General features: G+C 66.3%; 211 protein-coding genes, 4 tRNA genes, 2 pseudogenes and 2 riboswitches. Of the genes and pseudogenes, 111 read left to right on the plus strand and 106 right to left on the minus strand.

All coding sequences use genetic code 11. The annotated features are described in order from the left end of the window. Together AC1DZT_RS07105 and AC1DZT_RS07110 are read right to left on the minus strand one after the other, a co-directional pair. A pseudogene (locus AC1DZT_RS07105) lies at positions 1 to 193 on the minus strand (IS1595-like element ISTne1 family transposase); the annotation flags it as partial. 65 nt (positions 194 to 258) lie between these two features. Next, positions 259 to 2,013, minus strand: a complete 1,755-nt coding sequence (locus AC1DZT_RS07110) for a DNA polymerase III subunit gamma/tau (protein WP_478005924.1) — start codon at positions 2,011 to 2,013, stop codon at positions 259 to 261. A gap of 113 nt (positions 2,014 to 2,126) precedes the next feature. Here AC1DZT_RS07110 and AC1DZT_RS07115 point away from each other — a divergent pair, with 113 nt between their 5' ends. The 5 genes from AC1DZT_RS07115 (at position 2,127) to AC1DZT_RS07135 (ending at position 7,868) form a co-directional block, all read left to right on the plus strand. Then, positions 2,127 to 2,618, plus strand: coding sequence for a flavin reductase family protein (locus AC1DZT_RS07115; protein WP_478005925.1), 492 nt, complete (start codon positions 2,127 to 2,129; stop codon positions 2,616 to 2,618). 98 nt (positions 2,619 to 2,716) lie between these two features. Continuing rightward, the gene (locus AC1DZT_RS07120) at positions 2,717 to 3,457 is read left to right on the plus strand and encodes a metallophosphoesterase family protein (protein ID WP_478005926.1); all 741 of its coding nucleotides are present in this window, start codon (positions 2,717 to 2,719) and stop codon (positions 3,455 to 3,457) included. A 2-nt stretch (positions 3,458 to 3,459) separates the two neighbouring features. Then, positions 3,460 to 4,866, plus strand: coding sequence for a serine/threonine protein kinase (locus AC1DZT_RS07125; RefSeq protein WP_478005927.1), 1,407 nt, complete (start codon positions 3,460 to 3,462; stop codon positions 4,864 to 4,866). A 114-nt stretch (positions 4,867 to 4,980) separates the two neighbouring features. Continuing rightward, positions 4,981 to 6,039 carry a M14 family metallopeptidase gene (locus tag AC1DZT_RS07130; RefSeq protein WP_478005928.1) on the plus strand — a complete coding sequence of 353 codons (1,059 nt, stop codon included), beginning with the start codon at positions 4,981 to 4,983 and terminating at the stop codon, positions 6,037 to 6,039. A 77-nt stretch (positions 6,040 to 6,116) separates the two neighbouring features. Continuing rightward, the gene (locus AC1DZT_RS07135; RefSeq protein ID WP_478005929.1) at positions 6,117 to 7,868 is read left to right on the plus strand and encodes a S9 family peptidase; all 1,752 of its coding nucleotides are present in this window, start codon (positions 6,117 to 6,119) and stop codon (positions 7,866 to 7,868) included. A gap of 72 nt (positions 7,869 to 7,940) precedes the next feature. Here the strand turns inward: AC1DZT_RS07135 and AC1DZT_RS07140 are convergent, their stop codons facing one another. The 12 genes from AC1DZT_RS07140 to pip all read right to left on the minus strand — a co-directional run bounded on the left by AC1DZT_RS07140 (position 7,941) and on the right by pip (position 19,845). Continuing rightward, the gene (locus tag AC1DZT_RS07140; protein WP_478005930.1) at positions 7,941 to 8,807 is read right to left on the minus strand and encodes a DMT family transporter; all 867 of its coding nucleotides are present in this window, start codon (positions 8,805 to 8,807) and stop codon (positions 7,941 to 7,943) included. 81 nt (positions 8,808 to 8,888) lie between these two features. After that, on the minus strand, positions 8,889 to 9,905 hold the full coding sequence (locus AC1DZT_RS07145) for a histone deacetylase family protein (RefSeq protein ID WP_478005931.1): 1,017 nt from the start codon (positions 9,903 to 9,905) through the stop codon (positions 8,889 to 8,891). Continuing rightward, positions 9,902 to 10,369 (minus strand): N-acetyltransferase family protein, encoded by a 468-nt coding sequence (locus AC1DZT_RS07150; RefSeq protein ID WP_478005932.1) that lies wholly within the window; start codon positions 10,367 to 10,369, stop codon positions 9,902 to 9,904. The genes AC1DZT_RS07145 and AC1DZT_RS07150 overlap by 4 nt, the downstream gene beginning before the upstream one ends. Next, positions 10,366 to 11,292: a 3,5-dioxohexanoate:acetyl-CoA acetone transferase gene (kce, locus tag AC1DZT_RS07155; RefSeq protein ID WP_478005933.1), complete on the minus strand. Its 927-nt coding sequence runs from the start codon at positions 11,290 to 11,292 to the stop codon at positions 10,366 to 10,368. Before kce ends, AC1DZT_RS07150 begins: the two co-directional genes overlap by 4 nt. 315 nt (positions 11,293 to 11,607) lie before the next feature. Further along, positions 11,608 to 12,195: a DUF3885 domain-containing protein gene (locus AC1DZT_RS07160; protein ID WP_478005934.1), complete on the minus strand. Its 588-nt coding sequence runs from the start codon at positions 12,193 to 12,195 to the stop codon at positions 11,608 to 11,610. 147 nt (positions 12,196 to 12,342) lie between these two features. Continuing rightward, positions 12,343 to 13,401: a dipeptidase gene (locus tag AC1DZT_RS07165; RefSeq protein WP_478005935.1), complete on the minus strand. Its 1,059-nt coding sequence runs from the start codon at positions 13,399 to 13,401 to the stop codon at positions 12,343 to 12,345. Positions 13,402 to 13,504: 103 nt separating this feature from the next. After that, complete coding sequence (locus AC1DZT_RS07170; RefSeq protein WP_478006290.1) at positions 13,505 to 14,263, minus strand: ABC transporter ATP-binding protein; 759 nt, start codon at positions 14,261 to 14,263, stop codon at positions 13,505 to 13,507. Beyond that, positions 14,260 to 15,090, minus strand: a complete 831-nt coding sequence (locus tag AC1DZT_RS07175; RefSeq protein ID WP_478005936.1) for an ABC transporter ATP-binding protein — start codon at positions 15,088 to 15,090, stop codon at positions 14,260 to 14,262. The genes AC1DZT_RS07170 and AC1DZT_RS07175 overlap by 4 nt, the downstream gene beginning before the upstream one ends. Continuing rightward, the gene (gene nikC, locus AC1DZT_RS07180; protein WP_478005937.1) at positions 15,087 to 15,992 is read right to left on the minus strand and encodes a nickel transporter permease; all 906 of its coding nucleotides are present in this window, start codon (positions 15,990 to 15,992) and stop codon (positions 15,087 to 15,089) included. Before nikC ends, AC1DZT_RS07175 begins: the two co-directional genes overlap by 4 nt. Further along, positions 15,989 to 17,053, minus strand: a complete 1,065-nt coding sequence (locus AC1DZT_RS07185; RefSeq protein ID WP_478005938.1) for an ABC transporter permease — start codon at positions 17,051 to 17,053, stop codon at positions 15,989 to 15,991. Before AC1DZT_RS07185 ends, nikC begins: the two co-directional genes overlap by 4 nt. A gap of 39 nt (positions 17,054 to 17,092) precedes the next feature. Beyond that, complete coding sequence (locus tag AC1DZT_RS07190; protein ID WP_478005939.1) at positions 17,093 to 18,691, minus strand: ABC transporter substrate-binding protein; 1,599 nt, start codon at positions 18,689 to 18,691, stop codon at positions 17,093 to 17,095. Between the two features lie 182 nt (positions 18,692 to 18,873). After that, a complete protein-coding gene (pip, locus tag AC1DZT_RS07195) occupies positions 18,874 to 19,845 on the minus strand; it encodes a prolyl aminopeptidase (protein WP_478005940.1) in 972 nt (323 codons plus the stop codon). A gap of 142 nt (positions 19,846 to 19,987) precedes the next feature. On the opposite strand from pip, the gene AC1DZT_RS07200 reads away from it, so the two are divergent. The 4 genes from AC1DZT_RS07200 (at position 19,988) to AC1DZT_RS07215 (ending at position 23,126) form a co-directional block, all read left to right on the plus strand. Then, complete coding sequence (locus tag AC1DZT_RS07200; protein WP_478005941.1) at positions 19,988 to 20,752, plus strand: SDR family NAD(P)-dependent oxidoreductase; 765 nt, start codon at positions 19,988 to 19,990, stop codon at positions 20,750 to 20,752. Between the two features lie 14 nt (positions 20,753 to 20,766). Continuing rightward, positions 20,767 to 21,129, plus strand: coding sequence for a VOC family protein (locus AC1DZT_RS07205; RefSeq protein ID WP_478005942.1), 363 nt, complete (start codon positions 20,767 to 20,769; stop codon positions 21,127 to 21,129). 130 nt (positions 21,130 to 21,259) lie between these two features. Further along, on the plus strand, positions 21,260 to 22,399 hold the full coding sequence (locus AC1DZT_RS07210; protein WP_478005943.1) for an aromatic ring-hydroxylating oxygenase subunit alpha: 1,140 nt from the start codon (positions 21,260 to 21,262) through the stop codon (positions 22,397 to 22,399). A gap of 43 nt (positions 22,400 to 22,442) precedes the next feature. Beyond that, positions 22,443 to 23,126, plus strand: coding sequence for a sirohydrochlorin chelatase (locus tag AC1DZT_RS07215; RefSeq protein WP_478005944.1), 684 nt, complete (start codon positions 22,443 to 22,445; stop codon positions 23,124 to 23,126). Positions 23,127 to 23,165: 39 nt separating this feature from the next. Here the strand turns inward: AC1DZT_RS07215 and AC1DZT_RS07220 are convergent, their stop codons facing one another. The 6 genes from AC1DZT_RS07220 to lgt all read right to left on the minus strand — a co-directional run bounded on the left by AC1DZT_RS07220 (position 23,166) and on the right by lgt (position 29,508). Next, entirely contained in the window at positions 23,166 to 24,557 is a 1,392-nt protein-coding gene (locus tag AC1DZT_RS07220) for a glutamine synthetase family protein (RefSeq protein WP_478005945.1), read from the minus strand. A gap of 12 nt (positions 24,558 to 24,569) precedes the next feature. After that, the gene (locus AC1DZT_RS07225; protein ID WP_478005946.1) at positions 24,570 to 25,940 is read right to left on the minus strand and encodes an aspartate aminotransferase family protein; all 1,371 of its coding nucleotides are present in this window, start codon (positions 25,938 to 25,940) and stop codon (positions 24,570 to 24,572) included. 483 nt (positions 25,941 to 26,423) lie between these two features. Further along, positions 26,424 to 26,585: a hypothetical protein gene (locus tag AC1DZT_RS07230; RefSeq protein WP_478005947.1), complete on the minus strand. Its 162-nt coding sequence runs from the start codon at positions 26,583 to 26,585 to the stop codon at positions 26,424 to 26,426. A 240-nt stretch (positions 26,586 to 26,825) separates the two neighbouring features. Next, entirely contained in the window at positions 26,826 to 27,578 is a 753-nt protein-coding gene (gene pgeF / locus AC1DZT_RS07235) for a peptidoglycan editing factor PgeF (RefSeq protein ID WP_478006291.1), read from the minus strand. Beyond that, positions 27,575 to 28,630 (minus strand): class I SAM-dependent methyltransferase, encoded by a 1,056-nt coding sequence (locus AC1DZT_RS07240; protein WP_478005948.1) that lies wholly within the window; start codon positions 28,628 to 28,630, stop codon positions 27,575 to 27,577. Before AC1DZT_RS07240 ends, pgeF begins: the two co-directional genes overlap by 4 nt. Next, positions 28,627 to 29,508 (minus strand): prolipoprotein diacylglyceryl transferase, encoded by an 882-nt coding sequence (gene lgt, locus AC1DZT_RS07245; RefSeq protein WP_478005949.1) that lies wholly within the window; start codon positions 29,506 to 29,508, stop codon positions 28,627 to 28,629. Before lgt ends, AC1DZT_RS07240 begins: the two co-directional genes overlap by 4 nt. 146 nt (positions 29,509 to 29,654) lie before the next feature. Here lgt and AC1DZT_RS07250 point away from each other — a divergent pair, with 146 nt between their 5' ends. Further along, entirely contained in the window at positions 29,655 to 29,903 is a 249-nt protein-coding gene (locus AC1DZT_RS07250) for an accessory factor UbiK family protein (RefSeq protein ID WP_478005950.1), read from the plus strand. 104 nt (positions 29,904 to 30,007) lie between these two features. On the opposite strand, the gene AC1DZT_RS07255 is transcribed toward AC1DZT_RS07250, so the two are convergent. After that, positions 30,008 to 30,592, minus strand: coding sequence for an RBBP9/YdeN family alpha/beta hydrolase (locus AC1DZT_RS07255; protein WP_478005951.1), 585 nt, complete (start codon positions 30,590 to 30,592; stop codon positions 30,008 to 30,010). 439 nt (positions 30,593 to 31,031) lie between these two features. Here AC1DZT_RS07255 and AC1DZT_RS07260 point away from each other — a divergent pair, with 439 nt between their 5' ends. Further along, a complete protein-coding gene (locus AC1DZT_RS07260) occupies positions 31,032 to 31,742 on the plus strand; it encodes an alpha/beta fold hydrolase (protein ID WP_478005952.1) in 711 nt (236 codons plus the stop codon). Positions 31,743 to 31,750: 8 nt separating this feature from the next. Here AC1DZT_RS07260 and AC1DZT_RS07265 read toward each other — a convergent pair whose 3' ends face one another. Next, complete coding sequence (locus AC1DZT_RS07265; protein WP_478005953.1) at positions 31,751 to 32,326, minus strand: N-acetyltransferase family protein; 576 nt, start codon at positions 32,324 to 32,326, stop codon at positions 31,751 to 31,753. A 150-nt stretch (positions 32,327 to 32,476) separates the two neighbouring features. On the opposite strand from AC1DZT_RS07265, the gene AC1DZT_RS07270 reads away from it, so the two are divergent. Further along, positions 32,477 to 32,830: a cupin domain-containing protein gene (locus AC1DZT_RS07270; RefSeq protein ID WP_478005954.1), complete on the plus strand. Its 354-nt coding sequence runs from the start codon at positions 32,477 to 32,479 to the stop codon at positions 32,828 to 32,830. Between the two features lie 31 nt (positions 32,831 to 32,861). On the opposite strand, the gene AC1DZT_RS07275 is transcribed toward AC1DZT_RS07270, so the two are convergent. Continuing rightward, a complete protein-coding gene (locus tag AC1DZT_RS07275; protein ID WP_478005955.1) occupies positions 32,862 to 35,135 on the minus strand; it encodes an FdhF/YdeP family oxidoreductase in 2,274 nt (757 codons plus the stop codon). Positions 35,136 to 35,173: 38 nt separating this feature from the next. Next, complete coding sequence (locus AC1DZT_RS07280) at positions 35,174 to 36,556, minus strand: FAD-containing oxidoreductase (RefSeq protein WP_478005956.1); 1,383 nt, start codon at positions 36,554 to 36,556, stop codon at positions 35,174 to 35,176. A gap of 596 nt (positions 36,557 to 37,152) precedes the next feature. Here AC1DZT_RS07280 and AC1DZT_RS07285 point away from each other — a divergent pair. The 3 genes from AC1DZT_RS07285 to AC1DZT_RS07295 all read left to right on the plus strand — a co-directional run bounded on the left by AC1DZT_RS07285 (position 37,153) and on the right by AC1DZT_RS07295 (position 40,544). After that, complete coding sequence (locus AC1DZT_RS07285) at positions 37,153 to 38,748, plus strand: hypothetical protein (protein ID WP_478005957.1); 1,596 nt, start codon at positions 37,153 to 37,155, stop codon at positions 38,746 to 38,748. Beyond that, on the plus strand, positions 38,745 to 39,857 hold the full coding sequence (locus tag AC1DZT_RS07290; protein ID WP_478005958.1) for an HlyD family secretion protein: 1,113 nt from the start codon (positions 38,745 to 38,747) through the stop codon (positions 39,855 to 39,857). Before AC1DZT_RS07285 ends, AC1DZT_RS07290 begins: the two co-directional genes overlap by 4 nt. A gap of 195 nt (positions 39,858 to 40,052) precedes the next feature. Beyond that, on the plus strand, positions 40,053 to 40,544 hold the full coding sequence (locus AC1DZT_RS07295; protein ID WP_478005959.1) for a hypothetical protein: 492 nt from the start codon (positions 40,053 to 40,055) through the stop codon (positions 40,542 to 40,544). A 70-nt stretch (positions 40,545 to 40,614) separates the two neighbouring features. On the opposite strand, the gene AC1DZT_RS07300 is transcribed toward AC1DZT_RS07295, so the two are convergent. From AC1DZT_RS07300 to AC1DZT_RS07310, 3 genes are all read right to left on the minus strand, one after another. Further along, positions 40,615 to 43,836: an efflux RND transporter permease subunit gene (locus tag AC1DZT_RS07300; protein WP_478005960.1), complete on the minus strand. Its 3,222-nt coding sequence runs from the start codon at positions 43,834 to 43,836 to the stop codon at positions 40,615 to 40,617. Positions 43,837 to 43,961: 125 nt separating this feature from the next. Then, entirely contained in the window at positions 43,962 to 45,149 is a 1,188-nt protein-coding gene (locus AC1DZT_RS07305; RefSeq protein WP_478005961.1) for an efflux RND transporter periplasmic adaptor subunit, read from the minus strand. Next, on the minus strand, positions 45,146 to 46,003 hold the full coding sequence (locus AC1DZT_RS07310; RefSeq protein ID WP_478005962.1) for an alpha/beta hydrolase fold domain-containing protein: 858 nt from the start codon (positions 46,001 to 46,003) through the stop codon (positions 45,146 to 45,148). Before AC1DZT_RS07310 ends, AC1DZT_RS07305 begins: the two co-directional genes overlap by 4 nt. A gap of 146 nt (positions 46,004 to 46,149) precedes the next feature. Here AC1DZT_RS07310 and AC1DZT_RS07315 point away from each other — a divergent pair, with 146 nt between their 5' ends. Further along, entirely contained in the window at positions 46,150 to 47,058 is a 909-nt protein-coding gene (locus tag AC1DZT_RS07315) for a LysR family transcriptional regulator (RefSeq protein WP_478005963.1), read from the plus strand. Positions 47,059 to 47,088: 30 nt separating this feature from the next. On the opposite strand, the gene AC1DZT_RS07320 is transcribed toward AC1DZT_RS07315, so the two are convergent. Beyond that, positions 47,089 to 48,033: a LysR substrate-binding domain-containing protein gene (locus AC1DZT_RS07320; protein WP_478005964.1), complete on the minus strand. Its 945-nt coding sequence runs from the start codon at positions 48,031 to 48,033 to the stop codon at positions 47,089 to 47,091. A gap of 109 nt (positions 48,034 to 48,142) precedes the next feature. Between AC1DZT_RS07320 and AC1DZT_RS07325 the strand changes: the two genes are divergently transcribed. From AC1DZT_RS07325 to AC1DZT_RS07365, 9 genes and pseudogenes are all read left to right on the plus strand, one after another. Next, positions 48,143 to 49,180, plus strand: a complete 1,038-nt coding sequence (locus AC1DZT_RS07325) for an aromatic ring-hydroxylating dioxygenase subunit alpha (RefSeq protein ID WP_478005965.1) — start codon at positions 48,143 to 48,145, stop codon at positions 49,178 to 49,180. Beyond that, complete coding sequence (locus tag AC1DZT_RS07330) at positions 49,177 to 50,196, plus strand: 2Fe-2S iron-sulfur cluster-binding protein (protein ID WP_478005966.1); 1,020 nt, start codon at positions 49,177 to 49,179, stop codon at positions 50,194 to 50,196. The genes AC1DZT_RS07325 and AC1DZT_RS07330 overlap by 4 nt, the downstream gene beginning before the upstream one ends. A 5-nt stretch (positions 50,197 to 50,201) precedes the next feature. Next, entirely contained in the window at positions 50,202 to 51,320 is a 1,119-nt protein-coding gene (gene hisC, locus AC1DZT_RS07335) for a histidinol-phosphate transaminase (protein ID WP_478005967.1), read from the plus strand. After that, entirely contained in the window at positions 51,317 to 52,669 is a 1,353-nt protein-coding gene (locus AC1DZT_RS07340) for an FAD-binding oxidoreductase (protein ID WP_478005968.1), read from the plus strand. The genes hisC and AC1DZT_RS07340 overlap by 4 nt, the downstream gene beginning before the upstream one ends. Next, a pseudogene (locus AC1DZT_RS07345) lies at positions 52,666 to 53,700 on the plus strand (DUF2817 domain-containing protein); the annotation flags it as partial. The gene AC1DZT_RS07340 and the pseudogene AC1DZT_RS07345, both read left to right, overlap by 4 nt. Positions 53,701 to 53,721: 21 nt before the next feature. Further along, the gene (locus AC1DZT_RS07350) at positions 53,722 to 54,561 is read left to right on the plus strand and encodes an ABC transporter ATP-binding protein (protein WP_478006292.1); all 840 of its coding nucleotides are present in this window, start codon (positions 53,722 to 53,724) and stop codon (positions 54,559 to 54,561) included. Positions 54,562 to 54,623: 62 nt separating this feature from the next. Beyond that, the gene (locus AC1DZT_RS07355) at positions 54,624 to 55,418 is read left to right on the plus strand and encodes a transporter substrate-binding domain-containing protein (RefSeq protein WP_478005969.1); all 795 of its coding nucleotides are present in this window, start codon (positions 54,624 to 54,626) and stop codon (positions 55,416 to 55,418) included. A gap of 54 nt (positions 55,419 to 55,472) precedes the next feature. Beyond that, positions 55,473 to 56,186, plus strand: a complete 714-nt coding sequence (locus AC1DZT_RS07360) for an ABC transporter permease (protein WP_478005970.1) — start codon at positions 55,473 to 55,475, stop codon at positions 56,184 to 56,186. Beyond that, on the plus strand, positions 56,183 to 56,866 hold the full coding sequence (locus AC1DZT_RS07365) for an ABC transporter permease (protein WP_478005971.1): 684 nt from the start codon (positions 56,183 to 56,185) through the stop codon (positions 56,864 to 56,866). Before AC1DZT_RS07360 ends, AC1DZT_RS07365 begins: the two co-directional genes overlap by 4 nt. 178 nt (positions 56,867 to 57,044) lie before the next feature. On the opposite strand, the gene AC1DZT_RS07370 is transcribed toward AC1DZT_RS07365, so the two are convergent. Next, positions 57,045 to 57,119 (minus strand) — tRNA-Thr (locus AC1DZT_RS07370). 127 nt (positions 57,120 to 57,246) lie between these two features. Between AC1DZT_RS07370 and AC1DZT_RS07375 the strand changes: the two genes are divergently transcribed. The 6 genes from AC1DZT_RS07375 (at position 57,247) to AC1DZT_RS07400 (ending at position 63,372) form a co-directional block, all read left to right on the plus strand. Further along, positions 57,247 to 57,447 carry a hypothetical protein gene (locus tag AC1DZT_RS07375; protein WP_478005972.1) on the plus strand — a complete coding sequence of 67 codons (201 nt, stop codon included), beginning with the start codon at positions 57,247 to 57,249 and terminating at the stop codon, positions 57,445 to 57,447. A 9-nt stretch (positions 57,448 to 57,456) separates the two neighbouring features. Continuing rightward, positions 57,457 to 58,725 (plus strand): UDP-N-acetylglucosamine 1-carboxyvinyltransferase, encoded by a 1,269-nt coding sequence (gene murA / locus AC1DZT_RS07380; protein WP_478005973.1) that lies wholly within the window; start codon positions 57,457 to 57,459, stop codon positions 58,723 to 58,725. Then, positions 58,722 to 59,198 (plus strand): DUF2948 family protein, encoded by a 477-nt coding sequence (locus AC1DZT_RS07385; protein WP_478005974.1) that lies wholly within the window; start codon positions 58,722 to 58,724, stop codon positions 59,196 to 59,198. The genes murA and AC1DZT_RS07385 overlap by 4 nt, the downstream gene beginning before the upstream one ends. A gap of 95 nt (positions 59,199 to 59,293) precedes the next feature. Then, a complete protein-coding gene (locus AC1DZT_RS07390) occupies positions 59,294 to 60,031 on the plus strand; it encodes an SDR family oxidoreductase (protein WP_478005975.1) in 738 nt (245 codons plus the stop codon). Between the two features lie 10 nt (positions 60,032 to 60,041). Further along, positions 60,042 to 60,884 (plus strand): fumarylacetoacetate hydrolase family protein, encoded by an 843-nt coding sequence (locus AC1DZT_RS07395; protein ID WP_478005976.1) that lies wholly within the window; start codon positions 60,042 to 60,044, stop codon positions 60,882 to 60,884. A 115-nt stretch (positions 60,885 to 60,999) separates the two neighbouring features. Beyond that, positions 61,000 to 63,372, plus strand: coding sequence for a glycoside hydrolase family 3 N-terminal domain-containing protein (locus tag AC1DZT_RS07400; protein ID WP_478005977.1), 2,373 nt, complete (start codon positions 61,000 to 61,002; stop codon positions 63,370 to 63,372). Here the strand turns inward: AC1DZT_RS07400 and AC1DZT_RS07405 are convergent. From AC1DZT_RS07405 to AC1DZT_RS07430, 6 genes are read right to left on the minus strand one after another with little or no spacing between them, the layout of a single operon-like run. Then, positions 63,369 to 64,568 carry an OpgC family protein gene (locus AC1DZT_RS07405; RefSeq protein WP_478005978.1) on the minus strand — a complete coding sequence of 400 codons (1,200 nt, stop codon included), beginning with the start codon at positions 64,566 to 64,568 and terminating at the stop codon, positions 63,369 to 63,371. The two genes, AC1DZT_RS07400 and AC1DZT_RS07405, sit on opposite strands and share 4 nt — an antisense overlap. After that, positions 64,561 to 66,363: a glucans biosynthesis glucosyltransferase MdoH gene (gene mdoH, locus AC1DZT_RS07410; protein WP_478006293.1), complete on the minus strand. Its 1,803-nt coding sequence runs from the start codon at positions 66,361 to 66,363 to the stop codon at positions 64,561 to 64,563. The genes AC1DZT_RS07405 and mdoH overlap by 8 nt, the downstream gene beginning before the upstream one ends. 9 nt (positions 66,364 to 66,372) lie before the next feature. Further along, positions 66,373 to 66,561 carry a hypothetical protein gene (locus AC1DZT_RS07415; protein ID WP_478005979.1) on the minus strand — a complete coding sequence of 63 codons (189 nt, stop codon included), beginning with the start codon at positions 66,559 to 66,561 and terminating at the stop codon, positions 66,373 to 66,375. A gap of 2 nt (positions 66,562 to 66,563) precedes the next feature. Then, positions 66,564 to 68,183 (minus strand): OpgD/OpgG family glucan biosynthesis protein, encoded by a 1,620-nt coding sequence (locus tag AC1DZT_RS07420; RefSeq protein ID WP_478005980.1) that lies wholly within the window; start codon positions 68,181 to 68,183, stop codon positions 66,564 to 66,566. Between the two features lie 44 nt (positions 68,184 to 68,227). Beyond that, complete coding sequence (locus AC1DZT_RS07425; RefSeq protein WP_478005981.1) at positions 68,228 to 68,455, minus strand: hypothetical protein; 228 nt, start codon at positions 68,453 to 68,455, stop codon at positions 68,228 to 68,230. Positions 68,456 to 68,508: 53 nt separating this feature from the next. Then, a complete protein-coding gene (locus tag AC1DZT_RS07430; RefSeq protein ID WP_478005982.1) occupies positions 68,509 to 69,291 on the minus strand; it encodes an HAD-IIA family hydrolase in 783 nt (260 codons plus the stop codon). A 121-nt stretch (positions 69,292 to 69,412) separates the two neighbouring features. Here AC1DZT_RS07430 and AC1DZT_RS07435 point away from each other — a divergent pair, with 121 nt between their 5' ends. The 6 genes from AC1DZT_RS07435 (at position 69,413) to AC1DZT_RS07460 (ending at position 74,428) form a co-directional block, all read left to right on the plus strand. Beyond that, entirely contained in the window at positions 69,413 to 70,213 is an 801-nt protein-coding gene (locus AC1DZT_RS07435) for a metalloregulator ArsR/SmtB family transcription factor (protein ID WP_478005983.1), read from the plus strand. A 1-nt stretch (position 70,214) separates the two neighbouring features. After that, positions 70,215 to 71,225 carry an ArsJ-associated glyceraldehyde-3-phosphate dehydrogenase gene (locus AC1DZT_RS07440; protein ID WP_478005984.1) on the plus strand — a complete coding sequence of 337 codons (1,011 nt, stop codon included), beginning with the start codon at positions 70,215 to 70,217 and terminating at the stop codon, positions 71,223 to 71,225. Further along, a complete protein-coding gene (arsJ, locus tag AC1DZT_RS07445; RefSeq protein WP_478005985.1) occupies positions 71,222 to 72,433 on the plus strand; it encodes an organoarsenical effux MFS transporter ArsJ in 1,212 nt (403 codons plus the stop codon). The genes AC1DZT_RS07440 and arsJ overlap by 4 nt, the downstream gene beginning before the upstream one ends. Before the next feature lie 74 nt (positions 72,434 to 72,507). After that, positions 72,508 to 73,446, plus strand: a complete 939-nt coding sequence (locus AC1DZT_RS07450) for a DnaJ C-terminal domain-containing protein (protein ID WP_478005986.1) — start codon at positions 72,508 to 72,510, stop codon at positions 73,444 to 73,446. Continuing rightward, a complete protein-coding gene (locus AC1DZT_RS07455) occupies positions 73,443 to 73,775 on the plus strand; it encodes a hypothetical protein (RefSeq protein WP_478005987.1) in 333 nt (110 codons plus the stop codon). The genes AC1DZT_RS07450 and AC1DZT_RS07455 overlap by 4 nt, the downstream gene beginning before the upstream one ends. A gap of 62 nt (positions 73,776 to 73,837) precedes the next feature. Next, positions 73,838 to 74,428: a helix-turn-helix transcriptional regulator gene (locus AC1DZT_RS07460; RefSeq protein ID WP_478005988.1), complete on the plus strand. Its 591-nt coding sequence runs from the start codon at positions 73,838 to 73,840 to the stop codon at positions 74,426 to 74,428. A gap of 206 nt (positions 74,429 to 74,634) precedes the next feature. On the opposite strand, the gene AC1DZT_RS07465 is transcribed toward AC1DZT_RS07460, so the two are convergent. From AC1DZT_RS07465 to AC1DZT_RS07475, 3 genes are all read right to left on the minus strand, one after another. Next, entirely contained in the window at positions 74,635 to 76,374 is a 1,740-nt protein-coding gene (locus tag AC1DZT_RS07465) for a methyl-accepting chemotaxis protein (protein WP_478005989.1), read from the minus strand. A gap of 21 nt (positions 76,375 to 76,395) precedes the next feature. Next, positions 76,396 to 76,968, minus strand: coding sequence for a hypothetical protein (locus AC1DZT_RS07470; RefSeq protein WP_478005990.1), 573 nt, complete (start codon positions 76,966 to 76,968; stop codon positions 76,396 to 76,398). A gap of 135 nt (positions 76,969 to 77,103) precedes the next feature. Further along, a complete protein-coding gene (locus AC1DZT_RS07475; RefSeq protein ID WP_478005991.1) occupies positions 77,104 to 78,174 on the minus strand; it encodes a LacI family DNA-binding transcriptional regulator in 1,071 nt (356 codons plus the stop codon). A 257-nt stretch (positions 78,175 to 78,431) separates the two neighbouring features. Here AC1DZT_RS07475 and AC1DZT_RS07480 point away from each other — a divergent pair, with 257 nt between their 5' ends. From AC1DZT_RS07480 to AC1DZT_RS07510, 7 genes are all read left to right on the plus strand, one after another. After that, positions 78,432 to 79,262 (plus strand): ABC transporter substrate-binding protein, encoded by an 831-nt coding sequence (locus AC1DZT_RS07480; RefSeq protein WP_478005992.1) that lies wholly within the window; start codon positions 78,432 to 78,434, stop codon positions 79,260 to 79,262. 59 nt (positions 79,263 to 79,321) lie between these two features. Continuing rightward, on the plus strand, positions 79,322 to 80,824 hold the full coding sequence (locus AC1DZT_RS07485; protein ID WP_478005993.1) for an amino acid ABC transporter permease/ATP-binding protein: 1,503 nt from the start codon (positions 79,322 to 79,324) through the stop codon (positions 80,822 to 80,824). Between the two features lie 80 nt (positions 80,825 to 80,904). Then, positions 80,905 to 82,029 (plus strand): NAD(P)/FAD-dependent oxidoreductase, encoded by a 1,125-nt coding sequence (locus tag AC1DZT_RS07490; protein WP_478005994.1) that lies wholly within the window; start codon positions 80,905 to 80,907, stop codon positions 82,027 to 82,029. 168 nt (positions 82,030 to 82,197) lie between these two features. Beyond that, positions 82,198 to 83,355, plus strand: a complete 1,158-nt coding sequence (locus AC1DZT_RS07495) for an ABC transporter substrate-binding protein (RefSeq protein WP_478005995.1) — start codon at positions 82,198 to 82,200, stop codon at positions 83,353 to 83,355. A 112-nt stretch (positions 83,356 to 83,467) separates the two neighbouring features. Further along, positions 83,468 to 84,457: an ABC transporter ATP-binding protein gene (locus AC1DZT_RS07500; RefSeq protein WP_478005996.1), complete on the plus strand. Its 990-nt coding sequence runs from the start codon at positions 83,468 to 83,470 to the stop codon at positions 84,455 to 84,457. After that, a complete protein-coding gene (locus AC1DZT_RS07505; RefSeq protein WP_478005997.1) occupies positions 84,454 to 85,389 on the plus strand; it encodes an ABC transporter permease in 936 nt (311 codons plus the stop codon). Before AC1DZT_RS07500 ends, AC1DZT_RS07505 begins: the two co-directional genes overlap by 4 nt. Continuing rightward, positions 85,379 to 86,191 (plus strand): ABC transporter permease, encoded by an 813-nt coding sequence (locus tag AC1DZT_RS07510; RefSeq protein ID WP_478005998.1) that lies wholly within the window; start codon positions 85,379 to 85,381, stop codon positions 86,189 to 86,191. Before AC1DZT_RS07505 ends, AC1DZT_RS07510 begins: the two co-directional genes overlap by 11 nt. Here the strand turns inward: AC1DZT_RS07510 and AC1DZT_RS07515 are convergent, their stop codons facing one another. Both AC1DZT_RS07515 and AC1DZT_RS07520 read right to left on the minus strand, forming a co-directional pair. After that, entirely contained in the window at positions 86,192 to 87,337 is a 1,146-nt protein-coding gene (locus AC1DZT_RS07515; protein ID WP_478005999.1) for a TIGR03862 family flavoprotein, read from the minus strand. Then, the gene (locus AC1DZT_RS07520; RefSeq protein ID WP_478006000.1) at positions 87,337 to 87,891 is read right to left on the minus strand and encodes a YqgE/AlgH family protein; all 555 of its coding nucleotides are present in this window, start codon (positions 87,889 to 87,891) and stop codon (positions 87,337 to 87,339) included. Before AC1DZT_RS07520 ends, AC1DZT_RS07515 begins: the two co-directional genes overlap by 1 nt. A gap of 149 nt (positions 87,892 to 88,040) precedes the next feature. On the opposite strand from AC1DZT_RS07520, the gene AC1DZT_RS07525 reads away from it, so the two are divergent. After that, positions 88,041 to 88,832, plus strand: coding sequence for a protein-disulfide reductase DsbD domain-containing protein (locus AC1DZT_RS07525; protein WP_478006001.1), 792 nt, complete (start codon positions 88,041 to 88,043; stop codon positions 88,830 to 88,832). Positions 88,833 to 88,845: 13 nt separating this feature from the next. Here the strand turns inward: AC1DZT_RS07525 and holA are convergent, their stop codons facing one another. The 4 genes from holA to AC1DZT_RS07545 all read right to left on the minus strand — a co-directional run bounded on the left by holA (position 88,846) and on the right by AC1DZT_RS07545 (position 93,611). After that, a complete protein-coding gene (holA, locus tag AC1DZT_RS07530; protein ID WP_478006002.1) occupies positions 88,846 to 89,859 on the minus strand; it encodes a DNA polymerase III subunit delta in 1,014 nt (337 codons plus the stop codon). Continuing rightward, a complete protein-coding gene (lptE, locus tag AC1DZT_RS07535; RefSeq protein ID WP_478006003.1) occupies positions 89,856 to 90,341 on the minus strand; it encodes an LPS assembly lipoprotein LptE in 486 nt (161 codons plus the stop codon). Before lptE ends, holA begins: the two co-directional genes overlap by 4 nt. Beyond that, positions 90,328 to 92,973, minus strand: coding sequence for a leucine--tRNA ligase (gene leuS, locus AC1DZT_RS07540; RefSeq protein ID WP_478006004.1), 2,646 nt, complete (start codon positions 92,971 to 92,973; stop codon positions 90,328 to 90,330). Before leuS ends, lptE begins: the two co-directional genes overlap by 14 nt. A 122-nt stretch (positions 92,974 to 93,095) precedes the next feature. After that, positions 93,096 to 93,611, minus strand: a complete 516-nt coding sequence (locus AC1DZT_RS07545; protein ID WP_478006005.1) for a DUF3576 domain-containing protein — start codon at positions 93,609 to 93,611, stop codon at positions 93,096 to 93,098. Positions 93,612 to 94,213: 602 nt separating this feature from the next. Between AC1DZT_RS07545 and AC1DZT_RS07550 the strand changes: the two genes are divergently transcribed. Beyond that, positions 94,214 to 95,161: a porin gene (locus tag AC1DZT_RS07550; protein WP_478006006.1), complete on the plus strand. Its 948-nt coding sequence runs from the start codon at positions 94,214 to 94,216 to the stop codon at positions 95,159 to 95,161. Positions 95,162 to 95,255: 94 nt separating this feature from the next. Then, the gene (locus AC1DZT_RS07555; protein WP_478006007.1) at positions 95,256 to 95,909 is read left to right on the plus strand and encodes a YggS family pyridoxal phosphate-dependent enzyme; all 654 of its coding nucleotides are present in this window, start codon (positions 95,256 to 95,258) and stop codon (positions 95,907 to 95,909) included. Here the strand turns inward: AC1DZT_RS07555 and AC1DZT_RS07560 are convergent. The 3 genes from AC1DZT_RS07560 to ribA all read right to left on the minus strand — a co-directional run bounded on the left by AC1DZT_RS07560 (position 95,906) and on the right by ribA (position 99,437). Then, a complete protein-coding gene (locus tag AC1DZT_RS07560) occupies positions 95,906 to 97,780 on the minus strand; it encodes an alpha-amylase family protein (RefSeq protein WP_478006008.1) in 1,875 nt (624 codons plus the stop codon). The genes AC1DZT_RS07555 and AC1DZT_RS07560 overlap by 4 nt on opposite strands. 71 nt (positions 97,781 to 97,851) lie before the next feature. Continuing rightward, a complete protein-coding gene (locus AC1DZT_RS07565) occupies positions 97,852 to 98,355 on the minus strand; it encodes a L,D-transpeptidase family protein (protein WP_478006009.1) in 504 nt (167 codons plus the stop codon). After that, positions 98,352 to 99,437 carry a GTP cyclohydrolase II gene (gene ribA / locus AC1DZT_RS07570; protein ID WP_478006010.1) on the minus strand — a complete coding sequence of 362 codons (1,086 nt, stop codon included), beginning with the start codon at positions 99,435 to 99,437 and terminating at the stop codon, positions 98,352 to 98,354. Before ribA ends, AC1DZT_RS07565 begins: the two co-directional genes overlap by 4 nt. Before the next feature lie 168 nt (positions 99,438 to 99,605). Between ribA and AC1DZT_RS07575 the strand changes: the two genes are divergently transcribed. The 3 genes from AC1DZT_RS07575 (at position 99,606) to AC1DZT_RS07585 (ending at position 101,848) form a co-directional block, all read left to right on the plus strand. After that, positions 99,606 to 100,292, plus strand: a complete 687-nt coding sequence (locus tag AC1DZT_RS07575; RefSeq protein ID WP_478006011.1) for a response regulator transcription factor — start codon at positions 99,606 to 99,608, stop codon at positions 100,290 to 100,292. Between the two features lie 388 nt (positions 100,293 to 100,680). Continuing rightward, entirely contained in the window at positions 100,681 to 100,998 is a 318-nt protein-coding gene (locus AC1DZT_RS07580) for a hypothetical protein (protein ID WP_478006012.1), read from the plus strand. 61 nt (positions 100,999 to 101,059) lie between these two features. Beyond that, a complete protein-coding gene (locus AC1DZT_RS07585; RefSeq protein WP_478006013.1) occupies positions 101,060 to 101,848 on the plus strand; it encodes an exodeoxyribonuclease III in 789 nt (262 codons plus the stop codon). Positions 101,849 to 101,890: 42 nt separating this feature from the next. On the opposite strand, the gene AC1DZT_RS07590 is transcribed toward AC1DZT_RS07585, so the two are convergent. Then, positions 101,891 to 102,655, minus strand: a complete 765-nt coding sequence (locus AC1DZT_RS07590; protein WP_478006014.1) for a class II aldolase/adducin family protein — start codon at positions 102,653 to 102,655, stop codon at positions 101,891 to 101,893. Continuing rightward, a complete protein-coding gene (locus AC1DZT_RS07595; protein ID WP_478006015.1) occupies positions 102,652 to 103,782 on the minus strand; it encodes a TauD/TfdA family dioxygenase in 1,131 nt (376 codons plus the stop codon). The genes AC1DZT_RS07590 and AC1DZT_RS07595 overlap by 4 nt, the downstream gene beginning before the upstream one ends. 126 nt (positions 103,783 to 103,908) lie before the next feature. On the opposite strand from AC1DZT_RS07595, the gene AC1DZT_RS07600 reads away from it, so the two are divergent. The 3 genes from AC1DZT_RS07600 to AC1DZT_RS07610 all read left to right on the plus strand — a co-directional run bounded on the left by AC1DZT_RS07600 (position 103,909) and on the right by AC1DZT_RS07610 (position 107,069). Further along, positions 103,909 to 104,790: a LysR substrate-binding domain-containing protein gene (locus AC1DZT_RS07600; RefSeq protein ID WP_478006016.1), complete on the plus strand. Its 882-nt coding sequence runs from the start codon at positions 103,909 to 103,911 to the stop codon at positions 104,788 to 104,790. Positions 104,791 to 104,863: 73 nt separating this feature from the next. Continuing rightward, complete coding sequence (locus tag AC1DZT_RS07605; protein WP_478006017.1) at positions 104,864 to 105,613, plus strand: hypothetical protein; 750 nt, start codon at positions 104,864 to 104,866, stop codon at positions 105,611 to 105,613. A gap of 88 nt (positions 105,614 to 105,701) precedes the next feature. After that, positions 105,702 to 107,069 carry a phosphohexomutase domain-containing protein gene (locus tag AC1DZT_RS07610; protein WP_478006018.1) on the plus strand — a complete coding sequence of 456 codons (1,368 nt, stop codon included), beginning with the start codon at positions 105,702 to 105,704 and terminating at the stop codon, positions 107,067 to 107,069. Positions 107,070 to 107,075: 6 nt separating this feature from the next. Here the strand turns inward: AC1DZT_RS07610 and trxC are convergent, their stop codons facing one another. Then, on the minus strand, positions 107,076 to 107,522 hold the full coding sequence (trxC, locus tag AC1DZT_RS07615) for a thioredoxin TrxC (RefSeq protein ID WP_478006019.1): 447 nt from the start codon (positions 107,520 to 107,522) through the stop codon (positions 107,076 to 107,078). A gap of 407 nt (positions 107,523 to 107,929) precedes the next feature. On the opposite strand from trxC, the gene AC1DZT_RS07620 reads away from it, so the two are divergent. From AC1DZT_RS07620 to AC1DZT_RS07660, 9 genes are all read left to right on the plus strand, one after another. After that, on the plus strand, positions 107,930 to 108,904 hold the full coding sequence (locus AC1DZT_RS07620) for a substrate-binding domain-containing protein (protein WP_478006020.1): 975 nt from the start codon (positions 107,930 to 107,932) through the stop codon (positions 108,902 to 108,904). Positions 108,905 to 109,003: 99 nt separating this feature from the next. After that, entirely contained in the window at positions 109,004 to 110,026 is a 1,023-nt protein-coding gene (locus AC1DZT_RS07625; RefSeq protein WP_478006021.1) for a galactitol-1-phosphate 5-dehydrogenase, read from the plus strand. A 54-nt stretch (positions 110,027 to 110,080) separates the two neighbouring features. Then, positions 110,081 to 111,598, plus strand: coding sequence for an FGGY-family carbohydrate kinase (locus AC1DZT_RS07630; protein ID WP_478006022.1), 1,518 nt, complete (start codon positions 110,081 to 110,083; stop codon positions 111,596 to 111,598). Further along, positions 111,595 to 112,581, plus strand: a complete 987-nt coding sequence (locus AC1DZT_RS07635; protein ID WP_478006023.1) for a sugar-binding transcriptional regulator — start codon at positions 111,595 to 111,597, stop codon at positions 112,579 to 112,581. The genes AC1DZT_RS07630 and AC1DZT_RS07635 overlap by 4 nt, the downstream gene beginning before the upstream one ends. 8 nt (positions 112,582 to 112,589) lie before the next feature. Continuing rightward, complete coding sequence (locus tag AC1DZT_RS07640) at positions 112,590 to 114,083, plus strand: sugar ABC transporter ATP-binding protein (protein ID WP_478006024.1); 1,494 nt, start codon at positions 112,590 to 112,592, stop codon at positions 114,081 to 114,083. Next, the gene (locus tag AC1DZT_RS07645) at positions 114,076 to 115,074 is read left to right on the plus strand and encodes an ABC transporter permease (RefSeq protein ID WP_478006025.1); all 999 of its coding nucleotides are present in this window, start codon (positions 114,076 to 114,078) and stop codon (positions 115,072 to 115,074) included. The genes AC1DZT_RS07640 and AC1DZT_RS07645 overlap by 8 nt, the downstream gene beginning before the upstream one ends. Before the next feature lie 8 nt (positions 115,075 to 115,082). Next, entirely contained in the window at positions 115,083 to 116,051 is a 969-nt protein-coding gene (gene deoC / locus AC1DZT_RS07650; protein ID WP_478006026.1) for a deoxyribose-phosphate aldolase, read from the plus strand. 11 nt (positions 116,052 to 116,062) lie between these two features. After that, positions 116,063 to 118,450: an aldehyde dehydrogenase family protein gene (locus AC1DZT_RS07655; RefSeq protein WP_478006027.1), complete on the plus strand. Its 2,388-nt coding sequence runs from the start codon at positions 116,063 to 116,065 to the stop codon at positions 118,448 to 118,450. A 2-nt stretch (positions 118,451 to 118,452) separates the two neighbouring features. Beyond that, entirely contained in the window at positions 118,453 to 119,142 is a 690-nt protein-coding gene (locus AC1DZT_RS07660) for an HAD family hydrolase (RefSeq protein ID WP_478006028.1), read from the plus strand. A gap of 149 nt (positions 119,143 to 119,291) precedes the next feature. Here AC1DZT_RS07660 and scpA read toward each other — a convergent pair whose 3' ends face one another. From scpA to AC1DZT_RS07675, 3 genes are all read right to left on the minus strand, one after another. Beyond that, a complete protein-coding gene (scpA, locus tag AC1DZT_RS07665) occupies positions 119,292 to 121,415 on the minus strand; it encodes a methylmalonyl-CoA mutase (protein WP_478006029.1) in 2,124 nt (707 codons plus the stop codon). A gap of 82 nt (positions 121,416 to 121,497) precedes the next feature. Next, the gene (locus AC1DZT_RS07670) at positions 121,498 to 123,501 is read right to left on the minus strand and encodes an acetyl-CoA carboxylase biotin carboxylase subunit (RefSeq protein WP_478006030.1); all 2,004 of its coding nucleotides are present in this window, start codon (positions 123,499 to 123,501) and stop codon (positions 121,498 to 121,500) included. Positions 123,502 to 123,510: 9 nt separating this feature from the next. Continuing rightward, positions 123,511 to 125,043, minus strand: a complete 1,533-nt coding sequence (locus AC1DZT_RS07675; RefSeq protein ID WP_478006031.1) for an acyl-CoA carboxylase subunit beta — start codon at positions 125,041 to 125,043, stop codon at positions 123,511 to 123,513. A gap of 125 nt (positions 125,044 to 125,168) precedes the next feature. Between AC1DZT_RS07675 and AC1DZT_RS07680 the strand changes: the two genes are divergently transcribed. Continuing rightward, positions 125,169 to 126,581 (plus strand): helix-turn-helix domain-containing protein, encoded by a 1,413-nt coding sequence (locus AC1DZT_RS07680; protein WP_478006032.1) that lies wholly within the window; start codon positions 125,169 to 125,171, stop codon positions 126,579 to 126,581. Here the strand turns inward: AC1DZT_RS07680 and AC1DZT_RS07685 are convergent. The 6 genes from AC1DZT_RS07685 to AC1DZT_RS07710 all read right to left on the minus strand — a co-directional run bounded on the left by AC1DZT_RS07685 (position 126,566) and on the right by AC1DZT_RS07710 (position 136,327). Then, positions 126,566 to 127,531, minus strand: coding sequence for a sugar-binding transcriptional regulator (locus tag AC1DZT_RS07685; RefSeq protein WP_478006033.1), 966 nt, complete (start codon positions 127,529 to 127,531; stop codon positions 126,566 to 126,568). The two genes, AC1DZT_RS07680 and AC1DZT_RS07685, sit on opposite strands and share 16 nt — an antisense overlap. 7 nt (positions 127,532 to 127,538) lie before the next feature. Continuing rightward, on the minus strand, positions 127,539 to 129,005 hold the full coding sequence (locus AC1DZT_RS07690; RefSeq protein ID WP_478006034.1) for an FGGY family carbohydrate kinase: 1,467 nt from the start codon (positions 129,003 to 129,005) through the stop codon (positions 127,539 to 127,541). Between the two features lie 476 nt (positions 129,006 to 129,481). Then, entirely contained in the window at positions 129,482 to 130,465 is a 984-nt protein-coding gene (locus AC1DZT_RS07695) for a hypothetical protein (protein ID WP_478006035.1), read from the minus strand. An 81-nt stretch (positions 130,466 to 130,546) separates the two neighbouring features. Next, positions 130,547 to 133,615 (minus strand): DNA translocase FtsK, encoded by a 3,069-nt coding sequence (locus AC1DZT_RS07700; protein WP_478006036.1) that lies wholly within the window; start codon positions 133,613 to 133,615, stop codon positions 130,547 to 130,549. A gap of 9 nt (positions 133,616 to 133,624) precedes the next feature. Next, positions 133,625 to 134,803, minus strand: a complete 1,179-nt coding sequence (locus AC1DZT_RS07705; RefSeq protein ID WP_478006037.1) for an aminotransferase class I/II-fold pyridoxal phosphate-dependent enzyme — start codon at positions 134,801 to 134,803, stop codon at positions 133,625 to 133,627. A gap of 192 nt (positions 134,804 to 134,995) precedes the next feature. After that, entirely contained in the window at positions 134,996 to 136,327 is a 1,332-nt protein-coding gene (locus AC1DZT_RS07710; protein ID WP_478006038.1) for an amidase, read from the minus strand. 109 nt (positions 136,328 to 136,436) lie between these two features. Between AC1DZT_RS07710 and AC1DZT_RS07715 the strand changes: the two genes are divergently transcribed. The 4 genes from AC1DZT_RS07715 (at position 136,437) to AC1DZT_RS07730 (ending at position 140,951) form a co-directional block, all read left to right on the plus strand. Further along, positions 136,437 to 137,648: a UbiH/UbiF/VisC/COQ6 family ubiquinone biosynthesis hydroxylase gene (locus AC1DZT_RS07715; RefSeq protein ID WP_478006294.1), complete on the plus strand. Its 1,212-nt coding sequence runs from the start codon at positions 136,437 to 136,439 to the stop codon at positions 137,646 to 137,648. A gap of 200 nt (positions 137,649 to 137,848) precedes the next feature. Continuing rightward, the gene (gene aspS, locus AC1DZT_RS07720; RefSeq protein ID WP_478006039.1) at positions 137,849 to 139,642 is read left to right on the plus strand and encodes an aspartate--tRNA ligase; all 1,794 of its coding nucleotides are present in this window, start codon (positions 137,849 to 137,851) and stop codon (positions 139,640 to 139,642) included. Positions 139,643 to 139,724: 82 nt separating this feature from the next. Further along, positions 139,725 to 140,210, plus strand: coding sequence for a DUF1993 family protein (locus tag AC1DZT_RS07725; protein WP_478006040.1), 486 nt, complete (start codon positions 139,725 to 139,727; stop codon positions 140,208 to 140,210). A gap of 30 nt (positions 140,211 to 140,240) precedes the next feature. After that, entirely contained in the window at positions 140,241 to 140,951 is a 711-nt protein-coding gene (locus tag AC1DZT_RS07730) for a GNAT family N-acetyltransferase (RefSeq protein ID WP_478006041.1), read from the plus strand. A gap of 37 nt (positions 140,952 to 140,988) precedes the next feature. Here the strand turns inward: AC1DZT_RS07730 and AC1DZT_RS07735 are convergent, their stop codons facing one another. After that, complete coding sequence (locus tag AC1DZT_RS07735; protein WP_478006042.1) at positions 140,989 to 141,267, minus strand: DUF167 domain-containing protein; 279 nt, start codon at positions 141,265 to 141,267, stop codon at positions 140,989 to 140,991. Positions 141,268 to 141,380: 113 nt separating this feature from the next. On the opposite strand from AC1DZT_RS07735, the gene AC1DZT_RS07740 reads away from it, so the two are divergent. Together AC1DZT_RS07740 and AC1DZT_RS07745 are read left to right on the plus strand one after the other, a co-directional pair. Next, positions 141,381 to 141,962 carry a nitroreductase family protein gene (locus AC1DZT_RS07740; protein WP_478006043.1) on the plus strand — a complete coding sequence of 194 codons (582 nt, stop codon included), beginning with the start codon at positions 141,381 to 141,383 and terminating at the stop codon, positions 141,960 to 141,962. After that, the gene (locus AC1DZT_RS07745) at positions 141,963 to 142,655 is read left to right on the plus strand and encodes an EI24 domain-containing protein (protein WP_478006295.1); all 693 of its coding nucleotides are present in this window, start codon (positions 141,963 to 141,965) and stop codon (positions 142,653 to 142,655) included. Here the strand turns inward: AC1DZT_RS07745 and AC1DZT_RS07750 are convergent, their stop codons facing one another. Continuing rightward, on the minus strand, positions 142,656 to 142,934 hold the full coding sequence (locus AC1DZT_RS07750) for a DUF1467 family protein (RefSeq protein WP_478006044.1): 279 nt from the start codon (positions 142,932 to 142,934) through the stop codon (positions 142,656 to 142,658). 3 nt (positions 142,935 to 142,937) lie between these two features. Beyond that, positions 142,938 to 143,342, minus strand: coding sequence for a methylmalonyl-CoA epimerase (mce, locus tag AC1DZT_RS07755; RefSeq protein WP_478006045.1), 405 nt, complete (start codon positions 143,340 to 143,342; stop codon positions 142,938 to 142,940). Between the two features lie 143 nt (positions 143,343 to 143,485). Between mce and AC1DZT_RS07760 the strand changes: the two genes are divergently transcribed. After that, entirely contained in the window at positions 143,486 to 144,214 is a 729-nt protein-coding gene (locus AC1DZT_RS07760) for a response regulator (RefSeq protein WP_478006046.1), read from the plus strand. A gap of 15 nt (positions 144,215 to 144,229) precedes the next feature. Here AC1DZT_RS07760 and AC1DZT_RS07765 read toward each other — a convergent pair whose 3' ends face one another. Then, positions 144,230 to 144,457 carry a hypothetical protein gene (locus tag AC1DZT_RS07765; protein WP_478006047.1) on the minus strand — a complete coding sequence of 76 codons (228 nt, stop codon included), beginning with the start codon at positions 144,455 to 144,457 and terminating at the stop codon, positions 144,230 to 144,232. A 112-nt stretch (positions 144,458 to 144,569) separates the two neighbouring features. Here AC1DZT_RS07765 and AC1DZT_RS07770 point away from each other — a divergent pair, with 112 nt between their 5' ends. Further along, a complete protein-coding gene (locus AC1DZT_RS07770; RefSeq protein WP_478006048.1) occupies positions 144,570 to 144,821 on the plus strand; it encodes a DUF6455 family protein in 252 nt (83 codons plus the stop codon). Between the two features lie 52 nt (positions 144,822 to 144,873). Then, a complete protein-coding gene (locus AC1DZT_RS07775; RefSeq protein WP_478006049.1) occupies positions 144,874 to 145,239 on the plus strand; it encodes a YigZ family protein in 366 nt (121 codons plus the stop codon). Positions 145,240 to 145,247: 8 nt separating this feature from the next. On the opposite strand, the gene AC1DZT_RS07780 is transcribed toward AC1DZT_RS07775, so the two are convergent. Both AC1DZT_RS07780 and rimO read right to left on the minus strand, forming a co-directional pair. Next, a complete protein-coding gene (locus tag AC1DZT_RS07780) occupies positions 145,248 to 145,622 on the minus strand; it encodes a hypothetical protein (protein WP_478006050.1) in 375 nt (124 codons plus the stop codon). 81 nt (positions 145,623 to 145,703) lie between these two features. After that, positions 145,704 to 147,110 (minus strand): 30S ribosomal protein S12 methylthiotransferase RimO, encoded by a 1,407-nt coding sequence (gene rimO / locus AC1DZT_RS07785; protein ID WP_478006051.1) that lies wholly within the window; start codon positions 147,108 to 147,110, stop codon positions 145,704 to 145,706. A gap of 307 nt (positions 147,111 to 147,417) precedes the next feature. Here rimO and AC1DZT_RS07790 point away from each other — a divergent pair, with 307 nt between their 5' ends. Then, a complete protein-coding gene (locus AC1DZT_RS07790) occupies positions 147,418 to 148,083 on the plus strand; it encodes a hypothetical protein (protein WP_478006052.1) in 666 nt (221 codons plus the stop codon). Between the two features lie 171 nt (positions 148,084 to 148,254). Here the strand turns inward: AC1DZT_RS07790 and AC1DZT_RS07795 are convergent, their stop codons facing one another. Then, entirely contained in the window at positions 148,255 to 148,926 is a 672-nt protein-coding gene (locus AC1DZT_RS07795) for a GcrA family cell cycle regulator (RefSeq protein WP_478006053.1), read from the minus strand. 147 nt (positions 148,927 to 149,073) lie between these two features. Between AC1DZT_RS07795 and AC1DZT_RS07800 the strand changes: the two genes are divergently transcribed. The 3 genes from AC1DZT_RS07800 (at position 149,074) to AC1DZT_RS07810 (ending at position 150,533) form a co-directional block, all read left to right on the plus strand. Continuing rightward, positions 149,074 to 149,727 (plus strand): SOS response-associated peptidase, encoded by a 654-nt coding sequence (locus AC1DZT_RS07800; protein ID WP_478006054.1) that lies wholly within the window; start codon positions 149,074 to 149,076, stop codon positions 149,725 to 149,727. Beyond that, complete coding sequence (locus tag AC1DZT_RS07805; protein ID WP_478006055.1) at positions 149,724 to 150,425, plus strand: Stf0 family sulfotransferase; 702 nt, start codon at positions 149,724 to 149,726, stop codon at positions 150,423 to 150,425. The genes AC1DZT_RS07800 and AC1DZT_RS07805 overlap by 4 nt, the downstream gene beginning before the upstream one ends. 34 nt (positions 150,426 to 150,459) lie before the next feature. Then, positions 150,460 to 150,533, plus strand: a tRNA-Gly gene (locus AC1DZT_RS07810). Positions 150,534 to 150,612: 79 nt separating this feature from the next. Here the strand turns inward: AC1DZT_RS07810 and AC1DZT_RS07815 are convergent. The 5 genes from AC1DZT_RS07815 to fabA all read right to left on the minus strand — a co-directional run bounded on the left by AC1DZT_RS07815 (position 150,613) and on the right by fabA (position 154,205). After that, a complete protein-coding gene (locus AC1DZT_RS07815) occupies positions 150,613 to 151,017 on the minus strand; it encodes a VOC family protein (protein WP_478006056.1) in 405 nt (134 codons plus the stop codon). A 41-nt stretch (positions 151,018 to 151,058) separates the two neighbouring features. Beyond that, on the minus strand, positions 151,059 to 151,463 hold the full coding sequence (locus AC1DZT_RS07820) for a VOC family protein (protein ID WP_478006057.1): 405 nt from the start codon (positions 151,461 to 151,463) through the stop codon (positions 151,059 to 151,061). 119 nt (positions 151,464 to 151,582) lie between these two features. After that, a complete protein-coding gene (locus AC1DZT_RS07825) occupies positions 151,583 to 152,371 on the minus strand; it encodes an enoyl-ACP reductase FabI (protein ID WP_478006058.1) in 789 nt (262 codons plus the stop codon). A gap of 64 nt (positions 152,372 to 152,435) precedes the next feature. Next, entirely contained in the window at positions 152,436 to 153,665 is a 1,230-nt protein-coding gene (fabB, locus tag AC1DZT_RS07830; RefSeq protein ID WP_478006059.1) for a beta-ketoacyl-ACP synthase I, read from the minus strand. Positions 153,666 to 153,695: 30 nt separating this feature from the next. After that, positions 153,696 to 154,205 (minus strand): bifunctional 3-hydroxydecanoyl-ACP dehydratase/trans-2-decenoyl-ACP isomerase, encoded by a 510-nt coding sequence (gene fabA / locus AC1DZT_RS07835; protein WP_478006060.1) that lies wholly within the window; start codon positions 154,203 to 154,205, stop codon positions 153,696 to 153,698. A 173-nt stretch (positions 154,206 to 154,378) separates the two neighbouring features. On the opposite strand from fabA, the gene nhaA reads away from it, so the two are divergent. Next, positions 154,379 to 155,569, plus strand: a complete 1,191-nt coding sequence (nhaA, locus tag AC1DZT_RS07840; protein ID WP_478006061.1) for a Na+/H+ antiporter NhaA — start codon at positions 154,379 to 154,381, stop codon at positions 155,567 to 155,569. Positions 155,570 to 155,623: 54 nt separating this feature from the next. Continuing rightward, positions 155,624 to 156,064 (plus strand): iron response transcriptional regulator IrrA, encoded by a 441-nt coding sequence (gene irrA / locus AC1DZT_RS07845; protein ID WP_478006062.1) that lies wholly within the window; start codon positions 155,624 to 155,626, stop codon positions 156,062 to 156,064. A 132-nt stretch (positions 156,065 to 156,196) separates the two neighbouring features. Here irrA and AC1DZT_RS07850 read toward each other — a convergent pair whose 3' ends face one another. Continuing rightward, on the minus strand, positions 156,197 to 157,066 hold the full coding sequence (locus AC1DZT_RS07850; protein ID WP_478006063.1) for a hypothetical protein: 870 nt from the start codon (positions 157,064 to 157,066) through the stop codon (positions 156,197 to 156,199). Between the two features lie 140 nt (positions 157,067 to 157,206). Between AC1DZT_RS07850 and miaB the strand changes: the two genes are divergently transcribed. The 4 genes from miaB (at position 157,207) to AC1DZT_RS07870 (ending at position 161,041) form a co-directional block, all read left to right on the plus strand. Further along, on the plus strand, positions 157,207 to 158,517 hold the full coding sequence (gene miaB / locus AC1DZT_RS07855; protein ID WP_478006064.1) for a tRNA (N6-isopentenyl adenosine(37)-C2)-methylthiotransferase MiaB: 1,311 nt from the start codon (positions 157,207 to 157,209) through the stop codon (positions 158,515 to 158,517). A 399-nt stretch (positions 158,518 to 158,916) separates the two neighbouring features. Then, positions 158,917 to 159,411: an OmpA family protein gene (locus tag AC1DZT_RS07860; protein ID WP_478006065.1), complete on the plus strand. Its 495-nt coding sequence runs from the start codon at positions 158,917 to 158,919 to the stop codon at positions 159,409 to 159,411. Beyond that, entirely contained in the window at positions 159,411 to 159,749 is a 339-nt protein-coding gene (locus AC1DZT_RS07865) for a hypothetical protein (protein ID WP_478006066.1), read from the plus strand. Before AC1DZT_RS07860 ends, AC1DZT_RS07865 begins: the two co-directional genes overlap by 1 nt. Positions 159,750 to 160,024: 275 nt before the next feature. Then, positions 160,025 to 161,041 (plus strand): PhoH family protein, encoded by a 1,017-nt coding sequence (locus AC1DZT_RS07870; RefSeq protein WP_478006067.1) that lies wholly within the window; start codon positions 160,025 to 160,027, stop codon positions 161,039 to 161,041. A 72-nt stretch (positions 161,042 to 161,113) separates the two neighbouring features. Here the strand turns inward: AC1DZT_RS07870 and AC1DZT_RS07875 are convergent, their stop codons facing one another. The 6 genes from AC1DZT_RS07875 to trmB all read right to left on the minus strand — a co-directional run bounded on the left by AC1DZT_RS07875 (position 161,114) and on the right by trmB (position 167,141). Further along, positions 161,114 to 162,874: a glycosyltransferase family protein gene (locus AC1DZT_RS07875; protein WP_478006068.1), complete on the minus strand. Its 1,761-nt coding sequence runs from the start codon at positions 162,872 to 162,874 to the stop codon at positions 161,114 to 161,116. A 20-nt stretch (positions 162,875 to 162,894) separates the two neighbouring features. Further along, positions 162,895 to 163,695: an SDR family NAD(P)-dependent oxidoreductase gene (locus AC1DZT_RS07880; RefSeq protein WP_478006069.1), complete on the minus strand. Its 801-nt coding sequence runs from the start codon at positions 163,693 to 163,695 to the stop codon at positions 162,895 to 162,897. Further along, a complete protein-coding gene (locus AC1DZT_RS07885) occupies positions 163,692 to 164,291 on the minus strand; it encodes a (d)CMP kinase (protein WP_478006070.1) in 600 nt (199 codons plus the stop codon). Before AC1DZT_RS07885 ends, AC1DZT_RS07880 begins: the two co-directional genes overlap by 4 nt. 61 nt (positions 164,292 to 164,352) lie before the next feature. Continuing rightward, the gene (locus tag AC1DZT_RS07890; protein WP_478006071.1) at positions 164,353 to 164,832 is read right to left on the minus strand and encodes a hypothetical protein; all 480 of its coding nucleotides are present in this window, start codon (positions 164,830 to 164,832) and stop codon (positions 164,353 to 164,355) included. A 27-nt stretch (positions 164,833 to 164,859) separates the two neighbouring features. Beyond that, on the minus strand, positions 164,860 to 166,212 hold the full coding sequence (gene aroA, locus AC1DZT_RS07895; RefSeq protein ID WP_478006072.1) for a 3-phosphoshikimate 1-carboxyvinyltransferase: 1,353 nt from the start codon (positions 166,210 to 166,212) through the stop codon (positions 164,860 to 164,862). A 218-nt stretch (positions 166,213 to 166,430) separates the two neighbouring features. After that, the gene (gene trmB / locus AC1DZT_RS07900) at positions 166,431 to 167,141 is read right to left on the minus strand and encodes a tRNA (guanine(46)-N(7))-methyltransferase TrmB (protein WP_478006073.1); all 711 of its coding nucleotides are present in this window, start codon (positions 167,139 to 167,141) and stop codon (positions 166,431 to 166,433) included. Positions 167,142 to 167,258: 117 nt separating this feature from the next. On the opposite strand from trmB, the gene AC1DZT_RS07905 reads away from it, so the two are divergent. Further along, the gene (locus AC1DZT_RS07905) at positions 167,259 to 167,990 is read left to right on the plus strand and encodes a gamma-glutamylcyclotransferase (RefSeq protein WP_478006074.1); all 732 of its coding nucleotides are present in this window, start codon (positions 167,259 to 167,261) and stop codon (positions 167,988 to 167,990) included. Here AC1DZT_RS07905 and queF read toward each other — a convergent pair. From queF to ybeY, 8 genes are all read right to left on the minus strand, one after another. Further along, positions 167,972 to 168,436, minus strand: a complete 465-nt coding sequence (queF, locus tag AC1DZT_RS07910; protein WP_478006075.1) for a preQ(1) synthase — start codon at positions 168,434 to 168,436, stop codon at positions 167,972 to 167,974. The genes AC1DZT_RS07905 and queF overlap by 19 nt on opposite strands. A gap of 98 nt (positions 168,437 to 168,534) precedes the next feature. Then, on the minus strand, positions 168,535 to 168,951 hold the full coding sequence (locus tag AC1DZT_RS07915; RefSeq protein ID WP_478006076.1) for a GFA family protein: 417 nt from the start codon (positions 168,949 to 168,951) through the stop codon (positions 168,535 to 168,537). Positions 168,952 to 168,955: 4 nt separating this feature from the next. Then, a complete protein-coding gene (locus AC1DZT_RS07920) occupies positions 168,956 to 169,420 on the minus strand; it encodes an SRPBCC family protein (RefSeq protein ID WP_478006077.1) in 465 nt (154 codons plus the stop codon). Further along, positions 169,413 to 169,784 (minus strand): ArsR/SmtB family transcription factor, encoded by a 372-nt coding sequence (locus AC1DZT_RS07925; protein ID WP_478006078.1) that lies wholly within the window; start codon positions 169,782 to 169,784, stop codon positions 169,413 to 169,415. The genes AC1DZT_RS07920 and AC1DZT_RS07925 overlap by 8 nt, the downstream gene beginning before the upstream one ends. Before the next feature lie 112 nt (positions 169,785 to 169,896). Further along, complete coding sequence (metK, locus tag AC1DZT_RS07930; RefSeq protein ID WP_478006079.1) at positions 169,897 to 171,075, minus strand: methionine adenosyltransferase; 1,179 nt, start codon at positions 171,073 to 171,075, stop codon at positions 169,897 to 169,899. 8 nt (positions 171,076 to 171,083) lie between these two features. Continuing rightward, positions 171,084 to 171,132: riboswitch (SAM-SAH riboswitch) on the minus strand. Between the two features lie 33 nt (positions 171,133 to 171,165). After that, positions 171,166 to 172,665 (minus strand): apolipoprotein N-acyltransferase, encoded by a 1,500-nt coding sequence (gene lnt / locus AC1DZT_RS07935; RefSeq protein ID WP_478006080.1) that lies wholly within the window; start codon positions 172,663 to 172,665, stop codon positions 171,166 to 171,168. Further along, on the minus strand, positions 172,665 to 173,717 hold the full coding sequence (locus tag AC1DZT_RS07940; protein ID WP_478006081.1) for a hemolysin family protein: 1,053 nt from the start codon (positions 173,715 to 173,717) through the stop codon (positions 172,665 to 172,667). Before AC1DZT_RS07940 ends, lnt begins: the two co-directional genes overlap by 1 nt. Before the next feature lie 40 nt (positions 173,718 to 173,757). After that, entirely contained in the window at positions 173,758 to 174,261 is a 504-nt protein-coding gene (gene ybeY, locus AC1DZT_RS07945; protein ID WP_478006082.1) for an rRNA maturation RNase YbeY, read from the minus strand. A gap of 362 nt (positions 174,262 to 174,623) precedes the next feature. On the opposite strand from ybeY, the gene AC1DZT_RS07950 reads away from it, so the two are divergent. The 6 genes from AC1DZT_RS07950 to AC1DZT_RS07975 all read left to right on the plus strand — a co-directional run bounded on the left by AC1DZT_RS07950 (position 174,624) and on the right by AC1DZT_RS07975 (position 180,098). Continuing rightward, positions 174,624 to 175,382 carry an SMI1/KNR4 family protein gene (locus AC1DZT_RS07950; RefSeq protein ID WP_478006083.1) on the plus strand — a complete coding sequence of 253 codons (759 nt, stop codon included), beginning with the start codon at positions 174,624 to 174,626 and terminating at the stop codon, positions 175,380 to 175,382. 227 nt (positions 175,383 to 175,609) lie between these two features. Next, positions 175,610 to 176,713, plus strand: a complete 1,104-nt coding sequence (locus AC1DZT_RS07955; RefSeq protein ID WP_478006084.1) for a YihY/virulence factor BrkB family protein — start codon at positions 175,610 to 175,612, stop codon at positions 176,711 to 176,713. A 161-nt stretch (positions 176,714 to 176,874) separates the two neighbouring features. Then, positions 176,875 to 178,557 carry a 30S ribosomal protein S1 gene (gene rpsA, locus AC1DZT_RS07960; RefSeq protein ID WP_478006085.1) on the plus strand — a complete coding sequence of 561 codons (1,683 nt, stop codon included), beginning with the start codon at positions 176,875 to 176,877 and terminating at the stop codon, positions 178,555 to 178,557. A gap of 183 nt (positions 178,558 to 178,740) precedes the next feature. Further along, positions 178,741 to 179,025: an integration host factor subunit beta gene (gene ihfB, locus AC1DZT_RS07965; RefSeq protein WP_478006086.1), complete on the plus strand. Its 285-nt coding sequence runs from the start codon at positions 178,741 to 178,743 to the stop codon at positions 179,023 to 179,025. A 75-nt stretch (positions 179,026 to 179,100) separates the two neighbouring features. Next, the gene (locus AC1DZT_RS07970) at positions 179,101 to 179,460 is read left to right on the plus strand and encodes a LapA family protein (RefSeq protein ID WP_478006087.1); all 360 of its coding nucleotides are present in this window, start codon (positions 179,101 to 179,103) and stop codon (positions 179,458 to 179,460) included. Next, a complete protein-coding gene (locus tag AC1DZT_RS07975) occupies positions 179,460 to 180,098 on the plus strand; it encodes a phosphoribosylanthranilate isomerase (protein WP_478006296.1) in 639 nt (212 codons plus the stop codon). The genes AC1DZT_RS07970 and AC1DZT_RS07975 overlap by 1 nt, the downstream gene beginning before the upstream one ends. Positions 180,099 to 180,110: 12 nt before the next feature. On the opposite strand, the gene AC1DZT_RS07980 is transcribed toward AC1DZT_RS07975, so the two are convergent. Beyond that, positions 180,111 to 180,602, minus strand: a complete 492-nt coding sequence (locus AC1DZT_RS07980; protein ID WP_478006088.1) for a hypothetical protein — start codon at positions 180,600 to 180,602, stop codon at positions 180,111 to 180,113. Between the two features lie 309 nt (positions 180,603 to 180,911). Between AC1DZT_RS07980 and trpB the strand changes: the two genes are divergently transcribed. Next, positions 180,912 to 182,144 carry a tryptophan synthase subunit beta gene (gene trpB, locus AC1DZT_RS07985; RefSeq protein ID WP_478006089.1) on the plus strand — a complete coding sequence of 411 codons (1,233 nt, stop codon included), beginning with the start codon at positions 180,912 to 180,914 and terminating at the stop codon, positions 182,142 to 182,144. Between the two features lie 100 nt (positions 182,145 to 182,244). Here trpB and AC1DZT_RS07990 read toward each other — a convergent pair whose 3' ends face one another. Next, the gene (locus tag AC1DZT_RS07990) at positions 182,245 to 183,678 is read right to left on the minus strand and encodes an MORN repeat-containing protein (protein WP_478006090.1); all 1,434 of its coding nucleotides are present in this window, start codon (positions 183,676 to 183,678) and stop codon (positions 182,245 to 182,247) included. A gap of 157 nt (positions 183,679 to 183,835) precedes the next feature. On the opposite strand from AC1DZT_RS07990, the gene AC1DZT_RS07995 reads away from it, so the two are divergent. Both AC1DZT_RS07995 and AC1DZT_RS08000 read left to right on the plus strand, forming a co-directional pair. Next, positions 183,836 to 185,494 (plus strand): NAD+ synthase, encoded by a 1,659-nt coding sequence (locus AC1DZT_RS07995; RefSeq protein ID WP_478006091.1) that lies wholly within the window; start codon positions 183,836 to 183,838, stop codon positions 185,492 to 185,494. Positions 185,495 to 185,501: 7 nt separating this feature from the next. Further along, positions 185,502 to 185,819, plus strand: coding sequence for a YnfA family protein (locus AC1DZT_RS08000; RefSeq protein WP_478006092.1), 318 nt, complete (start codon positions 185,502 to 185,504; stop codon positions 185,817 to 185,819). 175 nt (positions 185,820 to 185,994) lie between these two features. Here the strand turns inward: AC1DZT_RS08000 and AC1DZT_RS08005 are convergent, their stop codons facing one another. From AC1DZT_RS08005 to AC1DZT_RS08015, 3 genes are all read right to left on the minus strand, one after another. Beyond that, a complete protein-coding gene (locus AC1DZT_RS08005) occupies positions 185,995 to 186,954 on the minus strand; it encodes a 1-phosphofructokinase family hexose kinase (protein WP_478006093.1) in 960 nt (319 codons plus the stop codon). Between the two features lie 9 nt (positions 186,955 to 186,963). Beyond that, entirely contained in the window at positions 186,964 to 187,536 is a 573-nt protein-coding gene (locus AC1DZT_RS08010; protein WP_478006094.1) for a hypothetical protein, read from the minus strand. Between the two features lie 79 nt (positions 187,537 to 187,615). Continuing rightward, the gene (locus AC1DZT_RS08015; protein ID WP_478006095.1) at positions 187,616 to 188,026 is read right to left on the minus strand and encodes a metallopeptidase family protein; all 411 of its coding nucleotides are present in this window, start codon (positions 188,024 to 188,026) and stop codon (positions 187,616 to 187,618) included. Positions 188,027 to 188,195: 169 nt separating this feature from the next. Between AC1DZT_RS08015 and gltX the strand changes: the two genes are divergently transcribed. Next, a complete protein-coding gene (gene gltX / locus AC1DZT_RS08020; protein WP_478006096.1) occupies positions 188,196 to 189,533 on the plus strand; it encodes a glutamate--tRNA ligase in 1,338 nt (445 codons plus the stop codon). Positions 189,534 to 189,834: 301 nt separating this feature from the next. On the opposite strand, the gene gcvP is transcribed toward gltX, so the two are convergent. From gcvP to gcvT, 3 genes are all read right to left on the minus strand, one after another. Beyond that, positions 189,835 to 192,675, minus strand: a complete 2,841-nt coding sequence (gene gcvP / locus AC1DZT_RS08025) for an aminomethyl-transferring glycine dehydrogenase (protein WP_478006097.1) — start codon at positions 192,673 to 192,675, stop codon at positions 189,835 to 189,837. 102 nt (positions 192,676 to 192,777) lie between these two features. Further along, entirely contained in the window at positions 192,778 to 193,137 is a 360-nt protein-coding gene (gene gcvH, locus AC1DZT_RS08030) for a glycine cleavage system protein GcvH (protein WP_478006098.1), read from the minus strand. 9 nt (positions 193,138 to 193,146) lie between these two features. Continuing rightward, the gene (gene gcvT, locus AC1DZT_RS08035; RefSeq protein ID WP_478006099.1) at positions 193,147 to 194,283 is read right to left on the minus strand and encodes a glycine cleavage system aminomethyltransferase GcvT; all 1,137 of its coding nucleotides are present in this window, start codon (positions 194,281 to 194,283) and stop codon (positions 193,147 to 193,149) included. A gap of 170 nt (positions 194,284 to 194,453) precedes the next feature. Further along, positions 194,454 to 194,542: riboswitch (glycine riboswitch) on the minus strand. Between the two features lie 132 nt (positions 194,543 to 194,674). Here gcvT and AC1DZT_RS08040 point away from each other — a divergent pair. The 6 genes from AC1DZT_RS08040 (at position 194,675) to AC1DZT_RS08065 (ending at position 198,306) form a co-directional block, all read left to right on the plus strand. Continuing rightward, on the plus strand, positions 194,675 to 195,382 hold the full coding sequence (locus tag AC1DZT_RS08040) for an AzlC family ABC transporter permease (RefSeq protein ID WP_478006100.1): 708 nt from the start codon (positions 194,675 to 194,677) through the stop codon (positions 195,380 to 195,382). Further along, positions 195,372 to 195,698 carry an AzlD domain-containing protein gene (locus tag AC1DZT_RS08045; RefSeq protein WP_478006101.1) on the plus strand — a complete coding sequence of 109 codons (327 nt, stop codon included), beginning with the start codon at positions 195,372 to 195,374 and terminating at the stop codon, positions 195,696 to 195,698. Before AC1DZT_RS08040 ends, AC1DZT_RS08045 begins: the two co-directional genes overlap by 11 nt. A 4-nt stretch (positions 195,699 to 195,702) precedes the next feature. Further along, positions 195,703 to 197,106 (plus strand): sensor histidine kinase, encoded by a 1,404-nt coding sequence (locus AC1DZT_RS08050; RefSeq protein ID WP_478006102.1) that lies wholly within the window; start codon positions 195,703 to 195,705, stop codon positions 197,104 to 197,106. Continuing rightward, complete coding sequence (locus AC1DZT_RS08055; protein WP_478006103.1) at positions 197,103 to 197,753, plus strand: response regulator; 651 nt, start codon at positions 197,103 to 197,105, stop codon at positions 197,751 to 197,753. The genes AC1DZT_RS08050 and AC1DZT_RS08055 overlap by 4 nt, the downstream gene beginning before the upstream one ends. 179 nt (positions 197,754 to 197,932) lie before the next feature. Beyond that, entirely contained in the window at positions 197,933 to 198,115 is a 183-nt protein-coding gene (locus tag AC1DZT_RS08060) for a hypothetical protein (RefSeq protein ID WP_478006104.1), read from the plus strand. 115 nt (positions 198,116 to 198,230) lie between these two features. After that, a tRNA-Ala gene (locus AC1DZT_RS08065) sits at positions 198,231 to 198,306 on the plus strand. A 167-nt stretch (positions 198,307 to 198,473) separates the two neighbouring features. On the opposite strand, the gene AC1DZT_RS08070 is transcribed toward AC1DZT_RS08065, so the two are convergent. Both AC1DZT_RS08070 and AC1DZT_RS08075 read right to left on the minus strand, forming a co-directional pair. Next, a tRNA-Ala gene (locus AC1DZT_RS08070) sits at positions 198,474 to 198,549 on the minus strand. A 138-nt stretch (positions 198,550 to 198,687) separates the two neighbouring features. Then, positions 198,688 to 199,023, minus strand: a complete 336-nt coding sequence (locus AC1DZT_RS08075) for a TIGR02300 family protein (protein WP_478001905.1) — start codon at positions 199,021 to 199,023, stop codon at positions 198,688 to 198,690. A gap of 142 nt (positions 199,024 to 199,165) precedes the next feature. Here AC1DZT_RS08075 and AC1DZT_RS08080 point away from each other — a divergent pair, with 142 nt between their 5' ends. Together AC1DZT_RS08080 and AC1DZT_RS08085 are read left to right on the plus strand one after the other, a co-directional pair. Next, the gene (locus AC1DZT_RS08080; protein ID WP_478006105.1) at positions 199,166 to 199,852 is read left to right on the plus strand and encodes a M48 family metallopeptidase; all 687 of its coding nucleotides are present in this window, start codon (positions 199,166 to 199,168) and stop codon (positions 199,850 to 199,852) included. Between the two features lie 31 nt (positions 199,853 to 199,883). Continuing rightward, the gene (locus tag AC1DZT_RS08085; protein WP_478006106.1) at positions 199,884 to 200,549 is read left to right on the plus strand and encodes a GntR family transcriptional regulator; all 666 of its coding nucleotides are present in this window, start codon (positions 199,884 to 199,886) and stop codon (positions 200,547 to 200,549) included. Here the strand turns inward: AC1DZT_RS08085 and AC1DZT_RS08090 are convergent. From AC1DZT_RS08090 to gloB, 3 genes are all read right to left on the minus strand, one after another. Beyond that, the gene (locus tag AC1DZT_RS08090; protein WP_478006107.1) at positions 200,546 to 201,478 is read right to left on the minus strand and encodes a M23 family metallopeptidase; all 933 of its coding nucleotides are present in this window, start codon (positions 201,476 to 201,478) and stop codon (positions 200,546 to 200,548) included. The genes AC1DZT_RS08085 and AC1DZT_RS08090 overlap by 4 nt on opposite strands. A gap of 8 nt (positions 201,479 to 201,486) precedes the next feature. Continuing rightward, positions 201,487 to 203,805, minus strand: coding sequence for an ATP-dependent Clp protease ATP-binding subunit ClpA (clpA, locus tag AC1DZT_RS08095; protein ID WP_478006108.1), 2,319 nt, complete (start codon positions 203,803 to 203,805; stop codon positions 201,487 to 201,489). A gap of 174 nt (positions 203,806 to 203,979) precedes the next feature. Continuing rightward, positions 203,980 to 204,747 carry a hydroxyacylglutathione hydrolase gene (gene gloB / locus AC1DZT_RS08100; protein ID WP_478006109.1) on the minus strand — a complete coding sequence of 256 codons (768 nt, stop codon included), beginning with the start codon at positions 204,745 to 204,747 and terminating at the stop codon, positions 203,980 to 203,982. Positions 204,748 to 204,841: 94 nt separating this feature from the next. On the opposite strand from gloB, the gene AC1DZT_RS08105 reads away from it, so the two are divergent. Together AC1DZT_RS08105 and AC1DZT_RS08110 are read left to right on the plus strand one after the other, a co-directional pair. Next, positions 204,842 to 205,447, plus strand: coding sequence for a hypothetical protein (locus AC1DZT_RS08105; protein WP_478006110.1), 606 nt, complete (start codon positions 204,842 to 204,844; stop codon positions 205,445 to 205,447). Positions 205,448 to 205,544: 97 nt separating this feature from the next. Next, positions 205,545 to 206,306, plus strand: coding sequence for a class I SAM-dependent methyltransferase (locus AC1DZT_RS08110; protein ID WP_478006111.1), 762 nt, complete (start codon positions 205,545 to 205,547; stop codon positions 206,304 to 206,306). A gap of 5 nt (positions 206,307 to 206,311) precedes the next feature. On the opposite strand, the gene trpS is transcribed toward AC1DZT_RS08110, so the two are convergent. Beyond that, positions 206,312 to 207,313 carry a tryptophan--tRNA ligase gene (trpS, locus tag AC1DZT_RS08115; RefSeq protein ID WP_478006112.1) on the minus strand — a complete coding sequence of 334 codons (1,002 nt, stop codon included), beginning with the start codon at positions 207,311 to 207,313 and terminating at the stop codon, positions 206,312 to 206,314. Between the two features lie 460 nt (positions 207,314 to 207,773). Between trpS and AC1DZT_RS08120 the strand changes: the two genes are divergently transcribed. The 6 genes from AC1DZT_RS08120 (at position 207,774) to AC1DZT_RS08145 (ending at position 213,098) form a co-directional block, all read left to right on the plus strand. Beyond that, on the plus strand, positions 207,774 to 208,334 hold the full coding sequence (locus AC1DZT_RS08120; protein WP_478006113.1) for a F0F1 ATP synthase subunit delta: 561 nt from the start codon (positions 207,774 to 207,776) through the stop codon (positions 208,332 to 208,334). Further along, positions 208,334 to 209,872 carry a F0F1 ATP synthase subunit alpha gene (atpA, locus tag AC1DZT_RS08125; RefSeq protein ID WP_478006114.1) on the plus strand — a complete coding sequence of 513 codons (1,539 nt, stop codon included), beginning with the start codon at positions 208,334 to 208,336 and terminating at the stop codon, positions 209,870 to 209,872. The genes AC1DZT_RS08120 and atpA overlap by 1 nt, the downstream gene beginning before the upstream one ends. A gap of 21 nt (positions 209,873 to 209,893) precedes the next feature. After that, a complete protein-coding gene (locus AC1DZT_RS08130; RefSeq protein WP_478006115.1) occupies positions 209,894 to 210,763 on the plus strand; it encodes a F0F1 ATP synthase subunit gamma in 870 nt (289 codons plus the stop codon). A gap of 17 nt (positions 210,764 to 210,780) precedes the next feature. Then, positions 210,781 to 212,199 carry a F0F1 ATP synthase subunit beta gene (gene atpD, locus AC1DZT_RS08135; RefSeq protein ID WP_478006116.1) on the plus strand — a complete coding sequence of 473 codons (1,419 nt, stop codon included), beginning with the start codon at positions 210,781 to 210,783 and terminating at the stop codon, positions 212,197 to 212,199. Positions 212,200 to 212,208: 9 nt separating this feature from the next. Continuing rightward, complete coding sequence (locus AC1DZT_RS08140; RefSeq protein WP_478006117.1) at positions 212,209 to 212,616, plus strand: F0F1 ATP synthase subunit epsilon; 408 nt, start codon at positions 212,209 to 212,211, stop codon at positions 212,614 to 212,616. Positions 212,617 to 212,747: 131 nt separating this feature from the next. Beyond that, complete coding sequence (locus AC1DZT_RS08145) at positions 212,748 to 213,098, plus strand: H-type lectin domain-containing protein (RefSeq protein ID WP_478006118.1); 351 nt, start codon at positions 212,748 to 212,750, stop codon at positions 213,096 to 213,098. A gap of 34 nt (positions 213,099 to 213,132) precedes the next feature. Here the strand turns inward: AC1DZT_RS08145 and AC1DZT_RS08150 are convergent, their stop codons facing one another. Together AC1DZT_RS08150 and AC1DZT_RS08155 are read right to left on the minus strand one after the other, a co-directional pair. Further along, entirely contained in the window at positions 213,133 to 214,548 is a 1,416-nt protein-coding gene (locus AC1DZT_RS08150; protein WP_478006119.1) for a methyl-accepting chemotaxis protein, read from the minus strand. A gap of 66 nt (positions 214,549 to 214,614) precedes the next feature. Further along, a complete protein-coding gene (locus tag AC1DZT_RS08155; RefSeq protein ID WP_478006120.1) occupies positions 214,615 to 215,631 on the minus strand; it encodes a ribose-phosphate pyrophosphokinase in 1,017 nt (338 codons plus the stop codon). A gap of 120 nt (positions 215,632 to 215,751) precedes the next feature. Between AC1DZT_RS08155 and AC1DZT_RS08160 the strand changes: the two genes are divergently transcribed. Beyond that, entirely contained in the window at positions 215,752 to 216,348 is a 597-nt protein-coding gene (locus AC1DZT_RS08160) for a DsbA family protein (protein ID WP_478006121.1), read from the plus strand. After that, positions 216,349 to 217,146, plus strand: coding sequence for an alpha/beta fold hydrolase (locus AC1DZT_RS08165; RefSeq protein ID WP_478006122.1), 798 nt, complete (start codon positions 216,349 to 216,351; stop codon positions 217,144 to 217,146). It begins immediately after the preceding gene. A gap of 3 nt (positions 217,147 to 217,149) precedes the next feature. Here AC1DZT_RS08165 and AC1DZT_RS08170 read toward each other — a convergent pair whose 3' ends face one another. Genes AC1DZT_RS08170 through AC1DZT_RS08185 form a run of 4 tightly spaced genes read right to left on the minus strand, consistent with a single transcriptional unit; the run spans position 217,150 to position 220,057 of the window. Continuing rightward, entirely contained in the window at positions 217,150 to 218,181 is a 1,032-nt protein-coding gene (locus tag AC1DZT_RS08170; RefSeq protein ID WP_478006123.1) for a threonine aldolase family protein, read from the minus strand. Continuing rightward, positions 218,181 to 218,630 (minus strand): YcgN family cysteine cluster protein, encoded by a 450-nt coding sequence (locus tag AC1DZT_RS08175; RefSeq protein WP_478006124.1) that lies wholly within the window; start codon positions 218,628 to 218,630, stop codon positions 218,181 to 218,183. Before AC1DZT_RS08175 ends, AC1DZT_RS08170 begins: the two co-directional genes overlap by 1 nt. 37 nt (positions 218,631 to 218,667) lie before the next feature. After that, a complete protein-coding gene (locus tag AC1DZT_RS08180) occupies positions 218,668 to 219,585 on the minus strand; it encodes a bifunctional riboflavin kinase/FAD synthetase (RefSeq protein ID WP_478006125.1) in 918 nt (305 codons plus the stop codon). Positions 219,586 to 219,613: 28 nt separating this feature from the next. Further along, on the minus strand, positions 219,614 to 220,057 hold the full coding sequence (locus AC1DZT_RS08185; RefSeq protein ID WP_478006126.1) for a MaoC family dehydratase: 444 nt from the start codon (positions 220,055 to 220,057) through the stop codon (positions 219,614 to 219,616). Positions 220,058 to 220,145 lie beyond the last annotated feature (88 nt).

A 220,145-nucleotide genomic window follows, 5' to 3' on the forward strand; every position in this document is an offset into this window, starting at 1 on the left:
ATTGTTCGGCGCACCAGAGGGCCATCCGCTGGCGCAGGAGGCCGAGAAACCGGTTGACGGTGTTGCGGTTCAGACCCGAAACCTGAGCGATCTGGGAGGCCGTCAAATCAGCCGCGACGAGCCGAATGAAGGCCCGAAATTGGGCCTCAGAAAGTTTCGAACTTTTTGCGTAACGATTCCTCAGCTCTTTCATAGCATTAGGCCACTTTCATGGACCTCTGCTAGTCAAGACCCTTCGCAGAAAATTCGGGCGCCCTGTCAGCTTTCCTCGAAGGGGTCCCATTCGTCCTCCACCTCGGGCAGGGCGGCCTCGGCGGCGGAGGCGGCGAGCGCTTCGGGGGTGCGGATGGCGGTGATCCGGGCGGCGGGGAAGGCGGCGAGCACGGCCTGGACGAGGGGTTGGGTCATCGCCTCGGCCCTGGCCTCGCTCATCTCGCGGTCCTGTTCCTCGGCGATGGTCGGCGCCCCGCCGGAGGAGACGACAGAGACGCCCCAGCGCGCGCCGGTCCAGGTTTGCAGCCTTTGGCCAAGCCGGGCGGCGAAATCGGGGGCGGCGTCGGCGGTCGGCTCGAACTCGATCCGTCCCGGGGCATAGCGGGCGAGGCGGAGGGTGGATTCCACCTCGAACAGCAGCTTCATGTCACGCTTTTCGCGGATCAGGGCCACGACCTGATCGAAGGTCTGGTACTGCGTTTCGGGCGCGGATTGGATCGCCAAAGCCTGGCCGCCCTGCATCACCGGGCCACGCATCGGCAAGGAGGGGGCCAGCCGCATCATCGGCGCATGGACCGCACCGCCACCGCCCGCCGGGGCGCCGCCGGGCATGGCAACGCCCGGTTGCACATTGCGCAGGTGGCGCAGCAGGGTTTCGGGGTCGGGCAGGTCGGCGACATGGGTCAGGCGGATCACCGCCATCTCGGCCGCCATCATCGCATTGGGGGCCTGGGCGACCTCTTCCAGTGCCTTCAGCAGAAGCTGCCACATCCGCGACAGCGAGCGCAGCGGCAGGCGGCTGGCCATCTCCATGCCCCGGCTGCGTTCATCCGGCGCAAGGGTCGGGTCCTCGGCGGCTTCCGGCGTGATCTTGATGACCGAAATCCAATGCGTGATCTCGGCCAGGTCGCGCAGCACGGCGAGGGGATCGGCCCCGTCGGAATATTGCTCGGACAATTCGTGCAGCGCCTCGGCCGCAGCGCCGCGCATGATCATGTCGAAGAGGTCCATCACCCGGCCGCGGTCGGCGAGGCCGAGCATGGCGCGCACCGCCTCCGCCTCCACCGCGCCAGCGCCGTTCGAGATGGCCTGGTCGAGCAACGAGGTCGCATCGCGGGCCGAACCTTCGGCGGCCCTCGTGATCAACCCCAGCGCGGCGTCAGAGATCGTGGCGCCTTCGCCCTTCGCGATCTTCTGCAGCAGGGCGATCATCACCTCGGGCTCGATCCGCTTCAGGTCAAAGCGTTGGCAGCGCGACAGGACGGTGACCGGCACCTTGCGGATCTCGGTCGTCGCGAAGATGAATTTGACATGCTCGGGCGGTTCTTCCAGCGTCTTCAGCAGCGCGTTGAAGGCAGCGGTCGACAGCATGTGCACTTCGTCGATGATATAGACCTTGTAGCGGGCCGAGGCGGCGCGGTAGCGCACGCTTTCGATGATCTCGCGGATGTCGCCGACCCCGGTGCGCGAGGCCGCGTCCATCTCCATCACATCGACATGGCGGCCCTCGGCGATGGCGCGGCAGGGCTCGCAGACCAGGCAAGGCTCGGTCGTGGGGCCGCCCTTGCCATCGGGGCCGACGCAGTTCAGCCCCTTGGCGATGATCCGGGCGGTGGTGGTCTTCCCGGTGCCGCGGATGCCGGTCATGATGAAGGCATGCGCGATCCGGTCCGCCGCGAAGGCGTTCTTCAGCGTGCGCACCATCGCCTCTTGGCCTACGAGGTCGGCAAAGGTCTCGGGGCGGTATTTGCGCGCCAGAACGCGGTAGGCGGGGTCGCCGGAAGGGTTGGGTGCGGACATGGAATTCCCGGATTCGAGGTGGGGCAAGACTAGGCTCTGGCGCGGGCAAGGTAAACCTGTCGCTGGAAAGCCGGGGGGAATTGCCCTACATCCGCAGCATGGAACATCAGCCCTTGCAAGACCCGAGCCCCGAAGCCTTCAAAACCGCGATGCGCGGCTTTGTCGGCGCCTGCAGCCTGATCACCGTGGGGCAGGGGGCGGAGGCCAGCGGCATGGTGATCACCACCGGAATCTCGCTGACCGCCGAGCCGCCGATGGTTCTGGCCTGCATCAACCGGGCCACCTCCAGCTGGCCCTTGATCGCAAGGCACGGCTATTTCGGCTGGTCGGCCCTCGGCTCCGGCCATCAGGCGGTGGCGGATCGATTCTCCGGCAAGGGCGGCTTGCGGGGGCCTGCGCGCTACGAGGGTGCCGATTGGGTCGAGGCGCCCTCGGGCGTGCGGCTGCTGGCCGATGCGCCGCAGGCCTTTGCCTGCAAGGTCGAAGAGATGATCGACCGCGGCACCCATTCGATCCTGATCGGCCGCGTCATGCAGATCCGCACATCGCCCGCGCTCGGGGCGCTTTTGTACTGGAACGGGCAATATCACGCGCTCGACCGCTGAGGCGCCAAAAAGCCGCCCCGCGCTGCAGGGTCGCATGGCGCTGCGCTTGACCTTCGCCTAAGCTCCCCCGAGGCAACCACCGTTGGGAGGCGGAGCGGATGCGGCTGGCGATCCTCAGTGACATCCACGGCAACCGTGAGGCCTTTTCCGCCGTTCTGGCCGATCAGGCGGCGCGCGGCTGCGACGGGGTCGTCATCCTCGGCGATATCGTCGGCTACGGGCCCGATCCGGACTGGTGCTGCGACAAGGCGATGGAATTGGCCGCCTCCGGCGCCATCGTCATCCGCGGCAACCATGACGAGGCCGTCACCGCAGGCTCGGCCGGGATGAGCAGCAATGCGCGGATTGCCATCGACTGGACCCGCAAGCGCCTGTCGCCCGCGCAAGCCGCCTTCCTCGCCGCGCTGCCGATGAGCGCCACCCGCGAGGCAGCGCTTTTCGTCCATGCCAGCGCGCAATCGCCCGAGGACTGGATCTATGTCACCAACGAGGCGACGGCGGCGGGCTCGCTGCGGTCGTGCCAGACGCTGGTGACCTTCTGCGGCCATGTCCATGTGCCGGCGCTGTTTTCCGCCGATCTGCGCGGGCAGGTGGCGGGGATCGGGGTGCGTTTCGGGATGAGCTATCCGCTCTTGCGCTCGCGCCGTTGGCTCGCCGTGGTGGGCAGCGTCGGCCAGCCGCGCGATGGCTGCCCGCAGGCCTCTTACCTCATCTATGACGAGGCGGTGGGCGAGGTCTGTTTCCGCCGCGTCGCCTATGACTGCGGCGCGGTGGCCACGAAAATCCGCGCGGCGGGCCTGCCAGAGGCCCTGGCGCAACGCCTGATCTGTGGGGAGTAGCGATGCAAAGACCGCAGACCGGGCTGGAGATCGACGGGTTCACCCTGGGGGAGAAGCTGCACGAGGGCGGGTTTGCCACGATCTGGGCGGTGACCCATGCGCTTTACCGCACACCGATGGTGATGAAGGTGCCGACGATCATGGACGGCTATGACGGCCCGACCATCGTGGGCTTCGAGGTCGAGCAGATGATCATGCCGCGCCTGAGCGGCCCGCATGTGCCGCGCGTCCTCGGCCAGGGCGATTTCACCCGTCTGCCCTATATCGTGCAGGAAAGGATCCCCGGCACCAGCCTGCAAAGCAAGTTCGACAAGGGGCCCTGGCCGCTGTCGGACCTGCTGGAGACCTCGGCCCGCATCGCCGAGGCGGTCCATGCCGTGCATCTGCAACATGTGACGCATCTGGACCTGAAGCCCGCCAATATCCTGCAGCGGCCAAGCGGCGAGATGGTGCTGATCGACTTCGGCCTAGCCCGCCATGACGAGCTTCCCGACCTGCTGGAGGAGGAATTCGCCATCCCGATGGGCACATGGCCCTATATCGCGCCCGAGCAATACCTGCGCCAGCGCGACGACATGCGCAGCGATCTCTTTGCCATCGGCGCCATGATGTACGAGATGGCGACCGGCCAGCCCCCCTTCGGCATGCCGCAGGCCCTGCGTCAGGTGCGGCGCAGGCTCTGGCGCGATCCCACCCCGCCGCGCGCCTTCCGCCCCGAAATTCCCGAGTGGCTGCAGGAGGTTATCCTGCGCGCGCTGGAGGTGGACCCGGCAAGGCGCTATCAATCCGCGGCGCAGATGCGCTTCGATCTGCAATACCCCGGCCAGGTCACCCTGACGGCGCGGGCGCGCAAGCTTGCGCCCGATGGCTGGGGCCGGGTCTTCGCGCGCTGGCGCAAGATGCGGCATGTGACCGCGCTGTCGCATCCGAACCGGGTGGGGGTGCAACTGGGCCGCGCGCCGATCCTTCTGGTCGCGGTCGACCTCTCGCCCGAGGGCGATGCGCTGGCCGCGCCGCTGCTGGCCTGGGTGCGGCGGATGCTGACGCTGGAGCCGGATTCGCGGGTGGCCTGCGTCAACGTGATACGGGCCGGGCGGCTGGCGATCGATGTGATGGTCGATGCCTCGGGCGAGAACCTGCATGTCTCCCGCCTGGTCCGCCTGAAAGCCTGGGCCGAGGATCTGGAGCTGCCCGAGGCGCAACTGACCTACACGATCCTCGAAGGCACCGACCCGGCGCAGGTTCTGATAGACCATGCCGCACAACTGGGCGCTGATCACATCCTGATGGGGGCGCGCGGCCATTCGACGGCGCGGCGCTATCTGGGATCGGTCTCGTCCAAGGTGGTGGCCGAGGCCTCGACCTCGGTCACGGTGATCCGCCAGCCGGGTGCTGCGGCTGCGCAGTGACGGGAAGGCTTGACGCCCTCGGGTCTTGCGGGCCAAATACCCTGAAAATATAGGTCATTCATGCGTATCGAAACCTGGCCCCTGACAGGCGCATCCGCAGGGACGCGGCGCGAGGTGACCCTGTATCGTTTCGGTGCGGTCGGGGCGCATCCCAAGGTCTACCTGCAGGCCGGCCTTCATGCCGACGAGATGCCGGGCGTCCTCGTGCTGCAGCACCTCATGGACCTGCTGGACGTCTCCGCACGTCAGGGTGGCATTCTGGGCGAGATCTGCATCGTCCCGGTGGCCAATCCGATCGGCCTGTCGCAATGGACGCATCAGCGCCCGCAAGGCCGGCAGGACACCGACACCCTGCAGAACTTCAACCGTGGCTATCCCGATCTGGCCGATCTGGCCGGCGACCGTTTGAAAGGCGCCCTCGGCCGCGATGCCGGGCAGAACCTGCATGTCATCCGCCGCGCCTTTCGCGCAGCCCTGGCCGAGATGGTGCCGCGCAACGATCTGCAGGACCTTCAGGTCGGGCTGATGTCCTGGTCCTGCGACGCCGATTATGTGCTGGATCTGCATTGCGACCATTTCGCGGTGATGCATCTCTATGCCTCGAACGAGCGGCCCGAGGTGACGCGGCTTCTGTGCCGGTCGGTCGGGGCGAAACTGGCGCTGATCGCCGATATCTCGGGCGGCCATGCCTTTGACGAGGCCAACAGCCAACCCTGGCGCCAGCTGCGCCAGCGTTACGGGGCCGCCGTGCCGCAGGGTTGTTTTGCGACCACGCTGGAATATCGCGGCCAGTTCGATGTGGCCGACGACCTCGCCGCGCGCGATGCCGCCAATCTGATGACCTTCATGGCCAGCATCGGTGCGGTGCAGGGCTGGGATCTTTTCCCCTCGCATGGCGATGCGCGCCACCTGCCGCTGGCCGGTGCGGGCGAGGTCTTTGCCCCGCAGGGCGGCGTCGTGACCTGGGCTGCCCGACCGGGAGAGGATGTGGCCTCGGGTCAGGTGCTGGGCCATGTCGTCGATCCGGTCAGCCGGCGCCGGATGGCGGTGACGGCGCCGGTGGCGGGCCTCTTGTTCCGCACCGAGCTCTGGCGCTCCTGCCTGCGCGGCCAGACGCTCGCCCATGTTGCGGGCGAGGCCATCGTGCGCCGCGGCGATCTTCTGTCACTTTAGGCCGAAGTCTTAAACCAAATCTTCAGAATGCGGCGGCAAGACTGTCCCGAAGCACGCGACACAGCCGGGACATTCGGATGGATAACCTCAAGAGCCTCGCCCATGCCTGGGCCAGCCTGCCGCAGATCAGCGGGGTCCATGCCTCTGGCGATGGGCGATGGGCCTTCTGGTGCGGCATGGGGCTGGGAGAGGTGGCCGACATCTACTGCACGCCCTTGACCGAGGGCGGTGTCCCCCTGACCGAACAGCTGACCTTTGCCAGCGAACCCTGCGAGATCCGCGATGTGTCGGGCGATGGCCAGGTGCTGATCCTCGCCCAGTCGCGCCAGGGCGGCGGGCAGGGTCATCTTCTGCTGATGGATCGGCGGGTGGGTAACCGTTTGCGCCTGCTCACCCCCAAGCAGGAGGGGCATCATCTGCAGGGCGGGGCGCTGACGAAGGATGGCAAAGCGCTGATCTTCATGGCGGATTTCGACTATGCAAGCCAGAGTGCGGTGGCCGAAAATCTGGTCTGGCGCCAGGATCTGACCAGCGGCGCCCGCCAATGCCTGGCCCGCTCGCCCGATTTCCTGCCCCAGGCGCCTCTGCAATCCCCCTCGGGCGCGAAGATCCTGCTGCATGTCCGGGCGCGGGGCTGCGGCGGGCAGCTTTGGCTGATGAATGAAGATGGCAGCGGGTTGCGCGAGGTCTTTGCGCTCGGCGTCCATGACGCCTGTCGCGGTGTCTGGCTGGATGAGGACCGGATCGTGGTGATCGCCGAGCGCGGCGGGCGCGACGAGCTGGGGATTTTCACCCTGTCGACCGGCACGACCCAATGGCTGGGCGGCGAGCCGGAGATTTGCCCGCACAGCGTGGTGATCGGCGGCAAGGGCGGCTTTGTTTGCCTGGCGCATCGCAACGGGGTGTTGCGCCCGGTGCTGTTCGATGCGGCGGGGCAGCGGGTCTTTGGCAACGACTCCGGGCGCGGCCACCTTGCGCCGCAAGTTGGCTTGCCCGATGGCGGCTGGCTGGCGCTGGCCTATGACGCCGATGCGCCGGATGATCTGGTCCGCGTTGCGCCAAGCGGCCTCTGCCGCCGCCTGTCGGCGCCGCGCCAGATGATGGCGCGCGCGGCATCACAGCCTGCGGCCCGCCACCACGGCGCCCCGCGCGACCTGTGGTGGGACGGGGCCGATGGCCGCAAGGTCCAGGGCTGGCTTTACCTGCCGGCGGGGCGCCCGCATGGCCTCATCGTCTGGTTGCACGACGGGCCCGAGCAGCATTCCGAAGACCGCGCCCATCCGCAGATCGGCTTCTGGCGCGAACAGGGCTATGCCGTGCTCGCCCCGAATTTCCGCGGCTCGACCGGGTTTGGCCAGGGCTGGCGCGGGGCGGCCGGGTCGCGGTTGGCGCGCAGCCAGGGGCGCGACATCAGCGACATCACCCTGGGCATCGAAGCGGTGCTGGAACGCGGCCATGCGCCGCGCGCCGTGGCGGTTCTGGGGGCGGGACAGGGCGCGCGCACGGCCCTCACCTGCCTTGCGCGGCACAGCGATCTGATCCGCGCCTCGGTCCTGATCGGCCCGGGCGGGTTTCAGGAGAATATCGGCACGGCCCTGCACCGGATCCGCGGCGAGGTGCTGATCTTCGAAGGCCGGGAACCCGACAGCGCCGAAGCGGCGGGATTCTCGCTGGCCGAGGCTTTGACCGAGGCGGGTGTGCGGCATGAGGCGGTGATTTTCGATGCCGAACATGACACGGTCCTGCGGCGCAGTGCGGTGGAGACCTGCATGCTTCTGAGCGCGGCCTTCGTCAAATCCGCGCTGGCGCGGACGGCGCAGCATGCCTGAAGCCCTTGGATGATGGGCAGATTGCCCATCCTACCGGCCGATGGGGTGATTTTTGCCTGCGGTTTTGCGGGCTTACGCCGCCTTCCGCCTTTCCCGCATCGAGATGTAGATCGCGCAGGAGATCAGGATGCCGACGCCGACGAAGGTCCAGCGATCGGGGAAGTCGCCGAAGAAGATCAGGCCGAGGATGGTGGAGGTCACCATCTCGGTATAGGCCAGCGGCGCCAGAAGCGAGGCCTCGGCATGGTCATAGGCCCGCACGATCAGGTTGTGGCCGAGGTTGGCGATGGTGGCGAGGGCGAGGAAGAGGACCCATTCGGTTGGCGTGGGCATCTTCCAGACCCAGAGCACCAAGATCGAGGCGAGGATCCCGCCGATCGCATTGGTGTAAAAGGTGGTGACAATCGCCTTGTTGCGCCCGGAAATCCGCCGGGTCAGCAGGAAATACATGGCAAGGCAGGTGCCGGCCGCAAGGGCAAGGAGGCTGCCGGTGTTCATCCCACCCAGCCCCGGGCGAATGATGATCAGCGTGCCGATGAAGCCTACGCCCACGGCGGCCCAGCGGCGCGGCCCGACCTTCTCTTTCAGGACCAGGGGCGAAAGGGCTGTCACCACAAGGGGTTGCACGAAGAAGATCGCCAGCGCATCGGCGATGGGCAGGAATTTGAGCGAGAAGAAGAAGAAGAAGGTTGCGGCCATCAGGAAGCTGGCCCGCATCAGGTGGATCACCGGCCGGTCCGGCAAAAGCCCGCGCAGGCCGGTATGGCGGGCGGCAAAGGGCAGCGCCAGCAGCGCGCCGAAGGTCAGCCGGGCCCAGACGATCTCCAGCACCGGCATGCCGATGTTGCCCAGGTGCTTGGCTATGACATCGATGCCGGGCAGGATCGCCATGGCCAGCAGCATCAGGCCGATGCCGATGAGGGAGGAGGGTTTGGTCACGGGGCAGACTTTCTGAAATAATCCAAGAGGTTGGCCCGTGATTGCCACACCTGCGGCCCCTTTGCGCATCAGCCGGAAGGCTCAGGCGAAGGCCTGCAGGACGGCGGCGAGGTTCAGGCCCAGTTCGGGGCAGAGATAGCCGCCTTCTTGCACGATCAGCGTCGGAAGGCCAAGGGCCGCAATCTCGGCCCCGATCGCGTGAAAGCCCGGGGTGGTCACGGCGAGGCCGGCAAAGGGGTCGCCGACGAAGGCATCCAGACCCAGCGCCAGCACCAGCGTATCGGCGCCCCAGAGGGTGATCGCCGCCAGCGCCTGGCCGAGGGCCGCCAGAAACTCCGCATCGCCGCTGCCGCGCGGCAGGCAGAGGTTGAGGTTTGCCCCTTCGCCCGGACCTGCGCCGCGCTCCTGCGGATAGCCCCAGAAGAAGGGGTAGAACCGCTCCGGATGGGCGTGGAGCGAGACGGTCAGCACATCGGGACGGTCGTAGAAGATGCCTTGCGTGCCGTTTCCATGGTGCAGATCGACGTCGAGGATGGCGACCTTGCGCCCGGCCAGGGTCAGCTGCTGCGCTGCGATGGCCGTGTTGTTGAGGTAGCAGAATCCGCCGGCGATCTCGGCGAAAGCATGGTGGCCCGGCGGGCGGCAGAGGGCATAGGCGGCGCGATGGCCCTGCAGAATCAAGGAGCTGCCGGCGATGGCGGTCTGGGCGCTGGCATAGGCAGCAGCCCAGGTTTCGGCATTGATCGGGCAGGAGGTGTCGGTCATGTGAAACCCCGCCTGACCCACGGCGGAGAGGGGATAGCCGTCCTTCCGGCTGGCGGGATGCACGTTGGGGATGACCTCGGCGCTGGCGCCCTCGATCTGGCGCCAGCGGGTGTAGATGTTCTGCAGGAAGGTCAGGTAGCGCGCCGGGTGGATGGCGGCGATGGCATCCATGCCGTGATCCTTCGGCCTTTCGACCTGCAGGCCAAGCCGCGCCACACCCGACATCAGCGCATCGATCCGCGAGGGCTGCTCGGGGCAGGGCTTCGGCGCGCCGGAGGACAGGAAGGTCTTCGGTTCATGGGTGCGCTGGCCGGGGTGGTAGAGGGTGATCATCGGGCGTTCAGGGCGGCAAGGCCCTCTCCTGCAAGGATAAGTTGGTCGGACCGGTCGCGCAGGGTGAAGCCGAGGTTGGCATAGAAGCCCTTGGCTCCGGCGTTCTTGTGCTGCACCATCAGGGTCATGAACCGCGGCTCCCAATCGGCGGCAGCGGCCCAGGCGGCGGCCAGAAGGCCGCGGCCGAGGCCTTTGCCCCGCGCCGCAGGCCGCAGGTAGAGGTCCTGGATGTACAGGCCCATCTCGCCGCGCCAGCTGGAATATTCCGGGAAAAAGATCGCCATGCCAAGGGCTTGGCCCTCATGGGCGAGGATGGCGCGAAAGCGGGGCTCTGGCCCGAAGCCGTAGCGCAGCAAGCTTTCCGGCGTGCCCAGGGTCTCGCCTCCCTCGCCTGCGGCCATGTCCTGCAAGAGGCTGTGGAGGAGGGCGGCATCGGCGGCCTCGGCCCGGCGGTAGGTGATCAAAACGCCACCTTGTCGCGGCCCTTGAGGTGGAGGAGGGCGCGCGCCTCCTCTGGTGTGGCGATGCTGCGGCCAAGCCGGGTGACGATCTCGGCGATCAGGGCGACCTGTTCGGCGTTGGAACGGGCCAGAACCCCCTTGGAAAGGTAGAGGTTATCCTCCAGCCCAACGCGGACATGGCCGCCCATCGCGGCGGCCATGGTGGCCATCGGCATCTGGGCCCGGCCGGCGGCGAGGACGGAAAATTCATAGCTGTCGCCAAAGAGCCGGTCGGCCTGGCGCTTCATCAGGGTGAGGATTTCCGGCTCGGGCGGCATGCCGCCGAGGACGCCGAAGACGAATTGCAGGAAGATCGGCGCCTGCACCAGACCGCGGTCGACGAAGTGCCTGAGCATGGTCAAGTGACTGAGATCATAGCATTCGAACTCGAACCTCGCGCCGCGGTCGCGCCCCATTTCGGTGAGAATCCGGGCGATGTCGCGGGGGGTGTTCTTGAACACCACGTCGTCGGAATTTTCGAGGAAAGGCTTCTCCCAGTCGTGCTGGAAGGTCTTGATCCGGGAAAGCATCGGGTAGAGCGCGAAGTTCATCGAGCCCATGTTGAGCGAACACATCTCGGGCGCGTTGGCCTTGGGGGCTGCGAGGCGCTGGTCGAGCGTCATGATGGCAGAGCCGCCGGTGGTCATGTTGATCACCGCATCGGTGCCCGCCTTGATGCCGGGCAGGAAGCCCGCCCAGTGAAGGGGATCGGCCGAGGGGCGCCCGGTCTCGGGATCGCGGGCATGCAGATGCAGGATGGCCGCCCCGGCCTCGGCCGCGCCAAGGGCCGAAGTGGCGATGTCTTGCGGCCGGTAGGGCAGGTAGGGCGACTGGCTCGGCACATGGATGGAGCCGGTGATGGCGCAGGAGATGATGATCTTCGACATGAGGCCCTCCACCGTGGAGAGTGGCATGGGCGGGGAAGCGATGCAACGGCAGAGGGGCAAGGCGAAGGGGTTGAGAACGCTGGGGTAAAGCTGAGGATCGCGGCGTCGTGGCGGTCTTGCCGGCGTCTTTCTTCGGTCTTCCTTGCGTCTCTACGCGCGGGGAGAGGGGAGGGCGTTAACCATCATGGGCGAATCGGCGCCGGGGCATCTGGAAGATGGGCAGATTGCCCATCCTACCTGAGACCGGGTGCGGTTTGCCTGACGCAAGAGGGCATGGCTGAGGTTGCGCCTGTACGGTTTGGGAGCAAGCGGGGCTTACAACTTGTCAGGCCTTTCAGACATCCATGATCCGAAATTCTTTTCAAGGGCGCCAATCCTTTCCCGTTGAAGACTGATGACGTCAAAGCCGCCATCATAGGGAGCAAGGACCGTGCCCTGGCCCGCGTCAAAAAGGATCGCATTTCCTCGTTCTTCGGCAATTTCGGCAAACAGCCAGTCCAGTGCGAGCGGCTTCCAAGGGACTTTTCCGGCAAAGAAAGTGACTTCATTTTGGTTCTCAGGATCGTCACTTCGGTCGACCCATGAAAATGCGCGTTTCAATTCAAGTTTTGTAACCAGATCGTGCGAGTGCAAGTCCGAAGGGCCATAATCGGCAATCGCCAGCCAAAGGTGTTCACACCCAGGAAAGCACGCTTCGACCAAGAGGTTGGCTCGCGATAGGATGATGTTTTCTTCGGCAATGGTTTCGGCATACCGCTTTGACTTCGGAAGGGCGTGAAACCTGGTCCAATTGCGTGGGAAATCAAAGCGCAGCATATAGCCGAGAGGTGGAGTTTGGCCAAAAACTGCGCTCCAGGCCCGCGAAAATGCGTTCTCCCGATCAGGCATTTCATTTGACGTCAACGAAGCACCTAATTCGCAAGGACGGACGGCCGCAAGACCCGCACGGCCGCGGTTTTGACCAAGCGTGCCACCCCGCCACGCCTGCCTCGGGCGCAGCGGGGGTTGGTAGGATGGGCAATCTGCCCATCTTCCCTCAAGCGCCCTGCCTCAGGCCCCCCAGGTGCGGTCGAGGAGGGCGAGCCAGTTGTCGTGGGTCAGTTTCTTCATCAGCGCGTCGTCGTAGCCGTGGGCTTGCATGGCGGCTTGCAGGTTGGGCAGGCCGGCCACGTCACCGATGCCGGCGGGGATCGTGGCGCCGTCGAAGTCGCTGCCGAGGCCGACGTGATCCTCGCCCAGGTGTTCGATCAGGTGGTCGAGATGGGCCAGCACATCCTCCCAGCCCATGTCGGAGGACTGTTTGCCGTCGCGGCGCAGGAAGGAGGTGGCGTAGTTCAGGCCGACCATGCCCTGGCTCTCCTTGATCACCGAAAGCTGGCGGTCGGTCAGGTTGCGGCTGGAGGGGGTAATGGCATGGGCGTTGGAATGGGTGGCGACGAGGGGTGCGGTCGACAGGCGCGCCACGTCGTTGAAACCCTGCTCGGTCATATGGCTGAGGTCGATCATCACCTTGAGCTCATTGCAGGCTTTCACCAGCCGCTTGCCGGCCTCGGTCAGACCGGGGCCGGTGTCGGGGGAGGAGGGGAAGGCGAAGGGGACGCCGTGGCCGAAGATGGTGGGACGGCTCCACACCGGGCCGAGCGAGCGCAGGCCGAGGGCGTGAAAGGCGTAAAGCGCGTCGAGGTCGGCGTCGATCGCCTCGGCGCCCTCCATATGCATGATGCCGGAGATGACTCCGGCCGCCATGTTGGCGCGGATCTCGGCCACCGAGGTGACGATCTTGAAGCGGCCCTCGGAGGCGCGCTCCATCCAGAGCATGTGATTGGCCATGGCCCAGGCCACCGGCTGCGCCTCGGACGCCGGGATCAGCGCGGGCAGCGGCAGTTTGAAGGGCGGGTTCGACATCAGCTGCATGAAGTCCATCCCGTCATCGACATGCGGCGAGGGGATGTAGATGGCAAAGAAGCCGGCCGCAAAGCCGCCCTGCTGCATCCGGGGCAGGTCGAGGTGGCCCTTGCCCTCGCCCGTCAGCCAGATCACCTCGCGGTTCTGCGGGGCGTTGAAGAGGCGGAGCAGCAGGTCGTTGTGGCCGTCGAAAGTGGGAAACATGAAGAGCCTCTGGCTGGCGGCGGAAGCGGGGGTTTCACACCCCCGCACCCCCGTGGGATATTTAAGGACCAATGAAAGCGGCAGCGTGGGATGGGGTCATGGCTCAGCCTTCCAGCATCCGGTCGGCGGAGGCGGCGAAGAGGGCCTTGGCATAGGGCGTGGTCATGGTGGCGGAGGCCAGGGCCTCGCGGGTCAGCTCCTCCACAGCCTTGCCGTGCTGCATGACGAGGATGCGGTCGCACATGTGGTCGATCACCGCGAGGTCGTGCGAGACCATGAGGAAGGTCAGGCCGCGTTCCTCGCGCAGGCGGGAGAGGAGGTTGAGCGTCTCGGCCTGCACGGAAGCGTCGAGCGCGGAGGTGGGTTCGTCGAGCAGCAGGATCTGCGGTTCCAGCATCAGGGCGCGGGCGATGGCGACGCGCTGGCGCTGGCCGCCGGACAGCTGGTGGGGGTAGCGGAAGCGGAAGGCGGGGGGCAGGCCCACGTCGATCAGCGCCTGTTCGATCCGGGCATCGGTGCCCTTCAGCCCGTGGATCGCCAGGGGCTCGGACAGCACGCGGTCGATCGTGTGGCGAGGGTGGAGCGAGGCATAGGGGTCCTGGAACACCATCTGCACCTGGCGGGCGAAGGCGGGGCCGCGCGGGAAGGGCAGGGGCTTGCCGTCGATGCGGATGGTGCCGCCGGTGATGGGCGCCATGCCGCAGATCGCGCGCAGGATAGTGGATTTGCCGGACCCCGACTCGCCCACCAGCCCGTAGCTTTCCTGCGCCTTGACCGACAGCGAGACATTCTGCACCGCGCGGACCGTGCGGCCCGAGGAGTGGAAGGTGACGGAGAGGTTTTCGATCTCGATCAGCATCAGCGGGCCCAATCGGCGTTGCGGTCAAGGGCGGGGAGGGGGCCGCGGTCGCCGCCGATCCGTGGCAGGCAGTTCAGCAGGCCCTGGGTATAGGGATGTCTGGCGTGGAGAAGGTCGCGCGCGGCCAGTTCCTCGACGATCTTGCCCTTGTACATCACCAGCACCCGGTCGCAGAACCGCGCCACAAGCCGCAGGTCGTGGGAGATGAAGATCAGCCCCATGCCGCGGGTCTTGACCAGGTTGTCGAGGATCGACAGAACCTCGGCCTGCACCGTCACATCGAGGGCCGAGGTCGGCTCGTCGGCGATCAGAAGGTCGGGGTCGGGGATCAGCATCATCGCGATCATCACGCGCTGGCCCATGCCGCCGGACAGTTCGTGCGGGTAAGCCTCCATCACGCGTTCGGGGTCGCGGATCTGCACGGCGTTGAGGGCGGCGAGCGCCTTGCTGCGGGCCTCGGCCTTCGACGCATGGTCGCGCTGGCGCAGGCCCTCCATCAGCTGGGCGCCGATCTTCATCACCGGGTTGAGCGAGAATTTCGGGTCCTGCATGACCATCGCGATCCGCCGGCCGCGCAGGGCGCGCATTTCGGTATCGGAGGCTTTCATCAGGTCCTGACCGTCAAAGCGCATCTCGTCCGCCTCGATCCGGCCGGGGGGGCGGATCAGGCGCAGGACGGAGCGGCCGGTCATGGTCTTGCCGGAGCCGCTCTCGCCCACGATGCCGAGGCGTTCGCGGCCGAGGTCGAAGGAGACGCCGCGCACCGCATGGACCGGGCCGGTTTCGGTATCAAACGTGACGCGGAGGTTCTTGACGGAGAGGAGGGTCATTTGCCGGAACTCCGCGGGTCAAGGACATCGCGCAAGCCGTCGCCCAGAAGGTTGAAGCCAAGCGAGACCACGAAGATCGCAAGGCCCGGCATGGTGGCGACCCACCATTGTTCGAAGAGGAACTTGCGCCCGGCAGAGATCATCAGGCCCCATTCCGGCAGGGGCGGCTGGACGCCGAGGCCGAGGAAACCAAGGCCCGCCGCCGTCAGGATCACGCCCGCCATGTCCAGCGTCACCCGGATGATCACCGAGGGCAGGCACATCGGCATCACATGGCCCCAGATCAGCCGCAGCGCGGATGCGCCTTGCAGGCGGGTGGCCGCGATGTAGTCGGAGTTGCGCACCGTCAGCGTCTCGGCCCTCGCCACGCGGGCATAGGGCGGCCAGGAGGTCAGCGCGATGGCAAGGACCGCGTTGTTGAGGCCCGGGCCCAGCACCGCGACCAGCGCCAAAGCGAGGATCAGCTTGGGGAAGGCCAGGAAGATGTCGGTGATCCGCATCAGGACGGAATCGACCCAGCCGCCGAAATAGCCCGCCACGGTGCCGATGATCAGCCCGACCACCGGCGCGGTCAGGATCACCAGCAGCACGATCTTCAGCGTGACGCGGGAGCCGAAGAGGATGCGGCTCCAGATATCGCGGCCGAAATCGTCGGTGCCCATCCAGTGGCCGGGCGACAAGGGCGGTTGCAGGCGTTCGGCCAGCGATTGGGCGATCGGGTCATAGGGCGCCAGAAGCGGCGCGAAGATCGACATGAAGACGAGTGCGAGCGAGATCACCAGCCCGATCATCGCCAGGGGATTGCGGCGGAAGCGCAGCCAGGACAGCCAGGCCTGTGCCGCCCGGCTTTGCAGCCGAGACTTCGGGTTGGGGTCCATCAGCCAGGCGTTGAGAGCGGTCATTTCGCCCTCGGATCTGCAAGGCGGTAGAGGAAGTCAGAGAACATGTTGATGCCGATGTAGACCGCGCCGACCACGATCGTGCCCCCCAGAACGGCGGGCATGTCGTTGATCATCAGGGCGTCGGTGATGTAGCGGCCAAGGCCGGGCCAGGCGAAGATCGTCTCGGTCAGGACCGCGCCCTCCAGAAGCGAGGCATAGGAGAGGGCGATCACGGTGATCAGCGGCACGGCGACATTGCGCATCGCATGGACCCAGATCACCCGACGCTCGGGCATGCCCTTGACGCGGGCGGTGGTGATATATTCCTGGCCGAGCTCGTTCAGCATGAAGGAGCGGGTCATCCGGCTGATATAGGCCATCGAAAGATAGCCGAGGATCGAGGCTGGCAGGATGATATGGGAAAGCGCGTTCCAGAACATGTCCCATTCGCCGGCCAGCGCCGTGTCGATCAGGATCATGTGGGTGACGGCGGGGACCTTGAAATCCAGCATCATCTGATAGGTGGAATCGAGCCTTCCCGGCCCGCCGACCCAGCCCAGCTCTCCGTAGAACAGCAAAAGCCCCATCAGGCCCAGCCAGAAGACCGGCATCGAATAGCCCATCAGGCCGATGAGCCGCACCAGCTGATCGCCGATCGAGCTGGGCTTGGTCGCCGAGAGAACCCCGGCCGGAATGCCGATGAGGATGCCGATGATGATGCCGAGGGTCGAAAGCTCCAGCGTCGCGGGGAAATAGCGGCCGATTTCACTCAGCACCGGCTCGCGCGTGCGGATCGACGTGCCGAGGTCGCCGGTGAAGACATCGCGGATATAGATCAGGAATTGCTGCCACATCGGGTCGTCCAGACCCAGCCGGGCGCGGGCGCCGGCGATCTGTTCGGCGGTGGCGCGTTCGCCCAGGATGGCCATGACCGGATCGGTCGGCACGATACGGGCGATGATGAAGGTGACGGCCAGGAGGCCGAGGAAGGTGATCAGAAGCGAAAACACCGTCTGCGCGGTCTGCTTGGCAAAGCGGCGCGCGGCGGAGGGATGCTGTGGGATGTCTGCGATTTCGGCCATGGGGGTGGCGCGCGCCGGCTGCCCGGCGCGCGCTGGTCCTTACTTGGTCGCCAGCCAGTAGGCGGCGGCGTCGATGGCGCCGCCAGTGTAGAAGTCCTTCACCGTCGAACGGATGCCGGTCTGACGCGCCTGCTGGAACATCAGGATGAAGGGCGAGGTTTCGCGGTGCTTCTTCTCGATCTCTTCATACATGGCCTTGCGCTTGTCGGGGTCGCGCTCCATCACGGCGGCCTGGCTCATCTTGGTCAGCTCGCCCGGGTCATAGGCGTTGCGCCAGGCGAGGTAGCCGGTGTTCTTGTCCTCGTCCTTGTTGCCGGGGTTCTCGGCGAAGGTCGAAGAGTTGGTGTTCGGGTCGGGATAGTCCGGGCCCCAGGTCTGCAGCGTGCCGTCATGCTGGCGGGCGCGGTATTCCTTGAGCTGCTCGGCACCTTCGCCGACCTTCAGCTCCACCGTGATGCCGGCCTGGCCGAAGGTGTTCTGGATCGACTGGGCCACGTCCATCCGGTCGGCCGAGTTGCGCACCGAGAGGGTGACCTTCGGGTCCTTGATGCCGGATTCCTTGACCAGTTCCTTGGCCTTCTCGATGTCGAGCTTGTAGGGCAGGTCATCCAGCGCGCCGAGATAGCCCTGCGGCAGGAAGCTTTGATGCGGGATCACGGCGCCCTTCATGATCGTGTCGGCCATGCCCTGGTAGTCGATCGCCCAGCGCATCGCGTCGAGGAACTTGGCGTTCTTGTAATTCTCGTTCTTCTGGTTGAAGGCGAGGTAATAGACTTGGCCGCCCACGTCGGACTGGATCATCACGTCCTTGTTGCCCGCCATGCCGGCGACATCGGTCGGCGTCAGGGTGCGGGCAATGTCCACGTCACCCTTTTCCAGCTGCAGACGTTCGGTCGCGGCTTCGGGGATGTGCTGGATGAAGACGTTCTTGATCTTGGCATCGCCGCGCCAGTAACCCGGGCGCGCCTCGAGGATCATGCCCTCGTTCGGCTTGAAGGACTTGAGCACATAGGCCCCGGTCCCGGCCGAGTTGCTCTTCAGCCATTCGTTGCCCATGTCGCCGTTCACGTCATGCGCCTTGACGGTGTCCATGTCGACGATCGAGGCCACGCCCGCCGTCAGGCAGTTGTAGAGGAAGGTCGGCGCGAAGGGCTTGTCGACCTTGAGGGTCAGCGTGTCGCCCTTGCCCGAGATCATGCTGTCGACATTCTCCGCCGTCCAGCCGAACTGGTTGAGGATGAAGGCCGGGGTCTTGTTGACCTTGATGGCGCGCTGCAGCGAATAGGCCGCGGCCTCGGCGGTCACCGGGTTGCCCGAGGCGAAGGTGATGCCGGGCTTCATCTTGAACGTATAGGTCACGCCATCATCGGCAACCGACCAGCTTTCGGCCAGGCCCGGCTCCATCTGAAGCGTGGCGGGGTTGATCTCGACGAGGCCGTCATAGGTGTTGTTGACCATGTCGAGGCCGGAGAATTCATAGGCCTCCGCCGGGTCAAGGGAGACGATGTCGTCAATGGCCGAGGCGATGACCAGCGTATCCGCCGGCGTCGCCGCCATCAGCGCCGCGGGGGCCGCACCCAGAAGCAAGGCCGCCAGCGTGGCCGCACCGGCCTTGCGGGCGAAGGGAAGAAAGGACATGTGGAACTCCCTGTTATTGTTAAACTTTATTCAGGTTGCCGGGGCTTCGTGCTGAGTCCCGGTTCAATCCTTGACCGATTGGGCAACTTTCGCGCTTGCTTGTCAACTCTTGCCCGACCCGATCTGTCGGCAGCCCTGCCCAAGGCTTGCGCAACTGCCTCCGGCTTGGGCAGGCGTTGGCCTCAGCTTTCGGCATAGAGGTCGGTGGCATGGACCATCGCCGCGGCAATCCCCGGCTCGACCCCGGTATGGCCGGCATCCGGCACGATGATCAGATCGGCCTCGGGCCAGACGGCGGCGAGGTCGACGGCGTTCTTGACCGGGGTGCACAGATCGTAACGGCCGTGGATGATGGTGCCGGGGATGCCCCGCAGGCGCCTGGCATTGGCGAGGATCCAGCCATCCTCTGCGAAAAACCCCTTGTGGGTGAAATAGTGGTTCTCGATCCGGGCGAAGGCCAGGGCGTAATGGTCGCGGTCCCAGGCCTTTTCACGCTCTGCATCGGGCAAGAGCGACAGGCAGCGCGCCTCCCAGAGGGTCCAGGCCCGGGCGGCCTCGGCGCGCAGGTCATTGGCGGGGCCGGTCAGGATGCGGCGGTAGGCCGCCACCATCGCGCCGCGCTCGGCGGCAGGGATCGGCGCCTGGTAGGCGGCGAAGGCCTCGGGCATCAGGAAACTGGCGCCGCCCGTCTCGTAGAACCAGTCGATTTCCTCCTGCCGGATCATGAAGATACCGCGCAGCACCAGTTCGGCCACCCGCTCGGGATGGGTGATGGCATAGGTCAGCGCCAGGGTGGAGCCCCAGGAGCCGCCCGCCACCTGCCAGCGCTCGATCCCGAGGTAGCGGCGCAGCGCCTCGATATCGGCGACCAGATCCCAGGTCGTGTTCTCCTCCAGGCTGGCGAAGGGGGTGGATTTGCCGCAACCGCGCTGGTCGGCCAGGATGATCCGGTAGCGCGAAGGATCATGGCCCTGGCGCAGAAAGCCCGAAATCCCGCCGCCCGGCCCGCCATGCAGCACCACGACCGGCTTGCCCTGCGGGTTGCCGCATTCCTCGAAATGGATCTCGTGCAGGTCCGAAACCTGCAGCCTGCCGGTGCGGTAAGGCTCGGTCGGCGGGTAAAGCGGCCGGCGCGGGGTCAGGGTCTCGGTCATGGGCGGGCTCCTTTCCTGCCAGCATTTGCCGAGACGGGCACAACCGCAAGCCCCTTCATCCAGATCCAAATATCCATCTTTGCACCCTCCGGCCTTGTTGCCGCGCCGGCAATCTCTATCATGCCGCCCGATGGAGGATGCCATGACCCAACTCGCCCTTGTCACCGCCGGAAACAGCGCCATCGGGCGGCATCTGGTGCTTGGTCTGGCCGCCACCGGCCATGACGTGGCCTTCACCCATCTCGGCGCCGCCGCGGATGCCGCGGCGCTGGTGGCCGAGGTCGAGGCCCGGGGCGGCCGCGCGCTCGGCATCGAAAGCAATGCGGGTGACGAGGCGCAGGTGCTGGATTTCCACGCCCATGCCGCCGACTGGGCCGGGGTGGCGCCGCGGGTTCTGGTCAACAATGCCGGCATCCAGACCTGGTCGAGCCTGCTGGACCTCGAGGTTGCCGCCTGGGACCGGGTGATGGCCACCAACCTGCGCGGCACGTTCCTCAACACCCGCACCGCCGCCCGCGCCATGCAGGCGGCCGGTCACGGCGGGTCGATCGTCACCCTCGGCTCGGGCTGCAACAAGCTCGCCTTCCCGAAACTGGTCGATTACACCGCTTCCAAAGGCGGGATCGAGCAGTTCACCAAGGTCGCAGCCACCGAGCTTGGCCCCCACGGCATCCGCGTCAACTGCATCGCCCCCGGCGCCATCGCCACCGAACGCACCGCGTCCGAGGCGGGGGATTACGCCGCGACCTGGAGCCCGATCACGCCCCTCCGCCGCATCGGCACGCCGCAGGATCTGGTGGGACCGATGCTGTTCCTGATCTCCGACGCCGCCTCTTTCATCACCGGCCAGACCCTCTATGTCGACGGCGGCGTCTTCTCCCAGGCGCCCTGGCCCTATCCGACCTGAGGCCGGAGGCTGCAATGATCCTCGCCCTGCATCACATCCAGATCGTCATGCCCAAGGGCGGCGAGGCCGAGGCGCGGCGGTTTTACGGCGGCGTCCTCGGCCTGCCCGAGGTGGAAAAGCCCGAACCCCTGCGCGCCCGCGGCGGCGTCTGGTTCGAAACCCCGACCACCGGCATCCACATCGGGGTGGAGGAGCCCTTCGTCGCGGCCCGAAAGGCGCATCCGGCCTTTCAGGTCGCCTCCCTGACCGCGGCGATCCAGCGGATGGAGGCGCAGGGCGTCGCCTACCGCCGCGACATCGACCTGCCCGGCATCCAGCGCATCTATATCAGCGACCCTTTCGGCAACCGGATCGAGCTTCTGGAACGGGTCGCGTGAGGCCCGCTTAGGCGCGGCCTAGCCAAGGCTTAGGTACAAACACCTTGCGCTGCCGCCCATCTGTCCTATCGTAACTTAACCCCCGGACCTGCCCGCAGAGGTCCGCACGCCAGCCCCTGTGAGGCCCGCCATGACCCGTCACGATTCCACCCTGACGCCCGCCGAGGAACTGCACGCCAATGTCTCGGTGCCCTTCGAGCGCGCCTTTGCGATGCCGAAATCGGTCTATACCTCGCCCGAGTTTGCCGCGGCCGAGGTGGAGCATATCTTCGCCCGCGACTGGCTTTGCGCCGGTCGTGCCGATGCCCTGAAAGAGCCGGGCGATTACCTGACCATGACCATCGCGGGCGAGCCGGTGATCATCCTGCGCGACCGCGAGGGCGCCTTGCGCGGCATGTCCAATGTCTGCCGCCACCGGATGTCGACCCTGCTGGAGGGGCGCGGCCATGTCCGCTCCATCGTCTGCCCCTATCACGCCTGGACCTACAACCTCGACGGCACCCTGCGCGGCGCGCCCGCGATGGCCGCCAATGAAGAGTTCTGCAAGGAAGCGATCCGGCTGCCCGCGATCCGGGTCGAAAACTGGCTCGGCTGGATCATGGTCACGCTGAACCCCGAGGCGCCCTCGCCCTCCGAGGCGCTGGCCGATGTCGAAAAGCTGGTCGGCTATCTGGACATGGGGTCCTACACCGAGACCTTCCGCGAGACCTTCCGCTGGGCCACCAACTGGAAGGTCCTGGCCGAGAATTTCATGGAAAGCTATCACCTGCCGGTCTGCCATTCCGGCACGATCGGCGGCTCGGTCGACCTGATGAAGATGACCTGCCCTGAGGGGACGCTGGCCTTCAACTACCACTGGATCGTCAAGAACGACACGGTGCCTTTGTCGCTGGCCCATCCCTCCAACACGACGCTTCAGGGCGACGAGCGGCGGATCACCTGGCTTCTGGCGATCTACCCCTCGCTGATGATCACCCTGACGCCGGGCTATTTCTGGTACCTCGCGCTGACGCCGGACGGGCCGGGCCATGTCAACGTGCTCTATGGTGGCGGGATGAGTGCGGACTGGATGGCCGATCCGGCGGCGGCGGCCAATCTCGAGAAGGTCAAGGCCCTGCTGGACGATGTGAACGTCGAGGACAAGGGCTGCGTCGAGAAGGTCTATCGCGGGCTGGTGGCGGGCCTGTCGGCGCCGGGGCCCTTGAGCCATCTGGAACGGCCGAACTTCGAATTCGCGCAATATATCGCCTCGCGGATGCCCAAGGCCTGACCCCGGGGCTTGACGCGGCAAGGCTGAGGCTTAGGTCTGGCGCATGAAAAACGCCCTGATCATCAGCCACGGCCAACCCTCTGACCCCGACCCGGCCGAGGCGGCGCTGGCCGCCCTCGCCGCCGCCGTGCAAAGCCATCTGCCCGGCTGGCGCGTCGGCTCTGCCACGCTTGCCAAGCCGGGTGCCTTGGCGGCGGCGGTGGCGGGGCGCGCTTCCGGCGTGGTCTATCCGATGTTCATTGCCGGCGGCTGGTTCCCCAAGACCGAACTGCCGCGCCGGATGGCCGAGGTCGGGGCCGGCGGCTGGACCCATCTCGCCCCCTTCGGCCTTGATGCGCAGGTGCAGGACCTGGCCCTAACGCTCGCGACCGAGGCCACCGCACGCCTTGGCCTGTCCCCGCAGCAGACCGAAATCCTGCTCGCCGCCCACGGCTCCTTCCGCAGCCCCGCGCCGTCAGAGGTGGCCAATGCGATGGCGGCCCGGCTGAAAGCCGCAGGCTTCGCCCGGGCCGAGGCCTATTTCATCGACCAGGAGCCGCGCATCGCCACGGCCCGGGGCTTTGGTGCGGAGGCGCTCTGCCTGCCGTTCTTTGCCGCCGAAGGCGGCCATGTCACCGATGACCTGCCCGCGGCCCTCACTGAAGCCGGTTTCGCCGGCACGGTCCTGCCACCGCTCGGCCTTGACCCACGGGTTCCCGCCCTGATCGCTGCCGCCTTCCTGACCTGAGGCGGTAGGATGGGCAATCTGCCCATCTTCCGGAACCGGTCAGACGGAATGCAGGTAGAGGTCGAAGTCCACTTCGGACACTTTCCGCGCCACCCGCGCATATTCCGCGCCGATCACGGCGGTGAAGGTGCGGTGCAGATCCTCGCCCAGAGCCTCCTTCAAGAAGGCCGAAGCCTTGGCCGCCTCGAGGGCCGAGCGCCAGTCAGGCGGGATCGCCGGGGCGTCGGCGCCATTGGCATAGCCGTCGCCGGTCGTCTCGGGGCCGGGGTCGATCCGGTGTTTGAGGCCATGGCGGATGCCGGCCAGCACCGTGGCGCCGACGAGGTAGGGATTGGCATCCACCCCCGCCGGGCGATGCTCGATCCGCCGGGCGCGGATATCGCCTGCGGGGATGCGCAGGGCCACGGTGCGGTTGTTCACCCCCCAGGTCGGCGAGACCGGCGCATAGGAGTTGGAGGCAAAGCGCCGCCAGGAATTGGCATGGGGGGCGAAGACCAGCATCGTCTCGCCCATCGTCGCCCGCAGACCGCCGATCGCATGGCGGATCGTGTCGGACCATTGACCCTCCACCGCCTCGACAAAGACGTTGAGGCCGTTCTCATCCTGCAGGGAGACGTGGAAATGCATGCCCGAGCCGGCATAGTCCTCGTTCGGCTTGGCCATGAAACAGGCGGTCACGCCATGCGCCCGCGCGTTCATCCGCACGATCCGCTTCAGCCGCATCAGGTCATCCGCCGCCTGCACCACATTGGCGCGGTAATGCAGCGTCATCTCGTATTGCCCGGGCGCAAATTCCGAGATCAGCGTCTCGGCCTTGATCCCGATCAGCTCCGCCGCCTTGTAGATGTCGTTGAAGAGCGGCAGCATCCCATGCAGCTTGTCGACCGAATAGACGTCGGTCTTGCTCGACGCCCGCCCATCCAGCACATCGCGCGCCGGCACCATCTTGCCATCGGGGCCGCGCTGGTTTTCCAGCAGGAAGAACTCCAGCTCGAAAGCCCCCGCCGGATGCAGCCCCTCGCTGGCCAGCGCATCGACCTGGGCCTGCAGCGCGTGGCGCGGGTCCGAGGTCATCGGCGTGCCGTCAAGCTCGTAAAGGCTCATCAGAACCTCGCCCCGCGGCGGTTCGGTCTTGTAGAGCGGTTTCAGCGTGCCGGGGATCGGCCAGGCGCGGCGGTCGCCGTCGCCGTGGTCCCAGATCAGCCCGGTCTCGTGGACATCCTCGCCGCAGATGTCGAGGCCAAGGATCGAGATCGGCAACAGCCGGCCGTTCTTGTAAAAGGCCAAAAGCTCGTGGCGGCGGATGATCTTTCCGCGGCCGATGCCGTTGGAATCGTGCATGACGATATCGAAGGCCTCGATCTCGGGATGGGCGCGCAGGAAGGCTTCGGCTTCGTCGATCGTGGAACCGGAGGGGCTTGTCAGGGTCATGTCGGTCTCTTCTCAGGCCGTCAGATGGGTCAGGACTTCGTCGAAGGCGGCGATCAGGTTGTCGACCTGGCGCTTCTTCGTTGCGGGGCTGATCAGCATCATGTTGTGGAAGGGCGCGATCAGGCAGCCCCGGTTCAGCAAGGCGACGTGGAGGGCGGATTCGACCTGCGGCTGATGCGCCAGCGCCGCCTCGGCGCCGTTGCGCAGGGGGCCGGGGGCGCAGATGAACTCGACCCGAGCGCCGACGCGGATCGCATGCCAGGGCAGGCCATGCGCCTCGATCACCGAAGACAGGCCGGAGACGAGGCGCTGGGCCAGGTCTTCCATATGGGCATAGGCTTCGGGTGTCATCACCTGAGCCAGGGTGGCGCGCAGGCAGGCGAATTGCATCGGGTTGGCCGACAGCGTGGTGCCCATGCCGGAATGGCCGGGGGCGCGATTGGCATTGGCGGTCAGGTAGCGGTCAGCCACCACCTCCGACAGGCCCCAGACGGCGGTGGGCATGCCGCCCGCCACGCATTTGCCGACGACAAAGATATCCGGCTCCAGCCCATGCACGCGGGTATAGCCGCCGTAACCCGATGAAATCGTGTGGGTTTCGTCGATGATCAGCAAGGCGCCATATTGGCTGGCGAGCCTGCGCAGGCCCGCATGGAAGCCCGGTTCCGGCAGGACCATGCAGGAATTGGTCATCACAGGCTCGGTCAGGATCGCGGCAATATCACCCTGGGCGAGGGCGGCTTCGACGCCCGCGAGGTCGTTGAACTCGCAGCAGGTGGCGAATTGCGGCAGGTCGACCACCTGGCCCAGCAGGCCGGGGCGGGTGACGGTGCGGCCGTTCTCGAGGGTGACGAAGGTCTCGTCCACCGTGCCGTGATAGCAGCCGTTGAAGACCAGAACCTTGGGCCGCCCGGTCACCGCCCGGGCCACGCGCAGGGAAAAGCGGTTGGCGTCGGTGGCGGTGGTGGCGATCTGCCAGCGGAAGGGGCCGAAGACCTCGGTCAGCAGGCGCCCGGCCTCCAGCGCGTCCTCGGTGGGCAGCATATAGGTCAGCCCCTTGCGCGCCTGGCGGCGGATCGCCTTGGCCACGGGCTTCGGCGAATGGCCGAACATCGAGCCGGTGTCGCCGAGGCAGAAATCATCGGTGTGATAACCGTCGATATCGGTCAGGGTGGCGCCCTCGGCCTCGGCCACCACGGGCAGATGCGGCATCGGCCAGTCTTTCATCCAGTGCAGCGGCACGCCGTCGAGATAGCTGGAGGCACCTGCCGCCATCGCCCGGGCCGAGCTGGGCCGCATCGCGGAAAAGCGGCGCGCCTCGCGCTGGGCGAGGTCGGTCAGCCGGTCGAGGCTGATCCCGGCGATGGTTTTCGAATGGGGCATGGCGGGCTCCTGTGGCTGCTGTGTCCTTATGCCCGCAGATTTGATCAAATGGAAGTGTCGTGGCGGGGAAGGCTTTATGGCAAAAGGAAAGGGCGGCTCCTGAAGGTGTCAGAGGAACACCAGAGCCGCCCCGAACCGAACCGTCCCGACCGGGAACCCCCGGGCCGCTTCACGGACGCGGTGCCTTTAGGGTTGCCCCCGAAGGTCTTACCTCAACGTCCCTGCATGGCGCGGCAGGACCATCCCCTGTGTCATGCCTGATCCGCAGGCGCTTGTCAAAAATTGATCGCAATTCCAACAAGGCTGCGACACGATTCCAAAGGGGGCCCGGGCATTGGTGCCGGGGCAAGGTCAATCGCCGTGGCGCGGGTGCGGGCAGGTCCGAATCGCGCGGGACGGGTGCTGAAAAAACCGGCGGGATGAAAAAAGGGGCCGGATGATCCGGCCCCAGGGTCTTGCTACCGCACTTGGGAGAGGTTCGGTTCAGTGGGCCGCCATGGCCGTGGTCCGGCGGACCGATGGCAGGGCGGCGGGTTTTTGCACGGCGGCGGGGCGGCGGCGGGTGCCGCGCTGCCAGGGCAGAAGGGCTTGCGGTGCGAGGCTGGCGGCGAGGACGGATGTCAGCCAGCGGCGTTCGATTTTCATGGCTTGTCTCCTTTGGTTGGTGCCAGCGCGACCGGGTTGAGGACAATGTGCCCCGCCATTGCGGCATGGTTTTGGCAGGACATTCTCGGTGGCATGGCTTTCAGAGGCGCGGCGGGTTGCGGCACCTTGGAAGCCTTCTTCGCCCAAGCCTTTGTAACGGAATGAAAATTGCCGGAAGGCCCCGCAGCCCCCTCCGGGATTGTGGCGCGCTTTGGCCCGATTGCGGGCAAAAGCGCCGCGCTAGAGCCGGATGACCGAGATCAGCCGCCCGTAATCGGCCTCGCGGGCATGGGTGGTGCGGCGGAAGGAATAGAATCGCTCGGGGTCGCGGTAGGTGCAGTGGCGGTTCCACTCGGCATGACCGACGCCCGCCGCGCGCAGGCGGTGGAGGCCATAGCCCGGCAGATCGAAGAGCATCCGGTCGCCCTGACCGTTGATGAAGAAGCGCGCGGTGGCGGGGTCGTCGTCGGTGAAGGCCTCGAAGAACTCGGGCCCGACCTCATAGGCGGCCTGGCTGATCGTCGGGCCGATGACGGCGGTGATATCCTCGCGCTTTGCGCCGAGGGCGACCATCGCGTCCACGGTGGCCTCCAGCACGCCATCGCGGGCGCCGCGCCAGCCGGCATGGGCGGCGCCGATCACCCGCGCCTTGGGGTCGGCGAAGAGCACGGGCTGGCAATCGGCGGTCAAGATGCCAAGGCCGATGCCCGGCGTTGCGGTGACCATGCCGTCGGCCTCGGGCCGGCCGGTGGGCGGCTCGGTCAGGGTGACGACCTTGGTGGAATGGGTCTGCTTGAGGCTGACCAACGCCTCGGGGGCGAGGTCCAGCGCCGCCGCGACGCGGGCCCGGTTGATCGAGACGGCTTCGGAGAGGTCCGTCGACCCCGGCCCGCAGTTCAGCCCGTAGAAGATGCCCGACGAGGCCCCGCCCTTCCGGGTGAAGAAGCCGTGGCGCAGCGGGATCGCATCAGAGGTCAGGATTTCCAGCATCAGGCACTTCCGGGTGGTGGGGGGTAAGCGGCGGGGTGAAGGCCAAGAACCTTGAACAAGCTTCCCATTTCCGTGGCCGCGGTCAAGCGGTGCGTGGCGGCCAAATGCGATTGCAGGCCGGCGCCGGACAGGTTTTGCGCCAGGCGGGCCGATCGCTGGGCGATGCCAAGCGCGGTCAGCAGGGCACCTTGCGTCGTATAGGCGCTGGCGGCGGGGGCCGCGGCGCGGGCCAGCGCCTCGAAATCGACATGGGCGGTCAGGTCGGCGGCACCGGGCGTCGCGAAGGGATCGACGGGGTGATGGGCTTGCAAGGCCTGGAACGTATCGCCGAGCGAGTGCCAATCGCCATAGTCGATGATCAGTGCGGCGCCCTGGTCCGCGATGCGCTGGCCGATCGCCGCCATGATCGCGGGGGCCTCGGGGCAGATCTCGACGATCTGGCCGGGTTCGGTATCGCCCAGGCGATGGCTGAGGGCGGCGACGGGCAGGAGCGGGCCGAGGCCGAGGCCAAGCTCGCCCCCGCGCAGGCCCACCAGCCTTTCGCGCCAGCCCGCGCCGTCACGCTGGAACTGGCGGATCGGCAGGGCGTCGAAGAACTCGTTGGCGACAAGGAACAGGGGCAGGTCGGGCAGATCCTCGACCCGGTCGGCCCAGGTGGGGCTGTAGGCGGCCAGGGTCGCGGCCTGCACGGCGCGCAGGCGGGGCGAGGCTTCGACTAGCGTCAGGCGCATCGCCGCGTGAAAGCCGGGCACCCCGCGCGTCGCGCGCAGAAGATCGGCCATCAGCGTGCCGCGCCCGGGGCCAAGCTCGGCCAGGGTGAAGGGCGAAGGCGCGCCCTGATCCAGCCAGCTTTGCGCCAGCGACAGGCCCAGAAGCTCGCCGAACATCTGCGAGATTTCCGGCGCCGTGGTGAAATCGCCCGAAGCGCCGAAGGGCTCGCGCGTGGTGTAATAGCCGTGTTTCGGATGCAGCAGGCATTCGGTCATGTAATCGGCCAGGGTGATCGGGCCATTGGCGCGGATCCGCCCTGCGATCAGGTCGGCCAGCGTGGTCATGCGGGCCTGGCAGGCTTGGCGGTCAGGAAGAAGTACAGCCCGACCGCGATCATCGGCAGCGACAGGGCCTGGCCCTGGGTCAGGCCCCAGCCGTGGATCTGCCAGGCGAGGCCGAGCGGGTTGCCCTCGGTCACAAATTGCGCATCGGGCTGGCGGACGAATTCGACGAGGAAGCGCGCGAGGCCATAGCCCGCGATGAACATGCCCATGACGCGGCCCGGCCGCGCCAGCCAGCCGCCGCGCCAGACTGCCCAAAGCACCAGCGATCCCAGCAGGACGCCCTCCAGCAAGGCCTCGTAGATCTGGCTCGGGTGGCGGGCGCAGACGGTCAGCACGCCGGGGCAAAGCTGGGCCGCATCGCCCGGGAAAGCCACGCCCCAGGGCAGGTCGGTCGGCCTTCCCCAAAGCTCGGCATTGACGAAATTGGCCAGCCGGCCAAGGCCAAGCCCGATCGGCGCCACCGAGGCGAAGAGGTCGCCCGTGGTCAGGGCCGAGATCTTCTCGCGCTTGCAGAAGATCAGCCCGGCCACGATCACGCCCAGAAACCCGCCGTGAAAGGACATGCCGCCCTCCCAGACCCGCAGGATCTGCGACGGGTCGTTCATGTAGAAACCCGGCTGATAGAACAGCACATAGCCCAGCCTGCCGCCGAGGATCACGCCGAGGATGACCCAGGTCAGCAGACGCTCCAGCTGATCCTCGCGCATCGGTTGCGTGGTCCAGAGCCGCGGGCTGCGCAGGACCTGGCGGATCAGCCACCAGCCGGCCAGAAGCCCCACGATATAGGCCAGCGCATACCAGCGCAGCGAGAAGCTGTGGCCCGCGAGGCTGATCGTGAAGATCTCGGGCGAGACGGGCGGGAAGGGGATATAGGACATGCGGCCTCGGGCTTTGGGTGCGGGGGTTTTCCGCCCCATGCGGGGTGAAGTCAACCACCGCCGCCCTTGCGGGCCTGTCCCCGCCCGGCCATATAGGATGAAACGACCCGCCCGGCGCGACAGGGCAGAACCAAAGGACGACCGACATGCAGCCTGGCAACAAGTTCTTCGATGACATGGGCAAGCTGATGACCAACGCCATGGGCGTGGCGCAGGGGGCCAAGACCGAGATGGAAACCGCGATGAAGTCGTTCTTCGACCGCTGGATGGCCGACCGCGATTTCGTCACGCGTGAGGAGTTCGACGCCGTCCGCGCGATGGCGCAGAAGGCCCGCGAGGAAAATATCGCGCTTGAGGCGCGTCTTGCGGCGCTCGAGGCCAAATCCAAGGCCTGAATGATCGCAAAAGTGAAAAGAGGGGCCCGCGGATGTGCGGGCCCCTCTTTCATTCGCCCCCTTGGGGGAGGGGGTGAAACGGGCGGCGGGGGGGACTGATCCCGTCAGCCCGGAGGCGGGAAGAAGGCAAAGCCGCGGTTCGGGTCGGGGTTCTGCATCGGATCGGCGCCGACCCTGGTCAGAAGCTCGTCGCGCAGGGCAAAGCCCAGGGGCCAGGGGCCGAAACCCGATTCGATGTTCACATGGCCCGCCAGACCCAGATCAACAAATCGTGCTTGCCAGAGCCCGGCCAGGGCGCGGGAACGGCTGAGGCTCATCCAGGGGTCGTTCTGGCTGGCGGCGACCGTGACCGGGCGGGTCAGGGGCCGTTCGGGCAGGGGGGTGAAGGGCTTGGCGCGCGGATGGCTCGCGTCCTCGGCCGGGGCGACCAGCAGGGCCGCCTTCACATCGAGATGCGGCCATTGGGTCAGGACCCGGGCGATCAGCACCGCGCCGAGGCTGTGGCCGACCAGGGTGGCGCCGGGATGGTCGAGGATGGCCGAGACCAGTTCAACCTCCCAGGCGGCGGGCACCGGGTTGTGCAACTCGGTCAGGTGGACCGGCTGGGCGGTCGGGTCATTGTCGAGCCACCATTGCTGCCAATGCCCCTCGCGGGAGCCGTCGAGGCCGGGGATGATGAGGGTGGTCATGCGCAGGCCTCCTGAACGGGGCGGTGGGGATGGGCGGGGCGAAGCGGATGGGGCAGCAACCTGCCGTGGACCTTCGAGGTTGCGGGCAGGACAGCGCCAGGATGATCAGCGCGATGCCGGGGCGGGATCAGGCGGGTCTGTGGCGGGATTCGGGTCATGCGGGCCTCCATGGTCAAAAGCTAGCGCAGTCTTTTCTTAATGTCTAGCGATAAAGTCGTGTATTGGAATCCGCATCGCAGACCCCTTCGGCGCGGGTCGCGACGATCGTGAAATACCGCGCCGCTTTCTTCCGCTAGCCTTGGGCAATTGGTGATCGGGGGGGAAGGATCGGGCGGGCGCATGGGTCTGGCCGCCACCCCTGCAGGATCAAAACGCCTTGATGACCACAAAACCGGGCGGCCCGAAGCACGGCCCGCCGCAAACATCTGGAGATTTCCGCATGACTGACCAATCGAAAGGCCCGGCCACTGTTGTCCTCGTGCATGGCGCCTGGGGCGATGCCTCGGGGTGGAGCGGGGTGATCCGGCTCTTGCAGGCCAAGGGCATCGCCGTGATCGCGGTGCAGAACCCGACCACGACCCTGGCCGATGACGCCGAGGCGACGCGGCTGATCCTCGACAAGGTGTCCGGTCCGGTCGTGCTGGCCGGCCACAGCTGGGGCGGCACCGTGATCACCGAGGCGGGCAGCCATCCCAAGGTCAAGGCCCTGGTCTATGTCGCGGCCTTCGCCCCGGATGTGGGCCAGTCCACCGGGGATCAGGTCGCGGCCCACCCGGCGCCGCCCGGTCTGGGCGGGGTGTCGCAGGACGCGGCCGGCCGCTACTGGATGAGCGCGGAAAGCTGGGTGGCCAATGTGGCACAGGATCTGCCCGAGGCCGATGCACGGGTCCTCGCCGCGATCCAGACCCCGCTTGGCGCCGCGACCTTCGGCGACAAGGTCACCAAGGCGGCCTGGAAGGAAAAGCCCAACTGGTACATCCTGTCGCGCAACGACCGCGCGGTCAGCGTGGACCTGCAACATGCGCTGGCCAAGCAACTGAAGGCCCGCACGACCGAGCTTGAGGCGAGCCATATGTCGCTGATCTCGCACCCGCAAATGGTGGCCGCGGTGATCGGCGAGGCGCTGGCCCATGTCGCAGCCCACGCTTAGGAGGGGGGTCAGACCAGCGGTTTGGTGAAGAGGATCCACTCCTGCGCCGCGACCTGCCAGTCGCCCTTGACGACGGGGCGGCGGGCGACCTCGCGGAAGCCCTTGGTCTGGTAGAGGCGCAGCGCCTCGGGATGGGTGTCGGCGGCGATCAGGCTGATCGTTCTGTGGCCCATCCGATGCGCCACATCCTCGGCATGGGCGAGCAGGGCGCTGCCCAGACCCTCGCCGCGGAAGGGCGGATAGGTGGCGAGGACGTTGAGGTACCAGGACCCCGGCGCCAGCGCCTCCAGCTCCAGCAGGGGCACGAAGATCGGCGGGGTGTCGGGGTCGATCGGGGCCGGGGTCTCGTCCGCAGGATAGCCGAGCAGGCAGGCCGCCACCGCGCCCTCCACCTCGACGATCCAGGCGTTGCGGTAGGAAAAGCTGCCCGTCGTGCGCGCCGCGCGTTCCTCGCCATAGGCCCAGGGGTCGCCGTCGGGGCCGACCGATTTCTGCCAGAAATGCAGCGGCAGATCATCCGCCGCCATGTTGATGAAACGCGACAGATGCGCCGCGTCAGAGGCCTTTGCGTCACGGATCAGCATGAACATCCCTTCAATACAATTTTCCGCATCCTGCATAATCCTGCGCGCGCCGCAACAACCCAAGCAGGACTGCGCAAAGCTCTGCTCTTGTCAGGCTGGCGCGCAGGTCCTAGGACGAAGCAAAGCCAAGCAAACCCTGGAAGGATTGACATGAGCGATATGGTTTTCCGATTTCCCGCGCCGGGGCCCGAGCCTCTGCTGACCGATCTTGACGGCTGGACCAAGATCGAAGGCACCCCGACGATGAAGACCTGGGTGCAGCACACCTCGATCGACGGCAGCGTGATCAGCGGCACCTGGGAGGCGACCCCCGGCACCTGGCATGCCAAGTACAAGTTCTACGAATTCGTCCATCTGATCGAGGGTCAGATCACCATCACCCAGGACGGCGCCGCCCCCGTCACCCTGCGCCCGGGCGATGCCTTCGTGGTGGAGCCGGGCTTCTCCGGCACCTGGAAGATCGAGGCGCCGGTCCGCAAGCATTTCTGCATCAAGCTGAAGTAAGCGCGCGGGGGCGGCTGCGAACCGCCCCCCATCAGCCCCCCGCCACCTTGCGGATTCGCACCGGGACGGATTTGTACGATGGTGTGCCACTGTCCGGGTCGTGATGGGCAAGCGGCACCAGCCCGTTCGCCTCGGGGTAATAGGCGCCGACCGAGCCTGCGGCGATGTTGTAGGGCACGGCGGTAAAGCCGCTGAGGCTTCGCCGCTGGCCATCGTCCCAGACCGTCTCGACATCCACGGCGTCGCCGCCCTCGATCCCCAGCGCCGCCAGATCGCCCGCGTTCATGAAGATCACGTCGCGGCGGCCAAAGACCCCGCGGTAGCGGTCATCCATCCCGTAGATCGTGGTATTGTACTGGTCATGGCTGCGCAGGGTGGTCAGGCGCAGGATGGCGGCATCCTGTTCGACCGGGTCCTCGTTCAGGCCGGAAAACAGCAGGAACTCGGCCTTGCCAGAGGCGGTGGGCCAGACCCTTTCGGTCGGCGGCAGGGGCAGGCGGAAGCCGCCGGGCACCCGGATGCGGATGTTGTAATCCTGGAACTCGGGGAAGACATCCTCGATCTTGTCGCGGATCCGGTCGTAATCGGCCACCATCCCGGCCCAGTCGATCCCCGAGCCCGGCAGAGTCGCCATGGCCATGCCGGCGACGATGGCGGGTTCCGACCGCAGATGTTCCGACGCCGGCGGCAGTTTCCCGCGCGAGGCATGGACCATCGACATCGAATCCTCGACCGTCACCGCCTGCGGGCCACTTTCCTGAATGTCGGCCTCGGTCCGCCCGAGGCAGGGCAGGATCAGCGCCTCTTTCCCCACCAGAAGATGCGAGCGGTTGAGCTTGGTCGCAATCGAGACGGTGAGGTCCAGCCCTGCCATCGCGCGGTAGGTCTGGTCGCGGTCGGGCATTGCCACGATGAGGTTGCCGCCGAGCGAGATCAGCACCTTGGCGCTGCCCGCGACGATGGCCTTGACCGCGGACACGGCATCATGGCCATGGGCTTTCGGCGGGGTGAAGCCGAAGGCCGCCTCGATCCTTTGCAACATCGCGGCGCCGGGCTTTTCGGTGATGCCCACCGTGCGGTCGCCCTGCACGTTGGAATGGCCGCGCAGCGGGCAGATCCCGGCGCCCTTCTTGCCGATATTGCCCTTCATCAACAAAAGGTTGGCCATCTGCTGCACATTGGCGGTGCCGGTCCGGTGCTGGGTCAGGCCCATGCCATAGGTGATGATCGTGGCCTTCGACCTGGCATAGGCGAGGCCGACCTGGCGCAGGGCCTCGGCACTCAGGCCGCTCGCCGCCTCGATGGAGGACCATTCGGTGGCCTCCAGATCCGTCTTCAGCGCGTCAAACCCGTTGGTATGGCCCGCGATGAAATCGTGGTCGAGGATGCCGCCCTCCGCATCCTCAACCTCCAGCACCGCCTTCATGATGCCCTTCAGCGCCGCCGCATCGCCGCCGACCTTGACCTGATGGTAGGAGGAGGCGATGTGGGTCGCCCCCAGCGTCGCCATCTCGATCGGGTCCTGCGGGTCGGCGAAGCGTTCCAGCGCGCGTTCGCGCAGGGGGTTGAAGACGACGATCGGCACGCCGCGCCGGGCCACCTCGTGCAGGGTGCCCATCATCCGGGGATGGTTGGTGCCGGGGTTGTGACCCATCGACAGGATCATCTCGCAATCGTCGAAATCCTTCAGCGAGACGGTGCCCTTGCCGATGCCGATGGATTTGGGCAGGCCGACACTGGTCGCCTCGTGGCACATGTTGGAACAGTCGGGGAAGTTGTTGGTGCCATAGGCGCGGGCGAAGATCTGGAACAGGAAGGCCGCTTCATTGGAGGCGCGGCCCGAGGTGTAGAATTCCACGGCATTCGGGTCGGACTGGCTTTGCAGCACCCGGCCGATCAGGGCAAAGGCCTCGTCCCAGCCGATGGCGACATAGCGGTCGCTGGCGCGGTCATAGCGCATCGGATGGGTGATGCGGCCCTCGCCCTCCAGCGCGTGGTCGGTCCAGCCGAGAAGCTCGGTCACGGTATGGGCGGCGAAGAAGTCCGGCGGGACGCGGCGGCGCGTCGCCTCCCAGGTCACGGCCTTGGCGCCGTTCTCGCAGAACTGGAAGGTCGAGGTATGTTCCTTGTCGGGCCAGGCGCAACCGGGGCAGTCAAAGCCGGTCGGCTTGTTGGTCCGCAACAGCGTCAGCCCGGCCTCCGAGGTGTCCATCTGGCCGCGCACCGCCTTGGCCGTGGCCAGAAGGGCGCCCCAGCCGCCGGCGGGGTTGGAATAGGTCTCGATGCCGGGGATCGGTTTTTTCATCATTCTCTCCGTGAAGGGCCAGTTCTGCGGGGTCTGTGTCAGGGGGTGGATGGTTTCAGATCGCCGATCAGGGTCGGGATCAGTTCGGATACGGTCGGATGGATCGGCACCGCCCATTGCAGCGTGTCGAAGCTTTGCCCGGCATGGATCATGTCGATGAGGCCGTGGATCGCCTCGTCCCCGCCGGTGCCGAGGATCGAGGCGCCGAGGATGCGGCGGGTTTCGGGGTCGGCCACCAGTTTCATGAAACCCAGCGTCTCGCCCTTTTCGACGGCGCGGCCGACGCGGGTCATCGGCCGGGTGGAGACGAGAAGCGGCCGGCCGGATTTGCGCGCCTCGGTCTCGGTCAGGCCGACGCGGCCGAGGGGCGGGTCGATGAAGAGGGCATAGCCGGGGATGCGGTCGCTGACGCGGCGCGCCGCGCCGTCAAGGAGGTTGGCCGCGACGATCTCGTAATCGTTCCAGGCGGTATGGGTGAAGGCGCCGCGCCCGTTGCAATCGCCCAGCGCCCAGACCCCGGGGGCCGAGGTCGCAAGGCCCTCGTCCACGCTGATATAGCCGCGCGCATCGGTGGCGATCCCGGCAAGGTCCAGCCCGAGGTCATCGGTATTGGGCCGCCGCCCGACCGCCAGAAGGATATGGCTGCCGGTGATCAGCGGTTCGCCTGCGGCGCAATTGACGCCCACCGCCACGCCCTCTGCCTGCGGCACAAGGCGGATGCAATCGGCGCTGGTGCGGATCGTGATGCCCTCGGCGGCGAGGATGTCGTGGATCGCGTCCGAGACATCGGGGTCTTCGCGCGGGATCAGGCGGGCGTTGCGTTCGACCACGGTGACGGCGGCGCCGAAGCGGCGGTACATCTGGGCAAATTCCAGCCCGATATAGCTGCCGCCGATGATGATCAGATGCTCTGGCAGCCGGTCCAGCCCGACGATGCCGCTGTTGGTCATGAAGGGCACCTCGCCCACGCCTGGCATGTCGGGCACCGAAGCGCGCCCGCCGGTGTTGAGGAAGATGCGGGGGGCGGTGAGGATCTCCTCCCCGACCTGCAGCTGGCCCGGGGCGATGAAGCTTGCGTGGCCGCGGATCAGGGTCAGGCCCGCCATCTGGGTGAGCCAGCCCTCCAGCCCCTTGCGGGCATTGAGCGTGACCTGCCCGGCGCGGGCCGCGACCTGTGCCATCTCGACGCTGACATCGCCGCCGATCCGCACCCCGAAATCGCCGGCGCGCCGCGCCAGATGGGCGGCATGGGCGCTGGCGACCAGGGCCTTGGTCGGCATGCAGCCGGTGTTGACGCAGGTGCCGCCGACCAGTTGCCGCTCGATCAGCGCGACCTTCTGGCCCGCCGAAGTCAGCCGCCCGGCCAGCGCCGGCCCGGCCTGCCCGGCGCCGACGATGATCGCGTCGAAGGCGCGGCTCATCGCGCCACCTGCATGGCGGCGCGCGGGAGGGGGAGGGCCGGGTACAGGCGCGCAGGGCGGGGCATGATGCGTCCTCGGGTGGGAAATGACAGGCGCAGATCGTGATCCCAGCATCGGCCCGAACGAGGCCGGGAGCAATCGCGGAGAGGGTTCGGACGCCCCATACATAGGTGTTATTGGCCCGTGGCTCTGCTCCGATCCGCCGGGCAAAGGGTTTGCCGCAGGGCCTTTCCTGCGGCATGATCGCGGGAAGGGGCGGCGGGCCCGCGCCGGGGCGAAGCGGTTGTCGGACCGTTCGGCGCCCCGCACCAAGGTATGGCCGACCCGGACCCGTGCAGGCTGGACCCGCGCGGGCGGCGGGCTAGACTGTCGGGCAGGACGATCACCGCGAGGGATTGGGTCTTGCGGTCGGATGCAAAATATGGACCCGGTGCCTTGACGGGTCGCAAGGGTTTCGAGACCGGGATGCGGGAGACGGAGATGGCGCGGCCAAGGGCGCTTTTCACGGCGGCAAGGACCGGAGCCTTGCCGGGCAGCGGCCACGCGGCCGCGGCCATCCGAGGGCGCGGCGTGGCCCTGACCCAAGGGTGCAGACCGTGAGCGATTATGTCTTTCTGCCCCACGAACGCTCGCCCCTGCCGGGGTCGCCGCATACGCCGTTGTTGTCCGGCCAGCGCCGGGTCTGGCATGGGCTGGTGGGCGTGGTGGCGGGGCTTGGCGCCGGTCTGGGCAATGCGGTGGTGACCACGAACCAGACGGCGGTGGGCGCCGGGCTGGGGCTGACCTCGACCGAGGTCATGTGGCTGCCCGTCACCTATGTGGCCCTGAACGCCAGCGCCAACCTCTTCCTCGTGCGCGGTCGGCTGCATTTCGGGATTCCGGCGATCACCCATGGGCTGCTGCTGCTTTATGCGCTGATGGCTTTTGCCGGGCTGGTCTTCCCTTCACTCGCGGCGGCGCTGGTCACGCGGGCCGTGGCGGGGCTGGCCAGTGCGGCGGTCCTGTCGCTTGGCATCTATCACCTGATCCAGGCGCTGCCCCTGCGGGCCAGGGCCCTGGCGCTGGTCCTGGGGGCGAGCCTGCCGCAGTTCGGCACGCCCCTGGCGCGGATCATCGCCGACGACTGGCTGACCGACCCCGCCAGCCTGCCGCTTCTGGAGACGGTGACGGCCTTGACCATCCTGGCCTGCAGCCTCGCCTTGCCCCTGCCGCCGTCGCAACGCGCCAAGGGCTTTGACCGGCAGGATATTCTGCCCCTTGCCCTGATCTTTCCCGGCATCTGGATGGTGGTGGCGGCCATCGGCAATGCCCGGCTCCTCTGGTGGTGGGATACGCCCTGGGTCATGCCGGTGCTGGTGGCGGGGCTGGCGCTGTTCTGCCTTGGCCTGACGGTGGAACATGTCCGCTCGCGGCCGCTGATCCTGACCCGCTGGCTTGGCCAGCGCGAGATCCTGCGCTTTGTCTTCGTGGCCCTTCTGCTGCGCGTGGTCCTGGCCGAGCAAAGCTATGGCGCGGTGGGCTTTTTGACCAATGCCGGCCTCGGCAATGTCGAGATGCGGCTTTTGTTCACCATCGTCACCGCAGCGATGGCGCTGGGGCTGATCACCGTCTGCCTTGTGGTGACCGAGGCGCGCATTCCTTGGCTGGTCGCCACGGCGATGGTCCTGATCGCGGTGGCGGGCTGGCTGGACAGCGGCACCACGAGCCAGTCGCGCAGCGGGCAGCTGTTCCTCAGCCAGGCGCTGATCGGCTTCAGCCTGACGCTCGCGGTCGGGCCTTCGCTGATGTACGGGTTCATCCGGGTGCTGCGCAGCACGCCCGATGCCTTGTTGAGCATGGTGGTGGTCTTCAGCCTCAGCCAGAACCTCGGCGGACTGGCCGGCGCCTCGCTGATCGGCAGCTACCAGGTCGAGCGGACGCGGTATCACACCGCCGTGCTCTCCGAGGCGCTGGAGCCGGCCGATCCGCAGGTCGTGGCCCGCCTGGCCAGCGAGGAGAAGGCCCTGCGCGGCGTCGTGACCGACCCCGCCCGCCGCAAGGTCGCCGCTGCCGCCGCATTGGGCCGCAGCCTGCGCAACGAGGCGACGGTGCTGGCCTTCAACGACACCTTCCGCCTGATCTCTGGCCTGGCGCTGGCGATGGCGGCCTATCTTGTCTTTCTGGCCCTGAGGCGCAAAGGACGCGCGACATGACCTCTGACCCTTCTGAACCTGCTGCTCCCCCGGCTGCCCCACCGCCTGCTCCCCCTCCGCCCGAGGTGCCGCGCGAGGTTTGGCGGCCCGCCACCCGCCGCGCCATGCTGATCCTGCCGCCCATGGTGCTGGTGGCCTGTATCGCCGCCGTCCTGGCCTGGCAATTGCCGCAGCTTCTGTCGCTGCGCACCAACAACGCCTATGTGCGCGGCTATGTCACCCAGATCGCGGCCGAGGCTTCGGGGCGGGTGACCGAGGTGCCGGTCAAGGATTACCAGAACGTGGAGGCGGGCCAGATCCTCGCCCGGATTGACGACCGGGTGCCCCTCGCGCAGATGGCCGAGGCGGATGCGGCCCTGGAAAACGCCAAGGCGGCCCTGGCCAACAGCGACCAATCGGCGATCTCCGCGCGGGCGGCGCTGGCCGGACGGGTGGCCGATCAGGCCGCTGCCCGGGCGCAGCTGGTGCTGATGCAGTCGGATGCCGCGCGGGCCGAGGATCTGGTGGCGCGCCAATCCCTTCCGGCGCGGGCCGGCGATGCGGCGCGCGCGGCGCTCGGCTCGGCCCAGGCGGCGGTCGACGCGGCCACGGCCCAGATCGAGATCGCCCGCCAGAACATCGCCCAGGTCGAGGTGGTGCGCCACGAGCTTTTCGCCCAGGTTGCGATTGCCCTGGCAAGGCAGGATGCCGCCAAGGCGCATCTGGCCGATACCTATGTCCGCGCCCCGGTGTCGGGCCAGTTGGGCGAGGTCAGCGTCCGCACCGGGCAATATGTGGTGCCCGGCACCAGCCTGATGCCGCTGGTGCCGGAGGCGCGCTGGATCATCGCCAATTTCAAGGAGAGCCAGGTCGCCGGGATCGCGGCAGGCCAGGCGGTCGCCATCCGCATCGACGCCCTGGGCCGCGAGGACCTGCGCGGCCATGTCACCGCGATTTCCCCCGCCGCCGGTTCGGAGTTTTCGGTGCTCAAGCCCGACAATGCCACCGGGACCTTCGTGAAGGTGCCGCAGCGCATCGGCGTCCTGATCGCCTTCGATCCTGATCAGCCCCAGATCGCGCGGCTTGCCCCCGGCATGTCGGCCACGGTGACCGTGCTGGCCCCACCGTGATCGGTTGGCGGGTCTGCAGAGCGCCTTGCCGATGCTTTTTGCGGCAGAGCGCCTGAAAACGCCCCTCGCGCCGGTGCCGCGCCGCTGCGCTACGCGATCCGCCGTTTTCGCGACACGAACATCCTAAACGGCTGTGGTCCGGAGCGTTAAGATCGCATCACAAACCCGTGATTCCATCCCGAGGAGGATCTGCGCATGATGCTTGGCCTTTCCCTTGCTGCCTTTACGCTGCTGCATGTCGTGATCAGCCTGATCGGCATCGTGGCCGGTCTGGTCTGGCTGCTGTCGGCGATCCGTGGCGCATTCCTGACCGGCTGGAACGCCATTTTCCTCGTCACCACGATCCTGACCAGCGTGACCGGCTTCATGTTCCCGTTCCACGGCTTCACCCCGGCGCTGGCCGTGGGGGGCCTGTCGCTGGTCGTGCTGGCGGTGGCCTTGCTGGCGCTTTATGGCTTCGGGGGCAGGGGCGGCTGGATGAAGGTCTATCTGGGAACGGCCACCTTCGCGCTTTACCTCAACATCTTTGTGCTGGTCGTCCAGTCCTTCCTGAAGGTCGGTTTCCTCAACGCCCTGGCGCCGACGGGAAGCGAGCCGCCCTTCGTCGTGGTCCAGGCGGTGGCGCTGCTGGCCTGCATCCTCCTTGGCATCCTGGCCCTGCGCGGGGCGCGACGCCTCGCCCTGTAACCCGCGACTTTCGCACGAAAAACCCCGCCCCTGGGTGTCAGGGGCGGGGTTTTCATTTGCTGGTCGAGGTCTATTCGGCGGCGAGGCGGATCGGTTCCGGCTCGGGCTCGGGTTCCGACTTGTGGTCTTCATGGAAGGTCGGCGCGCCGTGCTGCACCAGCGGGCGGTTGCCCACCATCCGGCGCAAGAGCACATAGAAGACCGGCGTCATGAAGATGCCGAAGAAGGTCACGCCGATCATGCCGGAAAACACCGCCACGCCCATGGCCTTGCGCATTTCCGCCCCGGCGCCGGTGGAGACGACCAGCGGCACCACGCCCATGATGAAGGCCATCGAGGTCATCAGGATCGGGCGCAGACGCAGCCGGCTCGATTCGATCGCGGCCTGGATCGGCGTTCGGCCCTCGAACTCCAGCTCTCGGGCGAATTCGACGATCAGGATCGCGTTCTTCGCCGATAGGCCCACCAGCACCATCAGCCCGATCTGGGTGAAGATGTTGTTGTCGCCCCCGGTCAGCCAGATGCCCGCCAATGCCGCCAGAACCCCCATCGGCACGATCATGATGATCGCAATCGGCAGGGTCAGGCTTTCATACTGTGCCGCCAGCACGAGATAGACCAGCAACAGCGCCAGGGGGAAGACCACGATGCTGGAATTGCCCGCGAGGATCTGCTGATAGGTCAGATCGGTCCATTCGAACTTGATGCCCTGCGGCAGGGTCTGAGCTGCGATCTTTTCCACCGCCGCCTGCGCCTGACCGGAGGAGAAGCCCGGCGCCGGGCCGCCGTTGATGTCGGCGGCAAGAAAGCCGTTGTAGCGCGTCGTCCGCTCCGGCCCCGAGGCCGCATCCACCTTCAGCAGCGCCGACAGCGGGATCATCGCGCCCGAGGCCGAACGCACCTTCAGCTGGCCGATATCCTCGGGCTTGGCGCGGAAGGCGGCATCGGCCTGGACACGCACCGAATAGGTGCGGCCAAAGGCGTTGAAATCGTTGACGTAAAGCGAGCCGAGGTAGATTTGCAGCGTCTCGAACACATCCGTCACCGCCACGCCCAATTGCTGGGCCTTGGCGCGGTCCAGATCGGCGTAAAGCTGCGGCACGTTGATCTGGAAGCTGGAGAAGAGGCCCGCCAGCTCTGGCGTCTGATAGGCCTGGGCGAGGAAGGCCTTGGTCGCCTCGTCCAGCGCCTGATAGCCGAGGCCGGCGCGGTCCTCGATCTGCATCTTGAAACCGCCGGTGGAGCCGAGGCCGTTGACCGGCGGCGGCGGGAACATCGCGATGAAGGCGTCCTGGATGCCGGCGAATTTCTGGTTCAGCTGCATCGCAATCGCGCCACCCGACAGTTCCGGCGTCTTGCGCTTGTCGAAATCATCCAGCACGGCAAAGACGATGCCGGAGTTCGACCCGATGGTGAAGCCGTTGATCGACAGGCCCGGGAAGGCGATGGCATGTTCGACGCCCGGCTGTTCCAGCGCAATCGCGCTCATCCGCTTGATGACATCCTCGGTCCGGTCCAGCGTGGCGCCATCGGGCAGTTGGGCAAAGCCGATCAGGTATTGCTTGTCCTGGGCGGGCACAAAGCCGCCGGGGATCAGGTTGAACATGCCATAGGTGCCGGCGGCCAGCGCCAGATAGACCGCCATGACGACGCTCTTGCGCGAGACGAGACCGCCGACCCCCTTGCCATAGACCCGGCTCGCCCCACCGAAGAGGCGGTTGAAGCCGCGGAAGAACCAGCCAAAGAGAAAGTCCATGCCCCGGGTCAGCCAATCCTTCTTCGCGCCATGGCCCTTCAGCAGCAGGGCCGCCAGCGCCGGCGACAGGGTCAGCGAGTTCACCGCCGAGATCACGGTGGAAATCGCGATGGTCAGGGCGAATTGCCGGTAGAACTGGCCCGACAGGCCGGTGATGAAGGCCAAGGGCACGAAAACCGCCACCAGAACCAGCGCGATGGCGATGATCGGGCCGGACACCTCGCGCATGGCGCGGTAGGTCGCCTCACGCGGGTTGAGGCCGTTTTCGATGTTGCGCTCGACGTTTTCGACCACGACGATGGCGTCATCGACCACGATGCCGATGGCCAGCACCAGGCCGAACAGCGTCAGCGCGTTGATTGAAAAGCCGAAGGCATACATCACCCCGAAGGTCCCGATGATCGAGACCGGCACCGCGATCAAGGGAATGATCGAGGCGCGCCAGGTTTGCAGGAAGATGATGACCACCAGAACCACCAGCGCCACGGCCTCCAGCAGGGTATCGACGACCTTTTCGATCGAGGCGCGCACGAATTTGGTCGTGTCATAGACGATCTCGTAGCGGACGCCTTCCGGCATGGCGAGTTGCAGCTCGCCCATCGCTTCATGGACATTGTCGGCAATCTGGATCGCGTTCGACCCCGGCGCCTGCAGCACGGCCACGGCCACCGCAGGCTTGCCATCGAGAAGCGAGCGCAGGGTGTAGTCGGCAGCGCCAAGCTCGATGCGGGCCACGTCCTTCAGGCGGGTGATCTCGCCCTCGACCCCGGTCTTGACGATGATCTCGCCAAACTCCTCGGGCGTGTGCAGGCGGCCCTGGGCGTTGACGTTCAGCTGCAGGTCGACGCCCTTGGGGTCGGGCGAGGCGCCGATGATGCCGGCGGCGGCCTGCACGTTCTGGGCGCGGATCGCATTGGTGATGTCGCTGGCGGCCAGACCATGCGCCGCGGCCTTCTGCGGGTCGATCCAGACGCGCATCGCGTAATCGCCGGCGCCAAAGACCTGGACCTGACCGACGCCCTCGATCCGGGCCAGGCGGTCCTTGATGTTCAGCGTCGCATAGTTGCGCAGATAGGTGATGTCATAGCGGTCGCTGTCCGAGACGAGGTTCACCACCATGATGAAGTTGGGCGAGCTTTTGACCGTGGTCACCCCCAGGGCGCGCACCTCGGCGGGCAGGCGCGGTTCGGCTTGCGCCACGCGGTTCTGCACCAGCTGCTGGGCCTTGTCGGGGTCGGTGCCAAGCTTGAAGGTCACGGTCAGCGTCAGGACGCCATCCGAGGTCGCCTGGCTGTTCATGTAGAGCATGTTCTCAACGCCGTTGATCTGCTCTTCCAGGGGAGTGGCGACGGTTTCGCTGATCACGACCGGGTTGGCGCCGGGATAGATGGCGCGCACGACGATGGAAGGCGGCACCACCTCGGGATATTCCGAGATCGGCAGGGAGCGCATGCCGATCAGGCCGGCCACCACGATGAGGATCGACAGCACGCCGGCAAAGACCGGGCGGTCGACAAAAAATCTGGACAGATTCATTTCAAAGCCCTCTCCGGCATGAAATTGATAAAATTCGCTCGCTCGGCGGAGGAGGGACCGCCGAAGAGGGTCTTGATCTGCGGAAGACCGGCGCTGCCCGGCACCTCGCGAGGGGGCAGGGCCTGTCAGTTCCCGGCCACGACCTGTTCGGTCTGCGGGGCCACGACGACGCCGGGGCGGATGCGCTGCAGGCCGCTGACGACGACGCGGTCGCCTTCGTTCAAGCCGCTTTCGACGATCCGCGCGCCCTCGACGGCCTGGCCCAGGGTGACCGGGCGGTAGGTGATCTTGTTGTCGGCATCGACGACGAAGACGAATTTCTTGTCCTGATCGGTGCCGATGGCCTTTTCGCTGATCAGAATCCGCGGCTCGGCCTTGGGTTCGCCCATCCGGATTCGCACGAACTGACCGGGGATCAGCCGGCCGCCCGGATTGCCGAAGACGGCGCGCACGTCGATCGTGCCACTGGCGGCATCGACCTCGTTGCCGATCAGCTGCAACTTGCCCTCGATCGGGGTGCCCTCATCGGCCAGCGTGCCGATTTCGACCGGGATCGCCTCGATCGGCGGCACCGCCGCATCCGAGGCGGGCAGTGCGGCCAGCGCCTTGCCCACGACCTCTTCGGCGACGCTGAAGCTGGCATAGATCGGGTCGACCGAAACCAGCGTGGTCAGCTCGGACGAGGCGGAACCCGCGGCGACGAGGTTGCCCACGGTGACCTCGACCCGGCCCACCCGGCCGGAGACCGGGGCGCGGACCTCGGTATAGCTCAGCTCCAGCTCGGCGGCATGCAGGGCGGCTTCGGCGGTCTGCACCCCTGCCTGCGCCTCGCTCACCGCGTTCTGGCGCTGGTCCAGATCGCTTTGCGAGATGGCGGAATTGGGTGCCAGCTTCTTGCCGCGGGCCAGTTCGATCTCGGCCAGATTGGCGCGGGCCTTGGCCGAAGCGAGAAGGCCCTGGGCTTGGGCCACCGCCGCCTGATAGGGCGCGGGGTCGATGGTGAAGAGAAGATCGCCGGTCTTCACCAGCGCGCCTTCGCGGAAATCGACCGATTGCACGGCACCGGCCACGCGAGAGCGGATCTGGACGCGGTCAACCGCCTCCAGCCGGCCGGAAAACTCCTGCCAGGTGTCGATGTTACGGGCCTTGATGACGGTCACCGTCACCGGGGTGGCCGGCGCTTCTGCCGGGGCAGTCGAGGCTACGGCCTTGTTGGAAAGCGGCATGTCGAGGAACAGCGTGGCCCCGGCCACCGAGGCGGCCAATCCGAAGCTTGCGGCCGTCAGGGCCCAACCTGTGCGCGATGAAGTCATTGTTTTTCTCCTTGCAGCCTGGAGGCGCTGCGCGTGGTCACTTTTTCCGGATGCAGCCGGTTCAGGCTGATCTCCCGGACGAATTCTGAAAACTGGGTGCGGACACTGTCTTGCCATTGCGAGGGAACGCCGGTTTGCCCGCCATAGACAGAGGGCCAGCCGCTTCCCGCCGGAAGAACCTGCTGGTGCACCCGTATCCCGGCATTTTTCAGGCGCTCGGCATAGCCCTTTGCCTCGTCAAGCAGCGGATCATCCACCGCTGTCATGACCAGGGCCGGGGCCACGCCCGCCAGACGCGAACAGGTGCAGGGCGCCGCATAGGGGTGGCAGACGCCACCGCTGAGATACTGGCTCCAGCCCTCGGCCCAGCGCTGCCGCATGCCGACGGCATCGGCATTGCGGAACGAGGCCGAGCCCATGAACGGGTCCAGAAGCGGCGAGAGCAGCACCTGGCCATCCAGCTCGTTGGCGAAATGGTCGCGCGCCTTGAAGGCGATGGCGGCGGCGATGTTGCCGCCGGCCTCCTCGCCACCGATCAGCAGAAGCGAGTTGCGATTGCCAAGGCCGGTGCGTTTCTTCGCCAGATAGGAGAAGAGCGCAAAGCCCACGTCCAGCGGCTTGGGGAAGACCCCGCCGAGCGGCGCGTTGTAATCGGGCACCACGACGATGGCCCCGGTTTCGGCCAGCGCCCGCGCCACCGGGCATTCGGTCAGCTCGGACTGAAGGAAGGCGCCGCTGCGGAAGTAGAGCAGCACCGGCGGCCCGATGGTGCAATCGGCGCCGAGATAGACGCGTGTCGCAACCGGCCCGACGGGCAGATTTTCCAACAGCATGTCCTGGACGGCGACGGTCATCGGGCTTTCCTTGCAAACAATCGGCGGACTTCCGCCTCTCGCACTTGCAGCATTTAGCGTTATTCGCCGTCTTGAATAAGCCGGGTAATTTTGACTACACTATCCGAAATCTCGAATAATGATGCCATCAGCAGGGAAGATACGCCTTGGACCAACTCTCTGCCATGCGGGCCTTCATCCGGGTTGTCGAGACCGGGAATTTCACCAAGGCCTCCGAGGCGCTGGGGACGCCCAAGGCCACGGTGACCAACCTGATCCAGAACCTCGAGGCGCATCTGCAGACCAAACTGCTGAACCGCACGACGCGGCGGGTGATCGTGACCACGGATGGCGCGCTTTACTACGAACGCGCGCTGCAGATCGTGGCGGAGATCGACGAACTGGACGGCTCGCTTTCCCATTCGCAGGCCAGCCCCAGCGGCAGGCTGCGGGTCGAGATGGCGGGGGCCTTCGCCGATTGGCTGGTCATCCCCGCGCTGGCCGATTTCAGCCGGAAATATCCCGATATCCACCTCGATCTCGGCGTCGGCGACCGCACCGTCGATTACCTGGCCGAGAATGTCGACTGCGCCCTACGCGGCGGGCCGCCCGGCGACCAGTCGCTGATCGCGCGGCGGGTGGCCGAGGTCGGGATGATGACCTGTGCGACGCCGGGCTATCTGGCCGCGTTCGGCATTCCCTCGCATCCGGCCGAGCTTGAGGCGCGGCATCATTGCGTCAACTACTTCATGGCGCGCAGCTATCGCAGCCTGCCCCTCAGCTTCACCCGGGCCGGCGACGTGGTCGAGGTGAACGCCCCCTATATCGTCGCCGTCAACGATGCGCGCAGCTATGTGACGGCGGCGCTGTCGGGTCTGGGGGTTGCGGGCGTGCCGCGCTTCATGGCGGCCGAACACCTGCGCAGCGGCGCGCTGGTGCCGCTGCTGGAGGATTGGACGCTGGAGCCGATCCCGCTTTACATCGTCTACCCGCCCAACCGGCATCTGAGCAACAAGGTCCGGGTCTTTGTCGACTGGCTGGTCCGGCTTCTGGCCGACACGCCGCTGAACGGGTGACGCCGCCCCTGTCCCGTGCCAAGCCGGGGGTCAGCCGGGGGCCGCGCCGATGTCGCGCAGAAGCCGCCCGGCGGCGGCCTCCTGCTGGCGACCAAGGATCGTCAGCCAGCTGTGCAGCTCTGCCCCGAGCGGCTTGCCCAGGGCGCCAAGATCCCAGGCGAGGAAATAGGGCTCCTTCAGCTTCATCTTCGCATCGACCGGCAGGACCAGCCGCCCGGCAGCAATGTCATCGGCCGCCATCGACAGCTGCGCCAGCACGAAGCCGCGCCCGTTGATCGCGGCGTCGATCGCCGCGCTGGACAGAGAATAGCTCATCTGCCCCCCCAGATTGCGCGGTGCAAGACCCAGACCGGCGGCCCATTCGGCCCAGCCAGGGCTGTCGCCCTGATCGCGGTCCCATTCGATCTCCAAGAGGGGGAGTTGCAAGATATCCGCCGGGCAGGACACCGGATTTTGCTTTAGAAAGGCTGGAGAACAGGCAGGCACGACCCAATCGGTGAAAAGTTGGGCGGCGTGCAGATAATGCCGCGACATCCGCCCGTAAGACAGCCGGAAATCCGCCTGTTCGGCGCCAAGCCGCGGCTCGATATCCTCGCCGATCAGGCGGATCGTGGCGGCGGGATGGTGCATCTGCCAGTCGAATAGCCGCGCCGCCACCCATTTGCTGGCCAGCGAAGGCAGGCAGGACAGGGTCAGCACCGTATCGGAATTGAGCCGCCCAACCCGCGATTGCGCCTCTCGCAGCCGGTCAAACCCGGCATTCAGGTCCTCCAGATAGCGCGTCCCGCGTGGGGTCAGGGTGATGTGGCGGCCCGCCCTTTCGACCAGCCGCACGCCCACCGCCTCTTCGGCCTTGCGCAACTGCTGGCTGATGGCGCCGAGCGAGACGCCCAGCTCCTGCGCTGCGGCGGTGACGCTTCCAAGGCGCCCGAAGGCCTCGAAGGCCTGCATCGCGCGCAGGGGCAGATGGGGCATGGCGGTCTCCTTGCTTTAGCCAGACTATATTAGAACGCATTTAAAATGGATAGGTTTCGCGCAGGGCTGCCGCTACGAATATGTCTGCACATAATCGTCGGAGTGGATCATGTTTCTGCGAAATGCCTGGTATGTCGCCGCCTGGGATCACGAGATCGGCCAGGGGCTGGTGCCGATCAAGGTGCTGGGCGAAGAGGTGGTGCTGTACCGCAAGACCTCGGGCGAGGTGGTGGCGCTCGAAGACGCCTGCCCGCATCGCAAGCTGCCGCTGTCGATGGGCCGCATCAAGGGTGACCAGGTGGAATGCGGCTACCACGGTCTGACCTTCGACGGCAAAGGCATCTGCACCCGGGTGCCCGGCGCCGAAAAGATCCCCCATGTCGCCCAGGTCCGCGCCTATCCGGTGGCAGAGCGCTATGGCCTGCTCTGGATCTGGATGGGCGATGCCGAGAAGGCCGACCCGGGGCTGATCTTTCAGGTCGAACATTGGGGCGATCCGGCCTGGGGCATCAACAAGGGCGAGTCGATGGCCCTGGCCTGCAACTACCTTTACATGACCGACAACCTGCTGGACCCCTCGCACACCGCCTGGGTGCATCCGACCTCCTTCGGCAATGCCGCGACCGAGGAGACCCCGCTCAACACCACGATCAACCCGGATGGGGTGACGGTCTGGCGCTGGATGCTGGATACGCCGCCGGCGCCGTTTTATGCGCCCTTCCTGAAGTTCGCCGGCAACTGCGACCGCAAGCAGCATTACGAGGTGCGCTACCCCTCGAACGCGATCATCAAGGCGATCTTCACGCCGGCGGGCACCGGGGGCGAGGGCAAGCCCGCCGATCCGGATGTCTTCCTGATGGACAGCTACAACTTCATGACCCCGGTCGATGCCGATACGACCAAATACTACTGGTTCCAGATGCGCAATTTCGCGCCCGATGACGCAGAGGTTTCGGCCCGCTTCGCCACCTCGGTCCGCGGCGCCTTCGAAGAGGACCGCGTGGTCCTGACCGCCGTCCACAAGGGCATGGCGCAGAAGCGGACGCCCAATCTGGATCTCAAGATCGATGTCGGCCCGCTGCGCTTCCGCCGAACCCTGGCCAGGCTGATCGAGGACGAGCAAGGCGCGAAGGTCGCCGCCGAATGAGCGGCGCGGCGCTGACCCTGCAGGTGGTGGGCAAGGAGGTCGAAAGCCGGCTGATCACCTCGTTCTGGCTGAAGCCCCTCGGGCCCTGGCAGAGCTACAAGCCCGGTCAGTTCCTGGTCTTTCGCCTGCCCGGCGGGCTGATCCGCAATTACAGCCTGTCGGGTCCGCCGGACGACGGTGGCCGCTACCGGATCACCGTGAAGCGCGAGGCGATGGGGCAGGGCTCGGGCCATCTGCATGACCAAGTGGGCCCCGGCGATCTTCTGCATGCCGAGGCGCCGCGCGGCGACTTCGTGCTGGATGAGGAGAGCCCGCGCCCCGTGTTGCTTCTGGCCGGCGGCGTCGGGCTGACGCCTCTGGTCGCGATGCTGCACCGTCTGGCGCAGACCGGGCGGCGCACGCTGTTTCTTCACGCGGTCGAGAACGGCGCCGACCATGCCCTGCGCGACGAGGTCTTGCGCCTCTGCGCCGCGCCGAACCTGCGGGCCCATTTCTGCTACCGCGCCCCTTCGGAGGCGGACCGCGCCGCGGGCCTTTTCCACTCCGAAGGCTTTGTGACCAAAGAGATTCTGCAAAGCCTGCTGCCGCTGGATGACTATGATGTCTATCTCTGCGGCCCGCCGGGCTTCATGCAGGCCTGTTTTGCGATCCTGCGCGATCTTGGCGTGCCGCGCGCCCGCATCGCGCATGAATTCTTCGGCCCCGCCTCCCAGCTCGAGCCTGCGCCGGCCAAACCCGCCGAGACCGCCGAGACCCCTGTAGCGGGCGATGCGGTGACCTTCCGGACCAGCGCCCGAACAGCGCCGTGGGATGACAGCGCCAGCCTTCTCGACTTTGCCGAGGCGCAGGGCCTGACCCCCGACTTCAGCTGCCGGGCCGGGGTCTGCGGCACCTGCGTGACACGGCTGATCGACGGCGCGGTCGACTGGACGGACGACCCGCTCGACCCGCCGCCCGAGGGCCATATCCTTCTGTGTTGCACCCGCCCCAGGGGCGCCGTGGTGCTGGAGCTTTGACCGCCATGACCCATCCCCTCCTGACCAAGCCAGCCGTAAGCCTGAACCCCAATCTTGCCGCCCTGCCGCCCTATAACGCCGGCATGACCCTCGCCAAGGCGCAAAGCCTGAGCGGGCTCACCGACATCGCCCGGCTTGCCAGCAACGAGAACCCCGAGGGCTGCTCTCCCGCCGTTCTGGCGGCGCTGGCGAGCGCGCAGTTCCAGCCCTGGCGCTATGCGGACCCGTCCTGCACGGAACTGCGCGGCGCCCTTGCGGGGCGGCTCGGCTGCGATCCGGCCGCCATCGTCGCCGGAAACGGCTCGGAAGAGATGATCGCCGCGATCTGCCGCGCGGTGCTGACCCCGCAGGCGCAGGTGCTGACCGTCACGCCCAGCTTTGGCCTGCACGAGATCGAGCCGCTGGCGCTGGGCGCGCAGGTCACCAAGGTGGCGATGACCGATGCCTGCGGTTTCGATCTGGACGCGCTGGAGGCGGCGCTGGCCCAGGCCCCGCGCCTTCTGTTTCTGTCTTCGCCGTGGAACCCGGTCGGACCGGCGCTGGACCGCGAGGCCCTGACCCGGATCATCGCCGCGATCCGGCCCGGCACGCTCTTCGTGCTGGACGAGGCCTATTTCGAATATGCCGAGCCGGGGTCCGTCGACGGGATCGAGGCCCTGCGCGGCAGCGGCGTCGATCACGTCGTGCTGCGCACCTTCTCCAAGGCCTATGGGCTGGCCGGCTTGCGGGTCGGCTATGCGGTCTGTTCCCACCCCGAGATTGCCCGGGTCGTCTCTGCCGCCAAGACGCCCTTCAACGTGAATGGTGCGGCTCAGGTCGCAGCCCTCGCCGCCTTGCAGGACGAAGGCTGGATGCAGGCCTCGGTGGCGCGTCTGCGCCATGAGCGCGACCGGATGGCCGGTGCCCTGCGGGAGATCGGCCTGCATCCGGCGCCGTCGCAGACCAACTTCCTGTTCTTTGACTGCGGCCGCGACAGTGCCGAAATGGCCGCCGCCCTGATCCAGGCGGGGGTGATCGTCAAACCCTGGCGCGAGGCGGGCTATGCGCGCTATCTGCGCGTCACCATCGGCAGCGCCGCCGAAAACGACCGCCTGATCCGCGCCCTGCGCCAGGTGCTGGCATGAGCCTGGCCCAGACCCTGAGGGGCACCCTGGGCCCGGACCGCATCCGCGACCGTGACGGCGTTCTTGTGGCCCTGCCGGGTTCGGTGGCCGAGGTTCAGGCGCTGCTGCGCCTCTGCCGCGCGGAAGGCGCCTCGGTGATTCCCGAGGGCGGCCGCACCGGTCTGGTCGGCGGCACCGAGGCGGGGCGGGGGCAGGTCGTCCTCTCCCTCGCGCGGCTGGCCGAGATCGAGGTGATCGAAGCGTCTGACCGGATCGCCGTGGTGCAGGCCGGCGTGACGCTGGAGGCGCTGCAGACCGCGGCCGCAGCGCTTGGGCTGGAACCGGGCATCGATCTCGCCGCCCGCGGCACGGCCACGATCGGCGGGATGCTGTCGACCAATGCCGGGGGCGTCATGGCCTTTCGCAACGGGGTGATGCGCCACCGCGTCCTCGGGCTGGAGGCGGTTCTGCCCGATGGCTCGCTTTATTCCGACATGACGCGGGTGGTGAAGAATGCCGCGGGCTATGACCTCAAGCACCTGCTGATCGGGGCCGAGGGGACGCTGGGCGTCATCACGCGGGCGGTCGTGAAGCTTGACCCGGTGCCGCAGGCCACCGCAACCGCGCTGATCGGCCTGCCCGATGTTGGCGCGGTGCTGGACCTGATCGCGCGCGCCCTTGCGCCCGAAACCGGCCATCTGCGCGCGGCCGAGGCCCTGTGGAACCCCTATCTGCGGCTGACCGCCGCCGCGCAGGGCTGGAACGAGCCGGCCTTCCCGCTGGATACGCCCCTGGCCCTGATCCTGCAGCTGGGCGGGCGCGACGCGGCGGCGCTGCAGGAGGCGCTGATGCAGCTTTACGCCGACACGCTGGAACAGCACCCCTCGGCGACCGGGCTGATCGCCACCTCCGCCCGGCAGGAGCGCGCGGTCTGGCTGCTGCGCGAGAACACCGGGGCGATCTATCACCTTTATCCCGGCGCGCCCTCCTACGACATCTCGGTCCCGCTGGCGGCGCTGGGGCGATACTTCGACCGCGTCGAGGCCGAACTGGCCGAACTGGGGCTGGCGCCCTTCCTCTTTGGCCATCTGGCCGATGGCAACCTGCATCTGGTGCTGAACCATGAGGGGCCCCTCGCCCCGGAGGTCAATGCCAGGGTCGAGGCCATTCTCTACGCCCCGCTGCGCGACCTTGGCGGGTCCTTCTCGGCCGAACACGGCATCGGCGCCAAACGGACCGAGGCGCTGCGCGACTGCAGCGATCCGGGCAAGCTGGCGCTGATGGCGCAGATCAAGCGCTGCCTTGACCCGTCCAACCTGATGAACCCCGGCAAAGTCTTGCCCGCGCCCCGCGAGGATCTTCCCCAATGACGCAGACCCAAGCCCGCAGCGCCGCCTTTGCGACCTCTTACCCCCAGATGCGCCAGCGCTTCCTTGCCGCGATGGAACGCTGCGGGGCCGAGACCCTGGCCTTTGCCCATCCGCTGCCCGGCCCCGAGGGCGAGGCGTTGACGACCGATGTCGGCTGGATCGGCCCGAGGGATGCCACCCGGCTGATGATCCTGATCTCGGGCACCCACGGCGTCGAAGGCGCCTATGGCTCGGCCTGCCAGAGTGTCTGGGCCGCGCAACTGACCCGCCTGCCGGCCGATACGGCGGTGATGATGATCCACCTGATCAACCCCTGGGGCACGGCCTGGTCGCGGCGGGTCAACGAGGACAATGTCGACCTCAACCGCAACTTCCTCGACTGGGCGGCGCCGCTGCCGGCCAATCCCGATTACGAACCGCTGCATCCGCTGTTGGTGGGCGGGGCCGAGGCGCCGCCGAGCTTGGCCGAACCCGCGCTTGCCGCCGCTGCCAGTGCGCTCGGCGCGCGTTTTGCGCCGATCGTCCAGGCCGGCCAGTACCACCATCCCGACGGGCTCTTTTACGGCGGCGCCGGTCCGGTCTGGTCCAACCGCACCCTGTCCGAGATCCTGGCCCGCTTTGCCCAGGCCGCGCGCGAGGTCACGGTCTTTGACCTGCACACCGGGGCAGGGCCCTATGGCTATCCGGCGCTTCTGTCGGTGGCTGTCGGCCCCCATCCGGGGCTGGACCGCGGGCGCGAGGTCTTCGGCCCTGCCATGGTGCCCGTCCTGACCGGCCACAATGCCACGACAGAGACCGGCATCGCCGCCACTGCGACCGGCTATGTCTCGGACATGGTGCGCCGTTCCCTGCCGCAGGCACGGGTGCTGCCGCTGGTCATCGAATGCGGCACGCTGGACGGGCCTGCCATGATGCAGCGGGTGATCGACGAGAACTGGCTGCATCTGCATGGCAACCTCGCCTCGCCGCAGGGGGCCGCGATCAAGGCCGCCCTGCGCGAAGGTTTCATCCCCGAGGACCGCGACTGGCAGCAGGCCTGCCTCGGCGCCAGCCTGCGCCACTTCGACCGCGCGCTTGGCGCCTTTCCGGTCGCGGCAACCGCAGCCTCCCCCGCCGCGGGTGCCAAGGGCACCCCGGCGGTCGAGGTCATCGACCTGCACAAATACTTCGGCCCGCTGGAGGTCTTGCGCGGCATCAACCTCACTGCGCGGGCGGGGGAGGTCGTCTCGATGATCGGCTCCTCCGGCTCGGGCAAGAGCACGCTGCTGCGCTGCATCAACTTTCTGGAACAGCCCAACGGCGGCCGCGTCATCATCGACGGCGAGGTGGTGCGGATGAAGGACATCGGTCCGGGCCGCTCGTCCCCCGCCGACAAGGCGCAGGTGGAGCGGATCCGGGCGCGGGTCGGCATGGTGTTCCAGAACTTCAACCTCTGGCCGCATCTGACCGTGCTGGAAAACCTGATCGAGGCGCCGATCCATGTGCTGAAGGAAAGGCGCGCCGATGCGATCGCCCATGCCCATGAGCTGCTCAAGAAGGTCGGCCTCTCGCAGAAGCACAGCGCCTATCCGGCGCAATTGTCGGGCGGCCAGCAGCAGCGCGCCGCCATCGCCCGCACCCTGGCCATGCGGCCCAGGGTCATGCTCTTCGACGAGCCGACCTCGGCCCTCGACCCCGAACTGGTGGGCGAGGTGCTGCGGGTGATCCGGGCCCTGGCCGAAGAGGGCAACACGATGATCCTCGTGACCCACGAGATGCAATTCGCGCGCGAGGTCAGCCACAAGGTCCTCTTCCTTCACCAGGGCGTGGTGGAAGAGGAAGGCCCGCCGGCCGATCTGTTCGGCCACCCCAGATCGGATCGTCTGCGCCAGTTCCTGGCCCGAACCTTCTAAGAAGAACCGCGACAGCGGCAAGCTCCCCCAAGTCCAACCCAACCCCAACATGGAGACACGCTTTGAAACTCAAGATCCTGTCTTTTCTCGCCTTTCTGGCGGCCAGTGCGATCGGCGCCCAGGCCGAAGGCACCCTTTCCGTCGGCACCGAAGGCGAATACCCGCCGTGGAGCATCGCGGATGCCAATGGCAACGTCTCCGGCTTTGACGCCGATGTCGCCAACCTGATCTGCGCCAAGCTGGAGATGAAATGCGCCTTCGTCGTGCAGGCCTTCGACGGCCTGATCCCGGCGCTGAAGGCCAAGCGGTTCGATGTCATCGTTTCGGGCATGTCGATCACGGCGGACCGCAAGAAAGAGATCAGCTTTTCGGTCGGCTATGCGGAACTGGCCAACAAGGTCGTGGTGGCCAAGGATTCGCCGCTGGCCGGGATCAAGGACATTCCCGAACTCTTGAAGGCGCTGGCCGGTCATTCGGTCGGCGTGCAGGCCGGCACCACCCATGCCCATTTCATGGAAAAGCTGGTCCCCGATGCGACGTTGAAATCCTATGATTCGCTGGACCAGATGCAGATCGACCTCGCCTCGGGCCGCGTCGAGGCCGGCTTTGCCGATGTCTCTGCCCTGCAGGCCTTTCTGGACAAACCCGAAGGCGCCAATTTCCAGTTCGTCGATGTGAACATCATCTCGACCTATGACCCGACGCTGGGCGAGGGCACCGGCATCGGCATCCGCCAGGAAGACACCGAACTGAAGGCGAAGATCGACAAGGCGATCTGCGAGCTGGGGGCGGATGGCTCGATCAAGGCCGCCAGCCTCAAATGGTTCAAGATGGATATCTCGCGCCCCTGCCAATAAGCCCCCCGGCGCGCCCGGACCCGGGCGCGCCCTTGCGATGAAAGGCTGCACGCTATGGAATTTGGCTGGCAAAGTCTGTGGAACGACGGCTGGGTCCTGGCGATCCTGCGCGGCGCTCTGGTGACCATCGCCATCGGCCTGGCCAGCATGGCCTTCGGCCTGATCCTCGGCACGGTCTGCGGCGTGATCAAATGGCGCCGCGTCGCCGGGCTGGCGCAGGTGGTCGATGTCTATACCTCGGTGGTGCGCGGCGTGCCCGAGCTTCTGATCATCTACCTTCTGTTCTTCGGCTCGGTCGAATTCGTCAGCCGGATCGCGACCGTCTTCGGCTATGACCGTCTGCCCGACACGCTTTATGCCTTCGTGGTGACGGTCTTTGCCATCGGCGCCATCTCGGGCGCCTATTCGACCGAGGTCGTCCGCGCCGCCCTCGCCGCCGTCCCCCGGGGCCATGTCGAGGCGGCGGTGGCGCTTGGCCTGCCCGGAGGCCGGATCTTCCGCCGCATCATTGCGCCGCAGATGCTGCGCATCGCCCTGCCGGGGCTGAACAATGTCTGGCAAACGACGATCAAGGACACGGCCCTCGTCTCGGTCGTGGGCCTGCAGGAGCTGATGCGGACGGCATATGTTGGCGCGGGTTCGACGCGGCATCCCTTCATCTTCTATCTGGTGGCGGCATTGGCCTATCTGTTGATCACCTTCGTCAGCCAGGCGGGCTTTGGCTGGGTCGAGCGGTTTCTGGCCTCGCGCAAGGCAAAGGTGGCATGATGGACCTGATCTTCTCGGTGGTGCCCGTCCTGATGAAGGGCCTGATGATGACCCTGACGCTGACCGCGGTCTCGGTGGCGATCGGGTTCAACCTCGGGCTTGGCCTGGCGATGATGCGGCTGTCGCCGACCCCGGTGATCGCGCAGGTGGCACAAGGCTACAGCGCCGTCTTTCGCGGCACCCCGCTGATCGTGCAGCTGTTCCTGATCTATTACGGCCTCGGCCAGTTCGACTTCGTGCAGCACACGCCCGCGCTCTGGTGGGTCATCTCCGAAGGCTCGCGCTGCGCGGTGCTGGCCCTGGCGCTGAACACGGCGGCCTATACTTCAGAAATCCTGCGCGGCGGCTTGCAATCGGTGCCCGCGGGCCTGATCGAGGCCGCCCAGGCCTGCGGGATGAGCCGCGCCCTGCGCTTCCGCCGGATCGAGCTGCCCCTGGCGATCCGCCAGGCCTTGCCCGCCTATGGCAACGAGCTGGTGCTGATGGTCAAGGGCACCAGCCTCGCCTCCACCATCACGGTGTTGGAGGTGACGGGCTATGCCAAACGGCTGATGAGCAAGACCTTCGCCATCTTCGAGATCTTCGCGATCGCGGGGGCGATGTATCTGGTGATCAACCTGATCCTGATCGGCGCCGTCCGCCTCGCCGAACGCCGCCTGACCCGCCACCAGCGCGGTTGAGGCGGTCCGGGCGCAAAACCCCCGCTGCGGCCCCGGCCAGTTCCAGACTCCGATCCCGCCCCACCCCGAACCCGGCCGCCCGCAAAGGCGGCCGAAGCGATGCGCAGCCGCAGGGCCGGACAGGCGAGGCCAGGCACAATGGTTTGCGCCCTGAAATCAATGTCTTGCTGGGGGAGGATGGTGCTGTGAGAGAGGATTGAACTCTCGACCTCTCCCTTACCAAGGGAGTGCTCTACCACTGAGCTACCACAGCATCGCGTCAGGCTTCGGCGTTTGCCTCGGCTTGCGTGGCGGGTGATTAGACGCAAAGCGGACGGGGTGCAAGAGCAAATTACCATCTCAACTGGACCCTTTCTTACCCTTGCGCTACACAAGCCCCCATGACGCAAGATCCCCGGTCCGACAGGAAGGCCTCCGGCCCGCTCAGCCGCGAACAGCGGTTGAAGGCGGCCTTGAAGGCCAATATGGGGCGCCGCAAGGCGCAGGCTCGGGCGCGCCAGGAGATCGGGGCCGAAGACGGCACGGAAAACAGAGATCAAACGCCCGGCGGTACGACCGCGGCGGATAACGATTTGGAATGAGGCGGGCACATGGATTCGATTCTGGTCAAGGGCAACGGGGCTTTGTCGGGGGCGATTCCGATCGCCGGGGCGAAAAACGCCTGTCTTACGCTGATGCCCGCGACATTGCTGAGCGATGAACCGCTGACGCTGACCAATGCGCCGCGGCTGTCGGACATTGCGACGATGACGCAGCTTCTGCAGTCGCTCGGCGCCGAGGTGGCCAGCCTGCAGGAGGGTCAGGTTCTGGCCATGTCCTCGCACAACATCGCCAATCACACGGCGGATTATGACATCGTGCGCAAGATGCGCGCCTCGATTCTGGTGCTGGGGCCGATGCTGGCGCGCGATGGCCATGCCGTGGTCTCGCTGCCCGGCGGCTGCGCCATCGGTGCGCGCCCGGTCGATCTGCACCTCAAGGCGCTGGAGGCGATGGGGGCCGAACTGGACCTGCGCGACGGCTATGTCCATGCCAAGGCGATCGGCGGCAAGCTGAAGGGCGCGGTGGTCGAGTTTCCCTTCGTCTCGGTCGGGGCGACCGAGAATGCGCTGATGGCCGCCACCCTGGCCAAGGGCACCACGGTGCTGAAAAACGCCGCGCGCGAGCCGGAGATCGTCGATCTGGCGCAATGCCTGCGCAAGATGGGCGCGCAGATCGAAGGCGAGGGCACCTCAACCATCACCATCCAGGGCGTCGACCGCCTGCATGGCGCGACCCATCCCGTGGTCACCGACCGGATCGAGCTTGGCACCTATATGCTGGTGCCGGCGATCTGCGGCGGCGAGATCGAATGCATCGGCGGCAGGCTGGACCTTGTCGGCGCCTTCGCTGAAAAGCTGGATGCGGCCGGGGTTTCGGTGACCGAAACCGCGCGGGGCCTGAAAGTCTCGCGCAAGAACGGGCGGGTCACTGCGGTGGATGTGGTGACCGAACCCTTCCCGGGCTTCCCGACCGACCTGCAGGCCCAGATGATGGCGCTCCTGTGCACCGCCGATGGCACCTCGGTTCTGGAAGAGAAGATCTTCGAGAATCGCTTCATGCACGCGCCCGAGCTGATCCGGATGGGCGCGCGGATCGAAGTGCATGGCGGCCATGCCACCGTGACCGGCGTCGACAAGCTGAAGGGCGCCCGGGTCATGGCGACCGACCTGCGCGCCTCGGTCAGCCTGATCCTCGCGGCGCTCGCCGCCGAGGGCGAGACGGTGGTCAGCCGGGTCTATCACCTCGACCGCGGCTATGAGCGGGTCGAGGAAAAACTGCGGGCCTGTGGCGCGCTGATCGAACGGATCAAGGCATGACCGATGCAAGCTTTGAAGATGGCGACGACGCCCCCCTGCGCCTGATCGCGCAAGCGCCCGAGGATCTGGCGATCATGGCCGCCTTGGTGCAGGACGCGGTCCTTGCGGGCACTGACATGACCTTTGCCCGCAGGCAGCACCGCTTTGCCCTGCTCCTCAACCGCTTCCGCTGGGAGGACAAGCCCCTGGCCGAACGCCTTGGCCGCCCGTTCGAAAGGGTGCGCAGCCTGATGGTCTTCGACACCGTGCTGGCCGTGCGCAGCCAGGGCATCGCGCGGGGCGAGGCGGATACGATCCTCTCGCTGCTGGAGGTGCGATTCGTCCCCGGCGCGGAAGGCGCTGGCGTGGTGGAGCTGATCCTCGCCGGGGATGGCGTCGTGGCGCTGGAGGTCGAGGCGCTGGAAGTGACCCTGACCGATGTCAGCCGCCCCTATCGCGCGATTTCCGGCAAGGCGCCCGATCACGACGCATGAAGCCGCCCGGGAGGCTGTCTTGGGGCCAATTCCCTGTTTCCTAAACTGACATGTCAGTTTAGGAAGGCAGGCAGAAGTGGTTCGCGAGGGATGGAATGGGCAGGCTTGCAGGGAAAAAGGCGCTGGTGACGGCAGCCGGGCAGGGCATCGGGCGGGCGACGGTCCTCGCGATGCACAGCGAGGGGGCAGAGGTGATCGCCGCCGATATCAACGCCGCGGCGCTGGAAAGCCTCGCCGCCGAGGGGATCGCGACGCGGCTGTTGAACGTGCTGGACAAAGAGGCGATCGAGGCCGCCGCCGCCGAGATCGGCGCGCTGGATGTGCTCTTCAACTGCGCGGGCTTCGTCGCCGCCGGCACGATCCTCGACTGTGACGAGGAGCAATGGGCCTTCTCGATGAACCTCAACATGACGGCGATGTACCGGATGTGCAAAGCCTTCCTGCCGGCGATGATCGCGGGCGGTGGCGGGTCGATCATCAACATGGCCTCGGTTGCAGGCTCGGTCCTGGCCGCGCCCAACCGCTTTGTCTATGGCGCGACCAAGGCCGGGGTGATCGGCCTGACCAAGAGCATCGCCGCCGATTTCATCACCAAGGGCATCCGCGCCAATGCGATCTGCCCGGGCACGGTCGAAAGCCCGAGCCTGGACCAGCGCCTGCGCGATACCGGCGATTACGAGGCCGCGAAGAAGGCCTTCATCGCCCGCCAGCCGATCGGCCGCATCGGCAAGGCGGAAGAGATTGCCCATCTGGTGGTTTACCTTGCCAGCGACGAATCCAGCTATACCACCGGGGTCGCGCATGTGATCGACGGCGGTTGGGCCAATACCTGAGGAGAGAACGATGAAACTTCTGCGCCACGGACCCAGAGGGGCCGAGAAACCCGGCCTGATGCATGAGGATGGCACGATCCGCGACCTGTCGGGCCTTGTGCCCGATATCGGCGGCGCGGTGCTGTCGGACACCGGGATCGCGATGCTGCGTGGCATCGATCCGGCGACCCTGCCGGTGGTGGACCATACCACCCGCCTCGGGCCTTGCGTCGCCGGCACCGGCAAGTTTATCTGCATCGGCCTCAACTATGCCGACCACGCTGCTGAAAGCGGCATGGCGGTGCCGCCGGAGCCGGTGATCTTCATGAAGGCCACCTCGGCGATCTGCGGGCCGAACGACCCGATCATCATCCCGCGCGGCTCGGTCAAGACCGACTGGGAGGTCGAGCTGGCCGTCATCATCGGCAAGACCGCGAAATATGTGAGCGAGGGCGATGCCCTGTCCTATGTCGCGGGCTTTGCCGTGACCAACGATGTCTCCGAACGCGCCTTCCAGACCGAACGGGCCGGGCAGTGGACCAAGGGCAAGTCCTGCGACAACTTCGGCCAGATCGGGCCCTGGCTCGTCACCCGCGACGAGGTGGCCGATCCGCAGGATCTGTCGATGTGGCTGACCGTGAATGGGCAGACCATGCAGAATGGCTCCACCAAGACCATGGTCTATGGCGCGGCTTTCGTCGTCTCCTACCTCAGCCAGTTCATGACCCTGCATCCGGGCGATGTGATTTCGACCGGCACCCCGCCCGGCGTCGGCATGGGGATGAAGCCGCCGCAATATCTGCGGGCGGGCGATGTGGTCGAGCTGGGCATCGCGGGTCTGGGCCAGCAAAGGCAGGACGTGATCGCCGACTGAGGCGTGAAAACCGGGGGATTGCACGCGTGCAATCCCCTTTATCTTCTTGATAAACCACGGTTTCGCGAATTTCCTTAGGAAACCGTTAACCACCTATCCGCCGGAGCAGACCCAAGTGAGCGAGCCCGCAGAGGCCAAGGCCTTTCTGGACGCGCTGCTGGCGCGCATGACGCTGGATGAGAAGATCGGACAGCTCAACTATCCGGGCGGCGCGGGGATCGACACGACCGGGGTCGCCACCTCGGTCGATACCGAGACGATGATCCGGCGCGGCCAGATCGGCGGCGCCTCGGCCGGCGGCGATGTGACCGAGCGCCGCGCCCTGCAGGAGTCGAGCCTGCGCGAGGGGCCGAACGGCATCCCGCTGCTGTTTGGCCGCGACTGCATCCAGCGTTACCGGACCGGCGGGCCGATCCCGCTCGCGCTGTCCTGTTCCTGGGACCTCGACCTCATCGCCCGCATCAACGCGATGACGGCGCGCGAGGCGCGGGCGGATGGGGTCAACATCAACTGGGCGCCGATGCTCGACATCTGTTACGACGCGCGCTGGGGCCGGATCGCCGAGGGCAATGGCGAGTTTCCGTACCTTGGCATGAAGATCGCCGAAACCATCGTGCAGGCCTATCAGGGCGCCGATGGCGACCTGGCCCGGCCCGACCGGTTCATGGCGACGCTGAAACATTTCGCGGGCTATGGCCTTGCGATGGCGGGGCGCGATTATGCCGGGGTCGAGGCCAGCCCGATGACGCTCTGCCGCGTCATGGAGCCGTTTCGCGCCGGAATCCTCGCCGGGGCGGGGGCGGTCATGGTGTCGTTCAACACGATCAACGACATTCCGGCCACGGCGAACCGGGCGCTTTTGCGCGATGTGCTGATGGACCGTTTCGGCTTTGACGGGCTGATCGTCACCGATTTCACCGCGATTGACCCCGAACTGGTCAACCATGGCATTGCCGCCAATGGGCGCGAGGCGGCCTATCTCGCCTTCAAGGCCGGGGTGCATATCGACCTCGTGAGCCAGGCTTACCTGACCTATCTGCGCGGTCTGGTCGAGGAGGGCGGGCGCGACCCGGACCGCTTTCACGATGCAGAAGGCGGGGCCTTCAGCGCCGGGCCGATCACCGAGGCGGAGATCACCGCGCGCTGCCGCAAGGTTCTGGCGGCGAAATACCGGCTGGGCCTGTTTCACAACCCCTATATCGGGCTCGACCGCGCCCGCCGCGATGCGGTGACCTATACGCGGGAAAATGTCGCTTTGGTGCGGGAAGCGGTGGCAAAGTGCTGCGTTCTGTTGAAAAATGACAAGGTGCTGCCGCTGTCGCCCGACCTTGGCAGCATCGCGGTGATCGGGCCCCTGGCCGATGACCGGATCGATTTGCAGGGCACCTGGGCGCTGGACGTGGTGCCCGACCATTCGGTGACCCTCTTGGAGGGGATCCGGGCGGCGGCCTCGGGCAAGTGCCGGGTCCTGCATGCCAAGGGCTGCAACATCGTCGATGATCCGAACCTGGCGGAGCGGTTGAACATCCATAACGCCTGGATGCCCTCGGTCGTGATCGGGCCGGAAAGCGCCAAGGCGATGCTGGCCGAGGCGCTGGCGGCGGTGGCTGCGGCGGAGGTGGTGGTCCTCTGTCTGGGCGAGGCCAAGGAACATGCCGGAGAAAGTGCGACGCGGGCGGACATCACCTTGCCCGGCGCGCAGGGCGCCCTGGTGCGCGCCGTGTCCAAGGCGGCGCGGGCGGCGGGCAAGCCCCTGATCCTGATCGCGATGGCCGGGCGACCCCTGGCCCTGACGGCGGAACTGCCGCTGGTCGATGCGCTGATCTGGACCGGGCAGCCGGGCAACGAGGGCGGGCATGGGCTGGCCGATGTGCTTTTCGGCAAGGTGGCGCCAACGGGTCACCTCAGCATCGCGCTGCCGCGCAGCGTCGGGCAATTGCCCTTGCGGACCGAGGATCTGCCGACCGGGCGGCCCGGTTCCGGCATCGGGGTGGATCTTGCCGGCGATGCCGAGGTGGATGCGGCGGGGCGCCATGTGTTCCGCAAATTCTCCACCGCGACGATCCTGGAGGAGCCTGCGACGCCGCTGTTTCCGGCGGGCTTCGGGTTGACCTATACCAGCTTTGCCTATGGCGCGCCGCGGGCCGACAAGCTGGCGCTGGCGGGCGAGGGCGATGTGCTGCGCGTGGCGATGGAGGTCAGCAACACCGGCACCCGGGCCGGGACGGCGCTGGTGCAGATGTATCTGCACGACCCGGTCTGCTCGATCTCGCGGCCGCGGCGGGAGTTGAAGGGCTTTGCCCGGATCACGCTGGAGCCCGGCGCGCGCGGCGACGTGGTCTTCGAGGTGACGGTGGAACATCTGCGCTTCTGGAAGGGCAGCACGATTGCCGATGCGGTGCAGATCTGGGAGCCGGGGGCTTTCGATGTGATGCTGGGCCCGGATGCCGAGACGGTGCAGGCGCTGCGCGTGGTCTGGCGCCGCTAGGCGCTGGCCGGTTTGCGCGCCTTGAGCCAGAGGCTGCGGGTCTTGGCAAGCGCCAGTTGCAGGCCAAGGCCAAGGCCGATCAGCAGGATATCGTTGGCAATCCCGTGGCCATAGGCGTTGAAGAGGCCCTGCGCCCCGATGGCCAGCACGCTGCCGAGGGCAAAGACCGGCAGGGAATGCTGCCCCAGAAGCGCCAGCGGCGCGGCCCAGGGGCTGGCGCAGAACCGGCGCAGAACCGGCAGGCAGGAGACGACATAGGCCAGGGCCAGCACATGCAAGAGCCGGGGCGCGGTCAGATAGCGCTTGTCGAAATCGGTCAGGATCCAGGGCACGCCAAGCTTGTCCTTGAGGTACCAGAGCGCATTGCCGAAGGCGTCGGTGAAGTCCTGCCACTGGCTGTCGACCAGCGCGAGGGCGAGGTAGGCGAGGCTCGCCCCCAGAAGCCAGGGCCTGACCGCGACCAGCCGCCGCCCCTGTTTGAGCGAGACCCCGAGCAAGAGGCCGATGACGAAGATCAGCTGCCAGGCCAGGGGGTTGAACTGCCATTCCTGCCCGACCGGCCAGGTGTAGAAGGTCAGCCGCGCCAGCCCGCAGCCCGCCCAGACCGCGATCGACCCGGCCAGAAGCCAGCCCGGCCGCCGCAGCGCCGCATACAGGAACAGCGGCGAGGCGATCAGCAGCAGGATGTAAAGCGGCAGGATATCAAGGTAGTAGAACTGGTGCACCAGAAGCGGCAGGCCGATCAGCGTCTGCACCGGGTGATGCCAGAGCCAGCCCATGTTGTTCTGAAACAGGATCTGGCTGTCGCCGGTGGCCTGAACCGTCGCCGCCGCGATGGCCAGAGCGCCCAGCGTCATCAGCATCTGCACGAGGTAAAGGGTCCAGACCCTCCCCCAGATCCGCCCAAGCGCCGGCCAAAGCCGCACCGGCGCCCGGAAGGCCGAGGAATAGGCCAGACCGGCGGCGGCGCCCGACATCAGGACAAAGCCCTCGGCCGCGTCGGAAAAGCCGAAGTTGCGCGAGGTGGCGTGTTCGAAGAGGTTGCCCGGCACATGGTTGATGAAGATCATCACGAGGCAAAGGCCGCGGAACACGTCCAGGCGCGGCTCGCGCGGCGGCGCAACACGCGGCGATGCGGCTTCCGCGCGGCCCGTTGCCGGGTCGCGGGAGGGCAGGGGAGCGGGGGTTTCAGGCACCCGGCAGAGCCTCGGCCGCGCAATCGGGGGCAGGTTGGGGCAGGGGGGCGCGGCGCCCCATCACACCCTCGGTCTCCCAGCGGGTGACCAGGGCCTGATGTGCGATCACCAGCGCCGGGCGGCGCAGGGTCAGGGGCGTCGGGAAGGGAAGCGAGCGCGCCGGGCGCGAGGACCAGGCGATGATATAGGGGGCGGCCACCATCGGGCCGGCCACCGGCAAGAGCCACAAAAGCAGATGCTCGGCCAGGAAATGGATCAGGAGCAGCCCGACCACGCCGCAGCCGACGATCCAGCGGCTTGCCGCCCAGGCCTCGCGCAGCGACAGCGTACCATCGCCGCGCACCTGCGCCGGCCAGCCGCCATCCCAGCCCATCACCACCTGCAGGATCGAGCGGGTCTGGTACATCAGGAAGACCGGCGCCGCGACGGAGGTATAGGCCAGCTCGACCAGCACCGATTTCGCCGTCTCGGCCGGCCCGCCGAAGCCACGGCTGCGGCCGCGCAGGATGGCGTCGATCAGGATCAGGAACTTCGGCACGAACAGGAGGCCGACGATCCCCAGACCCAAGGCAATCGCCTTCAAAGCCTCGCTCGGCGGCAGGACGGGGAAGGGCCAGCCCTCGATCGGGAAGTAATCGACCGGCGGCGCAAAGAGCGGCGCCACGATGGAAGCCAGAAGGAAGCTCAGCCACAAAAGCGAGGAAACATAGGCCAGAATGCCCTGCAGAAACACAAAGCGGCTCCAGGCCTTCAGGCCGGGCGCGAGCAAAAGGCGCGAGTGCTGCAGGTTGCCCTGCGCCCAGCGGCGGTCGCGCTTGGCGTGGTCGACGATGTTCTCGGGGCCTTCCTCGTAGGAGCCTTCCAGATCGTCATCCACCCGCACGACCCAGCCCTTGCGGGCAAGAAGCGCGGCCTCGACGTAATCGTGGCTCAGGATATGGCCGCCGAAGGGCGGCGCCCCGGCCAGCGCGGGCAGGCCGCAGCTTTCGGCAAAGGCGCGGACGCGGATGATCGCGTTATGGCCCCAGAAGGGCCCGGTCTTGCCCTGCATCATCGCCAGCCCGCGGCAGAACACCGGCGAGTAGAAGGAGGCCGAGAATTGCATCAGCCGCCCGAAGCGCGAGGTCGCGTTGATGATCTTGGGCAGCGTCTGCAACAGGCCGAGATCGGGGGCGGCGACCATGCGGCGGACCATCTCGATCAGGGTGGCGGCCTCCATCAGGCTGTCGGCGTCGAGGATGATCGCAAATTCGTAAGCGGCGCCGGAGCCGGTGATGAATTCCTCGATATTGCCGGCCTTGCGGCCCCGGTTCACGCTGCGGCGGCGGTAGAAGATCCGGCCCTCGCCGCCGGTCTCGTCCAGAAGGCGCAGGAACCAGGCCTCCTCGCGCCGGGCGATCGCATCGTCGCGGGTGTCGGAGAGGATGGCAAAATGGAAGAATTCGGCCGCCCCGGCGGCTCGGATGGCGGCATCCATCACGGCGACACGGGCAAAGGCGGCAATCGGGTCTTCGTTGTAGACCGGGACCAGCACCACGGTCGGCGTGCGCAGCGGGCCGGCATCGCGCGGCGGCTTCGGCGGGCGGGTGGTCAGACCGGCCAGCGCCTGCGCCGCCCCCCAGGCCAGCCAGAAGGTCGAGACGCAGATCAGACCCGAGCGCACCCAATCCGCCGCATCCAGACCATCGCTTGCGCCATAGTTCAGAAAAAGCGCAAAGGCCCCGAAGCCGGCAGCAAGGCTGCAGGTCAGGGCCAGTGTCCTGGTAAGGTAGGTGCGGCCCTCAGGCCCTGTCAGAGCCAAGGCTCACCGCCCGGTGCGCGTCGGCCGCCCCAGAACGGCGCCCCGCAGGGCCAGAGACAGAAGGGCAAAGCGGCCCATCCGGCGGCGCGGCCATTCCAGCCGTTGCACCGGCATGGCCAGAGGGGCCACGGGAAGCGCACCGCGCTTGCGCACAAGCGCCGCGGTTTCGGAAATCACAGAGGTGTCGATCATGCTCATTTCGCGCTGACCCATTGATAAAGCCACAGTTCCGTCAAACGGCGTTCATAGCCGGCGATATGTGCCGACAATTCCACAACATTGCCCGCATCGGCCGAGACATCGATGACAAGCCGCCACAGGTTGGTTCCCGTGATCTTCTCGAGCGTCGTTCCGACCAGCGTGCCATTGCCGATCGTCACCACCGGCTCGACGGTGGCATCATTGTCGAGGACGCCCAGCAGGCCGCCCCGGAAATCGATGACGAACTTGCGTTCGCCCGGCTTGGCCTGCGCGCCGGAAACCCCGCCATGCCCGGCCCGCGTCTCATCTACATAGGCGAGCGGTTCGAGATCATCATGCGGCAGATCGCCCCAGTAGAGCCGATAGGACATCTCCAGCGTGCCACCGGCGACGGCCTTGGCCTCGGGCACCCAATAGGCGACGATGTTGTCGTTCGCCTCGTTGTCGGAGGGGATTTCCACCAGACGGACAAAGCCCTTGCCCCAGTCGCCCAGAGGCTCGACCTCGGCCGTGGGGCGGCGTTCGTAGCGCGCGCCGAGGTCTTCGAAGCTTTCGAAACGGCGGTCGCGCTGGTGCAGGCCGAAGCGCTTGGGAGCGGTTTCGGGGAAATAGCTGCCGGCGAGCTGCGGCGGGTTGTTCAGCGGGCGCCAGATGATGTCGCCATCCGAACGGACGATGCGCAGGCCGTCGCTGTCATGCACATTGGGGCGGTAGTCGTCATAGCCGGCGCGGTTCTTCTCGGAATAGAGGAACATCGAGGTGAGCGGGGCGATCCCCAGCTCCTCGACATCCTTGCGGAAGAACAGGCGCGCGGTGACTTCCATCATCGTGGCGGCGCCCGGGGTGACGACGATGCGGTAGGCGCCGGTCACGCTGGGGCCGTCGAGCGTGGCATAGACGGTCAGGCTCTGGCTGCCCGCCGGCCCGCGCTCCAGATAGAAGTTCGAGAAGCGGGGGAATTCCTCGCCCTGGGCGGTGGCGGTGTTGACGGCGAGACCGCGGGCCGACAGCCCATAGGCGGAATCGCGGCCGAGCGCGCGGAAGTAGCTGGCACCGACGAAGGTCGCCAGTTCGTCCAGCTTGTCGGGACGGTTCAGCGCATAGTTCAGCCGGAACCCCGCGACGCCGGGCAGGACGGCATGTTCGGGCACCCGGCTGGCCAGGGCGTTCAGATATTCGAAATCATCGGTCGAGAATCGAATCTCGGTCGCCTGGCCATCGGCCACGTCATAGATCACCACCGGCTCGGCAAAGAGCCAGCCCATGTGAAAAGCCGCCAGACGGAAGGCGGAACCGGTCTCGCTCCACCGCGCGCGGTCGTCGCGGAAGCGGATCAGGCGGTAGTCGTCATAGGTCAGCGTGCCCAGAAAACCCTCGGGCGCGGGGGCGGTGGTATGCGGGGTGGCCGCCAGCGCCTTCATCTCATCTGTCAGAATATCAAAGGAAAATTGCCGCGGTGCCGCATCGGTCGGGGCGGCTGCGGGGGGTTGCGTGCTGGTATCCTGGGCACGCAGCCGGGCCGGCAGCAGGACAGCAGCCGTGCCGAAAACCGCCGCAGCACTGAGAAGCGCACGACGGGAGGTAGCGACGCTGAGGATGCCGTAATTTTTCATAGTGATGGGAAACTTAAGGGTTTTTCCGAGTCGGACCGCTGATCTCAAGGGGGCATATAGAAGATATCGGTATCAACTCGCAAGCGTGCTTCAAAGCAAGTTGAAGAGGCTTGTGCGGATTTTGATGGCGTTTTCGGGCAAATGCCCAATTTTTGCCCCTTTGAAAAATGCTGCACCTGCAAAAGGCGCAAAAGCGGGAATATTCGCGCGCTTTCGGTCGTTTTCAGGCCGGAAATTGACGAAAATTGCCCCTGCCCATGCGTTTTGCGCATAGCGGGTATTCAGGCGTCTTGGCGGCGCTCGGCGGGGCTCCGCCCGGGCTGCCTCATGCTTTGGCAAAAGCCTGCGCGGGGATCTGGCCCAGATCGGCGAGGTCGAAGTCCGGCTCCAGCGGGCGGGGGCCGGCCTCGGGCATGCCGGTGCGCACCAGAAGGGTCGCCACGCCCGCGGCATGGCCGGCGCGGATGTCGGTCTCGATCTGGTCGCCGATCATCAGCGTGGTGGCGGGCGCGGTGCCAAGGATCTGCACCGCGCGGTCGATCATCTGGCGGCCGGGCTTGCCGACGACGGTGGCGGTGCGGCCCGAGGCCACCTCGATCGCGCGCAGGACTGAGCCTGCGCCGGGGTCGAAGCCGGTGGCGCTGGGGATCATCGGGTCGGCGTTGGTCGCATAGAAGGCGGCCCCGGCCAGCAGCGCCTTCTGCGCCAGGGCCAGGGTCCGGTAGCTGAAATCGCGGTCGAGGCCTACCACGACCACCTCCGCCTCCGCAGACAAGGTGAAGCCCCGCGCCGTCACCGCCTCTTGCAGGGCGGGGGCGCCGACGACGAGGACCGGGGTCGCGGGCGGATGCCGGGTCGCGATCAGATCGGCCACGGCGCTGGCGCTGGTCACCACGCGGGCTTCGGTGACGGGGATGCCCATGCCGCTGATCTTGGCGGCAAAATCCGCCGCACTCCGGGTCGAGTTGTTGGTGACGAAAGCATAGGGCAGGCCCGCCGCATGCCAGCGCTGAAAGGCCGCGATGGCCGAGGGGATCGGCGCATCGCCGCGGTAGATCACCCCGTCGAGGTCGCTGATCACCCCGGTAAGCTGCTGCCAGAACGTCATCTTGCCCTCATCCGCCGGTGATCCTGCGACAGGCTAGCCGCTTGCCTCGCGGGGCGAAAGGCCGCGTTTCCGTTACAAAAGCTTCACTTGATCGGGGTGATATTTCCAATATTCAGGAAATATGGAACATGCCCCGCCCCTCGCCGCCTTTGCCGCCCTTGGCCACAAGGACCGGCTTGCGGTCTTTCGCCTTCTCATGCGCTTTGCGCCGCAGGGCGCCCGCCCGACCGAGATCGCGGCGGCGCTGGACCTGCGCGCCAACACCCTGTCGCACCACCTCGCCGATCTGGAGCGTGCCGGGCTGATCACGGCCACGCGGCAGGGACGCTCGCTTTGCTACACGGTTCGGATGGCAGAGGTGGCGGATCTGGTCGCCTATCTGGTTCAGGACTGCGGCGGGGGGCGGCCCGATCTGTTGCCTGCGCTGCCCGAACTGGCCCGGGGACGGGTCTGGAACGTGCTGTTCATCTGCTCGGGCAATTCGGCGCGCTCGATCTTTGCCGAGGCCTTGCTGCGCGATCTGGGGCAGGGGCGGTTCCACGCCTTCTCGGCAGGGACCAATCCCGCTGCGGCGCCCAACCCTTTCGCCTTGGAGGTTCTGGCGCGCGGGGGCCATGACACCGCAGAGCTGCACTCCAAATCCCTGAGCGCGGTCAATGGCTTGCCGATGGATTTCGTTTTCACCGTCTGCGATCTGGCCGCCGCCGAGGACTGCGCGCCCTGTCCCGGCCAGCCCCTGACCGCGCATTGGGGCCTGCCCGACCCGGCCAAGGCCACCGGCACGCCAGCCGAGCGCGCCCTGGCCTTTGCGGCCAGCTATGGCGCCTTGCGCCGCCGCATCCTCGCCTTTGCCGCCTTGCCCTTCGAGGGGCTGGCGCGGCTGGACCTGCAACAGCACATCGACCGGATCGGAAAGAATTGAGATGACACGGATTGCGATCAACGGCCTCGGCCGGATGGGGAAGCTGGCGCTGCGCGACCTGATCGACACGGGCGCGGGCGGCGAGATCGTGCTGATCAACGAACCGGGTGCGGGGCCCGAACAGCTGGCCCTGCTGATGGAGTTCGATTCGGTCCACGGCCGCTGGCCGCGCGCCGTGGCCTGGGATGCCGGGAGCCTGACGCTGGCGCGGCAGAAGATCCGCGTGACCGGGGCGAGGCGGATCGAGGATCTGCCTTTGGCAGAGCTTGGCGTCGATCTGGTGATCGATTGCACCGGGGTCTTCAAGACCGCGGCCAAGGTCGCGCCCTATTACGCGGCAGGGGTGAAGAAGGTGGTGGTTTCCGCCCCGGTCAAGGACGGCGGGGCGCTCAACCTCGTCTATGGGGTGAACCACCAGCTTTACGATCCGGGCCGGCACCATCTGGTGACGGCGGCGAGTTGCACGACCAATTGCCTCGCCCCGGTGGTCAAGGTGATCCATGAGGGGATCGGCATAAGGCATGGCTCGATCACCACGATCCATGATGTGACCAACACCCAGACCATCGTCGACCGCCCGGCCAAGGACATGCGGCGGGCGCGCTCGGCCCTGATGAACCTGATCCCGACCTCGACCGGGTCGGCCACGGCGATCACGCTGATTTATCCCGAACTTGCCGGGCGGCTGAATGGCCATGCGGTGCGGGTGCCCTTGCTGAATGCGTCGCTAACCGATTGCGTTTTCGAAGTGGCGCGCGAGACTTCTGTGGCGGAGGTGAACGCGCTGTTTCAGGCGGCTTCCGAGGGGGTGTTGCGGGGGATCCTGGGGTATGAGACGCGGGAGCTGGTCTCTTCGGATTACCTCAACGACCCGCGCTCGGCGATTGTCGATGCGGGCAGCACGATGGTCGTGGCAGGGACGCAGGTGAAGATCTACGCCTGGTATGACAACGAATGGGGCTATGCCTGCCGGCTGGCCGATGTCGCCCGGATGGTGGCTGCGGGCCTATGAACGGCCTGCGCGCCTATGCGGCGGTGACGGCGGCCTATTGGGCCTTCATGCTGTCGGACGGGGCCTTGCGGCTGTTGGTTCTGTTGCATTTCAACGCCTTGGGCTTTTCGCCGATCCAGCTGGCCTGGCTGTTTCTGCTGTACGAACTGGCCGGGGTGGTGACCAACCTCTCCGCCGGCTGGCTGGCGGCGCGCTTTGGGCTGGCGAGCACCTTGTATGCCGGGCTGGGCGTGCAGATCGCGGCGCTTCTGGCCCTGGCGCAGCTGGACCCGGGGTGGAGCGTGGCAGTCTCGGTCGGCTTCGTGACGGCGGTGCAAGGTGCGTCGGGCGTGGCCAAGGATCTGGCCAAGATGTCGTCGAAATCGGCGGTGAAGGTGCTGGCGCCGAAGGGGGAGGGGGCGCTCTTCCGCTGGGTCGCGGTGCTGACCGGGTCGAAGAATGCGGTGAAGGGGGCCGGGTTCTTCCTGGGCGCGGCCTTGCTGGCGGGCTTGGGTTTCGTGGCGGCCCTTTGGGCGATGGCGCTGGTGCTGGCGCTGATCCTCTTGGCGGTCGCGGCCTTTCTGCCGCGCGGCCTGCCGGGGGGCAGCAAGGCGGCCAAATTCACCCAAGTCTGGTCGAAAGACCGCCGGATCAACCTCTTGGCCGTGGCGCGGCTGTTTCTGTTCGGCGCAAGGGATGTCTGGTTCGTGGTCGGTGTGCCGGTCTTCTTCCAGTCGGTGCTGGGCGGGCAGAACGGGTTTTACCTGATCGGCGGCTTCATGGCGCTTTGGACCATGGCCTACGGCGCGGTGCAGGGGTTTGCGCCGCAGATCTTGCGGAAGGGAGCAGCTCTGGCGCAGGCGCGGCATTGGGCAGGGGTTTTGTGGCCGATCCCCCTGACGCTCGCCGTTCTGGCGGCGGCGGCGCCGGGGATCGGCCTGCAGCCGGCGGGTCTGGCCTGGGTGCTGGTCCTCGGGCTTCTGGCCTTCGGCTATGTCTTCGCGCTCAATTCCGCGCTGCATTCCTACCTGATCCTCGACCTCGCCCGGGCCGACCGGGTGACGATGGATGTGGGCTTTTACTACATGGCCAATGCGGCGGGGCGGCTTCTGGGCACCGCCTTGTCGGGGCTCAGCTATCAGATCGGCGGATTGCCCCTCTGTCTGGCCACGGCGGCGGCGTTGGCCCTGGCAAGCTGGCTTGCCATGCGGCGGTTGAGCCTGACATAAATCAAGGCGAGGCCCGGCCGTTCCGGTGCAGGATACGTCGCGCGGCAACTGTCGCGCCTGGTTGAGGTAGTTCGATGCAAGACCCCTATGCCGTCCTTGGGCTGACCCGCACCGCCACCGCGGAAGAGATCAAGAAGGCCCATCGCAAGCTGGTGAAATCCAGCCACCCCGATCTGAACCCCGATGACAAGGCCGCCGAGGCCAAGTTCAAGGCCATCTCGGCCGCCTATGACCTGTTGAAGGACCCCGCGACCCGGGCCCGCTTTGACGCGGGCGAGATCGACGCCTCGGGCGCGGAAAAGCCGGAGCGGCGCTTTTACCGCGACTTCGCCGACCAGCCGGGCAACAGCTATCGCCCGGGCTACGAGCCGCAGGGCGACCCGGCGGATATCTTTGCCGAGATGCTGCGCCGTCAGGGTCGCGGGCGCGGCGGCTTCGGCGGCTTTGGCGATGAGGGTTTTCCCTTGCCCGGACATGACCTGCGCTTCACCCTCGATGTGCCCTTCCTCGATGCCGTGCGCGGCACCAAGTCGCGCATCACCCTGCCCGATGTCGGCCATGTCGAGGTGACGATCCCGGCCGGCGCCCATGATGGCCAGACCCTGCGGCTGCGCGGCAAGGGCGGGCCGGGCTCGGGTGGCGGGCCGAATGGCGATGCGCTGATCACCCTGACCGTCGGGCCGCATCCGGTGTTCCTGCGCGAGGGCGACGATATCCATGTGACGCTGCCGATCTCGCTGGACGAGGCGGTGCTGGGGGCCAAGGTCGCGGTGCCGACGATCGACGGGCCGGTCAACCTGAGCATTCCCAAGGGCGCCTCCTCGGGGCGGGTCCTGCGCCTGCGCGGGCGCGGCGTGCACCGGGCCAAGGGAGAGCCGGGCGACCAGCTGGTCGAGTTGCGCATCGTCCTGCCGCCGGCCGTCGATGCCGAACTGGCGGCTTTCATGGAAACCTGGCGCAAGAGCCATCCACAGGACCCGCGCAAGGGTCTGTTCGAAGGGGGGGAGGCATGAGCGAGATCTATTCGCGGACCGAGGTGCTTCTGGCCGTGCCGCGCCTGACCGAGCTGCGCCTCGCGCGCTTTGTCGAGGCGCGGATCGTCCTGCCGGTCGAGGGTCTTGACGGGCCGAGTTTCCGCCGGATCGACCTGGCGCGGATCGAGCTGCTCTGCGAGCTGACCGAGGAGTTTGACCTCGACGAGGATGGCCTCGGGCTGGTGATCAGCCTGGTGGACCAGTTGCATGCCGCCCGCCGCGACCTCAGGGCGATCTGTCGGGTCATCGCCTCCGAGCCGCCCGAGGTCCGGGCGCGGATCGGCGCGCGGCTGGAGGAAGAGGGCTGACGTCGCGCCCTTCGGGGTTGCAAGCTATTGATATGCAGATGATTTCGGATCGGAGACGTCGGATGGAACCTCGTTCGCCCCTGGTAGTGGTCGCACCCGTCCCTGAGGAGTCAGAGCGGGCGCCTCTACCAGCCGCAGCGGCGCCCGGCCCGCGCAAGGGGGCGGCATCGCGCCGGCCGCGCCTGCTGATCGGGGCGCTGGTCCTGCAGGCCTGCGCCGCACTTTACTTCGTCTGCGATGCCCTCGCCGAGTTGTGGCGCGATCCGGGTCAGGCGCATCCCTTGACCGAGGTGCCGGTGGCGCTGGCGCTGGGCATCGGCATTCTGGTGACCGCCGCCGAAGTGCGCCGCACCCTGCGCCAGATGGGCGAACAGGCGGCGGCGCTGGAGGCGGCGCGCGGCGCCTTTTCCGACTTGGTCCGCCGCCAGTTCCAGCTTTGGGCGCTGACCCCGGCGGAGCGTGATGTCGGGCTGCTGGCGCTCAAAGGCATGGATGTGGCCGAGATCGCCCAGGCGCGCGGCGCGGCCACGGGGACGGTGCGGGCGCAGCTGGCGCGGATCTATGCCAAGGCCGGCGTCGCCGGGCGCACCCAGTTCGCCGCCTTCTTCGTCGAGGACCTGCTGGCCGAAGGCCTTGCCACGCCGCAAGACTGACCCAGTTGCCAGGGTTGACCCGATTGGCAGAGTTGGCCCGGGTAGAGCGGTTTTGACCGGATCGCCCTGACCCTTCAGCGTGACGCGGGTCCGGGCGCCGATTGCCGGGGCTCCTTCTGGCTCGGCTCCTCCTTCCCGGGTTCCGCCTGCATGACCTCCGCCTATCTGCCCCGCGTCAGCCTGCCCCCGTGCCCGCCTGACCCAGGTCAGAAGCCACTGGCCCGGCGCATGCCTGCGGCGGCGGGGGGCTCGTCTGCGGTCTTGAAGACCGAGACGAGGGACACGAGTTCCTGCGCCTGGCGGCTCAGATCCTCGCTTGACCTCGTGGCGTCCTGCACCATTGCGGCGTTCTGCTGGGTGACCTGATCGAGTTGCGCCACGCCGATGTTGATCTCGTTCAGGCTGCCCGATTGCGCCCCGGCGCCGCTGGCGATGCCGGACATCAGGCCAGAGATGTTCTGGACCCGCACCACGATGCTGGACAGGGCCTGCCCGGCCTTGCCGACCAGATCCACGCCTTTGGCGACCTGCTGGGCGCTGCCGGTGATCAGGGATTTGATCTCGCGCGCCGCTTCGGAGCTGCGCTGAGCCAAAGCGCGCACCTCCGAGGCGACGACGGCAAAGCCGCGTCCGGCCTCGCCCGCCCGGGCCGCCTCCACCCCGGCGTTGAGCGCCAGGAGGTTGGTCTGAAAGGCGATATCGTCGATCACCCCGATGATGGTGGAGATCTGGCCGGAGAATTTCTCGATCTCCTGCATGGCGTTGACGGCACTTTGCACAACGCTGCCGCTTTGGCTCGCCTCGGTCTGGGCCTGCTGGACCACCAGTTCAATCTCCTGGGTGCCGGTGGCCGCGGCGCGGACATTGGCGGTCAGCTCGTCCATCGCGGCGGCGGTTTCCTCCAGCGTGGCGGCCTGGTTTTCGGTGCGCTGCGACAGGTTGGCGGACTGGCGGTTGATGTCATTGGCCCCGGCCTCGATCTGGCCGGCGGTTTCGATCACGGCGAGCAGCGCCTTGGACAGCCCCTCAACCGCCGAGTTGTAGTCGCTTTGCAGCTGCTGGTATTCGGGCGGGAAGGTGGCGGGCAGGCGGCTGGACAGGTCGCCCGCGGCCAGCTTGCGCAGCGCCTCTGTCATGGCCTGCACCACCTGTTTCTGCACCCCGGCCTCACGCTCGTGCATCTCGCGGTCCTTCAGCGCGAGGCCAAGGCCGTGGCGCATCACGTCGAGCGATTGCGCGATGCGGCCGACCTCGTCGCGGCGGGACGTCATCGGGATGGCCGTGACGTAATCGGCATTGGCGACCTGGTCCATCGCGCCGGAAATCGCCAGCAGCGGCAACCGCAGGGCGCGGTGCAGGACCCAGGCGCCGACGGCGAGAAGCACCACGAAGACCGCCACCGCCATCAGGATTGCCCGCAGCTGCAGCGCGCCATATTCGGCCTCGAGGCTGGCGGTGGACCATTGGGTGGCGACGACGCCGGCCTTGTCGGCCTTTTCGCCGAAAAGCGCGGGGGCGGCGACCATCAGGCCGGTGGCGTCGGTTTCAACCTGGCCGGAGATGGCGGCCCTCGCGGCCAAGCTGGTCAGAAGTTGCCGGGTGGGGTCGTCAAGTTCGCCCGATCTGATCCGCGCCTCGCCCGAGGGGGCAAAGGCGATCGTGCCGATCAGCAGGCCATTCTCGCGTTTCAAGAGCTGGTCAAAGGTGGCGCTGACCGCGCTGTCCTTGCCGAACTTGATGGCCCCCGCCACCTCGCGCGCGAGGCTTTGCGACGTGTCAAAGGCCTGGCCACGCAGCCCTTTCTTGGCCACGTCGCGCAACATGCCCGAGGCGTTGAAGGTGATGAGCCCGGCCACGAGGGCCGTGATGACCGCCACCATCGCCAGACATTTGCCGAAGATCGACAGATGCAGGATGCTGAACGCGCGGTTGGAACTGCGTGACATGAAGACCCCCTTCCCCTTGCCTTACATCAAGGCATCAGCATTGACGCCGATCGTCATGGTGCCGATCGCGGCCTTGGTCGCGGGGTCCACGATGGTGATCGAGATCTGCCCCTCGTAGGTCTGGGTCGATTCATCCAGTTCGACATCGCCGAACAGCACGCCATTTTCGCCGGCGGGGAAGACCTTGGTGAACTTGTCCTCATCCCCCTGCCACATGTCGGAGGTCGGCGCCGAGACGGCGACGTTCAGGCCCTTGGCGTCGGTGATGAAAGCCTCGGTGATCTTGCCGCCCGATTCCTCGACCTTGTGGCGCAGGAAATCGGCGGCGGCATTGGTCATCACCGGGGTGATGGTAGGCGTGTCGGCTTGCCCCACCTCGGCCTTCCAGGCGGCGTCGAGGCTGTCGATCTTGGCCTGGTCAAAGGCGGCGCGGTCGGCGTTGGCGGCGGTGATGGCGGCGACCAGGGCGGGATCTTCGGCCCAGGCACGGATCGAATCGTCCAGATAGGCCTTCATCGCGCCCTGATAGTCGGCGGACCAGGCGGTCTGGGCCAGAAACAGCAGCGGAAGTGCCGCAAGTCGGATGAGCTTCATTGCAATCTCCTTTGCACGAATCGCCCCCGCTCCCGAGGCGGCGATGGGGGGAGAGTGCGGGCAAAGCCTTGCCCAAGGCTTAAGGCCCATCCCCGTCCTGCATAAAAATGCAGCTATTCCGAAGGAGTGCCCGGCCTAGGCGGGCGCCGGGCCGACCGAGCCGCGGGCGATGAGGGCGGTGTTCAGGATCAGCCTTTGCGGCGCCGGGCTTTCGCCCTTCAGCCGGCGGATCAAGAGGTCGGCGACGCTTTTGCCCAAGGCGTAGACCGGCTGGTCGATCACGGTGATCGGCGGGCTGGTGACGCTGGTCCAGTCGGCATCATGGAAGGTTATCAAGGAGATATCCTGCGGCATCCGCAGCCCATGTGCGCGGATCGCCTTGAAGATCTCCAGCCCGATCAGGCTGTCGGAGGCGATGATGGCGGTCGGCCTTTCGGGCCCGGAGAACAGGCGGGCGGCCAGGCTGCGCGTCGCCTCGGGGCTGGTGGCGCCGAGGCAGACGAGGCTTTCCGGCGCCGCGATCCCGGCCTGACGGCAGACCGCGAGAAACCCCTCGACCCTTTCGCGGACCGAGGTGGTGTAAAGCTGGGCGAGGTCGTGAAACTCGGCCCCGCGGTCGCTGACGGCGGTCAGATAGGCGATGCGGCGGTGGCCGGCGGCGACGAGCAGGCGGGTCGCGGCCTCGGCTGCGGCGCGGTCATCGACGGTGACGGTGTCAACCTCCAGATCGGGCAGGGCGCGGTCGAGAAGCGCCAAAGGACGGCCGGAACGCTGGACCTCGTGCAGATGGGCGGTGTCGCGTGATTCGGCGGGGGTGACGATCAACCCGTCCACCCTTTTGCCGATCATCAGCTGGACAGCGGCTTTTTCCGCCTCGATCGTCTCGCCGGAATTGGCAAGGATGACGTTGAAGCCCGCGGCCTTGGCCGCATCGGAAATGCCGCGGACGGCGAGGCTGAAGAAGGGGTTTTCGATATCGCCGACCACCACGCCGATGATGCCGGATTTGCCGGTCGTCATGGAGCGGGCCAGTTCATTGGGCCGGTAATCCAAGGCCTTGGCCGCCGCCATCACCGCGTCATGGATCTTTTCGCTGACGACCCCGTAGCCGCCCAGCACGCGCGCCGCCGTGGCCTTGGACACCCGGGCCGCCTGGGCCACGTCAAGGACGGTCACGGAACGCGCTTTGGTGGGTTTTTTCGTCATCTGAGAAATCCCTACAAGAAATGTTGACGGACGGTCAACTCATAGCTAACGATTGTGAAAGAGACCGGTCTCAAGCGCGAAAAGACCGGTCTCAATCGCGAAAAAGTCGGTGTGAGAGCCAGAATGTTCCGTCCGGGCGCCTGCGTCCGGGGCGCGGAGCGGGGCTGCGATCCGACCGGAAAACGACCCGGACCCGCAAAGGCGGCGCCGGGAAGGACAAGAGCAACAAACCTTCACAGTGGAGATGGAAAATGCGCATGACCGGAATGTTCACCGCACTGGCGGGGCCCCTGCGCCGGGGGGCTGTGGCGCTGACCCTGGCGGTGGCGGGGCTTGCCATGGCCGCGCCGGCGATGGCCGAGGACAACCCCTATGGCCTGATCGACGCCAAGACGATCAGCGTGGGCACGATGGGCGATGCCAAGCCCTATGCCTTCACCCAGGCGGATGGCAGCTTCACCGGCTTTGACATCGAGCTTTTCCTCAATGTCGTGGGGCGGATGGGCTTCAAGCCGGATCAGGTGGTCTTCACCGGCCAGGATTTCTCGGCGTTGATGCCTTCGGTGGCCAATGGCCGCTTTGACGTGGCGGTGGCGGCGATCGGGACGACCGAAAAGCGCAAGGAGACGGTGGATTTCTCGGACGGCTATCTGGCGGGCTATCTGTCGGTGCTGACGGCGGACAAGGCGATCACCGATGCGGCGGGGCTGAAGGGCAAGCGGCTGGGCGTGGTGCAGGGCACCTTGCAGGAGATCTATGCCACCAAGAATTTCACCGGCACGGACCTGGTGAAATTCCCCGACAACAACTCGGCCATTGCCGCGTTGAACAACGGCACGGTGGATGCGCATTTCCTCGATTACGAGGCGGCCAAGCAATATGGCAGCCAGTTCCCCGGGCTGGTGATCGCGGTCAATATCCCTTCGTTCGACGCGCCCGCAGGCTTTGTGATCCGCAAGGGCAACGAGGCCTTCAAGGCGGCGCTGAACAAGGGGCTGCATGAGGCGATGCAGGACGGCACCTGGAAGACGCTTTACGAGAAGTGGTTCCCCGGTTCGCCGATGCCGGCGGAATATCTGCCCAAGTGACATGGATCTGGCCGCAGGCAGGGGTCTGCGGCCACGACCTTCAAAACCGAGGGGCATGAATGGACTGGCTTGAGAATTTGCGCCGCAGTTTCCTGGACTGGCAGGCGATGGCAGAGGTTCTGCCGATGATGATTACCACCGGGTTGAAGAACACGCTGATCCTCGCCTCGGCCTCGACCGTGCTGGGGGTGGTGCTGGGCATGGTGCTGGCGGTGATGAACATCTCGCAGTCGCGCTGGCTGCGTTACCCGGCGCAGATCTATACCGACATCTTCCGCGGCCTGCCGGCCATCGTGACCATCCTGTTGATCGGACAGGGTTTTGCCCGCATCGGGCGCGAGATTTTCGGCCCCTCGCCCTATCCTCTGGGCATCCTGGCGCTGAGCCTGATCGCCGGGGCCTATATCGGCGAGATCTTCCGCTCGGGCATCCAAAGTGTCGAGCGTGGCCAGATGGAGGCCTGCCGGGCCTTGAGCATGAATTACCGCCAGGGCATGCGGCTGATCGTCATTCCGCAAGGTATCCGCCGGGTGCTGCCGGCCTTGGTCAACCAGTTCATCGGCAATGTGAAGGATTCGAGCCTGGTCTATTTCCTGGGGCTGTTGGCCTCGGAGCGCGAGATTTTCCGGGTGGGGCAGGATCAGGCCGTGGTGACGGGGAACCTGTCGCCTTTGCTGCTGGCGGGGATCTTCTATCTCTTGATCACCGTGCCCCTGACGCATGTCGTCAACCTGATCGACCGGCGCTTGCGGGTGGGCAAAAGGCCCACGCTGACCAGCGGTCTGGCCGAGGTGGGCGAGCTTGTGGCTGCCGCCCCCGTCGCCGCCAACCGCTTCAAGGGCGGCAGTCTGGAGGTCGAGGGGCTGGCGATGGCTTACGGCACTTTGGATGTGCTGAAAGGCGTCAGCCTGACGGTGAAGCCGGGGACGGTGACCTGCATCATCGGGCCTTCGGGGTCGGGCAAGTCGACGCTGCTGCGCTGCCTCAACCGGCTGGTGGAACCGAAGGGCGGCGATATCCGGCTGGACGGGCAGAGCATTCTGGCCATGCAGCCCGAAAAGCTGCGCCGCCGGGTCGGCATGGTGTTCCAGCATTTCAACCTGTTCCCGGACCATACGGCGCTGGAGAACGTCATGCTCTCGCTGACGAAGATCAAGGGCATGCCGCGGGCCGAGGCGGCGCGGATCGCCTCGGCACGGCTGGCCGATGTGGGCCTTGCCACCCGCGCCGACCATCGGCCCGGCAATCTTTCGGGCGGCCAGCAGCAGCGCGTCGCGATCGCCCGCGCGCTGGCGATGGAGCCGGAGATCATCCTCTTCGACGAGGTGACGAGCGCGCTTGATCCCGAACTGGTCAAGGGCGTGCTGACCCTGATGGAGGATCTGGGCCGCCGTGGCATGACGATGGTCGTGGTGACGCATGAGATGGGTTTTGCCCGCAAGGTCGCCGATCAGGTCGTCTTCATGGACGAGGGTCGCGTGGTCGAGGCCGGCCCGCCGGCGCAGATCTTCGATGCGCCGCAAAGTGACCGTCTGAAGCTGTTCCTGGCCGAGGTGCTGTGAGACCCGGCCCAAACCTGCCGCTGACCCCGGGCTTTTCCGGCGTCTTCGGCCTGTTCCCCTGCAAATGAAAGTTCCCGGATATGGAAAAATCCTCCAATGTTTCCAGTGTGATCGTGATCGGCGGCGGCATCTTCGGCGCCTCCTCCGCCGTGCAACTGGCCCGGCGCGGCATCAAGGTCACGCTGATCAACGACGGGCCTATGGCGATGGGGGCCTCGGGCCGCTCGCTGGCCTGGCTCAATTCGGCGCGCAAACGCTCGGCCCCCTATCACGCGCTTCGGATGGCGGGGATCGACCGTTACCGGACGCTGGCCACGAAATATCCGCAGGCCGATTGGCTGCGCTTTGACGGCGCGCTGACCTGGGACCCGGACGGTCCGGGCAACGAGATTGCCGCGGTCTTCGCCCATGAACAGGCGCTGGGCTATGACGCGCTGCATCTGGCGCCGGAGGAGATTGCCGCCGTGACGCCGGGCATCGCCGCGCGTTCTGTGACCCCGCAGGGGGCGATCTTCAACCCGGGCGAGGGCTGGGTCGATCTGCCCTCGCTGGTGCAGGTGCTGATGTCGGAGTTCATCGAGCGCGGCGGCAAGATCGTCACCGACGCGGGCCGCGCCTCGGTCACCGTCACGGGCGGGCGGGCGACCGGGGTCACCACGACTTCGGGCGCCAGTTTTGCGGCGGATGCGGTGCTGGTGGCGACGGGGGGCGCCGTGCCCGCGATGGCGGCGGAGGCCGGGGTGAAGATCGACGACGGCACGCCGATTGCCCTGTTGGTGCGGACCAAGCCCTTGACCCTGCGGCTGAAAGCCGTGCTCAACACCCCCCGCGTCGCGGTGCGGCCGATGCCCGACGGCGGGCTGGCGCTCGATTCCGCCTGGTCGGAGGAAGAGGTCATCGTGAACGGCGACGGGACCTATGCGGTCAAGGACTCGACCATCGCGGGCCTGCTGGAAGAGGCCTCCAAGGTTCTGGAGGGGCATCCGACGCTGGAATTCGCCAGCCACGGCATCGGGCCGAAGCCCATTCCCGGCGATGGCGAGCCGGTCTTTGGCGCGGTGCCGGGGATCGCGGGCTATCACGTCGCCTTCAGCCACAGCGGCGCGACCCTGGGCCTGATCGCGGGCGAGCTTCTCGCCTTCGAGATCGCGACGGGCCAGGCGCATCCGATGCTCGCCCCGTTCCGCCCGGCGCGCTTTGCCTGACGGGCCACCCGCCCCTTTGCCTTGCGAAGGGGCGGGCGTGGCCTTCGGCCCTGGCGCAGGCGGCCTTCCGCGAAAATCTTCTTGCTTCCCGTCCCGCTCCCTCTAATTTGATCATAAGCCCGCAGAAGCGGCACCGCGCCGATAGGGCGCATCATCAGGGAGCTTGCTATGACAACATTCAAATGGATGGGCACGGGGATTCTGGCCCTGTCGCTGGCGACCACGCCGCTGATGGCGCAGGTCACCGCCGTGGGAGAGGGCGAAGGCGAGGTCGATATCGTCGCCTGGCCCGGCTATATGGAGCGCGGCGAAAGCGACAAGGCCTATGACTGGATCACCAAGTTCGAAGCGGAGTCGGGCTGCAAGGTCAACGTCAAGACCGCCGGCACCTCGGACGAGATGGTGACCCTGATGAACCAGGGCGGCTTCGACCTCGTGACGGCCTCGGGCGATGCAAGCCTGCGGCTGGTCGCGGGCAAGAAGGTGCAGGAGATCAACACGAGCCTGATCCCCTCCTGGGACAAGCTCGATCCGCGGCTGAAGGATGGCGCCTGGTTCACCGTCGATGGCAAGCATTACGGCGTGCCCTATCAATGGGGGCCGAACGTGCTGATGTACAATACCGATGTCTTCAAGGAGGCGCCGAAGTCTTGGTCGGTAGTCTTCGAAGAGCAGAACCTGCCCGATGGCAAGACCAATGCCGGAAGGGTGCAGGCCTATGCCGGGCCGATCTATGTGGCCGATGCCGCGCTTTACCTGATGGCGCACAAGCCGGATCTGGGCATCACCAACCCCTATGAGCTGACCCCGCCGCAATATGCCGCGGCCCTCGACCTTCTGCGCGCGCAGCGCAAGCTGGTCAGCCGCTATTGGTCTGACGCCACGGTGCAGACCGACGATTTCAAGAACGAGGGGATCGTCGCCTCGACCTCCTGGCCCTATCAGGTCAACCTTCTGAAGCAGGAAGAGGCGCATATCTCCTCGACCGTGCCGGAAGAGGGGGCGACGGGCTGGTCGGATACCACGATGATGGCCACCGGCGCGCCGCACCCGAACTGCGCCTACAAGTGGATGGAGCACACGCTGAATTCCAACCTGCAATCGGACCTGTCGTCGTGGTTCGGCTCGGTTCCGGTGGTGCCGGCCGCCTGCACCGACGGTTCGGGCCTGCAGACGGCTGAAGGTTGCACGGCCAACGGCTCGGAGACCTTCGACAAGATCCACTTCTGGACCACGCCGATCGCCGATTGCAAGGCCGGGGCCGGCGCTTGCGTGCCCTATGCGACCTGGGTCAGCGATTACATGGCCGTCGTCGGCGGCAACTGAGGCAAGATGGGCAGATTGCCCATCCTACCGCACGCACGATGGGCAGATTGCCCATCCACCCAATGCCGGGCCGGGATGACCCAGCCCGGCTTCTTCATGGATAAAGACCCAGATGCAGCCTGCCGTTCAGTTTCACTCCGTCACCCGGCATTTCGGCCCGGTGAAAGCGGTCGATCAGGTTGACCTGACCATCGCCGAAGGGGCCTTCTTTGCCATGCTCGGGCCTTCGGGGTCGGGCAAGACCACCTGCCTGCGGCTGATCTCGGGGTTCGAACAGCCCTCCTCCGGGCAGATCCGGATCTTTGGCGAGGATGTCTCGGCGGTGCCGCCGCATCTGCGCAACGTGAACACGGTGTTTCAGGATTACGCTCTGTTTCCGCACATGAATGTGCGCGACAACGTGGCTTACGGCTTGATGGTCAAGGGCATGGGCCGCACGGCCCGCCATGCCAAGGCCGAGGAGATGCTGGCGCTGGTCAAGCTGGACGCCTACGGCGACCGCAAGCCCGCACAACTGTCGGGCGGGCAACGGCAGCGGGTGGCCCTCGCGCGCGCGCTGGTCAACGAGCCGCGCGTCTTGTTGCTGGATGAACCGCTCGGCGCCCTCGATCTGAAGCTGCGCGAGGCGATGCAGGACGAGCTGAAGGCGCTGCAGCGGCGGCTTGGCATCACCTTCGTCTTCGTCACCCATGACCAGGGCGAGGCGCTGTCGATGGCCGACAGTCTTGCCGTTTTTTCCAACGGCAAGATCGCGCAGATCGGTTCCCCGGAGGAGATCTACACCCGGCCCGCCAGCCGTTTCGTCGCGGATTTCGTCGGCTCCTCCAACGTGCTGCCGCCCGAGCTGACCGAGGCGCTGGGCGGCCCCGCCCACTGGTCCAGCCTGCGCCCCGAGGCGCTGCATCTGGCCGAAACCGGGCCGATCACGGGCGCGGTCCTGTCGCACCGCTACCTCGGGTCGGGCACGCGGATCAGCCTGTCTTTGCATGGCACCGAGATTGCGGCCTTCCTGCCTGCCGGCGCCCCGGTGCCGCCCGAGGGCAGCCGGATCGCCCTCAATTTCGCGCCCGAGGCGCTTCATGTGATGGCGGGCGAGGCATGACGCCTGCGATCTTCCCCGCCCGTGGCCTTGCCGACCGTCTGACACGGCTGTTCTGGCGCCACCCGAGGGTGCTGTTGGCGCTGCTGCTCGCGCCGCCGCTGTTGTGGCTGGGGGTGGTTTACCTCGGCTCGCTCGCGGCGCTGCTGCTGCAGAGCTTTTACAGCCTCGATGATTTCTCCGGGGTGGTGATCCCCGAGTTCACGCTGAAGACCTATGCCCAGCTCTTCCGGCCCTCGAACTTTGCCGTCATCACCCGGACGCTGCTGATGGCGGCTTCGGTCACGCTGGCCTCGGCGGTGATCGCCTTTCCGGTCGCCTATTACGCCGCCCGCTTTGCAAAGGGGCGCTGGAAGGCGGCCTTCTACCTGGGCGTCATGCTGCCCCTGTGGTCGAGCTATCTGGTCAAGGTCTATGCCTTCAAGCTGATCCTCGCCAAGGAGGGCATCGTGACCTGGGCCGCGACGGCGACCCATATGGATTGGCTCTTGAATGCCGCCCTCAGCCTGCCCGGGGTCGGGGGCAATTCGCTGTCGACCAGTTTCCTCGGCACTTTCATCGTCTTCTGCTATGTCTGGCTGCCCTATATGATCCTGCCGATGCAGGCGGCGCTGGAGAGGGTGCCGACCTCGATGCTGGAGGCCTCCGCCGACCTTGGCGCCAGCGCAAGGCGGACCTTCTGGAGCGTCACGCTGCCCCTCGCCCTGCCGGGGATCATCGCGGGGTCGATCTTCACCTTCTCGCTGACGCTGGGCGATTACATCATCCCGCAAATCATCGGCAATTCCTCAAGCTTCATCGGCATGGCGGTCTACCAGTTGCAGGGCACGGCGGGGAACGTGCCCCTGGCTGCGGCCTTTGCGGTGGTGCCGATCCTGATCATGCTGGCCTACCTGACGCTGGCCCGCAAGGCGGGGGCTTTCGATGCGCTCTGAAGCCTCATTCTCGCTGAAACTCTCGGCCTTCTTCGGGCTTTTGTTCCTGCATCTGCCGATCCTTTTGATCTTCCTCTACGCCTTTACGACCGAGGAACGCTCCTTCGCCTTTCCGCCGCCGGGGCTGACGACCAAGTGGTTCGCGGTGGCCTGGAACCGGGCGGATATCTGGCCGCCGCTGGTCCTGTCCCTGCAGGTGGCGCTGATCTCGACCTTCCTCGCGCTGATCCTCGGCACGCTGATCTCGGCGGCGATGAGCGGGGCGCGGTTCTGGGGGCGCGATCAGCTGTCGCTGCTGATCGTGCTGCCGATCGCGCTGCCGGGGGTGATCACCGGGATCGCGTTGCGCGCCGCGGTGCCGATGCTGCATCTGGATTTCAGCTGGCTGACCATCGTCCTTGGCCATGCCACCTTCTGCATCGTCATCGTCTACAACAACGCGGTGGCGCGGTTCCGCCGCCTGTCGGGCGGGATATTGGAGGCTTCGGCGGACCTCGGCGCCAATGCCTTCCAGACCTTCCGCCATGTGCTTTTGCCCAACCTCGGCACCGCGCTGCTGGCGGGGGGGATGCTGGCCTTTGCGCTCAGCTTCGACGAGGTGATCGTGACCACTTTCACCGCCGGCGTCGGCGCCAGTTCCAAGACCCTGCCGATCTGGATGCTGGACGAGCTGATCCGCCCGCGCCAGCGCCCGGTGACCAATGTGGTGGCGATGGTGGTCTTTGCGACGACCTTCCTGCCGATCCTCTTCGCCTATTACCTGACCCGCGAGGGCAGCGAGACGGCGGGCGGTGGCAAGTAGTCAGGCGCGCGCGGCGGCCCGTCCGGCCCAGCGTCCGGTGGCGAGGCAAGCGGTCAGAAGATAGCCGCCGGTCGGGGCCTCCCAGTCCAGCATCTCGCCGCAGACGAAGGTCCGGGGCAGGGCTTTGAGGGCAAGGTCCGGGGTCAGGCTGTCGAAGGTCACCCCGCCTGCGGTGGAGATGGCCTCGTCCAAGGGGTTGGGGCCGATGAGCGGCAGGGGCAGGGATTTGATGGCTTGGGTCGAGTCCATGCCCCGGCCAAACTCCATCACCAGGGCCAGCGCCGGGGCGGAAAGGCCCAGTTTGCGCAGGCGGTTGGCGAGGGTTTCGGCGGATTTCATCCGGGCGAGGCGGGCCGCGATCTCGGCAGCGGGGACATCGGGCATCAGGTCGAGGCGCAGGCTTGCCCCCTCGCGCAGCGGGCGAGAGACGGCATAGATCCCGCCACCCTCGACGCCCTTGGCGGTCAGGACGAATTCCCCCCGTTCCCGCAGGGTGCCGACGCAGAGGGCGGCGCCCTTGACCGCCTGGCCGAAGTGTTTGGCCATATGCGGCGACCAGGCGACGGCGAACCCCATGTTGGCCGGTTGGAAGGGGGCGATGCCGACGCCCTTTTCCTGCAGCCAGGGCACCCAGGCGGCATCCGAGCCGAGCCTTGCCCAGCTGGCGCCACCCAGCGCCAGAACCGTGACCTCGGGGTGCAGCACCTCGCGGCCCGTGGGGGTCTGAAACACCAGTCCCGTGCCGTCAAAGCCGGTCCAGCGCCAGCGCAGGCGCATCTCTGCCCCCAGCTCTGCCAGACGCGCGGCCCAGGCGCGCACGAGGGGCGAGGCTTTCATCACCGTCGGGAAGACCCGGCCGGAGGAGCCGGTGAAGACCTCTTGCCCCAGGCCGCGGCACCAGTCCATCACCTCGGCAGGGCCGAAGGCGGCCAGCATCGGGATGAGGGCGGGGCAGGCGTAAACGCTTTGGAAGGTGGCGCTGTCCTGATCCTTGGTGATGTTGAGCCCGCTTTTGCCCGCCATCAGGAACTTGCGCGCGGGGGAGGATTTCGCCTCGCAGATCAGGACCTTGCGCCCGGCGCGGGCAAGCTCTTCAGCCGCCATCAGCCCGGCGGGACCGGCGCCGATCACCAGGGCGTGACGCATCAGGCGCGCCCGGCGCTGGGCGAGAGGGTGACGGGCTCGATCCCCATGGCTTGCAGGGCCTGCGCCCATTTGCGCGGGTCTTCGGCGCCGAAGATCAGCCCGTCCGAGGCCTCGGCGGTCAGCCAGTCGTTGCGGGCGATCTCGGATTCCAGCTGGCCGGGGCCCCAGCCGGAATAGCCAAGCGCCAGAAAGGCCTGGGCCGGGCCCTTGCCGCGGGCCATCGCCTCCAGCACGTCCAGCGTGGCGGTCATGCCATAGGTGCCGGCCACCAGGGTCGTGGCCTGGCCGCCGCCGTAATCGGTCGAATGCAAAACGAAGCCGCGCCCGCGTTCGACCGGGCCGCCGGAATGGATGCGGATGTCGCGGCCCTGGTCGCCGCGCGGGATCTTCAGCTGGGTCAGCAGATCGGCAAAGCTCAGATCCGGCACCGGGCGGTTCAGGATCAGCCCCATCGCGCCCTCGGGCGTGTGGACGCAGATGAGGATCACCGCGCGTTCAAAGCGCGGATCGCTCATGCCGGGCATGGCCAGGATCAGTTTGCCGGTCAGGTCCATCGAATCGTCCTCCTCCGCCAAGATGGGGGCAAGTGGCGCGCCTCTCAACCCCAAAGATCAGAGAGGGTTCCCGCATCACTTCGCCTTCGCTGCAAAGTGATCGGGCCGGGCTATCGAAATCCGGGCGCATTGCTTATGGTCCGGGGATGATGAAAAACCTGTTTCTTGCCCTGATCCTGGCTGCGCCCGCGCTATGTGGGCCGCTCCGCGCCGAAACCCAGGACGATGTTCTGCGGGCCGACATGCTGCCGGGCTGGCGGATGGCGGATGGTCATTACATGGCCGCGCTGGATCTGCAGATGGCGCCGGAGTGGAAGACCTACTGGCGCGCCCCGGGCGAGGCGGGGATTCCGCCGACCTTCGACTGGACCGGGTCGAAGAACCTGCAAAGCGTGGCCTTTCACTGGCCGAGCCCGAAGGTCATCACCCAAAGCGGGCTGACGAGCATCGGCTACCTTGACCGCTTGGTCCTGCCGATGGAGGTGGTGCCGCGCGACCCTTCGCAGCCGGTGACCCTGGCCTTGCGGATGGATCTGGGGGTCTGCCACGACATCTGCATGCCCGCCCATCTGACCTTTGACGCCACGCTCGCCGGGGCAGGGGCGCCCGACCCGCGGATCGACGCAGCACTGCGCGCCGGGCCGAAGCTGGCGAAGAGCGGCGCGAATTGCGCCGTCTCGCCGATCGCCGACGGGGTGCGTCTGACCGCGCGGATCGCCTTGCCCGTGCAGGGCAAGGACGAGACGGTGATCTTCGAGACGCCGGACCCCGGCATCTGGATCTCGCCCGCCTCTTCCAGCCGGGATGGCGGGGTGCTGGTGGCCGAGGCCGACCTCGTGCCCCCGGCGGGCGCGCCCTTCGCGCTGGACCGGTCGGGCGTCACGGTGACGGTGCTTGGCGCCGACCGGGCGGTCGAATTGCACGGCTGTCCCGCGCCCTGACCCTGGCGGCGCCTTAACGCTCGCGCCGGCTGATCCTTATCAGGCAACGTTCCATCACCGCCATCGCCGGCGCGCGGGAAGTGGAGCGCAGCGTCAGGTCGGTTTCCACCAGCAGCGCCAGCGCCTTTTCGACCTGACGGGTCGGCCAGTTCGAGGATTGCTTCAGCATCCGGTCGCGGCGTTTGAAAAAGCCACGCGCCCGGGCAAAGCCCGAGGCCGCGCCTTCGGGATCGGTCGCCATCAGGTGCAGCGTGGTGAAATGCCGGAGTGCTGCGATGCAAAGCGTCACTGGCAGCACGCCCTGACCCTCCAGCCGCCGCAGAATCGGGCCGATCTCGCCCATCCGCAACTCGGCCACGGCGTCGAGCAGTTCCTCGGCCTCGGTTTCCACCGTGGCGGGGGCGAGGGCTGCGATTTCCGCCGGGGTGAGGGGGGCGGGGTCCTGGTATTTGTAAAGCGCGATCTTCTCCAGCGTCTGGCGGAAATCGCCGGGCTCGAGGCTGCGGGAGAGGGTCATAAGCTCGCCCATCGCGTCGGAGGGCACCTGGGACAGACCGGCGCGCGACAGTTCGGCCTCGATCTCTTCCCTTGTGGGCGGGTCGTCGTAAAGGCCGATGCAGGCCACGGCAAAGTGCTTTTCGGCCAGGGTCTTCAGCGCGGATTTGCCGGTGAGGTTGCCGGCGGTCACGATGATATTGGCATCGCCCGGCCGCCAGGCGTCGAAAGCGGCCTGCAGGGTGGCGGAAAGCCCGTCGGTGGCATCCTCGACCACGACAACCCGCGCGCCGGGAAAGAAGCCGCGCGCCTTGATAGCATCCTGAAGGGCTGCGGCATCCTTGCGCAGGTCGGCGGCGGGAATCCGGGTCAGGCGCATTTCGGCATCGGCATCGGGGCCGGTCAGCGCCAGCGCCGCCTCGGCCCGCTTCATCGCGACGCGCATCGCATCCTCGCCGAAGATCACCAGCGCAGCCTTGCCCGGGTCAGGCTTGGCGAGATAGCGCCGCGCCTCGGCACCCGCCAGCTTCATTTCGGAAAGCTGGGCGAGGCCGCAAGCAGACGCATCACGACATCATCCGCCAGAAGCCGCATCAGGCGCAGGTTGGCATCGGCCTCTGCCGTCAGCCCGGCGACGTTTGATCCGGTGGCGGAATAGCCGGTGAAGCTGTCGATATGGCCGCCGGTCATCCGCGTCTTGTCGGCGCGCCGGATCAGGGACCAATCGATGCCGCCGTTCAGCGTATAGCGGGTGATGGCGCCGCCCGTGGTGATGCCGACGCCGACCGGCGTGGTGGTGATCGTGTAGGTCAGATCGTAAAGCGGCATGGTCGGGCGGCCGAGCCGCTCTTCCATCCGCTGGACGAAGTCGAAGGAGTTCTTGTCGGTCGGGTCGGCGGTGCGCACCGTGCCCAGAAGCCCCTCAGCCGGGCCATTGACCCCGAAGGCCGGGGTGAAGCCGCAGGCGCCAAGCACCAGCGGCATCAAGAGGAAGCTGCGTCTAGACCACGACATTGATGATGCGCCCCGGAACCACGATCAGCTTCTTGACCGGCTGACCGGCGAGGAAACGTAGGACATCCTCGTTCTGAAGCGCGATCTTTTCAACCTCGGAAGCGGGCATGTCTTTCGGCACGCTGATTTCCGCCCGCCGCTTGCCGTTGATCTGGATCGGCAGGGTCACGGTGTCATCGACCAGCATGGCGGGATCGGCCTTGGGCCAGGGGGCCTGGGCGCAAAGATTTGCACCGCCCTGCACGGTCCAGATTTCCTCGGCGATATGCGGGGTCATCGGCGACATCAGGCGCGAGAGCGTCCGGATCGCCTCTTTCATCACCGAGGTCGAGGCCGAGGCGCGGGCCACGGCATTGGTGAATTCGTAAAGCTTGGCGATGGCCTTGTTGAAGGCAAAGCCCTCGATCCCCGCCGTCACCTCGGCAATCGCCTTGTGCATGGCGCGCAACAGAGCGTCGTCGCCCTCGCCCTTGTGGTCGGCGGGCATCTCGGCGATCCGCTCGGACAGGGCCCAGACGCGCGAGAGATGCTTGAAGGTCGCCTCGGCGCCGGCTGCGGTCCATTCCACATCGCGTTCGGGCGGGCTGTCGGACATGACGAACCAGCGCGCGGTATCGGCGCCGAAAGCCGCGATGATGTTCATCGGGTCGACGACATTCTTCTTCGATTTCGACATCTTGGCCGAGGGGATCACCTCGACCTGCATATCTGCCAGAAGGGTGATCGCCTGAAGCGCCTCTTCCGGGATCTCGTTCGCTTCGGGGTCGATGCCGATATCGGCGAGGCGGCTTTTCAGCACGGTCACCACATTGCCGTCGATTGAGAGTTTGCGGATATCTTCGGGCAGGTGATAGACCGGGCGGTCATTGGCGTCACTGGTCTTGTAGATCTCATGCGTGACCATGCCTTGGGTGAACAAAGCATTGAACGGCTCGATCGCCTTTACCGGCAGATGACCGGTCTTCTGCATCGCCCGGGCGAAGAAGCGCGAGTAAAGGAGGTGGAGGATCGCATGCTCGATGCCGCCGATATACTGGTCGACGTTCATCCAGTAATCCACGTCATCCGCCACGGTCGGCGTGGTGGCGCGGGGGGCCGTGAAGCGGGCGTAATACCACGAGCTGTCGACGAAGGTATCCATCGTGTCGGTTTCGCGTTTTGCCCCCGCGCCGCATTTCGGGCAGGTGCAGTCGCGCCAGGTCGGATGGCGGTCCAAAGGGTTGCCCGGGCGGTCGAAGGTCACGTCATAGGGCAGTTCGACCGGCAGGTTTTCCTTCTTCTCGGGCACCACCCCGCAGGTGGCGCAGTGGATGACCGGGATCGGGCAGCCCCAATAGCGCTGGCGGGAAATCCCCCAGTCGCGCAGGCGGTAGTTGGTGACGCCCTTACCAAAGCCCGCTGCCTCGGCATGGGCGATGGCGGCGGCCACGGCCTCGTCGCCGGTCTGGTGGACCTCACCGGCAAAGCCGCGCAGGTAGTTGACCTTTTCCGACTTCATCGGCGTGAAAGCCTCGGTCAGCGGGGTGCCGGATTGACCTTCCGCAACAAAGACCGGGTTGATCTCCAACCCGTACTTGCTGGCGAATTCGAAGTCGCGCGCGTCATGCGCCGGGCAGCCGAAGATGGCGCCGGTGCCGTAATCCATCAGGACGAAATTGGCGATCCAGATCGGCAGCTCCCAGTCCGGGTCGAGCGGATGCTTGACGCGCAGGCCGGTGTCCATGCCGATCTTCTCGGCCGTCTCGATTTCCTCGGCCGAGGTGCCGCCCTTGCGGCAGAGGGCGAGGAATTCGGCAATCTTCGGGTCCGCCTCCAGCGCCTTGGCGAGCGGATGGTCGGGCGAGATGGCGGCGAAGGAGGCGCCCATCAGCGTGTCAGGGCGGGTGGTATAGACGTCCAGCTTGTCGAAGCCGGCGGGGGCGCCGACGGTCTCGAAGGCGAATTGCAGGCCCTGGCTCTTGCCGATCCAGTTGGCCTGCATCAGGCGGACCTTTTCCGGCCAGTCCTTCAACCCGTCGAGCGCGGCCAGCAATTCGCCGGAATAATCACTGATCTTGAAGAACCACTGGGTCAGCTCGCGCCGTTCGACCAAGGCGTTGGAGCGCCAGCCACGGCCGTCGATCACCTGTTCATTGGCCAGAACCGTCATGTCGACCGGGTCCCAGTTCACCACGGCCTTCTTGCGGTAGATCAGGCCGGCTTCCAGCATGTCGATGAACATGGCCTGCTGCTGGCCGTAATATTCCGGGTCGCAGGTGGCGAGCTCGCGGCTCCAGTCGATCGACAGGCCCAGGGGCTTCATCTGGCCGCGCATGTCGGCGATGTTGCCATAGGTCCAGTCGCGCGGATGGCCGCCGCGCTCCATCGCGGCATTCTCGGCGGGCATGCCGAAAGCGTCCCAGCCCATCGGATGCAGCACCGAAAAGCCCTGCGCCGCCTTGGTCCGCGCCACCACATCGCCCATCGTGTAGTTGCGCACATGGCCCATGTGGATGCGGCCCGAAGGGTAGGGGAACATCTCGAGCACATAATACTTGGGCTTGGCCGGGTCGCGCCTGGCCTGGAAGACCTGCGCCTCGTCCCAGGCCTTCTGCCATTTCGTCTCAATCACGGCGGGTTCGTAGCGCGACATCTGGGGCCCATACATATAAGGGAAGAGCAATCGGGCCGGAATTACACCTGCACAAGGCGAAAGGTCCAGCCGCAGGGGCGGGTCAGGACGAAAAAATCACCGACAAGCCGGGATTTGTCCGGTCAGAGGTGCGAATCGGCGATCCGCAGCTGACGCGCCCGGTTCAGGATCGCATCCTCGACCGCCGTCACCGTCTCGGGCGCGACCGAAGCGCCGTTCGAGCCTTGCAGCGACAGTTTGAGCGAGCGGGCGTCCAGCGCCGGGTCCTGGATGTAGATCGTGGCGCGGTAGCTGCGCCCGCCGCCGGGGGGCGTGCCATAGCCGGTGACGATGACCCCGGTGAAAGGATCGATCGACTGGATCGGCAGGAAGTTCAGCACATCCAGCGAGGCATTCCACAGATACTTGTTCACCTTCACGGTGACATTGGGATTGTCGTTCTTGGTGAACAGGTCCCAGATCTTCGAGCGCGACTTGCCATCGGCCACCCGCTCGTGGTCGATCGGGGCGGCTTCGGCCGCGACATTCTCGGCATCGGTGGCCGGCGGCGGCCGGGTGGCGGAAAAGTTCCCACATGCCGAAAGCAAGGCGCCAAGTGCCAAGGCCGAAATTACAGCGAAATGGCGATGATGAACCATCCGAACCCCCGAGTTTGAGGACGTATCTAGCCCAGAGGCGCAGGGCTGCCAAGGGCTTTAACCCGGCTCGCGCCGCAGGGGAGCGGTTCGCCGCAGTCCGGGTGCCGGCACGGGAGGGTCGCGGCGGGCCGGATCGGTGGCGCCCCGCCAGGGTCGGGAAGGCCGCACTTGCGGGCAGCGGAAGGGCGCGGACCCGTCATGCAGGCGCCACAGTCTTTTGCGATGAGGGGCAGCAACAGGTGCGGGGCCGCGGGCGAGAGGCCCCTCGCCGCAGGCCTTGACATGTCGAATCGGTTTTTGCAGACCCTCGTCCGGCCCGAAGCGGAGGGATGCGAAAACCCTGATAATTCTTGCGTCTATTCGGGGGACGCCTCTTGAAATCCGGCGCGGCCTTCTTACCCGTCAGCCCGCATCCGATGAAAGCGCGCTTGGGTGAGGCAGCCCGGTGGCGCAACTGTGGCAAAGCTGCACCAATGATCCCGCCTTTGCCCGGCCACCCAGTGCTTCGCGTTGCAATCCTGAGCTTGTCAGGCGAAACAGGGCCATACCCAGTTCGGACTCGCCTGAGTTGGGCTACCCCTGAAGACACAACGAGGGAAACCATGAAAAAGATTCTTCTTGCTACCACTCTGCTGGCAGCCACCGCTGGTGCCGCTTCCGCTGAGTACAAGCTGACCGGCTACGGCCGTATCGGCGCCGTCTACTTCGACCCGCAAGGTGGCACCACCGGCCCGAAGACCCAACTGTCCTCGCGTCTGCGGATCAACTTCGACGTTTCCGCGACCGCTGACACCGGCTTCGAAATCGGTGGCCGCGTCCGTCTGCAAGCTGACCAAGGCAACAACGACGCTTCGCCGTCGGCCGCCAGCTTCTACGTCTCCTCGGGCCCGTTCCGTCTGGACGCCGGCAACATCTCCGACGCCATCGACAACATGGCCACCATCTACAACTCGGAAGTCGGCTTCCTGGGTTCGTCCTCGGGTGACCCGGGCAACTCCGAAGCTATCCCGGTTGTCGGCTTCTCGTCGCACGCCTTCGCTGCTGGCGCTGAAAACCAAGTCGGCGTGCAAGCGTCGTACTCCGCCGCTGGCCTGACCGGCCGCGTGTCGTACCACAAGGCTGACCAGACCGTGAAGAACGGCGCTGATCACACCGCAGTGTCCGTCGACTACAAGACCGGCGCTCTGCAACTCGGCGCTGGCTACTCGACCTTCTCGGCTCCGGGCGTCGCAAGCTCCAACAACTACATCCTGTCGGTTGAGTACGATGCTGGCGTTGCCACCGTCGGCGCGATCTACCAGGACGGCGACTACTTCGACTCGGGCGATGCCCTGGTCAGCGTCTACGCTGCCAAGACCTTCGGTTCGCTGGAAGTCCGCGGCTACGTCGCTTCCGGTGGTGCCGTTGTCGGCGGCGTGAAGCCGGATGACACCGCTGTCGGTATCGGCGCTGTGCAAGACCTCGGCGGCGGCGTGAGCCTGTCGGGTTCGGTTCAGCACACCCTGTTCGGCGACAACGCTGCCGACGTCGGCGTGAAGTTCTCGTTCTGATCTGACGATCAAGACGGAGGAAAGAGCGGGCAATTGCCCGCTCTTTTCATTTGCGGCCGTCTGTGGCCTTCTGCCGCCCAAAAGAGGGGCCGCCATGTCACTGATCGAGATTTCCCGCCGTATCGCCGAAGCCTGCCAACGCGCCGGGCGCGCGCCGGATGCGGTGACCTTGATCGCCGTATCCAAGGTGCAGCCGGACGAGAGGGTGCGGCAGGCGCTTCAGGACGGGCAGCGCGTCTTTGGTGAGAACTATGTCCAGGAGGCCGCCGGCAAATGGCCAGGCTTTCGCGCCGCGTTTCCCGGGGTGCAGGTCCATATGATCGGTCCCTTGCAGACCAACAAGGCCAAGCAGGCGGTCGAGCTTTTCGAGGCGATCCACACGCTGGACCGCGTCTCGCTGGCCGAAAAGCTGGCGAAGCTCGCCCAGAGCCGCGGTCAATGCCCCGAACTTTTCATCCAGGTCAACACCGGGGCCGAGCCGCAGAAGGCCGGCATCCTGCCCGAGGCGCTGGACGCTTTCGTCACCCAATGCCGCGCGCTGGATCTGGCGCCGATCGGCCTGATGTGCATCCCGCCCGAGGGTGAGGATTCCACCCCGCATTTCAAGGCCTTGGCCGGCATGGCCGCCCGCAACGGGCTCAAGGGCCTGTCGATGGGGATGAGCGGCGATTTCGAAATCGCCATCGCCGAGGGCGCCACGCATGTCCGCGTCGGCTCCGCCATCTTCGGTGCGCGCAGCTACGGCTAAAGCAGCCAGACCCGCGCATAGGGCGGCAGGGCAATCTCGCCGTGATGGGCCGTGACCGCGTGATCCGACAAGGCGTCATGCATCCGCGTGACGCCCTGCGCGCGGGCAAAGCTTTCGGGCAGGTTCAGCCAATGCTCGGTCATGTTGAACAGGCAAAGCAGCGGCCCGGTCGGCGCCTTGCGGACAAAGGCGAATAGCCCCGCAAGGCCGGGGTCGACGATCTGCACCGGATAGGCGCCATGTAGGGCCTCGGTCGCCTTGCGCCGGGCGAGGATGCGCTTGGTGCCGCGAAACACCTCGCCCGCCGGGCTGTCGTCGGAATGGCGGAAATGGGCGAGATGCCAGTCCATCCTTGGCCGGTGCAGCCAGCGGCTGTCATGGGCATGGGCGGGGTCGTCGTGATAGCTGTAATCGTTCAGCATCGCCAGTTCATCCCCCATGTAGATCAAGGGGATACCGCCGAAAGAGGCGATCAGCGCATGGCCGAGAAGGATGCGCTGCACCGCCAGCGCCGCCGCATCGCCCTCGGCCCGCTCCAGCCCGGCGAGCGAGGCGAAGGTGCCCGAGATCCGCTTGTCCCCCGTCTCGGGATTGGCCTGAAACAGCTCTCCCGCGGCGAAGGAGCCGGGGAAGCTGCCCTCGTAGAAGTTCGACAGAAAGGCGCGATGCGCCCCGCCGGAGATTTGCAGCGCGGCGGCATCCTCATCGGTCACCGCCCAGCCGATGTCGTCATGGCAGCGGATATAGGTGGCATAGGTCGCATTGGTCAGCCGGTCGGGGAAGTGCTTGGCCAGGACCTGGCGCATCAGGCGGGCGTCGCGGGTGGCCAGGGCGCCCCAGAACTGCACCATCAGGCTGTTGTGATAGGCGAGATTGCCCTCGCGCCCGTCATGCCGCCCGCGGCCAAGGTAGGGGAGCATCTCTTCCGGGCCGACGATCGCCTCTTCCAGATGCAGGACGGCGGGGCAGGCGATCCGGCAGCAGGCCCGCAGCGCCTGCAACAGCATATGGACCTCGGGCAGGGACTGGCAGCGCGTGCCGAGCCGCTTCCACATGAAGGCCACCGCATCCAGCCGCAGCACATCCACCCCGCGGTTGGCGAGGTAGAGCATGATCTCGGTGATCTCGAGGAAGACCTCCGGGTTGGCCCAGTTCAGATCCCATTGGTGTTCGTTGAAGGTGGTCCAGACCCATTTGCCGACATGCGGATATTCGGTGAAATTGCCGGGGGCATGGGTCGGAAAGACCTCGACCAGGGTCTTTTCATAGGCGCGGGGCAGGGCGGGGTCGTCGTACATCAGGTAGTAATCCTGGTACTTCGCCTTGCCCTTGGCGGCGGCCTGCGCCCAGGCATGTTCCTTGGCCGTGTGGTTCAGCACGAGGTCGATGCAGACCGAGATGCCCCGGGCGCGCAGGGCGGCGGTGACGGCCTCGAACTCCTCCATCGTGCCGTAATCGGGGTTGATCGCGCGGTAATCCATCACCGAATAGCCGCCGTCGCTGTCGCCGGGACGCGGTTTCAGGCAGGGCATGAAATGGACATAGGTGATGCCAAGGTCCTGCAGGTAATCGAGTTTTCCCAGAACCTCCTTCAGGGTGCCGGCAAAGCGATCGATGTAGAAGACATAGCCCGCCATATCGGGGCGCTGGAACCAGTCGGGTTCCAGATCGCGCTTGAGGTCAAGCTGCTTGAGGTCGGCGGGCCGCTTGGTCCAGCCCTTCTTCAGCGCGGCGAGGAGCCGGTCACGAAAGCTCTCATATTCGAGATGTTGGCCATAAAGCGCCTCCAGCATCGGCCAGAGGTCCGGCGCGCTGCGCGCCAGCCGCAGTGCAAAGACCTCGTCATCCGTCACGGACGCCGCTTTTGCCATGATCTGATCCTCCCTCGGACCCGGGCATTCTAGGCATTCCAAAGCGTTTTGAGAAGCCTGTTTGGCGAGGTTCAGCCCGGGACGACCAGGTGGCTGTCCGGGGTCAGGTGGCGGGCGACCCACAAAAGGTCGCGCGGCGCCAGGGCCACGCAGCCCGCGGTGGGGGCGCAGGGCCTGCGCCAGCGGTGGATGAAGATCGCCGATCCGCGCCCGGGGATCGCCTTGGGCCAGTTCCAGTCGGTGATCAGCACCAGGTCATACAGCGGATCGGCGCGCCGCAAAGCCTCGTGCGAATGGGGATAGGGCGCCTGAACCAGTTGATTATACTGCGCATCGCCACTGTCATCGGACCAAAGGTCGGTCGGGCCGATCGGCAGCGCCGAGGCCCTGGGCCGCGGCATCCGGTCGGGGCGGTAGAGCATGCCGACGATGCGGTGGCGACCGGTGGGCGTGCCACCGTCGCCCTCGCGCTTCTTGGCGGCGGGGACGATGCCGCCGCGTCCGACGGTGCAGGGGAAATGGCGACCCTGAAAGCGCAGGCCGGTGGGCGTGACCACAAGGTCGGCCCAGGTCACAGCAGATGCCCGGATTTGCTGGCCTTGACCGCGAGATACCCGGCGTTCTGCGGGTTTTCCCCGACCTGCAGCGGCACCCTTTCGGTCACGGCGAGGTTGCAGCCCTGCATCATCTCGATCTTGCGGGGGTTGTTGGTCATCAGCCGGACCGCGTGAAAGCCCATCCGGCGCAGGATGTCGGCGCCGATGCGGAAGTCGCGTTCGTCATCCTCGAAGCCCAGGCGGTGGTTGGCCTCCACCGTGTCAAAGCCTTGATCCTGCAGGGAATAGGCGCGCATTTTGTTGGCCAGGCCAATGCCGCGGCCCTCCTGGTTGAGGTACAAAAGAACCCCCGCGCCCTCTTGCCCCATCTGGGCCAGGGCGGCGCGCAGCTGCGGGCCGCAGTCGCATTTCAGGCTGCCCAGCACATCGCCGGTGAAGCAGGCCGAATGGAGCCGCGCCAGAACCGGCTGGCTGCGGTCGGGGCGGCCGATCTCGATGGCGTAATGCTCCTCGCCGCCATCCTCGGGGCGGAAGACATGGACGCGCCCGGCCTGCGAGGCCACCATCGGCACCCGCGCCGCCGAGACGGGATGCAGCGGCGACAGGCGGGCAAGCTCCGGCCCGATCTCGGGCAAAGCGAGCATGGTCAGCCCCTCGCGCAGGGCAAGGCCGGGGCCATCGGCGATCCGCACCACCAGGACGGCGGGCAGAAGCCGGGCGGATTTGGCCAGCGCGATCCCGGCGCGGTGCAGGGCGGGCGAACCCTCGCGCAGCGCCATCAAGGGGCCCTTCATCGGTACGCGCAGGTCATCGGCCGGGTCGGCCAGACTGCGCAGCCAGTCCAGCCCCACCTCATCGGGCACGGCGATCCGGGCCAGGTCGCCGTCGTAGGCGCGGGCCTTCAGGGTTTCGGCGCGGCGCAGGGTCAGGGCGACCTCGGGTCGGCCCAAGGCGCGAAAGTCTGCAAGGCGGCCCGCGGTGAGCTCTTCGATCGCCACCACGAGGGCCGCACCATCGCCGACCAGCACCACAGGCACACCCATCCGCAGGTCGCCCCGCGCGCGGGCCAGCTTTTCAGTCAGGGTCGGGGCAAGGGTCATGGCATCTCCTGAAACACTATCTAGGGCTTCGGGCCGGAATTTGAAACATATGGCGGCAATCTGACACGTCCGCGTGAGGCGATTGTTGCAAATCTTGTCTGGGCCGTGATCCAGCCGCATCTCTAGCGCAACAAGATGTCCTGCATCGCCCGATCCAAGGAGATACCCATGTCCAGCCTGCGCAAGATCCTTCTGGTTGACGACGACGACGACCTGCGCGAAGCCCTGAGCGAGCAGCTGGTGATGACCGAAGATTTCGACGTCTTCGAGGCCCGCACCGGCGCCGAGGGGATGGAGAAAGCCAAGGCCGCCGCCTATGACCTCGTGATCCTCGACGTGGGCCTGCCCGACACCGATGGTCGCGAGCTGTGCAAGCGGATGCGCAAGGCCGGGGTGAAATGCCCGATCCTGATGCTGACCGGGCATGATTCGGATGCCGACACGATCCTGGGCCTCGACTCCGGCGCCAATGATTATGTGACCAAGCCCTTCAAGTTCCCGGTGCTGCTGGCCCGCATCCGCGCCCAGCTGCGCCAGCACGAGCAGAGCGAGGACGCGATCTTCCAGATGGGTCCCTATACCTTCAAACCGGCGCAAAAGATGCTGCTGGATCAAAAGGAAAAGAAGATCCGACTTACGGAAAAAGAGACCAATATCCTGAAGTTCCTCTATCGGGCGCAATCAGGGGTTGTGGCGCGGGATGTGCTGCTGCACGAGGTCTGGGGCTATAACGCCGGGGTCACCACCCATACGCTGGAGACCCATATCTACCGCCTGCGCCAGAAGATCGAGGCCGATCCGGCCAATGCGCGCCTGCTGGTCACCGAGAATGGCGGCTACAAACTGGTCGCCTGATCATGCCCAAATGTAACACCTCTGCAAAATATACCTGTTTTTTGCAGCAAGACCTTCGATCAGAGCCGATTTTGCACTATCTTTGAACAATGCAGTTTCGGCGCAGGTTCGCCTGCGAGAGTTCCCCTTGCCGCGTCGGGGTCATGGCGCGGCACCTCCCTGTTGGACCTGGCCGGGCTTACTGCCCGGCCTTTTTTTGCCCGATCGCGCGGCGGTTGCCTGCCGCAGGTGTCCCGGTCGCAAGCGCCAGCACATCTGAGGATTGTATGGCGGAAGCGCCGCTAAGGGTGTGAAATGACATGCCTGTTTCTTATTGCTTAATCTTCTGGCACTAAACGAAAGGGGGCAATTCTTGGCCGGACCCATCCCGTCGTTTCAGGAGATTTCGATGCGCCTTTCGATCCCCCTCGCCGCCATTCTGGCCCTCGCCGCGCTGCCTGCGCTGGCGGAGGATCTGGAATTCACCCTGATCAACAATTCCTCGCATGACATCACCGAGATGTATCTCTCGCCGCACGACCAGGACGAATGGGGCGAAAATATCCTGACGGTGGATGCCGTGGCCGCGGGCGACCAGGGCTCGATCTCGATCAGCGATGGCGAACGGGTCTGCGACTATGACATGCGCTTTGTCACCGCCGACGGGGCGAGTGTCGAAGACACCCAGGACCTGTGCAAGCTCGGCACTTTCACGCTGCATGACTGAAGCGGGTTGAGGCTTGCGGCGGCAGGGCCTAGTCTCTGCCGTCTGCAACCGGAGTCCGCACATGACTTTCACCCTCGCCACCTGGAACATCAACTCCGTCCGCCTGCGCGAAGGGTTGGTCGCCAAGCTGATGGCCGACGAACAGCCCGATATCCTGTGCCTGCAGGAATGCAAAAGCCCGGTGGAGCTGATCCCGGTGGAGCAGTTCAAGGCGCTCGGCTACCGCTACATGGTGGCGCGCGGGCAGAAGGGCTATAACGGCGTCGCCATCCTGTCGAAACTGCCGATCGTCGATGCCGGCGAAAGGGATTTCGCCAGCCTTGGCCATGCCCGCCATGTCGCGGCGCGGCTGGAAAATGGCGTGACGATCCACAACTGCTATGTCCCCGCCGGCGGCGATATCCCCGACCGCGAGCAGAACGAGAAATTCGGCCAGAAGCTCGATTTCCTGACCGAGATGCGCGACCATTTCCGCTGGGAAAAGCCTGACCGCGCCATTCTGGTCGGCGATCTGAACATCGCGCCGCGCCCAGATGATGTGTGGAATCACAAGGCCTTGCTGAAGATCGTCTCGCATACGCCGGTCGAGGTGGACCATCTGTCGGCGGTGATGGAATCGGGCGCCTGGGTCGATGTGACCCGCAAAGACATTCCCGAGGGCAATCTTTACAGTTGGTGGTCCTACCGCTCGCCCGACTGGGATGCCGGCGACAAGGGCCGCAGGCTGGACCATGTCTGGGCCACGCCAGACATCGCCAATGCCGCCCACGGCAGCCGCATCCTGCGCCCGGTCCGCGGCTGGGAAAAGGGCAGCGATCATGTGCCGGTCTTCGCGACCTTCGATCTGTAAAGCCTCAAGCCCCGCCGTCGTGCGACAGCGGGGCAGGGCGTATCAGTCGCGGTAGCTCGGGTCGGTCTTGTCGAGCATCGTCTTCAGATGGTCGAAATGCGCGAAGGCCATGCCGTTATAGGCGCGCCAGCCTTCGGCAGTCTTGCTGGCAATTTCGGGCGACATGACGTTGAGCGGCTTGCCGCTGGCATAGGCCAGCATCAGGGTTTTTGCCGCGCGTTCAAAGAAATAGAGGTTCTCGAACGCCTCGGCCACGGTGGCCGCCACGCAGGTGACGCCGTGATTGCCCATCAGAAGCGTCGCGTGGTTGCCGAAGGCGCGGGCCAGCCGCACACCCTCTTCGGCGTCATCCGCGATGCCGCCGAAATTGAGGTCGATGCCCAGATCGCCGTAGAACCTTGCGGTGTTCTGGTCGATCGGCAGCATCGACGGGTCTTTCAGGCAGGCCAAGGCGGTCGCATAAGGCGGGTGGCAATGCAGGATCACCTTGGCCGAGGGCATCATCCGGTGCACCGTGCCGTGGATCGTCCAGGCCGAAGCGTCGGGCGCGTCGGGGCCGTTCATCACCTCCGGATCGTCGGCATCGAGGAACAAGAGATCGCTGGCCTTGATGCTGGCGAAATGCTGCCAGCGCCGGTTCATCAGGAACGTCTTCCCGTCAGTCGAGACGGCGGCGCTGAAATGGTTGCCCACCGATTCATGCCAGTCGAAATGGACCGCCAGCCGGAAGGCGGCGGCCAGATCCACCCGCAGCGCGGCCAGCGCTGCGGGATCAAGCTGGCCCTGGGGTGCGACAGGCGCGTTCATTTGAACCGGCCTTCCGAGACGATGGCCCGGTAGATCCCGCGCATCTCGCCCCGGTCGGAATAGCAGCCGCGCAGGTAACGTTCGCCGCTGGTGGCGGAATAGGCGGCGCGGCCATGCACGATGCGGTGGTTGTCGAAGACAAAGCACTCGCCCGCGTTCATCCGGAAGCGCATCAGGTACTTGTCGCTTTGCAGCATCCGGCCAAAGCGGCAGAAGGCGGGGTAGTAGCTGTCCATCAGCTCTTGCGGCAGGTCGAAGACATCGGCCATGTGCTGGCTGATCGTCAGGCCCGAAACCTCGCCATGCTGGTCCAGCTCGATCACCCGCTGACGCGAGCGCATGTCGTAGCTGTCATGCTCGTTGTAGAAGGGGATGTCGATTTCGCTGAGCAGGCGGAAGTCTTCGGGATGTTCGGCGCGCAGGTCATTGGCGGCGGCGACGCCGTCGAGGAACAGGTTCTGCCCACCCTCGACCGAGTTGGCACGGCAATGCAGGAACTGGATGCCGGGGGCGAAGTCCTCGGCCGGGGTGTCGGTGTGCAGCTCCAGCGCCTTGGCGGTATAGGCGAGGTTGGTCGGCTTGATATGGGTCTTCACGTCGAAGAAGTCGCCGAAGAAGGTCGGGCGTACCTGGCCGATCAGGTTGACCGTCTCGGTCAGGCCCTCGTTGGAATCGGGCATGTCGGTGATGATCGCGATGCCCTCGACCAGCATCGCCTCGATCCAGCGGGCGACTTCGGCGCGGTCTTCCATCAGCTTGGGCTGCGAGAAGCGGGCGATCGCCGGGTAATGGTCGGCGAACCAGGCCTTGCGCGGCAGGTCGGCCGGGTCGTGGCGCGGCTTGGCCGAAGTATAAAGGGCGAGCCACTCCAAGGGATAGCGCGAGCGGTGGCCATCGGCCTTCCAGACAATCTCCAGCCCGCCATTGGCGAGGACGGCTTCCGCAGGCTCCGGCGCCTCGGCCATGTGGAAAATGTCGAAGACGCGCTCGCGGGTCTGCCGGTCGAAGGAGGTGGAGCAGTTGTCGCGCAGCCAGTAATAATTGAAGTATTTCATCGTGCCATCGGGCATCGGCACCTCAAGGCCCTTGGGCATCAGGTTCACCGAGGGGATCGTGCTGCCGTCCATCGTCGCGCTTCCTTTGTGCTGTGGCCGCTGCAGTGCAGCGAACCGGTTTGAGGGCGAAACTAGGGGCTGGACAGGGCGGACGGAAGCGCGAATGATCTTATGCTACTATAACTTGGGGATTATACCATGCGCCGCGCCATTCCGCCCTTGCGGCTGTTGACGGTCTTCGAGGCGGTGGTGCGCAACCAGACGCTTCAGGGCGCCGCGGCAGAGCTGAACGTGACGCAACCCGCGATCAGCCAGGCCCTGCGCCAGCTGGAGGATCACCTTGGCACCAGGCTCATCGACCGCAGCCGCAGGCCGGTGGCCCCGACCGAGGCCGGGCTGATCCTGCGCGCCGCGGTGACCGACGGGCTGAACCGGATCGCCGAGGCCGTCTCGCATATCCGGCTGCTGCAGGCGCCGGACGAGCGGACGATCACCCTGGCCTGCTCGGTGGGCGTTGCGACCTATTGGCTGATGCCGCGGCTGGCGCTGTTCCACGACAGCCACCCCGAAATCACGGTGAACGTCGCCACCACGCCGCAGGGCGCGCCCCGGCTGATGCCGGGGATCGACATTGCGATCCGCTATGGCGATGGAAGGTGGAGCGATGGCAGCGTGGTGCCGCTCTTCGCCGAAAGGGTGCTGCCGGTCTGCAGCCCCGCGCTGCTGGCGCAGGCGGGCGGCAGGCTGGATCTGGCCGAGGCGCCCCTGCTGCATGTGCGGGCAGATGAGGATTCCTGGCTGACCTGGCCAGAGTATCTGCAGCGTGCCGGCCTGCCGCCCAACCGCGCGACGGGGCGCAGTTTCACCAATTATGTGCAGGCGATGCAGGCGGCTTTGGCCGGGCATGGCGTGCTGCTGGGGTGGAGGTCGATCTCGGACGGTGTGGTGGTCGAGGGGCGGCTGGTTCCTGCGGGGGCGGTGCCGGTGGTGCCGAAAGAGGCCTTCTACCTGATCTCCTCCCAAGGCGAGACGCGGGATGCGGCGCGGGTGATGCGCGACTGGCTTTGTGCTGCGGTATGAAGGCGGGGCGTGAAAGGGTGGACTTTGCGGCGGAATGCTTTCACCTTGGCGGCGAGTTCTGACGGAGTGAGCCTTGCCCGACCCTCTGCGCCTTTTCGACGGTCGCAAGCTGCGCGCCACGCTCTTCGGGTCGGGACGCAAGGTCTTTGTCACCTTCGACAATTTCGTCGCCGGAAAGGCCGGTTTTACCCCGGCCACCGCGTCCAAGAAGGTGCTGGAGGCGGGGTTTGCCCAGCTGGTCCTGCAGACAGCGCGCAACGACTGGTATCTGAATGACGAGCTCAGCGGCCTCGAGGCGGCGCTGCGCGAGGGTCTGGCGGGGTTTTCGCAGGCGCGGGCGATGGGCTTTTCGATGGGGGCCTTTGGCGCGATCCTGCTGGCCGATGCGCTGGGGGTGGCCAGCCCCTGCCTGATCTCGCCACGGTTTCCGCGCCCCTTGGGCTGGACCGGCAGCGCGCGGGTGAACTGCGACCCTGCGCTGTTGCCCGCGGGCTGGCAGGATCTTGTGACGGCGCGGGTGGCGGCGCTGCCTGCGGCACTTGTGCTGTATGACGCGGGCCATGCCGATGACCGCAGCGCGCTGCGCTGGATGCAGGGCGTGAATGGCAAGATTGCCGGCGCGGGCTTTGCCTTTGGCGGGCATCCCTGCACCAGCTATGTCAAGGATGCCAACCGCTTTGCCGCCCTGCAGGAGGCCTGCCTGAAGCCCGACGCCACCCTGGCCGACCTGATCCGGGTCAAGCGGCTGGCGCGGGCCCATGCACCACTTTACCGGGCAAAGCTTGCCGACTACCTCGCCCGAAGGAAGGCGCGGGCGGACTGACCCTTTTGGGGGAGGGCGCGGTCCGCAATTGCGGTTTGATGCCGCCCGGCGGTCTGCTAACCTGTTTGGAATTGCAAGGGATTCCGGCATGACCAACCTGACCTGTTTCAAGTCCTATGACATCCGCGGCCGTCTGGGGCCCGAGCTGAACGAGGCTGTGGCAACCCTGATCGGGCGCGCCTTCGCCGAGGGGCTGGGCGCGCGCCGGGTGGTCTTGGGGCGCGACTGCCGCGCTTCATCGGCCGCGCTGGCCGCAGCGGTCTCCATCGGCCTGCGCGAGGCCGGGGCCGAGGTGCTGGACCTTGGGCTTTGCGGCACCGAAGAGGTCTATTTCGCCACGGCGCATCTGGAGGCCGATGGCGGGATCGAGGTCACCGCCTCGCACAATCCGATGGATTACAACGGGATGAAACTGGTCAAGGCCGGATCGGCGCCGCTGGAGCCCTCGCTTCTTGCCCGGGTCAAGGCCCTCGCCGAGGCGGGAAATTTCGCGGAAAGGCCGATGGGCGGGTCAAGCGAGGTGACGACGCGGCAGGCCTATGTCGACCGGGTCCTGTCGCTGGTCGATGTCGAGGTGCTGCGCCCGATGACCATTCTGGTCAATGCCGGCAATGGCACGGCGGGGCCGACCTTCGATGCGATCTCTGACGAGCTTGCCGAACGCGGCGCGCCCTTGCGCTTTGTCCGGATCAACCACACGCCGGATGGCAGCTTTCCCAATGGCATCCCGAACCCGCTTCTGCCCGAGAACCAGCCGATGACCGCCGCGGCCGTCCGCGCCCACAAGGCCGATTTCGGCGTCGCCTGGGACGGCGACTTCGACCGCTGCTTTCTCTTTGACCACGAGGGCGGCTTTGTGGCCGGCGAATATGTCGTGGGTCTGCTGGCCGAGGTGTTTCTGGCCAAGGACCCCGGCGCCACCATCATCCATGACCCGCGCGTGGTCTGGAACACGGTCGATGTCGTGGCCCGCGCCGGTGGCCGGGCCGAGATGGCGCCGACCGGGCATGCGTTCCTCAAGGCCAAGATGCGCGAGACGGGCGCGGTCTATGGCGGCGAGATGTCGGCGCATCACTATTTCCGCGACTTCATGGCCTGCGATTCCGGCATGATCCCCTGGCTGTTGGTGGCCGAGCTGATCTCGCGCCGGGGCCAGAGCCTGCGCGACCTCTTGGTGGCGCGGCGGGCGAGCTTCCCCTCCTCGGGCGAGGTGAATTTCCGGGTGGTCAGCGTGGCGGAGTCGGTGGCGGCGGTGGAAGCGGTCTTTGCCCCGCTTGCCACCAAGCGCAACGATGTCGACGGCCTGTCGCTGGAGTTCGGCGACTGGCGGTTCAACCTGCGCGCCTCGAACACCGAACCGCTGCTGCGGCTGAACATTGAATCGCGTGGCAAGCCGGAGTTGATCGCCCGGAAGCTCGCCGAGATTTCGGCGATCATCCAGAAGGGCGGGCTCTGATCCGCCTCAGGCCGGAACCGAAACCTTGCTGCGCACGAAGGCCTCGATCTCGGCCGCAGGGCGGGCGCCGGGCAGGCGGGCGATCTCGCGCCCCTTCTGCCAGAGGATCAGCAGGGGAATGCCGCGGATGCCCAGACGTTGCGAGACGGCGGGGTGATCCTCGGTGTTGATCTTGGCAAAACGCACCTTGCCCGACAGCGCCTGCGCCGCCTTGGCATATTCCGGCGCCATCATCCGGCAGGGGCCGCACCAGGGTGCCCAATAGTCGACGATGGTCGGCAGATCGTCGGCCCTCGTCGCCTTGTCATGCGCCGAAAGGTCGAACTCCGCCACCTTCGGCCCCAGAAGCGCCTCTCCGCAACTGCCGCATCTCGGCCCGGCGCCGAGCTTGGCCACCGGCACCCGGTTCGCCTGGCCACAGGTGGCGCAGGTCAGTCTGACAGCGTCTTGCATCGCCAAAATCCCGATATATTCGCGTTACTCTATATATGAAGCTGCGGCGGCGGCGTTCAAGATGGGGCAGGGGGGATCGTTGTCAATCTCACGACCCGCCGCTGCCTGGATCGGCGTCAGGGCCCTGTTATGCGGGCGCAGAATACAACAAAATTTGCTCTGCGCTGCAGAAACCTGAATCACCTCTGCGGCGAAGTCGCGGGGATTCGGCGCGGTGCGGCTTCGCCAAGCGCAAAAATAATAAAGCATTTTCAGGGTGATATGGTGAAAATTTCGGCATTTGTGACAAAGCCATTGACAGCCCGGCCAGCTCTCGCCTGACTGTAAACAGCATCAGTGATAAATTATCACTTTTGCAGTTTGGCGGCGCGGGCCGCCCTTGCTTTTGCCGTTCCAGGGAGGAACCCATGATCAACCGTCGCACCGCTTTGGCGGGCCTTGCTGCCGCCGCCTCGATCCTTGCGCTGTCCACTCCGGCCTTGGCCGAGGGTCTGAAAATCGGCTTCAGCCAGGTCACGCTGCAGTCGCCCTTCTATGTTCAGCTGAAAGATGGCGCCGAAGCCGCCGCCAAGGCCGGTGGCGACACGCTGATTTTTCTGGACGCCAATGGCGATGTGACCAAGCAGAACAACGACATCCAGGACCTGATCACCCAGGGCGTGAATGCGATCATCATCAACCCGGTCAACCCCGATGCCGTCGTGCCCTCGCTTGAGGCGGCGGCTGCGGCGGGCATTCCGGTGCTGACGGTGGACCGGTCGGTCAATGGCGGTGGCGTGAAGGCCCATATCGGCCGTGACAACAAGGCGATGGGCAAGATGGTGGGCGAGGCCGTGGTGGCGCGCCTGAAGGCAGATGGCATCAAGAATGCCAAGATCATCGAGATCCAGGGCGATGCCGGCGGCTCGGTCATGATGGATCGCCGCGACGGCTTCCATGCCGCCATCGAAGGTTCGGGCAACACGATCGTCGAAGGGCCCTATGCCGAATATATCCGCGCCAATGCGGTGACCGCGATGCAGGACCTGCTGCAGGCCAATCCGGATGTGAAGGTCGTCTATGCCCATAACGACGACATGGCCCTGGGCGCCTTGCAGGTGCTGAAGGAAAGCGGCCGCAATGACGTGCTGGTGGCCGGGGTCGATGGCCTGTCCGAGGCTTTGAAGGTCATGGCCGAGGGTGGCCCCTATGTCGCCACCGCGCTGAACGATCCGGCCTATCTGGGCGATGTGACCATCCAGGTCGCCCGCGAAGTGGCCGCTGGCAAGCCGGTTCCGGCCTTCGTCGACGCCGGCTCCAAGGCGGTGACCAAGGACAATGTCGCCGAATTCCCGACCGATGCGCTTTTCGCGCAGTACCGGCCGAAGATCCTCGGCAACTGACCCTTTCGGCGGGGGGCCAAGCCCCGCCGATCCGGGCCGCCGTGGCACATGCTCCCCCGCGGCGGCCCCCACTCTCAACCTACTCAGAAAGCATCCGACATGCGCGCAGCCATTCTTTACACCCCCGGCGACATCCGGCTTGAGGAGGTCGCAAAACCCGTCCCCGGCCCGGGCGAGGTTCTGCTGCGGGTCGCAGCCGTGGGGGTTTGCGGATCGGACCTGCCGCGGATGCTGATCAAGGGCGCCCACAAGATGCCGATCATCTGCGGGCACGAATTCTCCGGCCATATCGAAGAGATGGGCGCGGGTGTCGAAGGTTTCGCGCCGGGCGATCTGTGCACCGTCCCGCCGATGCTGCCCTGCGGGGTCTGCGACCAATGCGCGACCGGCGATTTCTCGCGCTGCCGGGATTATGATTACTTCGGCTCGCGCCGGGACGGGGCCTATGCGGAATGGGTCGTGGTGCCGGTGGGCAACCTGTTGAAGGCGCCGGCGGGCACCGATCCGCGGGCGGCGGCGATGGTCGACCCGGCCTCGATCGCGCTCCATGCGATCTGGAAGGCGGGCGGGGTGCGGATGGGCGCGCGCGGGGCGGTGATCGGCTGCGGGCCGATCGGGCTTTTCGCGATCCAGTGGATGCTTTTGATGGGCGCGCGCGAGGTCGTGGCGATTGATGTGTCCGAAGCCAAGCTGGATCAGGCACGCGAGGCCGGGGCCACGCATTGCTTCCTCGCCGGGGCCGAGGTGCCGAAGGATCTGCTCTGCGACGTGATCGTGGAGGCGGCGGGGCATCCCTCCTCGATCAATGCGGCGGCGCAGCTGGCGGCACCGGGCGGCCATGTCGTCTTCATCGGCATCCCGGTCGGCGATGTGGCCTTGCAGAACAAGACCTTCCAGCATTTCCTGCGGCAGGAGGTCTCGCTCCACGGCTCGTGGAACTCCTTCGGCGCGCCCTATCCCGGGCCGCAATGGACGGTGACGCTGGACAAACTGGCCAGTGGTGCGCTGAAGTGGGAGTTCATGATCAGCCACGAATTGGGGCTGGAGGCGCTGCCCGCGATCTTCGACCGGCTGAAGAGCGAAAAGGGCATGTTCTTCTCCAAGATCATGTTCCGCCCTTGAGGGCATCTGCCCGCCCTGAAAAGGATGGGCAAGGCGAGGACCTGGGAGGGGAATTTGGCCACCATACTGACGTTCGATTTCGGCACCGGGGGCGTGCGGGCGGGTCTTTACGACACCGACCGCCGTGCCATGCGTGCCATGGCCGAAGCCGCCTACCCGACCCGCTATCCGCGCGCCGGCTGGGCCGAGCAGGACCCGGCGGACTGGAGCCGCGCCTTGCGCGAGGCGGGGCGCGCCGTGCTGGCGCGGGAAGGCGTGACCTCCGTCGCCGCCGTCTGCTGCGGCACCACCGCCTCGACCGTGGCGATCTGCCGCCGCGATGGTACGCCCCTCCGCCCCGCCATCCTGTGGATGGACTGCCGGGCCGAGGCCGAAAGCCGCGAGACGGCGCGGCTCGACCATCCGGTCATGCGGTTTTGCGGCGGCGCGGATGCCGTCGAATGGCTGATCCCCAAGGCGATGTGGCTGAAACGCCACCAGCCCGAGGTCTGGGCCGGGGCCGAGGTGATCTGCGAGGCCCTGGATTATGTGAACCATGACCTGACCGGGGACTGGGTCGCCTCGCGGATGAATGCCGCCTGCAAATGGAATTACGACAGCGCCGAGGGCCGCTTCCGCCCCGAGATCTACGACGCCCTCGGCGTGGCGGATCTGTCCGACCGCCTGCCGCAACGGGTGATCCCGGTCGGCGGCCAGATCGCGCCGATGCGGGCCGCGATGGCGGCGGATCTGGGGCTGACCAACCTGCCGATGGTGGCCCAAGGCGGCATCGACGCCCATATCGGCATGCTCGGCGCCGATATCATCGAGCCGGGGGCGATGCTCTTCATCGGCGGCACCTCGGTCGTGCAGCTGACGCAGCTTGGGGCGGAAACCGAGGTTGCGGGCTTCTGGGGACCCTATCCCAATGCGCTGACCGATGGGCATTGGCTGGTGGAATGCGGTCAGGTCTCGGCAGGGTCGGTGATGAACTGGCTGGCGGGGACGATCTTTGGCCTTGATGCGGCAGGCCATGCCGCGCTGATCGCCGAGGTGGCGGCGACGCCCTCGCGCGCCGAGGGATTGCTCGCGCTGGACTACTGGATGGGCAACCGTACGCCCTATCGCGACGGCGCCCTGCGCGGGGCGATGATGGGGCTGACTTTGGGGCATGGACGGGCGGATATCTATGCCTCGGCCGTCGATGCGGTGGCGCTCGGTTCGGCCAATGTGCTGGGCTGCCTTGCGGCGCGGGATGTCGCGATTGACCGGGTGGTCATGGCGGGCGGGATCGTCAAGAATGCGGCCTGGCTGCAAGCCACGGTGGATGCCCTGGCGCGGCCCGTGCTGGTGGCGCGGGAGGATAACCTGTCTTTGGTCGGTGCAGCGGTGGCGGCGGCCAGCAGCATCGGTCTTTTCGGCTCGCTCTCCGAAGCCGCGCGCGCCTTTGCCGCCCCGGTGCGCGAGGTTTTGCCCAACCCTGAACGCTCCGACTGGTTCGCCCGCAGCTTGCCGCTTTACCGGCAGGCGACCGAGGCCCTGACCCCGGTCCTGCATGAATTGTCGGCGCGGCAGACGGGGGCAAGGGCATGAAGGACCGCAACCCCTATTCGCAGCGCCTGCCTTCGGACGAACAGCGCGACCACCTGATGGTGCAGGTGGCCAAGCTTTACTACGACTTCGACCGCACCCAGGCCGAGATTGCGACCGAACTGGGCATCACCCGCTGGCAGGTTGGCAAGCTTCTGACAGGGGCGCGCGCCGAGGGCATCGTCAAGATCGAGATCACCCCGCGGCTCAGCCGCAAGACCAGCCTCGAGGTCGCCCTGCAGCAACGCTTCCATCTGCGCGATGCCATCGTCGTGCCGATGGGCGAGATCACCGATCCCGCCCTGCTGATTGAAACCGTGGGGCAGGCGGCGGCGCTTTACCTTGCCAACCTCAACCCCAAGCCGATGCTTCTGGGCGTCAGCTGGGGTCGCACCATGGCCGCCGTGGCGCGGGCCTTGCCGCAGGGCTGGAACCCCGGCGCGCATATGGTGCTGGTCAACGGCAACTCGGCGCTGCACGCCACCTCGTCGCGCAATGCGGCGGTGGCGGAGGCTTTCGCGCAATCGGCGGGCGGCCAGGCGACCTTGCTGCCGGTGCCGGCCATCGTCGGCAAGCGCAGCACCCGTGACGCGCTGGAGGAAGACCCGATCATCGGCCGCGTCCTGTCCCTCGCCGAGGCCGCGCCAGTGATCTGCTTTGGCATGGGCGGTCTACCGCAGCAATCGGTGCTGACCGATTCCGGCTATCTCTCGCAAGAGGATATCGCCCGGCTGCGCGCGCTGGGCGCCGTGGGCGACGTGCTCGGCCGCTTTGTCGATGCCGATGGCCAGATCGCCGATGTAGCACTCGATGACCGCACCGTGGGCCTGCGCCTCGACCATCTGCGCCGCAAGGACTGGGCCATCGGCGTCGTCTCGGGCGAGGAGAAACACCCCATCGCCCGCGCCGCCCTCAAGGCCGGCTATGTCTCGGTCCTGGTGACGGACGAGGCCACGGCCAGAAACATCCTCGGAGAAGTCCAATGACCGCGCCAATGACTGCGCCCGTGCTGGAAATCCGCAACCTCGCCAAGCGCTTTCCGCCCAATGTCGTGGCCCTGTCCGACGCCCATCTGAACGTGGCCGCGGGCGAGGTGCATTGCCTGCTGGGCGCCAATGGGGCGGGGAAATCCACCTTCCTGAAGCTCTGCGCCGGGGCAATGGCGCCCTCGGGTGGAGAGATCCGGATCGACGGCAAGCCGATCACCTTCCGCAGCCCCTCCGAGGCGGCAGAGGCCGGGATTTCGATGATCTATCAGGAGCTTGACCTGGTCCCGCATCTGACTGTGGCCGAAAACCTGTTCCTTGGTCACCCGCCGCAGCACTTCGGCTTTCTGCGCAAGGCCGAACGGCGCCGCCGGGCCGAGGCGGCGCTGGCACGGGTCGGCGCGCAATTCTCGCCCGATGCGCGGGTGGAAAACCTGTCGGTCGCCAACCAGCAGCTGACCGCCATCGCCCGCTCGCTGACCCGTGCGGCCAAGATCATCATCATGGACGAACCCTCCGCCGCGCTGAACGAGACCGAGCTCAAGGCCGTGTTCCGGGTGATCCGCGAGCTGACGGCGCAGGGCGTCGCCATCGTCTATGTCAGCCACCGTCTCGGCGAATTGCGCGAGATCGGCGACCGGGTCACCGTGCTGCGCGGCGGCCGCACGATCGAGACCTTCGATGTCGCGGGCACCCCGGACAGCGCGCTGGTCGATGCGATCCTCGGCGGGGCGAAGGCTCTGGTCGAACGTCACGAGCGCCCGCCGCTCGACGGCGAGGTGATCCTGCAGATCGACCGGCTGAGCGGGCCGCAGGGCCTCGACATCCGCGATTTCACCTTGCGGCGGGGCGAGATTGCCGGGCTGACCGGGCTGAACGGCGCCGGGCGGACCTCGTTCCTCAAGGCGCTGTTCGGGGCCCTGCCGCATGAGGCCGAGATGCGGCTGCGCGGTCAGGCCTATGCGCCGCGCCGGCCCAAGGATGCGATCCGGGGCGGCTTTGGTCTGGTGCCGGAGAACCGCAAGACCGAAGGGCTGATGCTCGATGCTGCCATCTACAAGAACGCGACCCTGCCCGCGATGCAGGGCGATTTCTGGACCCGCCACGCCCGGCGCCGCAGCGATACCGTCGCCGTGCTGAAACAGCTTTCGACCAAATACGGCCACCCCGACCAGAAGGTGATCCAGCTTTCCGGCGGCAATCAGCAGAAGGTCGTCCTGTCGAAATGGCTGATCAAGGGGTCGGAGATCCTTCTGCTCGACGAACCCTCGCGCGGGCTGGATATCGGGGCGAAGGCCGATCTTTACGCGCTGGTCGATCAGCTCTCGCGCAAGGGGGCCGCGATCATCGTCGCCTCTTCGGAGCTCGACGAGCTTTATGCCGCCTGCGACCGGATCTGGCTGTTCCATGAAGGCCGCAACATCGCCTGTTTCAATCCCGCCACCACGGATCAGGACACGATCCTGAAACGACAGATCCTCGGGGATACCAAGAATGACTGACCTGACCAGCGGCAACCCCGCCACCCCCAGTTTCACCCGCCAGGCGATCGATCTGGCGATCGAATACAATTTCATCGTGATCTTCGTGCTGGTCACGGTGATTGCCGCCTGCCTGTCGCCCAGCTTTCTGACCGGCACCAATATCGCCAACCTGTTCCAACAGGCGGCGGTGACCGGCGTGGTCGCGGTGGGGATGACCTTTGTCATCCTGACCGGGAACATCGACCTCAGCGTCGGTTCGGTCTGCGCGCTCTGCGGGATGCTGGTGGCGGTGCTTCTGGCGGGGGGCATGCCGATCTGGCTGGCCGTGGTGCTGACCATCGCGGCGGGCGCCACCTGCGGCGCGGTGATGGGCAGCATCACGGCGCTGGCCAATGTGCCCAGCTTCATCATCACGCTGGCGGGCCTCGTCTCCTTCCGGGGGCTGACGTACCTCATGACCAACGGCGTGCCCGTCTCGGGCCTGCCCGAGGGGTTTGCCGCCATCTCCTCCAGCAAGATCACCCTGCTGCCGGGCTTTGCGCTCAGCTCGATGGGGCTGATCTTCCTCCTCCTCTGCCTTGTCGCGGGCGGCCTTTTGCGGCTGACGGTGGTGGGCGAGACGATCTATGCCACCGGCGGCAACCCCGAGGCCGCGCGTCTGTCGGGCCTGCCGACACGGGCCGCGCTGATCCTGGTCTTCACCATTTCCGGCATCATGAGCGCGCTGGGCGGCATCCTTCTGACCTCGCGCCTCCGGATCGGCCAGCCGACGGCGGCGCAGGGGCTGGAGCTGGACGCCATCGCTGCGGTGGTGCTGGGCGGCACCTCGCTTTTTGGCGGGCGGGGGGGTATCCTTGGCACCTTCTTTGCTGTGATGCTCTTGCAGGTGCTGCGCAATATCTTCAACCTTCTGGGCCTTGGCTCTTTCTACCAGATGACGGTCACCGGGCTGATCATCGTCGCCGCCATCCTTCTCAACCGCTTCATCGACCTGCGCCGTGGACGCTGATGACAAACATGGAACCCCTTGCAATGACGCATGATTTCCCCCGGATGACCGGGACGGATTTTACCCCGGACTGGTTCGACGCCATCTCGGTCAACAGCTCTGCCGCCGATCGCCGGGGCGCCAGCCTGCCGACGCGGCGCACGGTCAAGAAGGACTTTCAGGCCGCTTGGCTGGCCCGGGCCATCACCTGCATCGACCTGACCACGCTGTCGGGCGACGACACCGCCGGCCGCGTGCAAAGGCTTTGCGCCAAGGCCAGGGCGCCGGTGCGCGCCGATCTGTTGCAGGCCCTCGGGCTGGAAGGGCTGACGGTCGGTGCCGTCTGCGTCTATCCGACCATGGTGCCCCATGCGGTCAAGGCGCTGGAAGGCTCGGGCATCCCGGTCGCCTCGGTCGCCACCGGCTTTCCGGCGGGTCTGACGCCCTTGCCGCTGCGGCTGGCCGAGATCCGCTATGCCGTCGATCAGGGCGCAAAGGAGATCGACATCGTCATCACCCGCGAACTGGTGCTGACCGGCCAGTGGCAGGCGCTTTATGACGAGATCGCCCATATGCGCGAGACTTGCGGCCCGGCGCATATGAAGGCGATCCTTGCCACCGGCGACCTCAAGACCCTGACCAATGTCTACAAGGCCAGCATGGTCGCCATGCAGGCCGGGGCGGATTTCATCAAGACCTCCACCGGGAAGGAAGAGGTCAACGCCACGCTGCCGGTGTCCCTGACCATGGTCCGCGCCCTGCGCGATTTCCGCGAAAGGACCGGCCAGCAGGTCGGCTTCAAGCCGGCAGGGGGCCTCAAAACCGCCAAGGACGCGATGAACTGGCTGTTCCTGATCAAGGAGGAACTGGGCACGCGTTCGATGATGCCCGACCTTTTCCGCATCGGCGCCTCCTCGATGCTGGGCGATATCGAACGCCAGCTCGAACACCATGTCACGGGCCGCTACTCGGCCGCCAACCGCCACGCGCTGGCCTGAGGAGAGCTTCCATGTCAGTCAAAACGCCGTCGATCAGGGACATCATGCAGACCATGGACTATGGCCCCGCCCCGGAATCCAGCACCGAAGCGCGCGCCTGGATCGCCGCCCGCCCCGTCGTGGGCCATTACATCAATGGCCGTTTCGTGGCCCCCGAGGGCAAGACCGCCGAGGTCCTGAACCCCGCGACGGATGAGGTCCTGACCCACGTCGCCCTCGGCACCGAGGCCGAGGTCGATGCCGCCGTCCGTGCCGCCCAAGCCGCCTTCCCGAAATGGGCCGCCCTGCCGGGCCATGCCCGGGCGAAATACCTCTATGCCATTGCCCGCCACATCCTGAAGCGCGAGCGCTTCCTTGCCGTGCTGGAGACGCTCGACAACGGCAAGACCATCCGCGAGACGCGCGACATCGACGTGCCGCTGGTCGCCCGCCACTTCTACCACCATGCCGGCTGGGCCGAGGTGATGGACACCGAGTTTCCCGAATTTGCCCCCCTGGGCGTCTGCGGGCAGGTGATACCCTGGAACTTCCCGCTCCTGATGCTGGCGTGGAAGGTCGCGCCGGCGCTGGCGGCGGGCAATACCGTGGTGCTGAAGCCGGCGGACCTGACACCGCTGACCGCGCTGGCCTTTGCCGAGATCTGCGCCGAGGTCGGGCTGCCGGCGGGGGTTCTGAACATCGTGCAGGGGGATGGCGCCACCGGGGCCGCGGTGGCCGGGCATCCGATGGTCAAGAAGGTGGCCTTCACCGGCTCGACCGAGGTGGGCCGGGTGATCCGCCGCCAGATCGCCGGATCGGGCAAGAAACTGTCGCTGGAACTGGGCGGCAAATCGCCCTTCATCGTCTTCGAGGATGCCGATCTCGATGCCGCCGTCGAAGGCGTCGTCGATGCGATCTGGTTCAACCAGGGCGAGGTCTGCTGTGCCGGCTCGCGCATTCTGGTGCAAGAGGGCGTGGCCGAACGCTTCTTCGCCAAGCTGAAGGCGCGGCTGACCACCTTGCGCATCGGCGATCCGCTGGACAAGACGATGGATGTCGGCGCCATCGTGTCGCGCAAGCAGTTGCAGCGCATCACCGGCCTGCTGGCGCAGGGCGAGGCCGAGGGGGCGACGCTGCACCGCGCGCCGGGTGCCCTACCGGAAAAGGGCGCCTTCTGTGCGCCCGGCTTCTTCACCGGCACGGCGCCCGCCCATACCGTGAGCCAAGCCGAAATCTTCGGCCCGGTCGCCACGACCCTGACCTTCCGCACGCCGGACGAGGCGATCACCCTGGCCAATGACACCCGCTATGGCCTGGCCGCCAGCATCTGGAGCGAGAACATCAACCGCGCGATCGAGACGGCGGCCAAGGTCAAGGCCGGTGTGGTCTGGATCAACGCCACCAACATCTTCGACGCCGGCGCACCCTTCGGCGGCTTCCGCGAAAGCGGCTTCGGCCGGGAAGGCGGGCGCTCTGGGATGCTGGAATACCTCGCCCGGCCGGTGACGGGGCGCAAGCCCCGGCCCGTTTCCGCCCCGGTGGCGGAGGTGACGCCCTACCTCGGCAAATCCGACCCCGCCGCCATCGATATCACCGCCAAGCTCTACATCGGCGGCAAGCAATCGCGCGCCGATGGCGGGCAAAGCTACAGCGTGCTGGGCAAGGGCGGCGTGGCGCTGGGCCAGGCGGCGCTCGCCAACCGCAAGGACGTGCGCAACGCGGTCGAGGCTGCGGCCAAGGCCACCGGCTGGGGTGGCGTCACGGCGCATAACCGGGCGCAGGTGCTGTATTTCCTGGCCGAGAATCTGGAACAGCGGCGCGAAGAGTTTGTGGCGGCCCTTGCCGCCACGGGTGCCAGCCCCAAGCCCGCGGAAGAGGTCGAGGCGACGATCCGCCGCGCCTTCTGGTATGCCGCCCAGGCCGACAAGTTCGACGGGGCGGTGACGGCGACCAAGACCAAGCATGTCACCATGACGGTGAACGAGGCCTTCGGCGTCCTCGGCATCGTCGCCCCCGACGAGGCGCCGCTCCTCGGCCTGATGTCGCTGGTCCTGCCCGCCATCGCGATGGGCAACCCCGTGGTGGCGGTGGCGAGCCAGAGCCAGCCGCTGATCGCGGCGCGGCTTTACCAGGTGTTCGAAACCTCGGACATTCCGGCTGGTGTCATCAACCTTCTGACCGGCGACCGCGAGGCCCTGGCCAAGACGCTTGCCGAACATGACGAGGTGGCAGCCCTCTGGTACTGCGGCAGCGCCGCCGGCGTGGCGGTGGTCGAGGCGGCAAGTGCCGGCAACCTCAAGCCGGTCTGGACCGATGAGGGCCTGGCCCGCGACTGGCGCGACCCCGCCCAGGGCCAGGGTGCGGAGTTCCTGCGCCGCGCCTCGCAGGTCAAGACGATCTGGATCCCCTACGGGGCCTGAGGATGGCGCTCCTCTCCGAGATCGGTCTGGTGATCTTCGACTTTGACGGTGTCCTCGCAGATAGCGAGGGCATCGCCATCGAGGAACTGGCCGCCGAAATGACCGCCCGCGGCGCCACCATCACCGCGGCAGAGGCGCAGGCGCGGTTTCTGGGCGCCTCGACCCGCGACCACATGGCCTTCATCGCTGCACAGACCGGCGCACCCTGCGGCGCCGATTTCCCCGATGTCTGGCATCGGCGCCTGTTCACCCGCTATGCCTGCGAATTGCAGGCCGTGCCCGGCGCGCTCGCCACGCTGGACCTGCTGGATGGGGCCCACATCCCCTATTGCATCGGCTCGGGCGGGGCGGTGGACCGGCTGGACCACGCGCTGCGTGCCATCGACCTTGCCGAGCGCTTCGCCGGCCGCGCCTTCAGCGCCGAGATGGTGGCCCGGGGCAAACCGGCGCCGGACCTGTTCCTTCATGCCGCAGCGAAAATGGGCGTCGCCCCGGACCGCTGCCTCGTGGTGGAGGACGCCCCCGCCGGGGTCAGGGCCGCCGGGGCCGCCGGCATGCGCTGCCTTGGCTTTGTCGGTGGCAGCCATCTGGCGGGCCAGGCCGAGGACCACGCCGCCCTCCTGCGGCAAGCCGGAGCGGGGGCGATCTGCGCCTCTCATCCGGAACTGCAGGCGTTGCTGCGCGCGGGGTGAGGCGGCGGGTCGGGTGACCGACGGCGCTTTTGACCCGACCCAAGGCTGGGGGTTTCACACCCCCACGCTTCGCAGTTTCTTCGGTGCTGCGCACCAAACTGCTTCGCACCCGTGGGATATTTATGGACCAATGAAATCCGAAGGGGAGGTCAGTTCTTGGAGCGGATCAGGGTCAGAATCTCGGCGGCGGCTTTGGGGATATTGGTGCCGGGGCCGAAGATGGCTTTGACGCCGGCATTCTTGAGGAACTCGTAATCCTGCACGGGGATCACGCCGCCGCAGATGACGATGATATCGCCGGCACCCTTGGCCTTCAGCGCCTCGATCAGCTTGGGGGCGAGGGTGCGGTGGCCGGCGGCCTGGGAGGAGATGCCCACGACATGCACGTCATTGTCGATGGCATCCTGGGCGGCCTCTTCGGGGGTCTGGAAGAGCGGGCCCATGTCGACGTCAAAGCCCATGTCGGCGAAGGCGGTGGCGATGACCTTGGCGCCGCGGTCGTGGCCGTCCTGGCCCATTTTCACCACCAGCATGCGGGGACGGCGGCCCTCTTCGGCCTCGAAGTCCTTGATATCCTTCTGGATCGCCTCGAACCCGGCATCGCCGTCATAGGCGGCGCCATAGACGCCGGCGAGGGTTTTGACTTCCGCTCTGTGGCGGCCGAAGACGTTTTCCATCGCTGTCGAAATCTCCCCAACGGTGGCGCGGGCGCGGGCGGCGACGACGGCGGCGGCGAGGAGGTTGCCATCGCCGCGGGCGGCCCGTTCGAGGGCTTGCAGCGCGGCCTGAGCCGCAGCTTCATCGCGGGCGGCGCGGGTCTTTTGCAGGCGGGCGATCTGGGCGTCGCGGACGGCGATGTTGTCGATCGACAGGATATCCACCCCGGTATCCGTCGCCGGTTTGTATTTGTTGACGCCGACGATGACCTCATCCCCGCGGTCGATCAGGGCCTGACGCTTGGCGGCAGAGGCCTCGATCCGCAGCTTGGGCATGCCGGAGGCCACGGCCTTGGTCATGCCGCCGAGGGCCTCGACCTCTTCGATCAGCTTCCAGGCTTCCTCGGCCAGCTGGGCGGTGAGGGTTTCGACGTAGTAGGAGCCTGCGAGAGGGTCGGCGACATGGGTGATGCCGGTTTCTTCCTGCAGGATCAGCTGGGTGTTGCGGGCGATGCGGGCGGAAAACTCGGTGGGCAGGGCCATGGCCTCGTCCAGCGCATTGGTGTGCAGCGATTGGGTGCCGCCAAGCGCCGCCGCCATCGCCTCGTAAGCCGTGCGGATGACGTTGTTATAGGGGTCCTTTTCCTGCAAGGAGACGCCCGAGGTCTGGCAATGGGTGCGCAGCATCAGGCTTTCGGGCTTCCTCGCGCCGAATTCGGACATGATGCGGTGCCAGAGCAGGCGCGCGGCGCGCAATTTCGCGGCCTCCATGAAGAAATTCATGCCAATGGCGAAGAAGAAGGACAGGCGGGGGGCGAAATCGTCGACCGCCATGCCGCGGGCCAGCGCCGTGCGGACATATTCGCGGCCATCGGCCAGGGTGAAACCCAGCTCTTGCACCAGGTTCGCCCCGGCCTCCTGCATGTGGTAGCCCGAGATCGAGATGGAGTTGAACTTCGGCATCTCGCGCGCGGTGTAGTCGATGATATCGGCCACGATGCGCATCGAAGGCTCGGGCGGGTAGATATAGGTGTTGCGCACCATGAATTCTTTGAGGATGTCGTTCTGGATCGTCCCGGACAGGGCGGCACGGGGCACGCCCTGTTCTTCGCCCGCCACGATGAAATTGGCGAGGATCGGGATGACGGCGCCGTTCATCGTCATGGAAACCGAAACTTTTTCCAGCGGGATGCCGTCGAAGAGGATCTTCATGTCCTCGACCGAGTCGATGGCGACGCCGGCCTTGCCGACATCGCCCACCACGCGAGGATGGTCGCTGTCATAGCCGCGGTGGGTGGCCAGGTCGAAGGCGACCGAGACGCCCTGCTGACCGGCGGCCAGCGCCTTGCGGTAGAAATCGTTGGATTCCTCGGCGGTGGAGAAGCCGGCATATTGCCGGATCGTCCAGGGGCGACCGGCATACATCGTGGCCCGCACGCCGCGGGTGAAGGGGGCGATCCCCGGCGCGCCGCCCATATGGGGCAGGTTCGCCACATCCTCGGCCAGGTAGACCGGCTTGACCGGGATGCCTTCCAGCGTGTGCCAGGTGAGGGTCTCCGGCGATTTGCCCTTGAGGTCCTTGGTGGCGAGAGCTTCCCAGTCGGCGCGGGTGGTCATGGCTTGTTTCCTGTTGCGGGCTGCGGAGCCAGGGGCTGTCTGCCCCCGGACCCCCGAGGATATTTGAACAAGTATGAAAGGGTCAGGCGAATTCGAGGATGATGTCGTCGACCTTGAGGCTGGAGCCGGCGCTGGCGCGCACCTTCTTCACCGTGCCGGCGCGGGTGGCCTTGAGGATGTTTTCCATCTTCATCGCCTCGACCGTGGCGAGGGTCTGGCCCTCTTCGACCTCGTCGCCTTCTTCGACCGCGAGTTTGACCAGAAGGCCGGGCATCGGGCAGAGGAGGAATTTCGACGTGTCCGGCGGGGCCTTTTCCAGCATGTGGAGCGCCAGTTCGGCGGCGCGCGGGCTGCGGACCAGGACCTTGAGGTCGGCGCCGCGCAGGCGCAGGCGGAAGCCCATCGGGATCTTGGCGACCTTCATCACCAAAGGCGCGCCTTCGACCGAGAGGCGGGCCAGGGGTTGGCCGGGCTGCCAATCGGATTTGACACGCAGGTGGCTGCCGTCTTCGAAGGTGACGGTGGAGCCCTCGCTGTCGGCGGCGATGGTGACGGCGATGCGCTCGCCCTGGATATCGACCACCCATTGGTCGCCGACATGGCGCTTGTGGTTGTCCATCGTGCCGGAGATCCTTGTGCGGCGGATCTCTGCCACGCGGTTCATCGCGGCGGCGGCGGCCACGACCTCGCGGATCAGGGCGGGGGGCAGGGTGGCGCCCTTGAAGCCCTCGGGGTATTCCTCGGCGATGAAGGCCGTGGTGATATTGCCCGAGGTAAAGCGGGGATGGTCCATCACGGCGGCGACGAAGGGCAGGTTGTGGCCGATGCCCTCAACCTCGAAGGTGTCCAGCGCCAGACGCATTTCCTCGATCGCTTCGGCGCGGGTCGGGGCCCAGGTGCAGAGCTTGGCGATCATCGGGTCGTAGAACATCGAAATCTCGCCGCCTTCGAAGACACCGGTGTCATTGCGCACGATGCCGCCGCGCGTTGTCTGCCCTTCGACGGGCGGGCGATAGCGGGTCAGGCGGCCGATCGAGGGCAGGAACTTGCGGTAGGGGTCTTCGGCGTAAAGCCGCGATTCCATCGCCCAGCCGTTGATCTTGATGTCGCCTTGGGCGAAGGGCAGCGCCTCGCCGTAAGCCACGCGGATCATCTGTTCGACGAGGTCGATGCCGGTGATCAGCTCGGTCACCGGATGTTCGACCTGCAACCGGGTGTTCATCTCGAGGAAGTAGAAGTTGCGGTTGCCGTCGACGATGAATTCGACCGTGCCCGCCGAGGTATAGCCGACCGCACGGGCCAAAGCGCAGGCCTGTTCGCCCATCGCCTTGCGGGTGGCTTCATCGAGGAAAGGCGAGGGCGCCTCTTCGATAACCTTCTGGTTGCGGCGCTGGATCGAGCATTCGCGCTCGTTGAGGTAAAGCGTATTCCCGTGCTTGTCGGCCAGGACCTGGATTTCGATATGGCGGGGTTGGGTGACGAACTTTTCAATGAAGATCCGGTCATCGCCGAAGGAAGCTGCGGCCTCGTTCTTCGAGGACTGGAAGCCCTCGCGCGCCTCAGCATCGTCCCAGGCGATCCGCATGCCCTTGCCGCCGCCGCCGGCGGAGGCCTTGATCATCACCGGGTAGCCGATCTGGCCGGAGATCTTCACCGCCTCGTCGGCATCGGCGATCAGGCCCATATAGCCCGGCACGGTCGAAACCCCGGCCGCCTGGGCGATCTTCTTCGAGGTGATCTTGTCGCCCATCTGTTCGATGGCCGAAGAAGGCGGGCCGATGAAGACGACGCCTTCCGCTTCGAGCGCCGCCGCGAAGGCGCGGTTTTCCGACAGGAAGCCATAGCCCGGATGCACGGCCTCGGCCCCGGTGGCGCGGATCGCCTCGAGGATTTTCTCAATCACGATATAGCTTTGCGCGGCGGGGGAGGGGCCGATGTGATAGGCCTCGTCCGCCATCTTGACGTGGAGCGCATTGCGGTCGGCGTCGGAATAGACGGCAACGGTGGCGATGCCCATCTTGCGGGCCGACTTGATCACCCGGCAGGCAATCTCGCCACGGTTCGCGATCAGGATCTTCTTGAACATGGCCTTACCTCACAGCGGGATGTTGTCGTGTTTTTTCCAGGGGTTGGTCAGCTTCTTGCCGCGCAGGGAGGCGAAGGCCCTCGCGACCCTCTTGCGGGTCGATTGCGGGCGGATCACCTCGTCGATGAAGCCCTTTTCGGCCGCGACGAAAGGATTGGCGAAGCGGGTCTCGTAGTCCGCCACGCGGGCGGCGATCTTCTCCTTGTCGCCGAGTTCGGAGCGATACAGGATCTCGACCGCGCCCTTGGCGCCCATCACGGCGATCTCGGCGGTGGGCCAAGCATAGTTGAAATCGCCCCGCAGGTGTTTGGAGGCCATCACGTCATAGGCCCCGCCATAGGCTTTCCTTGTGATCACAGTGACCTTGGGCACCGTGGCCTCGCCATAGGCGAAGAGCAGCTTGGCGCCGTGCTTGATGACGCCACCAAGCTCCTGCGCCACGCCGGGCAGGAAGCCCGGCACGTCGACGAAGGTCAGGATCGGGATCTCGAACGCATCGCAGAAGCGGACGAAACGGGCGGCCTTGCGGCTGGAATCGATGTCGAGGCAGCCGGCCAGAACCATCGGTTGATTGGCCACGACGCCGACGGTCTGGCCCTCCAGCCGGATGAAGCCGGTGATGATGTTGCCGGCGAAATCCTTCTGGATTTCGAAGAAATCGCCCTCGTCCGCCACCTTCAGGATCAGCTCCTTCATGTCATAGGGCTGGTTCGGGTTGTCGGGGATCAGCGTGTCGAGGCTCGGCTCCAGCCGGTCGGGCGCATCGAAGAAGGGGCGGACCGGGGCCTTCTGGCGGTTGTTGAGCGGCAGGAAGTCGATGAGGCGGCGCGTTTCGGCCAGCATTTCGATGTCGTTCTCATAGGCGCCATCGGCGACGGAGGACTTCTTGGTATGGGTGCCAGCGCCGCCGAGTTCTTCGGCGGTGACCACCTCATTCGTCACGGTTTTCACCACATCGGGACCGGTGACGAACATGTAGGAGCTGTCTTTGACCATGAAGATGAAGTCGGTCATCGCGGGCGAATAGACCGCGCCACCCGCGCAAGGCCCCATGATCAGGCTGATCTGCGGCACCACGCCGCTTGCCATGATGTTGCGCTGAAACACCTCGGCATAGCCGGCGAGCGAGGCCACGCCCTCCTGGATCCGCGCGCCGCCGGAATCGTTCAGCCCGATCACCGGGGCGCCGTTCTGGATCGCCATATCCATGATCTTGCAAATCTTTTCGGCATGGGTCTCCGACAGGGACCCGCCGAAGACCGTGAAATCCTGCGAAAAGACATAGACCATCCGGCCATTGACCGTGCCCCAGCCGGTGACCACGCCGTCGCCTGCGGGCCGGTCCGCCTCCATCCCGAAATCGGTGCAGCGGTGGGCCACGAACATGTCGAATTCTTCAAACGAGCCCTCGTCGAGCAGCAGCTCCACCCGCTCCCGCGCGGTCAGCTTGCCCTTGCCGTGCTGCGCCGCCACCCGGCGCGCCCCACCCCCGGCCCGCGCCGCCGCACGCCGCGATTCCAGCTCTTGCAACACGTCTTTCATGGAAAGGCTCCCCCGCTTGCCCGCATTGGCCTGCCTCTATGCGACAAGCGGCTGCGAAAGAAGCTTTGAACGTGTGTGAAGGCGTGATATGCAAATGACACACATCTATATATGCAAAGTTGCAAATGGCGGTTCGCAAACTCTTCATCGGGCGCAAGGTGCGCGAATTGCGCGAAAGCGTGCATGTCACCCAGGCCGCCTTTGCCGAGCGGCTGGGGATTTCGGCCAGCTACCTCAACCAGATCGAGCAGAACCAGCGCTCGGTTTCGGCCTCGGTCCTCTTGGCCTTGGCCGAGAAGTTCAGTTTCGACATCGCCTCGATTTCTGAAAGTGAGAGCGATCGGCTTTTGTCGGCCCTGAGCGAGGCCTTGGCGGACCCGATCTTCCGGCCCTATGTGCAATCCTTGCAGGATCTCAAGCTCGTCACGCAAAATGCGCCCTCCCTGGCCCATGCCTTGATCGTCTGCCATCAAGCCTACCAGCGCAATAGCGAACAACTGGCCTCACTTGACGACCGGCTGGGCGGGCAGGCGATGCAGGCCGAGCCGAGCCCCTATGACGAGGTGCGCGACTTTTTCCACTTCGTGGACAATTACGTCGATGATCTGGACCGCGCGGCGGAGACCCTGGCCGGGCGGCTGGGCCTGCCGGACCGCGATGTCGGCATCCGGCTGGAGCGTCATCTGGAAATGGCCCATGGCATCCGGGTGACGCGGGCCGATCCACAGGATCAGGTGATCCGCCGGTTCGATGCGAAATCCCGCATCCTTGCGCTGGATGATTATGCCGCCTCGCCGACCCGTGCCTTCCAGATGGCCTTCCAGATCGGCGCGATCGAGGCGCAGCCCCTGACCGCCGCCACCATCGCCCGGGCCAATTTCCGCACCGTTCAGGCCGAGGAAATCTGCCGGATTGGTCTCTGCAACTACTTCGCCGGGGCGCTTCTGCTGCCCTATGCGCCCTTCCGCAAGGCCGCGCGCGAATTGCGCCATGATCTGGAGCTTCTGGCCGCCAGCTTCGGCGCCTCTCTGGAACAGGTCGCGCATCGCCTTTCCACCCTGCAGCGGGCCGAGGCCAAGGGCATCCCGGTCTTCTTCGCCCGCATCGACCGGGCCGGCAACATCACCAAGCGTCACAGCGCCGCCCGCCTGCAATTCGCCCGCTTCGGCGCGGCCTGCCCGCTGTGGAACGTCCATGGCGCTTTCGAGGCGCCGGGCCGGATCATAAGGCAGCTGGCCGAGACGCCGGATGGCGCGCGCTATCTGTGCGTGGCGACCGAGGTGGTCAAATCCGGCGGCGGTTTCGCTGCCCCGCACCGGCGCTTTGCCCTCGCGCTCGGCTGCGAGGTGACCCATGCGCAGGAATTCGTCTATGCCGATGGTCTGGGCCCGGTGGACAAGGCGCGCTTCGATCCGATCGGGATTTCCTGCCGGATCTGCGAGCGCAGCGATTGCTTCCAGCGCGCCGTGCCGCCCCTGAACCGCAAGCTGGCCATCGACCACGACCGCAGGTCTTTCCTGCCCTATTCGCTGCTGTAGCCCTCTGCCAGCCGGGCCGCCGTGAAACGGTCGGTCACCAGCACGTCGATCAGCCCGGTGCTGAGGGCGCCGCTGATCGCCCGGGTCTTGGACCGCCCGCCCGCCAGCGCCATGACCCGGTCGATCCGGCCCAGTTCGGGCAAGGACAGGCCGATCACCCGGTCATCCAGCCTGGTCTTCACCGCCTTGCCCGCCGCATCGAAGAACCGCAGCGAGATGTCGCCGACCGCCCCCGCCGCCGCCAGATCCGCCAGTTCCTGACCCGAAAAGATATTGCCCGACCGCGCGAGAAGCTCTGACGGTTCCAGCGCGCCGATGCCGACCACGGCCAGGCTGATCTGCCCGAACAGCCCCATGGTCGCCTGAACGTAAGGATCGGCCAGCAGGATTTCCCGCGCCTCGGGCGAGGCGGCGAGGCCCTGCACCGCCAGAAGCCGCGTCTCGGCCCCGGTGAGCTTGGCCAGCCGCGTCGTCAGCTGCGTCGCATGGGTCTGCACTGATGGATTGCCCATGCCGCCGAGGGTCTGGACGACATAGCGGGCCCTGGTGCCCTTCAGCGGATGGATGTTTTCGACCATCTGCAGGATGGTCTGGCTCCAGGAGGAAACCCCGATCACCTCGCCCTCCTGCAGGGTGACCTCCAGGAAATGCGCCGCCGCCTCGCCGATCCGCGCCATGATGGCCCCATCGCGGTCTTCGGAACAATCGACCACGATCGCCTCGCCCAGGCCGTAACGCGCCCGCAGCGCCGCCTCCAGATCGGCGAAGGTGCCGGGGGGCGGGATCACGGTGGTGCGGACGATATCCTCCTCCGCCGCGCGCTTCAGCATCCGCGAGACGGTGGCCTGCGACAGGTGCAGGTGGGCCGCGATCTCGGCCTGGCGCCTGTGCTCCATGTGGTACATCTGCGCGACCCGCCCGATCAGCCGCAGTTCGTTGATCCGGCCCATCGGCGCGTCACAGGGCCAGGGTGGCGCGGGCCACGGCGTCTTTCCAGACCTTGAGCCGTGCTGCGGCATCCGAGGGGCGGGGCGTGATCCGCTGGCCCTGGCGCGGCAGGGCGGAGAGCGTGGCAAGGTCGGACCAGATGCCCAGCGACAGCCCGGCGAGATAGGCCGCCCCCAGCGCCGAGGCTTCGGGCGCGTCCGACTGGTGCAGCGGGTGGTTCAGGATATCGGCGACCGACTGCATCAGGAACGCGTTCTTCGACGGCCCGCCATCGGCATAAAGCGCGCCGAGCGGGATCGGCGACTGCGCCGTCATCGCGGCGAAGACATCATGCACCTGAAAGGCCAGCGAATCCGTCACCGCCCGCGCCATCTGCGCCCGGCTGGTGGTAAAGCTGATCCCGCTGAACAGCGCCCGCGCCTCCGAGGTCCAGTAAGGCGCGCCAAGCCCCACGAAGGCCGGCACGAAACCCGGCCCCTCCGGTTCGGCCGTGGCGGCCAGATCGGTCAGCGCCTGGACATCGTTCAGGCCCAGCATCTCGACCATCCAGGGCAGGGCCGAGGCGGAGACGAGGATATTGCCCTCGAAGGCAAAGACCGGCTGGCCCTTGATCCGCCAGGCCACGGTGGTGGTGATCCCGAGCCTTGGTGCCACATACTCCGGCAAGGTCGCCATGATGGAAGACCCGGTGCCGAAGGTCACCTTGCCATCGCCGGGCAGAAAGGCGCCGTGGCCAAACAGCGCGGCATGGCTGTCGCCGATCGCGGCCCGGATCGGCACGCCATCGGGCAGGACGCCCGCGCCCTTGGTCACGCCGAAATCGCCCGAGGAATCGCGCACCTCGGGCAGCGCCGCCAGCGGCACGCCGAAAAGTGCTGCCAGTTCGGCACTCCATGCCTGCGCCTTCAGGTCGAACAGCTGCGACCTTGCCGCGTTGGAGGCGTCGCAGGCATGGACCGCACCCCCGGTCAGGCAATGGATCAGCCAGGCGTCGATGGTGCCAAGGCGCACCCGCACCCCCGCCGGCGCCCGGTCGATCAGCCAGCGCATCTTCGGCCCCGGAAACATCGGGTCGAGCGGCAGGCCGGTCAGCTCCTGCACCCGGCCCGCATGGCCCGCCGCCGTCAGCGCCGCGCATTCGGGGGCGGTGCGGCGGCATTGCCAGCTGATCACCGGCCCCAGAGGCGCACCCGAGACCGCATCCCAGATCGTCACCGATTCCCGCTGGTTGGAAATCGCCACCCCCTCCAGCCGCACCCCCGGCGCTGCCGCCAGACAGGAAGCAATCGCCTCCTGCACCGAGGCCCAGATCCGCCGCGGGTCCTGCTCCACCCAGCCCGGCCCGGGATGCGAGATCCCGACCGGCGCCGACCCCCGCGCGAGGATTTCCCCCGTTGTCGCCACCAGCACGGCCTTGGAATTGGTGGTGCCCTGGTCAATGGCCAGAAGGGCGGAACGCGGGGCGGCAGAGGTCATGGTCGTCTCCGGGTAGGGCTGTCAGAGGCGCAGCGGTCCGGGGTTGCGGACAAGCGGTGCGTCTGAATAATTATGCAAGTATGGGTATAATTTCAGAGTGCAGGCGGAGGAGTCAAGAGAGGGCATCCAACTCGCCCGAGTTCAATGCCGCACCTCACCCCCTCGGCAAACAGGCGAAGCCCTAAATCGAGAGGCACCGGTGCCGAAAAGGGGGCCTGCAAGTGGCAGGACCCCCGGCCCCTTGGTCGAAGGCGTAAGCCGCAGACCAAGAGGCGTGGGGCAGGGGGATGTCGTTTGAGAAATCGGGGCGCGCGTGCCTGCGGCTGGCGCGTTTATCGCAGATGTCCGGGGTGAGGAGGCCAGACGTGCCTGATGGCACGTTTGGCTGACGCAAGAGGCGCCGCCCGATTTGTCGCGGGACAAATCGGGCGGGGAGGCGGGAGGCAAATCAGCAGGAATCGCCCGATGTTCTCCGTCTATTGCGGTAGCCAATTCACGTATTTCGGTATGATGTCGAAATTCTTTAATTCCTGCACAATTTCTTTAGAGATAACAACTTTTGGCCAGCCGGCCTTATGAAAGATCGACTGTAAACGTGTATTGATTCTTTTCTGATCGGTCGGCCACATATCTGAATCCGGTTTGATGATTCTTTTGACCTCGGATCGAGAGATCGAATACTCAGATAGTATAATATCATAGTGAGTTATTATTCTGAATATTATTTCGGAAAATCCAATTACTCCACGAAACGACAGTTTGCAGCTTTGATTTGCACTTGTGATCGTGGGATGCTCGGGAATATTTGCTCCGCCAATCTTTCCATCTTTCTTAGCGTTATCGAATTTATTGAAGGTCTCAGCCGTGAATGGAAATGATTTGCCGCCGTTATGTGAAATTGCGTTTCGAAGTTCCTTAAAGTAGCGATAGCAAAGGAGAAGTGGTTCGAGCGCGTTTGCCTCATACCTCCTTGCAACGGAGCTGTCCCAAACGACGTTTCCTGCAAGCAAGGTGGATTTTTGGCCAAGTGATGATATTGGATTTGGTCTACTTGCTTTTGCTTGAGACGGTGGGAACTGCATACCATCCGCAAACGCCTTGATATGCCCCTCTGAAATTAAACCCAATTCATGTGCTTGGTTTGCAATCTTTCCGGTGAAATCTTCAAAAATTGCAATGCAGTTAACCAAGACTATTGAGGAAAATACTGCCAGTTGGTCCTCCCATTCTGTGGTTTTAGCAATCTTTTTCAGCGATCCCCCCCCAATGTTGACGCCACGTGCAAATCTTGCATCTAGGTCAGCCTCTGTGCAGTTTGGTACGGTTTCGAGATAGCCCCGGACTTGCCAGCGTAAATTCCACATCGCAATTGCTGTCGGCTGGATAAAGTCAAATAGACGTGTCAAATCACCATGCGCATCGCGAGATGCTTGAAAGACGTAGCGTGCTGTTTCAGCCATGTCTCGCCCTCATTTTAAAGCGGATGTCTTGAGACGCATTTCTTGCCCTTTTCAAATATCCTCACCTGTCCCCATCCCCCCTCACCGCTCCTCAATCAAAATCTCCCGTTTCCCCACATGGTTCGCCGCCGTAATCACGCTGTGTTCCTCCATCTGCTCCACCAGTTTCGCGGCCTTGTTATAGCCGATCCCCAGTTTGCGCTGGATATAGGAGGTGGAGCATTTGCGGTCGCGGGCGACGATGGCGACGGCCTGGTCGTAGAGGCTGTCGTCCAGCCCGTCGCCGCCAAGACCCAGAAGGCTGTCGATCTCGGAGGCGTTCTCGTCCTCCGGACCTTCGACGACGCCGGACATGTATTCCGGCGGGCCGAAGCTCTTCAGGTGGGCGACGATTTCCTCGACCTCTTCATCCGACACGAAAGGCCCGTGGATGCGCGTGATCTTAGCGCCGCCGGCCATGTAGAGCATGTCGCCCATGCCCAGAAGCTGCTCGGCCCCCTGTTCGCCCAGGATGGTGCGGCTGTCGATGCGGGAGGTGACCTGGAAGGAGATCCGGGTCGGGAAGTTGGCCTTGATCGTGCCGGTGATCACGTCCACAGACGGCCGCTGGGTCGCCATGATCAGGTGGATGCCCGAGGCGCGGGCCATCTGGGCCAGACGCTGGATGCAGGCCTCGATCTCCTTGCCCGCGACCATCATCAGGTCGGCCATTTCGTCGACGACAACCACGATATAGGGCAGGGTGACCGGGGCGAATTCGTCGGTCTCGAACACAGGCTCGCCGGTGTCTTCGTCGAAGCCGGTCTGGAAGGTGCGCTTGAACATCTCGTTCTTGGCCAGCGCCTCGCGGACGCGGCCGTTGTAGCCCTCGATGTTGCGCACGCCCATCTTGGACATCTTGCGGTAGCGGTCCTCCATTTCCGAGACCACCCATTTCAGCGCCACGACGGCCTTCTTCGGGTCGGTCACCACGGGGGACAGAAGGTGCGGGATGCCGTCATAGACGGAGAGTTCCAGCATCTTCGGGTCGATCATGATCAGCCGGCATTCATCCGGCGTCAGCTTGTAGAGGAGCGACAGGATCATCGTGTTGATCGCCACCGACTTGCCCGAACCGGTGGTCCCGGCGATCAGCAGGTGGGGCATCTTGGCGAGGTTGGCGATGATCGGCTCGCCCGCGATGTCCTTGCCAAGCGCCAGCGGCAGGCGCAGGCCTGAATCGCCGAACTCCCGCGCCGAGAGGATCTCGCGCAGCACGACCTTTTCGCGCACGGCATTGGGCAGTTCGATGCCGATCACGGTGCGGCCCGGCACGGTGGAGACGCGGGCGGACAGGGCAGACATCGAGCGGGCGATGTCGTCCGACAGGCCGATCACGCGGCTGGCCTTCAGGCCGGGCGCCGGTTCCAGCTCGTATTGGGTGACGACCGGGCCGGGACGGACGGCGACGATCTCGCCGCGCACGCCGTAATCGTCCAGCACCGATTCCAGCATCCGGGCGTTTTCTTCCAGTGCCTCGGTCGACAGCGGGTTGCGCACGATGGTCGAGGGCGAGGCCAGAAGCCCGAGCGGCGGCAGTTCATAGGCCGAGGTTGCCTTGTCGTCGAACATCATCCGCGGCTGTTCTTCCGCAATCGCCTGCCGCGAGGGCGCCGGCTTCTTGATCGCGGGCTGGACCAGCGGGGCGGCCGGGCGGCGTTCGGCCACGATCGGCGCGCGCGGGGCAGGGGGCGTGGGCAGGACGGGCGCCATGACCGGAGCGGGAGAGAAGTCGTCGTCCTCATCAGCCCAGGCGGCGGCGATCGGCAGTTCCTCTTCGTCCCAGGCTTCGGGGATATGGGGCGAGGTGACCGGCGGTTCGCTGATCCGCAGGCCGGGTTGCTGCACCGGGGTGCGCGGCGTCACCGGGCCGGGGCGGGTGTCGGCGACCAGGGGCGCACGGGTCACGGCGGGGCGGGCGGTCACGGCGCGGACGGCCGCCATCGCCGCCGTCACGGCAGGCTCGCGGCGCTGGATCGCGGCGGTGATCGGCGAGAGGTTCGCCTCGGGCTCGCCGCTGCGCGAACGGATCACCGAAGAGATGCGGGCCTTGATGCGGTCCTCGGTCGGGGCGGGCTGGTCGGCGAAGAGCGGCGGTTCGATCAGCTCGTGTTCGGGCTCGACCTCGCGCCGCATCAGGGCGGGCAGGCGGGCCAGAAGGCTGGTGCGCTCTTTCGGCGGGGCATATTCGGCGGCTTCGGGCTGCGGGCGCGGATCGGCGCGCAGGATGGCGGGGCGGTTACCGGTCTCAGCCCGGGTCTGGTAGGGGGCGGGGGCATAGAGAACCTCGTCCTCCTCCTCTTCCGCCTCGACCATGCGGGCGGTGCCGATGGCGGCGGCGCGGGCCGCCTGTTTGGCGGCCTGGCGGGCGGTGTAGTCGAGGGCGGCGCGTTCGGCGCTGGTGGCGCGGCGTTCCTTCCAGCGGCTGCCCAGCGATTGCGCGGCCAGGACCGAGCCTTGCGCCGATTTGCCAAGGGCGGCCATCAGGCCGGAATAGGCCACGACCAGACCGAGGGCGAGAAAGCCCGCGATCAGCATGAGTTCCCGCATGTTGAAGCCGGTGACGAACAAGAGCATCGCAATGAAGGCCACGGCGACGATCAGGCTCAACAGTTTCAGCGCGATGACGGCGCTGCCCGGCATGATGCCCAGAAGCGAGGCGAGGATCGTGTCGCCGAAAAGCCCGCCCAGCCCGAAGGAATGCGGCCAGTGCAGGCCCGGCACCAGGGTCGCGGCATAGACCGAACCCAAGGCAATCGCGATCACGGCAAAGACCACGCGGGATACGGCGCGGTCAGCCCCCTGATGGCTGGCAAAGCGCACGCCCCAGGCCAGAAGCACCGCCGGAATCCCCCAGGCGCCAAGCCCGCCCACCGTCATCAGCGTCGAGGAGATCGCAGCCCCGATCCGGCCCAGCACGTTATGCGCCGGCTGGTTGGTCGCCACCATCCAGCCCGGATCATCGGGCGAATAGGACACCAGCATCAGCGCGAAGGCCGCCGCCACCGCAATCAGGAACAGGCCGAACAGCTCGCGCCCCCGGCGTTCCAGCATGGCTTGAACCCGTTGATCCAGAAGGGGATCGCGCTGACGTGCTTGGTAGGATGCCATGTTCTTCCCTCAACCGTAGAGGCAGTCACGCAGCTTGATCAGCCCGTGCTGCATTTCTTCTTTGGGGGCCACCAGAGCGACCCGGATATAGGTTTTGCCGGGGTTGAACCCCTTGTAATCACGCGAAAGATAGGCGCCGGGCAGAACCCGCACGCCGGTCTCTTGCCACAGCTTCAAAGCCGCTGCCTCGCCATCCTCGACGGGCAGCCAGAGGAAGAAGCCGCCCTCGGGCAGATCAAAGCCCTGCAGGCCAGAGAAGACCTCGGCCGCGACGCGGAACTTTTCATGGTAGAGCGCGCGGCTCGCCTCGACATGGGCCTCGTCGGCCCAGGCGGCCTCGGACACGCGCTGGATCGGCAGGGGCAGGGGGGCGCCCGCGAAAGAGCGCAGCTTGCGGATCTGGGCGATGCCCTGCGCGCCGCCGGCCACGAAGCCTGACCGCAGACCCGGCAGGTTCGAGCGTTTGGACAGCGAATGGAAGGTGAAGACCCGCTCCGGATCGGCCCCGACCTCGGCCGCGACCTGCAGGATGCCGGGCGGCGGCGCGGTGCGCCAGACCTCGGAATAGCATTCGTCGGCGAAGACCTTGAAATCGTGCTTCTCGGCCAGGCGCAGCAGGGTGGCCCAATAGTCCCGGCTCGCCACCGCGCCCTGCGGATTGGCGGGCGAGCAAAGGTAGGCGACGGTCACCCGGTCCAGGATCTCGGGCGAGAGGCCGGCGTAATCGGGCAGAAAGCCGGTGGCGGCGGTGGCGGGCACATAGATCGGCTCGGCGCCCGCCGTGGCGGCGGCCACGGCATAGACTTGGTAGAACGGGTTCGGGATCAGGAAAGCCGGCACCTTGCCGTTCTTGACCTCGGGCGAGACGGCGATCGCGGCGTTGAACAGGCCTTCCCGCGTGCCGTTCAGCGCCATGATCCGGTCCTCGGCCAGGCTCACGCCATAGCGCCGCCCGATCCAGCCCGAGATGGCGGCCAGAAGCTCCGGCGTGCCGTCGTTCGGCGGATAAACCGCAAAGCCCGAGATGTTGGCCGCCAGAATCGGGGCCACGAAATCCGGCATCGGATGACGCGGCTCGCCGATGGTCATGGCAACGGGCGCGCCGCCCGGCGCGTGACTGTCCAACAGCTTCCGCAAACGCGGAAACGCATAATCCGGCAGGTTGGAATACCGCTCTGGAAACGCCATGATGCCTCTGCCCTCGGGGTCGTATCGCCCCGTTTTCCCCAAGGTAGCCGCAGGCGCGGGCGGGGTCCAGAAAAACCTAAGCCGTGGTTGGGGTTGTGCGGTGTTATTGTGGCAAAATGGTTGCGGTGAAGGCGGCGGATCTCCGCCGTCGCCGCGTAAAACCAAGAGCTTGCGGGACGGTTCGGCCCGCCTTCAGCTCAAGGCGCGCTCTGCCGCGGCGCCCAGCCGCAACAGCCGCGCCTCCTGCCCCGGACCCACCATGAAGGAGATGCCGCAAGAGGGCTGGCTGGTCGGCAGGGTCAGCACCGCCTGATCCAGCAAATTGCCGATCCGCGTGTTGCGCAGGGCCATGAGGTTTTCGGTGACGTAATAGTCATGGTCGGTCATCAGCCGGTTGGCATGGGGCGGCAGGATGGCCGAGGTCGGCAGGATCACCGCGTCATAGCCCCGGCTCCGCTCGGCCCAAAGCGCGCGCAGCTGCATCAGGCGGCGTCGGGCGGCGATATGGTCGGCGGCAGAGGTCTCTGCCCCGGTCCGGAAGCGTTCGAGGATGCGCGGGAACATCTTCTCCGGCGCGGCCTCGATCACCTCGCGCCAGATCGCATAGGCCTCTGGCGTGACCAGAACACCGGCGAGCGACAGGGTCTCGCTCACTTCCGGGGCGGTCAGAACCGTCACCGCGGCCCCGGCGCGGGTCAGGCGGGCCACGGCATCCTCGAAACCCTTGGCGGGGGCGGGGCGCAGGCCTTCCATCGCTGCGGTCTCCAGCACGGCGAGGCGGAGGCCGGCAAGGCTCGCCCCCTCCAGATCCGGCGCGCGCCGCCCCTCCAGCAGGCCCAGCAGCAGGGCGCAATCCTCGACCGTGCGGGCCAGCGGTCCCACGGTGTCAAAGCTTTCGCACAAGGGCACAACCCCTTGCAAAGACAGGCGTCCATGCGTGGTCTTCAGCCCGACCAGATCGTTCCAGGCCGCCGGAATCCGCACTGATCCGCCGGTGTCCGACCCGATCCCCGCCGGGGCCAGCCCGAAGGCGATCGAGGCCGCACAGCCCGAGGACGAGCCCCCCGGCACCGCCTGATCGTCGTTCACACACGGCGGCGTCGCCGTCACCGGGTTCAGCCCGAGGCCGGAAAACGCCAGCTCCGACATATGGGTTTTGCCCAGGCAGACCGAGCCGAGCAGCGTCGCCGTCTGCAAGACCTGCGCATCCTTCACCGGCACCCGGTTCTTCAGCAGCGCCGACCCCGCCTCGGTCGCCGAATCCGCACTGTCGAAGAGATCCTTCCAGGACAGGGGCACGCCATCCAGCACATGCCGCCGCAGGCCCGATTTGGCGCGCGCGGCGGCCGACATCGCCTCACCCCGGGCGCGGTCGGCGGTGGTGCGGGCATAGATCCGCTCGCCCACCGGACTGGCGGTAATGGCGTCGAGGAAGAACTCGGTCAGCTCCACCGGGTTGATCTTGCCCGCCTCGATGTCGCGGCCCAGGTCGGCTGCGCTCATATGGCTCCAAATGCCGCTCATTGCGGGCCTCCGTCCTGCCTGTTTTGTCGTCGGGCGCAGGCTAGGGCAGGGAGCGGCAAAGGGGAAGGGGCGCATGGACAATTCGCGCCCCTGCGGCGATGATGGGCGGATGAAACAGGATGCGGATATCGTGATCGTGGGCGGCGGGCTGAACGGCCCCGCCCTGGCTTTGGCGCTCGCCGGGGCCGGGCTGTCGGTGGTCGTCGTCGACGCGCGCCCGGCGCAGGCCAGGGCCGAGGTCGGCTTTGACGGCCGGGCCTATGCGCTGGCCCTCGCCTCGCAGCGCCTGCTGGCGGCGGTGGGCGTCTGGCCGGGGCTGGTGGCCCAGCCGATCCTGAAGGTCGTGGCCTCGGACGGCAGGGCGGGCGAGGGCGCCTCGCCCTTCGCCCTGCGCTTCGATGCGGCCGAGATCGAAGAGGGCCCGATGGGCTTCATGGTCGAGGACCGCCACCTCTACGCCGCCTTCCTCGCCGCGATGGAGGCCGAGCCCGCCATCACCCTCCTGCCCGGCGAAAGCGTCGTGGCTCAGGGCACGGGGTCCGTGACCCTCGCCTCGGGCCGGGTTTTGCAGGCCCGCCTTGTGGTCGGCTGCGACGGGCGCAATTCCGGCACCGCCACCCGCGCCGGGATCAGGCGGCAGGGCTGGTCCTATGGCCAGACCGCGCTGGTCACCGCCATCGCCCATGACCTTCCGCACCAGGGCACCGCGCATCAGTTCTTCATGCCCGGCGGCCCGCTCGCCATCCTGCCGCTGGCCGGTGGCCACCATTCCTCCATCGTCTGGAGCGAGCGTGACGCCGTCGCCGCCGAGATCGCCGCCCTGGACAATTCCGCCTTTCTGGATGCCCTGCGCCCGCGCTTTGGCGATTTCCTTGGCGAAATCCAACTTGCGGGCATCCGCTTCACCTATCCGCTCAGCCTGTCGCTGGCTGAAAGCTTCGTGGCGCCCCGCCTGGCGCTGGTCGGCGATGCGGCGCATGGCGTCCACCCCTTGGCGGGGCAGGGCCTCAACCTCGGCCTGCGCGATGTCGCGGCCCTGGCAGAGGTGCTGGTGACGGCAGAGCGGCGGGGCGAGGATATCGGCGCCATCGACGTGCTCGAACGCTACCAAAGCTGGCGCCGCTTCGACACGACGGCCATGGCGCTCGGCATGGATGCGATCAACCGCCTCTTCTCCAACGACAACCCTTTGCTGCGCGGCGCCCGCGACCTCGGCCTCGGCCTCGTCAATGCGCTGCCCGCCCTGCGCCGCGGCTTCATCCGCCAGGCCGCCGGCCTCACCGGCACGCAGCCAAGGCTGCTGACCGGCCAGCGCCTCTGATTTGCGCTTTGCCGCACCACTCCCGCCGGAGGCATCCCGAGCCGGTTGGCCGCAGGCCAGAGGCGAGATAAAAGCCTTGCGCTGAAAGCGCGCCTTTTGTTCCACCGCTCCCGCAGGACCGCCGCTTGTTGGGGTTGACTTCGCCCCCTCGCGGCGTTCTATCGCTGCCAGTTCCATCAAGCCTCGCAAAGGGGATGCCTATGCACGCCTACCGCAGCCACACCTGCAACGATCTCACCTCCGCCAATGTCGGGGAAAATGTCCGCCTGTCGGGTTGGGTCCATCGGGTGCGCGATCATGGCGGGGTGCTGTTCATCGACCTGCGCGATCACTACGGCATCACCCAGATCCTCGCCGACAGCGACAGCCCGGCCTTTGCCGAGATCGAAAAGCTGCGCTCGGAATGGGTCGTGCGGATCGACGGCCGCGTCAAGCAGCGCGACGCCTCCCTCGTGAACCCCAAACTTCCGACCGGCGAGATCGAGGTCTATGCCACCGGTCTCACCATCCTGGGCGAGGCCGCCGATCTGCCGATGCCGGTCTTCGGAGAGGTCGACTATCCGGAAGAAACCCGCCTCACCTACCGCTTCCTCGACCTGCGCCGCGAAAAGCTGCACAAGAACATGATGCTGCGGTCGAACGTCGTGCGCGATCTGCGCAACCGGATGTGGGATCAGGGCTTCAACGAGTTCCAGACCCCGATCATCACCGCCTCTTCCCCCGAAGGCGCGCGCGACTTCCTGGTGCCCTCACGCCTGCATCCGGGCAAGTTCTATGCCCTGCCGCAGGCGCCGCAGCAGTTCAAGCAGTTGATCATGGTCGCCGGTTTCGACCGCTATTTCCAGATTGCCCCCTGCTTCCGCGACGAAGACCCGCGCGCCGACCGCAGCCCCACCGACTTCTACCAGCTCGACGTCGAGATGAGCTTTGTCGAGCAGGAGGACGTCTTCGCCGCCGTCCAGCCGGTGATCCAGGGCATGTTCCAGAAATTCCGCCCCGATTGCACCGTGCCGTCGGACTGGCCGCGCATCGCCTACCGGGATTCGCTCCTCTGGTACGGCTCCGACAAGCCCGACCTGCGCAACCCGATCAAGATGCAGATCGTCTCCGACCACTTCCGCGGCTCGGGCTTTGCCGTCTTCGCGAAGCTTCTGGAGCAGGAAGGCACCGAAGTCCGCGCCATTCCCGCGCCCAAGGGTCCGAAGGGTGAACCGGTCGGCCGCAAGTTCTGCGACCGGATGAACGCCTTCGCCCAAAAGGAAGGCCTGCCGGGCATGGGCTATATCTTCTGGCGCGAGGCCGAGAACGGCTCGGGCATGGAAGCCGCAGGTCCGCTTGCCAAGAACATCGGCCCCGAACGGACCGAGGCGATCCGCCTGCAACTCGGCCTCGGCCTTGGCGATGCCGCCTTCTTCCTTGGCGGCAAGCCCGAGGCCTTCCAGGCCTTCGCCGGCAAGGCCCGCAACGAGATCGGGCGCGAACTGGGCCTCGCGGAAACCAACACTTTCCGCTTCGCCTGGATCGTCGATTTCCCGATGTACGAGAAGACCGACGAGGGCAAGATCGACTTCTCCCACAACCCCTTCTCGATGCCGCAGGGGGGCCTCGAGGCGCTGAACGGCGACCCGCTCAGCGTCTATGCCTATCAATATGACCTTGCCTGCAACGGCTACGAACTCATCTCGGGCGGCATCCGCAACCACAAGCCCGAGATCATGTACAAGGCCTTCGAACTCGCCGGCTATCCGAACTCGGAAGTCGACAAGCGCTTTGGCGGCATGGTCAAGGCCTTCAAATACGGCGCCCCGCCGCACGGCGGCTGTGCCATGGGGATCGACCGGGCGGTGATGCTGCTGGCCGACGAGATGAACATCCGCGAGGTCATCATGTTCCCGATGAACCAGCGCGCCGAAGACCTCTTGATGGGGGCGCCGTCCGAGCCCTTGAACGAACAGCTGCGCGAACTCCGCCTGCGCGTGGTGCCGAAAGACTGAGCGACTGGACAAGAGGGCAGGGCAGAGCCACTTTCAGCGCGGAGGTGACGATGCGTCCTGCCCTTTTTCCGACTGGACGGCGATGAACTCGCCGTTTTTTAGCGCCTCGGTGCCGGTGTTCCGGCATTACCTGTCGCGGGTGCAGGACATCATCGAATTTGCCGGGCCCGGGCTTCTGTCCGCCCGCATCGCCGACACCTTTCCCGCCGGCCAGCAATTCGCCACCGCCGCAGGCTTTGCCCTGCGCATCGCCTGCCCATTGGCGGGGCGCGAAGTGCCGGACCTGCCGCAGGCCCTCGCCCCCCGACTGGCCGTGGCGCGTGCGACCCTGGGCGCGATGCGGCCCGAGGAATTTGCCGGGGCCGAGGCCCGGCGCTTTCGCCATGTCGCGGGCACGGCCGAATTGGACCAGAGCGCGGAGGAGTTCCTTTACCTCTTCGGCCTGCCCAATTTCTTCTTCCACCTGACCCTCGGCTATGCCGCCTTGCGCGCCACGGGGCTGGAACTGGGCAAGGCCGATTTCGACGGGCTGCACAGCTATCCCGTGGGCTTTCGTTTCGAGGACTGACAGGGCATAGTCCGCCAAAAGAGGTGTGACATGGCCAAAGAATTCGGATTTCCCCTGCCTGACTGGCAGCCCCCGGCCCGCCCCGAGGGCGAGACGCTGACGGGGACTTACGTCCAGCTGGAACGGATGGACCCCGATGCCCATGCCGCCGACCTGTTCCGCGCCTATTCCGGCCAGGATCAGGTCTGGGATTATCTGCCCTATGGGCCCTTCTCCTCGGCCTCGGCCTATCACCGCTGGGCCAAGGAAAGTGCGACCGGCGCCGATCCGCTGTTCTATGTGCTGCGCAACCGCGCCACCGGCCATTGCGGCGGCGTCGCCTCCTATCTGCGCATCACGCCCGAAGCGGGGTCGATCGAGGTCGGCCATATCAACCTCGCGCCCGAAATCGCAGGCTCGCGCGCCTCGACCGAGGCGATGTATCTGATGATGGATTGGGCCTTCCGCGCCGGATACCGCCGTTATGAATGGAAATGCGACGCCCTGAACCTGCCCTCGCGCCGGGCGGCGCAGCGGCTGGGGTTTTCCTTTGAAGGCGTGTTCCGCCAGGCCACGGTCTACCGCCAGCGCAACCGCGACACGGCGTGGTTTTCGATCATCGACAAGGAATGGCCCGCGATGCGCGAGGCCTATGCCGCCTGGCTCGCCCCTGCCAATTTCGATGCCGCGGGGAGGCAGAAGGAAAGCCTCGCCGATCTGACCGGGCTGGTGCGGGCGGCCTCGGACCCGGCGCTTGGCTAGGGCCACGATTTTTCTGCGAAAAATCAGTGCCTTGCGCTCAATCGAGGCGAAAGACCTTGTCGCGTGAGGTGGCGCCCTTGATCAGGGTCAGCCGCGATTTGGCGACGCCAAGCGCCTGGGCCAGAAGTTCGGCCACGGCGGCATTGGCGCGGCCGTCCTCGGGCGCCACGGTGACGGTGGCGCGCAAGGCGCCCTCTGGCGTGTCGCTCAGCGTGGTCTTGCGGGCGCGCGGCGTCACATGAAGGGCGAAGGTCGCGCCCGGCAGGGCGCGGGCGGACCAGGCGCCCTTGGGCGGAAGATCGGGGGACGGGGGCAAAGCTGGGCCTTTCTGCAAGGAGGGCAGGATAACCGCGGCGCAGGGCGACGGAAAGCCAGGCTGCTTGACGTTCCACCCCTGCCGGGCCAAGCCTGTACCAAACGGAGTTTTCGATGCCTGTTCCAAATCCTGAAGCCTTTGCCTTTCTCGCCAAGCGCCGCTCGCACCCGGCCAAGTTCTTTGCCCCCGGCGGCGCCGTGCCCGACCGTGCCGCGCTGGAGCCGATCCTGACCGCCGCCCTGCGCGTCCCCGACCATGGCAAGCTGGAGCCCTGGCGGCTGATCGTCCTGTCCGGTGCGGCGATGGCAAGGCTGGGTGATCTGGCCGTGGCCCGGGCAGCGGCGCTGGGTGGTGATGCCGAGATGGCCGCCAAGGGGCGCGCGATCTATGACACGAGCAAGCTTGCCGTGGCGGTGATCTCTTCGCCCAAGGCCTCGCCCAAGGTGCCCGAGGTGGAACAGCGCGCCTCGGCCCATGCGCTGTGCATGAACCTGGTGAATGCGGCCGAGGCTTCGGGTTGGGGCGCCTGCTGGCTGACCGGCTGGCCCGCGCATGATGCGACCTGGGCTGCCGAGGCCTTCGGCTGCAGCGGGGCCGAGCTTGTCGCCGGCATCGTCCATATCGGCACGCCGGGCCCCGAGGCACCCGACCGCCCCCGCCCGCAGATCGACCGCATCGTCAGCTGGGAGGCGTAACTGGTTTTCTCCTGCTTCTTTGCCGCCCTTGGCCAATTGTCGGACCCGCGCTTTCTGCGCGTGGTCTGGCAGGGCGTGGCGCTGGCCTTCGGATTGCTGTTCGCGATCTTCCTCGTCCTGCTCGGCCTCATCGAATGGTGGGTGCCGGGGCAGGCCTCCTTGCCCTTGATCGGGCCGATCGGCGGCATCGGCTGGGCGGCGGGCATCGGGGTCGCCCTTCTGATGCTGGCCGCTTCGGTCTTTCTGATGGTGCCGGTCGCCTCGGCCTTCTCGGCGCTGTTTCTCGAACAGGTGGCCGAGGCGGTCGAGGCCGTCCATTACCCCGGCCCGCCCGGCCGCACCCTGGGCCTTTGGGAGGGGATCACCGAGGGCGCGGGACTTCTTTTGCTGATGATCGTGGTCAACCTCGCGGCGCTGGCCCTGTCCATCTTCGTCGGCCCCCTGGCGCCGCTTTTGTTCATGGCGGTCAATGGCTGGCTTCTGGGGCGGGAGTATTTCCTGCTCGCCGCCCTGCGCCATATGGAGCGCGAGGCGGCGCGGGCCTTCATGGCGCGCAACATCGGGCAGGTCTGGCTGGCGGGCACGCTGATGGCGGCGCCGCTGTCGCTGCCGCTCGTCAATCTTTTCGTGCCGGTGCTGGGGGCTGCGACCTTCACCCACCTGTTCCAGCGGCTAAGCCAGGTTCAGCGCTGATCACAGCTTGACGCGCGGCACCAGTCCGAAAAAGTCGGTGTCATAGGGGCTGATCCAGCCCGACATGATCACGCCGCACATCAGCGCCCAAAGGACCAGCGTGATCAGCGTCGTCACCTTGGCCTTGCGGCGGATCTGCGGGTCGGTCGGCGCCGAGGCGGCGCTGCCTGGCACCACCGTGCCCGAGGCGGCCTGGCTGGTCTGGCGCATCGGCAGGATGCAGAGGAAGACCATGAACCAGGTGACGGAAAACAGGACGATGGCGCCGGTGATGGTCATGGCTCAGGCCTGTTCCAGCTCGATCAAGGTGCCGGTGAAGTCCTTCGGGTGGAGGAACAGCACCGGCTTGCCATGGGCGCCGATCTTCGGCTCGCCCGTGCCCAGAACCCGGGCACCCTCGGCCCGCAGGTGGTCGCGCGCGGCGAGGATGTCGGAGACCTCATAGCAGATATGGTGGATGCCGCCCGAGGGGTTCTTTTCCAGAAAGCCCGCGATGGGAGAGTTCTCGCCCAGCGGGGTCAGCAGTTCGATCTTGGTGTTGGGCAGGGTGATGAAGACCACCGTCACGCCATGCGCCGGTTCGTCCTGCGGCGCGCCGACATCGGCCCCGAGGGCGCCGGCGTAAAGTTTCGAGGCCGCCGCCAGATCGGGCACGGCGATGGCAACATGGTTCAGGCGACCGATCATGTGTTCCTCCGGCATTTTCCCCGGTTATGGGGGTTGAGGCATGGCACGGCAAGGGGGCGCGCCTTGGTGCGGCTGCGGCTGCGGCATTAACACGCGTTTAGGGATGATGTGCTTAGTCTGGGCAAAGCCATGAGGGATATCCGATGCCGAACACGCTGACGCTGGAACTGCCCGACCTTTCCCTGCCGGGAGAGGTCTCTGCCTCGGGGCTGAATGACCTGCCTTTGCGGGGGGTTACGGTGCTTGCGGTCGAAGACAGCCGCTTTGCTTCAGAGGCTTTGCGCCTGATGTGCCGCCGTCTGGGCGCGCGGCTGCGAAGGGCCGAGTCGCTGCAGGCCGCCGCCGCGCATCTGCGGCTGTACCGGCCCGATGTGGTGATCGTCGACCTCGGCCTGCCCGACGGCCGGGGCGAGGCGCTGATTCGCGACCTTTCCACCCGGCAACCCCGGGCCGTGGTGCTGGGCATGTCGGGCGATGCGGCGGGCAAGGCCGCCGCGCTGGAGGCCGGGGCCGATGGTTTTCTGGAAAAGCCCTTGGAAAGCCTGGTCGTCTTCGGCAGCATCCTGATGCAGGCCCTGCCGGAGCAGATGGCAGAGGCCGGCCTGATTGCCGAGCCGCGGCTGGTGCCCGATGCCTTGGCGCTGCGGGACGATCTGGCCCATGCGGCCGACCTTCTGGATGCCGGGCAGGGTGCTGCGGGTCAGCCGCCCGATCCGGCCTATGTCGCAGGCTTCGTCAGGGGCGTCGCCCGCCACGCGCATGACCTGCCGCTGGCAGAGGCGGCCGGACGGGCCCGCCCCGAAGAAATCCGCGCCCTTCTGCGCGACAGGCTCGCCGCGCCGGACCATGCCTTTGAAAAGGCACGGCTCTGACCGGGCCTGGCAAGGTTATTTGCGCCGGTAGATGCCCTCGGGCAGGTTCAGCGCCGCCGCCAGGTCATCGACCTGGCGCAGCGACAGGGTGATGCGCAGGGGCTGCTCCGTCTCCGGGTCCAGCTGTTCCAGCACCACGCAATCGTCATAGGCCTCGACGATGACGTCTTCAGCCAGGGGCACCGCCCCCTCATCGATGAGGGTGATCACGGTCGCGTCGAATTCGTGTTCGATTGTAAACATTTCCCGATGATAGGCGGCAATCGTGCGGGGTTCAACTGCTGCCGTCTTGATCTGGATCAAGGAAGCCGAAGGGCGAAGGGCACAGGCTGAAATCTTGGCAGAGGAGGCGAAGATGATCGGCTATATCGAAGCACCCCGGGCTTGGGGTTTGACGCGGGGCATGGCGCGGGTCGTCGGCCTCAACCTGGTGGAGGCGGTGACCGACGGCTGGCTGGCCCGCCGCGAACTGGCCGAATTGATCGACACCTGCGGTCTCTGCGCCCATTCACACCGCTGCACCGAGTTCCTTTCGGTCACGACCCGGACCAAGACCCTGCCGGAGTTTTGCCGCAACAAGGCGCAGATCGAGGCGCTGCAACCCTGACCGGGACGCTTTTGCCGTGGCAGAGTACGGCGCCTGCCGCTAATCAGGCGGCATGACCGGTGACGTCCGCCAGATCCTCGATACCGTGCGCGACCGCGGCTCGCGCTATGCCGTCACGGGCGGGGCGGTGGCCGACCGCGCCGCGATCAAGGCTTTTCTGGCCCGGCTGAAGGCGGAGAAGAAATTCGCCAAGGCCACGCATAACTCCTGGGCGGCCATCCTCGCGGATGGCACCCCGGTGAAGGACGATGACGGCGAGGCGGGCGCCGCCGCCGTCATCCTGCGGATGATCGAGCGCGCGGGCCTGACCGGTCACATCGTGGTGGTGACGCGCTGGTATGGCGGCGTCAACCTCGGTGGCGACCGGTTTGCCCATGTGGTCACCTCGGTCCGGGCCTATCTGGCCGAAGCGGGGTGAGGCGCGGCTCAGGCGTTGCGAAAGACGTTGATCACCCAGGCCAAAGTGCCCAGCAGCACGGTGATCTCTGCCAGCGGCATCACCTTGGCGGCGGCGCTTTCGTCCATCATGCCGCTCATCAGCAGGAACAGCCCGATCAGCAGCACCAGCGCCCCGATCTGGTGCAGCCAGAAATGCACCCTGGCATAGATATTGGCGGCCATGCCCGGCAGGACCCGGTAGGCGATCCCGAAAAGGGTCATCAGGGTAAAGCCCAGAAGGTTGATATGGGCATGCACCGGGGCGAGCGTGAAATTCTGGCTGCCGCCCATATACATGCCCATGACGATGCCAACGATCAGGTACAAGGATCCGGTCAGCAGAAACAGCCGCGAAATATTCATAAGTCCCTCCGATATCGGGCTGCTTGATCGCGGCCCTGTTTGCGCCGCGGTACAATAGCGTGATCTGGCGGGAAAAGATTCTTAAGTGCGCGGGCCGACCACGCGGCCCCAGAGGTCGTAATCCCCGGCCTCTTCGACCTCGACCGTGACGATGTCGCCGGGGGCAAGCCCGTCGAAATCCTCGTCGATGAAGAGGTTGCCGTCGATTTCCGGCGCATCGGCCTTGGTGCGGCAGGTGGCGCCTTCGTCATCGACCTCATCGACGATGACCTCGATCGTGGTGCCGACCTTGGCCTGCAGCTTGGCCTCGGAGATGGCCTGCGCCTTCTCCATGAAACGTTCGAAACGCTCCTGCTTCACCTCGGCCGGCACATGGTCGGGCAGGGCGTTCGAGCGGGCGCCTGCGACGTTTTCGTACTGGAAGCAGCCGACCCGGTCGAGCTGCGCCTCGTCCATCCAGTCCAGCAGCGTCTGGAACTCCTCCTCCGTCTCGCCCGGGTAGCCGACGATGAAGGTGGAGCGCAGGGTGATATCGGGGCAGGTCGCGCGCCAGGCGGCGATCTCGTCCAGGGTGCGGGCGGCCGCGGCGGGGCGGGCCATCCGGCGCAGGGTTTCCGGGTGGGCGTGCTGGAAGGGGATGTCGAGATAGGGCAGCACCAGCCCTTCCGCCATCAGCGGGATCAGGTCGCGGACATGCGGGTAGGGGTAGACATAGTGCAGCCGCACCCAGGCCCCGAGCTTGCCCATCTCGCGCGCCAGATCGGTGATATGGGCCCGCACCTCGCCACCCTTCCAGGGCGACAGGTCATGCTTGCGGTCGACCCCATAGGCCGAAGTGTCCTGGCTGATCACCAGAAGCTCCTTCACCCCCGCATCGACCAGCTTTTCCGCCTCGCGCAGCACGGCATGGGCGGGACGCGAGACCAGACGGCCGCGCATGTCGGGGATGATGCAGAACTTGCACTTGTGGTTACAGCCCTCGGAGATCTTGAGGTAGCTGTAATGCCGCGGGGTCAGCTTGACGCCGGTGGCGGGCAGAAGGTCGACGAAAGGGTTGGGCTGCGGCGGCACCGCGCTATGGACGGCATCCAGAACCGCCTCGTATTGATGCGGGCCGGTCACGGCCAGAACCTTGGGATGCGCCCCGGTGATATATTCCGGCTCTGCCCCGAGACAGCCGGTCACGATGACGCGGCCGTTCTGTTGCAAGGCCTCGCCGATGGCGCCGAGGCTTTCGGCCTTCGCGCTGTCGAGGAATCCGCAGGTGTTCACGATCACCGCATCGGCGCCCTGATAATCGGGCGAGATGGCATAGCCCTCGGCCCTGAGCCGGGTCAGGATCCGCTCACTGTCGACCAGCGCCTTGGGGCAGCCGAGCGAGACCATGCCGATAGTGGGCTGATGGCTGCCATCCGGACGGATCTGCCGCTCGTCAGGAACGAGGGCACGGGCGAGGTCGGGGCGGAGGTTGGGCGGATTCTGCGACATGGGCGGGATATACCTGAAAGCGCGCCCGGGGTTAAGGGGCAGGATTTCACGCGTGCAAGGTAGGCTAGGGTGTTGAAATCATTTGGTTTCACGATTTTTATTAACTTTTGCTTCATTCTTTCACGCTTGCTGGAAGCCCGAAAGCGCAAAGGAATGGGCACCATTGCCCGGATCCTCAAGTTCCAGCTACGGTCCGGATGGGCTATCTGACCCGGAGCATCTTTTGATCCTCCAGCGCGGCTGTCTCTCGATTTTGAGCCAGGTCTGACCACTTTCACGCTTTCCAGTCAGGGGAGACCATTTGGATATGAACTACGTCGAAAGAATTCAGGCACCGGAGTTTCGGGCCATCGTTGAAACTCTGCTCTTCGGCATATTGAAATTGGATCCCAGCAAAGCGGCCCTGCGTCTGAAATGCATCGAGGAGGCGGCGCAATCCGACCCAAATCTGAATCGTAACGACCTGCTCGTGGACCTTGCTCTGTTTGAAGCCGCCTTTTTCGTGAAGGAGCTTTTTGAGGAAAAGGAAATGCTCCTTGATATGCGCCAACGGTTCATCGGGCTGCGTTATGAGCAGCATCTGGCAAACCGTTCTCCTTGTTACTCAATCTCCACCGGGTTTGCCAAAAATGTAGTTGCGCTCCTGCGGGCCAAAGCTCCCGAGGTCAAGATCGACACGTCTACCAATCGCGCCGCAGCCGAATTTTCCGTGTCTTTTGAGGGCAGCCGAGTCAGGCTGGAACTCAATGGTCGCATACCGCGCGTCCACGGGGCGAGCGTCCGCCTATGGTTCAGAATTGAGAGCGCCGGAACAGGGCTCGGCTTCGAATTTCCTGATCTCTGTGGGGCAGACCTGTTCGTCATTTCCGAGACCGATGCCATGGCCGCGAAAGCGCTTTCCGACCAGATCGCAGGTATCCTGCAGATTTGTCAGCAGATTGTTACCGGGATGCCGGAACAGAAACCACTCTGATATCAGCGAATTCCGGCGGATGTTCTATAGTCGGGCTCTTTACCTGAGGTCATCAGAATGAACGGCGCCCGCTCTTCTTCACCCTCCTCGGCTTCCGCACCCGCACCCGCACCCGGTTCCGGATGCGGTGAGTTTGGGCGGTAGGATGGGCAATTTGCCCATCTTCCGAGGTTAGCGGCGGCGGTCGCGGCGGGCGCTCATCGGTTGGAAGGCGACGCCGACATGGGCTTCGCAATAGGGTTTGCCCGAGACCGAGGGCAGGCCGCAGAACCAGAAGTCGTCGGTGGCGGGGTCGCCGATCGGCCATTTGCAGGTCCGCTCGGTCAGCTCCATCAGGGTCAGCTTCTTGGCGCGCTTTTCGACCTCGCGGACCGAGGCGAGGGCCTCGGGGCTGATCTCGTTGGCCGAGGGCTGCGGCGGCAGGGGTTGGCCGGCCGGGATGATCGCCTTGCGCATCGGGATCGTCGCCGGGATCGAGGAGGCCGAGGCGAGGATGGCGGCGGCGGCGCTCAGGGGCGCGGCAGGGGCCGGGGTCGGGGTGGGCGGGGTCACCGGGGCCGCGGCGGCGGGGGCCGGGCGCGGCGTCTCGACGGGGGCGGCGCGCACCGGTTCGGCCGGGCGCGGGGCCTCGGCCTTGGGGGCGGGGGCGGCTGCGACCGGGGCCTCTTCGGCCTCGTCCTCGCTGGCGGCGGGGCCGACGCGGTTGGACAGGCCCAGCCGGTGCACCTTGCCGATCACCGCATTGCGGGTGACGCCGCCGAGTTCCTTGGCGATCTGGCTGGCAGACTGGCCTTCGGCCCACATCTTCTTGAGCGTCTCGACGCGCTCGTCGGTCCAGGACATGGGTAAACTCCGCAATTGCCGCTATGGCCACCAGCTTGGCCATTCTAGACGGGACGTGCGTAGATACAGCCTCACCCGTTCGAGTTCAAGGGGAAGGGGGCAAGTTCAGGGGGTGGACGGGCCGGCGCGATGGATTAGATTGCGCGGATGTGTGGACGCCTGACCCTGACCCATCCGAACGAGGCCCTGGCGGCGCTCTTTGGCGCCGTGGCGGCCAATGACCTGCCCGAAAGCCCGCGTTACAACATCTGCCCGACCGAGACGGTGCCCGTGGTGACCGCGGCCGAGGGGATGCGGCGGCTGCGCCCGATGCGCTGGGGCCTCGTGCCCGGCTGGTACAAGACGCCGACCGACGGGCCTTTGATCATCAACGCCCGGTCGGACACCGTGGCCGTGAAACCCGCCTTTCGCGACTCGATCCGGCAGCGGCGCTGTCTGGTGCTGGCGAGCGGCTTTTACGAATGGAGCGCGGGGGAGGAGGGGGCGCGGCTGCCCTGGTACATCACGCGCAAGGATGGCGCGCCGCTGGCGCTGGGCGGGCTTTATGCGCCCTGGGGCGAGATGATGACCTGTGCCGTCGTGACGCTCGACGCCGGGCCGAACATGGGCGGCATCCATGACCGCGAGCCTTTGATCCTCGAGCCCGCGGACTGGCCGCTCTGGCTCGGCGAGGCGGGGCATGGCGCGGCCTTGCTGATGAAGCCGACGGTGCCGGGCGTCCTGCAGGCGCATCGGGTCGGGCGGGCGGTCAATTCGAACCGCGCCTCGGGGCCGGAACTGATCGAGGAGATCGAGGCGTGAGCCCGTCTGCGAGCGGCTATGTGATCTGCGCCACGCCGCGCAGTGGCAGCACGCTGCTCTGCCACCTCTTGCGCTCCTCCGGTCGGGCCGGGCATCCGCAGTCGTGGTTTCGCGCCGAGGACCGCGCGGATTATGCGGCGGATTGGGGGGTGCCTGCGGCGGGCGCGGCCTACCGCGCGGCGGTCTGCCGGGCCGGGCGGGCGGGTGGCGCGGTCACGGGCCTCAGGCTGATGTGGGAGACGCTGGAGGAGGTCGAGGCGGAACTCGGCGGGCCGCTGATGCCGGGCCTCGGCCTCAGCCATGCGATCTGGCTCCGGCGCGGCGACACCGTGGGGCAGGCGGTGTCGCGCCTGAAGGCCGAGGTTTCCGGCACCTGGCATCTGGGTTTCGAGGAGGCCGCGCATCCGGCGGAGGTCCATTACGACTTCGACCGGATCCGCGTCTGGCGCGATGCGACGGAGGCGCAGAATGGCCGTTGGCAGGGCTGGTTTCGGCGCCGGGGGATCACGCCGCTGGCCCTGACCTACGAGGACCTCGCCGCCGATCCGGTGGGTGTGGCCGAGCGGGCGCTGGCCTTTCTGGGCCTTTCGATGCCCCCCGGGCAGCGGCCAAGCGCGGGCAACCGGGCGATGGCCGATGAGGTCAGCGTGGCATGGGCCGCGCGTTTTAGGGAGGAGGCGCTGCGCCGAGGGTGTTGAGCCTGACGGCGCGGGATGCTATGAGCAGAGGAGCGCGGGCGTTGTGTAATGGTAAGACCTTAGCCTTCCAAGCTAAAGACACGGGTTCGATTCCCGTCGCCCGCTCCAAAATCTCCTGACATCCGACGTTGTGCGCCCTTGGCTGGCCGGGGCCTCCGGCGGGGATATTTGGGCCAGTATGAAAGGGTCAGCCGGCTGCGGCGGCGGGGTCCATCCAGAAGGGGCCGAAGCCGTTGCCATCGGGGTCCTCGAAAGCGCGGGAATACATGAAGCCGAGGTCTTCGGCCTCGTGCAGCGATTTGCCGCCGGCGGCGAGGGCGGATTTGGTCATCGCATCGACCTCGTCTCGGCTGTCGCAGGACAGGGCGACGAGGTTGGTGGCGCCTTCGGAGGGCAGGACCAGGGGTTTGGCCGAGAACTGGCGGAACTGGTCATGGGTCGCGAGCATGAGGTAAATCGCCTCGGAGACGACGACGCAGGCCGAGGTCTCGTTGGAGAATTTCTCGTTGATGGGGAAGCCGAGCGCTTCGTAGAAGTGCCGGCTGCGTTCCATGTCGGTGACGGGCAGGGTGAGGAAGATCATCCGGGGCATGGGCGGTCCTGATGCAGGGGGAAAAGGGGAGAGGGCAGGGGTCAGCCGTTCACGGCGGCGGGGTCCATCCAGAAGGCTTCCAGCACATTGCCATCGGGGTCGTGGAAGGTGCGGCCATACATGAAGCCCATGTCCATCGCGGGCTTGGGCTCGGCGCCGCCGGCCTTCAGCGCGGCGGTGGTGATCGCATCGACGGCCTCGCGGCTGTCCTGGCTTAGCGCCACCATGACGGCGGTGGTTTTCGCCGGATCGGCGAGGGGTTTGGTGGCAAAGCTCGCGAATTTCGTGTGGTTCAGGATCATGAAATAGATGGTGTCGGAGACCACGACACAGGCGCTGCTGGCGTCGGAGAACTTGTCGTTGATCGAAAATCCGAGCGCCTCGTAAAAGCCGCGGCTGCGGGCGACGTCGGTGACGGGGAGATTGACAAAGACCATCTGGGGCATGGCGCACCTGTGTTTAATGTTAGCTAATGTGCTAAGTGTTGGCGCATCCCGCCGCCCTGGGCAAGCAAAAAGCGCGGCGCCCTGCGGCACCGCGCTTGTTTCCGCCGGAGGGGGCGTTGTCAGATGTTTTCCTGCTGCGGCATGCCGAGGACGTTATAGCCGCAATCGACATGGACCACCTCGCCCGTGGTGCAGTTGCCGTAGTCAGAGCAGAGCCAGACCGCGGTGCCGCCGATCGCCTCCAGCGTCGCGTTCTGGCGCATGGGCGCATTGGCCTCGGTGAAGCGGAAGGTGGCGCGGGCGCCGCCGATTGCTGCCCCGGCCAGGGTCTTCATCGGGCCGGGCGAGATCGCGTTGACGCGGATCTTTTGCGGGCCGAGGTCATTGGCGAGGTAACGGGTCGCAGATTCCAGCGCGGCCTTGGCCACGCCCATCACGTTGTAATTCGGCGTCACCCGGTTCGACCCGGCATAGGTCAGGGTGATCAGGCTGCCGCCCTCGGGCATCAGCTCGGCGGCGCGGCGCGACACGTCGATGAAGGAGAAGCAGGAGATCGCCAGCGAATGGCTGAAATTGCCACGCGTCGTGTTGATGAAACGCCCGGTCAGTTCGTTCTTGTCGGAGAAGGCGATGGCATGGACGAGGAAGTCGATGCTGCCCCACCGGTCCTTCAGCGTGGCAAAGCAGGCGTCCAGGCTCTCGTCATTGGTCACATCGACATCGACGAGGAAATCCGAGCCGACCGAGGCGGCCAAGGGCTCGACGCGCTTGCCGAACGCCTCGCCCTGGTAGGAGAAGGCCAGCTCTGCCCCCTCGCCATGCAGGGCCTTGGCGATGCCCCAGGCGATGGAGCGTTCATTGGCCACGCCCATGATCAGGCCGCGCTTGCCCTTCATCAGTTCCGCCATCACGTCCCCCTAAAGGCCCCCGGTGTTCCGGTTCGGCCTGATAAATGCCGCGCGCCCGTCTGCGTCAGGCGCGATATTTGCTCATCACCAAGGTTGCATTGGTGCCGCCAAAGCCGAAGCTGTTGGACAGGACCGTGTCAATCTCGACATTCTCACGCAGGGTCAACACGATTTCGGACGGGTCCAGCGCCGGGTCGAGCGTGGTGATATTGGCCGAGGCGGCCATGAAGCTCTTGTCCATCATGATCAGCGAATAGATCGCCTCATGCACGCCGGTGGCGCCGAGCGAGTGGCCGGTCAGGGATTTTGTCGAGGCGACGGGCGGATGCGCCTCGTTGCCGAAGACGCGGCGGATCGCCTCGATCTCGGTCACGTCGCCGACCACGGTCGAGGTGCCGTGGCTGTTGATGTAATCGACGCGGCGGTCCTCCGGCAGGGTCGAGATCGCCAGCCGCATCGCCCGCTCGCCACCTTCGCCCGAGGGGGCGACCATGTCGTAGCCGTCGGAGGTGGCACCATAGCCGGTGACTTCGCCATAGATCTTGGCGCCGCGGGCGAGGGCGTGGGACAGTTCCTCCAGCACGACGACACCGCCGCCGCCGGCGATGACGAAGCCGTCGCGCGTCGCATCATAGGGGCGCGAGGCGGTGGAGGGATTGTCGTTGTATTTCGAGGACATGGCCCCCATCGCGTCGAAGAGGCAGGAGAGGGTCCAGTCCAGTTCCTCGCCGCCGCCGGCAAAGACGATGTCCTGCTTGCCCATCTGGATCTGTTCGACGCCATTGCCGATGCAATGCGCCGAGGTCGAGCAGGCCGAGGTGATCGAATAGTTGACGCCCTTGATCTTGAAGGGCGTGGCGAGGCAGGCCGAGTTGGTCGAGGACATGCAGCGCGTGACCATGAAGGGGCCCATCTTCTTGGGCGCGCCCTTGTTGGTCACCGCATCGAAGGCCTGGAAGAAGTTCGAGGTCGACGGCCCGCCCGAACCCATGATCAGGCCCGACCGCTCGTTGGAGACATCGGAAGGCTCCAGCCCGCTGTCGGCGATCGCCTGTTTCATGGCGAGGAAGTTATAGGCTGCCCCCGGCCCCATGAAGCGCAGGTCGCGCTTGTCGATATGGTCTTCGAGGGTGATCTGCGGCTGACCCTTCACCTGGCTGCGGAAGCCGCGCTCGGCATAGTCGGGGGCGGCCACGATGCCGGACTTGCCGGCGCGGAGCGAGGCTTCGACCTCGGCCGCCGAATTGCCGATGGGAGAGATGATGCCGATGCCGGTGATGACGACGCGACGCATGGGATATCCTTTCCGGGGAGATGGCCCGAATTAGTTGGCAGAGAGGGCGACCTTCATGTCGGTGACCTGATAGATCACTTCTCCGTCCGCTTCGACGCGGCCATTGGCCACGCCCATGGTCAGGCGCCGGGTTTGCAGCGCCTTGGTGAAATCGACGAAATAGCGCAGCATCTTGCGGTCGGGCCGCACCATGCCGGTGAGTTTGACCTCGCCCACGCCAAGCGCATAGCCGCGCCCCTGCCAGCCGCGCCAGCCGAGGTTGAAGCCGGTCAGCTGCCAGAGCCCGTCAAGGCCAAGGCAGCCCGGCATGATCGGGTTGCCGGGGAAGTGGCATTCGAAGAACCACAGGTCGGGGGTGATGTCGAACTCGGCCACGATATGGCCCTTGCCGAATTCACCGCCATCTTCCGAGACCTCGGTGATCCGGTCCATCATGAGCATCGGCGGGGCGGGCAGCTGGGCATTGCCGGGGCCGAAAAGTTCGCCGCGCGCGCAAGCCAGAAGCGCCTCCTTGTCGAATGTGGTCGGAAAAGCGCTCATGCTGCCGTGGTCCCCCCGGATCTGCCTATGCCTGTTGCATGTCATGTAACATCTCGTGAGAAGGGGGCGCAAGGGTGGCGGCCTGTCATGGCGTCATTGCAGGGCGCCATTGCGGCAGGGGCGAAGATCCCTATCTTGGGACGACGATGTAAAAACAGCAGGAAGGACGACGGATGAGCACAGGTTCGGGGCAGGAGAGCGCGCAAGCGCAGGGCGGGTTGTCGCAGGAGGCCTGGGGCGGGATCGTCCTGATCGGGGCCACGGTTCTGGCGCTTCTCGCCGCAAATTCACCCTGGGCCTCTTTGTATCAAGGCTTTCTGGACACGCCGATCGCGATCTCGATCGGGGGGACGGGTCTCGACAAGCCCTTGATCCTGTGGGTGAATGACGGGCTCATGTCGCTGTTCTTCCTGTCGGTCGGGCTGGAGCTGAAATACGAGATGCTGGAAGGCAAGCTGCGCGATCCCAGCGCGGTCGTGATGCCGGGCCTCGCGGCCCTGGGCGGCATGGCTTTTCCGGCGCTGGTCTATCTGGGCCTGACGGCGGGGATCGGCGTGGGGCAGGGCTGGGCCATTCCGACGGCCACCGACATTGCCTTCGCGCTGGGGATTCTCGCGCTGGCCGGCAAGGGTCTGCCGCCCGGACTGCGCAGCTTTTTGCTGACTTTGGCCATTCTGGATGACTTGGGCGCGATCCTGATCATCGCGATTTTCTACGGCCATGACCTGAGCATCAGCTATCTTCTGATGGCGCTGGTGCCGCTGGTGGCACTGATCGTCCTGGCCCGGCTGAAGGTGGCGCGGCTGGGGCCGGCGCTGCTTCTGGGGGCGGTGCTTTGGGTTCTGGTGCTGAAATCGGGCATCCATGCGACACTGGCCGGGGTGGTTCTGGCCTTCTGCATCCCGCTGGTCGACCGCAAGGGCGGCTCGCCCCTGCACAAGCTGGTCGATGCGCTGCAGCCCTATGTCGCCTATCTGATCGTGCCGCTCTTCGCCTTTGCCAATGCGGGCCTGCCTCTCGGCAACCTGAGCCTCGACGGCAGCGGCGGGCAGATCGCGCTGGGCGTGGGGCTTGGCCTGGTCGTCGGCAAGTTCGTGGGCGTCATGGGGATGACCGGGCTGATGGTGCTGAGCGGTCTGGCGCGCCTGCCCGACGGGATGCGCTGGCCGCATATGGCCGCGGTCGCACTTCTGGCGGGGATCGGCTTCACCATGTCGCTTTTCATCGGCGGGCTGGCTTTTGGCGAGGGGGCCGAGATGAACGCGGTGCGGCTGGGGGTTCTGGCGGCCTCGGTCCTGGCCGCGGGGGCGGGACTTGTCCTGCTGCGGATGCTCTCTGGCCATGGGGACGCGGGCCGGGTATAGTTTGCAGGCCCGCCTGACCGCGGGCCTATCGTGACAGGGCAGGGTGACAGCAGCATGACGTCCGAGACGCAGGTCGATCCGAGGGGGCCAGAGGCCCTGCGCGCAACGGAATGGTTGGCGCGCGGCGGCTTGCGGCCGACCCGGCAGCGGCTGGCCCTGGCGCGGCTTCTGGTCGGCGATGGCGAGAACCGCCATGTGACGGCGGAAAGCCTCTTCGCCCTGACCGGGGGCGCGGGGGAGAAGGTCAGCCTCGCCACCGTCTACAACACCCTGCGCGCCTTCTGCGCCGCGGGGCTGATGAACGAGGTCGTGGTCGACGGCGCGCGCAGCTATTTCGACACGCGGATGGATGACCACCCGCATTTCTACTGGGAAGACAGCCACGCCCTGACCGATGCGCCCGCCGATCAGATCCAGATCACAGCGCTGCCCAGCGCCCCCGCCGGCACCGAGATTGCCCGCGTCGACGTGGTGATCCGCCTGCGCCGCGCCTGAGCGTCACCGGGGGCTTCGGGCGTCGATTTTTCTGCGAAAAATCGGGGGTTGGGCCAAGGGGCGGATCTGATTTTTCGCAGAAAAATCGAGGCGGCCAGATCGATTTTTCGGCGAAAAATCGTGCCCCGGCGGTCAGAACCACTGGCCCGGTTCCATCAGCCCCAGATCCATCAGCTGCTGGCTCTTCCAGGTGAAGGGCGTCGAATTGTGCCAGCGGAAGGTCTGGATATCGAACCGCGAGCCGGCGTTGCTTTTCAGTGCCTTGGCGGTGCGAAAGCTTGCCACGGCAGTGGTGATGTTGTGGTGCCAGGGGCAGGCGTAGGTGTTGTATTCCTCGTCCGAGAAGGTGTAATCCGGCCGCAGCAGCAGCCCGGGCTTGGCGCGGAACAGGCAGATCCGGTCGATCTTGCGCCGGGCGGGCGGCACATGTTCCTCGAACCGCCAGCGCAACCCGCCGAAGAAATCCAGCTGGCGCTCCTTGGGGTAATTGTGGTTGGCCGCATCCGGCCGCCCCAGCGCGTAATAGCCCGACCGGTCGAGATGGGCGCGGTCCAGCGAGACGGCATTTGGGAAGGCCTCCAGATCGTCGGCATAAAGATCGACGACATAGGACAGCACCGCATCGCGGCGTTCCTCGGTGTGGAAGGCCAGCGCCTCGCGGATGTTGCGTGTCTCGCAGAAGGGGTGGAACAGATATTCGGCATTGTAGCAGTAGTAGAACCAGATCCCCGGCGCCGCATCCGCCACCCGGTTGACCGCCGACATCATCGCCTGATCGGCCAGCGCGTCATAGTCGATCCGGTGGATGCGCGGCTCCAGCGCCGGTTCCAGCGGCACCGAAGGGTCGGTGAGCAGCAGGACCTGGACGAAGCCCGCCGCCAGGTGGTGGCGCAGCGTCGATCCGACCTCGACCGCGTCCTCGGCCAGGATGATCGCCACCGGCCCCTTGGCCAGCGCCGCCTTGCCGTTCTCCAGAAAGTCCTCAAGCGAAGGGTAGTGCATCAGTCATCCCGTGGTCTTTGCGCCAAGGTCTCGCAAGGGCGCGCGTAACGCAAGAGGGTGCGGGCCGACCCCGGGGGCCGGCGTTGCCAAGACCGCGCGCTTGGCGTATGGGCTGCGGGGTCCCCAACATCCGTGCCCCCATGTCCGACCCCAAGAAGCTTTTCATCAAGACCTACGGCTGCCAGATGAATGTCTATGACAGCGAGCGCATGGCCGAAGCCATGGCGCCCGAGGGCTATGTGATGACCGAAGTGGCCGAGGAGGCCGATCTCGTCCTTCTCAACACCTGCCACATCCGCGAGAAGGCGGGGGAGAAGCTCTATTCCGACCTTGGCCGGATGCGCCCGCTGAAACAGGCGCGGCCTGACATGAAGATCGGCGTGACCGGCTGCATCGCACAAGCTGAAGGGGCCGAGATCATGCGGCGGATGCCGCTGGTGGATCTGGTCGTGGGCCCGCAGGCCTATCACCGCCTGCCAGAGCTGACCCGCAAGGGCGGCAGCCCGGTCGACACCGACTTTCCCGCCGAATCCAAGTTCGACCTGCTGCCCGAACGCCAGGGCCGCCGCGGCCCCACCGCCTTTCTGACCGTGCAGGAAGGTTGCGACAAGTTCTGCGCCTTCTGCGTCGTCCCCTATACCCGCGGCGCCGAAACCAGCCGTCCGGTGGACCGCGTGCTCGCCGAAGCGCGCGGCCTGGTCTCGCGCGGGGTGCGGGAAATCTCGCTTCTAGGCCAGAATGTGAACGCCTATCACGGCCAAAGCGCGGGGCGCGATCTTGGCCTTGCCCATCTGATCGACGAACTGGCGCAGATCGAGGGGCTGGAGCGGATCCGCTACATGACCAGCCATCCCAATGACATGACCGAGGATCTGATCGCGGCCCATGGCAGCCAGCCCAAGCTGATGCCCTATCTGCATCTGCCGGTGCAATCCGGCTCCAACCGCATCCTGAAGGCGATGAACCGCAAGCATACGGCGGAGGGTTACCTGCGCCTGCTCGACCGGTTCCGCGCGGCGCGGCCGGATATCCTCTTCTCCTCCGATTTCATCGTGGGCTTCCCCGGCGAGACCGACCAGGACTTCGAAGACACGCTGAACCTGGTGCGCGAGGTCGGCTATGGCGCCTGTTTCACCTTCAAATACTCGCCCCGTCCCGGCACCCCGGCGGCGGAGAAGCCCGAACTGCCCGCCGCGGTGGCCGATGCCCGGCTGCACGCATTGCAGGCGCTGATCACCGAACAGCAGCGCGCCGCGCAGGAGGCGATGGTGGGCCGGCAGACCACGGTGCTTTACGAAAAGCCCGGTCGCTTGCCGGGGCAGATGGTGGGCAAGTCCGAACATCTGATGGCCGTCCATGTCGCCCATCCGGGCGCCCAGGTGGGCGACCTCGTGCGGGTGAGGATCACCGGCGCCTCCAGCAACTCCCTCGCGGCGGTCCCGGTCGGCTGAGAGGCTGATTCTCTGCCCGGTCAGACACGACGGCGGCCCTCGCGGCCGCCGTTCGGCTTTCTGCCATATTTTGTGGCGGCGGAGGATTTCTAATTGTGGCGAAAATGCGGCCAGACGTTTCCAGACTCGCGCCAATCGGGTAGCATGAGGGGCTCTGGTGCCGTGACGAGGACAATTAACCTGTAAATTCAAGCGCTTAGTCTTGTTTATGCTTTACTTCGGGCCGGGCTCAAGGCAATTCTGTGTCAAGAACGCGGCATGGGGCGCGGTCTATTGGTACAATTTCAGGAGGCCTTGGCTGTGGAACGTTTTTCCAGCGCTTTGAGGATGGCGATAGGGGCGGGGGCCCTGTCGGCTGGGCTCTTCGGCGCGAATATGGCGATGGCGCAGGGGGTTGCGGTGCAGCAACCGCCGCAGGTCGCCGGCAAGATCAATTGGGGCATCTGGGTCGATGACGACGGCTGCATGCATTGGTGGGCGGATGGCGGCCTGGAAGGCTATATGCTGGACCGCGTCAATCCCAAGACCGGCCGGCCGGTCTGCCTGGCCAAGAACACCTGCCTGACGGCGAACACCGACACGCTGTTTGCCACCGACTCGGCCCAGCTGACAGCGGAAGGCCGTCGCCGCCTGACCGCGTTTTTCCAGAATGCCGGGGCCTTCGGCTATGCCATCTATGGCCATACCGACAGCCGCGCTTCGGATGAATACAACATGAACCTGTCGCAGCGCCGCGCCAAGGCGGTGGGCGATGTCGCCCGCTCGGTCGGCGGCGTGGTCGAACGCCAGCTCGGCTTTGGCGAGCGCCACCCGATCGCCTCGAACGCGACGGCGGCGGGCATGCAACAGAACCGCCGCGTCGAAGTGGTCTGCTATACCTGGGGGCAAAACTGATGCGCATGGTTTTCCTCACCGGGGTTCTGGCGATCAGCACCCTGTCGGCCTGCAACGACCTCGCCCCCTATGCAGCGGGTCCGAACGAAGTGATCGCGACCGCGCATGACACCGGCGTGGACGGCGGCGCCCTGCGCGACAGCCAGGCCGCCATCGCCTATGACCCCGATGGCTGCCAGGGCTGGATCATCGACGACGGGGCCGAAGGCTACTCGGGCCGCCGGTACGATCCGAAATCCGGCCTGCCGGTCTGCAACAACCTTTATCCGCCGGGCACCGTGCTGGGGGATTACCGTCGGCAGAGCCCGGACATTCCGGACTGGGTCCCGACGAACTGACTCCAGTGTATTTCAAGAGTGCCAAGGGGCCGCAGCACGCTGTGGCCCCTTATTTATTGCCGCTTTGGCCGGTGCGGCACCCCCTCGCCGCCTTGAAGACTTTCCCGCCGCGCCTATTTTGTAATCGTAATGTCGCACCCTTCAGCAAGTGTGAGCCTGCAAGCCAATTCCGTACTGGACTCACAGGCCTTGCAGGGCCAGACTTGGGATACGGAACTACAGATTGCGGACGACCTGAAAACTTCGACTGAATGTAGCACCAGAAGGAGAGCCCATTGGGCATCAGCGCGCTGACCCCCCCGACCCGTCCGGAAGACATCGTGGAAACATTGGTGGAATTTCCGGATAATCGCCTCTTGATCGAACTGTGCGGCGAATTTGACCGCAACCTCGCACAGGTTGAACATCAGACGGGTGTGCATGTGTTGCGACGTGGCAATCGGCTGGCGGTGATCGGTGACCGCGCTGCGCGCGAACAGGCCTGTGCCGTGTTGCGCGGGCTTTATGCCCGGCTTGAGGCTGGCAAGCATATCTCGGCCGGCGACATCGACGGCTCGATCCGGATGGGCCGCCCGGCCAGTGACGTCGTGCGCCCGATCGGCGACCAGATCGAGATGTTCCAGACCGGCGCGATGGAGATCCGCACCCGCAAGAAGGGGGTCGAGGCAAGGACCGAGGCGCAGAAGAACTATGTCGCCAACCTCTTCGCCAATGAAATGGGCTTTGGCATCGGGCCTGCGGGCACCGGCAAGACCTATCTCGCGGTGGCGGTCGGCGTGACCATGTTCATCTCGGGCGCGGTGGAAAAGATCATCCTCAGCCGCCCCGCGGTCGAGGCGGGCGAGCGTCTGGGCTTTCTGCCCGGCGACATGAAGGAAAAAGTCGATCCCTACATGCAGCCGCTCTACGACGCGCTGAACGATTTCCTGCCCGCCAAGCAGGTGCAGAAGCTCCTCGAAGAAAAGCGGATCGAGATTGCCCCCCTCGCCTTCATGCGCGGGCGCACGCTGTCGAACGCCTTCGTCGTGCTGGACGAGGCGCAGAACGCCACCTCGATGCAGATGAAGATGTTCCTGACCCGTCTGGGCGAGGGCAGCCGGATGGTGATCACCGGCGACCGGACCCAGGTCGACCTGCCGCGCGGCACCGCCTCGGGCCTGGCCGAGGCCGAGCGCATCCTGAAGGGCGTCAAGGGCGTCAGCTTCAACTACTTCACCTCGAAAGACGTGGTGCGCCACCCGCTGGTCGGCCGCATCATCGAGGCTTACGAGGCCGACGAAGCCCAGGGCTGAAATCGGCGCTGAGATCGGCGCTGAAATCGGCTGAATGTTGGAAAACTGCAGGATGAGGTGGCGAAAGCCGCCTCATTTTGTTTTGTCCTGTTGGAATTGTGCTTCCCAGAAGGCGGGGGTGGTCAGGGCGTCAAAGCCCTCGCGCCAGATCTGCTGCCGGCGGCGATGTCCCGTAAGGAGGCGCAGCACATTGCCCGCGCCGCGCAGGGCCTGGCGCAACAGCGCCGCTTTGTTCTGCCGCACCGTCATGATCCTTTTGCCCGCGGCATCCAGATAACTGATCTGGCTCGCCCCCAGCGCCGGGCCGAAGCGGCCCCTTTGATCGGGGCGCAGCGTGACGTGATTGGCGAAGGCGGCGTAGAAGGGCAGGAACAGCCCGTTCAGCGTGGCCAGCAGCAGAAGCCGGGTCAGAGGGGCCTGCGGGTTCAGCCTTTGCCGGGTCGGGGGGGCCTCGGTCAGGGTGCGCCAGACCTCCTCCCGCGCAAGGGCTGCGATCTGGGCGCGGCGCTCGGCAAGGTCGGCATGGCTCGCGAAATAGCCGGGGCCGCGCAGCACATCCTCGATGGCGAGGTTCAGCGCCTGCATCGAATCGGCATGGTGCTGCAACAGGCTGCGCCCGAAGAAGATCATCGCGATGCGGGCCAGCTGCCAGCGGCTCAGCGCCATCTTCGGCAGGGCGAGGTGCTGGATCAGGTGGTTGCGCAGCTCCAGATACAGCGTCAGCGCGCCCTCCTTGGCGGCAAAGTCCCGATCCTGAAAGCAGATCACCCCCGGCAGGCTGACCGGGCGGAAGGGGTTGGACAGCGAAAAGGCAATGTCATCGCCGCGCACGAAGAAGGGAAAGGGGTCATGGCGGACCGCGGCAAGCGGGAAGGCCAGAAACCAGAAACCGGCGTAGAAGTTGAAGGGTTTCTCCCCGGCCTCGCTGGCCAGCAGCACGGAGGCGGCGGCAGAGGTCAGGTCGAGGCCACGGTGCAACGGCCGGCAGATCTGCCGGAAGGTGGCGCCGCTTTCGAAGATCCGCGTCGGATCGGCGCCTTGCGTCAAGCCGCCATAGACCGCCGTGGCCGGGTCCGTCGCATGGGCGAGAAACGCCCTGACCCGCGCAATCGCGCCCATGTCGATGGCGGCATCGTCATCCATGAAGATCGCATGGCTCGCGCCGAGGGCCCGCGCCTCCCGCAGGCAGCGGGCAAAGCCGCCCGCGCCGCCGAGGTTGCGGCTGGGGATCACGGTGACGCCATCCATCGCGGGTAGGGTCAGGCTTTGGCCATTGTCGACCACGACCAGATGCAGATCCGGCTGGCCCCTGGCGAAGGCGGCAAAGCGGGTGGCAGAGGCCGTCACCGCAGCCTCGCGTTGAAAGGTGGTGATGCCCAGCACGATCTTCGGCTGGTGCAACGGCGGATCAGCCGTCAGCCAGTCCGCCGCCGCAAGATGGCCCGGGGTCAGGGCGCGCAGGCCAAGCGCGAGGGTGGGGGCATCGGCCAGAAGGGCAGGGGCAAGGTCGATCACCGGGCTTTCGGCCAGATCGACCTCCACCGTCAGCAGGGTCTGCGCCCGGGGGCCAAGGCCACGGATCGTCAGCTGAAAGCGTCCCTGACCGCGCAGCGCCAGCCGCAGATCGCGCAGGCCGCAATGCTGCCGCCAGATGGCGAGGGGGAAGAGGTTGAAGGCCGTGTCGAAATCGACCACGCCGCCGGGTTCAAAATCAACGCCTTGCCCGGCCAGCTGCGCCAAAGGCCCCAGCCGCAGGGTCAGCCGCGGGTCCGGGCACAGCTGCGGCGCGGGCCAGAGCAGGGCTTGCAGCAGGGTCAGGCCGGGCGTGGTCATCCGTTCTGCCTGAGGCCGGCTCAGGGCATCAACTGGCCGCCGTTCACCTCGATCACCTGGCCGATGATATAGCCCGACAGCGCCCGGCTGGCGAGGAAGAGGTAGGCGCCGGCGCAATCCTCGGCCAGACCAAGGCGGCCCTGCGGCACGGTGGCGAGGTTGGCGGCGAGCTGCGCGGCAGAGGAATAGCGCTCGTGGAACGGCGTCGTGATCACGCCGGGCGCCACGGCATTGGCGCGGATGCCGAAGGGGATCATCTCCTTGGCCAGACCCCGGGTCATGTCATGCACGAAGGCCTTGGAGGAGCCGTAAAGCCCGGCCCCGCCCGAAGCCCCGTTGCGTGCGGCAATCGAGGTCGTGTTGATGATGAAGCCGCTGTCATCCCTGGCCGCCGCCTTCAGATGCGGGATCGCCGCGGCGGTCGCCACCACGACCGAGCGGGCGTTGAGGTCCATGATCTCGTCATAGTCCTTTTCGGTCGCATTCTCGTAGGTCACCCGCCGCACCATGCCGCCGGCGTTGTTGATCAACCCGTCGAGCTTGCCGAAGGCCGCCACCGCCTGATCCACCGCCGCCCGCGCCCCGGCCCCGGTCGAGACATCGGCGCGGATCAGCGCGACCCTGCCGCCCGCAGCGGTGATCTCGGCCGCCAGCGCCTCGGCGGCCTCCTGGCTCGCGTTGTAATGCAGGCCGACCAGCGCGCCCTGCGCGGCAAAGGCCCGCGCCGTGGCCGCCCCGATCCCGGTGGAGGCGCCGGTGATCAGCACCGCCTTGCCGGCGAGGTCGGGGATCTTCAGTCCGGCGAAGGAAGCCAAGGTCATGATGCAGCCCTTTCCTCAAGGCGGGTTTCCACGGCAGCGATGGCGGCTTTGACCGCCTCGTCCACCGTCATTTCGGATGTGTCGAGCAATATGGCATCCTCGGCCGGGCGCAGCGGCGCCTCGGCGCGGGACATGTCGCGGGCGTCGCGCTCCTGCACCTCGGCCAGGACCTGCGCCGCATCGCCGCCAACCTCAAGCCAGCGGCGGTGGGCGCGGACCTCGGCGCTGGCGGTGACGTAAAGCTTCACCTCGGCCTCGGGGCAGATCACGGTGCCGATATCGCGGCCATCGAGAACGGCACCCCCCGGCGCGCGGGCAAAGCGGCGCTGAAATTCGGTGAGGGCGGCGCGCACCTCTGGCAGGACCGCGACCCGGCTGGCCGCCTGCCCCGCGGCAAGCGAGCGCAGGTCGGGCCGGGTCAGATCCTCGGGCGCAAGGGTGCTTGCGGCGGCGACCGGATCGCCGCCCTTCATGCCGACGGCACGGTACAAAAGCCCGGTGTCGAGATGGGCAAAGCCGAAACGCCGGGCGATCTCGCGCCCGATGGTGCCTTTGCCGGCTGCAGCCGGGCCGTCGATGGCGACCGTGAAGATCATCGCGCGCTCCTGTCGGAAGGTGAGCCTAGGACGCCCGTGGCCGCCCGTCAAACTGATGGCGTCAGCGGCGACGCCAGGCCTGCCAGGTTGCATAAAGCGCCAGCGCCAAGGCCAGGGCCAGGGCCACGAACTTCGCCTGGGTGAAGCCCGAGGCCACGCCGACCGGCCCGGCCTCCACATCCAGCCCCAGCCGCAGCACCCGCGCCACGGCGACATTCTCGGCCAGATCGAAGATGCCATAGGCCAGCGCCGGCAGGAACCAGAGCTGGCCGCGCCCGCGCAGCGGCAGGCAAAGCGTCAGCGTCAGAAGGATCGGAAACACCGTATCCGCCAGCCGCCCCCAGCCAAGGTAAAGCGCTGTTCCCGCAGGGGAAAGCACCGCCATATAGGCCCGCGCCTCCGCAAGGTCATAGCCGTCGAACCGCAGATCGAAGGGCAGCCCACCCGAGGCCGCCGCCACGAGGTGCGGCACGACATCAAACGCCAACAGCGCGAAAACCACCAGGGTGGCGAGGGCCAGGGCCCAGTTCAGAAGCCGCATCTCATCCTCAGCTTTCCGGCCTTGCGGTCAAAGCGCCCCATGCGAGAGGCTGGCGCCCAGCCCGGTCATCAGGCTTTCGAAAATCGGGAAAGAGGTGACGATGGGCGAGGCGTCATCCACCGAGATGGGCTTTTGCGATGCCATCCCGGCGACAAGGAAGCTCATCGCGATCCGGTGGTCGATATGGGTCCGGGCCGTGGCCCCGCCCGGCATGCCGCCCGCGCCCATGCCGTGGACGATCAGCGTGTCCTCATCTTCCTCGATCGTGACACCGCAGGCCTCGAGGCCCCGCGCCATCGCGTCGATCCGGTCGCTTTCCTTGACCCGCAGCTCCTTGACACCGCGCATCACGGTCTTGCCCGTGGCGAAAGAGGCCACGACCGACAGGATCGGATATTCGTCGATCATCGACGGCGCACGTTCCGGCGGCACCTCGATCCCCTTCATGTTGCCACTGAACCGCACCCGCAGATCGGCCACCGGCTCACCGCCTTCGGTGCGCGGGTTCTGGAACTCGATCTCGGCGCCCATTTCGACCAATGTCAGATAAAGACCATTGCGGGTCAGGTTCTGGCTGACCCCGGGCACGAAAATGTCGGAATTTTCGACGATCAGCGCCGCGCAAACCGGGAAGGCGGCCGAGGACGGGTCGCGCGGCACCGCCACCGTCTGCGGCCGCAGCTCGGGCTGGCCGGTCAGGGTGATGACATTGCCCTCGGCGGTCTTCTCCACCGTCAGCGCGGCGCCAAAGCCCAGAAGCATCCGCTCCGAATGGTCGCGGGTCGGTTCCTTCTCGATCACCACGGTCTGGCCCGGCACGTTCAGCCCGGCCAGCAGGATCGCCGATTTGACCTGGGCCGAGGCCACGGGCAGCGCATAGCGCACCGGCACGGCATTGGCCGCGCCCACCACGGTCATCGGCAGACGGCCGCCCTTGCGGCCATAGGCCTGGGTGCCGAACAGGCTCAGGGGATCGGTCACCCGCCCCATCGGCCGCTTGCGCAAGGAGGCGTCGCCGGTGAAGGTCGCGGTGATCGGCGTGGTGGCCATGGTCCCCATGATCAGCCGCACCCCGGTGCCGGAGTTGCCGCAGTCGATCACATCGGCAGGCTCCTGAAAGCCGCCGACACCCACGCCCTGCACCGACCAGGCGCCCGGCCCATGCTGCACCACCGTCGCACCAAAGGCCCGCATCGCCTTGGCCGTGTCCAGCACGTCCTGGCCTTCCAAGAGCCCGGTGATCGTCGTCTCCCCCACCGCCATCGCGCCGAAGATCAGCGCGCGGTGGCTGATCGACTTGTCCCCCGGCACCGAGGCCATGCCTTTCAGCGGGCCGGATTTGTGGGCGGTCATCGGTTGGGCGCTGCCGTGGGCGGACATGGGGGGCTCCTCTCGTTCCGCCCGCCTGATAGCGCAAGCAAGGAACAGGGTCCACCCTCCAGCAGTCACAAGCCGGTGCCTCCCAGAGCAAACCGGCCAAACCCAGCCCCACTTGCTCTTTGCCCAAATACTCCCGCCGGAGGCGTGGCCCGAGCCGGTTGGCCGCAGGCCAGAGGCGAGACAAAGACCTGCGCGAAAGCGCGCCTTTGTTTCAGCCGTCAGTCCCGGCGGAAGGTCAGGTAATGCGGCGCGCGGCCCTCGCGCAGGGCTTTTTGCTCGTAGCGGGTCGAATACCAGTCGGTCCAGGGCGTGCTGCCTTGGTCGATCAGGGTGAAGCCGGCCTGCGGTACCTCTTCCAGGGTCTGGCGGACGTAATCGGGAATATCGGTCGCCACGCGGAACTCGGCCCCCGGCACCAGCACGCGGGCGAGGGCGGCGAGGTAATCCGGCGTCACAAAGCGCCTGCGGTGGTGGCGCGCCTTGGGCCAGGGGTCGGGGTAGTTGAGAAAGGCCTTCTCCACCCCCGCCGCGGGCAGCACCTCGAACAGGTCGCGCACATCGCCGGGATGCAGGCGCAGGTTGCTCACCCCGGCCTTGCGGATCTTGCCCAGCAGCATCGCGATGCCGTTGACGAAGGGCTCGGCGCCCAGCAGCGCGACATCGGGATAGGTCTCCGCCATATGCACCATATGCTCGCCACCGCCAAAGCCGATTTCCAGCCAGAGCGGGCGCCCCTGCCGCCAGGGCTCCATCTCGACCAGGCTGCGCGAAGGGTTCTCCTCGCGCGTCACGCCATGCAGGGTCATCGGGCCGAGGTCCTCGGCCAGGTAATCCTTCTGGCTCGCCCGCAGCGTCTTGCCCCGGATGCGGCCATAGAAATTACGCCTTGCGGGGGCGGCATCGGCATCGGGTTCGGTTTCGCGGGTCATGTCACGCCTCGTTTCTGCGAGGGGCCGGATAGTCCCCCCGGGTGCGGCGCGTCAAGCCGTCTTCGGACTTGACGCCGGCCCCCGCCAGGCCGGATCCTGCTGCGGGGAGGACAAGCCATGCCCGCACCACGCCGAAACCTGACCCTGACCGCCGCCCATGTCGCCGCCGTCCACCGCGCGGTGCCCGACACCGGCCCGCCGCCGGGCATGGTGCTGCAGACCGATGCCGATTATGCCGCCTGGGTCGACCGCATCCTGGCCGAGCATCCCGCGCCGGAGCGTCCGACAGCGCTTTTCGCCTATGGCTCGCTGATCTGGAAGCCCGAGATCCCCCATACCGGCGAGGAAGCCGCCCGCGCCCGCGGCTGGCACCGGTCGTTCTGCCTGCGGATGATCCGCTTTCGCGGCACGCCCGAACAGCCCGGCCTGATGATGGCGCTGGACCGTGGCGGGCAATGCGGCGGCATGCTTTACTCCCTGCCGCAGGACGATCTGCCCGGCCAGCTTGACCGGCTCTTCCGGCGCGAGTTCACCATCAAGCCGATCAACACCATGCCGCGCTGGATCACTGTCGAAACCGCCGCAGGGCCGCAGCCCGCCCTCGCCTTTGTGGTCAACCGCGCATCGCCCGCCTATGCCGCAAGGCTGAGCGCCGAGGACGTGGCCGAGGTTCTCGCCCAGGCCTGCGGCCATTGGGGGCCGGGGGCGGAGTATCTTCTGAACACCGTCACCCATCTGGAGGCCAAGGGCATCCACGACCGCCATCTCTGGCAGTTGCAACAGCTGGTCGCGGCGCGGATTGCGGCGCAGACGGGCGTTCAGGCCGAGGTTCAGCCGCGGCCGCGGTAGGGGGCCACGCCCTGATCGGGGATCCAGACGCCCTCGGGCGGGGCGCCAGTCTGCCAGAAGACATCGATCGGGATGCCGCCCCGCGGGTACCAATAGGCGCCGATGCGCAGCCATTCCGGGTCCAGCAGCGCCACCAGTTTCTTCGCGATGTCGAGCGAGCAATCCTCGTGGAAGGCGCCGTGGTTGCGGAAGCTCGCGAGGTACAGCTTCAGCGACTTCGATTCGACCAGCCAGTCGCGCGGCACATAGTCGATGACGATATGGGCGAAATCCGGCTGCCCGGTCATCGGGCAGAGCGAGGTGAACTCGGGTGCGGTAAAGCGCACGACATAAAGCGTGCCGGCATGGCTGGCCGGAACCCGCTCCAGAATGGCCTGATCGGGGCCTTCGGGCATCGTGGTCGCCTGGCCAAGCTGGGTCAGGCCGGAAACATCGGTTTTGGACATGGGGCAGCCTCGCGCCGGTTTGGAATCCGGGCCTGCTGCCTGAAAACCCGGCGCTTGGCAAGTGTTCCGCAGGGGCAGGCGCCAGGTCTGGTCCCAGATCAGGCGCCTGGCGGCATGGTGGCAAAGCGGGGCAGGGCGGGGTCGAGATGGTCCCAGACCTGCGCCCGGCTGTGATAGGCCACGAATTGCGGCTGGTAGAGCGAAGGGTCGTCCAGCGAGGCGGCGCGCACCGCGAAGAGGCCCGGCTGCGCCTCGAAGGTGCCATAGACCGGGGTGCCGCAGCTGGGGCAGAAGGCGCGGGTCTTGACCGTGCCGCTGTCGCCGCGCATCGGCCAGAAGCTGGCAGCCCCTGTGACGGTGACCGCGTCGGAGGGGAACAGCACATGGCAGGCATGGCCGGTGCCGCTGTCCTTCTGGCAGTCGAGGCACTGGCAGGCCACCATGACCAGGGGTGCGGCGGCGGCGCTGTAGCGCAAAGCGCCGCAGAGGCAGCCGCCGGTGATCGGGAGGGTCACGGACTCATGCATGGGGCACCGCATCGGCATCGCGCGCCGCCTCGTTCAGGCGAGGCATCAGGGTGACCCAGCCCTTGCTCATGTTCTCATGCGCGAAGGCGTTGCGCGGCAGCTCGAAGCCGGCGTGTTCGACCTTCAGCCGCGTGCCGGTGGCGGTGGGCGTCAGCGTCATGGTGACCGTGGTCGACAGGCGCGAGCCGTAGCCGACATTGCCGTCATCGCCGCCCTCCCAGCTGTAGACCAGCCTTTCCCCGGGCAGCACACGCAGCACGCGGCAGCGGATCGTGCCATCCCAAAGCCCCGCGGGCTTGGTGTGGAAGGTAAATTCCTGCCCCTCCACCGCGGCAAAGCCCTGCGGCGGCATCATCCAGCGCGCCATCAACGCACCCTCGGTCAGGGCGCGCCACATCAGGGCGGGTTTATGGGGAAAGTCTTCTTCGACGGTGATCGTGGCCATCTGGTCAAGCATCGGAAGCGTCCTTGGGTTCAATGGGGAAATCTTGTTGCGGGTCAATCTGTTGCAGCAGGGCACGCAGATCGCCGAAGCTCTGGCGCCAGAACCGGCCGTAATGGTCGAACCAGGTGGCGAGCGGGGCGAGGCCCTCTGGCGTGGCGCGGTAATGCACGTTCCGGCCCTGCGGGCGTTCGGCCACAAGGCCCGCGAGCCGCAAAGCCTTCAGATGCTGCGAGACGGCGCCTTGGGTCACACCGCTGCCCTTGGTCAGATCGGCCACGGTCAGCTCTGGCGCCTGCGACAGGCGTTCGTACAGCGTGCGCCGCGTCGGGTCGGCCAAAGCGCGCATCAGGGCGGAGAGGGTGGGGTCCTGGATCATGGCAGAATCATTAGCATCGGCTAATCAATGAGTCAATGCTAATGCATAAGGCCCGCAAAAAGCCCGCGTCCTTGGCGGAACGCGGGCTTTGAAACGTGGGTTTCAGGTCGTGTCAGACGGCTTTCTTCAGCGCATCGACCAGATCGGTGCGCTCCCAGGAAAAGCCGCCGTCCTCGGTCGGCGCGCGGCCGAAGTGGCCATAGGCCGAGGTGCGGGCATAGATCGGCTTGTTCAGACCCAGATGGGTGCGGATGCCGCGCGGGGTCAGGTCCATGCAGGTGGCGACGGCGGCCTCGATGCGGGCCTCCTCGACCTTGCCGGTGCCATGGGTGTCGACATAGATCGAGAGGGGCTTGGCCACGCCGATGGCGTAGGAGACCTGCAGCGTGCAGCGGTCGGCAAGACCTGCCGCCACGACGTTCTTCGCCAGATAGCGCGCGGCGTAAGCCGCCGAGCGGTCCACCTTGGTCGGGTCCTTGCCGGAAAACGCGCCGCCGCCATGCGGGGCGGCCCCGCCATAGGTGTCCACGATGATCTTGCGGCCCGTCAGGCCCGCATCGCCATCCGGCCCGCCGATCACGAAAGTGCCGGTCGGGTTGACCCACCATTCGGTCTTCTCGGTGATCCAGCCCGAGGGCAGGACCTCGCGGATATAGGGCTCCACGATCGCGCGGATATCGGCGGAGGACTGGCTTTCATGCGCATGCTGGTGGCTCAGCACGATCGACATCACCTCGACCGGGACGCCGTTTTCATAGCGCAGGGTCAGCTGCGACTTGGCGTCCGGGCGCAGGGTCGGCTCGGCGCCGGATTTGCGCGCCTCGGCCAGACGGCGCAGGATGGCGTGGGAATACTGGATCGGCGCCGGCATCAGTTCCGGCGTCTCGCGGCAGGCATAGCCGAACATGATGCCCTGATCGCCGGCACCGTCGCGGTCAACCCCTTGGGCGATATGGGCGGATTGCTTGTGCAGGTAGTTCTGCACCTCAAGCGTGTTCCAGTGGAACTCGTCCTGTTCGTAGCCGATGTCCTTCACACAGGAACGGACGATCGTATCCACCCGCTCCATCATGTCGGTCAGCGCGGCGGGGTCCGACAGGCCCACTTCACCGCCGACCACGACACGGCCCGTGGTGGCAAAGGTCTCGCAGGCGACGCGCGCATTCGGCTCGACCGTCAGGAAGGCGTCCAGAACCGCGTCCGACACGCGGTCACACAGTTTATCGGGATGCCCCTCTGATACGGATTCAGAGGTGAAGACATAGGACTTGCGCGGCGAGGACGAGGTCATGGGGGAAATGCTCCGTTTGATGATCCCTGTCACGCCAGGAAGCCGTTGTGACAGTTCGGGGGCCAGCGCTAGACCGATTGGCCGGGGGCGTCAAGCGGAAGGGGAGGATTGTCGGCGTAACGCCAGAAGGGCGAGGGCTGCCAGCAACAGAAGGGCCGGGATCTCGCCCCAGCGGGCATAGGGCGGGGCGGGCAGGGCGCCAGGCAGGGCCACGTCAAGGAAGCCTTGCGTGCCGAAGGGCAGGGCGGCGGTGATCCGGCCACGCGCGTCGATCATCTCGGTCACGCCGGTATTGGCGGCGCGGGCGAGGGGCAATCCCTGCTCGATCGCGCGCAGCCGCGACTGGGCGGCGTGCTGGAAGGGACCGGAGAAAGTGCCAAACCAGGCGTCATTGGTGATCTGCAACAGCCAGGCCGGGCGCTCCGTCCCGCGCAGGTCCTGCGGAAAGACCGCCTCGTAGCAGATCAGCGGCAGGACCTTGCCAAGCTTCTTGCCCAGATCGAGCACCTTCGGCCCCGGGCCCGCCGTATAGGCCTGGCCGGTGCGCGCGGCAAAGGCACGGATGCCGAACCAGTCATAGGCCAGATCGCCCAGCGGGATATATTCGCCAAAGGGCACGAGGTGGTGCTTGTCGTAGCTGGCAAGCTCGACCCCACCCGCGCCATAGACCTTGAGGCTGTTGAAGCCGCGCACATCGGCGCCCGCGTTCTCGACCCGCTGCATCCCCACGACGACCGGCGCGCCATGTCCGGCGGCGGCGATCATCGCGGGCAGCTCGGGCGCATCCTCGACCAGATAGGGCAGGGCGGTTTCCGGCCAGATCACCAGATCGGGCGTGACGGGTGGCTGCGCGGTCGGAGCGGCGGCGGTCAGGGTCAGCAGCCGGTCAAAGAAGATCTGGGCATGGTCGGGGTCCCATTTGGCATCCTGCGGCGCATCGGGCTGGACAAGGCGCAGGGTGACGCCGGGCGAAGGCGGCGCGGGCTGGCCCAGGGCCCAAAGCCCATAGGCCCAACCGGCGGCGATCATCGCCCCCCCGGCCACAAGACCCGGCCAGCGCAACCGGCTGGCGAGTGCTGCCGCGGCAAGGGTCAAGAGGGTCAGCCCGAAGGGGCCGACCAGGGCATCGACCTGCGCCACGGGGGTATCGATCCAGAGATGGCCGGGCAGCGCCCAGGGAAAGCCGGTCAGGATATAGCCGCGCAGGAACTCTGCCGCGGTCAGGCCGGCCACGAGGCCCGGCGCGCGCCGCGGCAAGAGGGCGCCAAGACCGAAGCCCAGGGCCCAGAACAGCGACAGGCCCGCCGCCATCAGGACCAGCGCGAAGGGCGCCATCCAGCCATAGGTCGCGGCATCGACCATGAAGGGCTCGACGATCCAGTTCAGCCCGAGGCCGAAATAGCCGACCCCGGCACACCAGCCAAGCCAGGCGGCCTCACCCGGGCGGGCGGGCGTGGCCAGCCGGATCAGCAGCGCCAGGGCCGCGAGCGCAAGCCACCACAGGCCGAAGGGTACCAGTCCCAGCGCCATGGCCACGCCAAGCGCCCCGGCACCAAGCGCGCGCCGCCAGCCGGGAAAGCCTTGCCGCATCAGGGCGCCTTGGCCACGGCGTCATCTTCGGCCGCATCGCCGGCCTGGCGCACCCCGGCCCAATCGGCGGCAATCGCCTTCAGCGCGGCCTTGTCGGCGGCAGCCTTCTCGGCCGCGGCCTTTTCGGCGGCGCGTTCGACGACTTCGGCGGCGGCGGCGGCAGAGACCGCGCTTGGCAGCCGGACGCGGACCCGCTTGATCCGCCGGGCATCGGCATCGACGACCTCGAACTCGACCCCGCTTTCATGCGGCACGATCTCGCCCCGCGCGGGCATCCGCCCGGTGCGGATCATCACCAGACCGCCGAGCGTGTCGATCTCCTGGTCTTCCTCGCTGGTGCGCAGGGGCACGCCGAGGGCCGGTTCGAACTCTTCCAGGGGCGCCGTGGCCTGGGCGAGGAAGACGCCGGGCCGTTCCTCTTTCCACAGCGTATCCTCGGCCTCGTCATGTTCGTCCTCGATCTCGCCGATCACGGTTTCGATCAGGTCCTCGATGGTGACAAGCCCGTCCACCCCGCCATATTCGTCGATGACCAGGGCCATATGGACCCGCTCGCGCTGCATCTTCTGCAAAAGCACCCCGACCGGCATCGAGGGCGGCGCATAGAGGATCGGGCGCAGAAGCTTGCGCAGCGAGAAGCGGCCGCCGGGGCCGAAGCCATGCTGCAGGGCGAGGTCCTTCAGCAGGATCAGACCCTGCGGGCTGTCCAGCGTGCCCTTGTAGACCGGCAGGCGGGAGAAGCCATGTTCGCGGAAGACCGCGACGAGGTCATCCTTGCCGATGTCCTGGGCCACCGCGACGATATCGACCTTGGGGATCGCCACGTCATCGACGCGCAGGCGCCGCAGGTTGCCCATGCCATGGGTGGTGGTGGTCTGCACGACCGGCGCGATGGTGTCCTCGGACACCGGCTCGGGGGCGGCGCGTTTGAAGAGGCGCCCCAGAAGCCCGCGTTGCGGAGGCTTGTCGGCTTCCGAATCGTTCCTGGCGGAAGTGGTCGTGTCGGGTGTGGCCGGCAAAGAAGAGGCCGATCCTTCGGTGCTACTGCCCATTGGTCCTGTGTCCAGAGTGGCCCTGCAAGAGGGTTATCGTCTAATATGGGTCAGGAAGACCCAGAGATGCAAGTATCCGCACCTCCAACCCCTCCATCCGCGTGGCATCGCCCTCGCGGACATGATCATAGCCGAGGCAATGTAACAGGCCGTGAATGACCAGATGGGTCACATGATCTGCCATCGGCTTCTCGGCCTCCGCCGCCTCGCGGGCGCAGGTCTCCCAGGCGAGGGCGATGTCGCCAAGGGATTCGGGGTCGGCAGGATCGCCTTCGCCGGGCAGCCAGGGCTCGTCGCCCTCCACTTCGGGGGAGAGGTCCTCGGCCGGCCAGCTCAGCACATTGGTCGGCGTGGGCTTGGCCCGAAACTCGGCGTTGAGCGTGGCGATGCGCGCGTCGTCGCAGCCCATGACGCAGATCGTGTATTGGTTCAGCGGCAGTTCCAGCTCGGTCAGGGTCGCCGTGACGGCACGGGTGGCCAGCGCCTCCAGCTCGAAGGCCTCCCAGCGGTCATCTTCAAGGACGAGGTCGACAAGGTTTTCCATGGCCGGCTGATAGCCTTTCGCGGGCCGAAGGGGAAGACGGCGCGGATGCAAGGGTCGCGACGGATCAATCCGCCTTACATCGGCATGCCAGGGTAAACCCCACACAGGGAAGGTCGGTTGCGTATGGCATGGGGCTGCAGGTTGGTCGCCATGGCTCCGCCCAGAAGCGCCATCTCCTCCGGTGGCACCGCTATGCCCGCAAGTCCGGCAGCACCGAAGTCAGCACATGCATAGGCGCGGAGGGTCCCACCCGATTGCGGGTGTTGCCGTCGCCGCCCCCCTATCAATCTTTGCGATAAGCCTGACTCATTTCGTTATTCTGTCCATACAGCTGAACTTGAATTGCGAGGCTGGACGGGATCATGGTTTCCGTCAGGCATCTCGGACCGCAGGAGTGGGCATTGGGGGATAGATCCGTTTCTCTGGCCGCGAAAGCGGCGATCGAAGCGATCCGTGAGCATCTGGCCCCTTTGGGATTTGTCGAAGGGCGCAACGGCGCGTTTCGTACACGGTCCCTGCCAAGACCCGACGGCTCTCAGCGTTCCGGCGCCCGTGTCTTCAGTGCCTTGACCGATGCGGAAATGGATGCGCTTGCCCGCACTCTGCCCTTTCCCGTGCCGGAACGGTCTGCCGCAGAGATCCCTCGAACCTTGCGGGATTTCTATGCCGTCGCCAATGGGATGGAGCTTTTCGGCCTGGCGATCTTCGGCGATTACTCCCGCGTCGAGCCAGCGGCGGCAGCCCCTGTCGGGCTCTACTATGGCATGATCGAGCGTCCCCCCGGCACGCCAAAGATGCATTTCGGGTTTGGGGCCATCAACGGCGCCTGGGCTGCCCAAGGTAAGCTCTATCTGGCCGAAGACGGCAGCGTGGACTTCCGGCACGGGGACACGGGTAAGGTCGGGGCGAGGTGGCCGTCCTTCGCGGCGTTTCTGCGTCAGGAGGTTACGCGCCAACTGAGGGTCCATGACCTGGCGGGCGATCTGCTGCCGGGAGAGGAGGCCTTGCCAGGTGACTGTCAAGACTGGGAGGACGTGAGCAAAGCCTTGGCCGAGCGGCGTCAGAGGGGCACTTTGCGAGATCGTGTGACGGGGCGGCTGCGCAAGCTCCTCCGCCTCTGACCCGCCTTCATGCTTGCCGCGGGGAGGGTTGTCGCCTGCCGCCCGAAGGCGACATGGCGTTGTTCTGCAGGGGCGAGGTCGACGGCGGGTTCATGGGTGGCGGACAGCCTTTTGCGCGGCGAAGGGGAAGATGCGGTGGACGGGCGGGGCGAATCGGGGGCTGCGGGGCGGGAACCTTTGGTGGCGTCGCGGCGTTTGTCTTTTGTGGCAGGCTTTGGGGGATGACGATGGCAGCGCGCAAGGCGATCCTGATCACGCGGGTCCGCAGCGAGCCTCGGCCAAGCGGCGGGGTCGGGCAACTGGTGGCCAAGGCCCTGGTCGTCGGCACGGCGCTCTGGGCCTTCAACCGCCTGATCGAAAAGCCGCAGCCGAGCCTGGTCGCCGCCTCGGCCCGGGGGCGGCTGCAGTTGGACGGGCCGCCGCATGGCGGGCTGGTGCAGCCGGGCGATCCGAAACTTGATGGCGCGGGCCTTTGGTTCACCATCCGCCGGGTCTGGGAAGAGACCTCCAAGGACCGCGTGCTGAGCGTCGCGGGCGGGCTGACCTTCTTCGGCCTGCTGGCGCTGTTCCCGGCGCTGACGGCGCTGGTCTCGATCTTCGGCCTCTTCGCCGACCCGCAGCAGGTGGCGCTGCAGCTGGGCAGCTTCACCTCGCTTCTGCCGCATGACGCGGCGCTGATCCTGATCGACCAGGCCAAGGCGATCACCCAGGCGGGGCCGGTCAAACTGTCCTGGGCGCTGGTCCTGGCGCTGATCCTGGCGCTCTGGTCGGCCAATGGCGGCACCAAGGCCCTCATCGAGGCGCTGAACGTCGCCTATGGCGTGGCCGAGGACCGCAGCTTCCTGCGGATGAACGCGCTGTCGCTGATCTCGACCCTCGGCACGATCGCGACGGGGCTGGTGCTGATCGCCGCCGTGGCGCTGCTGCCGAAGTTTCTGGACTTGATCTGGCTGGGCGCCGCGGCCGAGAACCTGATCCTTCTGGGGCGCTGGCCTGCGATCTTCCTGATCATGCTGGGTTTTCTGGCCGTGGCCTACCGCTTTGCCCCCAACCGCCCCGATGCCAGGTGGCGCTGGATCTCGCCGGGGGCGGTGCTCGCCTCGACCGGGATGGTGGCCTTTTCGCTGGTCTTCAACTGGTATGCGCAGAACCTCGGCAGCTACAATCAGACCTATGGCTCGCTCGGCGCCGTGGTAGCGCTGATGACCTGGATGTGGCTCTCGGCCACGCTGGTCCTGGTGGGGGCCGAGCTGAACTCCGAACTCGACCGCCAGTCGATGGCCGCCAACAAGAAGGGCCCGGCGGCCGCCCCCGCCAATGCCTCGCGCTAGTGCCATCCGGGCCTTAATATACTGGACATAAGCCCCCCCAAGGGGTAAAGCGGCGCGAGCAAAGGCAGGGTCGGGCATACTCCCGGCCCTGTTGGCATTGAGCAAGACCGGCGGAGCCAACCGCATGGCCAGTGAAAATACGTGAAAAGGATAACGACTGCATGTGCGCTAAAAACACTATGGAAGACTTCGAAGCCCTGTTGAAGGAAAGCTTTGAAATCGACACGCCCGAAGAGGGCACGGTTGTCAAAGGCAAGGTCATCGCGATCGAAGCGGGCCAGGCCATCATCGACGTCGGCTACAAGATGGAAGGCCGCATCGATCTGAAAGAATTCGCAAATCCCGGCGAAGACGTCTCGCTCAAAGTGGGCGATGAAGTCGAGGTCTACCTGGACCGCGTCGAGAATGCCCGTGGCGAAGCGCAAATCTCGCGCGAAAAAGCTCGCCGCGAAGAAGCCTGGGATCGTCTGGAAAAGGCCTATGCCTCCGAGACCCGCGTCGATGGCGCGATCTTCGGCCGCGTCAAGGGCGGCTTCACCGTCGACCTCGGCGGTGCTGTTGCCTTCCTTCCCGGCTCGCAGGTTGACGTCCGCCCGGTGCGTGACGCTGGCCCGCTGATGGGCATGAAGCAGCCCTTCCAGATCCTGAAGATGGACCGTCGTCGCGGCAACATCGTTGTCTCGCGCCGTGCGATCCTGGAAGAATCGCGCGCCGAACAGCGTGCGGAAGTCATCGGCAACCTGCATGAAGGTCAGACCGTCGACGGCGTGGTCAAGAACATCACCGAATACGGTGCTTTCGTTGACCTCGGCGGCGTGGACGGCCTGCTGCACGTCACCGACATGGCCTGGCGCCGCGTCAACCACCCGTCGGAAATCCTTGCCATTGGTGAGACTGTCAAAGTGCAGGTCATCAAGATCAACAAGGAAACCCACCGCATCTCGCTCGGCATGAAGCAGCTGCAGTCCGATCCGTGGGATGCCGTCGAAAAGGCCTACCCGCTGGGTTCGGTCCACAAGGGCCGCGTCACCAACATCACCGATTACGGCGCATTTGTTGAGCTGGAAGCCGGTGTCGAAGGCCTGGTTCACGTCTCGGAAATGTCCTGGACCAAGAAGAACGTGCACCCCGGCAAGATCGTCTCGACCTCTCAGGAAGTCGAAGTCATGGTGCTGGAAATCGACTCTGCCAAGCGTCGCGTTTCCTTGGGCCTCAAGCAGACCCAGCGCAACCCGTGGGAAGTCTTCGTCGAGAACCACCCGGTCGGCTCCGTCATCGAAGGCGAAGTCAAGAACATCACCGAATTCGGTCTGTTCGTGGGTCTGGACGGCGACATCGACGGCATGGTCCACCTCTCCGACCTGTCCTGGGACCAGCGCGGCGAAGATGCCATTGCGAACTACCGCAAGGGCGACACCGTCAAGGCCTCGGTCACCGAAGTCGACGTCGAGAAGGAGCGCATCTCGCTCTCCATCAAGGCGCTGGGCGATGACAGCTTCACCGACGCGGTTGACGGCGTGAAGCGCGGCTCGATCATCACGGTTGCCGTTTCGGCCATCGAAGAAGGCGGGATCGAAGTGGATTACAACGGCGCCAAGTCGTTCATCCGCCGCTCGGACCTGTCGCGCGACCGTGGCGACCAGCGCCCCGAGCGTTTCTCGGTCGGCGACAAGATCGACGTCCGCGTCACCAACATCGACCCCAAGACCCGTCGTCTGGGCCTGTCGATCAAGGCGCGCGAGATCGCTGAAGAGAAGGAAGCCGTCGAACAGTATGGCTCCTCCGATTCGGGCGCCTCGCTGGGCGACATCCTCGGCGCCGCGCTGAAGGGCGACCGGAGCTGAGTTAAGCCACCGCAGGTGATGAAAGGCCCCGCCGAAAGGCGGGGCCTTTTGCTTGTCGGCTGTTTTTGCAGATCAATTTCATTTGTGCGGAACGGAATTTTCGTTACAGTCACGGGTAATGTGAACAACAGCGGCATCAAACGGCCCGGAACAGGGCTGGGGTGACCGCGAGGGGGGTATCGGATGATCCGTTCGGAACTGATCCAGAAGATTGCGGATGCGAATCCCGATCTGTCGCAAAAGGTGGCCGAAAAGGTCGTGCAGACTGTCTTCGACGAGATCATCGCAGCACTTGCCAATGGCGACCGGGTCGAGTTGCGCGGTTTTGGCGCTTTCTCGGTCAAGGCGCGTGACGCGCGCGTGGGCCGCAACCCCCGCACCGGCGAGGCCGTGAAGGTCGAGGACAAGAAGGTCCCCTTCTTCAAGACCGGCAAACTCTTGCGTGATCGGCTGAACGGCAAGGCCTGAGGCGGCTCCAAGCTTGCAAGCCCGCGCCAAGGCGGTGATACAGGGCGGGACAACCCCTGATCCGAAGGTGCGGGCATGAGCCGATATCTGCGATATTTCCTGCTTCTGGTCCTGACCCTGGGCCTGCTGGTGCTGGCGCTGGCCAACCGGACCCCGGTCACTCTCAGCCTCCTGCCCGATGATCTTGCCGTGCTGCTGGGCTGGCAGGGGCGGATCGACGTGCCGGTCTTCGTGGTGCTGGGGCTTGGTGCCGTGGTCGGGCTGGCGCTTGGCTTCATCTGGGAATGGCTGCGCGAGCACAAGCACCGCAAGGTGGCGCGGGTGCAGACCAAGGTCGTCTCCAAGCTGGAGCGCGAGCTGGCGGCGATGAAGGATCAGCATTCGCTGCCCGAGGATGAGGTGCTGGCCCTGCTGGAACGCCCCAAGGCACGATGATGGGCGAGATCCGGGTCAAGATCTGCGGTCTGCGGACCGAAGCTGATGTGGCGGCCGTGGCTGCGGCCGGGGCGGCCTATGCGGGCTTTGTCTTCTTTCCCAAATCCCCCCGCCACCTGACGCTGGAGGCGGCGCGCCCCCTGGCACTGGCGGCCCCCCTCGGCCTCGCCAAGGTGGCGCTGACCGTGGATGCGACGGATGACTTCCTCGATTCCCTCGTCGAGGCGATGCCGCTCGACATGCTGCAGCTCCACGGCCACGAGACGCCCGAACGGGTGGCCGAGATCCGCGCCCGCTATGGCCTGCCGGTGATGAAGGCGGTGGGCGTGGCGGATGAGGGCGATCTGGCGGCGATCCTCGACTATGCGCTGGTGGCCGACCAGCTTCTGATCGACGCCAAGCCGCCGCGCAACGCGACCCTGCCGGGCGGCAACGGGTTGACCTTCGACTGGCGCCTCGTGGCGCAGCGGCGCTGGCTCCGCCCCTGGATGCTGGCCGGCGGGCTGACACCGGAAAACGTGGCCGAGGCGGTGCGCCTGACCAATGCCCGCCAGGTCGATGTCTCCTCCGGCGTGGAATCGGCGCCCGGCGTCAAGGACCATGCCCGCATTGCCGGCTTCGTACGGGCGGCGGGCTGACCGGCGCCCGGATCACTGCGGATAGGTCGGCAAATTCCCGAGCGCCTGCAACTTTGCATCGGAGATCTTGCCCTTGGCGGCAAAGGTCTTGCCGGTCCAGACATAGACCGGAAAGGACATGCCCGGCCCGCCGAGCGCGAAATCATGCACGCCCCGGTGCTGCGTCGGAAGCAGGATGACATAGCCGCCGCCGTGGAACAGGGTACGGAACCCTGCGCCCTCGGCGATCATCAGATACATGTCGCCCGGCACATCGCCGTAGCAGGTCGCCATCTGCGGCCCGCCGGGAATCACCAGAAGCGCCGCGGTCCCGACCGCACCGCCGAAGTCGATGGCGTTGACGGCAGGCGTCACCCTCTCGTCACAGGCATTTGCCACCTGGCCATCGGCGCCCGCAGTCATCCCCAGGGCGCGGAGCAAATCTTCCGCGGTCGGCGCCGCCCCGGCGGCATCGGCCAGAAACGGAGATGCGGCCAGCGCCACTGCAATCCAACCCTGTCGCATCGCCCCAATCCCTTGCCTGAAAACCCCGATACAGCGAAACACGTCGCGCGCCATCGGGCAAGCCGTTGCCTTGCGGCGCGCTGACGCGCAAGCCTGGTTCTCGCCTCTGGCCTGCGGCCAACCGGCTCAGGCGTGCCTCCGGCGGGGATATTTGGATCTGGATGAAGGGGGCAGGGCTCCCTTTCCCCTTCATCCAGAGGCAAATATCCTCGGGGGGTGAGCGCGCAGCGCGAGGGGGGCAGACAGCCCCCCTTTCCTCGGTCAGGCCAAGGCGCTAGGTAGGGGAGTGCAAGCGTCAGGGAGCAGGACATGGCCAAGGACAATCCGAATTCTTTCATGACCGGTCCGGACGAGCATGGCCGGTTCGGCCTCTTCGGCGGGCGCTTCGTGTCCGAGACGCTGATGCCGCTGATCCTCGACCTCGAGGAGCGGTACGAGTTCGCCAAGACCGACCCCTTGTTCTGGGCGGAGATGGACGACCTCTGGAAGCATTACGTCGGGCGTCCCTCGCCCCTCTATCACGCCTCGCGGCTGACCGAACATCTGGGCGGCGCCAAGGTCTACATGAAGCGCGACGAGCTGAACCACACCGGCGCGCACAAGATCAACAATGTGCTGGGCCAGATCATCCTGGCGCGGCGGATGGGCAAGACAAGGATCATCGCCGAGACGGGGGCGGGCCAGCATGGCGTGGCCACCGCCACGGTCTGCGCCAAGTTCGGCCTGAAATGCGTGGTCTACATGGGCGCGCATGATGTCGAACGCCAGGCCCCCAACGTCTTCCGCATGCGCCTTCTGGGGGCCGAGGTCGTGCCGGTCACCTCGGGCCGTGGCACGCTCAAGGATGCGATGAACGACGCGCTGCGCGATTGGGTCACCAATGTGCGCGACACCTTCTACTGCATCGGCACCGTCGCCGGCCCGCATCCCTATCCCGCCATGGTCCGCGATTTCCAGTCGATCATCGGTAAGGAGGTCCGCTGGCAGCTGGCCGAGCAGGAGGGTGAGGGTCGTCTGCCCGACACGCTGGTCGCGGCGATCGGGGGCGGCTCGAACGCCATGGGCCTGTTCTTCCCCTTCCTCGATGATCCTTCGGTCAACATCATCGGCGTCGAGGCCGGCGGCAAGGGTGTCGACGACCGGATGCAGCACTGCGCTTCGCTGACCGGCGGCCGCCCCGGCGTCTTGCATGGCAACCGGACCTATCTGCTGCAGGACCCGGATGGCCAGATCCTCGAAGGCTTCTCGATCTCGGCCGGGCTCGATTACCCCGGCATCGGGCCGGAGCATTCCTGGCTGCATGACATCGGCCGGGCGAAATATGTCTCGATCACCGATGCCGAGGCGCTGGAGGCCTTCCAGCTCTGCTGCAAGCTTGAAGGCATCATCCCGGCGCTGGAGCCCTCACATGCCCTCGCTCATGTGATGAAAATCGCGCCGACGCTGCCCAAGGACCATATCATCGTGATGAACATGTGTGGCCGTGGCGACAAGGACATCTTCACCGTGGCCAAGCACCTTGGCTTCGACATGAAGATCTGATCCCCGCGACCCGCCGCCAGCCTCGATTTTTCTGCGAAAAATCGCTTCGGGATTTTTCGCAGAAAAATCGGGCGCCGGGCGGTCGCGTCGGGCGGGCGGCTCAGTTGCCCGAGGGCGCCGGCGTTGCCGGGGCAGGGGCCTCGGGCGGGGCGATCAGGATGCCGTGTTTCCAGACGCCCTCGCTGATCTGGTCCTTGCGGTAGGTGAGCTTGCCTTGCCCCTCGCGCTGGCCCGCCACGAAGGCGCCCTCATAGACCGCGCCGCCGGGATAGGTCGCGATGCCCTGGCCCTCGATCACCCCGTTCTTCCAGTCGCCGTCATAGGTGAAGCCGTCCTTGGCCTTGAGCTTGCCCTTGCCGTCGCGCTCGCCGGCGGTGAAATGGCCGGTATAGACCGTGCCATCGGCATAGGTGGCGACCCCTTCCCCCTCGCGCGCGCCGGCTTTCCAGCTGCCGGTGTAGCTGTAGCCATCGGCATAGGTCATCGTGCCCTGGCCCTCGGGCTTGCCGGCGAGGAAATCGCCCTCATAGGCCTGGCCATTGGCATATGTCGCCCGCCCCTTGCCCGAGATCACCCCCGCGACCCAGGCGCCATCGTAGCTCGTCCCATCGGCATAGGTGATCTTGCCATTGCCATCGGGCAGGTCGGCCTTGAAGCTGCCCTCGTAGACCGCGCCATCGGGATAGGTCATCTTGCCCTGGCCCTCGCGGCGACCCGCGACCCAGGCCCCGGTATAGGAGGAACGGTCCTTGGCGGTGAAACTGCCCTGACCCTCGCGCAGGTCGGCCTTGAAGTCGCCGTCATAGACATCGCCATCGGCATAGGTGACGCGGCCCTTGCCCTCGCGCTTGCCGTCCTTGAAACCGCCAGTGTAGCTGTCGCCATTGGCCTGTTTCAGCGTGCCCTCGCCGTTGATCTGGCCCGCGGCCCAGGCGCCGTCATAGCTCACCCCATCGGCCATGGTCAGCTTGCCCGTGCCCGCCCGCAGACCGGCCTTGAAGCCGCCCTCATAGGTGGTGCCGTCCGGGCTGGTGATCTTGCCCTGGCCGTCCTTCTCGCCTGCCAGCCAGTCCCCCTCGTAGGTCGTGCCATTGGCATCGGTCATCACCCCCTTGCCCTGGCGCTTGCCTTCGACGAAGGCGCCGACATACTTGGCCCCCCCGGCATAGGTCGCCGTGCCCTGGCCGGTCATGGCGCCGTCCTTCCAGTCGCCGTCATAGGTGCTGCCATCGGCAAAGGTGATCTTGCCCTTGCCCTCGGGATGGCCCTTGGCAAACATGCCGACATAGGCCGAGCCATTGGGGTAATGCGCCGTGCCCTGGCCCTTGATCTCGCCATCGACCCATTGGCCGGAATATTCATAGCCATTGGGCAACTTGTAGGTGCCGGTGCCATCCTGCCGGCCGTTCTTGAAAGTGCCTTCGTAGATCGACCCGTCGCTGTACTGTTTGGAGACGACCTCCTGTGCGGCCAAGGGCGCCGCGGCAAGGCCGACCGCAAGACCCAGAACCGCCATTCCGCTGCGCAAAGCCATCGCCATCTCCCCAACCGACACCGGCGCGAACCCTAGCCCCCGGTCCGTAACCTGACAAGTCTCGCAGATCACAACCCCGTCAGGTGCGCGCCGCAGCATCCCCGGGCTTTTCCCTGCCGAACAACCTGCTAGAACCGCAAGGAACATGGAGAGACCGATGCAAGCGACCTTCCGTCTGACAGTGGTGCAAGCCAACCCGACCGTGGGTGCCTTGGAGGCCAATGCCGCCCTGGCGCTGGAGGCCTGGAAGACCGGCAAGGAAGCCCGCGCCGACATGGTCGCCCTGACCGAGATGTTCATCACCGGCTATCAGACCCAGGACCTGATCATGAAGCGCGCCTTTGCCGAGGCGGCGCTCGACCGGCTGGCGATCCTCGCCGACGATTGCGCCGATGGCCCGGCGCTCGGCATCGGTGGCCCGGCGCTGAAGGATGGCAAGCTTTACAACGCCTATCACATCCTGAAGGGCGGGCGGATCGCGGCCACGGTGCTGAAGCACGAACTCCCCAATGACGGCGTCTTCGACGAAAAGCGCATCTTCACCCCGGCCGATATCTCCGGCCCGATCCCGATGGGGCCGATCCGCCTCGGCATCCCGATCTGCGAGGATGCCTGGCACAGCGATGTCGCCGAGACCCTGGCCGAGACCGGGGCCGAGATCCTCTTCGTCCCCAATGGCTCGCCCTATCACCGCGGCAAGCCCGAGGTGCGCACCAATCTCATGGTCGCCCGCGTGGTCGAGACCGGATTGCCGCTGGTCTACCTCAACATGATCGGCGGGCAGGATGACCAGGTCTTTGACGGCGCCTCCTTCGTCCTGAACCCCGGCGGCGGGCTGGCGGTGCAACTGCCGCAGTTCGAGGCTTGCGTCGAACATGTCGATTTCATCGAAACGCCCGAAGGCTGGCGCGCGAAGCCCGGCCGGATGGACCTGCTGCCTTCGGCGCATGAGGCGGATTACCATGCGATGGTGCTGTCCTTGCGCGACTATTGCCGCAAGACCGGCTTTGGCAAGGTGCTGCTCGGCCTGTCGGGCGGGGTCGATTCGGCCATCGTGGCGGCCATCGCGGTGGACGCCTTGGGCGCGGGCAACGTCCGCTGCGTGATGCTGCCCTCGCGCTTCACCTCGCCCCATTCGCTGGAGGATGCCGCAGCCGTGGCGCGCGCCCTGGGCACCAGGCTGGATACGGTCCCGATCTCCGGCCCGCAGGACGCGGTGGGCACGGCTTTGGGGCCGCTCTTTGCGGGCACCGAGGCGGGCGTGACCGAGGAAAACATCCAGTCCCGCCTGCGCGGGCTTCTTCTGATGGCGCTGTCCAACAAGTTCGGCGAGATGCTCCTGACCACCGGCAACAAGTCGGAAATGGCGGTGGGCTATTGCACGATCTATGGCGACATGAACGGCGGCTACAATCCGCTGAAAGACCTCTACAAGACCCGGGTTTTTGACTCCTGCCGCTGGCGCAATGCCAACCACCGCCCCTGGATGATGGGGCCCGCGGGCGAGGTGATCCCGCCCCGCGTCATCGAAAAGCCGCCAAGCGCCGAACTGCGCGAGAACCAGAAGGACGAGGACAGCCTGCCGCCCTATCCGGTCCTCGACGCGATCCTGCATGGCCTGGTGGAGGAGGAGCTTTCCGTGGCCCAGATCGTCGCCCGCGGTTACGATCAGGCCACCGTCAAGCGGATCGAACACCTCCTCTACATCTCGGAATACAAACGCTTCCAGTCGGCCCCCGGCACGCGGCTCACCAACAAGGCCTTCTGGCTCGACCGCCGCTATCCGATCGCCAACCGCTGGCGCGACCCGTCGTGAGGCCGGGGTGAGCCTCGCCCTCTACGCCCTCGCAGCGCTTGCCGAAATCGCCGGCTGCTTTGCGGTGTGGAGCTGGTGGCGCGGTGCCTCCGCCCTCTGGCTCCTGCCCGGCGTGCTCTGCCTTGCCGCCTTCGCCGGACTACTGGCGCTGACCCCGCCCGTCCACGCCGGGCGGTCCTATGCGGCCTATGGCGGCATCTATATCGCCGCCTCGCTGCTCTGGCTCTGGCTGATCGAAGGCACCCGTCCCGACCGCGCCGATCTGGCCGGCGGCGCGCTGGCCCTGGCCGGGGTGGCGGTGATCCTGTTCCTGCCGCGCGGCTGAAAGGGCGGAGCCTCCGGCGGGGATATTTGGGGACCAATGAAAGCGCAGGGGCGCTCTTTCCCTTTCATCGGTCCATAAATATCCCGCAGGGGGGACGGAGCAGCGGATACGCTGCGACGCGGGGGGACGCGAAGTCCCCCCGCCGGGTCCGCGGAGCGCGCTCCGGCGCCGGGGCTCAGATGCGGCTTACCCGGCATTCTGGCAGAAGCCGCAGCACATCTTCCCGCCGGCAAAGCTGGGTCGCATCGGTCGTCACGGCAGAGGAGGCGCTGGCGGCGGCCATGGCGAGGGCGGCTTCGGGCGTCTCGCCCCGGGCGAGGCTGAGGATCAGGCCCGCGACAAAGCTGTCTCCGGCGCCGACGGTGGATTTGACCTTGACCCGGGCCGCGGTGGTGAAGAGCCGCCGGTTGGCATCGACCAGAACCGAGCCTTCGGCGCCGCGGGCGATCACCACCATGCGGGCGACCCCGGCCCTGACCAGACCTTCGGCAAAATCGGCGGTGGCTGCATGGCTTTCGAGGGGCCGGCCCGCCAGCGCCTCGGCCTCGGCCCCGTCCATCCGCAGGATGGCAAGGCCGGGGATCGGATGGGCCACCGCCTCGTGCAGGGCCGGGCCCGAAGTGTCCAGCACCACGTTCAGCCCCGGCATCGCCCGCGCCAGCCGGGCGGGAAAGTCGACCGGCACGCCGGGCGGCTGGCTGCCCGAGATCACGCCGAAGGCCCCCGGCCGGGCCGAGGCGCGCAACAGGGTGAAGACGCGCTCCTGATCCGCCTCGGCCCAGATCGGGCCGGGCAGCATGAAGCGGTACTGCCGCCCGGTGCTGACCTCGGTCACGGTCAGGCTTTGCCGCGTCTCGCCCGGGGCGGTCATGGCCAGAAAGGGCACGCCCTCCTCGCGGATCAGGCCCGCCAGCCGGTCGCCGGTCAGCCCGCCGAGGGCCACGAGCGCCAGGCTCTCGCCGCCAAGCGCCGCAATCGCCCGGCTGACGTTCAACCCGCCGCCGCCGGGGTCGAGCAAAGGTTCGGTGCAGCGCAGCTTCTGGTCGGGGATGAGTTCGGGCACCTCGCTGGACATGTCCAGCGCCGGGTTCAGGGTCAGCGTGACGATCGGGGTCTGTGCGGCTGCGGGAGACATCTTGTCGCCTTACTGGGTGATCTCGATCGCGGTTTGGAAACTGCCGGCCTTCTGCGAGTTCTTGTCGCGCAGCGTGGTGACCAGCGTGTAATGGCCCGGCTGGATGCCATCCAGCGTATAGGTGATGTTGGACTGCACCTCGCGGTTCTGATGGCGCGAGGTCATGTTGTATTCGGTGGCATTCGGCGCATTGGCCAGCTGGTTGCCCGAGGCGTCGAGGATCTGCAGGTCGATGAAGAAATTGACCGAATACAGCCCCTCGCCCGGTGCGCCATAGGCAAAACCATAGGGTTCGCAATAGATCAGGATCGGCTCGCCCTTCTTGAAGACATTGGTCGGTCGCGGGTTGTAGACGCCGTAGCCCGTGGCATTCTCGGCCACGAGCGTCGCCTGGGTGAAGCCGATCTGCGCGTTATGGTCCCAGACCTGGGCGTAAAGATCGCCCGCCGCCAGAAGCGCGCCCGCCGCATCGCCATCGCCCAGCTTGCCCTCGATCGCCTTGGCCGCATCGGCGACCGGCCCGGCCAGGGCCGGCAGCGCCATGACCACCACGAGGGCGGCGGGTAGCAAAGTCCTGAGCATCACCTTGGGCTTGCCTTCTCGTCGGAATTTCTCCGCCTAGTTAGCGAGAAAAAAGCCCCGAGGCCAAGAGGAAAGCCTGTTATTCCCACCAGGGGTCGATCTTGGCGATCTCGGTGTCGGTCCAGCCGAAATGATGCGCCAGTTCATGGACCATGACATGGGTCACCAGCTCGGCCAGCGAGACATTGCCGCGCTCCACCCATTCCTCCAGGATCGGGCGGCGGAACAGGAAGATCTGGTCGTTCTCCAGCGACGGCGAGGAGAGGTCCTTCTCGGTCAGGGGCACGCCGTCATAAAGCCCGGTCAGCTCGAAAGGATCGCTGATGTCAAGCGCCTCAAGCAGCTCGTCCTCGGCGAAATCCTCGATGCGCAGCGCCACTTCGCGGGCGGCGAGGCGGTAGGGCTCGGGCAGATCCTCCAGCGCGGCCTGGGCCAGCTCGAGGATCATCTGCGCATCGGGCGCCACGGCGGAGGAGGGGGTGCGTGTCATGCCCTTGGATTTAAGCGCTGGCGCTGCCACCGCAAGGGCCGAATGCGTCACCTTGCAGAAGGAAGCGGCACGGTGGGCCGGGGGCACGCAAAGGTGATGGCCCTCATGCGGCCCAACTGGACATTTGCCGCCACTCGTGACAGGGAAAGATCGCTTTCAGGAGGTTCTCATGACCCAGCGCCCGACCGTGACCCGCTTCGCCCCTTCGCCCACCGGCTTCATCCATGTGGGCAATCTGCGCACCGCCTTGATGAACTACCTGATCGCCCGACAGCAGGGCGGCACCTTCATCCTGCGGCTGGACGACACGGATCAGGAACGCTCCAAGCAGGAATATATCGATGGGCTGATCACCGATCTGGCCTGGCTCGGTCTGAAATACGACCGGATCGAACAGCAATCCCTGCGCTTTGACCGCTACCGCGAGGCGGCCGAGGAGCTGAAGGCCGTCGGCCGGTTCTACGAATGTTTCGAGACACCGGTCGAACTGGACCTGAAACGCAAGAAGCAGCTGAACATGGGCAAGCCGCCGGTCTATGACCGCGCCTCGCTGCACCTGACCGAGGCCGAGAAGGCCGCCTACCGCGCCGAGGGGCGCGAGGGCTATTGGCGCTTCAAGCTCGATCTGGAACGGATCGAGTGGAACGATGGCATCCTCGGCCCGATCTCGATCGACGCGGCTTCGGTATCGGACCCGGTCCTGATCCGCGCCGATGGCCAGATCCTTTACACCTTCGCCTCCTCGGTCGATGACATCGACATGGGCGTGACCAATATCGTGCGCGGGGCGGACCATGTCACCAACACCGCCACGCAGATCCAGATCATGAAGGCGCTGGGCGGCACCCCGCCCGACTTCGCACACCATTCGCTCTTGACCGGCCCGCAGGGCGAGGAACTGTCCAAGCGCCTTGGCGTGCTGGCCCTGCGCGACCTGCGCGGGCGCGGCATCCAGGCCATGGCGCTCTTGAGCCTGATGGCGCGGCTCGGCTCCTCCAAACCGGTCGAGCTGGCCCATACGATGGACGACCTGATCGCAGGCTTTGACGTGACGAGCTTCGGCGCCGCCCCGACCAAGTTCGATGCCGAGGACCTTTTGCCGCTGACCCGCCATTACAACCAGTCGTTGCCCTTTGCGGCGGTGGCGGATCAGATCAAGGCGATCGGGGTGCCGGACGAGCTGGCCGAGCATTTCTGGAAGGTCGCGCGCGAGAACATCACGCTGCTGTCGGATCTCGAAGGCTGGTGGCACCTCTTCCGCGACGGGGCGGAGCCGCTGGTCGATGTCGAGGATGCGAGTTTCGTCGCCGATGCCGTGGCGATGCTGCCGCCGCGGCCCTGGACGCAAAGCACCTGGCACGACTGGACCGAGACTGTGAAGGCCGCCACGGGGCGCAAGGGCAAGGGCCTCTACCGCCCGCTGCGCCGGGCGCTCACCGGGCGCGAGACCGGGCCGGAGATGGCCGACCTGATGCCGCTGCTGCAGGTGATCAAAGCCGGCAACTGAGAGCGGCGGAGGAGGCGCGCGCGGATGCGCCGCTTCCCCCGCCCGCGATCTTTCTGCGAAAGATCGGGCGCGTTGCGCCGGATTTTTCGCAGAAAAATCGAAACCCCGAACCCCGATTTGGACCCCCGAATCCCGATTTTTCGGCGAAAAATCGCGGCCCGCCCGTGATTCGCGGCGCATGGTTAACGATCCCCCGTCTCTGCGCGCGTAGAGACGGAGGGAAGACGGAAGCAAGACGGGTTCAAGACATCCGAACCCGTCCCGCCCTTCCGGTTTAACGCAGCGTTCTCAAGCCCTTGCCCTATTCCGCCGCCTCGGCATAGCTTTCCAGCGGCGGGCAGATGCATTGCAGGTTGCGGTCGCCCCAGACGTTGTCCACCCGGCCCACCGGCGGCCAGTATTTGTCGACCCGGAAGGCGCCGGGTGGGAAGCAGCCCTGTTCGCGCGGGTATTTCCGGCTCCAGTCGGCCACCAGATCCTCGACCGTATGGGGCGCATGGCGCAGGGGCGAGTCCTCGGCCGTGATCTCCCCGCGCTCGACCTCGGCAATCTCGGCCCGGATCGCCAGCAAGGCGGTGATGAAGCGGTCGATCTCGGCCTTGGTCTCGGATTCCGTCGGCTCCACCATCAGGGTGCCCGCGACCGGCCAGGACATGGTGGGCGCGTGAAAACCGTTGTCGATCAGGCGTTTGGCGATGTCATCCACCGTCACCCCGGCCTCGGCGAAGGGCCGGGTGTCGAGGATGCATTCATGCGCCACCCGCCCCTTGTTGCCCATGAACAGGACCGGATAGGCCCCCTTCAGACGTGCCGCGATGTAATTGGCGTTGAGGATCGCCACCCGCGTCGCCTGGGTGATGCCCTCGCCGCCCATCATCAGACAATAGGCCCATGAAATCAGCAGGATAGAGGCAGAGCCATAGGGCGCGGCACTCACCGGACCCTCGGCACCGCCGGTATGGGCATGGCCGGGCAGATAGGGGGCGAGGTGGGATTTCACCCCGATCGGCCCCATCCCCGGCCCGCCACCGCCATGCGGGATGGCAAAGGTCTTGTGCAGGTTCAGGTGGCTGACATCGCTGCCGATCTCGCCCGGTTTCACCAGACCCACCATCGCATTCATATTGGCCCCGTCCAGATAGACCTGGCCGCCGAACTCATGGGTGATCTCGCAGATCTGGCGGATGGTTTCCTCGAAGACCCCATGGGTAGAGGGGTAGGTGACCATGCAGGCGGCAAGCCTGTCGCCCGCCGCCATGGCCTTGGCGCGGAAATCCTCCAGGTCCACATCGCCGTTGGGCGAGGATTTGACCACCACCACCTGCATCCCCGCCATCTGCGCGCTGGCCGGGTTGGTGCCATGGGCCGAGACCGGGATCAGACAGATCTTGCGATGCGCCTCTCCCCGCGCCCGGTGATAGGCGAGGATGGTCATCAGGCCCGCATATTCCCCCTGCGCGCCCGAATTGGGCTGCATCGAAAATGCATCGTAGCCCGTGATTTCGCAGAGTTTTTCGGTCAGGTCCGAGATTGCCTCATGATAGCCCGCCGCCTGATCCGCCGGCACGAAGGGGTGGATATTGGCAAACTCCGGCCAAGTGATCGCAAACATCTCCGCCGCCGCGTTCAGCTTCATCGTGCAGGAGCCGAGCGGGATCATCGCCCGGTCCAGCGCCAGGTCGCGATCCGACAGGCGGCGCATGTAGCGCATCATCTCGGATTCGGCCCGGTTCATGTGGAAGATCGGGTGATCGAGGTAGCTGGAGGTGCGCAGCATCTCCTCCGGGAAGGAAAGCTCCGCCCGGTGCGGCGGCACGCCCTCGATGCCGAAGGTGCGCAGGATGCGGATCAGCACCTGTTCATCGGTCGTCTCGTCAAGCGAGATCCCGACCCGATCCGCGCCGATCTTGCGAAAGTTCAGCCCCTCGGCCCGGGCAGCGGCGAGAATCCCCGCTTGCCCCACACCAACCTCGACCGTGATCGTGTCGAAGAAGGCCTTGGGCGTCACCTTGGCGCCCGCCGCCATCAGGGCGCGGGCGATCCGGTTGGCGCGGAAATGCACCCGCTCGCCGATCGCGCGCAGGCCTTTCGGCCCGTGGAAGACCGCGTACATCGAGGCCATGACCGCCAGCAGCGCCTGCGCCGTGCAGACGTTGGAGGTGGCTTTCTCGCGCCGGATATGCTGTTCGCGCGTTTGCAGGGCCAGCCGGTAGGCCTTGTTCCCGCGCGAGTCGATCGAGACGCCGACGATCCGCCCCGGCATCTGGCGTTTCAGCGCATCGGCGCAGGCGAAAAACGCCGCATGCGGGCCGCCATAGCCCATCGGCACGCCGAAGCGCTGGCTGGAGCCGATGGCGATGTCCGCCTCCATGGCGCCGGGCTCTTTCAGCAGGGTCAGGGCCAGAAGGTCGGTCGCCATGACGGCAATCGCGCCCTTTTCATGCAGGGCGGCAATCTCGGCGGTGAAGTCGCGCACCTCGCCAAAGGTGCCCGGGTATTGGAAAATCGCGCCGAAGACGCTGGCGGCCTCCATGGCCTCGGGCGCGGCCACGATGACCTCGATCCCGAGCGGCAGGGCGCGGGTTCTGATCACGCCGATGGTCTGGGGATGGCAGTTCTCGTCGACAAAGAAGGCGCGGGCCTTGGACTTGGCGCAGCGCTCGGCCATGGTCATCGCCTCGGCGGCGGCGGTGGCCTCGTCGAGAAGGCTGGCATTGGCGATGTCGAGCCCGGTGAGGTCGCAGACCATGGTCTGGTAATTCAGCAGGGCCTCAAGGCGGCCCTGGGCAATTTCGGGCTGGTAGGGGGTATAGGCGGTGTACCAGGCGGGGTTTTCCAGGATGTTGCGCTGGATCGCGGGCGGGGTCACAGTGCCATAATAGCCCTGGCCGATCAGCGAGGTCATCACCTTGTTGCGCGAGGCCACCGCCCGCATCCGCGCCAGCAGGTCCTGTTCGGAGAGCGGCGCCCAGCCCAGGCCCAGACGCTGGCGGATCGAGGGCGGGATGGTCTCGTCGATCAGGCTTTCGAGCGTGGGCGTGCCTACGGCCTCCAGCATCTCCACCATCTCGGCGGGGGAGGGGCCGATGTGGCGGCGGTTGGCGAAATCGTAGGGGTTGTAGTCGATGGGCGTGAAAGTCATGCCAGACTCCTGGATGCAAAGCGCCAACCGCCTCGAATTTTCTGCGAAAATTCAGGGGCGCGACGCGAGACGGTGAATTTTCGCAGAAAATTCGGGTTTGGGTCAGCCGATCAGGTCGTTGTATTCATCCTCGTCCATGAAATCATCCAGGACGCTGAGGTCATCAATCTTGATCTTGAAGAACCAGGCCGCGCCGGTCGGGTCTTCGTTCACCAGGGCCGGGGCATCGACCAGCTTTTCGTTCACCGCGACGATCTCGCCATCGAGGGGGGCCAGGATGTCCGAAGCGGCCTTCACGCTTTCGATCACGCAGACCTCGTCGCCTTCGGCCACCACGGTCTCGACCTCGGGCAGTTCGACGAAGACCACATCGCCAAGCTGGGCGGCGGCATGTTCGGTGATCCCGACCACGACCAGATCGCCTTCAACGCGCAGCCATTCGTGTTCCTTGGTGTATTTCATCTTCAGTCCTCAACGTTTGTAGGAGGTAGGGTGGAAGGGCATGGCGCATATGGTGACAGGCAGACGCTTGCCGCGCAATTCTGCTTCAAGGCGCGTGCCCTCTTTGGCATGGGCGGCCGCCACATATCCCATCGCGACGGGGGCAGCGACCGAGGGGCCGTAGCCGCCCGAGGTGACCTTGCCGACCAGCGTGGAGCCGGCGTAAAGCTCGGTCCCCTCGCGCATCGGCGCGCGGCCCTCGGGGCGCAATCCGACGCGCAGGCGGTCGGGGCCCTGGGCGAGTTCGTGCAGGATCTGCGAGGCGCCGGGAAAGCCGCCGGGGCGGCTGCCGCTGGCGCGGCGGGCTTTCGAGATGGCCCAGGTCAGATTGCCCATGACCGGGGTGGTGGTCTGGTCAAGGTCATGGCCGTAAAGGCAAAGCCCGGCCTCGAGCCGCAGGCTGTCGCGCGCGCCAAGGCCGATCGGCTGCACCTCGGGCTGGCCGAGCAGCGCCTCCGCCAGGGCCTCGGCGCGGTTTTCGGGGACCGAGATTTCATAGCCATCCTCGCCGGTATAGCCCGAGCGCGAGACCCAAAGCTCCACCCCGTTCCAGTCGAGGAAGGCCATGTCCATGAAGCGCATCGCGGCGGCTTCGGGCACGAGGCGGGCGAAGGCGGCTTCGGCCTTGGGTCCCTGCAGCGCCAGAAGGGCGCGGTCGGTGACGGGCACCACCTCGGCCACGGCGGCGAGGTTGGCCTTCATATGGGCGATGTCCTCCACCTTGCAGGCGGCGTTGACCACGACGAAGAGGTGATCGCCCCGGTTGGCGAACATCAGGTCATCGAGGATCCCGCCCGTCGCATCGGTGAACATGCCATAGCGCTGGCGCCCCATGGGCAGGTCCAGCACATCGACCGGGATCAGCGCCTCCAGCCCAAGTGCCAGATCGGCCAGGCTTTTCTTCGGCCGCAGGATGACCTGGCCCATGTGGCTGACGTCGAAGAGGCCTGCGGCCTCCCGGGTGTGCAGATGTTCCTTCATCACCCCGGACGGATATTGCACCGGCATCTCATAGCCGGCAAAGGGCACCATCCGCGCGCCCAAGGCCACATGCAGGTCATGCAGACACAGGCGCTGCAAAGGCGCGTGCAGAGTTTCGTCGGACAAGCCGAACCCCCTATACTTCCGCCGGAAAAATACATGCCGGCACCGTTCGAGGCAGGCTGATCCCCGCCCCCCGATGCCCCCTCTGTCCTTGCCTGCGGTCCCGTCGGGGGCCAAGGCGCCTGAGATCGTTATCCCTTCGGCGGGTGCGCGCACCACTCTCCAGAGTTCCGTGATCAGGACGGTTCTTTTGCCTGAGAGTTTACCGGGGCGGTTGCTCCTTCGGCACCAGCACGGAGCTGGATTCTCCCGAACCTGACTGTCGGAAAATAGGCGTGAAGCGTCGGAATTGGCAAGAGGGAAAGTGGCGGCCCGGAAAAGCGGCGGCGGCGACGGGCCGGATCGGGGCCGCTCAACTTGACAGGCGGGGGCGGGGGTGGCTACCGCTTGAGCGATGCGTGACACATTTCCCGTCCGGGCCGGATTGCAGGCCGCCTTTCCCCTGGTGCTGGGCTATTTCCCCATCGCCTTTTCCTTTGGTGTGGCCGCGACCCGGCAGGGCCTGTCGGGGCTGGAGGCATTCAGCCTGTCGCTGATCGTCTTTGCCGGGGCCTCGCAGTTCCTCGCCATCGCCCTCGTCACCAGTGGCGCGCCGGTGCTGGCCGCCGGGCTGACGCTGGCCGCGATGAACCTGCGGCATCTGCTCTACGGGCCGACCCTGCTGCAGAAGGCCGGGGCCGGGGCGACGCGGCGCTGGTCCTGGGCCTGGGCCTTCACCCTGACGGATGAGGTCTTCGGCGCGGCCCTCGGCGCCTTCGGCAAAGGCCAGCGCTTTTCGGAGGCCTTCATGCTGGTCCTCGGCTTTTGCGCCTATGGCTCCTGGCTTGCGGGCACGGCGGCGGGGGCCTGGGCCGGAGGCGGCGCGCTGGAGCAATGGCCCGCGGTCGGCGCGGGTCTGGATTTTATGCTGCCGGCGCTGTTCCTGGCGCTGCTTCTGTCGATCCTCAACGGCAGGCAGGTGCCGGTGATCATGGTGGCCGGGCTGGCCACCATGGCGGGGACCTGGGCCTTTTCCGGCACGGCCGGGCTTTTCGCCGGGATGATCGCCGGGGCGCTTTCCGGCATCGCACTGCCGCTGCGGAGGGCAAGCCATGCGCAGTGACGTGCTGGAACTGGCGCTGCTGGCCGGGGGGCTGACCTATCTCTGGCGGTTTCTGCCGCTGCGGGCCAATCTGAACGACCTTTCACCGCATGGCGTTCCGGCGCGGTTTCTGGCGGCGACCGGGCCTGCGGCAATTGCCACCCTCTTCGTGGCCGAGATGCTGCCACTGGTCCATGCCTCAGGCGCCGTGCAGGGCAGGTCGGCGGTGGGGGTGCTGGCAGTGCTTCTGGCCTATCTCTGGCGCCGCTCGGTCGTCTTTGCGACGCTGGCGGGCGCCTTGGCCTGCGGGATTGCCGCCGCCCTGGGCATGGGGTGAGGGCATGACCCAAAGCCGCCCGCGCCGCAGCTGGTCTGACCTGTCGCTTGCCGGGCAATTCGCGCTGGCGGGCGGTCTGGTCATGGTTCTGGCGGCGCTGGTCGTGGGCTTCTGGGTCTCGGGCCGGATCAAGACCGATGTGGTGCGCAACACCGCCAATGCGACCGCCCTCTATATGGAAAGCTTCTTTTCCCCGCTTATCCAAGAGCTTGCCACCTCGGACCATCTGACGCCCGAGGATGCGGCGGCGATCGCGCGGCTCTTGCACGACACGCCTTTGGGCAGCCGGGTGGTCAGCTTCAAGATCTGGGTCAAGGGCGCCAAGGTCGTGGCGGCCTCGGACCCCGACATCATCGGCAAGACCTTTCCCGGCAGCGAGGACATCAAACAGGCCTGGGCCGGGCAGGTCGTAGGCTCCTTCGACAAGCTGGACGAGGACGAGAACATCGCCGAACAGGCGCTGGGCATCCCCCTGCTGCAGATCTATGCCCCGATCCGCGCCCGCCAATCCGGCGAGATCATCGCGATTGCCGAGTTCTACGAGGTCGCGACCCAGCTGCAATCCGATCTGACCATGGCGCGGATGACCAGCTGGCTTGCGGTCTGCCTGGTGATGGCCGCGATCTTCGCCAGCCTCTTTGCCATCGTCCTGCGCGGCAACCGGATCATCGACCGCCAGATCGTCGACCTCAGCGAGATGGCCGCCCGCAATGTCACCCTGCGGCTGAAGGTGCAGGGGGCGGCGGCGCGATTCTCGCAGCTGAACGATCAGGCGCTGCGCCGGATCGGGGCCGATCTGCACGACGGCCCGGCCCAGCTGATCGGCTTTGCCGCCCTGCGTCTGGACGCGCTGCGCCGCGAGGCCGCCAGCCCCAAGGCCCAGGCCGAGATCGACGGCATCGAAAAGGCGGTGCGCGAGGCGATCACCGAGATCCGCACCATCTCGCGCGGGGTGTCGCTGCCCGATATCGAAAGGCGCGATCTGGCCGAGGTGATCCAGGGCCTCGTCGATGCCCATGCCGCCCGGACCCATAGCGAAGTTGCCCTGACCATGGCGCTGCCCGCACGGGATCTGCCGATCGCGGTGAAGATCTGCATCGGCCGTGTGGTACAGGAGGGGCTGACCAATGCCTGGCGCCATGGCGAGGGCAAGGGGCAGGAGGTCACCCTGACCGAGGCGGCGCAGACCCTGCGCGTCGTCGTGCGCGACAGCGGCCCGGGTCTCGGCCCCGGGCTCGGCAGCGATCCGGCAGAAGACGATCTGACCGAGGGGCGCTATGGTCTGGGGCTTGCCGGCCTCGCCGGGCGGGTCGAAAGCCTCGGCGGGCATTTGACACTGGGCCGCAGGCAGGATGGGCTGCCGGGGGCGGAATTGCGGATGGAACTGGATTTGAGGGGCGTGGAATGACCGATGTGATCCGAATCGTGCTGGCTGACGACCATCCGATCTACCGCGAGGGCCTGGTGCGCAGCCTCGAGGATGCCGGCGGGATCGAGGTGGTGGGCCTGGCCAAGGATGGCGAGGAGGCTGCCGAGGTCGTGCTGCGCGCGCGGCCCGATGTGGTGCTGTTGGACATCTCGATGCCCAAGGGCGGCGGTCTGGCGGCGCTGGCCCGCATCCTGCAGATGGAAAACCCGCCCCGCGTGGCGATGCTGACCGCCTCGGAAAGCGACGAGGACCTGATGCAGGCGATCAAGCTCGGCGCGCTGGGCTATATCCTGAAGGGCGTCGGTGCCGGGGAGCTGGCCGACCTCGTGCGCGAACTGGCGGCCGGGCGGTCCTATGTCTCTCCCGGGCTGGCCGGGCGGCTTCTGGTGGCGCTGCGCCGCCCGCAGGCCCCCGCGGCCGCACCCAACCCGCTGGAGGACCTCACCAAGCGCGAGGAGGACATCCTGAAGCTGGTGGCGCAGGGCAAGTCCAACCGCGAGGTCGGCGAGGCGCTGGACCTGCAGGAGAAGACCGTCAAGCATTACATGACCTCGATCCTGCAGAAGCTGCAGGTCAGGAACCGGGTCGAGGCCGCCATGCTGGCCCGGGCGCATCTGAAGGGCTGAGCCGGGTGCGGGCAGGGGGCAAGGGCGGGGCAAAGGTCTGAAAACCGGCCCGACCTAGGTCGCAAAAGAAGGCGTGGATCGCCGGCCCTCGGTCGGTGCCCGAAGCGGGGGCGAATCCCTAGAGTGTAGGGACCGGAGCAGACCGAAACGCTCCCCAACCCCCGAACGGAGACTTCGCCATGAAATCCCTCATCCTCGCCACCACGCTCGCCGCCCTGTCCCTGACGCCCCTGGCCCCGCTGCAGGCCGCGACCACGGCGCCGGTGCTGACCCTCGACAGCCACGCCGCCATCGACCGCCGCGGCCGCGGCACCGATTCCACCCGCGACAAGACCGAAACCTCGGGCGTCACCCATCCCTGAGCCCCGCTTCGGGCCACGGACGGGCGGCCTCCCCCGGGGCCGCCCGTCCCGCCGCACAAGTTGCGCAGCCGCCTTGACAATCCGGCGCAATTCGCCCACAAACCGGGTCGCGGATGGGGCAATAGCTCAGTTGGGAGAGCGTATCGTTCGCAATGATAAGGTCAGGGGTTCGATCCCCCTTTGCTCCACCAAATTCCTCACATTGGCAGACGTGACCCGGCGCGGCAAATGAGCTGCGGGCCGGGTATTGCGCGTGCTGTCATCTGCGACAGGTCGCTGCACACCGACTTGGACTCGACAGGCAAAGCACAAACGGAAAGGGCGTCCCGAAGGACGCCCTGTCAGCCGTTTGGAAGGTTGGTGGAGCCAGGGAGGATCGAACTCCCGACCTCTTGAATGCCATTCAAGCGCTCTCCCATCTGAGCTATGACCCCGTTCAACCTGCCGATCTTGCGATCGTCCGATCTTTCGATCGGCGACGCTGGGCGCGTCGTGGCGGCTTATTAGGCGGGGGCGGCGGGGGGTGCAAGAGGAAAAATGCACTTCCCGAAAAATCGCCCCCAACCCCTTGTTTAGACTTCCTCTTCGTCGCCGGGCACTTCGGTCAGATCGTCGAGCGACACATTGTCGTCGGCGTCTTCTTCCAGAAGCTCGTCGTCCAGCTCCGCATCATCGGCAACGCCGGGCGTCAGCAGATCATCATCGGCGTCCAGGTCATCGACCAGAACGTCATCGTCCTTTTCAGGTGCGACTCGCGCGATCACCGAGGCGGCCATCTTGCGGCGCGCGCTTTCGATATCGACGACCTCGCCCGTGTAGGGGCTGACGATCGGCGAACGGTTCAGGTCATAGAAGCGCTTGCCAGTGGTCGGGCAGATCCGCTTCGTGCCCCATTCAGCTTTGGGCATGGTCATCCTTGCTAGGCTATGTGCCAGAGAAACGTTCGCTTGCCACAGGCGATCCGCACTGTCAAAGGCTTTTCTACGCCTGCGGCAGCGGTTGTGGCAGGGCCAGATCTGGGTATTGTGGCCTGCCATTGCAAGAGGTGCCATGCCCGTCCTTCCCGGAACCCCGCCTGTCGAGATCACCCTGCGCCGGTCCGCCCGGGCGCGGCGATTTTCCTTGCGAGTCTCGTCACTTGACGGGCGGGTGACCCTGTCGCTGCCGCCGCGCGCCCGCGAATCCGAGGCGATGGACTTCGCCCGCGCCCAGGAAGGCTGGCTGCGCGCCGCCCTGGCAAAGCAGCGCCGGCCGAGCGCGATCAGCTTCGGCAGCACGGTGCTCTTCGAGGGGCGCGAGGTCACACTTTGCCCCGGAACGGGTCGTGCGCCGCGGCTGGAGGGTGATTCGCTGTTCCTGCCCGGCGATGCCGCCCAGGCCGCCGCCCGCACCGCCGCCTTCCTGCGCGCCATGGCCCGCGACCGCCTGGCCGCCGCCTCTGACCACTATGCCGGGCTTCTGGGCCGCCGGGTCAGCCGGATCACCCTGCGCGACACAAGGTCGCGCTGGGGCTCGTGCAGCCATGAGGGGCACCTGATGTATTCCTGGCGGCTGATCATGGCGCCGCCCTCGGTCCTGTCCTATGTCGCAGCGCACGAATGCGCCCATCTGGTGGAAATGAATCACTCCGCCGATTTCTGGGCCGTGGTCGCGCGCCTGTTTCCGGGGTGGGAGCGTGAGCGGGCCTGGCTGCATGCCCAGGGCGCGCGCCTGCACTCCTACCGCTTCGACGCTTGACGCGGGGCGCGGCCTTTGCTTGGGTCGGGGGATGACCACCTCTCCGCGCCCCGCGACCCTCCGGCTCGCCGATCCCTCCGCCCCGGCGCATGAGCGGCTCTACCGGCTCTTGCGCCAGCAGATCATGCATGGCGAACTGGCGCCGGGCCTGTCGATGACGCTGCGCGGGCTGGCCGCACAGCACGATATGTCGATGACCCCGGCGCGCGAGGCGGTGCGCCGGCTGGCGGCCGAGGGGGCGCTGACCATCTCTTCCTCAGGCCGGATCTCGACGCCGGAACTCTCGCCAGAGCGGATTGAGGAACTGGCCGCGATTCGCGCCCTGCTGGAGCCGGAGATGGCCTCGCGCGCCTTGCCCCGCGCCCACTTTGCCTTGATCGACCGGCTGACCGCGATCAACGCGCTGAACCAGGAGGCGGTGATGAACCACAATGCGGTGGCCTATGTCCGCACCAATCTGGAGTTTCACCGCACGCTTTACCTGCGCGCCCAGACGCCCGCGATGCTGGCTATCTGCGAGACGGTCTGGCTGCAGCTTGGCCCGACGATGCGCGCGCTTTACGACAAATTGCGCCGCCGCGATGTGCCGCACCACCACCGGCTGATCCTCGCGGCCTTGCGGGCGGGGGACGAGCCGGGCCTGCGGCTGGCCGTGCGCACCGATGTGACGCAGGGCCTGCGGCATCTGGCGAGTTAATCGACCGTGACTTTGGTGGCGATGCGGTCGACCTCCACCCCCTTGCGGAGCAGGCGGACAGAGCCGGCATAGGTGCCGGGCGTCAGATCCTCGTGCAATCTGGACCCAGCGGCGCGGAAGAGCAGGTCCTGGGTCCGCTCCAGCCTTGACGTGGTCTGCAGCATCACCTCGCCCCGGGAGGAGGCGATGGCAAAGCGCAGTTCATCCCCGGCCTGCCCGCCATAGACCTCGGCCCAGAGGACGAGGGCAGGGGCGCTGCGCGGCAGGGATGGGGTCGCAAGGCCCGCCTTGATCGCATCGAACTGCGGCACCTCGGCGCTGAACCCGGCAGAGAGGAACCCGCCCGGCTGATAAGGCAGCGGATTGGCCCAGAGGCCGGGGGAGGCGGTCGGGCCGCAGCTGGCCTGATCGGGGGCGAAAGGGTCCACGACGGCGCCCTTGTGGCGCAGCGTCAGATGCAGATGCGGGAAGTCGGCGGCGCCGGACTGGCCGACGAGGCCGAGTGTTTGCCCCACCGTGATCTCATCCCCGGGGCGCACCGCGACAGAGCCTTGTTTCATATGGCAATATTGCGTCTGCCAGCCATCGCCATCCTCGATCAGGACGCCGTTGCCGCATTCCTTGCCCGGGACCGGCGGCAGAAAATCGGCGATGCCGTCGCGGATGCCGCGCACCTTGCCGGGGGCCGCCGCCAGAACCGCCACCCCCGCCGCCATCGCCGCCCGGTTGGGCAGGCCGATGTCGGTGCCGTCGTGGCCGTCGTAGCTGAGGGTGCCGCAGGTGAAATCGCGGTCCTCGGGGCCGGGGTCGCGGTCGACGTAGTGCTGGATGTAGCAGGATTTGCCCAGAGTGCAGGCGAGGGGCCAGTTCAATTCAAAGGCCCCCGCCGGTGTGGCGAGGGCCAAAGTCAGAAGCAGTCCCCTGATCATTCCACCAATCATTCCGCCGTCAGAAGCGGCGGCTTGGAGCCGGTCAGGCGCGGCTTGGCGGGTTCCTCGTAGGTCAGCACGATGGTGTCATCCTTGACGCCAACATGCACGAGACCGCCCTTGGTCAGCTTGCCGAACAGCAGTTCCTCGGCCAGCGGCTTCTTGATGTGTTCCTGGATCACGCGGCCCAAGGGACGCGCGCCCATCTTGTCGTCGTAGCCCTTGTCGCCCAGCCAGTCGGCGGCTTCGGGGGTCAGGTCGATATGGACGCCACGATCCATCAGCTGCGCTTCCAGCTGCATGACGAACTTCTCGACGACCGAACGGATGATGTCCTTGCCCAGCGAGGAGAAGGCGATCACCGCGTCCAGACGGTTGCGGAACTCCGGCGTGAAGGTGCGTTCGATAGCGGCGGTATCCTCGCCCGTCCGCTTGTCGCGGCCAAAGCCGATGGCGGCCTTGGCGGCATCCGAGGCGCCCGCGTTGGTCGTCATGATCAGCACCACATTGCGGAAATCGACCTGCCGCCCGTTGTGGTCGGTCAGCTTGCCGTGGTCCATCACCTGCAGAAGGATGTTGTAGACATCCGGGTGGGCCTTTTCGATCTCGTCCAGCAGCAGAACGCAATGCGGGTGCTGGTCGACGCCATCGGTCAGCATGCCGCCCTGGTCAAAGCCGACATAGCCGGGCGGGGCGCCGATCAGGCGGGAGACCGCGTGCTTCTCCATATATTCCGACATGTCGAAGCGCAGGAGTTCCACGCCGAGGATGCTCGCCAACTGCTTGGCGACCTCTGTCTTGCCGACACCGGTCGGGCCCGCGAAGAGATAGTTGCCGATCGGCTTTTCCGGCTCGCGCAGGCCAGCGCGGGCAAGCTTGATCGCCGAGGACAAAGCCTCGATCGCCTTGTCCTGGCCGAAGACCACGCGCTTGAGGTTCTTTTCCAGATCGCGCAGCACTTCGGCATCGTCCTTGGACACCGATTTCGCCGGGATGCGGGCGATCTTGGCCACGACAGCCTCGATCTCTTTCTGGCCGATGGTCTTGCGGCGCTTGGATTCGGTCAAGAGATGCTGCGCCGCCCCCGCCTCGTCGATCACGTCGATCGCCTTGTCGGGCAGCTTGCGGTCATGGATGTAGCGGGCGGAAAGTTCGACCGCGGCCTTGATCGCGTCATGGGTATAGCGCAGGTCGTGATGCTCTTCGAAATAGGGTTTCAGACCCATCAGGATCTTGACCGAATCCTCGACCGAAGGCTCGTTCACGTCGATCTTCTGGAACCTGCGGCTCAGCGCGCGGTCCTTTTCGAAGTGCTGACGGAATTCCTTGTAGGTGGTCGAACCCATGCAGCGCAGCTTGCCGCCCTGCAGCGCGGGTTTCAGCAGGTTCGAGGCATCCATCGCCCCGCCCGAGGTGGCGCCGGCGCCGATCACGGTGTGGATCTCGTCGATGAAGAGGATCGCGTCGGGGTGATCCTCCATTTCCTTGACGACCGCCTTCAGACGCTCTTCAAAGTCGCCGCGATAACGGGTCCCGGCGAGCAATGCGCCCATGTCGAGGCTGAAAATCGTGGCTCCGGCCAGAATCTCCGGCGTCTCGCCACGCACGATCTTGAGGGCGAGGCCCTCGGCGATCGCCGTCTTGCCCACGCCGGGGTCGCCCACCAGCAGGGGGTTGTTCTTGCGACGGCGGCACAGGACCTGGATCGCACGCTCCACCTCGGCCTCGCGGCCGATCAGGGGGTCGACATCGCCCTTGACCGCCTTGTCGTTCAGATCGACGCAGTATTTCGACAGCGCGGATTCCTTGGCTTCGCCCGCCTCGGCCTTGGGGGTTTCGTGGTGTTCATCGGCGCCCGACACCGGGCGCGCCTCGCCGAAGGAGGGGTTCTTGGCCACGCCATGGGCGATGTAATTGACCGCGTCGTAACGGGTCATGTCCTGTTCCTGCAGGAAATAGGCGGCGTTCGATTCGCGTTCGGCAAAGATCGCGACCAGAACATTGGCCCCGGTCACTTCGGTCCGGCCGGAGGATTGCACATGGATCGCGGCACGCTGGATCACGCGCTGGAAAGCCGCCGTCGGCACCGCTTCGGAGCCTTCGACATCGGTGACGAGGGTGGAGAGATCATCGTCGATGAAATCGGTCAGGGTCTTCTTCAGCGCATCGAGGTCAACCGAGCAGGCCTTCATGACGCGGGAGGCGTCAGGCTCGTCGGTCAGCGAGAGCAGCAGATGTTCCAGCGTGGCCAGTTCATGGCGGCGGGCATTCGCCAGCGCCAGGGCGCCATGGATGGCTTGCTCGAGGGTTGTCGAAAATGTCGGCACTTGCGTCGTGCTCCTGTCCTGCAGGTCGGCATAACCCGATCGGGGATCGTTCGGGCCTGCCTTGACCGTGGCCTCATATGATTAAGGATCGGTTTTCTACGCCGATCTTCAAGTGCTATTTCACACGAAATCGCACTTGGCGGGGGATGACCCACAAAAAGTGATGCGGGCTGGTCAGAACTTGTCCTTTCGCGCCCGGATTTCCGCGAAAACCGCGGCGTCGGAGGCCTCTGCCATGCCGACCGCGGCCTTCACCGAGGCCAGCGGGGCGCGCAGGAAGGGGTTGGTGGCCAGTTCTTCGGACAGAAGAACCGGCACGGTGGATTCGCCCTTGGCCCTTGCCGCCGTCACGCGGGCGATGCGGGCCTGAAGGTCGGGGTTGGAAGGTTCGACGGTGGCGGCGAAACGCAGGTTGCTCGCGGTATATTCGTGGCCCGAGCAGATCAGCGTCTCGCCCGGAAGCGCGGCGAGTTTGGTCAGTGAGGCCCACATAGTATCGGGGCTGCCCTCAAACAAGCGGCCGCAGCCGCCGGACATCAGACTGTCTGCGGTGAAGGCCAGGTTCGCATCCGGGAAGATGAAGGCGATATGCCCCATCGTGTGGCCGGAAACATCCAGAACGTACCCGGCTTCGGCGCCGACGGTCACGCTGTCGCCCTCGACCAAGGCGCGGTCAAGGGGCGGCAGGCGGTGGGCGTCGGCGGCGGCGCCGTAGACGCGCGCGCCGGTGGCGGCGACAAGCTCCGCCACGCCCTGGATATGGTCGGCATGGTGGTGGGTGATCAGGATCAGGTCGAGCTGCCAGCCCCGCGCCTGGAGCGCCGCCAGAATCGGCCCCGCCTCCGGCACGTCGACCACGGCAGTCTCGCCGCTTTCGGCATCGTGGATCAGATAGGCGTAATTGTCCGAAAGGCAGGCAACGGTGACGAGTTCAAGCGGCATGGGGGGATTCCTGACCTGGGCCGAAAGCACGCATGGCAATCGGGGGGCGAATGGCTATGGTGAGGCAATGTGGCCCTGAACCGTGACACCTTCAATGCATCTGGACGTTCTCGACCTGAGGAATTTTTACTACCGCACTGCCCTGGGCCGGGTGTTGACCTTGGCAGGATTGATGACCCTCCTGGTGCCGCCACCGCTAGCCATAGCTGTTGCGCAGGAGTTGCCTTTGGATCGCGCGGCGGTTGAAAGATGTTTTGACGACACCGCGCCCGATACACTTGAGGCGGCATGTGTTGGCGAGGCGGCGGAAAAATGCAGCAAAACTCCTCCGCTCCACCAAACCACAATTGATATCTGGCAATGTTACGTCGCCGAGGCTGAAGTGTGGGACGAAATTGCAGCGGGTCTGGAGGCCCATCTCAGGGTGGTTTGGGGCACTGTCGATAAGTCGAATCGCGATGCAGGATGGGATCTTGAGAGTGAAGGTATCACGACAGAGGTTAGCTTTCAGCGTTTGATCCTTGCAGAGCGCAATTATCGAGAGGCGATGTGTAGCATGATCTACGCGGCAAATGGGCCGGGCTCTATGAAAAACATCGATGCGGGGCGCTGTCGGATGCAGATGGCGTCGCGTTGGGCCTTGAAACTGCGCAATACCGATGACTGGAGCAGGGTCGGGGCAAGCCCAGGCCAGCCGTAGAAGTATCGGCCGATGATTTAGGCGACGTTCGGCAATAGTCTCATGCCGCGCTCTCGGTATGATCGGTGTGAGAAAGCTGGAAAGGCTAAAGCTGACAATGCATCTGGACGTTCTCGACCTGAGGAATTTTTACTACCGCACCGCCCTGGGCCGGGTGGCGCAGCGGGCGATCCGCGAGCGGGTGGTCGAGCTTTGGCCGCCGATGGCCGGGCAGACCATGGTGGGTTTCGGCTTTGCGGTGCCCCTGCTGCGCCCCTATCTCGCCCATGCGCGGCGGGTGATCGGGCTGATGCCCGCGCCGCAAGGGGTGATGCCCTGGCCGATGGGCGAGCCGAATGTCTGCCTTCTGTGCGAGGACAGCGAATGGCCGCTCGCCACCGGCTTCGTCGACCGGCTGATCCTGATGCATGGGCTTGAGACCTCGGACAATTCCGCCGCCGTGATGGAGGAGGCCTACCGTGTTCTCGGCCCCGGGGGACGGGCGCTTTTCATCGTGCCGAACCGGATCGGGCTTTGGGCGCGCGGCGATGGCACGCCCTTTGGCTATGGCAGGCCCTATTCGATGGGCCAGATGGAGGCCGAGCTGAAGCGCCACGGTTTCATGCCCGAGCGCGCGATGACGGCGCTGTTCGCGCCGCCGGCGCTGGGGCGGTTCTGGCTGCGCACCTCGGCCTTCTGGGAATGGGTGGGCCGTTCTGCCCCCTGGTTGGCGGGCGGGGTTCTGATGGTCGAGGCCTCCAAGCAGGTCTATGCCCCGACGCGCGGCGGCATCGGGGCCATCGTGCGCCGCCCCCTGCGCGCGCTGGAGGGGATGCCCGTGCCGCAGCCGGTGCCGCGGCTGGGGCCGGGCGCGGAGTAGGGCCTTCACAGGCGGAAGAGGCCCAGCCCCGCCATGATCTCCGCCTTGGTGGCCTCGGTCACTTCGCGGGCCTTGGCGGTGCCCTGGCGGATCAGGTCCAGCACCTGGCCCGGATCGGCGGCATAGGCGGCGCGGCGGGTGCGGATCGGGGCGAGGAGGTCTTGCAGCACATCCTCCAGCCGGGCCTTGAGGCGGGCATCGCCGAGGCCACCGGCGCGGTATTGCGCCTTGAGTTCGGCCACTTCGCCAGGGGCGGGGTCGAAAGCGTCGAGATAGGTGAAGACGACATTGCCCTCCACCCGTCCCGGGTCTTCGGCGCGCAGATGGTTCGGGTCGGTGAACATGGCTTTCACGGCGGCGGAAATCTCATCCGGGCTGGCCGACAGGGCGATCGCATTGCCGGAGGATTTGCTCATCTTCGCCCGGCCATCGACGCCGGGCAGGCGCCCCACGGTGGAGACATGCGCGGCGGCCTCGGGCAGCAGGCGGCGCCCGGCGGAGATGTTGAGGCGACGGATGATCTCGTTGCATTGCTCGATCAGCGGCAGCTGGTCTTCGCCGACCGGGACCACCGTGGCGCGAAAGGCGGTGATGTCGGCGGCTTGCGCTACGGGATAGCAGAGGAACCCGGCCGGAATGTCGCGCCCGAAGCCGCGGGCCTTGATCTCGTCCTTGATGGTCGGGTTGCGCTCCAGCCGGGCGACGGTGACGAAATTGAGGTAAAGCTGGGTCAGTTCGGCCAGGGCGGGCAGATGCGATTGCAGGCAGATCGTGCTGCGCGCCGGGTCGATCCCCACGGCGAGGTAATCCAGCGTCACCTCGATCACGTTCTGGCGGACCTTGGCGATGTCATGGGCATTGTCGGTCAGGGCCTGACTGTCGGCCAGAAGCAGGAATTGCTGATGGCTGTCCTGAAAGCCGAGGCGGCTTTTGAGCGACCCCGCGTAATGGCCCAGATGCAGGGGGCCGGTGGTGCGGTCGCCGGTCAGGATGATGGGTTTGGTCATGGCAGTCTCCGTTCGGGGATGAGGGGGACGCCGCTTAGAGCTGAAAACAAAAGGCCGCCCGAAGCGGCGGCCTGAAAGGGCAAGGATCAGTTCACATGACTCTGCCGGGCCGCCCTAAATTTGGGCGCGCCACCAGAAACCAAGGGGAAGGCACTGTGATCCGGTCATTTGGCCAAGCTAAGGCCCGGAGCCCGCGATTTCAACCCCGTCCGGGGCTGTTTGCGCAAACCTTCCGCCCCGGTCCGGCCCCACTTTCCCCCGCTTCACGCCCGCGTGAGGCCGGCGTGAAGATTTGCCGCAACGGACCGCGGAAAACGGAGGGATTCTTGGTTGCGAGGTGGCGGGGCCTATGCTAGAGCCGCCCCAATCTCAAAGAGACGCAGACACTATGTGTGCGCCAACGGAGGCTCTTGATCTGTCATAACGGCAGGTCGGGCGCCCAGACAGCGGAAGGGTTGACGTGTCGGAAACAGCATCCATCTCCCTCAGCATCGCCGGGCGCTATGCCCTGGCTCTATTTGAACTGGCAAAGGAAAGTGGCGCCCTGATGGCGCTGGAATCCGATGCCGATGCTCTGGGATCGGTTCTGACCGAAAGCCCCGAGCTGGGAGCGATGATTGCCTCCCCGGTGGTGAACCGGGACGAGCAAGCCGCTGCCATGGCCGCCGTGGCCGATCAAATGGGCCTCTCGGTGCTGACCAAGAACACTCTGGCCTTGATGGCACAAAAGCACCGTCTTTTCGTGCTGCCGCAGCTGGTGCAGGACCTCAAGTCCCGCATCGCCGAGGAAAAGGGCGAAGTGACGGCGGATGTGGCCTCGGCCACGGTCCTGACGGCGGGGCAGCGCGATGCGCTGGTGGCAGCCCTCAAGGCCAATGTCGGCAAGGACGTCAAACTGAACACCACCGTGGATGAAAGCCTCATCGGCGGTCTTATCGTCAAGCTGGGCTCGACCATGATCGACACGTCGGTCAAGGCCAAGCTCGCGGCACTCCAGAATGCAATGAAAGAGGTTGGGTGATGGGTATCCAGGCTGCTGAGATCTCTGCGATCCTGAAGGCGCAGATCAAGAACTTCGGTCAGGATGCCGAAGTCGCTGAAGTTGGTCGCGTGCTCTCCGTCGGTGACGGTATTGCGCGCGTCTACGGGCTGGACAATGTCCAGGCCGGTGAAATGGTCGAATTCCCCGGTGGTATCCGCGGGATGGCGCTGAACCTCGAGATCGACAACGTCGGTGTCGTGATCTTCGGTTCCGACCAGGACATCAAGGAAGGCGACACCGTCAAGCGCACCAAGTCCATCGTGGACGTGCCCGCCGGTGACGGCCTCCTCGGCCGCGTCGTGGACGCGCTGGGCAACCCGATCGACGGCAAGGGCCCGATCATGTTCGCCGAGCGTCGCGTCGCCGACGTGAAAGCCCCGGGCATCATTCCCCGCCAGTCGGTGCACGAGCCGATGGCCACCGGCCTCAAGGCCGTCGACGCCATGATCCCGATCGGCCGTGGCCAGCGCGAGCTGATCATCGGCGACCGTCAGACCGGCAAGACCGCCGTGGCGCTCGACGCGATCCTGAACCAGAAGGTCTATAACGACGCGGCTGGTGCGGACGAATCCAAGAAGCTCTACTGCATCTATGTCGCCATCGGTCAGAAGCGTTCGACCGTGGCCCAGCTGGTGAAGAAGCTGGAAGAAACCGGCGCGATGGCCTATTCGATCGTCGTGGCCGCCACCGCTTCGGACCCGGCGCCGATGCAGTTCCTCGCCCCGTTCGCCGCGACCGCGATGGGCGAATACTTCCGCGACAACGGCCGTCACGCCCTGATGATCTACGATGACCTGTCCAAGCAGGCCGTCGCCTACCGTCAGATGTCGCTCCTGCTGCGCCGCCCGCCGGGCCGCGAAGCCTATCCGGGTGACGTGTTCTACCTGCACTCGCGCCTGCTGGAGCGTTCGGCCAAGCTGAACGCCGACAATGGCTCGGGCTCGCTGACCGCACTGCCGATCATCGAAACCCAGGGCGGCGACATTTCGGCCTTCATTCCGACCAACGTGATCTCGATCACCGACGGCCAGATCTTCCTTGAAGGCGAGCTTTTCTACCAGGGTATCCGCCCGGCCGTGAACACCGGTCTGTCGGTGTCGCGCGTGGGCTCCTCGGCCCAGACCAACGCGATGAAGTCGGTGGCCGGCAAGGTGAAGCTGGAACTGGCGCAGTACCGCGAAATGGCGGCCTTCGCGCAGTTCGGTTCCGACCTCGACGCCTCGACCCAGGCTCTGCTGAACCGCGGTTCGCGCCTGACCGAGCTGATGAAGCAGCCGCAATACTCGCCGCTGACCAATGCCGAAATCGTCTGCGTCATCTTCGCCGGTGCCAATGGCTATCTCGACAAGGTCGCCGTCAAGGACGTGGGCCGCTACGAAGCGGGCCTCCTGAAGCACCTGCGCACCAAGGGTGCAGCGCTTCTGGCGGACATCACGGCGAAAGACCGCAAGGTCGCCGGCGATCTGGAAAAAGCTATTCGGGCCGAGCTGGACGCATTCGCCAAAGACTTCGCGTAATTTAGGTCCAGGAGCAGCACAATGCCCAGCTTGAAGGACTTAAAGAACCGGATCGGCAGCGTGAAGAACACGCGCAAGATCACGAAGGCGATGCAGATGGTCTCTGCGGCGAAACTTCGCCGCGCGCAGGACTCTGCCGAAGCCGCCCGGCCCTATGCCGAGCGGATGGCGGCGGTGATGGCGGGACTTGCCGCCTCTGTCGGCACCAGCGATGGCGCGCCCCGGCTTCTGGCCGGGACGGGCGCGGACAAAGTGCACCTCCTGGTCGTGATGACCTCGGAGCGTGGCCTCTGCGGCGGTTTCAACACGACCATCGTCCGGCTGGCCCGGGCGAAGATCGCGGAGCTGCTGGCGGCCGGCAAAACGGTGAAGATCCTCACCGTCGGCAAGAAGGGCCGCGAGCAGATGCGCCGCGAATATGGCCAGTACTTCGTCGGTCATGTCGACATGAGCGAGGTCAAGCGGATGGGTTACGCCAATGCGCGTGACGTCGCCCGCGAGATCCTGAGCCGTTTCGACGCCGGCGAATGCGATGTGGTCACGCTGTTCTACAACCGCTTCCAATCGGTGATCAGCCAGATCCCGACGGCGCTTCAGGTCATTCCGGCCAAGTTCGAGGGCCCGGCCCAGGCTTCGGTCGTCTATGACTATGAACCGTCCGAGGAACTGATCCTGGCCGACCTTCTGCCGCGTGCCGTGGCCACCCAGGTCTTCACGGCCCTGCTGGAGAATGCGGCGTCGGAACAAGGTGCGCGGATGAGCGCGATGGACAATGCCACCCGCAACGCGGGCGACATGATCAACAAGATGACCATCGTCTACAACCGCTCGCGTCAGGCCGCGATCACCAAGGAACTTATCGAAATCATTTCGGGCGCCGAGGCGCTCTGAGGAACCGGAGAGACACCATGTCACAAGGTAAAATCACCCAGGTGATCGGCGCCGTGGTCGACGTTCAGTTTGATGGCGCGCTGCCGGCGATTCTGAACGCTGTGATCACCGACAACAACGGCAAGAAGCTGGTGATGGAAGTCGCCCAGCACCTTGGCGAAAACACCGTCCGCTGCATCGCCATGGACGCGACCGAAGGTCTGGTCCGCGGCGCCATCGTCACCAACTCGGGCGCTCCGATCTCGGTGCCGGTGGGCGACGCAACGCTCGGCCGCATCCTCAACGTCATCGGCGAGCCGGTGGACGAAAAGGGCCCGGTCAACGCGACCGAATTCCGCGCCATCCACCAGAAGGCCCCGACCTTCGCCGAACAATCGACCGAGTCGATCGTTCTGGTCACCGGCATCAAGGTCATCGACCTGCTGGCACCCTACGCCAAGGGCGGCAAGATCGGCCTCTTCGGCGGCGCCGGTGTGGGCAAGACCGTTCTGATCATGGAACTGATCAACAACATCGCCAAGGTGCACTCGGGCTACTCCGTGTTTGCCGGCGTGGGCGAGCGGACCCGTGAGGGCAACGACCTCTACCACGAAATGATCGAATCCGGGGTTATCAACCTGGAAGACATGACCAAGTCGAAAGTGGCGCTGGTCTATGGTCAGATGAACGAACCGCCGGGCGCCCGTGCGCGTGTAGCTCTGACCGGTCTGACGCTGGCCGAGCAGTTCCGCGACCAGTCCGGCACCGACGTTCTGTTCTTCGTCGACAACATCTTCCGCTTCACCCAAGCTGGTTCGGAAGTGTCGGCTCTGCTGGGTCGTATCCCCTCCGCCGTGGGCTATCAGCCGACGCTGGCGACCGACATGGGCGCCCTGCAAGAGCGGATCACCTCGACCAAGAACGGCTCGATCACCTCGGTTCAGGCCATCTACGTTCCGGCCGACGACCTCACCGACCCGGCGCCTGCGACCTCGTTTGCCCACCTTGACGCCACGACCGTTCTGTCGCGCGCCATCTCCGAACTCGGCATCTACCCGGCCGTGGACCCGCTCGACTCGTCGTCGCGCCTCCTCGACCCGGCCGTGATCGGCGAAGAGCACTACAACGTCGCCCGTTCGGTGCAGGGCGTGCTGCAACGCTACAAGTCGCTGCAGGACATCATCGCCATCCTCGGCATGGACGAATTGTCGGAAGAAGACAAACTGACCGTGGCCCGTGCCCGCAAGATCCAGCGTTTCCTGAGCCAGCCCTTCGACGTGGCAAAGGTCTTCACCGGGTCGGACGGCAAGCAGGTTCCGCTGGAAGAGACCATCAAGTCCTTCAAGGCGGTGGTTGCCGGCGAATACGACCACCTGCCGGAAGCGGCCTTCTACATGGTGGGCGGCATCCAGGAAGTCATCGAAAAGGCCCAGCGTCTGGCTGCGGCCGCAGCGTAAGAGGGCATCATGGCAGGCACCCTGCAATTTGACCTCGTGAGCCCGGAGAAGCGCCTTGCTTCGATGGCCGCGACCGAGGTGCTGATCCCCGGCACCGAGGGCGACCTGACCGCGATGGAGGGCCATGCGCCCACCATCGTCACCCTGCGCACCGGCACCTTGCGGGTTGTGGGTGTCGATGGCGCGATCAAGTCCTATGTCGTGACCGGCGGCTTTGCCGAAATCAACGGCTCCAGCGTCTCGGTGCTGGCCGAGCGTGTCGTCCCTTTTGAAGAGGCGACCGGCACGATCATCGACACGATCCTCGCCGAGGCCCGTTCGCTGGCCGCCGCGGCCTTGCCGGAAGACAAGGACATGGCGGAAAAAAACGTCGCTGACGCCTTGGCCCTGCACGACGCGATCCTCAAGGGCCATTGAGGCCCCGGGGTTTGCGAACCGGCTGAACTTCACCAAGGCTGCCACAATTCTGACAAGGCCCCGCCACAGCGGGGCCTTTCTCATTGCGCGATTTGTGATTATCACTTGTGCATGGTCCTTTCAGAGGCAGCATGAAGCGCATATCGACGGGCAAGATTGGCATTTCGCAGGGAAGCAGGGTTCTGTTTTCCGATTTTGCCGATGGCGGGAAGATGTGGACGGGGCAGGGCGAGCGGGAAAGCCGCCATGCCATCACCTTCAAGGAGGCCTACCGCACCGCACCCGCCGTGATGGTCAGCATGTCGATGTGGGACATCGACAACCGCCACACCCAGCGCGCCGATATCGCGGCCGAGAAGATCACCGAAAGCGGCTTTGAACTGGTGTTCCGCACCTGGGGCGACACCCGCGTCGCCCGGGTCCGCGCCGACTGGACCGCGATCGGCGCGGTGCGCGACGAGGACGACTGGGAAATCGACTGACCCTTGCCGCGCCTGTGTCGCCTTTGGTGCTCGGTCAGAAGGCATAGGCCAGCCGCAGGCCGCCCCAATGCCGGCCCTGCACGGTGATCGGCGCCGAGATGTCCTTCATCATCAGGAAGGTGCCGCCACCCATGTCGCGGCGGTAGATCTGCAACAGGAAAGGCTCGGTCGAGCGTCCGGCGCCGAGGCCGACGCGGTCGTTGAACATCCGCCGGTGCCGCGCATGGGCCGCGTTCCAGACCGGATCAGCGCCCTGCGGCTGCGAGAATTTGCGGTTATGCGTCGGCAGATAGCCGTTGCGGTCCACCGCGGCGCAAAAGACGATCCTGGGGTTTTCGGCGAGGACCGGTTCCTGCACCGGCGGGAACAGCCGGTCGGTCAGGGCGGTGAAAGGGGCGACGAACTGCTTCGGGTCCGATCCCGGCACCGGGCGGTAATCGCCGCTGAAAAGGTCGGCCATGGTGATCTCGCCGCGCTGCACCGCCTGTTCCAGCGCGGTGGAAAGTCGCGCGGCATTGGCGATCACCGCCTCGATCATCGGCTGGTCGCTGGTGGCGCCGCCCATCTGGACCAGGCGCTGGATCATCCCCTCGCTGAGGCGGATCAGCTCCGACACCCGGCGGCGCGCCTCGCCCACCTTGGTCGCCTGCTCCTCCACCCCGGAATCGAGCGCCCGGAAGGCCGGGCCGAAACTGTCCATCGCCGTCCGCATGCATGCCGTATCGCCCGCGATGGTCGAGGCCAGCGTGCCGCCAGACCGCGCCACGGTGGAGAGCGCCTCCATCGTCTGTTCGGCCTCGGCCAACTCGCCCAGGCTGCCCTGCGCCGCGGCGGCGACCCGGCGCGCATCCTGGCGCAGGGCTGCAATCTCGGCCACCAGCAGGCCCACGGTGTCCGAGATCACCGCGGCCGCCTGCGCCGTCTGTTGCGACAGCGTGTTGATCGCATCGGCCACCACCGCAAAACCCCGGCCCGAGGCGCCTGCGCGGGCCGCCTCGATCTTGGCGTTGATCGCCAGGATGTTCACCTCGCGCGCGATATGCAGGATGCGGCCGTTGGAGGATTGCGTCCGGTCCACCGTGTCATCGACCTGGCTCAGCCGGTCGTCCAGCCCGCTGACCCAGCTGAGCACGCTCTGGCTTGACCCCATCACGGTTGAAAGCTTGTCCGCCGACTGGCCGAGGGTCTGCACCATGCCGCCGATCGACTGGCCCAGCTTCTCGCTCGCCTCGATCATCGTGTGGCTGGCCTGACCCAGGCCCTGCGCCGCGCGCCGCGCCTCGACCAGCTGCGCGGTCTGCTGCTGCGCCGAGGCTTCCGCGCCATCCAGAAAGCCCGCGACATCGACGATGTCATGGCCCAGCCGGATCGTCGCCTCCGCCATCTCGTCCAGGGCGGGGTCGCGGTGGGGCAAAGGCTCGATAAGCCGGGTGGCAAATTGGGCGGTCATGCGGGCACTGATCCTTGGGGTTCAGCGCAGCATGACCGCCCGACGTTTAGAAATGCTGAACAGGGCTCAGCGCTGATACATGCCTTCGTAGATCGGCACGAGGGTTTCCGTCTCGAAGAGGGAGGAGACCGAGGTGCCGTTCCAGATGTTCAGAATCGCCTGCGCGAACATCGGTGCGGTCGGCACGATGCGGATATTGGTGGCGTTGCGCACCTCTTCCGAGGGTTCGATGGAATCGGTGATCACCAGCGATTTCATCGCCGAACCCGCGACCCGCGCCACGGCCCCGTTGGAGAGAACGCCGTGGGTGATATAGGAATGCACCTCCTTGGCGCCGCTTTTCATCAGAAGATCGGCGGCCTTGCAGAGCGTGCCGGCGGTGTCGGCGATGTCATCGACGATGATGCAGACCTTGCCTTCGACATTGCCGATCACCGTCATCTCGGCCACTTCGCCGGCCTTCTCGCGCCGCTTGTCGACGATGGCGAGCGGGGCATTGATCCGCTTGGCCAGCTCGCGCGCGCGGGCCACGCCACCCACGTCGGGCGAGATGACCATGATGTCGGTCATCTTGTCCTTGAAGTGATGCTCGATATCCAGCGCAAAGACTGGCGAGGCGTAGAGGTTGTCCACCGGAATGTCGAAGAAGCCCTGGATCTGCGCGGCATGGAGGTCGAGCGTCAGAACCCGGTCAATCCCGGCCTCGGTGATCATGTTGGCGACCAGCTTGGCGGTGATCGGCGTGCGGGCCTTGGCGCGGCGGTCCTGGCGGGCATAGCCGAAATAGGGGATCACGGCCGAAATCCGGTCCGCCGAGGACCGGCGCAGCGCGTCGGCCATGATCAGCAGTTCCATCAGGTTGTCATTCGCCGGGTTCGAGGTCGGCTGGATGATGTACATATCCTCGCCGCGGACGTTCTCGTAGACCTCGACGAAGATCTCGGCATCGTTGAACCGTTCGACGCGGGCGTCGACCAGGTTGACGGACATGCCACGATGCATCGACATGCGACGGGCGATGGCTTTGGCCAGGCTCATGTTGGCATTGCCAGCGATGAGCTTCGGTTCGGTGATTACGGGCATATTCTATCCTTGCGCTCAGCGCAGGCTGGCAGGCCTGGCATGACGGATTCGTGACGTTGACACCGCTTATCAACCTTCTAGGGTCTTGCAAACCAGTGTGACCGCTAACCGGAGATCAGGATGCCGCAGATCGAGTATTTCTTTTCCACCATCTCGCCCTTTTGCTATCTGGCGGGCGGGCGGCTGGAGGAAGTGGCGGCGAAGCATGGGGCCGAGGTCCGCTATATCCCGCTGGACCCGATGGCGCTTTTCCCGCGCACCGGGGGGCAGGTGCTGGCTGACCGGCATCAAAGCCGCAAGGATTACCGCCTGCAGGAACTGCGCCGCTGGTCCAAGCGGCTGGACATGAAGCTCGACCCCAAGCCGCCCTTCATGCCGGTGAACCCCGCGCCCTCTTCCTATGCGGTGCTGGCGGCAATCAAGGCGGGCGGTGGCGATCTGCCGGGGCTGGTGCAGGGCTTCTTGCGCGCCGTCTGGGCCGAGGGGCGCAATGTGGCCGAGGATGAGGTGGTCAAGGCGGTGCTCGCCGAACATGGTTTCGACCCTGCGATTGCCGACCGTTACATGCTGTCCGCGGCCGAGACCTATGGCCGCAACCTTGACGAGGCTATGGCGCGCGGTGTCTTCGGCGTGCCCTTCTACATCGTGGGCGAAGAGAAGTTCTGGGGTCAGGACCGGCTGGAGGATCTTGACCTGCATCTGGCCGGCAAGCTCTGAATGACCGACCTGCCGCCGCATCGCAGCTGGGCCCTCGGCGCGGCGCGCCCGGTTCTGGCGCTGCATTGCTCGCTTGCCCATGCCGGGGCCTGGGCGGGGATGGCGGGGCAGTTGCAGGGCGTGACCCTGACGGCGATGGACCTGCCGGGCCACGGCAAGGCGGCGGATTGGGATGGGGTCAGCGACCTGCATGCGCTGGCCACCGCTTCGGCGGTGGCCCTGGCCGAGGCGCTGGGGCAGGGCGCGCCGATCGACCTTCTGGGCCATTCCTTCGGCGGCACCGTGGCCCTGCGCATGGCGCTGACCCGGCCTGACCTGGTGCGCAGCCTCGTGCTCTTTGAGCCGGTCTTCTTCGCCGCCGCCCATGCCGACCCGAGCTTCGCAGACTTCACCCGCCATCATGCCGAGGTGACGCGGCTTGTGGCGGAAGGCGACAACCGTGGCGCGCTGCGGCTGTTCCATGCCGACTGGGGCGCCGGTCAGGCGCTGGAAACCTTGCCCGAGCGGATCCAGAGCTACATGGAAGACCGGATGCCGCTGATCCCGGCGCTGAATGGCGTTCTGGGCGAGGACGGCGCCCATATGCTGCGTCCCGGCGGGTTGGAGGCGGTCGCCGTGCCGGTCCTTCTGGCCGGAGGCACCATCAGTCCGCCGATCACCGCGGCGATCCACAAGGCGCTGGCGCAGCGTCTGCCACGCGCGAGGGTTGAGGCGCTGCCGGGGCTGGGCCATATGGCCCCGGTCACCGATGCCGGGGCGCTGGCGCCGCTGGTGCAGCGCCATCTTGAAGCCTGCTGACCCTCAGGCCTTCAGCGCGGTGAGAAGGGCATCCACATCCTCGGGCGTGGTGGACCAGCTGGCGACCAGACGCGCGCCCTCCAGACCCTCGGGGGCGGGCATCTCGTAATAGACGGCGCCGCGCGCGGTGGCGCGGGCATTGGTGCCCTTGGGCCAGGCGGGAAACAGCATGTTGGCCGGGGCGGGGTGCAGCAGGCTTGCCCCCGGCACCTGCGCCAGACCCTGCACCAGACGCGCGCCCATCGCATTGGCTTGCGCCGCGAGCCGCAGCCAAAGGCCATCGGTCAGAAAGGCCTCGAATTGTGCGGAAAGGAAGCGGTGCTTGGAGAAAAGGTGCCCGGCGCGCTTGCGGCGCAGCTCGAACTCCCAGGCCTTGGTCGGATCGAACAGAACCACCGCTTCCACCCCAAGGCAACCGCTCTTGGTGCCGCCAAGCGAGAGGACATCGATCCCGGCCTTCCAGGTCATCTCGGCCGGGGTGGCGCCGGTGGCGACCAGGGCATTGCCAAAGCGCGCGCCGTCCAGGTGGCAGGGCAGGCCCTGCGCCCGGGCCAGGGCGGTCAGGGCGGCGATCTCGGACGGAGTATAGACGGTGCCGGCCTCGGTCACATTGGTCAGGGAGAGCATGCCGCGCTGCACGCCATGCACGCCGCCAGTGCCGATCCGCGCCAGCGCGGCGCTCAGGCTTTGCGGCGTGATCTTGCCATGCTCGCCCGGCACCCCGATCAGCTTGGCCCCGCCCGAAAAGAACTCCGGCGCGCCGCATTCGTCGGTGGCGATATGCGCCTCGCCATGGGCGAAGACGGCCGACCACGGCGGGCAGAGCAGGGCGATCGACAGCGAATTGGCGGCAGTGCCGGTGGCGACCAGATAGACCTCGGCCTCGGGAGCCTCGAAAAGGTCGCGGATCTGCGCCTTGACCCGTGCCATGATTGGATCGGCGCCATAGCTGCGGGCGTAACCTTCGTTGGCGCGCATCAGGGCGGCCATGATTTCGGGTGCGCCACCCGAGGTATTGTCAGAGGCAAAGAACATCAGGGTCTCTCATCAATCAGGTATTCGTCCCAGACTTCTTCGGGGACTTCGACTTCCGACACCGTCCAACCGCGGACCGAGATCCCCGCCGCATGGGTGCTTTCGGGGTCACCGGTCAGCAGAGGGTGCCATTCCGGCAGATCCTTGCCCTCGTAAAGCAGACGATAGGCGCAGGTGCGCGGCATCCAATAGGCGATCTTGGGCAGGGTTTTGGGCGACAGGCGGACGCATTCGGGCACATATTGGTGCCGGGTTTCATATTTCGAACAGCGGCAGGTCTCGCCATCCAGGAGCTTGCAGGCGACGCGGGTGAACTCGACCTCGCCGGTGTCTTCATATTCCAGCTTGTTGAGGCAGCACTTGCCGCAGCCGTCACACAAGGCCTCCCATTCGGCGGGGGTCAGCTTGGTCAGCGGCAGATGCCAGAAGTCGGGGCGCAGGTTTGTCATGGCGCGCAGAGTGCCGGGAATTGCGGGGAATGGGAAGTCAGGAAAGGAGCGCCCGCGCCCGGTCGCAATCCGCCGCCATCTGGGTCATCAGCGCGGGCAAGCCGTCGAACTTCATCTCGGGGCGCAGGTATTCGACCAGGGCCACCGAAAGGTGCTGGCCATAGAGATCGCCCTTGAAGTCGAAGATGAAGGTTTCAAGATTGGGCAGGTTGGTGCCGAACATCGGCCGCACGCCAAGGCTGGCAGCGCCGATGTAATGCCCCGCCTGCGGCCCGGTCAGCACATCGACCTGCACCGCATAGACGCCAAGCTTGGGCAGATGCAGCCCCGCCACCGACATGTTGGCGGTCGGATAGCCCAGCTCACGCCCGCGCTTTTCGCCGTGGATCACCTCACCGTCGATCCGGTGCCAATGGCCGAGCATGGCGGCGGCATCGCGCGGCCGCCCCTCGGCCAAAGCGGTGCGGATCGCGGTGGAGGAGATATCCGTCCCCTCGTGCCGCACCAGATCGGCCACCGTCACGCCAAAGCCATGGGCCCGGCCCAAGGCCACCAGATCCTCCGCCGTGCCGGCCCGCGCCTTGCCAAAGCGGAAGTCATTGCCCACCACGACATGGGACACTCCCAAGCCCTCGGCCAGCACGTCGCGGGCAAAGGCCTCGGGCGTCAGGCCTGCCAAAGTCGCATCGAAGGGCAGCTCGTACAACTCCTGCACGCCCAGCTTCGCCAGCCGGTTGGCCCGCGATTCCGCGTTCATCAGCCGGAAGGGCGCGGCGTGCGGGGCAAAGACCTCGCGCGGGTGGGGTTCGAAGGTGACGATTCCCAGGGGCGCCGTGCCGCGGGCGAGGTTTATCACCGCCTGATGGCCCAGATGGACGCCGTCGAAATTGCCCATGGCGACGGAGGCTCCGCGCGCGTCAGGGGCAAGCCCTTGCCAATGCTTGCTTATCCGCATTCTTCCCCGGGTGCGGGGCCTGTCCCCGTCAGTCGAACTTGCGGCTTGGCGCCAGAACCAGCGCCTCGCCTTTCAAGACCACGGTATTGCCCACCATGCAGTAGGTTTCAAGCGTAACCCGGCGCTTGGCATGGTCGATGGCGGTGACTTTCACAAATGCCTCCAAAAGATCACCCGGGCGCACCGGCGCCATGAAGCGCAGGCTTTGCGAGAGATAGACCGTGCCATGGCCGGGCAATTGCTCGCCCACCACGGCGGAAATCAGGCTGGCGGTCAGCATGCCATGCGCGATGCGGCCCTGAAACATCGTCTCCTGCGCATAGGCCTCGTCCAGATGCACCGGGTTCCGGTCGGTCGAGACATCGGCAAAGGCGAGGATGTCATGGTCGGTGATCTGCTTCTTGCGCGAGCGGATCATGCCGATTTCCATATCTTCGATGCAGATCGTCTCGGGCGCGTGGTTGTCGAACATGATTCCCTCCGGGTTGCGGGCAGACTAGCAAATGCCGCAACGCAGCGCAATCCGTCACGCAAGATAATTGCGCATGGAAGCGTAAGGG

The sequence above is a fragment of the Rhodobacter sp. P1_C2 genome, from assembly GCF_056406375.1.

What these genes read in the sequence shown, in the direction of transcription:
- AC1DZT_RS07110 (WP_478005924.1), bottom strand. Translation starts at nt 2,013, where the DNA reads ATGTCCGCACCCAACCCTTCCGGCGACCCCGCCTACCGCGTTCTGGCG.
- AC1DZT_RS07120 (WP_478005926.1), top strand. Translation starts at nt 2,717, where the DNA reads ATGCGGCTGGCGATCCTCAGTGACATCCACGGCAACCGTGAGGCCTTT.
- AC1DZT_RS07125 (WP_478005927.1), top strand. Translation starts at nt 3,460, where the DNA reads ATGCAAAGACCGCAGACCGGGCTGGAGATCGACGGGTTCACCCTGGGG.
- AC1DZT_RS07135 (WP_478005929.1), top strand. Translation starts at nt 6,117, where the DNA reads ATGGATAACCTCAAGAGCCTCGCCCATGCCTGGGCCAGCCTGCCGCAG.
- AC1DZT_RS07145 (WP_478005931.1), bottom strand. Translation starts at nt 9,905, where the DNA reads ATGATCACCCTCTACCACCCCGGCCAGCGCACCCATGAACCGAAGACC.
- kce (WP_478005933.1), bottom strand. Translation starts at nt 11,292, where the DNA reads ATGTCGAAGATCATCATCTCCTGCGCCATCACCGGCTCCATCCATGTG.
- AC1DZT_RS07165 (WP_478005935.1), bottom strand. Translation starts at nt 13,401, where the DNA reads ATGTTTCCCACTTTCGACGGCCACAACGACCTGCTGCTCCGCCTCTTC.
- AC1DZT_RS07175 (WP_478005936.1), bottom strand. Translation starts at nt 15,090, where the DNA reads ATGACCCTCCTCTCCGTCAAGAACCTCCGCGTCACGTTTGATACCGAA.
- nikC (WP_478005937.1), bottom strand. Translation starts at nt 15,992, where the DNA reads ATGACCGCTCTCAACGCCTGGCTGATGGACCCCAACCCGAAGTCTCGG.
- AC1DZT_RS07185 (WP_478005938.1), bottom strand. Translation starts at nt 17,053, where the DNA reads ATGGCCGAAATCGCAGACATCCCACAGCATCCCTCCGCCGCGCGCCGC.
- AC1DZT_RS07190 (WP_478005939.1), bottom strand. Translation starts at nt 18,691, where the DNA reads ATGTCCTTTCTTCCCTTCGCCCGCAAGGCCGGTGCGGCCACGCTGGCG.
- pip (WP_478005940.1), bottom strand. Translation starts at nt 19,845, where the DNA reads ATGACCGAGACCCTGACCCCGCGCCGGCCGCTTTACCCGCCGACCGAG.
- AC1DZT_RS07200 (WP_478005941.1), top strand. Translation starts at nt 19,988, where the DNA reads ATGACCCAACTCGCCCTTGTCACCGCCGGAAACAGCGCCATCGGGCGG.
- AC1DZT_RS07205 (WP_478005942.1), top strand. Translation starts at nt 20,767, where the DNA reads ATGATCCTCGCCCTGCATCACATCCAGATCGTCATGCCCAAGGGCGGC.
- AC1DZT_RS07210 (WP_478005943.1), top strand. Translation starts at nt 21,260, where the DNA reads ATGACCCGTCACGATTCCACCCTGACGCCCGCCGAGGAACTGCACGCC.
- AC1DZT_RS07215 (WP_478005944.1), top strand. Translation starts at nt 22,443, where the DNA reads ATGAAAAACGCCCTGATCATCAGCCACGGCCAACCCTCTGACCCCGAC.
- AC1DZT_RS07220 (WP_478005945.1), bottom strand. Translation starts at nt 24,557, where the DNA reads ATGACCCTGACAAGCCCCTCCGGTTCCACGATCGACGAAGCCGAAGCC.
- AC1DZT_RS07225 (WP_478005946.1), bottom strand. Translation starts at nt 25,940, where the DNA reads ATGCCCCATTCGAAAACCATCGCCGGGATCAGCCTCGACCGGCTGACC.
- AC1DZT_RS07230 (WP_478005947.1), bottom strand. Translation starts at nt 26,585, where the DNA reads ATGAAAATCGAACGCCGCTGGCTGACATCCGTCCTCGCCGCCAGCCTC.
- AC1DZT_RS07240 (WP_478005948.1), bottom strand. Translation starts at nt 28,630, where the DNA reads ATGACCACGCTGGCCGACCTGATCGCAGGGCGGATCCGCGCCAATGGC.
- lgt (WP_478005949.1), bottom strand. Translation starts at nt 29,508, where the DNA reads ATGTCCTATATCCCCTTCCCGCCCGTCTCGCCCGAGATCTTCACGATC.
- AC1DZT_RS07250 (WP_478005950.1), top strand. Translation starts at nt 29,655, where the DNA reads ATGCAGCCTGGCAACAAGTTCTTCGATGACATGGGCAAGCTGATGACC.
- AC1DZT_RS07255 (WP_478005951.1), bottom strand. Translation starts at nt 30,592, where the DNA reads ATGACCACCCTCATCATCCCCGGCCTCGACGGCTCCCGCGAGGGGCAT.
- AC1DZT_RS07260 (WP_478005952.1), top strand. Translation starts at nt 31,032, where the DNA reads ATGACTGACCAATCGAAAGGCCCGGCCACTGTTGTCCTCGTGCATGGC.
- AC1DZT_RS07265 (WP_478005953.1), bottom strand. Translation starts at nt 32,326, where the DNA reads ATGCTGATCCGTGACGCAAAGGCCTCTGACGCGGCGCATCTGTCGCGT.
- AC1DZT_RS07270 (WP_478005954.1), top strand. Translation starts at nt 32,477, where the DNA reads ATGAGCGATATGGTTTTCCGATTTCCCGCGCCGGGGCCCGAGCCTCTG.
- AC1DZT_RS07275 (WP_478005955.1), bottom strand. Translation starts at nt 35,135, where the DNA reads ATGAAAAAACCGATCCCCGGCATCGAGACCTATTCCAACCCCGCCGGC.
- AC1DZT_RS07280 (WP_478005956.1), bottom strand. Translation starts at nt 36,556, where the DNA reads ATGAGCCGCGCCTTCGACGCGATCATCGTCGGCGCCGGGCAGGCCGGG.
- AC1DZT_RS07290 (WP_478005958.1), top strand. Translation starts at nt 38,745, where the DNA reads ATGACCTCTGACCCTTCTGAACCTGCTGCTCCCCCGGCTGCCCCACCG.
- AC1DZT_RS07295 (WP_478005959.1), top strand. Translation starts at nt 40,053, where the DNA reads ATGATGCTTGGCCTTTCCCTTGCTGCCTTTACGCTGCTGCATGTCGTG.
- AC1DZT_RS07300 (WP_478005960.1), bottom strand. Translation starts at nt 43,836, where the DNA reads ATGAATCTGTCCAGATTTTTTGTCGACCGCCCGGTCTTTGCCGGCGTG.
- AC1DZT_RS07305 (WP_478005961.1), bottom strand. Translation starts at nt 45,149, where the DNA reads ATGACTTCATCGCGCACAGGTTGGGCCCTGACGGCCGCAAGCTTCGGA.
- AC1DZT_RS07310 (WP_478005962.1), bottom strand. Translation starts at nt 46,003, where the DNA reads ATGACCGTCGCCGTCCAGGACATGCTGTTGGAAAATCTGCCCGTCGGG.
- AC1DZT_RS07320 (WP_478005964.1), bottom strand. Translation starts at nt 48,033, where the DNA reads ATGCCCCATCTGCCCCTGCGCGCGATGCAGGCCTTCGAGGCCTTCGGG.
- AC1DZT_RS07325 (WP_478005965.1), top strand. Translation starts at nt 48,143, where the DNA reads ATGTTTCTGCGAAATGCCTGGTATGTCGCCGCCTGGGATCACGAGATC.
- AC1DZT_RS07330 (WP_478005966.1), top strand. Translation starts at nt 49,177, where the DNA reads ATGAGCGGCGCGGCGCTGACCCTGCAGGTGGTGGGCAAGGAGGTCGAA.
- hisC (WP_478005967.1), top strand. Translation starts at nt 50,202, where the DNA reads ATGACCCATCCCCTCCTGACCAAGCCAGCCGTAAGCCTGAACCCCAAT.
- AC1DZT_RS07340 (WP_478005968.1), top strand. Translation starts at nt 51,317, where the DNA reads ATGAGCCTGGCCCAGACCCTGAGGGGCACCCTGGGCCCGGACCGCATC.
- AC1DZT_RS07360 (WP_478005970.1), top strand. Translation starts at nt 55,473, where the DNA reads ATGGAATTTGGCTGGCAAAGTCTGTGGAACGACGGCTGGGTCCTGGCG.
- AC1DZT_RS07365 (WP_478005971.1), top strand. Translation starts at nt 56,183, where the DNA reads ATGATGGACCTGATCTTCTCGGTGGTGCCCGTCCTGATGAAGGGCCTG.
- AC1DZT_RS07375 (WP_478005972.1), top strand. Translation starts at nt 57,247, where the DNA reads ATGACGCAAGATCCCCGGTCCGACAGGAAGGCCTCCGGCCCGCTCAGC.
- murA (WP_478005973.1), top strand. Translation starts at nt 57,457, where the DNA reads ATGGATTCGATTCTGGTCAAGGGCAACGGGGCTTTGTCGGGGGCGATT.
- AC1DZT_RS07385 (WP_478005974.1), top strand. Translation starts at nt 58,722, where the DNA reads ATGACCGATGCAAGCTTTGAAGATGGCGACGACGCCCCCCTGCGCCTG.
- AC1DZT_RS07390 (WP_478005975.1), top strand. Translation starts at nt 59,294, where the DNA reads ATGGGCAGGCTTGCAGGGAAAAAGGCGCTGGTGACGGCAGCCGGGCAG.
- AC1DZT_RS07395 (WP_478005976.1), top strand. Translation starts at nt 60,042, where the DNA reads ATGAAACTTCTGCGCCACGGACCCAGAGGGGCCGAGAAACCCGGCCTG.
- AC1DZT_RS07415 (WP_478005979.1), bottom strand. Translation starts at nt 66,561, where the DNA reads ATGATCGACACCTCTGTGATTTCCGAAACCGCGGCGCTTGTGCGCAAG.
- AC1DZT_RS07420 (WP_478005980.1), bottom strand. Translation starts at nt 68,183, where the DNA reads ATGAAAAATTACGGCATCCTCAGCGTCGCTACCTCCCGTCGTGCGCTT.
- AC1DZT_RS07425 (WP_478005981.1), bottom strand. Translation starts at nt 68,455, where the DNA reads ATGCGCAAAACGCATGGGCAGGGGCAATTTTCGTCAATTTCCGGCCTG.
- AC1DZT_RS07430 (WP_478005982.1), bottom strand. Translation starts at nt 69,291, where the DNA reads ATGACGTTCTGGCAGCAGCTTACCGGGGTGATCAGCGACCTCGACGGG.
- AC1DZT_RS07435 (WP_478005983.1), top strand. Translation starts at nt 69,413, where the DNA reads ATGGAACATGCCCCGCCCCTCGCCGCCTTTGCCGCCCTTGGCCACAAG.
- AC1DZT_RS07440 (WP_478005984.1), top strand. Translation starts at nt 70,215, where the DNA reads ATGACACGGATTGCGATCAACGGCCTCGGCCGGATGGGGAAGCTGGCG.
- arsJ (WP_478005985.1), top strand. Translation starts at nt 71,222, where the DNA reads ATGAACGGCCTGCGCGCCTATGCGGCGGTGACGGCGGCCTATTGGGCC.
- AC1DZT_RS07450 (WP_478005986.1), top strand. Translation starts at nt 72,508, where the DNA reads ATGCAAGACCCCTATGCCGTCCTTGGGCTGACCCGCACCGCCACCGCG.
- AC1DZT_RS07455 (WP_478005987.1), top strand. Translation starts at nt 73,443, where the DNA reads ATGAGCGAGATCTATTCGCGGACCGAGGTGCTTCTGGCCGTGCCGCGC.
- AC1DZT_RS07460 (WP_478005988.1), top strand. Translation starts at nt 73,838, where the DNA reads ATGGAACCTCGTTCGCCCCTGGTAGTGGTCGCACCCGTCCCTGAGGAG.
- AC1DZT_RS07465 (WP_478005989.1), bottom strand. Translation starts at nt 76,374, where the DNA reads ATGTCACGCAGTTCCAACCGCGCGTTCAGCATCCTGCATCTGTCGATC.
- AC1DZT_RS07470 (WP_478005990.1), bottom strand. Translation starts at nt 76,968, where the DNA reads ATGAAGCTCATCCGACTTGCGGCACTTCCGCTGCTGTTTCTGGCCCAG.
- AC1DZT_RS07475 (WP_478005991.1), bottom strand. Translation starts at nt 78,174, where the DNA reads ATGACGAAAAAACCCACCAAAGCGCGTTCCGTGACCGTCCTTGACGTG.
- AC1DZT_RS07480 (WP_478005992.1), top strand. Translation starts at nt 78,432, where the DNA reads ATGACCGGAATGTTCACCGCACTGGCGGGGCCCCTGCGCCGGGGGGCT.
- AC1DZT_RS07485 (WP_478005993.1), top strand. Translation starts at nt 79,322, where the DNA reads ATGGACTGGCTTGAGAATTTGCGCCGCAGTTTCCTGGACTGGCAGGCG.
- AC1DZT_RS07490 (WP_478005994.1), top strand. Translation starts at nt 80,905, where the DNA reads ATGGAAAAATCCTCCAATGTTTCCAGTGTGATCGTGATCGGCGGCGGC.
- AC1DZT_RS07495 (WP_478005995.1), top strand. Translation starts at nt 82,198, where the DNA reads ATGACAACATTCAAATGGATGGGCACGGGGATTCTGGCCCTGTCGCTG.
- AC1DZT_RS07500 (WP_478005996.1), top strand. Translation starts at nt 83,468, where the DNA reads ATGCAGCCTGCCGTTCAGTTTCACTCCGTCACCCGGCATTTCGGCCCG.
- AC1DZT_RS07505 (WP_478005997.1), top strand. Translation starts at nt 84,454, where the DNA reads ATGACGCCTGCGATCTTCCCCGCCCGTGGCCTTGCCGACCGTCTGACA.
- AC1DZT_RS07510 (WP_478005998.1), top strand. Translation starts at nt 85,379, where the DNA reads ATGCGCTCTGAAGCCTCATTCTCGCTGAAACTCTCGGCCTTCTTCGGG.
- AC1DZT_RS07515 (WP_478005999.1), bottom strand. Translation starts at nt 87,337, where the DNA reads ATGCGTCACGCCCTGGTGATCGGCGCCGGTCCCGCCGGGCTGATGGCG.
- AC1DZT_RS07520 (WP_478006000.1), bottom strand. Translation starts at nt 87,891, where the DNA reads ATGGACCTGACCGGCAAACTGATCCTGGCCATGCCCGGCATGAGCGAT.
- AC1DZT_RS07525 (WP_478006001.1), top strand. Translation starts at nt 88,041, where the DNA reads ATGAAAAACCTGTTTCTTGCCCTGATCCTGGCTGCGCCCGCGCTATGT.
- holA (WP_478006002.1), bottom strand. Translation starts at nt 89,859, where the DNA reads ATGAAGCTGGCGGGTGCCGAGGCGCGGCGCTATCTCGCCAAGCCTGAC.
- lptE (WP_478006003.1), bottom strand. Translation starts at nt 90,341, where the DNA reads ATGTCGTGGTCTAGACGCAGCTTCCTCTTGATGCCGCTGGTGCTTGGC.
- leuS (WP_478006004.1), bottom strand. Translation starts at nt 92,973, where the DNA reads ATGTCGCGCTACGAACCCGCCGTGATTGAGACGAAATGGCAGAAGGCC.
- AC1DZT_RS07545 (WP_478006005.1), bottom strand. Translation starts at nt 93,611, where the DNA reads ATGGTTCATCATCGCCATTTCGCTGTAATTTCGGCCTTGGCACTTGGC.
- AC1DZT_RS07550 (WP_478006006.1), top strand. Translation starts at nt 94,214, where the DNA reads ATGAAAAAGATTCTTCTTGCTACCACTCTGCTGGCAGCCACCGCTGGT.
- AC1DZT_RS07555 (WP_478006007.1), top strand. Translation starts at nt 95,256, where the DNA reads ATGTCACTGATCGAGATTTCCCGCCGTATCGCCGAAGCCTGCCAACGC.
- AC1DZT_RS07560 (WP_478006008.1), bottom strand. Translation starts at nt 97,780, where the DNA reads ATGGCAAAAGCGGCGTCCGTGACGGATGACGAGGTCTTTGCACTGCGG.
- ribA (WP_478006010.1), bottom strand. Translation starts at nt 99,437, where the DNA reads ATGACCCTTGCCCCGACCCTGACTGAAAAGCTGGCCCGCGCGCGGGGC.
- AC1DZT_RS07575 (WP_478006011.1), top strand. Translation starts at nt 99,606, where the DNA reads ATGTCCAGCCTGCGCAAGATCCTTCTGGTTGACGACGACGACGACCTG.
- AC1DZT_RS07580 (WP_478006012.1), top strand. Translation starts at nt 100,681, where the DNA reads ATGCGCCTTTCGATCCCCCTCGCCGCCATTCTGGCCCTCGCCGCGCTG.
- AC1DZT_RS07585 (WP_478006013.1), top strand. Translation starts at nt 101,060, where the DNA reads ATGACTTTCACCCTCGCCACCTGGAACATCAACTCCGTCCGCCTGCGC.
- AC1DZT_RS07590 (WP_478006014.1), bottom strand. Translation starts at nt 102,655, where the DNA reads ATGAACGCGCCTGTCGCACCCCAGGGCCAGCTTGATCCCGCAGCGCTG.
- AC1DZT_RS07595 (WP_478006015.1), bottom strand. Translation starts at nt 103,782, where the DNA reads ATGGACGGCAGCACGATCCCCTCGGTGAACCTGATGCCCAAGGGCCTT.
- AC1DZT_RS07600 (WP_478006016.1), top strand. Translation starts at nt 103,909, where the DNA reads ATGCGCCGCGCCATTCCGCCCTTGCGGCTGTTGACGGTCTTCGAGGCG.
- AC1DZT_RS07610 (WP_478006018.1), top strand. Translation starts at nt 105,702, where the DNA reads ATGACCAACCTGACCTGTTTCAAGTCCTATGACATCCGCGGCCGTCTG.
- trxC (WP_478006019.1), bottom strand. Translation starts at nt 107,522, where the DNA reads ATGCAAGACGCTGTCAGACTGACCTGCGCCACCTGTGGCCAGGCGAAC.
- AC1DZT_RS07620 (WP_478006020.1), top strand. Translation starts at nt 107,930, where the DNA reads ATGATCAACCGTCGCACCGCTTTGGCGGGCCTTGCTGCCGCCGCCTCG.
- AC1DZT_RS07625 (WP_478006021.1), top strand. Translation starts at nt 109,004, where the DNA reads ATGCGCGCAGCCATTCTTTACACCCCCGGCGACATCCGGCTTGAGGAG.
- AC1DZT_RS07635 (WP_478006023.1), top strand. Translation starts at nt 111,595, where the DNA reads ATGAAGGACCGCAACCCCTATTCGCAGCGCCTGCCTTCGGACGAACAG.
- AC1DZT_RS07640 (WP_478006024.1), top strand. Translation starts at nt 112,590, where the DNA reads ATGACTGCGCCCGTGCTGGAAATCCGCAACCTCGCCAAGCGCTTTCCG.
- AC1DZT_RS07645 (WP_478006025.1), top strand. Translation starts at nt 114,076, where the DNA reads ATGACTGACCTGACCAGCGGCAACCCCGCCACCCCCAGTTTCACCCGC.
- deoC (WP_478006026.1), top strand. Translation starts at nt 115,083, where the DNA reads ATGGAACCCCTTGCAATGACGCATGATTTCCCCCGGATGACCGGGACG.
- AC1DZT_RS07655 (WP_478006027.1), top strand. Translation starts at nt 116,063, where the DNA reads ATGTCAGTCAAAACGCCGTCGATCAGGGACATCATGCAGACCATGGAC.
- AC1DZT_RS07660 (WP_478006028.1), top strand. Translation starts at nt 118,453, where the DNA reads ATGGCGCTCCTCTCCGAGATCGGTCTGGTGATCTTCGACTTTGACGGT.
- scpA (WP_478006029.1), bottom strand. Translation starts at nt 121,415, where the DNA reads ATGACCACCCGCGCCGACTGGGAAGCTCTCGCCACCAAGGACCTCAAG.
- AC1DZT_RS07670 (WP_478006030.1), bottom strand. Translation starts at nt 123,501, where the DNA reads ATGTTCAAGAAGATCCTGATCGCGAACCGTGGCGAGATTGCCTGCCGG.
- AC1DZT_RS07675 (WP_478006031.1), bottom strand. Translation starts at nt 125,043, where the DNA reads ATGAAAGACGTGTTGCAAGAGCTGGAATCGCGGCGTGCGGCGGCGCGG.
- AC1DZT_RS07680 (WP_478006032.1), top strand. Translation starts at nt 125,169, where the DNA reads ATGGCGGTTCGCAAACTCTTCATCGGGCGCAAGGTGCGCGAATTGCGC.
- AC1DZT_RS07685 (WP_478006033.1), bottom strand. Translation starts at nt 127,531, where the DNA reads ATGGGCCGGATCAACGAACTGCGGCTGATCGGGCGGGTCGCGCAGATG.
- AC1DZT_RS07690 (WP_478006034.1), bottom strand. Translation starts at nt 129,005, where the DNA reads ATGACCTCTGCCGCCCCGCGTTCCGCCCTTCTGGCCATTGACCAGGGC.
- AC1DZT_RS07695 (WP_478006035.1), bottom strand. Translation starts at nt 130,465, where the DNA reads ATGGCTGAAACAGCACGCTACGTCTTTCAAGCATCTCGCGATGCGCAT.
- AC1DZT_RS07700 (WP_478006036.1), bottom strand. Translation starts at nt 133,615, where the DNA reads ATGGCATCCTACCAAGCACGTCAGCGCGATCCCCTTCTGGATCAACGG.
- AC1DZT_RS07705 (WP_478006037.1), bottom strand. Translation starts at nt 134,803, where the DNA reads ATGGCGTTTCCAGAGCGGTATTCCAACCTGCCGGATTATGCGTTTCCG.
- AC1DZT_RS07710 (WP_478006038.1), bottom strand. Translation starts at nt 136,327, where the DNA reads ATGAGCGGCATTTGGAGCCATATGAGCGCAGCCGACCTGGGCCGCGAC.
- AC1DZT_RS07715 (WP_478006294.1), top strand. Translation starts at nt 136,437, where the DNA reads ATGAAACAGGATGCGGATATCGTGATCGTGGGCGGCGGGCTGAACGGC.
- aspS (WP_478006039.1), top strand. Translation starts at nt 137,849, where the DNA reads ATGCACGCCTACCGCAGCCACACCTGCAACGATCTCACCTCCGCCAAT.
- AC1DZT_RS07725 (WP_478006040.1), top strand. Translation starts at nt 139,725, where the DNA reads ATGAACTCGCCGTTTTTTAGCGCCTCGGTGCCGGTGTTCCGGCATTAC.
- AC1DZT_RS07730 (WP_478006041.1), top strand. Translation starts at nt 140,241, where the DNA reads ATGGCCAAAGAATTCGGATTTCCCCTGCCTGACTGGCAGCCCCCGGCC.
- AC1DZT_RS07740 (WP_478006043.1), top strand. Translation starts at nt 141,381, where the DNA reads ATGCCTGTTCCAAATCCTGAAGCCTTTGCCTTTCTCGCCAAGCGCCGC.
- AC1DZT_RS07750 (WP_478006044.1), bottom strand. Translation starts at nt 142,934, where the DNA reads ATGACCATCACCGGCGCCATCGTCCTGTTTTCCGTCACCTGGTTCATG.
- mce (WP_478006045.1), bottom strand. Translation starts at nt 143,342, where the DNA reads ATGATCGGTCGCCTGAACCATGTTGCCATCGCCGTGCCCGATCTGGCG.
- AC1DZT_RS07760 (WP_478006046.1), top strand. Translation starts at nt 143,486, where the DNA reads ATGCCGAACACGCTGACGCTGGAACTGCCCGACCTTTCCCTGCCGGGA.
- AC1DZT_RS07765 (WP_478006047.1), bottom strand. Translation starts at nt 144,457, where the DNA reads ATGTTTACAATCGAACACGAATTCGACGCGACCGTGATCACCCTCATC.
- AC1DZT_RS07770 (WP_478006048.1), top strand. Translation starts at nt 144,570, where the DNA reads ATGATCGGCTATATCGAAGCACCCCGGGCTTGGGGTTTGACGCGGGGC.
- AC1DZT_RS07775 (WP_478006049.1), top strand. Translation starts at nt 144,874, where the DNA reads ATGACCGGTGACGTCCGCCAGATCCTCGATACCGTGCGCGACCGCGGC.
- AC1DZT_RS07780 (WP_478006050.1), bottom strand. Translation starts at nt 145,622, where the DNA reads ATGAATATTTCGCGGCTGTTTCTGCTGACCGGATCCTTGTACCTGATC.
- rimO (WP_478006051.1), bottom strand. Translation starts at nt 147,110, where the DNA reads ATGTCGCAGAATCCGCCCAACCTCCGCCCCGACCTCGCCCGTGCCCTC.
- AC1DZT_RS07790 (WP_478006052.1), top strand. Translation starts at nt 147,418, where the DNA reads ATGAACTACGTCGAAAGAATTCAGGCACCGGAGTTTCGGGCCATCGTT.
- AC1DZT_RS07795 (WP_478006053.1), bottom strand. Translation starts at nt 148,926, where the DNA reads ATGTCCTGGACCGACGAGCGCGTCGAGACGCTCAAGAAGATGTGGGCC.
- AC1DZT_RS07800 (WP_478006054.1), top strand. Translation starts at nt 149,074, where the DNA reads ATGTGTGGACGCCTGACCCTGACCCATCCGAACGAGGCCCTGGCGGCG.
- AC1DZT_RS07815 (WP_478006056.1), bottom strand. Translation starts at nt 151,017, where the DNA reads ATGCCCCGGATGATCTTCCTCACCCTGCCCGTCACCGACATGGAACGC.
- AC1DZT_RS07820 (WP_478006057.1), bottom strand. Translation starts at nt 151,463, where the DNA reads ATGCCCCAGATGGTCTTTGTCAATCTCCCCGTCACCGACGTCGCCCGC.
- AC1DZT_RS07825 (WP_478006058.1), bottom strand. Translation starts at nt 152,371, where the DNA reads ATGGCGGAACTGATGAAGGGCAAGCGCGGCCTGATCATGGGCGTGGCC.
- fabB (WP_478006059.1), bottom strand. Translation starts at nt 153,665, where the DNA reads ATGCGTCGCGTCGTCATCACCGGCATCGGCATCATCTCTCCCATCGGC.
- fabA (WP_478006060.1), bottom strand. Translation starts at nt 154,205, where the DNA reads ATGAGCGCTTTTCCGACCACATTCGACAAGGAGGCGCTTCTGGCTTGC.
- nhaA (WP_478006061.1), top strand. Translation starts at nt 154,379, where the DNA reads ATGAGCACAGGTTCGGGGCAGGAGAGCGCGCAAGCGCAGGGCGGGTTG.
- irrA (WP_478006062.1), top strand. Translation starts at nt 155,624, where the DNA reads ATGACGTCCGAGACGCAGGTCGATCCGAGGGGGCCAGAGGCCCTGCGC.
- AC1DZT_RS07850 (WP_478006063.1), bottom strand. Translation starts at nt 157,066, where the DNA reads ATGCACTACCCTTCGCTTGAGGACTTTCTGGAGAACGGCAAGGCGGCG.
- miaB (WP_478006064.1), top strand. Translation starts at nt 157,207, where the DNA reads ATGTCCGACCCCAAGAAGCTTTTCATCAAGACCTACGGCTGCCAGATG.
- AC1DZT_RS07865 (WP_478006066.1), top strand. Translation starts at nt 159,411, where the DNA reads ATGCGCATGGTTTTCCTCACCGGGGTTCTGGCGATCAGCACCCTGTCG.
- AC1DZT_RS07875 (WP_478006068.1), bottom strand. Translation starts at nt 162,874, where the DNA reads ATGACCACGCCCGGCCTGACCCTGCTGCAAGCCCTGCTCTGGCCCGCG.
- AC1DZT_RS07880 (WP_478006069.1), bottom strand. Translation starts at nt 163,695, where the DNA reads ATGACCTTGGCTTCCTTCGCCGGACTGAAGATCCCCGACCTCGCCGGC.
- AC1DZT_RS07885 (WP_478006070.1), bottom strand. Translation starts at nt 164,291, where the DNA reads ATGATCTTCACGGTCGCCATCGACGGCCCGGCTGCAGCCGGCAAAGGC.
- AC1DZT_RS07890 (WP_478006071.1), bottom strand. Translation starts at nt 164,832, where the DNA reads ATGCGGCTTCTGAACTGGGCCCTGGCCCTCGCCACCCTGGTGGTTTTC.
- aroA (WP_478006072.1), bottom strand. Translation starts at nt 166,212, where the DNA reads ATGTCCGCCCACGGCAGCGCCCAACCGATGACCGCCCACAAATCCGGC.
- trmB (WP_478006073.1), bottom strand. Translation starts at nt 167,141, where the DNA reads ATGACCCGCGAAACCGAACCCGATGCCGATGCCGCCCCCGCAAGGCGT.
- AC1DZT_RS07905 (WP_478006074.1), top strand. Translation starts at nt 167,259, where the DNA reads ATGCCCGCACCACGCCGAAACCTGACCCTGACCGCCGCCCATGTCGCC.
- queF (WP_478006075.1), bottom strand. Translation starts at nt 168,436, where the DNA reads ATGTCCAAAACCGATGTTTCCGGCCTGACCCAGCTTGGCCAGGCGACC.
- AC1DZT_RS07920 (WP_478006077.1), bottom strand. Translation starts at nt 169,420, where the DNA reads ATGCTTGACCAGATGGCCACGATCACCGTCGAAGAAGACTTTCCCCAT.
- AC1DZT_RS07925 (WP_478006078.1), bottom strand. Translation starts at nt 169,784, where the DNA reads ATGATCCAGGACCCCACCCTCTCCGCCCTGATGCGCGCTTTGGCCGAC.
- metK (WP_478006079.1), bottom strand. Translation starts at nt 171,075, where the DNA reads ATGACCTCGTCCTCGCCGCGCAAGTCCTATGTCTTCACCTCTGAATCC.
- lnt (WP_478006080.1), bottom strand. Translation starts at nt 172,665, where the DNA reads ATGCGGCAAGGCTTTCCCGGCTGGCGGCGCGCGCTTGGTGCCGGGGCG.
- AC1DZT_RS07940 (WP_478006081.1), bottom strand. Translation starts at nt 173,717, where the DNA reads ATGGGCAGTAGCACCGAAGGATCGGCCTCTTCTTTGCCGGCCACACCC.
- ybeY (WP_478006082.1), bottom strand. Translation starts at nt 174,261, where the DNA reads ATGGAAAACCTTGTCGACCTCGTCCTTGAAGATGACCGCTGGGAGGCC.
- AC1DZT_RS07950 (WP_478006083.1), top strand. Translation starts at nt 174,624, where the DNA reads ATGGTTTCCGTCAGGCATCTCGGACCGCAGGAGTGGGCATTGGGGGAT.
- AC1DZT_RS07955 (WP_478006084.1), top strand. Translation starts at nt 175,610, where the DNA reads ATGGCAGCGCGCAAGGCGATCCTGATCACGCGGGTCCGCAGCGAGCCT.
- rpsA (WP_478006085.1), top strand. Translation starts at nt 176,875, where the DNA reads ATGTGCGCTAAAAACACTATGGAAGACTTCGAAGCCCTGTTGAAGGAA.
- ihfB (WP_478006086.1), top strand. Translation starts at nt 178,741, where the DNA reads ATGATCCGTTCGGAACTGATCCAGAAGATTGCGGATGCGAATCCCGAT.
- AC1DZT_RS07970 (WP_478006087.1), top strand. Translation starts at nt 179,101, where the DNA reads ATGAGCCGATATCTGCGATATTTCCTGCTTCTGGTCCTGACCCTGGGC.
- AC1DZT_RS07975 (WP_478006296.1), top strand. Translation starts at nt 179,460, where the DNA reads ATGGGCGAGATCCGGGTCAAGATCTGCGGTCTGCGGACCGAAGCTGAT.
- AC1DZT_RS07980 (WP_478006088.1), bottom strand. Translation starts at nt 180,602, where the DNA reads ATGCGACAGGGTTGGATTGCAGTGGCGCTGGCCGCATCTCCGTTTCTG.
- trpB (WP_478006089.1), top strand. Translation starts at nt 180,912, where the DNA reads ATGGCCAAGGACAATCCGAATTCTTTCATGACCGGTCCGGACGAGCAT.
- AC1DZT_RS07990 (WP_478006090.1), bottom strand. Translation starts at nt 183,678, where the DNA reads ATGGCTTTGCGCAGCGGAATGGCGGTTCTGGGTCTTGCGGTCGGCCTT.
- AC1DZT_RS07995 (WP_478006091.1), top strand. Translation starts at nt 183,836, where the DNA reads ATGCAAGCGACCTTCCGTCTGACAGTGGTGCAAGCCAACCCGACCGTG.
- AC1DZT_RS08005 (WP_478006093.1), bottom strand. Translation starts at nt 186,954, where the DNA reads ATGTCTCCCGCAGCCGCACAGACCCCGATCGTCACGCTGACCCTGAAC.
- AC1DZT_RS08010 (WP_478006094.1), bottom strand. Translation starts at nt 187,536, where the DNA reads ATGCTCAGGACTTTGCTACCCGCCGCCCTCGTGGTGGTCATGGCGCTG.
- AC1DZT_RS08015 (WP_478006095.1), bottom strand. Translation starts at nt 188,026, where the DNA reads ATGACACGCACCCCCTCCTCCGCCGTGGCGCCCGATGCGCAGATGATC.
- gltX (WP_478006096.1), top strand. Translation starts at nt 188,196, where the DNA reads ATGACCCAGCGCCCGACCGTGACCCGCTTCGCCCCTTCGCCCACCGGC.
- gcvP (WP_478006097.1), bottom strand. Translation starts at nt 192,675, where the DNA reads ATGACTTTCACGCCCATCGACTACAACCCCTACGATTTCGCCAACCGC.
- gcvH (WP_478006098.1), bottom strand. Translation starts at nt 193,137, where the DNA reads ATGAAATACACCAAGGAACACGAATGGCTGCGCGTTGAAGGCGATCTG.
- AC1DZT_RS08040 (WP_478006100.1), top strand. Translation starts at nt 194,675, where the DNA reads ATGCGTGACACATTTCCCGTCCGGGCCGGATTGCAGGCCGCCTTTCCC.
- AC1DZT_RS08045 (WP_478006101.1), top strand. Translation starts at nt 195,372, where the DNA reads ATGCGCAGTGACGTGCTGGAACTGGCGCTGCTGGCCGGGGGGCTGACC.
- AC1DZT_RS08050 (WP_478006102.1), top strand. Translation starts at nt 195,703, where the DNA reads ATGACCCAAAGCCGCCCGCGCCGCAGCTGGTCTGACCTGTCGCTTGCC.
- AC1DZT_RS08055 (WP_478006103.1), top strand. Translation starts at nt 197,103, where the DNA reads ATGACCGATGTGATCCGAATCGTGCTGGCTGACGACCATCCGATCTAC.
- AC1DZT_RS08060 (WP_478006104.1), top strand. Translation starts at nt 197,933, where the DNA reads ATGAAATCCCTCATCCTCGCCACCACGCTCGCCGCCCTGTCCCTGACG.
- AC1DZT_RS08075 (WP_478001905.1), bottom strand. Translation starts at nt 199,023, where the DNA reads ATGCCCAAAGCTGAATGGGGCACGAAGCGGATCTGCCCGACCACTGGC.
- AC1DZT_RS08080 (WP_478006105.1), top strand. Translation starts at nt 199,166, where the DNA reads ATGCCCGTCCTTCCCGGAACCCCGCCTGTCGAGATCACCCTGCGCCGG.
- AC1DZT_RS08085 (WP_478006106.1), top strand. Translation starts at nt 199,884, where the DNA reads ATGACCACCTCTCCGCGCCCCGCGACCCTCCGGCTCGCCGATCCCTCC.
- AC1DZT_RS08090 (WP_478006107.1), bottom strand. Translation starts at nt 201,478, where the DNA reads ATGATCAGGGGACTGCTTCTGACTTTGGCCCTCGCCACACCGGCGGGG.
- gloB (WP_478006109.1), bottom strand. Translation starts at nt 204,747, where the DNA reads ATGCCGCTTGAACTCGTCACCGTTGCCTGCCTTTCGGACAATTACGCC.
- AC1DZT_RS08105 (WP_478006110.1), top strand. Translation starts at nt 204,842, where the DNA reads ATGCATCTGGACGTTCTCGACCTGAGGAATTTTTACTACCGCACTGCC.
- AC1DZT_RS08110 (WP_478006111.1), top strand. Translation starts at nt 205,545, where the DNA reads ATGCATCTGGACGTTCTCGACCTGAGGAATTTTTACTACCGCACCGCC.
- trpS (WP_478006112.1), bottom strand. Translation starts at nt 207,313, where the DNA reads ATGACCAAACCCATCATCCTGACCGGCGACCGCACCACCGGCCCCCTG.
- atpA (WP_478006114.1), top strand. Translation starts at nt 208,334, where the DNA reads ATGGGTATCCAGGCTGCTGAGATCTCTGCGATCCTGAAGGCGCAGATC.
- AC1DZT_RS08130 (WP_478006115.1), top strand. Translation starts at nt 209,894, where the DNA reads ATGCCCAGCTTGAAGGACTTAAAGAACCGGATCGGCAGCGTGAAGAAC.
- atpD (WP_478006116.1), top strand. Translation starts at nt 210,781, where the DNA reads ATGTCACAAGGTAAAATCACCCAGGTGATCGGCGCCGTGGTCGACGTT.
- AC1DZT_RS08140 (WP_478006117.1), top strand. Translation starts at nt 212,209, where the DNA reads ATGGCAGGCACCCTGCAATTTGACCTCGTGAGCCCGGAGAAGCGCCTT.
- AC1DZT_RS08145 (WP_478006118.1), top strand. Translation starts at nt 212,748, where the DNA reads ATGAAGCGCATATCGACGGGCAAGATTGGCATTTCGCAGGGAAGCAGG.
- AC1DZT_RS08150 (WP_478006119.1), bottom strand. Translation starts at nt 214,548, where the DNA reads ATGACCGCCCAATTTGCCACCCGGCTTATCGAGCCTTTGCCCCACCGC.
- AC1DZT_RS08155 (WP_478006120.1), bottom strand. Translation starts at nt 215,631, where the DNA reads ATGCCCGTAATCACCGAACCGAAGCTCATCGCTGGCAATGCCAACATG.
- AC1DZT_RS08160 (WP_478006121.1), top strand. Translation starts at nt 215,752, where the DNA reads ATGCCGCAGATCGAGTATTTCTTTTCCACCATCTCGCCCTTTTGCTAT.
- AC1DZT_RS08165 (WP_478006122.1), top strand. Translation starts at nt 216,349, where the DNA reads ATGACCGACCTGCCGCCGCATCGCAGCTGGGCCCTCGGCGCGGCGCGC.
- AC1DZT_RS08170 (WP_478006123.1), bottom strand. Translation starts at nt 218,181, where the DNA reads ATGTTCTTTGCCTCTGACAATACCTCGGGTGGCGCACCCGAAATCATG.
- AC1DZT_RS08175 (WP_478006124.1), bottom strand. Translation starts at nt 218,630, where the DNA reads ATGACAAACCTGCGCCCCGACTTCTGGCATCTGCCGCTGACCAAGCTG.
- AC1DZT_RS08180 (WP_478006125.1), bottom strand. Translation starts at nt 219,585, where the DNA reads ATGCGGATAAGCAAGCATTGGCAAGGGCTTGCCCCTGACGCGCGCGGA.
- AC1DZT_RS08185 (WP_478006126.1), bottom strand. Translation starts at nt 220,057, where the DNA reads ATGTTCGACAACCACGCGCCCGAGACGATCTGCATCGAAGATATGGAA.